The sequence below is a fragment of the Parabacteroides sp. TM07-1AC genome (assembly GCF_003480915.1).
In the GTDB taxonomy this organism is placed as follows: Bacteria; Bacteroidota; Bacteroidia; order Bacteroidales; family Tannerellaceae; genus Parabacteroides; species Parabacteroides chongii.
Window position 1 is genome coordinate 692,057 of the sequence record NZ_QUKD01000001.1, and the last position, 230,686, is coordinate 922,742.

The 230,686-nt window shown below is 44.6% G+C and carries 172 protein-coding genes, 3 pseudogenes and 1 riboswitch (2 of these 176 cut by a window edge); of the genes and pseudogenes, 48 read left to right on the forward strand and 127 right to left on the reverse strand.

The features are described from left to right. A protein-coding gene (gene mgtA / locus DXD68_RS02975; RefSeq protein ID WP_199715362.1) for a magnesium-translocating P-type ATPase crosses the window boundary here: on the reverse strand, positions 1–1,041 show its beginning. The gene continues 1,614 nt to the left of window position 1, outside the view; the window shows 1,041 of its 2,655 coding nt (coding positions 1–1,041); it begins with the start codon at positions 1,039–1,041; the stop codon falls past the left edge of the window. Positions 1,042–1,335: 294 nt separating this feature from the next. On the opposite strand from mgtA, the gene DXD68_RS02980 reads away from it, so the two are divergent. The 3 genes from DXD68_RS02980 (at position 1,336) to DXD68_RS02990 (ending at position 4,424) form a co-directional block, all read left to right on the forward strand. Continuing rightward, positions 1,336–2,607: an ATP-binding protein gene (locus DXD68_RS02980; protein WP_122360227.1), complete on the forward strand. Its 1,272-nt coding sequence runs from the start codon at positions 1,336–1,338 to the stop codon at positions 2,605–2,607. Positions 2,608–3,035: 428 nt separating this feature from the next. Beyond that, positions 3,036–3,851 (forward strand): transglutaminase-like domain-containing protein, encoded by an 816-nt coding sequence (locus DXD68_RS02985; RefSeq protein ID WP_122360228.1) that lies wholly within the window; start codon positions 3,036–3,038, stop codon positions 3,849–3,851. A gap of 3 nt (positions 3,852–3,854) precedes the next feature. Continuing rightward, positions 3,855–4,424 carry a YdeI/OmpD-associated family protein gene (locus tag DXD68_RS02990; RefSeq protein WP_122360229.1) on the forward strand — a complete coding sequence of 190 codons (570 nt, stop codon included), beginning with the start codon at positions 3,855–3,857 and terminating at the stop codon, positions 4,422–4,424. A gap of 23 nt (positions 4,425–4,447) precedes the next feature. Here DXD68_RS02990 and DXD68_RS02995 read toward each other — a convergent pair whose 3' ends face one another. From DXD68_RS02995 to DXD68_RS03030, 7 genes are all read right to left on the reverse strand, one after another. Beyond that, positions 4,448–4,900 carry a hypothetical protein gene (locus DXD68_RS02995; RefSeq protein ID WP_233576973.1) on the reverse strand — a complete coding sequence of 151 codons (453 nt, stop codon included), beginning with the start codon at positions 4,898–4,900 and terminating at the stop codon, positions 4,448–4,450. Continuing rightward, positions 4,897–5,307 carry a D-Ala-D-Ala carboxypeptidase family metallohydrolase gene (locus DXD68_RS03000; RefSeq protein ID WP_122360230.1) on the reverse strand — a complete coding sequence of 137 codons (411 nt, stop codon included), beginning with the start codon at positions 5,305–5,307 and terminating at the stop codon, positions 4,897–4,899. Before DXD68_RS03000 ends, DXD68_RS02995 begins: the two co-directional genes overlap by 4 nt. Beyond that, entirely contained in the window at positions 5,288–5,506 is a 219-nt protein-coding gene (locus DXD68_RS03005) for a hypothetical protein (protein ID WP_007659354.1), read from the reverse strand. Before DXD68_RS03005 ends, DXD68_RS03000 begins: the two co-directional genes overlap by 20 nt. Positions 5,507–5,557: 51 nt before the next feature. Further along, positions 5,558–6,001 carry an HU family DNA-binding protein gene (locus tag DXD68_RS03010; RefSeq protein WP_122360231.1) on the reverse strand — a complete coding sequence of 148 codons (444 nt, stop codon included), beginning with the start codon at positions 5,999–6,001 and terminating at the stop codon, positions 5,558–5,560. 630 nt (positions 6,002–6,631) lie between these two features. Continuing rightward, positions 6,632–7,072 carry an HU family DNA-binding protein gene (locus tag DXD68_RS03015; protein ID WP_122360232.1) on the reverse strand — a complete coding sequence of 147 codons (441 nt, stop codon included), beginning with the start codon at positions 7,070–7,072 and terminating at the stop codon, positions 6,632–6,634. 630 nt (positions 7,073–7,702) lie between these two features. After that, positions 7,703–8,143, reverse strand: coding sequence for an HU family DNA-binding protein (locus DXD68_RS03020; RefSeq protein WP_016212994.1), 441 nt, complete (start codon positions 8,141–8,143; stop codon positions 7,703–7,705). A gap of 791 nt (positions 8,144–8,934) precedes the next feature. Beyond that, on the reverse strand, positions 8,935–9,246 hold the full coding sequence (locus tag DXD68_RS03030) for a hypothetical protein (protein ID WP_233576974.1): 312 nt from the start codon (positions 9,244–9,246) through the stop codon (positions 8,935–8,937). 303 nt (positions 9,247–9,549) lie between these two features. On the opposite strand from DXD68_RS03030, the gene DXD68_RS03035 reads away from it, so the two are divergent. Together DXD68_RS03035 and DXD68_RS03040 are read left to right on the forward strand one after the other, a co-directional pair. Then, positions 9,550–10,575 (forward strand): ParA family protein, encoded by a 1,026-nt coding sequence (locus DXD68_RS03035; protein WP_122360233.1) that lies wholly within the window; start codon positions 9,550–9,552, stop codon positions 10,573–10,575. Next, positions 10,562–11,431, forward strand: a complete 870-nt coding sequence (locus DXD68_RS03040) for an SIR2 family protein (RefSeq protein ID WP_158585849.1) — start codon at positions 10,562–10,564, stop codon at positions 11,429–11,431. The genes DXD68_RS03035 and DXD68_RS03040 overlap by 14 nt, the downstream gene beginning before the upstream one ends. Positions 11,432–11,897: 466 nt before the next feature. Here DXD68_RS03040 and DXD68_RS03045 read toward each other — a convergent pair whose 3' ends face one another. The 26 genes from DXD68_RS03045 to DXD68_RS03170 all read right to left on the reverse strand — a co-directional run bounded on the left by DXD68_RS03045 (position 11,898) and on the right by DXD68_RS03170 (position 36,293). Next, entirely contained in the window at positions 11,898–12,386 is a 489-nt protein-coding gene (locus tag DXD68_RS03045) for a hypothetical protein (protein WP_122360235.1), read from the reverse strand. Between the two features lie 107 nt (positions 12,387–12,493). After that, entirely contained in the window at positions 12,494–12,772 is a 279-nt protein-coding gene (locus DXD68_RS03050; RefSeq protein ID WP_046146950.1) for an HU family DNA-binding protein, read from the reverse strand. Positions 12,773–12,809: 37 nt separating this feature from the next. Then, a complete protein-coding gene (locus DXD68_RS03055) occupies positions 12,810–15,806 on the reverse strand; it encodes a BACON domain-containing protein (protein ID WP_122360236.1) in 2,997 nt (998 codons plus the stop codon). A 39-nt stretch (positions 15,807–15,845) separates the two neighbouring features. Then, entirely contained in the window at positions 15,846–17,006 is a 1,161-nt protein-coding gene (locus tag DXD68_RS03060; protein WP_122360237.1) for a BF2992 family fimbrillin-A clan protein, read from the reverse strand. A gap of 11 nt (positions 17,007–17,017) precedes the next feature. Continuing rightward, a complete protein-coding gene (locus DXD68_RS03065; RefSeq protein ID WP_122360238.1) occupies positions 17,018–18,130 on the reverse strand; it encodes a fimbrillin family protein in 1,113 nt (370 codons plus the stop codon). Between the two features lie 28 nt (positions 18,131–18,158). Next, positions 18,159–19,451, reverse strand: a complete 1,293-nt coding sequence (locus tag DXD68_RS03070) for a fimbrillin family protein (protein ID WP_122360510.1) — start codon at positions 19,449–19,451, stop codon at positions 18,159–18,161. A gap of 49 nt (positions 19,452–19,500) precedes the next feature. After that, positions 19,501–20,469, reverse strand: a complete 969-nt coding sequence (locus DXD68_RS03075) for a fimbrillin family protein (protein ID WP_122360511.1) — start codon at positions 20,467–20,469, stop codon at positions 19,501–19,503. Positions 20,470–20,590: 121 nt separating this feature from the next. Next, the gene (locus DXD68_RS03080; protein ID WP_122360239.1) at positions 20,591–21,532 is read right to left on the reverse strand and encodes a fimbrillin family protein; all 942 of its coding nucleotides are present in this window, start codon (positions 21,530–21,532) and stop codon (positions 20,591–20,593) included. 54 nt (positions 21,533–21,586) lie between these two features. Continuing rightward, complete coding sequence (locus DXD68_RS03085) at positions 21,587–22,480, reverse strand: DUF5119 domain-containing protein (protein ID WP_122360240.1); 894 nt, start codon at positions 22,478–22,480, stop codon at positions 21,587–21,589. Between the two features lie 49 nt (positions 22,481–22,529). Next, entirely contained in the window at positions 22,530–23,951 is a 1,422-nt protein-coding gene (locus DXD68_RS03090; RefSeq protein WP_122360241.1) for a DUF3575 domain-containing protein, read from the reverse strand. 490 nt (positions 23,952–24,441) lie between these two features. After that, entirely contained in the window at positions 24,442–25,359 is a 918-nt protein-coding gene (locus DXD68_RS03095; RefSeq protein ID WP_122360512.1) for a tyrosine-type recombinase/integrase, read from the reverse strand. A 639-nt stretch (positions 25,360–25,998) separates the two neighbouring features. Further along, complete coding sequence (locus DXD68_RS03100) at positions 25,999–26,331, reverse strand: CGGC domain-containing protein (RefSeq protein WP_122360242.1); 333 nt, start codon at positions 26,329–26,331, stop codon at positions 25,999–26,001. Positions 26,332–26,382: 51 nt separating this feature from the next. Beyond that, positions 26,383–27,030 carry an ArsR/SmtB family transcription factor gene (locus DXD68_RS03105; protein WP_122360243.1) on the reverse strand — a complete coding sequence of 216 codons (648 nt, stop codon included), beginning with the start codon at positions 27,028–27,030 and terminating at the stop codon, positions 26,383–26,385. Positions 27,031–27,038: 8 nt separating this feature from the next. Then, positions 27,039–27,608: a class I SAM-dependent methyltransferase gene (locus DXD68_RS03110; RefSeq protein WP_122360244.1), complete on the reverse strand. Its 570-nt coding sequence runs from the start codon at positions 27,606–27,608 to the stop codon at positions 27,039–27,041. A 10-nt stretch (positions 27,609–27,618) separates the two neighbouring features. After that, positions 27,619–27,939, reverse strand: a complete 321-nt coding sequence (locus tag DXD68_RS03115) for a DsrE/DsrF/TusD sulfur relay family protein (RefSeq protein WP_122360245.1) — start codon at positions 27,937–27,939, stop codon at positions 27,619–27,621. 126 nt (positions 27,940–28,065) lie between these two features. Further along, complete coding sequence (locus tag DXD68_RS03120; protein WP_122360246.1) at positions 28,066–28,581, reverse strand: GNAT family N-acetyltransferase; 516 nt, start codon at positions 28,579–28,581, stop codon at positions 28,066–28,068. Between the two features lie 269 nt (positions 28,582–28,850). Then, positions 28,851–29,906 (reverse strand): ribosome small subunit-dependent GTPase A, encoded by a 1,056-nt coding sequence (gene rsgA, locus DXD68_RS03125; protein WP_122360247.1) that lies wholly within the window; start codon positions 29,904–29,906, stop codon positions 28,851–28,853. Then, positions 29,903–30,682, reverse strand: coding sequence for a class I SAM-dependent methyltransferase (locus DXD68_RS03130; protein WP_122360248.1), 780 nt, complete (start codon positions 30,680–30,682; stop codon positions 29,903–29,905). The genes rsgA and DXD68_RS03130 overlap by 4 nt, the downstream gene beginning before the upstream one ends. Before the next feature lie 233 nt (positions 30,683–30,915). Further along, positions 30,916–31,134, reverse strand: a complete 219-nt coding sequence (locus DXD68_RS03135) for a hypothetical protein (protein WP_122360249.1) — start codon at positions 31,132–31,134, stop codon at positions 30,916–30,918. After that, entirely contained in the window at positions 31,131–31,592 is a 462-nt protein-coding gene (locus tag DXD68_RS03140) for a DUF3990 domain-containing protein (protein WP_233576975.1), read from the reverse strand. Before DXD68_RS03140 ends, DXD68_RS03135 begins: the two co-directional genes overlap by 4 nt. A gap of 17 nt (positions 31,593–31,609) precedes the next feature. After that, the gene (locus tag DXD68_RS03145; protein WP_122360251.1) at positions 31,610–31,834 is read right to left on the reverse strand and encodes a DUF3791 domain-containing protein; all 225 of its coding nucleotides are present in this window, start codon (positions 31,832–31,834) and stop codon (positions 31,610–31,612) included. Positions 31,835–31,941: 107 nt separating this feature from the next. Continuing rightward, positions 31,942–33,309, reverse strand: a complete 1,368-nt coding sequence (locus DXD68_RS03150) for an ATP-binding protein (protein WP_122351459.1) — start codon at positions 33,307–33,309, stop codon at positions 31,942–31,944. Beyond that, positions 33,293–33,991 carry a response regulator transcription factor gene (locus DXD68_RS03155; protein WP_122360252.1) on the reverse strand — a complete coding sequence of 233 codons (699 nt, stop codon included), beginning with the start codon at positions 33,989–33,991 and terminating at the stop codon, positions 33,293–33,295. The genes DXD68_RS03150 and DXD68_RS03155 overlap by 17 nt, the downstream gene beginning before the upstream one ends. Positions 33,992–34,104: 113 nt before the next feature. Then, positions 34,105–34,614 carry an IbrB-like domain-containing protein gene (locus DXD68_RS03160; protein WP_122360253.1) on the reverse strand — a complete coding sequence of 170 codons (510 nt, stop codon included), beginning with the start codon at positions 34,612–34,614 and terminating at the stop codon, positions 34,105–34,107. Beyond that, positions 34,598–35,902 carry a DUF3440 domain-containing protein gene (locus DXD68_RS03165; protein ID WP_122360254.1) on the reverse strand — a complete coding sequence of 435 codons (1,305 nt, stop codon included), beginning with the start codon at positions 35,900–35,902 and terminating at the stop codon, positions 34,598–34,600. Before DXD68_RS03165 ends, DXD68_RS03160 begins: the two co-directional genes overlap by 17 nt. Next, positions 35,850–36,293, reverse strand: coding sequence for a hypothetical protein (locus DXD68_RS03170; RefSeq protein WP_122360255.1), 444 nt, complete (start codon positions 36,291–36,293; stop codon positions 35,850–35,852). The genes DXD68_RS03165 and DXD68_RS03170 overlap by 53 nt, the downstream gene beginning before the upstream one ends. Before the next feature lie 176 nt (positions 36,294–36,469). Here DXD68_RS03170 and DXD68_RS03175 point away from each other — a divergent pair. Then, positions 36,470–36,754, forward strand: a pseudogene (locus DXD68_RS03175) (TspO/MBR family protein); the annotation flags it as partial. Positions 36,755–36,781: 27 nt separating this feature from the next. Here DXD68_RS03175 and DXD68_RS03180 read toward each other — a convergent pair. The 7 genes from DXD68_RS03180 to DXD68_RS03210 form a co-directional block, all read right to left on the reverse strand. Beyond that, positions 36,782–37,846 carry a YhcG family protein gene (locus tag DXD68_RS03180; protein WP_122360256.1) on the reverse strand — a complete coding sequence of 355 codons (1,065 nt, stop codon included), beginning with the start codon at positions 37,844–37,846 and terminating at the stop codon, positions 36,782–36,784. Positions 37,847–37,881: 35 nt separating this feature from the next. Then, complete coding sequence (locus DXD68_RS03185; protein ID WP_122360257.1) at positions 37,882–39,201, reverse strand: sigma-54-dependent transcriptional regulator; 1,320 nt, start codon at positions 39,199–39,201, stop codon at positions 37,882–37,884. A 49-nt stretch (positions 39,202–39,250) separates the two neighbouring features. After that, entirely contained in the window at positions 39,251–40,426 is a 1,176-nt protein-coding gene (locus DXD68_RS03190; RefSeq protein WP_122360258.1) for a DUF418 domain-containing protein, read from the reverse strand. 366 nt (positions 40,427–40,792) lie between these two features. After that, a complete protein-coding gene (locus tag DXD68_RS03195) occupies positions 40,793–43,276 on the reverse strand; it encodes a hybrid sensor histidine kinase/response regulator (RefSeq protein WP_122360259.1) in 2,484 nt (827 codons plus the stop codon). Positions 43,277–43,306: 30 nt separating this feature from the next. Continuing rightward, complete coding sequence (locus DXD68_RS03200) at positions 43,307–45,028, reverse strand: phosphoethanolamine transferase (RefSeq protein WP_122360260.1); 1,722 nt, start codon at positions 45,026–45,028, stop codon at positions 43,307–43,309. A 197-nt stretch (positions 45,029–45,225) separates the two neighbouring features. Next, positions 45,226–47,418, reverse strand: a complete 2,193-nt coding sequence (locus DXD68_RS03205) for a DUF4838 domain-containing protein (RefSeq protein ID WP_122360513.1) — start codon at positions 47,416–47,418, stop codon at positions 45,226–45,228. A 25-nt stretch (positions 47,419–47,443) separates the two neighbouring features. Continuing rightward, on the reverse strand, positions 47,444–47,785 hold the full coding sequence (locus DXD68_RS03210) for a hypothetical protein (RefSeq protein WP_122360261.1): 342 nt from the start codon (positions 47,783–47,785) through the stop codon (positions 47,444–47,446). A 200-nt stretch (positions 47,786–47,985) separates the two neighbouring features. Here DXD68_RS03210 and DXD68_RS03215 point away from each other — a divergent pair, with 200 nt between their 5' ends. Then, positions 47,986–49,113, forward strand: a complete 1,128-nt coding sequence (locus DXD68_RS03215) for an alpha/beta hydrolase (protein ID WP_233576977.1) — start codon at positions 47,986–47,988, stop codon at positions 49,111–49,113. Positions 49,114–49,193: 80 nt separating this feature from the next. Continuing rightward, positions 49,194–49,700 carry a bacterioferritin gene (locus tag DXD68_RS03220; protein WP_122351471.1) on the forward strand — a complete coding sequence of 169 codons (507 nt, stop codon included), beginning with the start codon at positions 49,194–49,196 and terminating at the stop codon, positions 49,698–49,700. A 150-nt stretch (positions 49,701–49,850) separates the two neighbouring features. Here the strand turns inward: DXD68_RS03220 and DXD68_RS03225 are convergent, their stop codons facing one another. Genes DXD68_RS03225 through DXD68_RS03235 form a run of 3 tightly spaced genes read right to left on the reverse strand, consistent with a single transcriptional unit; the run spans position 49,851 to position 51,880 of the window. Next, entirely contained in the window at positions 49,851–50,330 is a 480-nt protein-coding gene (locus tag DXD68_RS03225; protein WP_122360263.1) for a DUF456 domain-containing protein, read from the reverse strand. Positions 50,331–50,339: 9 nt separating this feature from the next. Then, complete coding sequence (locus DXD68_RS03230) at positions 50,340–51,320, reverse strand: M48 family metallopeptidase (RefSeq protein ID WP_122360264.1); 981 nt, start codon at positions 51,318–51,320, stop codon at positions 50,340–50,342. A 2-nt stretch (positions 51,321–51,322) separates the two neighbouring features. Then, entirely contained in the window at positions 51,323–51,880 is a 558-nt protein-coding gene (locus DXD68_RS03235; RefSeq protein WP_122360265.1) for a LemA family protein, read from the reverse strand. Positions 51,881–52,198: 318 nt separating this feature from the next. Between DXD68_RS03235 and DXD68_RS03240 the strand changes: the two genes are divergently transcribed. From DXD68_RS03240 to DXD68_RS03265, 6 genes are all read left to right on the forward strand, one after another. Next, entirely contained in the window at positions 52,199–53,374 is a 1,176-nt protein-coding gene (locus DXD68_RS03240) for a M24 family metallopeptidase (protein ID WP_122360266.1), read from the forward strand. A gap of 20 nt (positions 53,375–53,394) precedes the next feature. Beyond that, positions 53,395–55,089 (forward strand): alkaline phosphatase, encoded by a 1,695-nt coding sequence (locus tag DXD68_RS03245; RefSeq protein WP_122360267.1) that lies wholly within the window; start codon positions 53,395–53,397, stop codon positions 55,087–55,089. A gap of 73 nt (positions 55,090–55,162) precedes the next feature. Beyond that, a complete protein-coding gene (gene pyrB / locus DXD68_RS03250; RefSeq protein WP_122360268.1) occupies positions 55,163–56,077 on the forward strand; it encodes an aspartate carbamoyltransferase in 915 nt (304 codons plus the stop codon). 14 nt (positions 56,078–56,091) lie between these two features. Further along, on the forward strand, positions 56,092–56,556 hold the full coding sequence (gene pyrI, locus DXD68_RS03255; RefSeq protein ID WP_122360269.1) for an aspartate carbamoyltransferase regulatory subunit: 465 nt from the start codon (positions 56,092–56,094) through the stop codon (positions 56,554–56,556). A gap of 75 nt (positions 56,557–56,631) precedes the next feature. Further along, positions 56,632–57,198, forward strand: a complete 567-nt coding sequence (locus DXD68_RS03260; protein WP_122360514.1) for a flavin reductase family protein — start codon at positions 56,632–56,634, stop codon at positions 57,196–57,198. Positions 57,199–57,202: 4 nt separating this feature from the next. Next, positions 57,203–57,919, forward strand: a complete 717-nt coding sequence (locus DXD68_RS03265) for a porin family protein (protein ID WP_122360270.1) — start codon at positions 57,203–57,205, stop codon at positions 57,917–57,919. Positions 57,920–57,939: 20 nt separating this feature from the next. On the opposite strand, the gene DXD68_RS03270 is transcribed toward DXD68_RS03265, so the two are convergent. The 3 genes from DXD68_RS03270 to porU all read right to left on the reverse strand — a co-directional run bounded on the left by DXD68_RS03270 (position 57,940) and on the right by porU (position 65,886). Beyond that, entirely contained in the window at positions 57,940–60,819 is a 2,880-nt protein-coding gene (locus DXD68_RS03270; protein WP_122360271.1) for a PD-(D/E)XK nuclease family protein, read from the reverse strand. Then, on the reverse strand, positions 60,816–61,805 hold the full coding sequence (gene mgrA / locus DXD68_RS03275) for an L-glyceraldehyde 3-phosphate reductase (protein ID WP_122351493.1): 990 nt from the start codon (positions 61,803–61,805) through the stop codon (positions 60,816–60,818). Before mgrA ends, DXD68_RS03270 begins: the two co-directional genes overlap by 4 nt. A 610-nt stretch (positions 61,806–62,415) precedes the next feature. Continuing rightward, complete coding sequence (porU, locus tag DXD68_RS03280) at positions 62,416–65,886, reverse strand: type IX secretion system sortase PorU (protein ID WP_122360272.1); 3,471 nt, start codon at positions 65,884–65,886, stop codon at positions 62,416–62,418. A gap of 124 nt (positions 65,887–66,010) precedes the next feature. Between porU and DXD68_RS03285 the strand changes: the two genes are divergently transcribed. Continuing rightward, a complete protein-coding gene (locus tag DXD68_RS03285) occupies positions 66,011–66,889 on the forward strand; it encodes an aldose 1-epimerase family protein (protein WP_122360273.1) in 879 nt (292 codons plus the stop codon). Positions 66,890–67,343: 454 nt separating this feature from the next. Here DXD68_RS03285 and DXD68_RS03290 read toward each other — a convergent pair whose 3' ends face one another. After that, complete coding sequence (locus DXD68_RS03290) at positions 67,344–69,458, reverse strand: M3 family metallopeptidase (RefSeq protein WP_122360274.1); 2,115 nt, start codon at positions 69,456–69,458, stop codon at positions 67,344–67,346. A gap of 184 nt (positions 69,459–69,642) precedes the next feature. Continuing rightward, positions 69,643–71,760, reverse strand: coding sequence for a M3 family metallopeptidase (locus DXD68_RS03295; RefSeq protein WP_122360275.1), 2,118 nt, complete (start codon positions 71,758–71,760; stop codon positions 69,643–69,645). 113 nt (positions 71,761–71,873) lie between these two features. Between DXD68_RS03295 and DXD68_RS03300 the strand changes: the two genes are divergently transcribed. Next, positions 71,874–72,824 (forward strand): NAD(P)H-dependent flavin oxidoreductase, encoded by a 951-nt coding sequence (locus tag DXD68_RS03300; RefSeq protein ID WP_122360276.1) that lies wholly within the window; start codon positions 71,874–71,876, stop codon positions 72,822–72,824. A 182-nt stretch (positions 72,825–73,006) separates the two neighbouring features. Here DXD68_RS03300 and DXD68_RS03305 read toward each other — a convergent pair whose 3' ends face one another. The 5 genes from DXD68_RS03305 to DXD68_RS03325 all read right to left on the reverse strand — a co-directional run bounded on the left by DXD68_RS03305 (position 73,007) and on the right by DXD68_RS03325 (position 81,172). Further along, positions 73,007–75,025: an SUMF1/EgtB/PvdO family nonheme iron enzyme gene (locus tag DXD68_RS03305; RefSeq protein ID WP_122360515.1), complete on the reverse strand. Its 2,019-nt coding sequence runs from the start codon at positions 75,023–75,025 to the stop codon at positions 73,007–73,009. A 94-nt stretch (positions 75,026–75,119) separates the two neighbouring features. After that, a complete protein-coding gene (locus DXD68_RS03310; RefSeq protein ID WP_122360277.1) occupies positions 75,120–76,301 on the reverse strand; it encodes a TolC family protein in 1,182 nt (393 codons plus the stop codon). Next, complete coding sequence (locus tag DXD68_RS03315; RefSeq protein WP_122360278.1) at positions 76,298–79,435, reverse strand: efflux RND transporter permease subunit; 3,138 nt, start codon at positions 79,433–79,435, stop codon at positions 76,298–76,300. The genes DXD68_RS03310 and DXD68_RS03315 overlap by 4 nt, the downstream gene beginning before the upstream one ends. Before the next feature lie 15 nt (positions 79,436–79,450). After that, positions 79,451–80,689: an efflux RND transporter periplasmic adaptor subunit gene (locus DXD68_RS03320; RefSeq protein WP_122360279.1), complete on the reverse strand. Its 1,239-nt coding sequence runs from the start codon at positions 80,687–80,689 to the stop codon at positions 79,451–79,453. 93 nt (positions 80,690–80,782) lie between these two features. After that, the gene (locus tag DXD68_RS03325) at positions 80,783–81,172 is read right to left on the reverse strand and encodes a DUF6769 family protein (RefSeq protein ID WP_199715364.1); all 390 of its coding nucleotides are present in this window, start codon (positions 81,170–81,172) and stop codon (positions 80,783–80,785) included. Between the two features lie 529 nt (positions 81,173–81,701). Here DXD68_RS03325 and DXD68_RS03330 point away from each other — a divergent pair. Further along, the gene (locus DXD68_RS03330; RefSeq protein ID WP_122360280.1) at positions 81,702–82,664 is read left to right on the forward strand and encodes a hypothetical protein; all 963 of its coding nucleotides are present in this window, start codon (positions 81,702–81,704) and stop codon (positions 82,662–82,664) included. 91 nt (positions 82,665–82,755) lie between these two features. Here DXD68_RS03330 and DXD68_RS03335 read toward each other — a convergent pair whose 3' ends face one another. From DXD68_RS03335 to DXD68_RS03345, 3 genes are all read right to left on the reverse strand, one after another. Continuing rightward, positions 82,756–83,526: a sulfide-dependent adenosine diphosphate thiazole synthase gene (locus DXD68_RS03335; RefSeq protein ID WP_122360281.1), complete on the reverse strand. Its 771-nt coding sequence runs from the start codon at positions 83,524–83,526 to the stop codon at positions 82,756–82,758. A gap of 60 nt (positions 83,527–83,586) precedes the next feature. Next, positions 83,587–83,682: riboswitch (TPP riboswitch) on the reverse strand. A 17-nt stretch (positions 83,683–83,699) separates the two neighbouring features. Next, complete coding sequence (locus tag DXD68_RS03340; protein WP_122351505.1) at positions 83,700–84,341, reverse strand: AAA family ATPase; 642 nt, start codon at positions 84,339–84,341, stop codon at positions 83,700–83,702. Between the two features lie 45 nt (positions 84,342–84,386). Further along, on the reverse strand, positions 84,387–85,739 hold the full coding sequence (locus tag DXD68_RS03345; protein ID WP_122360282.1) for an MATE family efflux transporter: 1,353 nt from the start codon (positions 85,737–85,739) through the stop codon (positions 84,387–84,389). A 76-nt stretch (positions 85,740–85,815) separates the two neighbouring features. Between DXD68_RS03345 and DXD68_RS03350 the strand changes: the two genes are divergently transcribed. Then, positions 85,816–86,283: a GAF domain-containing protein gene (locus tag DXD68_RS03350; protein WP_122360283.1), complete on the forward strand. Its 468-nt coding sequence runs from the start codon at positions 85,816–85,818 to the stop codon at positions 86,281–86,283. Between the two features lie 110 nt (positions 86,284–86,393). Here DXD68_RS03350 and DXD68_RS03355 read toward each other — a convergent pair whose 3' ends face one another. The 6 genes from DXD68_RS03355 to DXD68_RS03385 all read right to left on the reverse strand — a co-directional run bounded on the left by DXD68_RS03355 (position 86,394) and on the right by DXD68_RS03385 (position 94,664). After that, the gene (locus DXD68_RS03355; protein WP_122360284.1) at positions 86,394–89,375 is read right to left on the reverse strand and encodes a glycoside hydrolase family 2 protein; all 2,982 of its coding nucleotides are present in this window, start codon (positions 89,373–89,375) and stop codon (positions 86,394–86,396) included. Between the two features lie 35 nt (positions 89,376–89,410). Next, positions 89,411–90,964 carry a sodium/sugar symporter gene (locus DXD68_RS03360; RefSeq protein ID WP_122360517.1) on the reverse strand — a complete coding sequence of 518 codons (1,554 nt, stop codon included), beginning with the start codon at positions 90,962–90,964 and terminating at the stop codon, positions 89,411–89,413. A 14-nt stretch (positions 90,965–90,978) separates the two neighbouring features. Then, a complete protein-coding gene (locus DXD68_RS03365) occupies positions 90,979–91,770 on the reverse strand; it encodes an SDR family NAD(P)-dependent oxidoreductase (protein WP_122360285.1) in 792 nt (263 codons plus the stop codon). Positions 91,771–91,775: 5 nt separating this feature from the next. After that, the gene (locus DXD68_RS03370; protein ID WP_122351512.1) at positions 91,776–92,945 is read right to left on the reverse strand and encodes a mandelate racemase/muconate lactonizing enzyme family protein; all 1,170 of its coding nucleotides are present in this window, start codon (positions 92,943–92,945) and stop codon (positions 91,776–91,778) included. A 17-nt stretch (positions 92,946–92,962) separates the two neighbouring features. Continuing rightward, a complete protein-coding gene (locus DXD68_RS03375) occupies positions 92,963–93,655 on the reverse strand; it encodes an RraA family protein (RefSeq protein WP_075557959.1) in 693 nt (230 codons plus the stop codon). A gap of 142 nt (positions 93,656–93,797) precedes the next feature. Beyond that, on the reverse strand, positions 93,798–94,664 hold the full coding sequence (locus DXD68_RS03385; protein ID WP_075557960.1) for an AraC family transcriptional regulator: 867 nt from the start codon (positions 94,662–94,664) through the stop codon (positions 93,798–93,800). A 193-nt stretch (positions 94,665–94,857) separates the two neighbouring features. Here DXD68_RS03385 and DXD68_RS03390 point away from each other — a divergent pair, with 193 nt between their 5' ends. The 14 genes and pseudogenes from DXD68_RS03390 (at position 94,858) to DXD68_RS03450 (ending at position 113,800) form a co-directional block, all read left to right on the forward strand. After that, the gene (locus DXD68_RS03390) at positions 94,858–96,117 is read left to right on the forward strand and encodes a tyrosine-type recombinase/integrase (RefSeq protein WP_122360286.1); all 1,260 of its coding nucleotides are present in this window, start codon (positions 94,858–94,860) and stop codon (positions 96,115–96,117) included. A gap of 562 nt (positions 96,118–96,679) precedes the next feature. Then, positions 96,680–97,240: a DUF3575 domain-containing protein gene (locus DXD68_RS03395; protein ID WP_199715366.1), complete on the forward strand. Its 561-nt coding sequence runs from the start codon at positions 96,680–96,682 to the stop codon at positions 97,238–97,240. 11 nt (positions 97,241–97,251) lie between these two features. Next, positions 97,252–98,919, forward strand: coding sequence for a DUF3868 domain-containing protein (locus DXD68_RS03400; RefSeq protein WP_122360287.1), 1,668 nt, complete (start codon positions 97,252–97,254; stop codon positions 98,917–98,919). Positions 98,920–98,937: 18 nt separating this feature from the next. After that, on the forward strand, positions 98,938–99,891 hold the full coding sequence (locus tag DXD68_RS03405; protein WP_233576979.1) for a FimB/Mfa2 family fimbrial subunit: 954 nt from the start codon (positions 98,938–98,940) through the stop codon (positions 99,889–99,891). Positions 99,892–99,923: 32 nt separating this feature from the next. Then, on the forward strand, positions 99,924–103,442 hold the full coding sequence (locus tag DXD68_RS03410) for a hypothetical protein (protein ID WP_122360289.1): 3,519 nt from the start codon (positions 99,924–99,926) through the stop codon (positions 103,440–103,442). Between the two features lie 203 nt (positions 103,443–103,645). Then, on the forward strand, positions 103,646–103,804 hold the full coding sequence (locus tag DXD68_RS24215; RefSeq protein ID WP_199715368.1) for a hypothetical protein: 159 nt from the start codon (positions 103,646–103,648) through the stop codon (positions 103,802–103,804). Between the two features lie 89 nt (positions 103,805–103,893). After that, positions 103,894–104,031: pseudogene (locus tag DXD68_RS24790) on the forward strand (N-acetyltransferase); the annotation flags it as partial. 523 nt (positions 104,032–104,554) lie between these two features. Then, the gene (locus DXD68_RS03420; protein WP_122360290.1) at positions 104,555–104,860 is read left to right on the forward strand and encodes a helix-turn-helix transcriptional regulator; all 306 of its coding nucleotides are present in this window, start codon (positions 104,555–104,557) and stop codon (positions 104,858–104,860) included. 34 nt (positions 104,861–104,894) lie between these two features. Further along, positions 104,895–105,239, forward strand: coding sequence for a type II toxin-antitoxin system RelE/ParE family toxin (locus DXD68_RS03425; protein WP_122360291.1), 345 nt, complete (start codon positions 104,895–104,897; stop codon positions 105,237–105,239). A gap of 219 nt (positions 105,240–105,458) precedes the next feature. After that, entirely contained in the window at positions 105,459–107,141 is a 1,683-nt protein-coding gene (locus tag DXD68_RS03430; RefSeq protein WP_122360292.1) for an AAA family ATPase, read from the forward strand. Between the two features lie 182 nt (positions 107,142–107,323). Beyond that, the gene (locus DXD68_RS03435) at positions 107,324–108,076 is read left to right on the forward strand and encodes a DUF4469 domain-containing protein (protein WP_122360293.1); all 753 of its coding nucleotides are present in this window, start codon (positions 107,324–107,326) and stop codon (positions 108,074–108,076) included. Between the two features lie 155 nt (positions 108,077–108,231). After that, positions 108,232–111,084 carry a hypothetical protein gene (locus tag DXD68_RS03440; protein WP_122360519.1) on the forward strand — a complete coding sequence of 951 codons (2,853 nt, stop codon included), beginning with the start codon at positions 108,232–108,234 and terminating at the stop codon, positions 111,082–111,084. Positions 111,085–111,165: 81 nt separating this feature from the next. Further along, positions 111,166–113,406: a DUF4906 domain-containing protein gene (locus DXD68_RS03445; RefSeq protein WP_158585850.1), complete on the forward strand. Its 2,241-nt coding sequence runs from the start codon at positions 111,166–111,168 to the stop codon at positions 113,404–113,406. 106 nt (positions 113,407–113,512) lie between these two features. Next, a complete protein-coding gene (locus DXD68_RS03450; RefSeq protein ID WP_122360294.1) occupies positions 113,513–113,800 on the forward strand; it encodes an HU family DNA-binding protein in 288 nt (95 codons plus the stop codon). Positions 113,801–113,928: 128 nt separating this feature from the next. Here DXD68_RS03450 and DXD68_RS03455 read toward each other — a convergent pair whose 3' ends face one another. From DXD68_RS03455 to DXD68_RS03505, 11 genes are all read right to left on the reverse strand, one after another. Further along, a complete protein-coding gene (locus DXD68_RS03455; RefSeq protein ID WP_122360295.1) occupies positions 113,929–116,616 on the reverse strand; it encodes a glycoside hydrolase domain-containing protein in 2,688 nt (895 codons plus the stop codon). After that, positions 116,597–118,819 carry an alpha-N-acetylglucosaminidase gene (locus DXD68_RS03460; protein ID WP_122360296.1) on the reverse strand — a complete coding sequence of 741 codons (2,223 nt, stop codon included), beginning with the start codon at positions 118,817–118,819 and terminating at the stop codon, positions 116,597–116,599. The genes DXD68_RS03455 and DXD68_RS03460 overlap by 20 nt, the downstream gene beginning before the upstream one ends. Positions 118,820–119,057: 238 nt before the next feature. Further along, entirely contained in the window at positions 119,058–121,961 is a 2,904-nt protein-coding gene (locus tag DXD68_RS03465) for a glycoside hydrolase family 2 protein (protein ID WP_122360297.1), read from the reverse strand. Between the two features lie 206 nt (positions 121,962–122,167). Beyond that, positions 122,168–123,772: a RagB/SusD family nutrient uptake outer membrane protein gene (locus tag DXD68_RS03470; protein ID WP_122360298.1), complete on the reverse strand. Its 1,605-nt coding sequence runs from the start codon at positions 123,770–123,772 to the stop codon at positions 122,168–122,170. A 14-nt stretch (positions 123,773–123,786) separates the two neighbouring features. After that, complete coding sequence (locus DXD68_RS03475; RefSeq protein ID WP_122360299.1) at positions 123,787–126,861, reverse strand: SusC/RagA family TonB-linked outer membrane protein; 3,075 nt, start codon at positions 126,859–126,861, stop codon at positions 123,787–123,789. Positions 126,862–127,124: 263 nt separating this feature from the next. Next, positions 127,125–127,349: a DUF2007 domain-containing protein gene (locus DXD68_RS03480; protein ID WP_122360300.1), complete on the reverse strand. Its 225-nt coding sequence runs from the start codon at positions 127,347–127,349 to the stop codon at positions 127,125–127,127. A gap of 91 nt (positions 127,350–127,440) precedes the next feature. Next, complete coding sequence (locus tag DXD68_RS03485; protein ID WP_410510706.1) at positions 127,441–128,964, reverse strand: arylsulfatase; 1,524 nt, start codon at positions 128,962–128,964, stop codon at positions 127,441–127,443. Between the two features lie 32 nt (positions 128,965–128,996). After that, positions 128,997–130,370 (reverse strand): glycoside hydrolase family 27 protein, encoded by a 1,374-nt coding sequence (locus DXD68_RS03490; RefSeq protein ID WP_158585851.1) that lies wholly within the window; start codon positions 130,368–130,370, stop codon positions 128,997–128,999. Positions 130,371–130,450: 80 nt separating this feature from the next. Beyond that, positions 130,451–132,271 (reverse strand): RagB/SusD family nutrient uptake outer membrane protein, encoded by a 1,821-nt coding sequence (locus DXD68_RS03495; RefSeq protein WP_122360521.1) that lies wholly within the window; start codon positions 132,269–132,271, stop codon positions 130,451–130,453. Positions 132,272–132,286: 15 nt separating this feature from the next. Further along, the gene (locus DXD68_RS03500) at positions 132,287–135,691 is read right to left on the reverse strand and encodes a TonB-dependent receptor (protein ID WP_158585852.1); all 3,405 of its coding nucleotides are present in this window, start codon (positions 135,689–135,691) and stop codon (positions 132,287–132,289) included. 219 nt (positions 135,692–135,910) lie between these two features. Beyond that, positions 135,911–136,906 (reverse strand): FecR family protein, encoded by a 996-nt coding sequence (locus DXD68_RS03505; RefSeq protein WP_122360303.1) that lies wholly within the window; start codon positions 136,904–136,906, stop codon positions 135,911–135,913. A gap of 226 nt (positions 136,907–137,132) precedes the next feature. Between DXD68_RS03505 and DXD68_RS03510 the strand changes: the two genes are divergently transcribed. Further along, positions 137,133–137,696 carry an RNA polymerase sigma-70 factor gene (locus DXD68_RS03510; RefSeq protein WP_233576981.1) on the forward strand — a complete coding sequence of 188 codons (564 nt, stop codon included), beginning with the start codon at positions 137,133–137,135 and terminating at the stop codon, positions 137,694–137,696. Between the two features lie 75 nt (positions 137,697–137,771). On the opposite strand, the gene DXD68_RS03515 is transcribed toward DXD68_RS03510, so the two are convergent. From DXD68_RS03515 to DXD68_RS03545, 7 genes are all read right to left on the reverse strand, one after another. Beyond that, positions 137,772–140,114 (reverse strand): glycoside hydrolase family 3 N-terminal domain-containing protein, encoded by a 2,343-nt coding sequence (locus DXD68_RS03515; protein ID WP_122360305.1) that lies wholly within the window; start codon positions 140,112–140,114, stop codon positions 137,772–137,774. Positions 140,115–140,171: 57 nt separating this feature from the next. Then, on the reverse strand, positions 140,172–141,557 hold the full coding sequence (locus DXD68_RS03520; protein WP_122360306.1) for an alpha-L-fucosidase: 1,386 nt from the start codon (positions 141,555–141,557) through the stop codon (positions 140,172–140,174). Between the two features lie 225 nt (positions 141,558–141,782). Further along, positions 141,783–144,065 (reverse strand): glycosyl hydrolase family 95 catalytic domain-containing protein, encoded by a 2,283-nt coding sequence (locus DXD68_RS03525; protein ID WP_122360522.1) that lies wholly within the window; start codon positions 144,063–144,065, stop codon positions 141,783–141,785. Between the two features lie 20 nt (positions 144,066–144,085). Beyond that, the gene (locus DXD68_RS03530) at positions 144,086–147,472 is read right to left on the reverse strand and encodes an endo-alpha-N-acetylgalactosaminidase family protein (RefSeq protein ID WP_122360307.1); all 3,387 of its coding nucleotides are present in this window, start codon (positions 147,470–147,472) and stop codon (positions 144,086–144,088) included. Between the two features lie 164 nt (positions 147,473–147,636). Next, positions 147,637–150,819 (reverse strand): sugar-binding domain-containing protein, encoded by a 3,183-nt coding sequence (locus DXD68_RS03535; protein WP_122360308.1) that lies wholly within the window; start codon positions 150,817–150,819, stop codon positions 147,637–147,639. Positions 150,820–150,853: 34 nt separating this feature from the next. Then, positions 150,854–152,995 (reverse strand): TIM-barrel domain-containing protein, encoded by a 2,142-nt coding sequence (locus DXD68_RS03540; protein ID WP_122360309.1) that lies wholly within the window; start codon positions 152,993–152,995, stop codon positions 150,854–150,856. Positions 152,996–153,242: 247 nt separating this feature from the next. After that, positions 153,243–156,662 (reverse strand): glycoside hydrolase family 2 protein, encoded by a 3,420-nt coding sequence (locus tag DXD68_RS03545; RefSeq protein WP_122360310.1) that lies wholly within the window; start codon positions 156,660–156,662, stop codon positions 153,243–153,245. A 388-nt stretch (positions 156,663–157,050) separates the two neighbouring features. On the opposite strand from DXD68_RS03545, the gene DXD68_RS03550 reads away from it, so the two are divergent. Beyond that, positions 157,051–157,296: an RNA recognition motif domain-containing protein gene (locus tag DXD68_RS03550; protein WP_122360311.1), complete on the forward strand. Its 246-nt coding sequence runs from the start codon at positions 157,051–157,053 to the stop codon at positions 157,294–157,296. A 94-nt stretch (positions 157,297–157,390) separates the two neighbouring features. Here the strand turns inward: DXD68_RS03550 and DXD68_RS03555 are convergent, their stop codons facing one another. The 16 genes from DXD68_RS03555 to DXD68_RS24715 form a co-directional block, all read right to left on the reverse strand. Further along, positions 157,391–159,751, reverse strand: coding sequence for an ABC transporter permease (locus DXD68_RS03555; RefSeq protein ID WP_122360312.1), 2,361 nt, complete (start codon positions 159,749–159,751; stop codon positions 157,391–157,393). A 155-nt stretch (positions 159,752–159,906) separates the two neighbouring features. Beyond that, positions 159,907–162,282, reverse strand: a complete 2,376-nt coding sequence (locus DXD68_RS03560; RefSeq protein WP_122360313.1) for an ABC transporter permease — start codon at positions 162,280–162,282, stop codon at positions 159,907–159,909. Positions 162,283–162,371: 89 nt separating this feature from the next. After that, positions 162,372–164,729: an ABC transporter permease gene (locus DXD68_RS03565; protein ID WP_122360314.1), complete on the reverse strand. Its 2,358-nt coding sequence runs from the start codon at positions 164,727–164,729 to the stop codon at positions 162,372–162,374. 209 nt (positions 164,730–164,938) lie between these two features. After that, a complete protein-coding gene (locus DXD68_RS03570) occupies positions 164,939–167,329 on the reverse strand; it encodes an ABC transporter permease (protein ID WP_122360315.1) in 2,391 nt (796 codons plus the stop codon). 161 nt (positions 167,330–167,490) lie between these two features. Further along, a complete protein-coding gene (locus DXD68_RS03575) occupies positions 167,491–169,878 on the reverse strand; it encodes an ABC transporter permease (protein ID WP_122360316.1) in 2,388 nt (795 codons plus the stop codon). Between the two features lie 28 nt (positions 169,879–169,906). Continuing rightward, on the reverse strand, positions 169,907–172,249 hold the full coding sequence (locus tag DXD68_RS03580) for an ABC transporter permease (RefSeq protein ID WP_122360317.1): 2,343 nt from the start codon (positions 172,247–172,249) through the stop codon (positions 169,907–169,909). A gap of 96 nt (positions 172,250–172,345) precedes the next feature. Further along, positions 172,346–174,694, reverse strand: a complete 2,349-nt coding sequence (locus DXD68_RS03585; RefSeq protein ID WP_122360318.1) for an ABC transporter permease — start codon at positions 174,692–174,694, stop codon at positions 172,346–172,348. A gap of 19 nt (positions 174,695–174,713) precedes the next feature. After that, positions 174,714–177,086, reverse strand: a complete 2,373-nt coding sequence (locus DXD68_RS03590; RefSeq protein ID WP_122360319.1) for an ABC transporter permease — start codon at positions 177,084–177,086, stop codon at positions 174,714–174,716. A 706-nt stretch (positions 177,087–177,792) separates the two neighbouring features. Continuing rightward, positions 177,793–180,120, reverse strand: coding sequence for an ABC transporter permease (locus DXD68_RS03595; RefSeq protein WP_122360523.1), 2,328 nt, complete (start codon positions 180,118–180,120; stop codon positions 177,793–177,795). Positions 180,121–180,242: 122 nt separating this feature from the next. Further along, on the reverse strand, positions 180,243–180,923 hold the full coding sequence (locus tag DXD68_RS03600; RefSeq protein ID WP_122360320.1) for an ABC transporter ATP-binding protein: 681 nt from the start codon (positions 180,921–180,923) through the stop codon (positions 180,243–180,245). Positions 180,924–181,120: 197 nt separating this feature from the next. Beyond that, on the reverse strand, positions 181,121–183,451 hold the full coding sequence (locus DXD68_RS03605) for an ABC transporter permease (RefSeq protein ID WP_122360321.1): 2,331 nt from the start codon (positions 183,449–183,451) through the stop codon (positions 181,121–181,123). 104 nt (positions 183,452–183,555) lie between these two features. Next, on the reverse strand, positions 183,556–185,937 hold the full coding sequence (locus tag DXD68_RS03610; RefSeq protein ID WP_122360322.1) for an ABC transporter permease: 2,382 nt from the start codon (positions 185,935–185,937) through the stop codon (positions 183,556–183,558). Positions 185,938–185,948: 11 nt separating this feature from the next. Continuing rightward, a complete protein-coding gene (locus DXD68_RS03615; RefSeq protein ID WP_122360323.1) occupies positions 185,949–188,324 on the reverse strand; it encodes an ABC transporter permease in 2,376 nt (791 codons plus the stop codon). Between the two features lie 280 nt (positions 188,325–188,604). Then, entirely contained in the window at positions 188,605–189,855 is a 1,251-nt protein-coding gene (locus tag DXD68_RS03620; protein ID WP_122360324.1) for an efflux RND transporter periplasmic adaptor subunit, read from the reverse strand. Between the two features lie 53 nt (positions 189,856–189,908). Next, the gene (locus tag DXD68_RS03625) at positions 189,909–191,249 is read right to left on the reverse strand and encodes a TolC family protein (RefSeq protein WP_122360325.1); all 1,341 of its coding nucleotides are present in this window, start codon (positions 191,247–191,249) and stop codon (positions 189,909–189,911) included. Between the two features lie 349 nt (positions 191,250–191,598). Continuing rightward, entirely contained in the window at positions 191,599–191,811 is a 213-nt protein-coding gene (locus DXD68_RS24715) for a hypothetical protein (RefSeq protein ID WP_007567577.1), read from the reverse strand. Between the two features lie 106 nt (positions 191,812–191,917). Here DXD68_RS24715 and DXD68_RS03635 point away from each other — a divergent pair, with 106 nt between their 5' ends. The 9 genes from DXD68_RS03635 to DXD68_RS03680 all read left to right on the forward strand — a co-directional run bounded on the left by DXD68_RS03635 (position 191,918) and on the right by DXD68_RS03680 (position 195,835). Next, positions 191,918–192,328 carry a hypothetical protein gene (locus DXD68_RS03635; RefSeq protein WP_004291538.1) on the forward strand — a complete coding sequence of 137 codons (411 nt, stop codon included), beginning with the start codon at positions 191,918–191,920 and terminating at the stop codon, positions 192,326–192,328. Between the two features lie 161 nt (positions 192,329–192,489). Beyond that, positions 192,490–192,705 (forward strand): hypothetical protein, encoded by a 216-nt coding sequence (locus DXD68_RS03645; RefSeq protein ID WP_004291535.1) that lies wholly within the window; start codon positions 192,490–192,492, stop codon positions 192,703–192,705. Between the two features lie 11 nt (positions 192,706–192,716). Then, positions 192,717–192,938: a hypothetical protein gene (locus DXD68_RS03650; protein WP_004291534.1), complete on the forward strand. Its 222-nt coding sequence runs from the start codon at positions 192,717–192,719 to the stop codon at positions 192,936–192,938. A 13-nt stretch (positions 192,939–192,951) separates the two neighbouring features. Next, on the forward strand, positions 192,952–193,368 hold the full coding sequence (locus DXD68_RS03655) for a PcfK-like family protein (protein ID WP_004291533.1): 417 nt from the start codon (positions 192,952–192,954) through the stop codon (positions 193,366–193,368). Further along, entirely contained in the window at positions 193,365–194,696 is a 1,332-nt protein-coding gene (locus tag DXD68_RS03660) for a PcfJ domain-containing protein (protein WP_004291532.1), read from the forward strand. The genes DXD68_RS03655 and DXD68_RS03660 overlap by 4 nt, the downstream gene beginning before the upstream one ends. A 24-nt stretch (positions 194,697–194,720) precedes the next feature. Beyond that, positions 194,721–194,978, forward strand: a complete 258-nt coding sequence (locus DXD68_RS03665; protein ID WP_004291531.1) for a hypothetical protein — start codon at positions 194,721–194,723, stop codon at positions 194,976–194,978. A 19-nt stretch (positions 194,979–194,997) separates the two neighbouring features. After that, entirely contained in the window at positions 194,998–195,231 is a 234-nt protein-coding gene (locus tag DXD68_RS03670; protein WP_004304291.1) for a DUF3873 domain-containing protein, read from the forward strand. Then, a complete protein-coding gene (locus tag DXD68_RS03675) occupies positions 195,228–195,473 on the forward strand; it encodes a DUF6956 domain-containing protein (protein ID WP_004291529.1) in 246 nt (81 codons plus the stop codon). The genes DXD68_RS03670 and DXD68_RS03675 overlap by 4 nt, the downstream gene beginning before the upstream one ends. A 53-nt stretch (positions 195,474–195,526) precedes the next feature. After that, positions 195,527–195,835: a hypothetical protein gene (locus DXD68_RS03680; protein WP_004304290.1), complete on the forward strand. Its 309-nt coding sequence runs from the start codon at positions 195,527–195,529 to the stop codon at positions 195,833–195,835. Between the two features lie 33 nt (positions 195,836–195,868). Here the strand turns inward: DXD68_RS03680 and DXD68_RS24720 are convergent, their stop codons facing one another. The 13 genes and pseudogenes from DXD68_RS24720 to DXD68_RS03740 form a co-directional block, all read right to left on the reverse strand. Then, positions 195,869–196,258, reverse strand: coding sequence for a hypothetical protein (locus DXD68_RS24720; protein ID WP_004291527.1), 390 nt, complete (start codon positions 196,256–196,258; stop codon positions 195,869–195,871). A gap of 64 nt (positions 196,259–196,322) precedes the next feature. After that, positions 196,323–196,850: a glycoside hydrolase family protein gene (locus tag DXD68_RS03690; RefSeq protein WP_004291526.1), complete on the reverse strand. Its 528-nt coding sequence runs from the start codon at positions 196,848–196,850 to the stop codon at positions 196,323–196,325. After that, entirely contained in the window at positions 196,847–197,350 is a 504-nt protein-coding gene (locus DXD68_RS03695; RefSeq protein WP_004291525.1) for a DUF3872 domain-containing protein, read from the reverse strand. The genes DXD68_RS03690 and DXD68_RS03695 overlap by 4 nt, the downstream gene beginning before the upstream one ends. Further along, the gene (locus DXD68_RS03700) at positions 197,347–198,249 is read right to left on the reverse strand and encodes a toprim domain-containing protein (protein ID WP_004291524.1); all 903 of its coding nucleotides are present in this window, start codon (positions 198,247–198,249) and stop codon (positions 197,347–197,349) included. Before DXD68_RS03700 ends, DXD68_RS03695 begins: the two co-directional genes overlap by 4 nt. Before the next feature lie 7 nt (positions 198,250–198,256). Next, a complete protein-coding gene (locus DXD68_RS03705) occupies positions 198,257–198,832 on the reverse strand; it encodes a conjugal transfer protein TraO (RefSeq protein ID WP_004291523.1) in 576 nt (191 codons plus the stop codon). A gap of 2 nt (positions 198,833–198,834) precedes the next feature. Further along, positions 198,835–199,821: a conjugative transposon protein TraN gene (traN, locus tag DXD68_RS03710; protein ID WP_004291522.1), complete on the reverse strand. Its 987-nt coding sequence runs from the start codon at positions 199,819–199,821 to the stop codon at positions 198,835–198,837. Between the two features lie 34 nt (positions 199,822–199,855). After that, on the reverse strand, positions 199,856–201,208 hold the full coding sequence (gene traM, locus DXD68_RS03715; protein WP_004291521.1) for a conjugative transposon protein TraM: 1,353 nt from the start codon (positions 201,206–201,208) through the stop codon (positions 199,856–199,858). Next, positions 201,189–201,497 (reverse strand): TraL conjugative transposon family protein, encoded by a 309-nt coding sequence (locus DXD68_RS24225; RefSeq protein ID WP_004291520.1) that lies wholly within the window; start codon positions 201,495–201,497, stop codon positions 201,189–201,191. Before DXD68_RS24225 ends, traM begins: the two co-directional genes overlap by 20 nt. A 6-nt stretch (positions 201,498–201,503) precedes the next feature. Then, entirely contained in the window at positions 201,504–202,127 is a 624-nt protein-coding gene (gene traK / locus DXD68_RS03720; protein WP_004291519.1) for a conjugative transposon protein TraK, read from the reverse strand. 31 nt (positions 202,128–202,158) lie between these two features. Further along, on the reverse strand, positions 202,159–203,163 hold the full coding sequence (gene traJ / locus DXD68_RS03725) for a conjugative transposon protein TraJ (protein ID WP_004291518.1): 1,005 nt from the start codon (positions 203,161–203,163) through the stop codon (positions 202,159–202,161). Positions 203,164–203,166: 3 nt separating this feature from the next. Continuing rightward, positions 203,167–203,796, reverse strand: a complete 630-nt coding sequence (locus DXD68_RS03730; RefSeq protein WP_004304283.1) for a DUF4141 domain-containing protein — start codon at positions 203,794–203,796, stop codon at positions 203,167–203,169. A gap of 23 nt (positions 203,797–203,819) precedes the next feature. Next, the gene (locus tag DXD68_RS03735) at positions 203,820–204,200 is read right to left on the reverse strand and encodes a DUF3876 domain-containing protein (RefSeq protein ID WP_004291516.1); all 381 of its coding nucleotides are present in this window, start codon (positions 204,198–204,200) and stop codon (positions 203,820–203,822) included. A 40-nt stretch (positions 204,201–204,240) separates the two neighbouring features. Then, positions 204,241–205,032: pseudogene (locus DXD68_RS03740) on the reverse strand (TraG family conjugative transposon ATPase); the annotation flags it as partial. Between the two features lie 177 nt (positions 205,033–205,209). On the opposite strand from DXD68_RS03740, the gene DXD68_RS03745 reads away from it, so the two are divergent. Continuing rightward, positions 205,210–205,845, forward strand: coding sequence for a DUF5710 domain-containing protein (locus DXD68_RS03745; RefSeq protein ID WP_118929359.1), 636 nt, complete (start codon positions 205,210–205,212; stop codon positions 205,843–205,845). A gap of 231 nt (positions 205,846–206,076) precedes the next feature. Here DXD68_RS03745 and DXD68_RS03750 read toward each other — a convergent pair whose 3' ends face one another. The 11 genes from DXD68_RS03750 to DXD68_RS03800 all read right to left on the reverse strand — a co-directional run bounded on the left by DXD68_RS03750 (position 206,077) and on the right by DXD68_RS03800 (position 218,018). Then, positions 206,077–206,352, reverse strand: coding sequence for a helix-turn-helix domain-containing protein (locus DXD68_RS03750; protein WP_122360326.1), 276 nt, complete (start codon positions 206,350–206,352; stop codon positions 206,077–206,079). A gap of 12 nt (positions 206,353–206,364) precedes the next feature. Continuing rightward, positions 206,365–208,401, reverse strand: a complete 2,037-nt coding sequence (locus tag DXD68_RS03755) for a toprim domain-containing protein (protein ID WP_118929348.1) — start codon at positions 208,399–208,401, stop codon at positions 206,365–206,367. Continuing rightward, the gene (locus DXD68_RS03760) at positions 208,391–208,723 is read right to left on the reverse strand and encodes a helix-turn-helix domain-containing protein (RefSeq protein WP_117707121.1); all 333 of its coding nucleotides are present in this window, start codon (positions 208,721–208,723) and stop codon (positions 208,391–208,393) included. The genes DXD68_RS03755 and DXD68_RS03760 overlap by 11 nt, the downstream gene beginning before the upstream one ends. Positions 208,724–209,061: 338 nt before the next feature. Beyond that, positions 209,062–209,901 (reverse strand): RteC domain-containing protein, encoded by an 840-nt coding sequence (locus tag DXD68_RS03765; protein ID WP_117707122.1) that lies wholly within the window; start codon positions 209,899–209,901, stop codon positions 209,062–209,064. Positions 209,902–210,079: 178 nt separating this feature from the next. Further along, a complete protein-coding gene (locus tag DXD68_RS03770; RefSeq protein WP_008781630.1) occupies positions 210,080–212,398 on the reverse strand; it encodes a TonB-dependent receptor in 2,319 nt (772 codons plus the stop codon). Between the two features lie 253 nt (positions 212,399–212,651). Then, positions 212,652–213,188 (reverse strand): dihydrofolate reductase family protein, encoded by a 537-nt coding sequence (locus DXD68_RS03775; RefSeq protein WP_032951662.1) that lies wholly within the window; start codon positions 213,186–213,188, stop codon positions 212,652–212,654. 449 nt (positions 213,189–213,637) lie between these two features. Continuing rightward, positions 213,638–214,195, reverse strand: coding sequence for an exonuclease (locus DXD68_RS03780; RefSeq protein ID WP_008781628.1), 558 nt, complete (start codon positions 214,193–214,195; stop codon positions 213,638–213,640). A gap of 19 nt (positions 214,196–214,214) precedes the next feature. Further along, complete coding sequence (locus DXD68_RS03785) at positions 214,215–214,979, reverse strand: metallophosphoesterase (protein WP_122360327.1); 765 nt, start codon at positions 214,977–214,979, stop codon at positions 214,215–214,217. 1 nt (position 214,980) lies between these two features. After that, complete coding sequence (locus DXD68_RS03790; RefSeq protein WP_147382971.1) at positions 214,981–215,625, reverse strand: hypothetical protein; 645 nt, start codon at positions 215,623–215,625, stop codon at positions 214,981–214,983. Positions 215,626–215,744: 119 nt separating this feature from the next. Next, the gene (locus DXD68_RS03795; protein WP_008781643.1) at positions 215,745–216,698 is read right to left on the reverse strand and encodes a hypothetical protein; all 954 of its coding nucleotides are present in this window, start codon (positions 216,696–216,698) and stop codon (positions 215,745–215,747) included. Between the two features lie 393 nt (positions 216,699–217,091). Beyond that, positions 217,092–218,018, reverse strand: a complete 927-nt coding sequence (locus tag DXD68_RS03800; RefSeq protein ID WP_005783105.1) for a ParA family protein — start codon at positions 218,016–218,018, stop codon at positions 217,092–217,094. On the opposite strand from DXD68_RS03800, the gene DXD68_RS24400 reads away from it, so the two are divergent. From DXD68_RS24400 to mobC, 4 genes are all read left to right on the forward strand, one after another. Next, positions 218,017–218,181 carry a hypothetical protein gene (locus DXD68_RS24400; RefSeq protein ID WP_196029218.1) on the forward strand — a complete coding sequence of 55 codons (165 nt, stop codon included), beginning with the start codon at positions 218,017–218,019 and terminating at the stop codon, positions 218,179–218,181. The genes DXD68_RS03800 and DXD68_RS24400 overlap by 2 nt on opposite strands. Before the next feature lie 381 nt (positions 218,182–218,562). Further along, on the forward strand, positions 218,563–218,991 hold the full coding sequence (gene mobA, locus DXD68_RS03815) for a conjugal transfer protein MobA (RefSeq protein WP_004291488.1): 429 nt from the start codon (positions 218,563–218,565) through the stop codon (positions 218,989–218,991). Continuing rightward, positions 218,970–220,217, forward strand: a complete 1,248-nt coding sequence (gene mobB / locus DXD68_RS03820; protein WP_004291483.1) for a conjugal transfer protein MobB — start codon at positions 218,970–218,972, stop codon at positions 220,215–220,217. Before mobA ends, mobB begins: the two co-directional genes overlap by 22 nt. A gap of 30 nt (positions 220,218–220,247) precedes the next feature. After that, the gene (gene mobC / locus DXD68_RS03825; RefSeq protein ID WP_004291482.1) at positions 220,248–222,266 is read left to right on the forward strand and encodes a conjugal transfer protein MobC; all 2,019 of its coding nucleotides are present in this window, start codon (positions 220,248–220,250) and stop codon (positions 222,264–222,266) included. A 131-nt stretch (positions 222,267–222,397) separates the two neighbouring features. Here the strand turns inward: mobC and DXD68_RS03830 are convergent, their stop codons facing one another. The 6 genes from DXD68_RS03830 to DXD68_RS03855 all read right to left on the reverse strand — a co-directional run. Next, entirely contained in the window at positions 222,398–225,652 is a 3,255-nt protein-coding gene (locus tag DXD68_RS03830) for a P-loop NTPase fold protein (RefSeq protein WP_004291481.1), read from the reverse strand. A 16-nt stretch (positions 225,653–225,668) separates the two neighbouring features. Beyond that, positions 225,669–226,799, reverse strand: a complete 1,131-nt coding sequence (locus DXD68_RS03835) for an ATP-binding protein (protein WP_004291480.1) — start codon at positions 226,797–226,799, stop codon at positions 225,669–225,671. Positions 226,800–227,100: 301 nt separating this feature from the next. Next, a complete protein-coding gene (locus tag DXD68_RS03840; RefSeq protein ID WP_004304269.1) occupies positions 227,101–227,706 on the reverse strand; it encodes an RteC domain-containing protein in 606 nt (201 codons plus the stop codon). Positions 227,707–227,944: 238 nt separating this feature from the next. Next, complete coding sequence (locus DXD68_RS03845) at positions 227,945–228,367, reverse strand: dihydrofolate reductase family protein (RefSeq protein WP_004291474.1); 423 nt, start codon at positions 228,365–228,367, stop codon at positions 227,945–227,947. Positions 228,368–228,646: 279 nt separating this feature from the next. Continuing rightward, on the reverse strand, positions 228,647–229,969 hold the full coding sequence (locus tag DXD68_RS03850) for a sigma-54-dependent transcriptional regulator (RefSeq protein WP_004291471.1): 1,323 nt from the start codon (positions 229,967–229,969) through the stop codon (positions 228,647–228,649). Continuing rightward, on the reverse strand, positions 229,962–230,686 hold the final stretch of the coding sequence (locus DXD68_RS03855; RefSeq protein ID WP_122360329.1) for an ATP-binding protein. It continues 1,594 nt past the right edge of the window; only the last 725 of its 2,319 coding nucleotides appear in the window; its start codon lies beyond the right edge, outside the window; its stop codon occupies positions 229,962–229,964. Before DXD68_RS03855 ends, DXD68_RS03850 begins: the two co-directional genes overlap by 8 nt.

Consider the following 230,686-nt stretch of genomic DNA (forward strand, 5'->3'; position numbering starts at 1 on the left):
CTGTATCGCATTCAGATTCTTCACGATCGTCTTGCGGCGCGACATACTAACAGCCCCTTTTGCCAGATTGGAGGTAACGATCATCGGCAACATCTCCGGCGTAAGACCGACAGCAACCGACACGGCAAACAGAAAAGCATCGAACCAATCCCCTTTGCTCAACCCGTTAATCAGGAACACAAACGGAACCATCACCAGCATAAACCGTATCAGTAACAAACTCACCTTATTGATTCCCCGATCAAAACTCGTCTGCGCCCGCACCCCCGTCAGGCTTTTGGCAATCGTCCCCAGATAGGTAGAACGCCCGGTAGCAAACACCACGCCTATCGCCGATCCGCTCACCACATTCGACCCCATGAAGCAGATATCATCCAGCTCGACCACACTGCCTGTCCGGTGCGTCCTGTTCCCCAGTTCCGCCCTTTTCTCTATGGCATCCGACTCGCCCGTCAACGATGACTGGCTGACAAACAAATCCTTAGATTCCACAATACGGATATCGGCAGGCACCATATCTCCGGCAGCCAGGTAAACGATATCCCCCGGCACAAGTTCAGCGATATTCACCTCCTGCCCGTCTTTTGCACCCAGGCGATAGACGGTAGCCGTATTCTTCACCATCCGTTTCAAAGCATCCGAAGCCCTGCCCGATTTCCATTCCTGCACGAAACGAAGCACCGCACTTAGCATCACCATCGCCGTAATAACAATAACGGTCACCCATTCCCTGTCTTCCGGTGCGGCCATCAGCACATCGATCACCAGCGAGACAACCGCCAATGCCATCAATATACCGATAAAAGGATTGATAAAGGTTTTAATAAACATGATCAGCCAACGATCGCGTTTTTCGCGTACGATTTCGTTAGGCCCATGAAAACGTAAACGGTCTGTAACTTCTCCTTCCGTCAGTCCCAGACGCGAAGTGTCGAAATAACTGAACACAGATTTCAGTGGTTGGGTAGCAGCCAGGAACACCCGTTCGCTGTTGAAAGAGATTGCGTTGTTGTTCTTTCTTTTCTTTCTTCTGATCCACATGATAACTCTCTTTTGTGAAGCCCCCTGCTCCCAAAGCAGGAGGTCTCCGGTTTGGTATTCGTTTTATGTCTCTCTTTTTGACAGCACAAAAGTAGAGACACCCGGCCAGACAAGCCGTTAGAGAACTATTAGAAGGGTATTAGAGAACCATTAGAATTTTGCAGTTTACTTCTGCTTTTACTTACTCTGCAAAACAAAAACATTCAGATAGACTTGAAAATCGCCTCAAAAAAGAGCGTTTTTTCAAGTCTACCTGAATATTTTCCACTATATTTGCGTAAAACGTAAATGATTATGGACAAGAGATTAGAGTTATTGGAAAAATACAACTTCTGGAACGGACAATTTCCTGATCTGGGATTAATTCGTAACGAATACATAGATAAGATAGTCACTGCTATGGACAACAAGCTTATAAAAGTATTGGTTGGACAACGAAGAAGTGGCAAAAGCTTTATCATGAGACAACTTATGAATTACCTGGTCACAGAAAAAAAAGTATCTCCCGAACAGCTCTTTTACGTCAATTTTGAGTTTGCACCTTTTGGTTTTATAAAAAATGCAGACGATTTATATGATCTCTATGCTCTCTATAAAACAGAAAAACAACTTACGGGCAAAATATATCTGTTACTGGATGAAATACAAAATGTTTCTGAATGGGAAAAAACTGTAAACTCCTTATCACAAGATTATACGGAAAATTGTGAGATCATCCTAACGGGCTCAAACTCAAAAATGCTTTCCAGCCAATTATCGACCCTGTTATCCGGAAGATATATCGAATTCTCTATCTATCCTTTTCATATAGGTGAGTATGCACTCATCCAGGAAAAAGAGGTAAACAAAGACACTTATATGGATTTCTTAAAATCAGGAGGGTTCCCTGAATTATTCCATCTCAATAATTTTGAAACAAAACGAAACTATGTTTCTTCCATAAAAGACACTGTTTTATTGAGAGATATAATTCAGCGTAACAACATAAAAGATGCCAGATTACTGGAAGATATATTCGGATATCTGGTAAATAACGCCTCAAACCTGATTTCCATAAACAATGTCGTAAACTTCTTCAAGTCCAAAGGGAGAAAGACTAATTACGAGACTGTATCTAATTACATTCTTTATTTGGAAGAAGCCAATTTATTACATCGGGCAGACCGGTATAATATTCGGGGAAAAGAAATTATTTCAGGCACATGCAAATATTATGTAAACGACCTGGCCTTTCATAATTATCTGTATAACGGGTATGGTTACGGTACAGGCTATTTACTGGAGAACCGTATCTATCTGGATTTAAAAATAGCGGGCTATGAAGTATATGTCGGTATAATAAAAGAAAAAGAAGTAGATTTTGTCGCAACCAAAGCTGATAGAATTATTTACCTACAAGCCAGCTATTTACTAAGTGATGAAACCACGATAGAACGTGAATATGCTCCTTTTGACCTGCTTACAGATCACTATGAAAAGTATGTAGTGACATTAGATGAAATCACATTACCTTCAAGGAATGGAATACGACATATTCAGGCATGGGATATATACAACTTTATATAATGTAAAAGAGTATCATATCCTCTTCTTGCCCCTTGTGTATTTTCCTGTTTGATCATTCTTAAATCCAATCAATCATTTTGTAACAACCATTTCCAAGCCGAAACAACATTAATCACATTGAACGGATTTTCACTTTGCTTGATAGCAATCAATGATTTGACAACCTCTTTTCTCATGACCTTTCCTTTATTTTAGGACAAAAAACGGTTTTATTTCCTAAAATAAAGGAAATAAATGAATATGAACCCTTTATATCCGAAACATTACAATCACCACGAAACTCTTTATGCTCTCCAAATTTCACCAAACCTAACTGATTCATTAATAGACTTATCGTTACTAACTTCTTATTGGCATCCTATCCTCACACCAACATCTCAAATATTTATTACCTTTGCCGTCAATTGTGAATCATAAAACGAAACATCATGAGTAAATATCCATTTATGCTGATTATGTGCCTGTTTATTGCACAATCTGCTTTTGCGCAATCATATTCCAAATACTTTCGCCTGGAAAATCAGGATACGGTCAACTTTACCTTTACAGTGAGGAAACCTGATATTAAGGCAATAGACTGTTATCCTCAACAGATTACCCAAATATCGAAAAACGGAAAAAATTACGAAATATCACTCACAACTATCAACCCCTATCTAGATGGAAGCAAACTGGCTAAAATGAAAGAAGCCAAGTATGACAAATCACGGGAATACGACAGGGAGATCGCTAGATTTTTACAATCTACTCCGTTGATAGATGCACAAAACGAACACGTTAGACAAATTGCCGATACACTGTTCAAAGACGAAACGCAGACCTTTGTTATAATAGAGAAAGCCCTTAAATTTGTCTATACCTATCTGTCACCTTCCGATTCCATTGCCAAACAGATCGATGCAGGGATTTGCAGAACCGTAGATGTCAATACAGTTATTCAGACAAGAAAAGGCACTTGTAGCGAATATACCAATCTATTTACCGCATTGATGCGCTATATGAATATACCGACCCGTTTTGCTGTAGGATATTTTTATATTCCCGAATATAAAGCCGAAAGTACCCATGCCTGGCCCGAATGCTATATAGAAGGTGCAGGTTGGTGTTCTGTCGATCCGACTTTTCCTTCATATATCTCCCCTCATTTTGGCATGGTTAGGATGCGTTACGGAATAGATTACGAAGACTGCGACATCAGAACCCTAAATTATGACATCGAGCCGATCGAGTTTACAAAGAAATGACCCATGATAACAGAAGATAAAATAAAGTATTTTGAAAATAGGGAAGATTGGAGAAAGTGGTTGACAGACAACTTTGAAACCAAAAACGAAATTTGGTTCGTCTTCCCTTGTAAGTCGTCAGACAAAAAAAGTATTACATACAATGATGCTGTTGAAGAAGCCCTTTGTTTCGAGTGGATCGACAGTACGATAAAAGCACTTGACAAAGAACATAAAATTCAGCGTTTCACGCCTAGAAACCCTAAAAGCACATACTCGCAAGCCAACAAAGAAAGACTTAAATGGTTATTGGAAAATAAAATGATACACCCTAAATTTGAGGATAAAATAAGAACTATTTTATCTGACCCTTTTATTTTTCCAGATGATATAATTGACAGATTGAAAGAAGATAAAACAGCATGGAAAAACTATCTGCACTTCTCCGACCCATATAAACGTATCCGAATTGCATACATTGAAGCAGCAAGGAAACGGCCTGAAGAATTTGAAAAACGACTAAACAACTTTATCAATAAAACGAAAGAAAATAAAATTATAGCAGGATTTGGGGGAATTGGAAAATACTATTAATCCCAATAATGCTGGCACGAATTTTACTTCCATTTTCTAAATGCTATACCTATATATAACAAGCAAACCACCCCCCCAATCACCAACATCCGCTTGGGATAAGAAAACTCCACAATACTACCTTTCTGAAAAAAATCAGAACCGGCAAAACAGTTCTCATCTACAGAACCAGAACTAACAACCGACTCAACAACTTCCTCCCCCTGTTCCTTAATGGCGACATGAGTAACAGACTGTACCCCATTCAACCGGCAGCTATCGAACACGATATGCTCTATATTGATCACCTTATTGCGGGAAGCCTGATACAAATTTTTTAACAACATACTATCACTATGAATGCTATGCACCTCCTCCCTTATCTCCCGATGTTGTACACTACGCCGCCCGGCACTACAACCGGACAGCAAAACAACCAACAAACCAACCGAAACAAGTAAACTTCTCCTCCACATATCCATACCTATCCCCTTCATTTATTAATGATCACCTGATAACGATTCTCTCCATTTATCCGAAACGACAAGTGCAGGAACTTCTTTCGTTTATAAAGAATCGCCTGATCGAAAGGTAACTTACAATAAAGCAACACATCCAGTAACACCTTCGGATCAGGCACATAACAATCCGCAGCCTCCCCCTTCACATGCTGGCTCGAAGGCACACCGCCCACCAACCTGTTCACCTCCGGACTCCGGTAACCGCTTGTGATCGCAATCGGTTTCCCATAAGCCAGCCGCAACGGCTGTAACAACCGTTTTACCAACTCCTTTATAGCCAGCTTCACCTCAAACGGTGGCTCATTCAGCAATCCGTTCTCTACCGCTACCCTACTATACGTCATTTCTTCCCAGGTAAAATCCCTACTTATCCTCTCTTTCATTTTGTACCGATTTAATTTTATACGAATAATCCACCCCAAACAAAGCTCCGGCAAATGTGCAGGTTTCCCCGAAAGCCACCAGCACACTATTATGAATCTCCCCTTTCGGAGCAATCCAGAAACCGGAGAAAAGAAGAACAATCCCGCTCATTACGAGCAGGATTGCCATTACCAATTGAATAGTCAGTCTTTTTTTCATACGTTCCCCTTTCCTCTTTCAATCAAGTAATCCTCAATTTCCCATTTTCAGTTATTCAATTTCCGGTCTGTCATCTCCACCGGAACCTTCTTCTTTTTTAGGTTTCGTATCTTCATCTTCTTCAAACTTCACGATCTCACTCATCCAGCGCAGACTGGTACCCGGCGAGAATATCACCCGTGCCTTTTTTATCAGGGAAGCATTGAAAGCATCCGCCGTCTCCGCACCTTTCGAACGAATCGAAAGACGAAAACTACCGAACTCACCCACCTGTACAATACTACCCGAACGAAGCTCCAGGCTCATCACCCAGTTCAACGAATCGAGTATTGCCTTCACATCAGCACTCGACATCGCCGAGCGGCTGGAGATCAATTCACACAACTTATCCATATCGCAATAGTTCGACGACCGCGCCATCGCATAAGTCTTCACCTTGTCCTTATCGTCACCGCTAAGAACCTTGCGCTGCACCTTTCTAAATTTCAGTGTCATAGCTTTTCTATTTTAATGATTAATACTACTGTTTCCAGGGGAACGATACAAAGGTACAGGTAGGAATATATGCAAAGATCGGCGCGATAGCATCATGTAAAACAGTATATAATAAGACTTTAGGAACATTCAAAATCTTAAAATACCATTTTTCGCGAACCATCACACCGATCGATTCAGGCTCTTATTTAACGTTTATCAGGAAAATAATGATTATTCCGCAGGAATCTCCAGAATGGATTTAATTTATTTATAACTTCCAATAACATTCTTAATACCCTTTCGGGTACTCTTTTTAATATAATCACGAAATAAATACCCGAAAGGGTATCGAATAATTAAAAATATAAGTCAATATATCTTCCCCCACTTAAAGGGAATTCATTTTCCTGCAAAGAATGTACACCTGGGATAGTGATAATCTTCTTACGGTCGATTGGCTATTCCACATCCCGTTCTATCACATCAAACAGGATTTCACTTTGCTTAATATTTGAGAACCTCTTTCCTCATAAGTATTCCTTTATTTTAGGACAAAAAAAGCATTTTCTTTCCTAAAATAAAGGAAACTTTTTTCATACGTCCCCCCTTTCTCTTTCAATCAGGTAATCTCCTATTTACCATTTTTAATTATTCAATCACCGGTCTGTCATCATCCGGATTTTCTTCTTTCTTAGATTTCGTATCTTCATCCTCTTCAAACTTCACGATCTCACTCATCCAGCGCAGACTGGTACCCGGCGAGAATATCACCCGTGCCTTTTTTATCAGGGAAGCATTGAAAGCATCCGCCGTCTCCGCACCTTTCGAACGAATCGAAAGACGAAAACTACCGAACTCACCCACCTGTACAATACTACCCGAACGAAGCTCCAGGCTCATCACCCAGTTCAACGAATCGAGTATTGCCTTCACATCAGCACTCGACATCGCCGAGCGGCTGGAGATCAATTCACACAACTTATCCATATCGCAATAGTTCGACGACCGCGCCATCGCATAAGTCTTCACCTTGTCCTTATCGTCACCGCTAAGAACCTTGCGCTGCACCTTTCTAAATTTCAGTGTCATAGCTTTTTTGTTTTAATAATTAATACTACTGTTTCCAGGGGAACGATACAAAGGTATAGGTAGGTATATATGCAAAGATCGGTGCGAGAGTCTCATGTAAAACAGTATATAATAAGACTTTAGAAACATTCAAAATCTTAAAATACCATTTTTCGCGAACCATCACACCGATGGATTCAGGCTCTTATTTAACGTTTATCAGGAAAATAATGATTATTCCGCAGGAATCTCCAGAATGGATTTAATTTATTTATAACTTCCAATAACATTCTTAATACCCTTTCGGGTACTCTTTTTAATATAATCACGAAATAAATACCCGAAAGGGTATCGAATAATTAAAAATATAAGTCAATATATCTTCCCCCACTTAAAGGGAATTCATTTTCCTGCAAAGAATGTACACCTGGGATAGTGATAATCTTCTTACGGTCGATTGGCTATTCCACATCCCGTTCTATCACATCAAACAGGATTTCACTTTGCTTAATATTTGAGAACCTCTTTCCTCATAAGTATTCCTTTATTTTAGGACAAAAAAAGCATTTTCTTTCCTAAAATAAAGGAAACTTTTTTCATACGTCCCCCCTTTCTCTTTCAATCAGGTAATCTCCTATTTACCATTTTTAATTATTCAATCACCGGTCTGTCATCATCCGGATTTTCTTCTTTCTTAGATTTCGTATCTTCATCCTCTTCAAACTTCACGATCTCACTCATCCAGCGCAGACTGGTACCCGGCGAGAATATCACCCGTGCCTTTTTTATCAGGGAAGCATTGAAAGCATCCGCCGTCTCCGCTCCTTTCGAACGAATCGAAAGACGAAAACTACCGAACTCACCCACCTGTACAATACTACCCGAGCGAAGCTCCAGGCTCATCGCCCAATTTAACGAATCGAGTATTGCCTTCACATCAGCACTCGACATCGCCGAGCGGCTGGAGATCAATTCACACAACTTATCCATATCGCAATAGTTCGACGACCGCGCCATCGCATAAGTCTTCACCTTGTCCTTATCGTCACCGCTAAGAACCTTGCGCTGCACCTTTCTAAATTTCAGTGTCATAGCTTTTTTGTTTTAATAATTAATACTACTGTTTCCAGGGGAACGATACAAAGGTATAGGTAGGTATATATGCAAAGATCGGTGCGAGAGTCTCATGTAAAACAGTATATAATAAGACTTTAGAAACATTCAAAATCTTAAAATACCATTTTTCGCGAACCATCACACCGATGGATTCAGGTTCTTATTTAAAGTTTATCAAGGAAATAATGATTTTTACGCTGGAATCTCCGGAACGGATTTAATTTATTTACAACATCCAATAACATTCTTAATACCCTTTCAGGTACTCTTTTTAATATAATCACAAAATAAATACCCGAAAGGGTATCGAATAATTGAATATAAGTCAATATATCTTCCCCACTTAAAGGGTATTCATTTTCCCGCAAAGAATCGATCTCTAAAACCAATCATCTTACAGCAACAATTTCCATCAAGGTGGATTTACGACAACGACGTACGCCGGGGATAATGATAATCTTCTTACGGTCGATTGGCTATTTCACATCCCGTTCTATCACATCAAACGGGATTTCACTTTACTTAATAGCAATCAGCGATTTAATAACCTCTTTCCTCATAAATCTTCCTTTATTTTAGGATAAAAAACTTTGTTTCCTAAATTACAGGAAGTTAGTATTATTTAACTCTTTCGGAGATTAGCAGACACATTCTCCGCATACTATGCAGCTAATATAGACATTAATCTCCGCAAACAATCACATTACAAGTTCATAATTAATGCTTCTTCCACCTTCATCTGTTTTTACGTAACACACCTTTTGTCATCAAATTCTGTATATCACGAAAGCCGTATCAGCAGAACATTTTGTAATCTTACCCCATTTAGAAGAGGTTAATTTTCCATCAAAACCATCCCAAAGCAAATTCACCATTCTTATTTGCCGTTCATTCATGGAGATTAACCGATACTTATCCCAGAAATCAGCTTTCTGTAAAACCGTACTGATTGATTTTACAGTATTGACCAATGCCGTTTCCAAACAATCAAGAAACCACTCAAGCCACCCTGTTATAGCCAAGCCTCCTTTTTGTGTTCTCTCCAATATCTCAATCTTCGTTTTCAATCTTCTTGCCATCTTAAGAACGGATTAATTCTCTGCTTCCATTTTTTACAGTTAGATTCATTTTAACTATCTCATACTCATCATTTCATTATAGGTAAAGTTGTTACATATCCCCTTTTTGCTAATCAAATTCGAACTAAATTTCTTATCATTTATTTGCAAATGTCTAAAAATTTTACGAATATTGCATACGATAATTGTGAATCAGAAGATTGAATACTTTTAATTCTCAAAACATTAACAATAAATACTACTTATTCAATATTAATATTTTAATTTCACTAGTAGGTCATTAAAGATAAATTCATATAGATTATGGTTTCAATTGCTATTTTCAACAACAAAGGTGGTGTCGGAAAAACCACACTTATTTGTAATCTTGCATCATATTTGAAAATGAAAGAGAATAAGAAAGTGTTAGTTATAGATGCAGATCCTCAGTGTAATGCTTCTATTTATGTAACAGATGAGAATGATTTAGAAAAAGTATACTCCAATACAAAAACAAAAACCATATATGATATTATAAGACCTTTACAGCGTGGTAGTGATTATATTGAAAGTAGTAATATACCTATTATTCATAACGAGTGGTTTGGGTTTGATATTATTCTCGGAGATACTCGATTGTCTTTAGCTGAAGATTTTTTAAGTTCAGACTGGATAGATGGACAAGGAGGGAATCCTAGAGGTCTAAAAACTACATTTCTCTTCAAGGATTTATTACAGAAGCTGGAAAGTATGTATGACTATATTTTCTTCGATGTAGGTCCCTCATTAGGGGCAATCAATCGTAGTGTTTTACTTTCTTGTGATTATTTTATTATACCTATGTCTTCTGATATATTTAGCTTAAAAGCTATTGATAACATATCAGAATCACTCAATAAATGGAAACAATTTGTAGATGATGGATTGAATAAGTATCAGAATTCTTTTGATAATGAACCATATACTATTGGAGGCAAAAATGTAAATGTTAAAATAAGTTTTCTAGGCTATATATATCAGCAATATGTAACAAAGACTACTAAAGAAGGAGTTAAGCGACCAGTAAAAGCATATGATAATATCATCAAGAAAATGAATAAAACGCTATCATCTAAATTAGAAAAATTTTACACACCATCTCTTTCCGAAGATGATTTACTTATAGGAGAAATACCTACACTTAATAGCTTAATTCCATTATCTCAAATTGCCCATAAGCCAATTTTTAATCTTACAGGAACTGATGGAGTGGTTGGTGCACATTTTTCAAAAGTGAAAGAATATGAAAGAGTTGTGAAATCTATTTCCGATAAAATTAAAAGAAATCTGAATGCTTATGAAATGGCCTAATCAATTAGTAAATTGTATAGCACGTAATAAAAGTGTCTTATTTCTGGGAGCAGGATTGTCTATGAATTCCACAGATAATTTTGGAACTCATCCTAAAGATTGGAAAGGCTTTCTCATAAGTGGGTCGAACACACTAGATAACCTTCGTGATAAGAAATTGATAAAAAAGGAGATAGAAAATGGAGATTATCTGCTTGCTTGTGAATTGTTAAAAAAATCATTAGGAGACAATGATTTTATAGAATTACTTAAAAATGAATTTGAACGTCCACATTTTCGTGAAGCTGAAATACATAAGGACATTTTTAAGCTAAATCAAAGAATAATTATAACACCAAACTTTGACAAAATTTATGATTCTTATGCTGCACATGAATCAAACGGAACAGTACATATAAAAAAATATGATGAAGAAGCTGATATTGCAGATGGTTTGAGAAGACATGATATGTTAGTTATAAAAATGCATGGTACCATAGACGCTCCTCAAAAAGTTATTTTTACACAAAAAGATTATGCTATTGCAAGAACTAACAATGCTAAATTTTATAAAATAATGGAAGCTTTACTAATGACGCATACATTCATTTTTATTGGTGCTGGCATTAATGATCCTGATGTTCGTTTGCTTCTTGAAAACTATTCAACTATGTTTCATACTACTATACCTCATTTTTTTATTACCACTAAAGAAAATATTAAAAATAAAGAGGATGTTTACTCCGAAATTTTCAATTTAAAGTTTTTAACTTACGACAACAGGGATTATCATAAGGAATTATCTGATTCTATTCATGCATTGGTAAATTTAGTGGAAGAAGAAAAAACAAAAATAGCTGCAAGCCAAAATTGGTAACCTTTAAGTATCATCATAGTTCTACTTCATCCATCCTAATCTTCGTCTAAGAAGTTTAATTGATATTTTCCCTTTTTACCTGCGTAAGCACAAACTCTCATTCACAGCCTTGATTGACTTTGACAGAGATATTAACACCGTGGATACCCCCCAATACGGAATAAAGGCTCATTTTCTCCATCCGAAAACCGTCACTCTCACAAGTTCAGGCAACTGTTTTTCGAACTACAGCCTAACCTAAAGAAACATTCCGTCTACCAACCAGGCATAAAAAACCAGTTGGCAGACGGGACAATTCTTTTATACAGTCATGCAAAGCTGTTGCTTTTTATTTATAAGCCGATTAAAAGTTTTCATTTACATAATACTACAAAACTCTAATTACTATCATCTACCTTACCAACACTAGTGCCGCTTCATTGACAATATCTTTCTAGCCGATATACCAGATGAATCCATCTCTCATTTAATATCCCCCGCAATACTCCACCACCCTCATCTTCCCCGCCAACACCAGCACCTCTTCACTAGTAATCCCCCCTTTACTGATATGCCCAGCCAGCGTACCTATCTTACCACAAACCTGAAAACAAATCAGGACAGACATCGCAATATGGTTTATAGAAGTTTGCGCACTCCGTTCAACAACTTCAGTCAAATGCAGCATACGGATAAACAAAACAGGAAACCTGAGTGGACAACGCAGACAGGCCATTACCGTTCTTTGTTGCATAAAGTCTACGTATGACTGCCGATCATGGACGATGACTTCTTCGATGAACTTCTGGTGTTTTTTAGGCAAGGTTGACCATACGGTAAATGCAATTTTGTAAATCTTTTCACGTAAATGGTTACGACCTTCCTTCGACATTTTATCAAGGCTACGGTTAAACTCGTTCACTTCCGGCACTTTTCCATTAAGGAATAATGCCTCTAATTTGTTTTGTTTCTTCATGATATATCCAATAGGCGTTAATAAATAATTGAGGGAAATCTAAAATAAAAGCAGGGAGACACAAAGTCTTTTTTATATGGTTAACACTTGTACCTCCCTTTTGCTCTCTATTTGGATAGGTTCAAATCTCTAAGCAAAAACTTACCAGGTTTAAACTTCACACTCCTACGGGCCGGTATCTTACAGGAAATGCCGGTACGAGGGTTGCGACCTGTACGTTCAGCCTGTTCCCAGGCTTTGAAAGTACCGAAACCCTGAAGTACTATTTCATCCTCTTTTACCCTCTCTGTCAGTATTGCCTGAAAAGTATTGATAAACTTACGGGACTGTTTCTGCGAAATACCCATTTTCTCTGCTAATTCGTTTACTAAATCTGCTTTGTTCATAATATGTTTTCTTTACGTGTTTAACTATATTCTTTCATCAATAGTTATCCCGGACACAACGAATATAATAGGGATTATTCGTGGTTAAATAATTGAATGTGCCATCGCTTAAGCGCAATAAACAAAATTTACCATTTCCACCATATATTGAGCTACTCCAATAGTAACTGCCGAAGAATGTACCAGAACCTTTAATACCCTCTATATATTCTTTATTCATATACATGGCATGTAACTCTATTTGAGTAGGTAAGCGCCAACCTGTGCCATCTTCATCCAATTTGGAACAATAACTCTTCGTATTTATTTGTGTTAAAACACTAGGGTTCTGGCTTTTTTGTACTTGTATAGAATAAGAACCGTTCATTGTAGGCGACTCTGATAAATTAACTGTTACGCCATGAGATTCAGCCATATCTGTTCCACCTGCATCAAAAGGAGGATATAGTTTCCAATTGCCCCCATCTTTAGTCATCTGAGTATAATAACTTCTCAATACTTGCTGATTAATTGTAACAGTAATCTTTGTTAAATCTCCTGCTTGATTAACCTTTACTGTTTTTGAATGATCACCACCGGTTACAGCAATAGTAAATGTTGCAGAACGGGCACTCCCCATATTTTCAGTTGCATTAAATGTTAATACTTGCTCCGAACCGTCTGCAATAGAAGAGTCGATCGAGGGAGTGATAGCGTTTGTTCCGCCAGCTGGACTGACTGTCCAAGGTAGACCGTAGGTTCCCTTTACCTTTACACTACCTGAAGTCGCATCCTTTTCTAAAGACAGTTCAGTTTCAGACACCGTAAATGTGGAGCCCGATTGTTTAACTGCCACTTTATTTTCTATATTTCCTGCTTTCACTGTTATATCGCCCGATATTTCTGTGCTATTGAGATTCACCTCGCTTGTTTTATATCCCAGATTCTGTTCGTTTCCATTCATTGTTTCCGGAATAGTACCGGTCAGTGTCAGCCAATCAGGCTTGGTAATAGAAAAAGATAATCCCGAAGTTCCTTTAAAAGAGAGTGTTCCGGCAGCGTCCTTTGTTGCAGCCAACGTTGTGGGACTGGCAGATACTGTCAGTGCAGAGGCTTTCTGATTCACCTTTATTGTTCCGGTTGGTCCGCCAATTTCATCCCCGGCACGAACAACTATCTCGCCGCTTCGCGCAGAAGAAAAGGGATTGACAGCGATATTAAAAGTCACATTCTGTGCTTTTCCCGTTGTTTGAGAACCTGAGGTCGCACCAACCAATGTAATCCAGTCACCTTCCGTTACCTTTGCCACCCAGTCCAAACCAGATGTAGCGACAAACGACGATGTTTGATTATTAGCTGCTTCCGGATTTACTTCCATGCTCGAACCTTCTACCCTGGAACCTGCTTGCTTTACCACTATTTCCTCTTTCAAGCCTGTATAACCTATCTCAGCTATCGATGTACCGGCACTCACTGTTATCTTTCCACTCCGTTCCGAAGCCAAGGGGTTACTGGCTGTCGCTTTTATTTTCAAAGCCTGCTCAGTCCCCGTGGCTTCATCTCCTGAAAAAGCAGGATTATCGTCTGCCCAATTCCACCAATTCTCCCCGCTTAAGGCAGCCAGCCATGGTAAACCTTTTGTAGTAGTAAAGGAAGAAGCCCCTTCCGAACCCTCTGCCGCGCCTAAAGAGATAACATCACTCCCTTTAGACAAGGCGGATCCTTCCTGCGTAATGGTTATCTCCTGATTCTCTCCGTTCACATTTACAGAAAAAGTCACACTCCTGTCTTCGGCTTTCGGATTGGCAGACACCGACTGGAAAGTAACCATAGCAGGCCCCTGATGGCTTACTGTTACCCCAGTTCCGGCAGCCACACCTCCTATCATTGCCGACAACCATTCTTCCAAATCGAAAGACCACGCCTGCCCCGGACGGGCGGTGATCTGTACCTCTTTCATTCCACCTTTTTCCGCCGGCATCTTTCCCGGATCGACCTCTATTGGCGGTATCTCATTTACCGTAATACGTTCATCGGAAATATCTATACCGACCAACGTCACCTTCATTACATAATGGTAGTTACGCTCGATATTGTAATTATTCATTCCATCACCCGGATAAAAACGGAATACAACATTGTTATATGTCACTCCCCCCTGCACAGCCGTACCCGTCAATTCGATATAAGTAGCATTTGTCACCCCCATACCGATCTTCTTCTTTTCTGAGTCGATTGCGTTCCCATCACTGACAATACCCGCCATATTCTCCGGTAGATACCAATACATGGTAGCACCGTCTCTATCCGCTATTCCGGTATAATCTGTATATGTCATACCTACCAATTGGTTTTCAGGCACATCAACCTGCATTTTCTGCGGAACCGAGTTCAATGTCACAGTATTAGGAGTAAAAGTAAACCCCTCTCCGGCGATCGAATAAGTAAACGATATCTTAGCCACCATACGGGATAAATTCACCCTGATATCCTTTACTCCCCCTTCTTGTACTACTCCGCTCCACATCCCTGTCATTCCACACAGATTACTTTGGGGCAATCCGGTTTCGGTCGAAACATAAGTCAACAGCAACTTTTTCAAAGCAGTTTCGGTTGCTACCTCTCCCTGGTCACCCATATTAGCAATGAACCACACATGAGATTCTGAACCTTCTCTATCATGTTTCAATTTAATATTAAGTGTATTGCCTGTTAATGAAGAAATATATTTAGCATACAAAAGCTTACCGCCAACATATTGCCCCACCCAGACACTGGCAATCTTACTTTCCTGTGCCTCTTCCAGCGGAGTAGCTGCACGAGTACCGATCGAATCCGATTCCATAGTGCCATCGGCAGTAAACAGTATGCTGCGGGTTACCGGTATATGGTTTGCCAGGACATTCAGATTAAAACCGGCATCCACTTCTTTCAGCGTAGGCAAAAGAATATCATCATCCACGTCTGCCTGTGTACAACCGACTATCCAAAGTAAAACCAAACAGCCAAACAGGCGAATCCAATGTTTGTTCCTTATTTCACTTATTTGTTTCATTATATCCTGTTTTATTCTATTGTCATTTTATATCCACAATTATTGACCACCGCCAACTTCCCCATCAGTCCATACAATTTCTTTCCAGCTTGCCACAACAAACGAAGTTCCTATTCCTTCATTGATATCCGGGTCGGGATAGGGTTCGTCCGGAGCTCCTACATTCGCATCTGTAAAGAAGATTGTCTCCTTCCAATCCAGTACTGTCATGAGCAGGGAGCTTTCGTTGTTCTTCACCTCCAGGGTGAAAACATATCGTTTACCTTCATCGAAAGATATATTTTTATCGATCGTTGCTTTCAACGTCGCCGTTTTATCATCCCTTTGTACTTCGATCTCCACATCAAAAGGTTCCGTATTTTTAGGAAGAAGTATTCCTTTTGTCTTGTTCAAACCCAGATTATCGGCATCAGACTCCACGGGTTCAAATTCTTCCGAAGCAAATACCACTTCTGTTTTATCTTCGGCTTCGCCACCGGTGCATGGAATACCGGTATCTTCACCTACTATAAGAGCTGCACCGGACGAGGATATTTTACTTATGGTCAACCCGGTTGCATACAGTCGGGTGAAAGGGATCACATTCTCTTTGGACGGAGCTACATTGAATACTACTAATGCACATTTACGACTGAAAGTCGCCAAAGTTACCAGACGCGAACTTGCCGATATAGTTACGCCACGGACAAAAGATGTCATTACATCCTCTTTATGAGGAATATCTGTTATCTTATACGTTCCATCAATACTTTTTGCCAGTTTCCTTGCCGGAGAAACAGCATAAAAATCATACACTCCTCCCCTGACAACCATGCCTTCGGCTTTGCCATCGACCGGTTTTCCCGTATCGTCTACCGAACAAAGTGCCAACGAACCGTCGGCCATGACCTTATAGGTAGCTTCAACGGTGGGAGTCGTCGTAGAAAACGGAACGGGAGAAGCCTCTACCCCTATGCTACTCCTGTAATAAGCAACAATCCGTACAGTTGAACCTTCCGGCAACGGAGTCGGAGCCGGCACTTCTGTGTCTTCTGCACGCGTCAGCACAGCGGGTATCCCCAGGTCGGGTTTAACGAATCCGACCTCTACCAACCGGGCTTCCTCCGGTACAATATCTTCTACCATACCGCAGGCACATCCTGTAAGCAGTCCGGTCAACAAGAGTTCTAGCAAAAATAATCGTGTCAACATCCGTTTCATTTTCTCATTTATTATTCGACAGGAATATCCACTGAACCGCCATCGTTCCAACCGGCCACTTTCACATCTGCTATCTCGATCCCTTGCGGCGACATACGGATATTATAGATGTAGTTGTATCCTTTTTCCCAACTGGCGGTAAATGTTCCAGGAACGTCACTGTCGGCTCCCGGAACCATATAAAACGTACGACCGTCATCGAGTGTCAGCTCCAGGGAGATACCTACATCGCTGACAGGAATAACCAGACCAAAAGCCTGTACCGGAACTTCCGACGTTTCTTCTGTTCCGGTTCCTACCACACGCTTATCACCTCCGGCCGTAAATTGCAACTGATCGACAGGCATTATTGCTCCCGTTGTTTCACCCGTTGCCAGATTCAATTGGGCAACAACAGACTTTTTGAATCCTCCTTTACTTTTCAATACGATTTTAGCCACCCGGCAACCGGCAAAAGAAGAACCTGCATTAACTTCCAGTACACGGAAACTCACTTTTGCCAATGCATGATTCATCGTCAAAGAAACCTCCGGATGCCAGCGGTCTACCTGATCCGCAGCCGTGCAATAGAGGTAATCCTCCTGGTCGGTTTCCCATTGCACATCCGTTGCTGCATTTACCGTTGCGCTACCGTCAGAAAAGTAGAACTTCTGCTCGTCCAACACCTTTATACCATTCATTAAAAGAGCTTTCGGAATGCCTGCGAGCGAAACACTCTTTTCTGCCGGAGCATAGCCATAAACTGTCCCTTTCTCCGAATACAAAAGAAGCGTTTCCTCTCCTTCTGCCAGTTCCCAGAGAGGAGGACTCCCTGCCGGATTGTATACGAACTGCTGGCTACCGACAGCATTGTTGTATAAAATCTCCGTACCACTACTATTCTGTTTCGTCACGCAAATGCCTATCCCGGTCAGCGGGTTCGGGTTCCTATTCGTTTCCCCGGGGCCGCCCGTCACGACACTTCTCGACTCTACCTCCATCCACATGCCCAGATTCTTCACTCGAAAAGGAACACCCTCTTCCGGCTCGTCGCCACCAGACCCCGGCAAAACGATCTCTGCCTCTGTACACGCAGCACACAGTAACAAAAACACAGTCACTAATCGGTATAAGAATGGTTTCATGGGATTTGTCTTTTTTATTATTAATGTATTACAATGAAATATCCGGTTGTTCGTCTTCCACCCAGTCTTCCACAGTTACATCCATCACTGTCAACTTATTACGGCCGGCAGAGAACGTATAGATGCAGTTAGAGCCCGCCGTCCATTCATGAGCCGGCAGAGTGACCGTATATTCGACTGGCGTATTAGTACTTTCCTGGAGGGTTATCACTACATCGATTTCATTATCACCAAAACCAGCTATCGGATAGACGATTGCACTGACTTTTTTAGATACGGCCTGTCCGGTAGTAGTCTTATCCTCGATAAATGCTTTGTCGCTTTGCTCTCCCTCCTTGATCTGCCTCATCAGGACGTAATTCGTAATTGTACGGCTAAGTGCTCCGGTAGTTGAATTATCGCTTATTGCACCATCTGCCAACGCCATCTTGCCGGTTCCGGTTTTAAAAAGATTGGAGCTATTCTGATGGTTCTTGATTTCAAACTTCGTAAAATTCACATCATTATCACTCAGGTTGCCACCGTCATACACACGGAAAGATACCATCGCCATAGCATGCTTCATGGCCAGGTTGATCAGGTAACCAGGGTTATTTTCATCGGTATTATTCGAACCACTCTCCGGATCGAAAGGTATCTGTCCTTTGGCACGTCCGTTGTTTACATTCCGACCACCCTCCGTCCCATCAAAATACAGGTAGTCTTTTTCGGTTGTCAAAGACAGGCTCATCCCCTTGTTTTTATTGGCTGACCATGAAGTGGCATTCCAGATTTTATTCGCATTATTTGCCGAAGCATCCATCTCTCCGCTGGTAATAACTGTGACCGGGATTTTAAGATCGGATTCACTGCTTATGCCTGACAGGCTACTCAGGGCATTTTCATCATACGGATAATAAGCATATACCTTGCCTATCATTTCTTTCAGATAATAAGGTTTTTCATTCTTGGGTTCATAACTAAGACCTTTCTCGGTAATCGAAATCCAGTTCTCACCTTTTGCGTCTCCCATATACCATACATGATGGCCGGTATAGCCTGAACTCGATGCATCGGGAGAGTACCAGCCATTCACCGTATTGTTAGTCACCACTACGCCCAATCCCGGAGCATTATTATAATCTGTATAGGTAATCGCACTGCCGCTTACAACCGATTTGGTTGCTGCTTTCGTTCCGGCTTCCACTTTCAGGTTCGGGTTGATACCCAGTGCCACCTGGCCGTCACCCGGTTCCGGATCTATTCCTGTCTCTGTTTCCGTACAGCTAAACGCTGTCACAAGGGCTATCAGCATGGCCCAATTTGTCATAATCGTTTTCATTTTCATTCGTTTTAAAAGTTTTATTTCCTGTTTATTCATTCATATTTTATCATATCGGCATCTCTCCTTGTTCTTGTTCCGTCCACGCCTCCACACTGACATGCATGGCTTGTATGTTACCTGCTCCGGTGAAAAGGAGCGAGACGATATGGCTTTTGCCGATCTGAAAACCGCCCTCTATCCGGATGAAAACATCCGAGATGGTTTCTTTCAGGTTGCCATTGCCGTCTTTCGTCGTCGTAATCCGAAGATGGAGCGGATGAGCCGCCGTCCCGTCCACCGAAAATACCGGAAGAAGGAGATAGCCTTGTGCCTCGGGGGACGATCCGTCGGAGACGACCTGCGGGATTAGCAGACCGGCAATATCCTGTACCGGGAGGTTCTTTATATCTTCCGCCACAGATATATCCGCCAGACGGGGCGTTTCCGCTGACAAATCCAGTTCCTGACGGGTATGTACATCTGCCGCCTCGATCGTTTGTATCGTTCCCCATGCATCGGCTCGGTCACTGTAACAGACCAGGCGGACCTGAGTCAGCAAATGACGGAACGTACAGGTCGTCACCGGAACAAAACCATTTCCCTCGAGGATTCCCGTTGCCATGATATCCGTCGTTCCGTCTATGCGAAAAGTTACTTTGCCCGTTCCTGCATCGGCTGTCGGCTCACCCTCCGCCGGATAATAACCGTGCAGGCGGATATGACGGCCATCCTCCGGGTACGACTGCGACTCGGCAAATACAATCGGGCGGTTCCCCCTTCCACCCTGACGCACAGCCTCGTGTACAGCCCACCCACTGTATGTATCCGTTGAAACCGCCGATTCATCCTGACGGGCAAAGCTAACCTTCAGCTCCTGTTCATAGCCCGAGCCGATTATCCCGCGCGTCGACGCTCCGATCGCACCTTCCAGGCAAATCGCCGTTTCCGGGACCGGAGGCGGTGTAGGATTGCTGTCCGAACAGGCGGTAAGGCCCCTAAGGCAGACAAAGGTTGTTATTACTATGAGTTTATTCATTTTGTTAATATTCATTATGGCACGCAGATGACCCATATCTTGACGGATTTACACAGATCATATATTTAAATCAGCGGTCATCTGTCTGATTTGCGTTATCTGTGTACCATTATTGACTTTGTTAATTTCCCGGAACGATCACTGAACTGCCACCACTACCCGGCTGCCACGGGGCAATGCCGGATTCTACCGCTATTTTACCGTCCTCCGTAAAGGTGAGCGTGATCAGATGCGAATAGCCAGCTTTCACCCCTTCACTGATATTCGAGACTGCAACGTTCAAGGTTTTCGCATTCCCGTCATACGTTCCTTTCACTTCCAAACTGATTGGCAACTCTTCTGTTCCCATATTGGTCGTCGGGTAAAGCATCAGATAACCGGTCGGCGGGGTTTCAGCATCCAAAGCAGAGACCGTAGACGGACAGTTTTTTACTGTTAGCGTTTGGTCGGCCGTACCCGTGACTGTCAATTTGGCTCCGCTTGTTTTATCCAGCGATAGCTTCAATCCCATGGCTACATTTTTTACTTTAATGGAAGCGACCGCCGTCCATTTGCCGATCGCACCAGCTGAACCCACACATTTGAACTGCAACTGGGTTAGTAGGTGGCTAAAAGTAAAAGTCTCGAACTTATCGACCAGCGAACCGGTCTGCACATCTGTCGCCATGATATCCTCGTCGCCCGCTATAGTGTAAGTGACGCTGGCAGGGTTAGTGGTTCCGCTCAGTTCCTTGCGGGGATAATAGCCCATTAGGACAGACTCGCCTTCTTCCGCCAGATAGGTTTGTTCCGGCTCAAAAGTCAGCGCCGTATTACCCACACCACCTGTACGGACTGCATCGATAGAGGCCCACGCAGCACCCGTTGTACCGGGGTTATCCAAACGGGCAAACGATACTTCCAGATCAGCCATATAACCACTGCCGATCACCGCACGGGTAGACTCCGTTATTCCGGCATTCACCTCTATCGCTTCATCCGTCACCGGCTCTTCCGTGTTGGTGCAACTGTTTAAGAAAGCTGTTGCCAACAGACTCATGATCAATAATTTTCCTCTTTCCATATTATACCAGTGTTTTATCGTTATTACTGCTATTACTATCGTCTTCATTTCGTTTCAGGGAGTCACCACACCCGAACCGCTGCTACCCGGTTTCCACTCTTTCAGTGTGATCGTCAAACCGGACATTTCATCATAGCGGACAACTAGGTCCAGTATCACATGTGTCGTAACTCCGACGGTAAATGCCTCTTTCACCTCCTCGGTGATATCCGTGGATGAAGTAATTTCCTTTCCGTCTGCCAGTGTCATCGTTAGGGTCAGGTCGACCGCTTCACCGCTTTCCTTACCCGGGGACAATCCGAACAGGTTTAAGGTAGAAGTATAAATGCCAGGTCCGGTCTCTTCCGGCTCGAACGTCATAAAGGCCCGCATATCGAATAGCGGCCTGCCGGAAGGTATATGAACCCGTGACGAAACACCGGTCAACCTTCCCGACAAGACCGCAGGAACGACATCACCCTTATCCCCTCCTATGACTTTTATATTCATTTCCAATGTACGGACAAGATTCACCGCAGACAATTCCTTTGCCACGACTTCTCTTCCACCCACTTCGATCAGGTCTAAACCTGCCCCATACAGGTTACCAGGGCAGGCTATCTGCACCGATGAAGATTTCAGGGAAGAAAGCCGCTGAGCCCTTCCGCAGGCTTCCTCATAACCCTTCTCCATTTCAAGCGTGACACCCATACAGCCCCTGTTGCAAACCGCCACCCGGTAACAGCCTGAAGGCAGCGTACCTTCGTACCCCGAAACGTCACCCGTACGGATAAGCGGACTGTCAGAACCTTCCAGATAAAAATACCATGTCATATTATCCGGGCAACCACTGTTTTGTTTACGAAGCAGTAAACGTACTTTTCCGTTCTTCTCCCAATCCTCGTCCGTCATACGGTATGAGCAAGACAAGACCGCCACGGTCCATACGGCATATATTATCCAACTCATCAGTTGTATTATACGATATTTCTTATTTCTTTTATTCCTTTCCATCTTCCTATCTGATTTGAAAACGGTACGACAAACTGATCCGAAGTCCCAACATAAATCCCGTCGAGGCAAAACGGGTTTCCAAATAATTTCGGTCATCCGGCGCGTCATAGCGGTATTTCTTCCCGTCGAAGACCGAACGGTAACCGGCACGTACACTCAGCCCCATCCCCAAACCTCCGGCCAGGGAGAAACGGTAACCCGTTGACAGGCCTGCCGACCAGAAACAACCCGTCCGGCCGTAAAGTATATCCTCAGACCTATCGATCGCGCTGCCACGTACATCGAAGTCACCGTACTCGGCAAACAGGCCGGTATGCAGACCGGTAAACCTTCCCGAAGGGGATAGCCAGAATCTTGGTTCAAGGGATATTTCAGAGACAGACCAGCTATCGCGTAGCTTGTCTTTATAGGCAAAGTCGGAATACATGGCCGACAAGGCTACCGACCAACTACCGGCAAAACAACACTCCACTTCCAGGTTCGGCATAAATGCACCAGTTTCTATTTTCGTTTCACCGGTTCCTAAACGGATCGATGGGACTACACCGCACCAGGGAAGAAGGTTTGTTTTTACGGCCAGATATACAGGACTCGGTTCCATCGAAGTTTGTACTTTTTTCTCTGCTTGCAATCCGGTTTTCTCGGGAACAACCGTTTTTCCGATTATCTTTTTATGTTTTGTCACCTTTCGCACAGTTTCCCTCGTTGTTACGGTAGTTGCTAAAGCGATGTCCTGTTCTTCTTTCCGTTTACTACGGCGTACCGTATCCGTTACGGAAGCCAAACGGTAATCTTCCAGTTCCGTACGGTCGAAAAGAGGATCGTCGATACGGTACACTTCACGGTCGTAACCTCCTGTCTCGCCACGACGGTACAGGTCTACATAAGGGACTGCACCATACTCACCGATGGCAGCCTCTACCGCTACCGGGTAACGGCTTTCACTATAATGAATCGAGATGTTTGCAAACCACGGAAGTGGTTTATATATCTTATAGACATGTACCTGATCGCGATAGTTTCCGCTACGGTCAATGTAAAAGGCGACACAATCATGGGGAATATCAAAACGGGTTTTCAGATAGGCACGGATACGTCCGGCCCGTAGTGAGGCTTCGTTCACAACCTCTTTATCTTCGTATTCATAGGCATTCACATGCGAGACGATCAACAAATGGCAATCACCTTTTAGGATTTGGTCACGGGACACGTCGAGTAAACCGCCCATCCGTTCCAGTTGATAAGCGTTGTCTCCGTAATCAGCAAGGAACAGGTCATTATCCTGGCGGAAAGAGAATAGGAATGATTCAGCCTTGTAATAGGTCGTAGTCTGGGCATCCACTCCTATCCCCAGAAGGAAGTTGAGCAGTAACAGGAAGATTGCTCTTGCCTGTATTTTCCGGTGTAGACCTTTTATCCTATACATATTAATATATAATACCAGTATGTTCAATATTGAACAGTAACCATGATTATCACTAACTCTCTGTAAATGTCCACCTTATTTATATAATAAGGGTAGAGGGTAAAAAAAGCCCTCCCTGAAAGTGTCCGCTAAGGAAATTTTCAGGGTGAAAAATGAAGGATTGATGTCTTTTTGAGTCTTTTTGGAGGAAGAAACGGTACTGTCGGAATAACAGTTTTCTCTTAACAGATTAAAAAACGATAGCAGTCCCAGCCCGTCTTATGCCACCTTGTAATGAAAATCATATTCTATGGCTAAAAAATAGGTTAACTTGTGAAATTTAGTAAAATAAATATGCTTTTTTTAAGAAAACACCCTACACTCCTTGTTTTTTCATTTTTTTCTTCTTACGTTTGCCACGTACTTCATTACAATTCAGGATTTTTCTTATTTATAAGACACTGATTGTAAGATAGAAAGAGGATGTTCTCCCTTATTATATAAATAAGGTTTACCCCACCCGCAAATAGCAGCCGATCGTCTCAGAAACCTGCCTATTTGCTTTGGCAACTTCCGATACGTCAAACTCCTTTAAATAGATACGGGTTGTCCTTTCCGACGTATGTCCCAATGCCTGACTGATCACGCCGATAGGTACATGCAGGTGATACGCCTCCGAAGCCCAGGCATGACGGAACGAATAGGTCGTCAATGTTTCCGGCAAATTCAGCATCACACTGATATCTTTCAGGTACCGGTTTTCCGTTGCCAGACAGGCTTTATACTGTTCGTGGGTCATATCTTCCGATAATACCGGAAAAAGATAGTGCCGCTCTGCACTGCTGTAGCGGTCGATGAGCATCCGCATCTCCGCCGACACTTCCATCCGGATCAGTACCCCCGTCTTCTGACGGCGGTATTCAAGTACCGTACCGTTCTCCACCAGGTTCTCACCCGTCAGATGCACGATATCCACAAAAGGGATACCGCAGGCAAGGAAAGTGAACAGTGCCAGGTCGGCCGCCAGTTGTTTGGCCGGTTCCTTTTTCAAATCGAGCGAAGCGATCTTCTTTATCACTTCCACCGGCACAGCCCGCTTACGTGTCTCCTCCCGTTTCAACCGCAGTCCGGCAAAAGGCGATCTCTCCTGCCGTCCCCTACCGAACGGCAAAGCACGGTTATACATCGCCCGAAGGCAACTGAGGTAGCTGTTCACCGTATTGACACGCAGCCCTTTCCTCTGCAGCCACAACTGGAAGTCCTGCACAAGTTCCGCCGTCACATCCTTATGTGTCGGCCCTTCATCTGTGATAAAGCATTCGAAATGGTTCCGTACAGCTCTATACAGATCGGCGGTACTCTCATCTCCCCGCCTACGTTTATCCTGTTCCTGCGTCGCCATCAGCCCGCAAAAATCTTTTCTTTTCATAACTCTTCCTCCATTCATTTTCTGATCGATCAAAAAGATAAAGATAAACATTCCCCCCTTTCAAATTGTTCGTTTTTCACCTCCCCAGCTAACAGCACTCCCCACTCAAATCCTTGTTCCAGAGGAACAAACCGACCTCACCGCCCCGTTTCCCTCTCCTCATCCCCGTTCCTTCCGGAAATCATTGCAATGATTCTCCCCCATCATCACAATCTCCCCCCGAAGTCATCACAATGACTCCGCACACTCATTACAATGAAGGGGGGTAATCATTGTGATGAAAAATTTAACACTGCTAAATATCGGGGAATTTCCTTCGGGGTTGTACTCTGAAACCGAGTTGATAGGGCTTTTATAAAGCCAGATACTCCTTTTGAATGATTCGTTTTCATTTGACAGATTGCAGCAGGTTTGATCTTATCTCTGTCACCTGTTCTAAAAACATTGCAATGATTGCATTTTTCTCTTCTTAAATATCTCTTCCAAAAAGAAAATCCCCTCAATCCGTCATTACTGAACTCCGGATTACGGGGATAAATATTTCTGAACTCTCCTTTGCCTTTATACATGGCAAAGAAAAGATAGATGAATTAACAGTTTGTCAAAACGTCAGTTTCGTATTTATTATGAACTTTAAGCCTAGTGAGTATAATCTAAAAAACGAATACCCTCAGGCAAATCATTCTCTATTAGCATTTTCATTTTCTTGGCAAAAGGGCATGGATAACCTAATGGAGTACCTTTCTGAATACACGAAGCAAATACAATAGTGTCGGCACCTCTTTTCACAAGTTCTCTTGCCCTTAGTACAGATTTCTTCGCAGGGCATCCTCCACAATTACAGAAACCGACAATTTCTATATCTTCTGTTATACCTTCAAATGCCCCTTTTCTTTCTCTGATCACCTTAAAGTCTGTTGCACCCGGACAGTAATCCTCTGTCTGCATACATCTGATAATTCCAACCTTCATAAATCATTATTTAATTAACATTCCCGACAAACAACCGGGATATTCTACCATTCATTTTTGTTCATTCATCCAATCCGGAATATCCTTGATAAGTTTTCGGACTTTATATCCATTCATTTCGAGTAATCTAACGGCCTCATCAGATATGACACATAAAGGTCCCCGGCAATATGCCACAATTTCAATATCTTTTGATAGCTCATTAATCCTTTCTTTAAGCTGGTCCAAAGGAATAGAAAGTGCTTTATGGAAATGTCCCCGGTTATACTCTTCTTCGGACCTGACATCAAGAAGTATTACTTCACCCGCTTCTATACGTTGCATCAATTGCTGAGCTGTTGTAGGGGTTAAAGTAGGATCACCTTTCTTATAATCTGATATGGTGCGTTCAATTTCTGTATTCACTTCACATCCTAATTCACGTAATGCAACCCAGGCTTCATAAACTTTTTTACTGTATAATCCGTAAAAGATGAAATTCCCTTTGCGCTCATCGCGAACAAGTCTGCTGTTTTTCATCACCTGCAGATGCTGAGAGGCGTTAGCTATCGTCATATTGGTATACTCAGCAATCGATTCTACAGGAAAAGAGCCTTGTGCTAAAATATCTAATATTTCCATACGCCTCGGATTAGCCATAGCCTTGGCTACAGATCCCAGCTCATTATATACGTTATCCTTTAACTCTCTTATTTTCATTCTAATATTTATTTTTTTGAAAAAACCATGCCATAGTGATATGGTTTTAGAATGAGAGGAGCTTTATGTACCTTAAACATATTGCTATCAACATACCCTAACACATCTTCTGGTCTTGGCCTGATGGATAAACTGGGACCTCTTGGTGTCTCTATATCACTGCGCCAATGAATAACCCCTACCTTTCCATCCGGCTTCAGGATTCTATACGCCTCATCAAAAAATTTCTCAGGTTTTTCATCATGAAGAATATTGAAAAGCATCATGTAATCGACTGAGTTATCATCCAACCCGGTTGTATATTCTAAAACATCTCTACACTCTGTAATAACATTATTAATATCTTGTAGTTCAATATGTTGATCGAGGTATGAGATCATATCTCGATCAACATCAAAGGCATAGATCATTCCTGCTATTTTTTTTGAAGCGGGTAATGTAAACGTTCCGTATCCACTGCCTATTTCCACCAGTTTACTGACCTGCTGATTTATCTCCAATTCAAATAAGATATTGTCTACATCGAACAAACGATTCCATAACTCAACATGTGGCATACCGCTATCACGAACTTTCATTGGTGACAGTTTAGAATGTTACGACTTTATCTGCCCATTCCACCATTTCGACACAGTCTACCATTGTTGAGATGGGACAAGCATCTGTACTTCCTTTCTTTCTGTTTTCAAGACAAGTGCCACAAGCTAATATTTCACCGTCGATATCGATAAACTTCTTTAACTGTTCGTCCACATTAAATTTTTCACCCGTCAATCCTTCACACTCCACTGCCTCCCCCATAAGAAATATTTTCACTTCATGTCCTTTCTTTTTAGCTGTTATTGCAAACCGGAAAGCATTCCAGGATTTCTCTAATTCTTTAGTTTCTAATATAATACCTAATTTCATAACACACAAACTTTAATTTATGATACAAATATATGTATAATGCTCAACTATTCAATAAAATAATTGAATAGTTTTTTGCATCATAAAATATGTATTTGAAAATAGTAGTAACTAAAATTGAATGATTTAACGATCTATTATAACTTTTCTATAGTCTCCATCGCTTTTCTTCTGAAAGCCATTTCTCAGTAATGCCTTTATAGAAATGATATTTTCCTCCACCGGATCTGCCGCAATTTCTTTGCCTCCGATTTCAATAAGTTTTTCCTCCAACATCTGAATAATCCTTTTGCCAAGACCTTTATTCAAATATTCCTCCTCACCGATCAGATAACCAATTTCAAATGTATGATTTTCCTCTACTACATCTCCATACAGTGCATTAAAATCATGCCCGTCTTCTTCCAAATCTTTCAAGAAAAAGCAATCAGTATAAAGACAATACCCAATCCTCCGATCCTCATGGCAAACAATAAAGTGCTTTAAGAAATCATATTTCCCATCTCTTTCCCTTATCTCATCCAGCCAATCCTCTTTATCACCAAACCATTTCGATATATACTCCTTATCCAACCATTTATCAAAATATGGTATATCTTCATCCATCAGAGGTTTTAATACAAGTTCTTTCTTATTTATCATGAATTTTTCGTTATAGTATTTTATTTGATGACATCCATTCCTTTACACTCAAACAAAAGAGATTTCTTTCCATACATTTCTATATCTTCCTATATTTATTCTACTAACAATACAAATATTGTCCATTTTTATTTTATACACAAAACAAAAATACATATTTATCGTTTTACCGACAAAACAAAAACCATTCTACCCTAAAGTTTGTATGTCTAAAAAATAATACAATACAGTGCAGGAATCCGAAGAAACCTGCACCATATAAATAAAAATCAGGAATCAGCTTTGCGCTTCTTCACTTCTTCCACGAGCTTTGTAAAAGATTTATCCCTTTTACGTTTCTCATGTTCGGAAGCGGCAAAATACCAGGCTTCCCGCTTTAGTTTCAGATAGCTTTCATACACTTTTGTATCCAACAGGCCCTTGTCGACCGCTTCCAGCACGGCACAACCAGGTTCATTGGTATGTGTACAATCCTTGAAGCGACACGATTCTGCATAACTGGAAATTTCCAGCATTTCAGCAAGTGAATCGGGATTATCTACAGCCAATCCAAATTCACGGATCCCCGGAGTGTCTATTAAAACACCAGAACCGTCCATCAAGACCATCTCCCGGCGGGTGGAAGTATGCCTTCCTTTCCCCGTGGACTGGCTTATATCCGATGTCAGCAGCACCGATCTTTCACAAAGTGCATTAACAAGAGAACTCTTTCCCACACCCGACGAACCGACAAACACCACCGTTTCGCCTTCCGATATGGATTCCCGTAACCGAGAAACTGTCTCAGAATGATGGATACTAGTGAAAAACACCAGCATCCTGCTGGCAAGATGTTTGATCGCCTCTTCTACTACCTGTCTATCAAAAGGCAGATCAGATTTATTGAGTATCAATACAGGATCGATACCTTCTTCCAGTATCTGAACCATGAAACGTTCGACCCTGCGGATATTGAAATTATCATCGAGGCTCTGCACAATAAACGCCTTATCCACATACGATGCAATCGCCTGTTTCTCGGCAACTGTCCCACTTTTCTTACGGTACAATGTCCGTTCACGGGGCAGCATATCGACGATAATCCCTTTACTATCGTCGAAAGGTTGAAACAGAACCCAATCGCCTGTACAAGGCAGTTCAAAGTCAGTTCTTCCATACATCATATTTCCCGTCAACTCGCATTGGAATAATCCGTCTTCGGAAATAACCTCATAACAGGTGCGATGCACGACGGCTATCCGTCCGTGAGATAACGTATTATATGCCGATTCTTGTTTCAGTTGGTTCAACCTGTCATTCCAACCATACATATCCAAACAGATCATAGCGTTATCTTTTTAGCGATATAAAACACATAGCCGTAGAATCCTTTGTACTTACGGTATAATTCCTCTTCATGATGTGACATCGCGACAAGTTCTTCGGCTGTTTTATTTCCCGGATATTTGGCTAGAAACTTTTCCCGTGCTTTAACCAAAGGCGCAAAATAATGCTCTGTCCAGCAAGTCTCAGGCAAAATAAAAGAAGCGACAGGAAGATATCCGGCCTTTTGTATCAGCGCTACCTGATTGGGAATGGTATCTATTTCCGGATAAGCCTCCATCCAAAAATCATGGATCTCTGCCGGACGTTCTTCGGTAAACCATGTGCTTTCGGAAACAGCGATATATCCTCCTGTTTTCAGATATTTACGCCATTCGTTCAGTCCGCGTTCAAAGCCGATATTATAAATAGCTCCTTCCGACCAGATCAGGTCTAATTCACCTTCTCCAAAAGGAAGGTTATCCATTGAACCGACAATTCCTTCCACTCTATCCTGAAGATTCAGTTTCCTGGCATTGTCGTTGAACCGGTCGATGAATCCCGGAAAAAAGTCGAGACCTGTAATATGTCCCGGTGCATGCTGTGCCAATGTCATTGTCTGTCCGCCTGTACCGCAACCCAAATCGGCAATAAGAGACCGATCGGTCAGGTTGTCTATAAAACTCAATGCTTTAAGGGTCACTTCAGGACTTCCGGGTCCCTGACGTTCTGTGTTTAAAAAATATTCGCAGATTAAATTAAAATCGAATTCGTGAATTGTTTTATTTTCGTTACTCATTTTCTTTATGTATATAGCATACCCGTGAAAGCATAACAATGCCGTCATCATTGTACACTGATTAAAATTGAATTAATACAATAGAAATTACACCCGAGCAGAATTACCCGAGAATAAACGAAAGGACAACCTGTACAAGGAATACAGATTGTTTACTACACCAAATCCGATTTAAATAGGTTGTTTAACATGTGGCAAAGGTACATAATATTTTACAGGGAAGCACACTTTGCTTATTTTTTATCCATAAATTCCTCATATAAAGCCACTGCGCCATAATGCCACAGTTTAGAACTTTCTTTTTCCAAGGCCTTGTAAGTGTTGGAATGATAAAATTTTTGTATAGCTTCTATTATTGAACCTCCATGCTCTTTCACATACATCTGCGCTAAAAGGCTTACCTTAGAAGGTAACAACAAATAAAGGTTTTTATCTGTGATTTCTCTGTTCATTTTAATACCTCCTCCGCTTCTAAAAAAATTAAATAAGATAATGCACTCTCCGTATGAAACAACAACTGATCCACCAACAGATAAGTCTTTAATTCCTGAATTAATTCTTGTTTATTAAGCAAACCTCCCTCATATAAAGCAAAAGCGGCATAAACACGATCATTTGCAACAGGCCCATATACCACATCATAGTCATGACGAAAATTCCTGTCTGTCCGATTAGCCATTACAAAGTCCAGCCACTCTTCTGTAGGCTCTGTAAAACGTAATGTTTTCAACTTTTTCACAGAGGATAAATCAAACTCATAAATATTGATAAAACCTTTATTACTTTTTCCTCCGATTTTACGCTTCACCCACAGTTCTGCCTGTTCTCCGGAAGTTGTGGTATAAAACCCCATACCATAATCCAGCGTACGATTGGCCAGTCGTATTTGTGGCTTCTCTACTATTTCCAAACTCCCGTGGTATAGCTTCATTGCATTTCCTCCTTTTGCTTTGCGATATAATCATCTATCTCTTCTATCAACCATTGTCTGCCTTGTGTATGCAATACCTCAAAATTATCTGATAAATACGGTAATACATTATATTTCTCAAATAAGTTCATGGTATCTTCACCGGACAAACGTCGTTCCATTTTATATTGTTCGATACAAAACGAAAGGAAATAGGCTATATCTAATTCTCTTTTATCCATAATAAGTCACAAAATTTGATCCATAACTATCCAAACCACAAAGCGATTCATAGTAGAATATATACACAAAGATAGTGTTTCTCTTTATTTTATAGAATAAACAGATTCTAAATATGCGGAAACTCCACCACAAACACAGTCCCTTCACCCGGATAAGAATGAACGTAGATATTTCCTTTGTGGAGGAAAACGATCTTTTGAACTAACGCCATCCCTATTCCATTGCCAACAGCATAGTTACGGTTACTGCCACGGTGAAAGGCGGTAAAAAGATGTTCCATATCCTCTGCGGGGATTCCGATGCCTGAATCAGAAAAGCGGAGGATGGATTTTTCTTCATAGAAAGATATCTGCACTGAGGAAGTCTTGTCATCGGAAAATTTACAGTTGTTCTCCATCAAGTTAACAAAGGCAGTTTTCAATAGATAAGCATTCCCGGAGACGGTAATCATGGCATCATCGTCGGTCTCTTCTTCAAAAAGCAGATTGACCTTATACTCCTTATTGGCTTTCAGAACCAGTTCGCGGGCATCGAGCAACAATTCGTCCAGACGTACCTCTTCCATACTGATCTGCTCCGGCTGATAACTGGCACGGGCCAGATTAAGCAAGCCCTCAGACAATTTCACCACCTTATCCGCATCCGTCAAAGCCTCTTCCACCGCTTTCCGATAGGCTTCACCGGAACGCTCCTTGAGAAGCGTAACCTCCAGACCACCGATCAAGGCTGCCATAGGTGTACGAAGTTCGTGGGAGACATTACTGACAAACATTTTCTGCGCATCGAACGACTGCTCCAATCGGTCGAGCGTATGGTTGAAGGTCACAGCCAACTCTCCCAATTCGTCTTTTTCGTCCGCTACCGGAACTCTTTCGTCCAGATTGGATGCCGTTATCTTCTCCACCTTCCTGACGATATTCGAGACGGGCGACAAAGCACTTCGCGACAGAAAATACCCCACAACAGCCAGTACCGCCAACCCGACACCCCATAATATCAACAGGATATTCCGTAAAGCATCGAGCTTCGCATAGCCATAACCGTCAAATGCAGCAGCCGTGATAACATAGTCTTTCCCCTCAAAGGGATACAAAAGTCCGACCACCTGATAATCTCCTTCAAAGAATTCGATGGATTTCTTTTCGACAATACGTCGGATCATTTCCGGAGTTTCTTTCACCCGGTCTATCTCTTTGGCATCATGATAGAGTAAGTTGAAATCCGGTTCGTAAACAGCCACCTCCACCTCATCGATAAACTCCCGGTTATTCATGTAAATGGATTGCATGGTAGCGGCATCGACCTTATGTTGCAGAAATAGATTAGCTTTCGTAATCCCCTCCTTTTTCAGGTCACGATAGAAAACACTTTTCCGGTTACTTTCCGACAAGAACCAGATCATTCCCATCAGGAACAGGAAGACAGTAGCTGTGACTGCCGTATAACGGATCGTCAGTTTAGTCCTGATTTTCATCGGTACGCAGTATAAAACCCATACCTGGCTTAGTATGGATCAGTTTAACAGGAAAATCACGGTCGACTTTCTTTCGGAGATAATTGATATAGACATCGATAAAATTAGTCCCCGTATCGAAATGAGTGTTCCAAACCTTATCGGCTATCTCTGCACGCGGCAGGACACGCTCCGGATTCTCCATCATATAAGCCAGCAAATTAAACTCTTTAGGTGTCAGTTTTATCTCACGTCCATCGCGAAAGACAGACTTACCGGACAGATCGATACGAAGATCGGCATAGTTTAACTCCTGGGGTTGTGTAGTTTGCGAAGCGACAACTTTTCTTTTCAGCAGCACCCTGATACGGGCATCTAGTTCGCGGAAATCGAAAGGTTTAACCATATAATCGTCTGCCCCGGCATCGAAGCCGTCCAGCTTGTCGTCGGTTGTGCCCAAAGCAGTAAGCATCAGAACGGGGATATCCGGATTCAGTTGCCGCACCTCTTTCGTCAGCTCAAAGCCGTTCATCTTCGGCAGGATAATATCAGATATCACCAGATCAAACCCCGAAGCCCTAAAAAGACGCAACCCCATCTCCCCGTCAAAAGCCACCGACACCTGATAGCCGGAATCTTCCAGACCTACCTTCAGGAGCTCCGCTACACGCTGTTCATCTTCTACTACCAGTATTCTTGTCATGGGAAAAGGCTTTTACAAATTACAGTGAATGATATCTGCAAATATAATCATTAATTATAAATCAGGCATCACCCCTCTCGGGTATGCATCTATCCCATACAAAGATGAAAACATCATTCTTCCGACAAACTGAACTCCTTATTAGAAAATAATTCGGCCAATCCCGATATCTGCTTCAAACGCAATATTTCATCTTTATCCATTCCTATATTACGTTGTATCCAAGCATCGGACATACCACATTTGGAAAGTTCGGAGACTATATGACTCATCAACTCGATATTATGGGTGCCGCGTGCCCTGTTATGGCGGATCGTCGATGCCATTCTATTGGACAGATCTTTTTCTATGACAGTAACGGGAAGCATTCCGTGTTCACGTTCATATATACGTTTCGACGTTTTCATGACCATATAACGGTGATAACCGTCAACCAATTCATACATATCTTTCTCCGGTACGTAATAGCATACGCAAGGTGAGGTGAAGCCATCTTCCCAGATGGAGACTTCCAGTAATTGCATTTCCGGGGGAGCAACCACATTGGGGTTATAGCTGTTAGCCATTACTTTTTCAACCGGAACAGGTCTTACTTTGTAGACAGGGCTAGTATATTCCTCCATATAATTCAGAGTTATAAAGTTGTAAAATATTTTCCTTTTGTTTTCTCTCATGAATATTCAATGAGAATCCCATATATTTACAATAGTAATCGTTTTTCAGAATACAGATACAAACCCGTTTATAGGTCGGCAGTTCCTTAAATTCCGGAATATCGATATCATCCAGATATTCCATACGGACTGGTTTCTTTTTTGTCTTATAATTCGTACTGTCTTCCACCCGGATAGGGATCCCAATCTGTTGCAGTTTCTCGATCGTTTCCTCAGCAAGGCATCCTCCTTTATCCCGCCAGAATTTTATGCTGACAGACAACTTCTGTAAATAACCGTTACGCGTCTTCTCAGGCAATGTTTTTAACAGGAATTCCATATAAGACTTCCAGGTCATTCCTTTAGGCAACTTGACCGATTGCCATCCCAAAGCGGAAGTGCCGCCATATAATCCGGCAAAACCGACACCGTTGACCCGTCCGATCATCTTTCCCCACATATCGGGATCTATCGCCCGGTATAGTTTCAGGCTAGCCAGCGCCTGGGAAATAAAAGGACTTGCCACCCGCTGTTTTTCAAGAGGCACTCCGGCTTGATAATACAGGTCATACAAATGATTATAATCCCATTGAAACTTACCGTTGGCAATCCATATATCTTTCGTTTTCCAATCAAAGATAGGATAAGCGTTATAGACACGAGGCATTACCTGATGAACCCATTTCAACCGCCGATAGGTCTGTACCTTACTTTTTATATGGATAGCCCTCCATCTATTGAAGCTCTCCTGAGTACGTATCCCGATCAAACAGCAAGTTCTTCCAGCCTGTTTTTTCTCATGCAGCCATCCTGCAAACAACAACTGAAACTGATAATCCCACATATCTTCATTATAGAATGGAAAATCTTCAGCTTTCAAAGAGTTTTCAGGCATTTTGTTTACCCAGATATTTTGCTGTAGCTTATCCCAGGGACGCCAATAGTTCTGGAACATCGAGGTACAGGTCGGTACTTTGAAGGGAACACAAACTCTATATATTTCCAGAATATCCGCATTAGAAGCCAGTGTCCGGTCTACATAAGATGTCGTTTCCTGGTACTGCACCTCATAATCCATATGAAATACCCCCAGTTTTCGCTTCAACCGGTGTTCACGTATATAGTCGATACACAAATTCAACAGCACACCGCTGTCTTTACCTCCGGAAAAGGAGACATATATATTATCGAAGTCGGAAAATATCTTATCCAACCGCGCTTGTACTGCTTCGTAAACATTTATCTTTTCTCTCATCATCGCATCTATATTCCATTTTAATATATAGTTTCCACTTTTGAGTTACAAAAAAATGATTTGAAGCAAAAATATCTTCATGCCGGATATGAACGACAGCCCGTATGATTGAAGTGTTTTTGAAATGCTCCAGAACAGCATCGATCAGGGATGACATCGTTTTATTGTCCTCCCCTCTCACATAATAGTTATTGATAACTACACAGGTACTTTTGATCTCAACAGGTATAAAGCCTGTAACCATGTCTCCTTCAATGGCGACGAACCATAAATAGTGTTTAGAAGTTTTGAATGGGTAATTATTATTTTGCCGCAGCACGCTACAGTTCATCACCAGTGGAGCGACCAGTTCGTATAGCCTCGGGGCAATTCCGGATAATACTTCTATACTCATATTCCAAAGAGACTAGGACAACAAAAATCTTTTGAAATACAAAATTAAACAAAATACTGTTCCAGGTTCATTATTTGCGAATATTTTAACTTTAAATAGCGAGCTTCACCCTTTAATTTTCAAAAGTAGCAGAAAATAAAATGTATTACCATCCCGACTAGATACATCACAAAAAGTTTGTCATTCGGGACAACAAGATCATCCTACCTTTTGTTATTCAATTAGAAAAACGAAAGATCATGAGAAAAGCATTCTTCAATTTCACATGGAGCATCGGTTTCTTCTATTTTCAGAATCCGCTTATTGGCTTCTTGAATATCATATTGCTCGATATCTTCGTGATTAATTACACCTTGAAAAGTTATCCCGTCAACAAAGTTAGTTCACTACTCTTCATTCCCTATCTAATATGGCTACTGTTCGCTACTTATTTGAATGGGTATATTTTGATGTATAATTGATTAGCAAGAACCCAGATAAAAGGACCCTTATTTATATTGTTCTTCGATCAACTTCTTCAAAGTCTCTTTACTTGGCAATATAGTCTGATATTTACTTGCAAAAATTTGATTATTTTCTTTTGGAAGAGTAATTTCGACCATCGCATCACTCTTATCAGCACACAAAAGAATGCCAATAGTAGGACTTTCATCTTCTAATTTGACAAAACGATCATAATAATTGACATACATCTGCATTTGTCCCAAATCCTGATGTTTCAGCATTCCTCGTTTTAGGTCAATTAAAACAAAAGCGCGAAGTAAACGATTATAAAAGACAAGATCCACCCGGAAATGTTGTTCATCAAAAGTGAAACGAACTTGCCTTCCAACAAAAGTAAAACCTTTTCCCAATTCCAACAAAAATATTTGCAAATTATCAATAAGTCGTTGTTCCAATTCACTTTCATTATATTGGGGAAGTTCCGGTAATCCAATAAACTCTAAAACATACGGATCTTTTATAACATCTTGCGGATTCTCTATAAGTTGTCCTTTCTCAGACAAGGATTGCACGGCCTCTTTATCACGACTCAAAACCAAACGTTCATAAAGAGAAGAATCATATTGCCGCTCTAGTTCACGCAGGCTCCAATTATTATTTATTGCTTCTATTTCATAGAAATTACGTTCTTCCGGATTAGTTATACGCATTAGTTTTAGATAATGAGACCAACTAAGTGAAAAATTAAACTCATGAGTTACAATCTGATTATTTTCAGATTTTCTAGACAGTGTCTGGAAAATTCGAGAAGAGTACATCTTGTAAAGTTGTCTCATATTTGCAAGGTTCTGTGGAGAAAATCCTTTTCCAAATCTGGCTGTCAAATGAATAGATAGATTTTCTAATAGTTTTTTACCATATTCAGCTCTTTCCTCTCCGTTCTGCTCTTCTTCTACGATCACTCTTCCTATCTCAAAATAGGTATAGACCATAGTTGTATTAACAGCAGAAACCACCCGCTTACGAGCTTCCGTTATCAATGTTTCTATGCGTTCAACCAATGAGTTATTACCTGAAAGCTCTTGAATAAAATAAGTGTCGGTTTTCATGCTAAGATTTTTTAATTAAATATATATTACCCCCATCAATCCAAATTATAAAGTTTCAACTTATTATACAACGTTTTCCGATCGATTCCCAATAGTTGGGCGGCACGGGTTTTATTGTTGCCGGATTCCTGGAGGGCACGTTTGATCAATTCGCTTTCGTGAGCTTCGTCTTTCAGGAGGATGCGAGTGTCTTTTGCGGGGGCATCCGTTAGTTCTTCAGGAAGTTCATGCCGCGTAATGTAACGTCCTGTAGCCAGAAGTGTTGCATATTTGATGACATTCTTCATCTGACGCAGGTTTCCCGGCCATGAATAAGACTGAAAAAGTCGGATCGTCTCGTTATCGAAACCGATAATATCTTTCTGTAGTTCCGCATTTGCCTGATCAAGGAAATTATTAGCAAAAAGCAATAAGTCCTCTTTACGTTCTTTCAGGTCCGGAATACGAACCGTAAATTCGTTGATACGGTGATAAAGGTCTTCGCGAAAATCACCTTTCTCTATTGCAGTACGCAGATTCTCATTCGTTGCCGAAATTAACCGTACATTAATAGCTATTTCATCGTTCGTTCCGATCGGTTTTATTTTACGTTCCTGCAGGGCACGAAGCAACTGTACTTGTACCTCATAAGTCAGGTTACCTATTTCATCCAGAAAAATCGTACCGCCTTGTGCCGCTACAAATGCACCGGTTTTATTGTCTATCGCCCCGGTAAACGAACCTTTCACATGGCCGAAAAACTCGGATGCAGCCAAATCTTTCGGGATAGCACCGCAATCTACAGCGATAAACGGCGCTTTACTACGGTTACTCTGCTCGTGAATACGACGGGCAATATATTCTTTTCCAGTACCACTCGCCCCCGTTATCAACACGGACATATCCGTCGGAGCTACCAGACGCACATGGTCGAATAACTGTCGGGCAGCAGGACTTTGACCTTCAATATAAGTATTACTCTCCGATGATTTTGCAGTCGGACGATGTTCTGCCGGTACCGTTTTTATCAATTCACGTATCTTTCCCAATAATTCTTCCGGATTCAACGGTTTGGCTATATAGTCAGAAGCACCCAGCTTGATTGCCTGGACAGCCGTTTGTATTTCTGCATAGCTTGTCATCATGATCAGCGGCAAAGAGGTCCGTTTCTCTTTTACCCATTTCAACAGATCAATCCCGTCGCCATCCGGTAAACGCAAATCGGACAGGATAAGATCGTAACCTCCGTTTTCTATCTGACGCTTTGCATCTGAAACAGAGCTAAATGTTTTTACTTCGAAGCCCTTTTTACCCAACCAGGTCTTTAGCATCAAAGAAAAAGTTATATCATCTTCTACTATAAGAATCGACGGCATACATTATTAGATTAAAACCTCTGACAAAGATATATATTTTAACGGAAAATCAGGAACAAATCCAAGTCGCTTTACGCCATGCTCCTTCGAACGGCCCCTGTTTATGATTCTTTAACCACCAATGACAGAAGCCTAACTGAAGGATGAACAACAACACTCCTACTCCGAAACTGGCAGTGACACCCAGGTATTTATACAATCCCAGACCATAACCGAAATAGATAAACGAACCTATGATCGACTGGCTCAGATAATTAGTCAAGCTCATCTTTCCATAAGGAACTAATCCATATAAAATTTCATGGGAAGTTGCCTGTTGCCACAGAAAAACAAAGACAGAAACCAGAACACACATGAATGAAAAGTTACGGAAAGAGGATACAATCGTATTCATCGGAGTAAGCATGCTCCTGTTCGTCAATAAATCCGGCAACGACAAAGACAAATAATACAGAGGGATGAAACAAATAAGACCGATCAAGAAGGTTCGTTGCCAAAAAGTACGGTGTTCCGCAAGATTCACAAACAACTGTTTACGTCCGATCAACATACCCAACATGAACAAAGACGCAGTCTGGAAAAAGCGTCCGTAGCTCCAGCCCCATAGAACGCTGAACAGTTGGCCATCCCATAAATTCGATTTGACCATCTCCCAGAAATCAAGCTGGCTGAGGAATGGATACATTTTTCTGTGATGCACCAGCCATTGCTCGGCCGAAGCCATATAATCAGGATGCAGCATTGCATAAAAGAATTTACCCCATTCCACAGGCTGAAGCATCAGGATAACGGCAGCAATTAATACAGCACGATCACTCCAGCGGCAAACAAGAATGAGTACGACACCGATTATTGCATAAAGGACAAGTATATCTCCCGGAAAGAAAGCCCCGTTGAAGCAACCTATAACAAACAATAAACAGAGCCGCCACAGAAAACGCAAACGGAAATCCTTGCCTTTCCTGGCTTGGTTATTATACTGAATAAAAAAGCTGAACCCGAACAATAAAGAGAAGATCGCATAGGCCTTCCCTCCAAAAAGGAAAAACAGCGTGTCCCAGACTCCTTTATCTAGGCTTTTCATAAAATCAGAAGTGACTTCCGGAAATTCGTAGAAATTAAAATGTTCGATATTATGTAAAAACATAATCGCCATAACGGCGAATCCTCTTAATGCGTCAACAACTTCAATGCGTGGTGACTTGAGTGGCATTTCGTGCTCCATGGTAAAATAGGTCTTTTTTAATATTGGGCACGAATTTAACAAATAAACCTAACCAAACAAAAAAAGCATCCCCAACAGATGCCTTTTTTGTTTCGCAGACTTAAATAGAATACTCAGAAATAATCTTTCTTTGTTTTAAACGGCTTAAATGTAGAAACGTCCACTTACGATTCTGTAAATATGAATGCGAATACCGTGCCAGAATCCGTAAAAGGTCTTCGTCTATTTCATAAACTCTTATAACTTAACAGAAAAGAGAGATAAAATGTTTTAGCTAACAAAAATACAACAAGGAGATACTGGGGAACATAATACACAATTGGGGATTTTTTCTACAAACCTGTTCCACAAAAAGGCTGTTATCAACTAACAACCGCCGACTAGGCTCGCTGCCTGATCAATGATCTTTTTCACTTCGGCGATTACCTCCGAAAGCAACAATTTCCATTCTTCTTCAGGCAATGTGGCAACATTCTTCTCTATAGTTCGTAGCTTTTCAACCAGAGATGTTGCACCCAGCATTGCGAACAAGGGAACCATTTTATGAGATGTTTTTGCTGATAGTTCCTGATCATTATCACGTAAAGAGTCTTCAAGCAGAGCATTACTCTTACCTGTTTCTTCAATAAATGTTTTCAGGATAGATGCAGAAGCTTCCCTGTCTTCACCGGCAAAAGCCGTCAGCGAATCAAAGTTGAAATCGGAAGTTACCACCAATTCCGTCGACAACAGTTTATTCAATAAAGAAATTAACTGGCGGGCAGTAAAAGGCTTATTCAGAAAACCGGTAAAACCGGATTCCAGATAATGGTCATGCTCATTCTCCACACTGGCGGAAAGTGCAATAACCGGGATCGAATCACTACCCGGAATGCCGGATTTACGTATGCTTTCCAACAACTGATAACCATCCATTCCCGGCATCTGAATGTCCGTAATGACAGCATCGAAAGCGGTGTTCTGCAATAAAGAAACTACCGAGAACGGATCGGTACAACAAGTTACTTCCACATGATTCTGCCGCAGATATTCTTCTGTAAGAGCCAATTGTAGCGGATCATCATCGACCAGCAGGCAATAAACTTCACGCCCGGCAAAAGAAGGTCCGGACGGCTCCACCGTAATTTCTTCCTCCGGTGCAGGAAGAACCTGAACATCGGCCACAGTAAGCGGCAACTCGATGGTAAAGTCGCAACCCTGTCCGACTACACTCTTCAATGAAAGTTCTCCTCCCATCAATGCCGTCATCTTCCGGGTGATAGATAAGCCCAATCCAAACCCTTCGGCTTTTTCAGTGGCAGAAAGACGGGTAAATTCTCCGAATATACGTTCCTGCTCTTCGGGAGGGATTCCCGGACCGGAATCACTTACCAGCACATTCAGCCGAGCACTGTTATCTGTTAAAGCAGTGATGGATATCACCATGACAACCCGTCCCTCACGTGTAAACTTAAGAGCATTCGACAACAAATTACCCACCACCTGGCGGATACGGATCGGATCTCCGATATATAACTTATCCGTCCCTTCTTCTTTCAGATTCAAGACAAATGTAAGATCCTTCGATTCGGCAATCGGCCGGAAACTGGTAAATATCTCATTGAACAAGGCCGACACGCTGAATGGAACTCGCTGTATCTCCATTTTCCCCGATTCAAGCCGGTGAAAATCCAGCAGGTCATTGACCAGTGACAAGATATGACTGGAAGAACCGGACATATTTTCCAGATAATACTGCTGCCGTTCGTCCGGATGCCTTTTCAGCAAAAGATCTATATATCCGATGATGGAAGAAAGCGGAGCCCTGATATCATGGCTGATCGTCAACATCATCTTTTCCCGGCTATGCAACAGGTCTTCGGCATACTGCTTCGCCTTCTCCAATTGCATTCTGTAATATTTACTTTTCGAGACATCACGGGTGATCATAAAGATAAAGATGATCACAATAATAACAGAGACGACAGCAATACCGGCAATCAGCAAAGATGTTTCACGCAAAATCAACTGTTTGTTCTGCATACGTTCCAACGAAGCGTTCACCTCTTCTTCTTCGATATCACGTAATATCTGGTTGATCTTACGGGTAACTATACTATTATTATACCTCAGATTGGCAGCACGCTCCAGCAACTGATCCGCCAACAGTTTACGTTGTCCCGCAACACTATCCTGCAGGCTTTTCAGCACACTGGCAATCGTATCCGAAGGATTATAAGCGTTCACCAGGGTATCCGTCACAATCTGACGGGTTGTATTGACGATAATACTCGTATCTTCACGGCTGGGAGAGAAAGCGTCCGCCAGACGGCGGAAAAAACCGCGCGGCTTCTTTTGGGAAAAGATGGTATCCTGCTTGACTACCACATGTTCTTTTATCTCCTTTTGCTCGATGAATGTATCCTGTTCGGCTATCACCTTTTCGATATTGATCGTATAAAGATGTTCCGTATTCGTTTCTTTCCAGGTTTCCAGCAAACGTCGGGTATTCAACCGTTTCTGCCTTAACAGCATATCGATCGTATCGATCTTCAATAATTGAACTGAGTCGGTGATCAGGACACGCAGTGAATCCATATTGCTGTGAGCCTTATTCAATGTCCGGTTAAAGTGATTTACATCATTCTGAGGCATACCGACCAACTGCCCCAATGCCTCACTTTCATAAAGCAGTGATAACGTATTTGTTACAAGATAAACTTTCTGGCGGGCTTTTCCGTCCGGTTCTTCCTCACCGGCCACCTGTTCGATAATCCGATAGATATATACGACAGAGCAGATCGCTATTGCAATCAACAACAAATATCCCAGAATAACCTTAAGGGTAATATGTCCACTTTGTTCTGCCATAAAACAAAGGTAGAAGTTTATCTCAAAAAATCAATCCTTGTCGTAAACAATTCCCCATTTGTCCAACATCTCGAAGTCGGTTTTCTTCAGTCCGACTTTCCAGAAAGGTACGGGATCATCATGATCTCCAAGGTACATACGATCACGGACCGTAAAAGACGGATTGGACACCGCCAATGTAGAATCGGAAACATCCGTATGTATTCCGGCAAGATCCAGTACTGTATGGAACACGCTGTTCGTGCTGACCGGCAGAGCCTGATGTGCTTCTACCATCTGATATTTTTCCGGATAAGTTTCGCGATATGTATCCGAGAACCAGATCACATAGGGTATATGTAACTGATAATAAGTCGGGATCGGAGATGCATGCAGATAACGCGCACGGGCATCATCGAAAATATCTTCACCATGGTCGCTCAGATAAAGCATGGAAGCACAGGCATTCGTTTTTGCCAGCATACCGGCAATTTCGCTCAGTACGTAATCTGTATAAAGGATTGAATTATCATAAGCATTGCGCAACTCCTTTTTATAGGAGGCACGGATTCCCTCCGCTTTATCCGGCTTAAACAGAGAAAAATCTTTCGGATAACGTTCGTGATAATTAAAATGCGATCCGTAAGTATGAATCACAAAAAACAGGTTTCCTTCTGTCTTATCCAGTTCTTTTTGCAGATAAGGGAGCAATTCTCCGTCATGCAGCGAAGTAAGATAAGCTGATTTCGGTTTGAATGTACTCATATCGATGAAAGCATCCGCCTCCCGGTAAAACGAACCGATCATCGAAGTACTCAGATTTTGATTGGCTATCACCACCGTATGAAAACCGGCTTCCCTAAAAGCGGTAACGATACTTTTTTCATCATATATCACCCCGTAATCCTCCGCACTGGCTGCCGACAGAATGATGGGGACACTCTTATGCGTATTATTGGATTGTGTCACCACATCGGTAAAATGAACCAGTCCATCCAGTTTTTCCATCCGGGGAGTCGTTTCCCGCTCATAGCCATACAAGCTCCATTCCATAGCACGTGAAGTCTCTCCGACTACCAGCACATAAATTTCACGCTTTCCGCTAGCCTGTTCCGGCTTCATCGCATTGAATCTGAAATCAGCGGATGTGATATGATAGTTGCTGTTTTTCTCCGCTTTATTGATCGCGAAGTAAAGATTATAAAGGGCATTTCCCGGATAAAAATCATCTTTCAGAGAGACCTGATGCCCCTGGATCGGAGCCAACAAACAAAGAATAATCCCCAAAATGAAAACACCGAAACTCCGTATGGCCCATTTCTTACGGAAAGGCCCTGTCAATTTCGCTTTCATCCGGACAGACCAGGTAGCCAGCAATAAAGTCGGCAACGTATAAAAGAAAAAGACACCTATAATCACCAGAAAGATATTTCCAAGCAATTCACTGGCTTCGGAGGCTGTCGAGCTGGTCAGATTCAGGAACATATCCACAGCAATGACCGATTCGCCGAAAAGGTGAAGCAGCACCAATTGCCCTCCGTCCAGTATGACTTTCGGCAACAGGCACCAGACTACGATTCCCGGCTTACGTGCCAGTAAAAGCAGACCGACCCAAAAAGCATAAGGTAATATCAAAGAAGCAATCCCAACTGTGACAGGCAACGGTTCCGTAAAGAACAAGACACAATTAGGAACAATAAACAGCAACGCAAACAGGAACAGTAAATGTTCCTGGGATGTGAACCAATCCCTCAATTTTATAAAATAACTCATCGATATACCGTAATATTCCTAAAAAACAACTATTCTTTTCTCTTCTCCCGCATTCATTTACGGGCGAACTGCAAAAGTAGGTGTTATTCAGCATATACTCATACTCAGCACATACAAAAAAAGTTATTTCATGATTATTAAAAATGCAAGTCCTTTTGATTAAGAACTTGCATTCTGCTATTTGTGACAAATAAATATTACTGAACTGTAACCTCATCCAGGAAGAACCAGGCCGGATAACCTACTCCATAATGCCAGGATGGACAGGTTTTAACACCTTCAATCTCCACTTTTATATAGCGGGCCGTTACAGGAGAAGGGACATCGCACTTGACTCCTACAAATTTCACCTGTACGGAACGGTCTTCCTCCAGGCTCTTTTCGCCGAACGGCTGCCAGGTCTTATTATCTGAAGAGATAGAATAAGTTACTTTTCGGGGAAGTAATATCCATGCCCCCAGCTGGTGAAGGAAGTCACTTTCAACCGAACGGACAGGCATGTCTTTTCCCAGATCGAGGATAAAGGAACCATCGATCCCCTCCCATCCTATCCAGCTTTCCACGAAAGTGGTTCCACCAAACAGTTCATCGGTCAGGGCTGCCTCACCTAAAGTTTTATATTTACCGGACGGTTCCTGCAACCAGATAATCTTCGCACCCTTTGCCTGGTTCTTTGCCTTGCCGGGCAGATAACGCTCAGTATATAGTTTACAATATTCAGCCGGCGGATTGTTTCGTTCATTCAGGGTCGGAATATTGAACTCGCGCGTACGTTCTTCAAACAGAGCCAGATTGGCTTTTACCTCTTCCAGGTCGTGATTTCCTTCTGCACGTGCTATTTCCAGTCCGGCATATTGCAACGGCAAACGGGATAACCGTACCCGTTTCAACAGAACGGGATCGTCAGCAACCGCTTGCTCTGCCTGGTCGAACAATTCGTTATAACGCTTACGGCAATTCGTATTCAGCATACCATCCTTATGCGTAACCGGCGAGTCATAGATCCAGAGACGTTGTTTACTGGCGAGCAAACCGCCTTCCAATAGTTTCTCATATTGATAGATATAGGGAGATGCTACCCCATAATAACCATCCATAAATGCACGCATCAGTGAATCGGCATTCTGATAAGGGTTCCACATCAGCTTACTGACCATATAAGCGCGCATCTCCGGGAAATCTCCGCCCTTCGATCCTCCGATCTGCGAAAAATGCATGGTAGCATGGTGATCTTTAAATAACTGAATATTCTTTTGCAGGATCGGGAAATTCGGGAAAGGGGAAACGTAATTATCAAAATTGATTCCGTAATCCCATACAAATATATTATTACTGATAGCAGACCAGCCTTCCATCGCTTTCATAAAATCCTGCCCGGAAGCATTGTCTGTTAACGGCACTTCGCGATCACAGTCAATATCGCAAAGCATGATGTTGACATTCGGCAGTGGCTTGACATGTTTGGGCGGATGCATGGTATATAAATAAGCCAACGTCGAGAATTCCTTATCCGGAAAACGGGCCGCCAGTTTATTCAGGAAATGGATCAGACTACCGGACGGACCTCCCTCCTGTTCGTCGAGCGCCTTACATGACGGACAACTGCAATTGGTAAAATTACCGTCGTTCTGGCTGACGGAGATCATATTCTTTCCAGGATTGGCTTTAAAGATCGAATCAATCTTCTGCGCAGCCATCTCGAATACTTCCGGGTTGGTCAGACACCACTGGCTGGCTTTCCCGGGGCGGCGTTCGCCATTGATGAACGAATAATATTCGGGATGCGACTCTCCATATACGTCCGAAGGAAGAATACGATCGAACGTATGTACCCACATTCCTCCGGCAAAGACTTCGGATGGTTCTTCAAAACGGAACCATAATTTATAGACAGGGTCTTCCCGCAAGGCATAGCACTGGCTTTGGCGGTAACGGAAGGCTGGATTCTCCGCACGGTCCAGTTCCGGAATAACCACAGTAGAACGTTTCTCCAGCCTATAAGCATCAGCACTATAATAGGCTACTCCGAGATAATCTTCCAGCAAAGTTACGGCTCCATAGATATTTCCTTTATCGCCGCCACTGCTGATATAAACAATTCCATTATCTGTTTTCAGGCGAAATCCGTCTTCAGTCAAACCGGAGGTATCTTTTCCTCCAATCACGATATCTCCTTTACGGGGGGATTTATCCGTCAGTACAGGCAAAGATGCTCCGCTTATCCGTTGCACAAAATCCTGCAGAAAAAGTGCCGCCTGATTATCTACGGAATTATCCTTTTCTATCAGAATACGGGATACAGGTTTACCCTCTTTCACTACAGTCACCTGGGCTTGCAGACAGGTGGCTACAGATAAAAGGAATGCAGTACATAGGTTTAGTGTTCTCATGTTCATAAGTGTTTAGTAGCTGTTTTTACAGCTTCTGTATGATTCCTATAAATTCTTCATTCGTTATATCCAGTTCTGGCTCTTTGTAATTCACATAATCTTCAAAATAATCACTGGCGATATCGGCAACGATCTCTTTCCCTTCCAGGCCATAGGAAGAAACCAAATCCTCCACCTTACTTCTTATCTGCCGGATCACCTGCAAACGATCTTCATATCGATCCGGTTTTTCCATATCTGTAACATGTTCATTACGGGCAATCAGATATACGACCGTGTAAAATTTATCTACATTACCGAACACTGGGATAAACAACGCTTTTTTATCTTCCGGCAGAGCAGCCAGAAATTCTTGTATCTTAGTCATAATTCTCTTTCAATTAAATTCTGTAGGACAAATTTACACAAAATATCCCTGACTCACGAAAACACACCGACACATTTTTGAGAATCCGTAAATTAGGTAAATATATCCTTGATTCTGGTACAAAGCCGCTTGTTGTAATCCGGTAATTTTGTAATGTGAAATTAATAGAGAATGACATTACCTAATTAAACATTAAAAGTATGGCAAGAAATTCATTCCGGAAACTACGTATTATAATGGTCGCATGCTTTTGCATCATGGGAAGCTTATTCGTTGCAAGCTCCACTAAAAATGTTGTTACAACGACAGAGATATCCGAAGCGACAAGTACTCATTTAAAAACTGATATAACAATGAACGAAAATCAGAATTTAACGCAGATGTGGGACAAAGTGTTCCCACAAAGCGACAAGGTTGATCACAGTAAAGTGACCTTCCGTAACCGCTACGGTATTACGCTCGTAGCTGATTTGTATATACCTAAGAATGTCACCAGCAAACTGGCTGCCATCGCCGTCTCCGGTCCGTTCGGTGCCGTAAAGGAACAGTCGTCGGGCCTCTATGCCCAGACACTTGCCGAGCGCGGATTCCTGACTATTGCATTCGATCCTTCGTATACGGGCGAGAGTAGCGGTGAACCCCGATATGTAGCATCGCCTGACATCAATACAGAGGATTTCAGTGCAGCAGTCGATTACCTCTCGACGCGCGATGACGTCGATCCCGAACGTATCGGTATCCTCGGTATTTGTGGTTGGGGTGGCATGGCACTCAACGCAGCAGCTATCGACACCCGCATCAAGGCAACGGTAACTTCGACGATGTACGACATGAGCCGCGTCAATGCCAACGGCTATTTCGACTCGATGGATGCCAATGCCCGTTACGAACTCCGGAAACAACTCAACGCCCAGCGAACGGAGGATGCGAAGAACGGTACGTATGCGCTTGCCGGTGGTGTAGTCGATCCGCTGCCTTCCGATGCTCCGCAATTCGTGAAAGACTATTATGACTATTACAAGACCGAACGCGGTTACCATCCCCGTTCACTCAACTCGAATAATGGTTGGAACAAGACCTCGTCCTTGCCGTTCATCAACATGCCGCTGCTCTCTTATAGCGACGAGATCCGTAGTGCCGTACTCGTAATGCACGGAGAGAAAGCTCACTCCCGCTATTTCAGTGAAGATGCTTTCAAAAAACTAAAAGGAGATAATAAGGAGCTGATGATTATCCCGGGGGCGAACCACGTAGATTTATACGATCGGATGGACGTAATACCTTTTGATAAGTTGGAAATATTTTTCAATAAGAATCTATCCAACTGAACCACGGATGAAAAAATCTATTAACTTTAGGGCCTATAAACGAATTAAAAATCTGATATTCCGACTAAAATTAACGCATTATGATTAAAAGAGAGAAAAGTATTGAACTGCTGAACAGAGCAGTAGCTGATGAAATGACAGCAGTCAACCAGTACATGTATTTCCACTTCCGTCTGGATGATATGGGATATGACTTGTTATCAAGCCTTTTCAAACGTACTGCCATTACTGAAATGATGCACGTAGAACGCCTTGCCGAACGCATCCTGTTTCTGAAAGGTGAAGTAGAAATGAAATGCTCCGGCCCGGTAGAAAAAATCCACGATGTAAAAGCAATGCTTGAAAAAGCGGCAGAAATGGAAACCGGAAGTGTAGACGATTACAATGCATGGGCTAACGAATGTGCCCAACATGCAGATTCTGCTACCAAGAAGGTATTTGAAGGTTTGGTTATCGAAGAAGAAGGTCATCTCGACCAGTTCGAAACAGAAATCGAAAACATGGAAAACTTCGGTGCAAACTATCTGGCATTACAATCTATCGAACGTAGTAAAATTATTTCTTCGGGTGGCACTCCGGCTGAATAATGACAAAAACAAGAGAGTGTGTCAAAAGTCACACTATGGCACGCAGATGAGCACAGATAAACAAATTGAAAATCAATAAAAAATCTGTGTTCATCTGTTTAATTTGTGTCATCTGTGTGCCATTTAGTGTATTAAACACAGATCCAGGTTTCATCCTATGATAGCTTTTATAAAACAATAGACAAAATATCCGCAAAGCGCCATCTTCACCACCACACTGAGCAGGAATCCGATAAACGCTCCTATTCCGGCTTTAAAAGCATCTATAGACTTTTTACCTCCAAGCAATTCGCCTATCACTGCACCGGCAAACGGTCCGAACAATATACCCCAGGGAGGAAAAATGAATATCCCCGCAACCGTCCCTATCACACAACCCCAGTTGCCCCATTTACTTCCTCCACCATACTTTGTACCAAGTACCGGGGTCAGATAATCCAGCAACTGCACTACCACGACTAAAACTCCCCATATAACCAGTTGAGTAACGGAGAACTGCACTTTATCCGTAAAATGAAGCAACCAAAGTCCCAGATAAGACAAAGGCGGTCCCGGCAGAACGGGTAAAAAACAACCCGCCAACCCGACCAGCAGGCAAATAGCCCCTAATATGATCAAAAAGATATCCATATCTTCCCGCTAAAACTGTTCCAGAATCTGAATCCGTTTCTCTATCGGCGGATGCGTTGCAAACAAACCGCTCATTCCACTCAATGCACTCTCGGCTTGCTTTCCCGGATGCTGGATGAATAACTGGGCGACATCGTCACGTTCGACAGCCTCGATATCGGGATCTGCTGAAATCTTCCGTAACGCACTTGCTAAAGCTAACGGATTCTTTGTCATCTCCGCCGATCCGGCATCCGCCAGATATTCCCTTTTCCGGGAGATGGCAAAACGCATCAGTATGGAAAAGAAATAACCGACCGCTGCCACCAACAAAACCAGTAGCATCAGCAGAACGGCTCCGTTCTTTTCATCTCTCCTTCTTGAAAAAGAAGAATAATAAGCCGAACGCATAGCCAACTGCGCCACCATCGCAAAGATGCCGACAAACACAATCGATATGATAAGCAGCCGGACATCATGATTACGGATATGCGACAGTTCGTGAGCGATCACTGCTTCCAGCTCCTGATCATCCAACTTATCGATGATTCCCCGCGAAAGTGTCACCGTATAGCTCCTCTCATTGATTCCACTGGCAAAAGCATTCAGAGAATCATCGTCTATCACATTTATTTTCGGCATCGTCATACCTTGACTCATACAGAGGTTCTCTACCAGATTATACACCCGTTTGTTTTCCATACGGCTCAAAGGCCTGGAGCCGGTCGCTGAATTGATAATACTCGTATTGGCAAAATAAGCAATCAGAAACCAAATCAGCACGCCACCCAGCACATACGGTGCGATCTGTACGAAAAAGCCCATAGCCAACTGCATCTGTGTAACCTCCCCCGGCATCCGATAGTCTCCTCCGCCACCGCCGAGAAGCATCACATACAGATAACAAAAAAGCAACACCAGCACACAGACCAGCACCGGAAAAAGACAAAGCAAGAGCAGCGAACGAAAATTATTCCTGCTCTGCTGTGTTTGTATACCAACGTATTGCATACTTAGAATTCAATTTTGGGAGCTTCTTCCAAAGTGGCCCGTTGTGCGCCCAGATCGAACATGATCTCCTTACGGAATCCAAACATTCCGGCGATCAGATTGGACGGGAATGTCTCCACTGCATTATTCAGCTCTTTAGTAGCCGAATTGAAATAACGTCTTACAGCAGACAATTTATTTTCCAGATCGGCTATTTCTTCCTGCAACTGGAGGAAGTTCTGATTTGCTTTCAGGTCGGGATAAGCCTCCAAAGTGATCTTCAACCCTGCCAATGCAGATGACAACGCATTTTCCGCCTTGATCTTTTCGTCAATCGTATGAGCGCTCATCGCACCGTTACGCGCATTGATCACCCGTTCAAGCGTATCTTTTTCATGGGCAGCATATCCTTTAACCGTTGCAACCAACTGAGGGATCAGATCGTGCCGTTGCTTAAGCTGCACATCTATATCAGCAAAAGCATTTTCACGGTTGTTCCGCAGCTTGACCAGCGAATTATACAACGAGATTATCCACAACGCCAGCACGACAATTACTACAATAGAAACTATTAGTACCATTTTCTTTCTTTATTATATAAGTTAGAATCTGCCCAAAGATATAAAAAGTATTTTGTAGTCATGATTCTTCGCCCGATATTTGTAATTCAATACAACTATTTCAGAACCTTGTCCCGTGTTTTCGAAATATTTGTTTCACCTAGGAGAAACAGTTGTTTCCATCGGGTGAAACAGTTGTTTCTTCACAATGAAACAAAATTGCCCAACCAATATTACAAGAGAAAATACAGATGATATTTAATCAAGATTTAATATCAAACTCATTTTTTCCCGACAGATTTTAATACCTTTGAAGCCACATAAAAATAAAAGTTGGAGATGATACAAAAAGAACTGATCGACGACCTGCAACTCAAATGGGGTCGTATACAACAGGCAATGCAAGCACAGCATGCAGATGCCTGCCTGCTGAGTGTAGATGTAAACCTGTATTATACAACCGGACGGATTTTCAGCGGATATTTCTATCTGCCTGCAGAAGGAGCACCCTGGTTCTTCGTCAAACGTCCGAACGGCCTGACCGACGATCATATCGAATATATCCGCAAACCCGAACAAATAGCCGAGATATTCGCCGCCCGCGGTATCCCGATGCCGGAAAAACTGTTACTGGAAGCCGACGAGTTGACATACAACGATTATATCCGCCTGCAATCCATATTCAACCCGAAAGAAACAGGTAATGCAACCGGCTTGATGAGAACCCTGCGCGAGATCAAAACACCGTGGGAAATCTCGCAGTTCCGTATCTCTGCCGAAAAACATGCCAAGACATACTCGGAAATTACCGAATGTTTCCGTCCGGGAATGACCGACCTAGAATTTCAGTATGAAATAGAAAAACGCATGCGCCAGAACGGTTCGATCGGAATCTTTCGTGCATTCGGGGCTAACATGGATATCTTTATGGGAAGCATCCTGGCAGGTGAGAACGCAGAAGCTCCCTCTCCTTTCGACTTTGCCCTGGGAGGCAATGGTATGGACGCATCCTGCCCGCTCGGAGCCAACGGCACGATCCTGAAAGACGGGACAGCCATCATGGTAGATATGGCAGGTAATTATACACCGTATATGACCGACATGACCCGCGTATTCTCAGTCGGTAAACTGACGGAAGAAGCTTATCGTGCGCATCAGACCTCATTAACGATACAAAATGAAATCGAAAATGTCGCCCGTCCGGGTGTCGTCTGTTCGGAATTATATAACATCGCTGCCGGTATCGCAGAGAAAGAAGGATTTGCCGGAAACTTCATGGGAACCAAACAGCAGGCTAAATTCGTCGGACACGGTATCGGTATCCAGATCAACGAGCTTCCGGTGCTGACTCCCCGTTCCAAAGAAGAGCTGCAACCGAATATGGTATTTGCCCTCGAACCTAAATTCGTCATTCCGGGTGTAGGAGCCGTCGGTATCGAGAACAGTTTCCTGGTTACCGAAACAGGTATCGAGAAACTGACTCATTTCGAAGAAGAGATCATTCAATTACATTAATTAATAAACAATAAAAGCACATGAAAAAGACGATTACTTTTCTGCTTCTACTGGCATTCATCATTATGCCGGCAAAAGCTGCAGATGTAGAAAATGTAAAACCGGTCAAGAACGTTATTCTTCTGATACCGGACGGAACTTCACTGGCTACCGTTTCTATGGCACGCTGGTTGCAATGGTATACCAACCCGGACAAACCCAACCTGAATCTAGACCCGTACCTGTGCGGTACCGTACGTACACACTCATCAAATGCTCCGATCGGCGACTCTGCTCCGACTACTTCCTGTTATATGACAGGCTATCCGAGCCGTACCGGTTATGTCTCTACTTATCCGGAAAATGACGGTGACAACGATATCTATCCGACCGATCCCGAACGTGCTTTCCAGCCACTTACAACTGTGTTGGAAGCCGCAAAAATAACACAGGGCAAATCGACCGGCCTTGTTTTCACCTGCGAATTTCCTCATGCTACACCGGCAGACTGTTCCGCCCATAGCTACAACCGTGGCAAATATGAATGGATCGCTCCGCAGATGGCTCATAACGATCTGAATGTAGTGATCGGTGGTGGTGTTTCCCTCCTTCCTGAAGAAAGTGAGGCCTACCTGAAAGGTAATGGATACGGCGTATTCAAAAACGACATCAACGGCATGCGCAACTATAACGGTGATAATATGTGGGCTTTGTTCGCAGACCGCGAAATGGCTTACGACATCGACCGCGATCCGACTCAACAACCAGACCTGGAAGAGATGACCCGCATTGCTATCCAGAAACTATCCAAAAACCCGGAAGGTTTCTTCCTGATGGTAGAAGGCAGTAAAGTAGACTGGGCCGCTCACGCAAACGACCCTGTCGGCATGGCTACAGACATGTTGGCTTACGACCGTGCCTGCGGTGCCGCACTCGAATTTGCCCGCCAAAACGGTGAAACAGCCGTTATCATGGTTCCTGACCACGGAAACAGCGGTATCAGTATCGGTCGTGCCGACTGCAAAGGATACGACAAACTAACGAAAGACCAGTTATTCCACCAGTTCTCTCTGTATAAACTGACGGCAGAAGGATTCGCTAAGAAAGTAAACAGCGAACCGAATTCGGAAGTACAGAACATCTTCCGTGAATATGCAGGTTTCGAACTAAGCCCGGAAGAACTGGATGCTTTGAACCATTGTAAAGACTATAAAAACAGTCCGATCCCGGAAGCCGAACGCAAAACTGAAGGCAAAGGTTCACTGTATAGCGGTTCGCTGACCTCTTTCATGTCGAAACTGCTTACCTCAAAAACCTGTTTCGGATTTACCACCGGCGGTCATACCGGCGAAGATGTCTTCCTGGCAGCCTATCATCCCGACAAGGCCAGCCTGCCGATCGGTATGCATACCAATATCGAACTGAACGCCTACCTGTGCGCTTTATTCGGCATGGACCGCGACAAGCTGGATGAACTTACGGCAGAGAATTTCGCCCCTCACACAGAAGTATTCGAAGACTACCAATGTAAGATTATCCCCGCTAAAGATGAGAAAGGCTCTCCTTCACTAGTCGTGAAGAATAAGAAGAAACAGATCAACATCACACCGTTCAGCAATATCGTTACAATCGGTAAGAAAGGACAGGAAGAAGTCCGGCTGAATTCAGTCGTTGTCTATGTAGATAAGAACAATACATTCTATCTCCCGACGAAGCTGGCAGATTATCTGAAATAAATATAAAGCGGAGACTTCATATTCGGTCTCCGTTTTTTTTATACTTTTGCAAGAAAGACAGATTATACACAAAATGAAAAGTAAAAGTTTAGTTTCTATCGATCAATGTTCCAAAGAGGACATTCTTCGTATTCTGGATAACGCCAGGAAGTTTGAGGAAAACCCGAACCGAAAGGTGCTGGAAGGCAAAGTTGCTGCCACCCTGTTTTTTGAACCCTCTACACGCACGCGATTAAGCTTCGAAACAGCTGTCAACCGCCTGGGCGGACGAGTGATCGGATTTCAGGATGCCTCTACGACCAGTTCTTCCAAAGGGGAAACACTGAAAGATACGATCCTGATGGTCAGCAATTATGTCGACCTGATCATTATGAGACACCATCTGGAAGGTGCAGCACGCTATGCTTCGGAAGTAACCGATATTCCAATCATCAACGCAGGAGACGGAGCAAACCAGCATCCCTCGCAAACCATGCTCGACCTGTATTCGATCCAAAAGACACAAGGAAAACTGACCGACCTGAATATCACAATGGTGGGCGACCTGAAATATGGCCGTACGGTACATTCGCTGATCGTCGGCATGTCGCACTTCAATCCTACTTTTCATTTCGTGGCTCCGGACGAACTTCGCATGCCGGACGAATACAAGAATTTCTGCGACGAACACGGCATCAAATATTACGAGCATACCACTTTCGACGAAGAGGTGATCAACCAATCCGATATCCTTTACATGACCCGCGTACAGCGCGAACGCTTTACCGACCTGGAAGAATACGAACGGGTAAAGAATGTGTATATCCTGCGTAACAAAATGTTGGAAGGAAGCCGCGAAAATCTCCGTATCCTCCACCCGCTGCCCCGCGTAAACGAGATCGCTTACGATGTGGATGATAATCCGAAAGCCTACTATATCCAGCAGGCACGCAACGGATTGTTTGCCCGTCAGGCTATTATTTGTGAAGTTTTAGGTATCAATATTTAATTCTGATAATCGTTATGTCAGTAGAAAAGAAAAGAGAATTGCAGGTTGCCGCCCTGGAGAACGGAACTGCTATCGACCATATTCCTCCCAGCCAGTTATTTAAAGTCGCCAAATTGTTGGGACTTGAAAATATGGACAACACGATCACGATCGGCAACAATTTCCAAAGCAAGAAGATGGGTTGTAAAGGCGTGATCAAAATATCCGATAAGTTCTTCGAAGAAGATGAGATCAACCGTATCGCACTGATCGCTCCGAAAGTGATTCTGAACATTATCCGCGACTACGAGGTTGTAGAGAAAAAAACGGTTACTTTGCCGGACGAACTGATCGGACTGGTTAAATGTAACAATCCGAAATGTATCACCAATAATGAACCGATGCCGAGCCGTTTCGAAGTGATCGACAAAGAGAAAGGCACGATCAAATGTCATTATTGCGAACGCAAGATCAATAAAGAAGACATTATTATTAAATAATTGAAAATGGAAAATGGAGAATTGAAAATTAGTTCTTCTCCATTTTCAACTTTCAATTTTCAATTTTCAATTCATATGAAGCAAAACTGGAAGCCCGGTACCATGATCTATCCTTTACCGGCCGTAATGGTTAGTTGTGGCAGCGAACCTTCAGAATATAATATTATAACTGTGGCGTGGGTCGGTACGATTTGTACCAATCCACCCATGTGTTATATATCCGTACGTCCGGAACGCCATTCGTATCCGATCCTAAAAAAGAATATGGAATTTGTGATCAACCTGACCACGCGCGAGTTGGCTTATGCCACCGACTGGTGCGGCGTTAATTCAGGAAAAGATCATCATAAGTTTAAAGAAATGGGACTGACGCCGGGTAAAGCAACATTGGTGAATTGCCCCACCATCGAAGAAGCACCGCTTTGTATCGAATGCCGGGTAAAAGAAGTAGTTGCACTGGGCAGCCACGATATGTTCATCGCCGATGTTCTCAACGTCCAGGCGGATGATAAATACCTGGATCCACAAACAGGTGCATTCGATATGCAACGGGCAGACCTGCTGGCTTATTCGCACGGTAAATATTATGGGTTAGGTGAGTTTGTAGGTAAATTCGGCTGGTCCGTAAAAAAGAAAAAATAAACGTATGAAAAAGACTCTCCTTCTATTGCCATTATTTCTTCTGTGCATTTCAGTCCAGGCACAGAAGCTCATACAGATTGAAGATAAAATCTTCTACCTTGGTGCAAAGGTGGGAGTCAATTCTACATTCCCGATCATTAACTCATTGACAATAGACGGTGTCGAAGCCGAAAATATCCGTCTGCAATATAAAGTCGGTTATCAGGCTTCTTTCTTTTGCAGGATCAATATCGACCGTTTCTTTATCCAACCGGACTTGACATGGTCGCGCAAGCAAGGAGATGTTCTTTTTTCATTGCCGCAAACTACCGAATCAGACCAGGCAGCCGGAAGTATTTCGGAAACAGACCGGCTCCAACTAAAAACGACATCACTGGAAATGCCGGTCATGATCGGTTATTATCTTGTAAAGGAAGGTCCTTATGCCCTCAGCATGATGGTAGGCCCCAAAGTGAAATACAACTACAAGTCACGCTATACGACCCATTTTTCTGAAGTCACCAACGAATACATCAATGACAGTACACCGTTCGGACTGGGCATCGCCACAGGGCTGGGCGTGAGTATCTGGCGTCTGTTTTTCGAATTCACCTACGAATTCGGGCTTAACAAGGTTGAGTCCGATTTTAAGGACAAATCCTCGTTAACCCCGATAGAAAGAAATATCTCGATAGACAAGCGGACCAATATGATGAGCTTCTCGCTCGGTTTCCTGTTCTGATCCGTTTGACTCTTCTCCGTCTATTTTCCGCATATATCCTTGAAAGGACACCAGGCACAGGCTTTTTCCGTCGTCGTCTGCACGAACGGAGTTTTCTGTCCGAATATCTCATCCAGACAACGGCGCAGTTCCGCTTCAAAGTCGGCCGAATAAACAGAGAAATCCGTTACCGGCTCTGTTTTCATCCGCTCCACGCGCCGGCTCACGGCTGCATCGAACGAATCGGAAAAGAGCGTACGCATATAATAAATTCCCGGCTGAAGGGTCTTTCCTGCAGGCACGTCGCCCAGCATCCATGAGTACATGAAAACCTGCATCACGGCTTTGGCACGGTCTTTATCTTCTTTATCGAACAGACTCTCTATAGAAGTAAATACCGAAGTCCCGCTCCCACTCTTATAATCGATGATGCGGACCGTATCACGCACCTCATCGATCCGGTCGATAAAACCTTTCAACTGGATTTCCGTCCGACCGTCACCCAGGGTAAACAGGCGATTGATCTTCCGCTCCGATTCGATATAACGGAAAGGCGTCAGTTTACTGTCGCGCTCCAGTATCTTTTCCACATATTTCCGGATCATCTCACCGATCAGGAAGTTCTGCCCCGTCAAAGGACGTACGACATCCGACATAAAAAAGATCTCCGCAAATGCCCGTGCAATAGCGCCGGTCAGGACAGGTGTATCTTTCTTAATCGCCTTCAGTAAATCGGCTGTTACCATCTTTCCGCAAAGAGGCATGTACAACTCTTCCATCACTTTGTGCAGGATACTTCCGAACACATTGCTCTCGATCGTTTCACTGACCTCCTCTTCCTCCTGTATACCTTCGACCACCGAAAAATAGAACTTCAGCGGACAATCCAGATAGGTATTGACCGCACTGGCAGAAATGGCCCTGTGCCCTCCTTTATGGAAAGCCTTCAACCGTTGCATCACTTCGTCCGTTTTCCGGACCTGCAAAGCCGGGGTTTTCGCGGACGAGACATTATAGACGACCAGTTTGTTCAGCAACGGCTCTTCATAATGGTAGTGCAGCTGATGGACAAAACGGCTGACTTCGCCTGTCTGCAAACCATTACTGCGGGTATCGTAGAGCAGGCTGACATGGCTCGCCCGATAAATCAGACGATAAAAATGGTAAGCCCATACACTGTCCTGATGCTCATAAGTGGGCAGGCCGAAACCTCTTCGCAAGTTATAAGGGATAAACGAGTTGGCCGCTTTCCTGAGTGGGAATATACCCTCATTCATGGAAAGGATGATCAGCCGGTCGAAATCCAGTGCACGGGTTTCAAGAACTCCCATGATCTGCAGACCGGACAACGGTTCACCCCGGAAAGGGATAGTTATCGTATCGGTCACCCGTTTGAGCAGGCGGAAATAGGTGTCGATCTTCATCTCGATCCCGGCATCCTGCATGATCTCTTTCATACGGTTGACGGTCGTAAAGTAATGGAAGATAAACTCCTGCTCCAGGTCGTTGGTGCGCTGGGTGGCATCTTCTTCCTCTTCACCGGAGGATAAAGCGTGCATCACCTTATTCAGTTCCTGCAGGACATTGATCAGGTAATCGGAAAAGGTATTGACATCTGTTACCGGCAGGAAGAGGACGGACAAAAGAGGCGTCTTTCCCAGATCGGCGGCAGAAATATAGATCTTGTTGTTTTCCGCAATATCTTTCACCAGGGCATTGACCGCTTCCGGACCGGTCGAACTGATATACCGATGGTTCAGGATAGGCAGCACGTCACGGAAATAGAAAACCGGCTGACGATCTACATAACGTACATTTTTCTGCAATGCCAGGATATACTCCATCAAAGAAGCGACTGGCGTACCTGCCAACGGATACCCCATCGTCACATTGATACGGCGTATCTGTTCGGGGATGGCATTCAGTACCGGAATAAGCAAATGTTCGTCAGGCAGGATAACGGCTGTACGCAACGCTTCCTCGGGCGACATTTCATCCTCCTTGCAAAGTTCGTTCAGCAATGTGTACACCTGTTTTGCCTGACCGATACCGGAAGGAATACCGATCACCTCAATCTGTGTTTCCGTTTTTTCTTCCGGAGGAAGCGGATACTGCGACGGGAAGTTTTTAAGATTCCGTTCGACAAAATAGGATGCTTTATTATCCCGGTCCGTCACTTTATCCGAAGCATAATCCCAATAGAAATCAGCGATTCCCCGTTTCTGCAACTGCATCAGGAAACGTTCCTCCGCGACAGACAAGGCATTCAGACCGACAAAGACCACCTTCAGATAAGGCAGGTCACAACAGTCATCCTGCTCCATCTGTTCAACGACTTCACGGAAGATCATACCTTCATAGCCTCTTCCCTCCGCCGCCAACGCTTCATGCAGATCGGTGTACAACGTATACAGGATTTTCCAGACAGTCAGAAATTTTTCCTGGTTCGGAGAATCTCCCTTCGGATAGAAAGACGACCAGAATGTACGGATTGCCGCAATCTGATCTTCATCCAGGAAATTGAAATCGTTCTCTATCTCCCGCAGGTCCGTCACATTCGTAAACAACATGCGGGCATCTGCCATATATTTATCGACATCATCAAAGTCGTTCAACAGCATTTCCCCCCAATAGAGGAACTCGTCAAAGGTTTCCGTCGAGCCGCTATGCCGGATATAGATATCGTACAGCATGAACAGCATATTGATCTTATCTGCCGCCTGTTTGCCGCTCAACTGCACAAACAGGTCGTTGATGGTCAGGATCGTCGGAGAGAAAAGCGGCTTGTCCGCCACCTCCGAAAGATATTTTTGAAAGAACAGGCCTGTTCGCCGGTTAGGAAAAACAAAAGCCAGCTTACTGACCTCCGCTCCGTATTGCTGATAAAACAAAGAGGCTACCTGGTATAAGAATGGTGTCATATCGATTCAATCCTTTCCAGTTCCTCTGATGTAAAACTAATATTATTCAACGCCTTCAAATTATCCAGTAACTGTTCTACCGAACTGGCTCCGACAAGGACGCTCGTTACACGATCGTCTTTCAGCAACCATGCCAACGCCATTTCTGCCAACGTCTGCCCACGTTCCATAGCCAACTCGTTCAAGCGGCATATCTTGTTTATTTTTTCCTCCGTCACCTGCTCACGCTGCAAATGTCCTGTCGACCTGGCAGCCCTTGAGTTTTCCGGTATTCCGTGCAGATATTTATTGGTCAGCATCCCCTGTGCCAAAGGAGAAAAAGCAATCATGCCTACGCCTTCTTTCTTCAATAAAGGTAACAAATCAGGTTCCGTCCAACGGTCGAACATGGAATAACGTGCTTGATGGATCAGGCAAGGAACACGATATTCTCTCAATACGGCCAGTGCCTTTTCCGTCTGTTCAGCATTATAGTTTGAAATGCCCACATACAATGCTTTCCCCTGACGGACAATATCCGCCAAAGCTCCCATTGTTTCCTCTATCGGTGTTTCCGGATCGGGACGGTGGGAATAGAAGATATCCACATAATCGAGTCCCATCCGTTTCAGGCTCTGATCGAGACTGGCTATCAAATACTTCCGGCTACCCCAATTCCCATACGGACCGGGCCACATATCGTAACCGGCTTTTGTCGAAATAAGCAGCTCATCCCGATAAGCTCCCAGTCCTTTCTTCAGAATCCTGCCGAAATTTTCTTCTGCAGAACCGTAGACTGGTCCGTAATTATTCGCCAGGTCAAAATGGGTAATCCCGTTATCGAAAGCCGTATGGGCAATCTTGATAAAGTTATTGAAAACATCCACACTGCCGAAGTTATGCCATAACCCCAGAGAAATAGCAGGTAATAAGATACCGCTGCGTCCACAACGACGATACGTCATCTCCGCGTATCTGTTTTCATTTGGTGTATATATACTTTCCATGGTGCATTTTATTTCTTACAAATGTATATAAAAATTGCATATCGGACACAGTCTTTTTTTAGTGTCGAACATAGTTTTGCACAAATCAACTATCATACTATCATATTTTCGGCATACCGATTGAATTTCATGCAACACAAACATGATAGTTACCCAAAACAACTATCATGCAACTATCATAAACTGTCATTCAACTATCATTTTGGCCCTTTTCATCGAAAAATAAGGTATCCAAAAGCATTACAAAACAGGCTATTTTGCACAGAACATACTCTTTTTTTCAGCAATACTACGTCTTATTTAGCAGAAAACAAGCAGAAATCTTCTCCAAGTCTCCCATCTGAATGCCATTTACACCCCCATCTGAACGATGCTAAGACCCGGGTCTTGAAGGTGTCGAGACCCGGGTCTCAATAATATTTAGTAAGTATGTTATTGAAAATAAGAAGTATACTTCGTGAAAACAAACAGGTATTTTTATGATAGTATGACAGTACAATTTCATACTATCATACATACTATCACAGAGTAAACAGCATGAATTTCAATGTATTCAAAACATAGAATGATAGTATGACAGTTACTTTTTCAATCTACTGGTTATAAAGGATCACCACAAAATAATCATCTTCTTTGCTTCCGTTGCTTCTTTAGAATTATCAGTACTTACCGCTGCGCGATAAATATAAACACCCGGACGCACATGAGTTCCCGAATTATTTCTCAAATCCCAGTCTATCGTATAGTCTTTGAACAGTTCGGAAGAACCTGTCTCTTCATGCTTCCAATGCAGACGACCTGTCATGTCGTAGACCATGATACCTACTTTCATCCGGGATTCCGGACGGTTGTGCGTAATATGAAATTCGACATTTCCCCTCGCAGGTGTAGGAGTTGCGATCACATTGGTGATGAAAGGTTTTAGACCTTCAACAACATTAAACCGGAAAGTATGAGTTGTCGGATTTCCCTTTATATCCCATACTTTAAAAACAGCTTCATGCTCACCTGCGCTCAACTGTGGTATACCAAATCTTACCTCACCTTCTCCTTTCCGTCCAAATACATTATCATAGTAGGAATTCAGATTATAACTGGTAAATGGTTTGTTATCAATCATCAGCATGATATCATGTCCAACGCCTCCTTCGGTTATATCAACTCCTGTCTGATCCCATAAATGGGCATAAAAGAAAGGAGTCGCGTTTACTTTGTCGCCACTGACAAACGTTGAATCATTCAAATAGAGTTTTAATATTTCCGGCCCTTCATGATCTTCTACCGGATTGTCGGAAGTTCCTTTCACTGTGTAATTGGTAAAATTACCCTTTGCTTCTATCTTTTGGTCACTATCAGCCGCATATAAAATCATTTTGCCGGCTGCTCCGGAATAGGAGATATTGCCGGGAACATAAAAGGAGAAATTGAATTTACCATTCTGTACCATAGTAGAACCTTTATAAATAAGGTTTTTATAGTCCTTATATTTAAAAGCCGTATCATTTTTAAAGTTATTCCGTGTAGTTATTTCTACTTTACTATCCATTACTTTCACTTCCAGCCTTCCGTTAAAATTATCAAGAGAGGAATTATCCGGAGCAAGGATTTCCCCTTCCACACTCACTTCATCGTAAGCTCTTAAACTTGTCGTATGTCGAATGGCGTCTTCACCATTAACCGTATTTATACGTATTTTGTGAGAGGGTATTTTCAGCTTTAAAGCAGGATCACCAATAAAGGTAAAGTTCAGATTCTTCGATCTCTTAAAACGATAAGAATTCTTCACCTCTTTAACGACATCTCCCAAAGCCGGATACAGACCATTAAGATCCGGTTTAAATAATTCATGAAGGAATTTATTGTTTATCTCATCATTATCATATCCGTAAGCAACCCGAACAGTTGTATATAAAGCAATACCACCACTCTTTTCATTTAGAAAAACACTTTCTCCAGCCGATGTCGCCAATGCATCAAAACGACAGAAATCGCATGTAGCAGTAATCCACAAAGGCAATTTAGGATAAACAAACTTATCGATCATCTGTTGCGTCAGGACTTTTTCGTCAGACCACGAAGTTGTATTACCATGTCCTGTATAATTAACCAACATCAAGCCATTTTTCAACTTTTTATTCAGGTCTTCCGTCACAGCCAAATATGGATTTGAATTAGAGTAATCCTTCACGTAGTTGTCAAAAAACAACCTGCCGGCAAGCATATCCTGCGCCTGATTCTCCACTGTTTCTGCAGCATTATTTGCATACTTCATATGATCGTTGGCTTTTTTGTCATTTGCATCTGCATTATCCGCATTACCTCCATCATCAGCCACAAAACAAGCCTCACTTTTCCAGATTCCCAACTCATCATTATTCATGTAACGGATCACTTTATCGACCATTTTCCGAGCTTCGGATACCGAACGGATAGGAAATCGTCCAATGCCTATATCCACTGTACTTATCTCGATAGGATAATCTTCCGAGCCTTCTTTATCTTCTAAAAAGCCGAAATAGTCATCCGACACATAAGAGTTTTGATCTAATGAATTCTCCGACTGAAATGTGAGCAGGAAATTAGCTTTCTCCTTATCACTCATCTTACTCCATGATTCCGTAACAAAACGATTATCGTAGGCACCATCACCGAACAGTAACAAATATTTCGGGCGATTCTTTTCTGCAACGGCTTTATCATACAGCATTTTCATGAACCTTCTATAGGCAGTAGCATCAGGTGTTCCACTGGAAAATTCATTATATATTTCTTCGGGGGTCACCACTTCTACACGTATATCATCATGTGCAACCTTCAATCTCTCCGCTTCCTTTCTCAGAGCTGATGGAGAAATAATAATCATATCGATATCAGACCAACTATGGAGATTGCGGCATTCGACTGTTCCTTTGCTGACCGGTGTCGGAAAATCTGAACGATCAGTCCGAACCAAAACAAACTCCCTCAGTATCTTACTTTCCGGAATAGTAAATGATAAAGTAGAACCGCTCAATTCGGTTTCCATTATTTTACAGTTGACCGGATCTGTTATATCCAAAACCCGGCAAGCCGAATTTGCTCCTTCTATAACAAACCTGGATACATTATTCAAGGCTTCAAAGGACCGGAAAAAAGTATAAGGTTCATTATAAGCCTTCAACTGGCGCTTTACGTTCAAACGAATGTAATCCACCAAGGCATCCGTACTTGCTTTCTGCCCCTTTTGATATTCTATTTTAACGCTCAGATCATCTCCGGCTTTGTATTGATACTCCTTAACCACATTTACATCATACCCTTTGGTATAGGTTCCACCCAATAAAGATTTATTCCTACCCACAGGTTCATTACCGGCAAATGATAATGTGACCGCACCTGTCATCTCTGCTGTAGTAGTTTGCACGACCAATTGACAATCGACGTAAATGCCATCCTCAACTATTCCCAATATCTCCGGATTTCCAAAGTCTTTAAAGGTTTGAGAATGTTGTGACAACTTCTCAAACAAACGTCTACCCGACAAATTAACAGATGTCAAATCCTTTTCATGCAACAGATGATCATCAAAAGTTTGAATCCTCCGACTGGCAGATTTATCACTGCTTTTAATTTGCACCGGCACCTTGGCATCGGCCCCGTCTGTCAGAAAATAATATCCATAGAGGGAATATGGGTTATTTATATGAATAAAATGATTGAATGCCTCATTATCATTATTAGTAGTAGCCTGTTTCCACTTTGTTGTTCCCCTTCCATAAAAAAGCAGGTATCCATCTTCTTTTAATACCGGAACAGCAGGCAGATCATCCACATAGGGTTTGGTAAAATCTTCCTCCAACGGCCAACCGCCATAGCCATAGACTGCGACTTTTGAAGGATCGTCGAAACCCATATTCTTCAATTCGGAATAAGTCAGTTTATATATTCCGTCTTTTTCGATCTGTATTTTCACCCAGTGTCCTTTGCTTAATACAGAATTGTCCGCATAGCGTCCATTTGCTTCCAATGAAAAAGAAAGGCAGAAACAAAGTAAGAATGCAATACTAGTTATTGCTGAGAATCTTTTTTCGTGTAGCTTCATATTTTCAACTATTCAATGATCTTTTAACGCTTTCTGTTTTGATTTATTATAAAAGAGCTGGAGAATCAAAAAATAAGTTCACTAACTTTGTTGAAATTGAAAATGACTTAAACAAACAGATCAGATGAAGAAAACATTATCGAATAACCTGTTGACTATTCAGGTGTCACCACATGGAGCCGAACTCAGCAGCATCGTTGCCAACGCGACCGGTAAAGAATTTTTATGGCAGGCAGATCCGGCTTTCTGGAAACGCCACTCGCCCGTTTTATTCCCTATCGTGGGCAGTGTGTGGAATAACGAATACCGCCATAACGGAAAGACATACAAACTATCACAACACGGTTTTGCACGGGACCGGGAGTTTGAACTAATAAAGGAAACTGATACGGAGTTGCGTTTCCGGCTACAAGAAAACGAAGAGACATTGCAGATATATCCTTTCCCGTTCTGCCTGGAGATCGGTTATAAACTGGCCGGTAACCAGATCGAAGTTTTATGGTACGTAAAAAATACCGGAAACGAAGAACTTCATTTCCAGATCGGGGCACATCCGGCTTTCTATTTTCCGGACTACGACAAAGAAGATCAGAAAAGAGGTTTCTTTGCCTTTGATAAAACACAGGGATTGACATACAAACTGGTCGAGGAGAAAGGATGCATCGGAGAGAAAGAATATCCGCTTGTACTTGACAAAGAAGGCTTGTTACCACTGGATACACACACTTTCGACAAAGATGCGTTAGTCATTGAAAACAACCAGATCAACCGGGTCGACTTATTGAAACAGGACGGAAGCACCTCACTCTCCGTATATTTCACGGCACCGGTTGTCGGCCTTTGGTCGCCTCCTGCTAAAAATGCGCCTTTTGTTTGCATCGAACCGTGGTACGGACGCTGTGACCGGGTCGATTATACGGGAGAATATAAGGATAAAGACTGGATGCAACATTTGGAGCCGGGAGAAGTGTTTGAGGCTTCCTATTTTATCGAAATTTATTAATTACTTTTGGCTTGATCCAAAAGTAATCAAAAGATCAAGGCTGCACCGGCTTCGCTGCTACGGTGAAAGACTACGCTCAAAAATCCGAAACTCGCTACGCTCAAACAACGGATTTTTTTAACCGCTTCGTCTTTCCCCTTCGCGGACGCTCACCCGCTGAGGCCTTTCCAAGGAAGCTTTGCTTCCTCTTAGGATTGCCGATACCGATACCTATATATTATAACAGATACTTTCAGTCTTAGCAAGCAGTATCGGCAATCACAAGAGAACGCTTTGCGTTCTATGAAAGGCCTCAGCTGACGAGCGTTAAGCGCAGCAGCCGGAGTGAGCGCCCGGAGCATCCGCTGTTTGAGCGTAGCGAGTTTCGGAGGCGACAGCGAACGCAGGATGCGGAGTAGCGAGGCAAGTGCAGCCTTGATCTTTTGGTTACTTTTCTATCAAGAGAAAAGTAGCTCTACTTTAAACCTCTATTCTTCAGCAGCGGTTCCGTATTCGGTTCCTTGCCACGGAAGTTTTTATACATATCCATTGCATCATCGATACCGCCCGGAGTAAGAACATACTGGCGGAATTTCTGAGCTACGTCTTGATTGAAAAGATCACCGCTTTCCTTATAAGCCTGATAAGCATCGGCATCCAATACTTCCGCCCAGATATAACTATAATAACCGGCCGTATATCCGCCACCCATCGTATGATTGAAATAAGTCGTACGATAACGGGAAGGAATCTGTTTCAACAAGCCACGGTCACCCAGGACAGCCTCTTCAAACTTCATCACATCGGCACCTTCATGTACTTCTTTCAATACATGGAAATCCATATCCAGCAAAGAAGCAGCCAGATATTCGGTCGTTGCAAAACCCTGTCCGTATTTACCGCTCTTATCCAGTTTCTCGATCAGTCCGGCAGGAATCACTTCATTTGTTTCGTAATGTCTTGCATATTCTTTCAGCAACTCCGGTTCAAACACCCAATGTTCCATAACCTGTGATGGCAGTTCCACGAAATCGCGGGGAACACCCGATACGCCATAATAATGCACGTCCTTAAACAGGTTATGCAGGCCATGACCGAACTCATGGAATAATGTTTCCGCCTCGTCTGCACTCAGCAAAGCAGGTTGTCCGGGAGCCGGTTGGGAAAAATTACATACAATCGTAACAACCGGACCGAGACGTTTGCCATCTTTGTAAGTTTGCGAACGATATGTTCCACACCAGGCTCCGCCACGTTTGCTGGCACGAGGGAAGAAATCCATATACAGAACCCCCAGATGCGTACCGTCTTTATCCTTACATTCGAAAGCCTGAGCATCCGAATGAGGTAACGGTATATCTTTGATCGGAGTAAATGTTATACCATATAACTTGTTAGCCAAAAGGAAAGCGCCGTCACGCACATTTTCGAGCTTCAGATAAGGACGGACCTGATTCTCGTCCAAATCGAACTTAGCCTTTTTAGCTTTCTCGAAATAATAACGCCAGTCCCAACCTTCCGCTTCAAAATTGCCGCCTTCTTTCTTGATCTCTGTATTGATATCAGCCAGTTCGTCTTTAGCTTTAGCCAGTGCAGGTTTCCAGATCTCATCCAAGAGAGCATATACCTGTTCCGGCGTTTTTGCCATACGGTCTTCCAACACAAAAGAAGCGTAGTTGTCATAACCCATCAGTTTGGCTTTTTCCAGACGGAGAGTGATCAATTTAAGTACAACGTCTTTGTTGTCGGCATCATTGCCATTGTTCCCTCGGTTGATATAACCTTTGAAAATTTTTTCACGCAACGCACGGTTGTCGGCATATTGCAGGAAAGGCATCACACTCGGATTATGCAACGTGAAAAGCCATTTGCCTTCCAGACCAGCCGAACGGGCAGCTACTTCAGCATTCATGACCAGACTCTCCGGTAATCCGGCAAGGTCGTCCTTATTATCTACAATTAATTGGAAAGCATTCGTTTCTTTCAGCATATTTTGTCCGAAAGTCAACTGAAGCATGGATATTTCGCTATTCAGTTCACGCAAACGAGCCTGTTGTTCTGCATCCAGGTTTGCTCCGCCACGGACAAAACTTTTATAGGTTTCTTCCAGTAATTTCTTCTGTTCTTTATTGAGATTCATCGATTCCTGATTCTCATACACCGTTTTTACACGGGCAAACAAATCCGGATTCATACGAATATCATCACTGTTCTTTGAAAGTAACGGAGATAATTCACGGCTCAATGCCTGCATCTCATCATTTGTATTCGCACTGTTGAGCCCGTAGAAAATTGCACTTACCTTACGCAACAGATCACCACTCTGGTCGAGTGCGACAATCGTATTTTCAAAATCGGGAGCAGCTTCCTGTTTTACAATCTCTTCTACTTCCTTTTGCTGTTGAGCGATACCTTCTTTAAAAGCAGGCATATAATCATCCAGTTCGATCTTATCGAAAGGAGGAACACCGAACGGAGTTTTGAACTCAGTTAAAAGAGGGTTTTCTGTCATGGTTTCTGTTTTATTTCCTGACGAACCACAGGCTGTCAAAACAGCGGCTAATCCGGCAGCCATAATTGTTTTCTTCATTATGTTTTGTTTAAGTTACTAATTTGCACAAAGATAGAAAAAAGTTGACAGTTGACAAATGACAGTTGACAGATAAGCTTTGCGCTTATATATTGTCTTCTATCATTTGCCAACTGTCAATAATAAATTCAGCCAGTCAACCTAACCGTAACTGTCAATTGTCAACTGTCAACTGTCTTGTCAACTATTTCAGTCCCCTGTTTTTCAGCAACGGCTCGATGCTCGGCTCCTTTCCCCGGAAATTCTTATACATATCCATAGCGTCATCGATACCACCCGGAGTAAGGACGCACTGACGGAATTTAGTAGCCACTTCCTGGTTAAAGATATCACCCGTCTCTTTATAAGCATCAAAAGCATCGGCATCCAGTACTTCCGCCCAGATATAACTGTAATAACCGGCAGTATATCCGCCTGTCATTGTATGACTGAAATAAGTAGTACGGTAACGGGGAGGAATCTGGCTGATCAATCCTCGTTTATTCATTACATCGGCTTCAAAGGCTTCTACATCCATATTTGCCGATTGTTCCTTCAGAATATGATAATCCATATCCAGCAAAGAAGCTGCCAGATATTCGATGGTAGCAAAACCCTGTCCGTATTTACCACTCTTTACGATCTTATCCACCAGCTCCTGAGGAATCACTTCGCCGGTCTGATAATGTTTGGCATATACTTTCAAGACTTCCGGTTCGAACACCCAGTGCTCCATGACCTGTGAAGGCAGTTCTACGAAATCGCGGGGAACATCCGAAACACCATAATAATGAACGTCGCAGAACAATCCGTGCAGCGCATGACCAAATTCATGGAAGACTGTTTCAGCTTCATCCGCGCTCAACAAGGCAGGTTGTCCGGCAACCGGTTTGCTGAAATTGAACACAGTTGTAACGACCGGGGCAACTTTCTTTCCGTCTTTGTAGGTCTGCGAACGGTAACTGCCGCACCAGGCTCCGCCGCTTTTACCCGGACGGGTATAGAAGTCCATATAAAGAACGCCCAGTAAAGAACCGTCCTTGTCCTTGCATTCGAAAGCGAAAGCATCCGGATCCGGTTTCGGGATATCCTTAATTTCCGTAAAGGTTATTCCATACAATTTATTAGCAACATAGAAAGCACCTTCACGCACATTGTTCAGCTCCAGATACGGACGCACTTCGTTTTCATCCATATTGAATTTTGCCTGACGCGCTTTGTCGGCATAATAACGCCAGTCCCAACCTTCTGCATTGAAGTTACCTCCTTCTTTCTTTATTTCAGCATTAATATCTGCGAGTTCCTCTTTCGCTTTTTTCAGTGCCGGTGTCCAGACCTGATCGAGCAGGTTATACACGTTCTTTTCATTCTTGGCCATATTTTCATCCAGCACGAAAGCAGCAAAGTCTTCGTATCCCAACAACTTCGCTTTATCCAGGCGCGCAGCAACCAATTCTTTAACGACATTCTTATTATCATTTCCATTGTTGTTGTTTCCGCGGTTGATGTAAGCCTTAAACATCTTTTCGCGCAACGAACGATTGTCAGCGTATTGCAGGAAAGGCATCACGCTTGGGTTATGAAGGGTGAAGACCCATTTGCCTTCCATCGAATCGGCTGCGGCAGTCTCAGCAGCAGCGGCAATCACTGATTCAGGCAGACCGGCGAGATCTTCTTTCTTATCGACTACCAATTTAAAAGCGTTCGTTTCTTTCAATACATTCTGTCCGAAAGTAAGTTCCAGCACAGAAATCTTCTCATTCAGTTCACGCAATTTCGCTTGTTTGTCTGCATCCAGATTTGCACCGCCACGCACAAAACCTTTGTATGTTTCTTCCAGTAGTTTGGCCTGTTCTTTATCCAGATTCAGTGATGCCTGCTGGTCATAAACCGCTTTCACACGGGCGAAAAGGGCAGGGTTCAGATTGATATCGTCAAAATGGGCAGACAGGATCGGATAAAACTCCTGCTCAAGTGCCTGTATTTCGTCGGTCGTGTTCACACTTGACTGCCCACCGAAGGCATACATGACCTTGTTTAACAACTCCCCTGCCTGATCGAGAGCCACAATCGTATTCTCGAAAGTAGGCTTTTCGGTATTATTGACAATGGCATCAATCTCCTTTTTGTGTTCTTCCATTCCCTTTTCACAAGCGGGCTTGTAATGTGCCACCTCGATCTTATCGAAAGGAGGAACACCGAACGGTGTCGTATACTCTGTAAAAAACGGATTGGGTGTAGACTCGGCTACATCGCTTTTCTTTGAGGAGTTGCAGGCTCCTAAGACTACTGCCAGGCTGGCAGCCATAAGCGTTTTATTCATAACTATGATATTGTAAGAATTAATTTATGTCTACATTAATTATATAATAGGTGGTGCAAAGATAGGGAAGTTTTATTTTACTTTGTTCCCCTAATAGTATAAATAGAGTAACCATGAATAGAATATGTGACTTATTCGGTATAAAATACCCCATTATACAAGGTGGGATGGTTTGGTGCAGCGGTTGGCGACTGGCTTCGGCTGTCAGCAATGCCGGGGGACTGGGATTGCTCGGTGCCGGCTCCATGCATCCCGACACGCTGCGCGAACATATCCGCAAATGTAAAGCGGCGACCGACAAGCCCTTCGGAGTGAATGTCCCGTTGATGTACCCGGAAATAGAGAGCCTGATAAATATTCTGGTGGAAGAAGAAGTAAAAATAGTCTTCACCTCTGCCGGAAGTCCTAAGAAATGGACGCCTTTCCTGAAAGAACATGGTATGACAGTGGTCCATGTGGTAAGCAGTTCCCTGTTTGCCGTCAAATGTGAAGAGGCAGGTGTCGACGCCATTGTTGCCGAAGGCTTTGAAGCCGGAGGGCATAACGGACGTGAAGAGACGACGACGCTCTGCCTGATCCCTGCCGTGCGCCGGGCTACCTCTCTCCCGCTGATAGCCGCCGGAGGAATAGGTACCGGTGATGCTATGCTGGCTACTTTTGCCCTCGGTGCGGAAGGTGTACAGATCGGTACCCGTTTTGCCCTGACGGAAGAAAGTTCCGCTCATGAGAACTTCAAACAGCTTTGCCTCAGCCTCAATGAGGGAGACACGAAGCTATTGTTGAAGAAGCTTGCTCCTACCCGCTTGGCAAAAGGCGATTTCAAAACGGCAGTGGAAGAAGCCGAAGCACAAGGTGCATCCGTAGAAGATATGCGCGCTTTACTAGGCAAAGGCAGAGCCAAAAAAGGTATATTCGAAGGGAATCTGGAAGAAGGAGAACTGGAAATCGGACAGGTTGCCGCCTTATTCAGAAAAGAGCAGACAGTCTGCGAAGTGATGGAAGAACTTGTTGCCGATTATCGAAAAGCACTTGCCGGACTGAACAACGAAGCTAACCTATTCTAACCGGGTATCCGGTGTCCTGATAATTTCCTCGTTAGGAAACTGGAGTTTCTTGCCTGGGAAACGCCAGTTCCCTGCCGAGGAAATTGCAGTTCCCTGCGCAGGAAACTACAGTTTCCTTATTAAAAAAATTTAGGAAACTGCAAGTCCCTGACTGATAACCTATTCAGGCAAAACCGAAGAGATCACTTTATTTGTCCTTGAAAGCCTGTATTTTCGACCAGCCACGGCAGGTTAAACCGGTAATGATTCCGGCTACTCAGCAGATGGATGACCTGATCCGGTGACTGTGTGGCAGCCAGATAACCACGGGGTTCGGCATGCGTACTGTCCATATTGAAAAAGCCTGTCCAGGCGCCACCGTCCATAAAGCGGCGTTTACCATCCGTCAGCAGCTTCTTCACCGGCCATGTTTTCCCTTCATCGAAAGACAGGGCGGCATACATCCCGTAACCGGTGTACTCATTACCGTCCTTATCTTTGAAAGTCATTCCGTTCAATCCATTTTTCAAGCGGAAAGGATGGTTAGTAAACGAGATCAGTAAAAGAGGTCCTTCACGCAGACGCATCAACACCAGGCGCTGACCACCGTCGATCGGAGGAAACTCGGATGCACTATATGTCCAGGTACGGCCGTTGTCTTCCGAGATACTCATGGGCATACGCTCCAAACCGTTTCTATCGACAATACCGTCGCCACGTCCCAAAGCCATAAAACGCCCGTCAGACAATTGCACTACACCGGCATGAATCCCGGCAATGGTTCCGCCCGAAGCCCCCGCTTTGAATGTACCGGGATTAGTCTTTCCCATATCTTCCCAAGTCAGACCGTTATCTTTACTGAGATGAAAGGCTGTACCTCCGTTACTTCGTGGCGTTGCATCGGCGGCTTGTACCAACCAGCCTTCTTTCGTAACAAAAGAGCCTGCTATCACCTGGTGACGGCGGGTATGTTCAGGGGCAACCATACGGGGACGACTCCAGGTTGCACCGTTATCGGTACTCGTACGCATGACCATAGCCAGTGTTTCCCAGGTTCCGGCAGCCTCCATACCGTTCATGTGAATCAGTGTTCCGTTATTATTCAGTAGGGACGAACCGGTCACATTCCGGTCAGGAACCCGGAAGAATTCACGCGGTTCGGTCCATTCGGTTGCCCCCGGCTTCAGTCGGCTCTCAAGGATTACCATTTCCCTACCCGACTCCTCGTCGCAGGTAAACCAGATAGCCAGCAGATCGCCATTATCGCACCAGCTGACAGCCGGACAATGGTTATGTTTATAGAACGGAACACCCGAAGAGCAGTCCGGAGTATTTACATAAACAAGAGGTTCGGCAAAGAACGGGGCTGTCGACGGAGTTCCCCAGTTATACTTTTGTTGGGAAACTGTTTCCTGCGAAGCCGGTTCGAGGGCTGAAAGTGGCTGGCTTTGCGGCATGTCAGCCTGCACGACACGGAATCCGGTCAGCCAGTGTTTATCCTCCGGCAGCATGGCCATACGGTTTGCCGAACGCAGGAAGCGTTCCGGTGTGCTATGGCTTCCGCCGCGTGTCACCTTGTATAAACCGTCAGCACGACCGACCGGGTCTGTCTGTGCAGAGGCTTCGTACGGACCGTACCAGTCACTGCACCATTCCTCTACATTGCCGTGCATATCGTAGAGACCGAAAGGATTAGGAGGTGTTTTGCCAACCTGGAGGCAGATAGTCGAATCCGTTCCCCACACATTTTGCTGGTTTTTATGATACACGCCATGCAGTCCGTCATCCATCCAGAAGTTCCAGTAAGAACCGGCACGGCAGGCATATTCCCATTCTGCTTCTGTCGGCAGACGGTAAGTTTTACCTTCTTTCTCCGAAAGCCATTTACAGAAGGCTTCCGCTTCGTAATAATCGACAAAGATAACAGCCTCGTCGTCACCTTTCGAGAGACCGTATTTGCCACGTAGTTCTTTGTGGGAAGGGTCGAACTGTTCGTACTGGGCGTTAGTGACTTCGGTGGCGCCCATCAGGAAAGGTTTCGTGATCGTTACCGGATGGATCGGAAATTCGTCATAATGCTCGCCTTGTCCGTGGCTTCCCATGTGAAAGGAGCCTGCGGGAATCGGAGTTAATTGCATTCCCAGGCTATTCTTTTCCTGGGCATAGGAATTAAAGGCACCTAAAACTATCAGACAGCAACATAAGATCGTAGCGTTTTTCATATTCATTCATTTTTCCATATTCCGGGAATAAAGATACAAAAAAGGTCCACGCCTGAAAAGACATGGACCTTAATTATTTCACTCAAAAGGAGTATTACAACTTGTATTTATAAAGTTGCGCCATCACCTTCTGATATTCATTCTGCAACTGCATATAATTCTGCATGCTTTGATAAAGTGTCGTCACATCGACAAAGTACTCGATCATACTAATCTGCCCGCTTTGGATGGCTTTATTCAGCAATGCCAGGCTGTTTTGCTTCTTCAATACTTCACTGTATTCATCGATGGAAGCCTTCAAGGATACAGAACGGTTATAAAGCTGCAAAAGTTCGCTCTCGACAGCCGTCTGCATACTCTCCGTCTGCAATTCCGTATAAAGGCTCTGCGCCTTGGCCTGTTTCACCTTGTTGCGATTGGCAAACAACGGAATGCTGACACCTACCAGAAAACCGTTGAAACGTTCGCCGCCCGAAGATGGATTCATGCGATAGCCTAACTCAAAAGAAGGCAGACCTTGCGTACGGCTGACACTGATTTGTTTCCGGGCAGCCGTCTGTTCACTGCGCAGCGACTGCAAACGACGGTCGGAAGAAATAATTTCCTGCTTCAGATCGGCAATCGATACGGGCGCATCTACCGGCGTATACACGGTATCGGCAAACTGGATCTCAATGCCACCGTTCAGCATCGCCAACTCATGAAGTTTGGCAATACGGTTGGCTTCGTTTATCCGGGCTTCATTACGAACATTCAGCAATTCGAGGTTGATCTTATTTGTCTCCAGGATATTGGCATCGCCATTCTGCAAACGTTGTTCATAAAGAGCTGAAAGTTGTTCAGCATTTTGGCGACGTACATCCAGCAGGCTCTTTTGCTGATTGAGCAACACTAGATCCAAACAGACTTCTTTCGCTTGCAGCAGGATTTGCTGACGAAACTCTTCCCCCTGATGTTCGATACTTTCTCCACGCAACTTCGCCAACTTTCCACGCTGAGCATAAAGCGAAGGGAAATCGAACGATTGTGAAGCTACAAGTTCGCCGGTAAATCCCATACCTTCCTTATTCCCGTAAAGATGGGAATAGGTAACGGTCGGGTCGGCGAGGTTATTATCCAGCTTGGCTTCCAGTTTTTGGGAAGCGACAAGCTGCTTATTCGCCTGCAATTCTTTATTGTTGGCTTCGATACTGCGCAGAACCCCATCTATGGAATGTTGTCCGCTCGCAGAAAACACAGCCGAAGCCAACAGCGTAATTACTATGAATTGTTTCATTTCTCCTTATTCATTAAAAGATAGACAATAGGAATAATAAATCCGTTCAGGAAGGTAGACGTCAGCAACCCTCCCAGGATCACAGTGGCCATCGGGCTTTGTATTTCGTTACCCGGCAGATCTCCGTTCAATGCTAACGGGATCAAAGCCAACGCAGAACTCAAAGCTGTCATCAGGATCGGATTCAGACGGTCTAGCGAACCGTGTATCACCGCATCATATACAGAAAAACCTTCACTGCGCAACTGAGTATAGTGGCTGATCAGCAACATACCGTTTCGGGTAGCAATACCGAACAGGGAGATAAAACCGATAATAGCCGGAATACTGATCTCGCCGGATGTCATCCACAAGATCAGCACGCCACCGATCAAAGCCAACGGCAGATTCAACAGGATCACACCGCTCTCCTTTGCATTCTTGAATTCATTATAAAGCAACAGGAAGATTACCAGTAAAGACATCAAAGATGTCAATAACAAAGTCCGGCTGGCAGCCTGTTCGCTTTCGAACTGTCCGCCGTATTCGATATGATAACCTTCGGGCAACTGGATAGAATTCCCGATCTTATTCTGGATATCGTTTACGACACTGCGTAGGTCACGTTCGGATACGTTCCCGCTAATCACCAGCTTACGCTGTACATTTTCACGGTTAATCGTATTCGGACCGGTTACGGAGCGAACTTCGGCGATATAACTCAATGGGATCTTCTTTCCCTGTGCATCGATCATTAGATTACGGATATCCTCCATGGTTGCACGGCTTTCGTCGGAAGTCTTTACGGTCAGGTCGAATGTCTTTCCGTCGTCATAGACCTGGCTGACTACTTCACCTCCCAACATGACATTTATATACTCTTCAAACTCCGGCAGAGGTATTCCATACTTTGCCATCAGTTCCCGTTTGGGAGTAATGGTCAGCTGCGGACGTTCGATCTGTTGTTCCACCTTCAAATCGAGCAGGCCCGGAATGCCTTCGATAGCACTTTTGATATCGTTGCCGATCGTAAACAGACGGTTCAAATCGGTTCCGAACAGTTTGATTGCAATATTGGCCTCCGTTCCCGAAAGCATTGCATCGATACGGTGAGAAATAGGCTGGCCGATCTCGATATTGGCACCACTGATGGTCGACAGCTTCTGACGCACATCGTTCATGACGGCATCGCGACTACGATCTTTCAATTGGAAAGGTGCTTCAATCTCAGAAACGTTTACACCCAAGGCATGTTCATCCAGTTCGGCACGTCCTGTTTTACGAGCCACTGTCTGAATCTCCGGAACTTGCATCAGCAGCTCTTCTGCACGGTGTCCCATCCGGTCTGACTCTTCCAACGAGATACCGGGCAATGAACTTACATTGATCGTAAACGAGCCTTCGTTAAAAGGCGGCAGGAAACTACGTCCCAACGTAAAGAATATACCCAACGATATGACGAACAACCCTATCGTACAGCCCAGCACAATCGACTTATGAGCCAAAGCCACCTTCAATGCAGCACCATACACATTCTTCAATTTGCTGGCAACCCACGACTCTTTATCTATTTTCTTATCGGTTGCTTTACGGTTCAGCAGATAGCTACATAAAACCGGTGTTAAAGTAAGCGCCACCACCGTAGAAGCGAACAAGGCGACAATAAACGCAATCCCCAGCGGAACCAACATACGGCCTTCCATACCACTCAGGAAGAACAGGGGAACAAAGCTCACCACAATAATCAATGTCGAGTTCAGGATCGGCATACGCACTTCGCGGGAAGCATCATATACAACATCCAGGATCGACCGTCTTTCTGCCTCCGGCAGCATCCGGTTCTCACGTATCCGCTTAAATACATTCTCCACATCGACAATGGCATCATCCACCAACGATCCGATGGCAATCGCCATACCTCCCAGCGACATCGTATTAATGGTCAGCCCCATATAATGCAAAACCAGGATAGAGACCAGCAATGACAGAGGCAACGCCACCAATGAGATCACCGTTGTGCGGATATTCATCAGGAAAAGGAAGAGCACAATCACAACGAAGATACTTCCTTCAAACAAACTGTTCTTTACATTATTAATAGAACTGTCGATGAAACGGCTCTGACGGAAAATATCGGTAGATATATTTACATCGGCAGGCAAACTCTTTTGAAGGTCAGCCACAATTTCATCCAGTTTATTTGTCAGGTCGATCGTACTGGTATTCGGCTGTTTGGTAACCGTGATAAGGACAGCATGTTTGCCCCGTTCGGATGCCGTACCCAATTTAGGGCTTTTGCTTCCTACTTTCACTGTAGCCACATTCTCCAGCAGAACAGGAAAACCGTCCACAGTCTTGATCACACCTTTTGCCAGTTCTTCCGCTTTCGGAGTAGAAAGGACACCACGAATGATATACTCATTATCGTATTCGTACAAGACACCACCATTTGCATTACGGTTCATGTTACGGCAAACCGTCAGCACCTCATTCAACCCTACTCCATAATGTTTCATGCGGGCAGGATCGAGTAAGATCTGATATTCTTTGATATCTCCCCCAATCACGGCTACCTGTGCCACACCTCCGGTAGATAATAAACGCGGACGGATCGTCCAGTCGGCAATTGTGCGCAGGTCCATTTGGGTGGTGGCGGTTTCCGCAGGGGCGGTTCGCGAACCGCCCGTACCGGCGGGGTTATTTTCATTATCCTTAGTCGTCAAGCCGATGATCATCATTTCTCCCAGGATAGAAGATTGCGGTCCCAGTGTCGGCTTCCCTACATTCTCGGGAAGACTTTCACTTACAACCGCCAGTTTCTCGGAAACGATCTGACGGGCACGGTAAATATCCGTTCCCCAGTCGAACTCCACCCATACAACCGAAAATCCGGTGGTAGAAGAAGAACGTACACGGCGTACATCCATCGCTCCGTTTACAGCCGTTTCGACCGGGAAAGTAACCAGACGTTCCACTTCTTCAGGAGCCATCCCGTTTGCTTCGGTCATGATAACCACGGTCGGAGCATTCAGGTCGGGGAACACGTCTACATCCGTATGAAAGGCTGTATAAGTTCCCGCTATCATCAGCAGCAATGCACAGATCAGGACAACCAATCTGTTATGCAGCGAGTAATATATTATCTTATTCAACATATTCTGCTCCTCCCATTAATGATTGTGAGTATGAGCCGGAATAGCATTAGAAGCAGAGGCGAGTTTAATCTGATAAGCGCCTTGCGTTACGACCACGTCACCCGGTTTCAAGCCGGATAATATCTGTACTTCAGAACCATTATTCGCTCCCAGTTTTACTTCCTGCTTTTTATAACCTTCTTCATCGAGACGGATAAATACAGAATAAATACCTTGTTCTTCTATCAGGGAGGAAACAGGGACACTCAACACCTCCTGCATCGGAGTAGCAAGCAGATAAATCTCGACGAAAGAACCGGGAATAACGGCTCCTTTATTATCAAACTCAAAAGTAACAGGAATATAGAAAGAATTGGTATCCGACGCTTTTCCATACGAAAGCAACCGTCCGTGAAGCTCGGAGAGCTTATATACCTGCTCATCATAAGGAGTACGGAAATTAGCAGACTGAATAGCCGGAAGATATTGATAATACTTTTCCGAAACCTCGGCACGAAGCACCAGACGGCTATTCTGAGAGATAGTTGCCAGCGGTTGCCCCACTGTCACATAGTCCCCTTCTTTTACCTGAAGATTCTTCAAATATCCGTTCATCGGAGATACCACCGACACGCCATTCTCTGTCTGCTTACCGGCAACAGCATCATAAGCAGCCTTTGCGTTTTCATAATTCAAACGTGCCTGTTCAAAATCTTTAGCCGAAACAATCTTATCTCCTACCAACTGCTGCATACGCTCATATTCTTTCCTGGCTGTTTCGTATGCATATTTGGCACGGGCAGCTACATTCCCTTCCGACAGGGAACTGGAAGCCAGGCTCAGGATCGCCTGCCCTTTCTTTACCGGAGTACCGTCAACAAATGATAAACGACCGAATGTCACAATACCGGGAACAGTCGCAACCACCGTTGTTTCATCCCCCTGTGCTGCCAGTACGCTTCCACTGGTTTTTATAACATCCGTAAAAGAAGCCGGTTCCATCACTTTTGTCTGCAACCCGACAGCTTTCGCCAATTCTTCTTTAAAAATGATTTCGTTGGAATGTGCACCTGCTGCAGCTTCGTTCCCATGATCATGGCCTTCATGCTCGTCTCCCTCGTGTTCGTGATCATGACCTTCATGTTCGTGATCGTGTCCTTCTTCATGTTCATGTGCTTCATGATCATGGTTATGCTCTTCAGGCTTAGCAGCTCCGCCGCCACAGCTTGCGAATATGTAGGCACATAAAACCCACAATAAATATATCTTTCTCATTGTATTATAATATGTTATAAATGCAAATAAAATAGTTCGGCGTCTTGCTTAAAACACCGGAATGCGAATAAGGTTCGCTCCTATCAGAAACAATTATAACACAGGAGGGGCACGCAGTCCGCCGGAGCACGTAACCCAGGTATCGTGCAGAGACTCAATATAAAAGGCTCGTTCGCGATCGAACGTTTGTCCGTACAGCAACGGAACAGGAGGGTTAATATAATCAAATAAAACTTGCAAAGGGAAAAGTAAGTGACTTACATCAGCATTTGTCACATGCGACAAAAGAGATGTAAAAAGGGCCAGATTATGCCCGTTGCATCCGCAATCGTGGGAAGACGAGCTTTTATGGTTATGTTCAGTCAACGATTTGAAACAAGGCATACCGTTACTGTGATGATGATGTGGCACCACAACCGAAAGCAGCATGATGATACTTGCCACCAGCATTATGTAACGGATTATATGTTTCTTCGCTCTCATGATTTATGTTGCAAAAGTAAAAAGTTTATTTTGCAACTCAAAGGCAAACAGCAGATATATAGAAAAAAAAGACCGGCCGAAAGTCACCTCCCAGCCGGTCCGGTTATTCATGGTATTAGCATTAGCGGTCTACTCATTCTGATTATACAAGCAAATGTTTGGTTAGGTCAATAATTTATAAACAAAAAATCTAAGACTAAAATAAAATAAAGTTCATCCATTCTAATGCTATTTCAATTAACATCACTTAGTATTAATATTAAACTGCAATAACTATTCGTTCAAACCATCATTGCCGTCTCTCTTAATTGAGATATGCGAATTTACGAAGCAAATACGGGAGTTCTATTTCGCAAATAAGGTATTTTGAGACGCGTCTATTTCTCATTCAAGTATTTACCGACTCGTCTTTTTCGAAAATAAGTAACATGGAGACACTTTAACGTCTATTGTTGCGTTTTCCGAAACAATACGCATTGTTTATTGTTTAATAATTGAACATATATATTATTTAAAAGGGAGAATTGGAATGAATACAGATGTATTAAATACAAATCTGATCGAGGTAATGAAAGATAAAATTCCGGATGGGGTCAACTTAGCGAACACCCTGATGGATATTCTTTATATAGGAAAAGAAGCCGTATACAGAAGATTACGCGGCGAAGTCCCTTTCACCCTCAATGAAGCTTCTATAATTTCAAAAAAATTGGGAGTTTCCCTGGATCAGATCGTGGGTATAAGCTATACTAATAACGCAATGTTCGACCTGAATCTTTTACATTATTCAGATCCTATCAAAACGTATTACGCGATTCTTGACCACTATGTTGAATTATTTGAATCCTTACGGGATGATCCGACCTCGGAACTTAGTACGGCTTCAAATATGATCCCCCAGACTTATTACCTGAAATACGATAATTTGTCCAGGTTCCGGCTATTCAAATGGATGTACCAGAATGAAAAGGTAAATTGTGTAAAGTACTTTTCAGAACTGAATATACCAGATGATCTCAAACGCGCCCAAAAGGCATTCGTAGAAGCAAGCTCATATATACAGACTACGCATTATATATGGGATAGCATGATGTTTCATTATCTGGTGAACGACATAAAGTATTTCGCCAGTGTTCATTTAATTACAGAAGAAGAAGTCACCAAACTACAGGAGGAACTCCTGCAACTATTAAACGATCTGGAAACAATCGCTTCCAGAGGGAAATTTGATTCAGGTAAGGATATACATATATATATATCCAACATCAATTTTGAAGCCACATACAACTATGTGGAAACATCGAACCAGCAATTAAGTCTGATCCGGATTTTTTCAATCAACTCGATCACTTCGAGGGATAAAGAGATGTGCAAAAATATGAAGGAATGGATTCAGTCCTTACGTAAATTCTCCACGATGATATCCGAAAGCGGCGAAATGCAACGGATACAATTCTTCAAAAAACAACGGGAGATTGTAGAGAATATGTAATAAGGCATGAGTTTTTATGTTACTATAATTGAAAAAGGACGGTTATCTTCTATAGATTTCCGTCCTTTTCATATGATATCATTATCAGATCTTACTTATCCAGCTTTTCACAGATAAGTTCTGCGGCTTTCTTTCCGCTCATCAGCATACCGCCGAAGATCGGCCCCATACGGAAACTTCCGCTAACTCCGTTGGCAGCCATACCGGAAACAAATAATCCCGGATAGATCTCTTTTGTGTTTTCAACGGTAGTCTGTTCACCCAGTTCCACATTCAATGAACGTTCACCGATCACACCGCCTGTCGGGGTATTCAGTCGGATATCGTTCTTGCGGGCAACTGTACGGGCTACTTCGCAGTCATGTCCTGTACCTTCCAATACAGCTTTAGCCATAATAGTCAGCGGGTCCACATGCATACCTTCGCGGATTACCGGAGCCCAGTTCACTACAACACCGGCTACGGCATCGTTATGGAATACTACGTCTTCCACCGAATAACAGTTAAAGATAGTAGCACCGGCTTTTGTTGCCTGATAGATCAATGCAGAAGTAGTATGAACTGAATCCATTATATAAGTACCGTTGCCTGCATCATGATAAGAAACACCCAGTTCCTTTATGATCGGCATAGCTTCTTCCTGTACGACAATATCATTAAACATCATAGCACCGCCCCACATACCTCCGCCGGGAGCCAGTTTACGGTCGAAAAGAGCCACTTTCTTACCGGCTTTAGCCAAATAATAAGCTGCTACGATACCGGAAGGACCACCACCTACGATAGCCACATCAATTGATAAGTTGCTCTTCAGTTTTGCAAAATAAGAGTCAATAATTCCTGTTGAAACGATCTGTTCCATTACATTAAATAATTAGTGTTTAAACATCAGAGAGCACATAGAGGTAAAGCTCTCCTTTATTTAGCAATTCTACCGATTCTCCCTTCACGGCATTACCCGGGCAGGTTCTATGGGTATAATCTCAGCCTGTATATTAAGGCACCCCTATGATAAGTCGCAGCAAAGATAATAAATTATCCGAAATGTGGCGGCCGCTTATTCATTTTCCGTTCAACAAAGTCTTTGATAAACCCGACTGTTTCGTCTACACCCAATACAGATACATCGATAGAGAAATTATAGGAAGAAGCAACTCCCCACTCTTTATTGGTGTAATAATTATAGTAAGCGGCACGCGATTTATCGGTTTTCATCATCAATTCTTTTGCCTGCTCGACAGTTACATCTTGTCTTTCTATAATACGCTGGATACGATGTTCGGGAGTGGTATGAATAAAGAAACTCAGGCAGTCGGGATCGTCACGCAGGATATAGTCTGCACAACGTCCTACCAAGACACACGACTGCTCAGCCGCCAACTTGCGGATAGCGTCACTCTGAAACTTGAATAATCCGTCGTTCGACAAAATGTCGTTGTAAGGTGTAAACATTCCCATATAGGAATATCCCATCGTAAATGCATATGACAGTCCGCTGGAAGCCCGTTCGTCCGCTTTCTCAAAAAACTCCTCACTCAAGCCGCTCTCTTTCGCTGCTATCGCCATCAGTTCCTTATCATAATAAGCGATGCCCAGCGCTTTCGCCAACTTCTGCCCTACTTCTCGTCCACCGCTGCCAAATTGACGGCCAATGGTCAATATGATCTTGTTATCCATAAATTACCAGATTTGATTATCCTGCGATAAATATACAATATTTTTTTAGTTTGGTACATGTTTAAACTTCCTGAATTGATTTACCAGTACAATTGCTGTTACGACCGTTGCGATCGTGTCGGCTACCGGCATACTGATCCAGACACCTAACGTTCCGAAGAAACGGGGAAGGATGATCAAACAAGGGATCAGGAATAATAACTGACGGGTAAGCGACAAAAAGATCGCTTTCTTTGACATACCGATCGAAAGGAAGAAGTTGGTTGCCACCATCTGGAACCCCACGATCGGGAAGACGGCAAATACGATATGAAGACCGAACACGGCAGCTTTCACCAATTCATCGTCGGTTGTAAACATATTCACAATCAGGGTCGGGAACAACTGGCATAACAGGAAACCCGTCGTTGCAACGCCTATCGCCCACTTCATCGTCAGCTTGGTCACTTCCGTCACACGAGGATATAAACGGGCGCCGAAATTATATCCGGCAATCGGCTGCATACCCTGGTTGAAGCCCATAATGATCATTACAAATAGGAAGATGATACGGTTTACAATACCATAGGCCCCGATAGCCATATCTCCGCCATATTCCTTCAATCCACGGTTGATCAGGATAACGATCAGACAAGAACAGAGATTCATCAGGAAAGGGGACATACCGATATACAGGATACCTTTTACTATCTCCTTCTTCAATTTATAAATACCTTTCTTAAAATGAAGCAATTGCGACGGTCTGGAAAAATGGATCATCTGCCCGGCCAGTGAAATCACCTGAGAAATCACAGTTGCCCATGCAGAACCTTTGATTCCCCAGCCGAATCCAAAGATAAAGATCGGATTCAATATACAGTTTATCACGACCGAAGCCAGTGTCGCATACATGGCCAGTTTCGGGAAACCGGATGAACGCAATACGGCATTCAATCCCAAATACATGTGTGTAACCACATTTCCATAGAGAATAATCTGCATATAATCGCGTGCATACGATATCGTATTCTCACTAGCCCCGAAGAAATAAAGGATCGGATCGAGAAGGAACAAAAAGACAAACGTAAAAGCGACGCCGAGAAGAACATTCAGCACTAATACATTGCCGAGAACCCGGTTTGCACCCTCGTAATCTTTCTGCCCTAATTTAACAGACACAAGCGTAGAAGCCCCTACCCCGACCAACGAACCGAAAGCTGCCGCCAGGTTCATAAGCGGAAAGGTCAGAGCCAAACCGGAGATAGCCAGCGGCCCAACTCCATGTCCGATAAAAATACTGTCTGCCATATTATAAAGCGAAGATGCCGTCATGGCGATAATCGCCGGAATAGCGTATTGCGTAAGCAGTTTTCCAATACGTTCAGTACCTAATACCAAAGGAGAGTTTTCTTTTGCCATAAAAACCAATTGATATGCAAAGGTACGGATATTTCCGATTAATTTTTACCTTTGTTCTACTATAATAGTTTAAAAGATGGCAGAGAACTTAATCATAAGCATTGGAAATAAAGAGCAGCAGTATCAAACACTATTCCCCCAGATAGAGTCATTACTGGCTGGTGAAAACGACACGATCGCCAATATGGCAAATGTAGCAGCGGCACTGAAACAGACATTCAATTTCTTTTGGGTCGGTTTCTATATCGTCAAAGACGATATGCTGGTGCTCGCTCCTTTTCAGGGACCGATAGCTTGCACACGTATCCGGTATGGCAAAGGCGTTTGCGGTACGGCATGGAAAGAAACAGCCACTCAAATTGTTCCAGACGTAGATCTATTCCCCGGACATATAGCCTGTAACTCCGATTCGAAATCTGAAATTGTAGTTCCGGTTATTCGTGACGGGAAAGTGGTAGCCGTACTCGATATCGACAGCGATGAGTTGAATAGTTTCGATGAGACAGATGCTGTTTATCTGGAGAAGATATGCCGGTTGATTTAACCGTAACATAATATAAATGAAGATGTGCCAGAATTGATATTTACCAGACGCAGATAACGCAGACGGTTTATCTATTTTGACACATCTTCATTTATAGGCTTTTGTAATATTTAGAAGACAATCTCTATCCTGCCATAGCAAGGGTTAGCCTCCAATATCTTACAATAATTTCCCCAGGCAATTTCCGGATAATCCCAACGGTTGTTGACGTACAGGATCAACTGACCATCCGCACGTTTACTTGAACGGCAGGCAACAGTGGCATCCGGTGAAAGAACCGATAAGCCTTTTCCTGTATTACCGGCATTCAACGTATAGAAATAGATATTTTCTTTCATTCCTTTTGCCATCTGAGTAAGCGGGCGATCGCAATTCGCTCCGGCATCTGCCCAATAATAATAATTGTGCGTATCACTCTGCCAGGGTTGTTCCGGACGGGCTCCATAAGGCACTTTGTTCGGATTATAGAAAGAGGTTTCTCCTTCATTGCCTGCAAAAGCACCGGAAGGATAATAGCTCCAATGTCCCCGGCGTTTCCATTTCAGCCGGTCCATCGTTTCAGGAAGATGGAAAGAAAGACCTGTTTCACGCAGGAAACCATTCGGTTGTCCGTTCGTCAGGTAATTGATTTCCATACGTCCTTCGAGAGAGATCAATAGACGGATATCCGTATCCACATCATTATAACGACCATTCAGGATAACCAGGACATTATCGCCTTGTTTTGTATAAGTGATGCTCTGCTTCTGCCAGTCGGCATCCGATGTAAGGAACTTGGTTGCACTCTTACGCACTTCGGCTCCCGTCAGATGGTTCAGGTTGATATCCAGATTCAGGAAAGGACCTTTTTCTATAAAGACCTGTCCGTCGGCCGTTGCATGACAGATCAGGCCGGTTTCTTTACTGAACGGGATTTCAAAACGATCGCCTTTTACCACGATACGGTCAGCACTTTCCTCGACCAGTAGCGAACCTTTACGATCCGGTTGCGGCAGTGTGATTTTAGGTTGCCCTAATGTGACAAGCGAGGCATCGATCAAATCTCCCTCCGCTGTAAGGAAACTGACAAGCAGTTCGCCGCCTTCTTTCCAGTCTTCAGCGGGAAGGATCAGGACACCTTTCTGATGCGGTTCGATGGAAGCCATCCGGATATCTTTTTCCATCCCGTTATATTGGTAACGTACTTTTATCTCATTCAAGTTCGTATGATCGAAACGGTTATATACCGGAAGAACCAGACGTTCACCCGTTGTATAATCACTGACCTGCTCCGCTAACAGGCGTACAGGTGAATAGGCTTTCTTAGTAGACCAAAACTCCGGTTTCTCACGACGCCAAACATCTACAATACCCCATTCGCCATATCCTACGCAGTTTCCCTGAAAGTCTTCCGGCTTGGCAGTACGGGCAAACTCCTTCCAGAAAGAAGTACCCATCTTAGGCTCGGGTAACATAAATGTCTCGTCGATATATCCCCAGATGGCACCGCCCAAACCGCCGGGAGCATCGAACAAACCGCTCCACATCTTATCGAGGGAGATTCCCCAGAACTCACGGATATTCGGATCGTCCTGCAATGTTTTATAGGTATAGCAAGCAGGATGTGCCCATTCGTCGAAAAGAGCCGGAATACCATGTCCTTGGAAGTTACGGGTGGCGCGTCCCCATTGGTTCAGGTTTCCATCCACATCCTGATAATGCATGCTCAGAATATCATATATCGGCTTCTTCTCGCCTACCGAACCGGGATAACTGAAGATAACAGGGCGAGTCGTATCCGTCGCTTTCACCCAATCCCAACAAGCCTGAAAATTCTTTCCGTACACACTCTCATTACCGATCGACCAGAAAAGGATCGATGGATGCGAGCGGAACGACTTTACCATTTCACGGCATTGCGACAAATAACGAGGTGTAAACTCGGCACTATCCTGTGTCTTTCCCGGCGCATAATTCTTCTGACGATAGGTATCGACAAAACAAACAGCCGTCTCACTCTCTACATAGATACCGAAGCGGTCGCAGAAATTAAGGAAATGTTCCGAAGGCGGATAATGCGAGGTACGCACAAAATTCATATTCGACTGTTTGAAACGGATCGCATCCAGGCTATCGAGTTCAACCGTCGTAGTACGTCCCAATGTCGGATGGATATCATGACGGCAAGCACCGCGTAACTTGACCGGCTTTCCGTTAACCAGCATACGGTCTTTTACGATCTTTACATCCCGGAAACCTATTTTCTTAGTGAAACGGCCAATCTCCTTTCCTCCTTCACGAAGGGCTACGGTAAGGGTATAAAGGTTCGGATGCTCGGCATCCCATTTCAAAGGGGCAGACACCGGAAGTTCATGGATATTATCATTCTCTTTCAGTGCAAAAACAGATTGAGACAACGGAACATTCTTTCCGGAAGGATCGGTCAAGGCATAGGTAACCTCTGTATTTCCCGTGGTCCTACCGGTATAGGATACTTTCAGCACGGCATCGCGGTAAAGCGTATCGAGGTGTGTCTCCGCTGCAAAATTAAAGAAACAGGTTTCCGGCAAAGCAAAAACAGTCACATCACGCAGGATACCGCCTATCGGATGATGGGCGTATCCGGAAGCATAAGAGATATCGTCTATACGGTCAGTTACATCCAGTTGTATCTCATTTTTCGCACCCGGACGAACATAATCCGTCACGTCCGTTTCCCAACGGGTAAAGCCGCCATGATGCTCACGGACCTGTTTTCCGTTTATTGAAAGAACTGCATGGCTATATACACCATCGAAACGTAGTATCGTACGTTTGCCTTTATAATCCGCAGGAAGAGTGAATGATTTACGATAAAGGTATGGAGTATCGTGTTGGATGGCATAACCTTGCATAGCCAATTCGCCGGGAACCTGGACGGTATTCCATTTTCCTTTCGGAGAAAAACGGAATTGCCAATCGCCATTCAATAGCAAAGAGGGTGAATCTACCCCCGCTATTTTACAAGGGATCAGGAAAGAAGACTCCGGAGAGAGTGTCTCCGATGAACCTATCGCACCTATTCCCTGACTGAGCAGGAAACAACTACTCAAGAGTAATAATGTTTTTTTCATGTATGTTTCATGTTTTATAGTTGTTATTTCTAATGTCACCACCAGAACCAATAGAATGCAACCAATATAGCTATCACGACCAACGACAGGATATTGAACAGGCGGCTCGTATGAAATAATCCGAGCCGGTGTGTCGTATAGGCATTCTCCATCGGCTTACGGCTACCCAGTAGGATGATCAATCCGCAACAGAGGAAGAAAACGATCATCATACGATCCATCCACGGTAAACCGGGACAGAGGAACTTCATCAACGTAGAGAATACAAACGATCCGAAAGCAGCCGCTAATGCTCCGTTTGCCGTCGCCCGTTTATAAAAGAACCCAGCCAGGAAGATCGACAAAGCACCCGGACTGATAAATCCGGTGAACTCTTGAATATACTGGAACGCCTGATCCAGTCCCGACAACATCGGTGCGATCAATACGGCAACCAGCAACGACCCAAAACTCGCCCATCTTCCGGTCTTTACCAGCTCATGCTGCCCGGCTTCCTTCCTGAAAAAGGACTTATAAATATCCATTGTAAAGATAGTGGATATACTGTTCATCATCGAAGCCAGCGAACTGACAATCGCTGCCGTCAACGCCGCAAAAGCAATCCCTTTCACTCCTACCGGAAGCAGGTTGCTGAGTAGCCAGGGATAAGCCTCGTCCGACTTTTCCAACGGAGCATTCAAAGCAAACGCAGCAATCCCCGGTATCACAACCAGCAACGGAACCAACAGTTTGATAAACCCGGCAAACAACATACCGTTCTGTGCCTCTCCCACCGATTTGGCAGCCAAAGCCCGTTGAATAATATATTGGTTACATCCCCAGTAATACAAGTTTGCCACCCACAGTCCACCGAGAATAACAGAGATACCGGGCAAGTCCTTATAGCTCGGATGCGATTTATCGAGGATCAGATGAAACTTATCTTCCGCCTGTGCATATAGGTTCGTGACACCCTGCCATACTCCTTCACCGGCACCCAGCAGGTCCAAAGCAATATAAGTCGTTATCAGTCCGCCTCCAATAAGGAAGATTACCTGAATGACATCAGTCAAAGCAACCGCTTTCAATCCTCCGTAGATAGAGTAGATACCGGCAAAGGCAGCCAATCCGACTACTCCCCAAAACAGAGGAATACCCATGACCTTCTCGATCGTCAATGCTCCGAGATACAGTATCGAAGTCAGGTTGATAAAGATAAAAACTGCCAGCCAGAAGACAGCCATGACCGTCTTCACCCGCTTATCGAACCGCTCTTCCAGGAACTGCGGCATCGTGAATATCTTCTTTTCCAGAAATATCGGAATAAAGTATTTGGCTACGATAATCAATCCCAATGCAGCGATCCATTCATAAGTGGCCATTGCCAGCCCGATCGCATACCCGGAGCCGGACATACCGACAAACTGTTCGGCAGAGATGTTCGACGCAATGATCGAAGCACCGATCGCCCACCAGGCAAGTCCGCGTCCGGCAAGGAAATAATCGCCGGCATCCCGTTCTTCGCCTTTCTTCTTTCGTGAGACAAACAATCCTACGAAGAGGATCAGGGCACAGTAAGCAATAAAAACAATCAGATCTATTGTGTTCATGGTATTCATATTCGTTATTCATCTTGCATAAGAGCCGACCGGCCACCGTCCATCAGGATCGTTGTCCCGCTAATGAAACGCGCCATAGGCGATGCAAGATAGACACAGAGGTCACCCACCTCCTCTACTGTCCCGATCCGTTTGACCGGATGCAGGTTGATCGTACGTAAACGCTCTTCCCGGGCATCCGGAAAAGAGTCGAACCAGGTATCGTTGCCCGCCGTATCGATGAAGCCCGGAGCGACACCGACCGTACGGATAGCAGGCCCCCACTCGATTGCCAGGTTACGGACCAGGCCGGTGATCGCCGTTTTCGTCACGCTATACGGAAAGCATCCGGGAATCGTTCCGAACGCATGGTTGGAAGTCATCAACAGGATAACGCCTTCCCCACTCTGTTCCAGATAGGGTTTGCATAGCTTCGACAACCGCCAGTGGGATGCCAGGTTCAGATCCAGGTTATACTGCCAGCGTTCTTCCGTACACCCGGCTGCACCCTCGAATACATTCATTCCCGCACTGGAGACCAGGACATCTAACCGCCCGAAAGTACGAATCGTTTCCTCCACCAGCTGTCCCAGTTGTTCGGGACAAGTGACGTCGGTCTGCACATACAGCGACCGGACTCCCTGCGACTCGACAGCCTCCCGGAATGCGGCTGCCGACGGATCATCCGCCGCTTTTCGTGCACATCCGGCGACATGAGCACCCGCCCGGGCAAACTCCCGGGCAGTACCCAGACCGATACCGGAAGATACACCGGTAACAAGTACCACTTTATCTTTATAGTCTATCGTAAAGCTCATACCAATCAGATATAGAAGTTATCAGGCGCGTTCGTCGTAATACCCGGATGCTTTTCCATCTCTTCCTCCACCAGGTCTACGCCCAGTCCCGGACGGTCGGACAGGTGCAGATGGCCGTCGTACACCATTTCCGCTATCGGATGGTCGATCACCGTATCCCTCCAGGGAACATCATTGAACATAAATTCCTGACGGAAGAAATTCGGGATCGCAGCACACACATGCGAAGAAGCAAGCGTCGATAAAGGCCCGTTCGGGTTATGGGGAGCGATCAGGACGTTGTAGGCTTCCGCCATCGTCGCCATCCGCTTCATTTCAGACGGTCCGCCGCAACGGGTGATATCCGGCATGATGACATCGCATACATGTTTCTCCAACAAAGAACGGATACCGAAGCGGGTATAATGGCGTTCGCCTACGCAGATAGCGACATCGGAAGGGATACGTTCACGCATGGCACGTAAGGTCTGCGAACTTTCCGGTCCGGCAGGCTCCTCATACCAGGTAATATCCAGCTTTGCCAGACGTTCGGCCATCTTCACCGCCACCCGGTAATTCAGCATGGCATGTGTCTCGATCATAATATCGAACTCCGGTCCTACCGCATCACGTACCGCCTTCGATACATCGAAAGCCAAGTCTTGTTGTTCTGCCGTCAGGGTCAGATTGGAAGCCAGGTCTTCCCCATAGAAATAGTTCGTATGTGCGAACGGGTCGAACTTCAGTCCGGTGAAACCGGCCTCCTTTACTTTCAACGCCTGTTCCGTATAGTCTTTGGCATTATGTCCGCCACCGGTAAACCAGTAGTTGGCATATAATAAAACGTTTTTGCGATAAGCGCCGCCCAGCAACTCGTAGCAGGGAACGCCCAGCACTTTTGCCTTCAGGTCCAGCAAAGCCATATCGATACCGCTGATGGCGCAAAGGCTGGCACCGTACGGGCCGATCCAGTTCAGATCGCGATAGAGCTTTGTCCAGATAAAATCCGTCTTCATCGGATCGAGACCGATGATACGCTGCCCTACATGCTTGGCAGCTTCAAAGACGATCGGGCTTCCCGGCCAGTTGGTCGCTTCGCCCACACCGGTATATCCTTCGTCCGTATATATTTTAAGTAGCGTCCAGTTGTATTTGATACCTTGTACCAACCATACCTTTACATCTGTGATTTTCATTGTCTATTTCGATTTAATTACATGATTCCAAACTGGTCGAAAGCATCGCGGGCTTTCATTCCTTCCTGTATCTTCTTCAATACCATCCGTTCGCCACGGGCTTTTTCAAGGGCACGGGTAAAGACTTCCTCCTCGATAGCACGGGGAACGACACATACACCGTCGATATCCCCTATCAGGATATCCCCGTCGTCGATACGCACCCCATCCATTTCAATCGGGACGCGATAGTCGATCACCTTTCCTCTCGGAGCCTGGTCCTGTGCATAAGGGCCGTAAGAGAAACAAGGGAAGTCGAGTGCCAGAATCCCTTTCGTATCGCGTGAATAACCATTCACCACGGCACCGGCTGCCTTGCACTGCATAGCCCGGGCACTCATCAATTCACCCCATAAGGCATAACAGGGAGACGAACCGGAACAGACATAGACTTCATCTTCTTTCAGATCGTCCAGCGCTTCGAGCATCAATCCGAAAGAACGTTTCAACAACGGATTCTCCCCGCATTCCTTTCCATGTTCCAACACATCTGCTTCCAGCACCGTCATTGCCCGTCCGACAACCAGCATATCGTCACGAAGCGGACGTATCTGCGGGGGAAGAAACTGACGGGTATAGCCCATCTTATCCATAATGTCACCGATCACTGCGGTATAAAGCTCCTCTTTTATCAAAGAGAACAACGCTTTATCATCATTCCATTCTTTCATTTTACTATAGTTTATCAGTATTTATATACTCCTGTTACTGATCACAAAGTTAGCCGGAGTGTACAAAAAGTAAGGCTTAAAACAAAGCTGCAACGTATGCAGGTAGGACCTTTTAAGAGGAAAATGTGTACAAAACGGAAAACTATTTGGTAACCTCCCTCGGAGTGATCCCCATCTGCTGTTTGAATACCCTTGAAAAGTATTGCGGCGACTTGAATCCGCAGATGAAACAGATCTCTTTTATAGACATTTCCGTATTCCTCAACAGTTCGATCGCCTTATTGATCCGTATCTGGTTCAGATAATCCAGCGGAGAGAGATTGAGATGCTGGGCGAAGAGTTTGCGCAGGTAACGTTCCCCTATTCCGGTCTGCCCGGCCACGTCGGTGATGGAGATATCTGTCTGATAGTTCATGCGGATATAAGAAATTGCCTTTTTCAGCGATTCATTTGTACAAATCGGCAGGTAGGATTCGTCCATATAGCGGTAGATCAGAATCAGCAGTTCCGCATAGTACATCACGACCAGGTATTGATAGTATTTGTTTTTCAGATTCATCTCGTTCACGATACGCTGAACGGCCCGCATGATCCGGACATTATTCACGATCTTGATCAGCCGGTTCTCTTCCGAGAAAATAGTGACAGGCGTCAATTCGCCTGTCTCATCCTGGGCATGCGGATTGAAGCGGGAGAAGATCTCCGGCAGAAATTCCAACTGCATCAGCGTCGTCCCTTCCGAACCGGCCTCGAAGGTATGTTCCACATTCGAGCAGATGATCATCATCTCGTTCTCATTAAAGCTGATACTTTCGTTCTCCAGGTGCAGAATGCAATTTCCTTTCTTTACATAGTTGATCTCGATACGCAGATGCTGGTGTGGTCCGAATGTTTCAAATGGCTGGAAAGAGACAAAGCGGAAGACATCCGCCAGTCGTTTGTACTTCAGATTATCCGTTATCCCTTCCAAAAGTCCCCAAAGAGACTGTTCTGTTGTCTTGTTATCCATGGTATTTCCTTTCCCTTATTCAGAAGCAAAGATAGGGAAAAGGCAGTACCGGATTTTACACTTCCGGAAAAAAAGAAGGGCCGAAATGGTATCATTCGGCCCTTTAACTTATACAAAACGGAACTAATTCTTTTCGGCTTAATAAATATTTGGTGGACATTTGTTATATAAACTCACTATAATAAGAATACTTATGATAAATGTATCTGTAAAAGTAAAACGACGTAAGAGCATGGTACAGCGAAAGGCGGTGCCTCTTTTCGTACAGCTTATCGGCAAACGGAAGATGCGACGCATCCCGCTCGATGATTTGCGGCTTTACGAAGAAGAATGGGACCCGCTCTTCGAAAATGTATGCATCCCGCCAGGGACATCCCGTGAGAGGACGGAGTATCTGCTACGGGCTACAGACCGGTTGGAAAAGGAACTTTCCGCTATTCGGACGGTAATAAGCAAGCTCGCAAATTCAACGGACGTTACCGTTGAAGAAATAGTTGCTGCCTATCAGGAGCGGAATGGCTCGATTGCCTGGACTGCCTACCTCGACAAGTTGATAGAAGGCTTGCGGGAGAAAGGATGCGACTCGACCGCCCGGCATTACCGCAGCCTTGAGAGAAGCTTCAACACCTTCCTCGAACACCGGGTAATCATGCTGAGGGATATCAGCGACAGGCTGATAAAGGAATACGAAGGGTTTCTGGTAGGGAAAGGACTCATGCCCAATACCGTCTCATTCTATCTCCGGACATTCCGCGCAGTATGGAACAAGGCGATACGGGCCGGACTGATCGAACAGCGCCCCTCTCCTTTCCGGGAGGTCAATACCCGGATCGAGAAAACAGAGAAACGGGCTGTCGATACCGATGTTATCGGGAAACTGGAGAATCTCAGGGACACCCTCCCCGGCAACCTGGCCATGTCGCTCGATTTCTTCCTGTTCTGCTACTATGCAAGGGGCATGGCCTTTATCGACCTTGCCTATCTTACCAAAAAGAATATGCATGGCGATATGATTGTCTACAAACGCAGGAAAACCGGACAGGAACTTCAGGTAAAAATCCTTCCCGTCATGAAAAAGCTGCTCGACCGGTACCGCGACAAAAAGAGTCCTTACCTCTTTCCCATATTGAATACCGGGACTGACAGCGATAAAAAGTATCAAAGCGCCCTGCGCTTGCAGAACCTGCACCTGCAAAAGATTGGGAAAAAGATCGGTGTAAAACTATCGGCTCACGTCCCCCGCCACTCATGGGCCAGCGCAGCAAAAAGCAAAGGCGTTCCCGATGAATTGATATCGGAAGGAATGGGGCATACCTCGGTAAAGACAACGTGGATATATATTCGAAAGTTTAACAATACGAGACTGGACAATATGAATGAATATGTGATTACAGGTAAAAAACAACCACCGGGTTCGCCCTATGAATATAGGGGGAGAAAGCAAATGCTGTAAATAAAAAATCCGTCTCTTACCAAGAGACGGAAGTCATAGCTTTGTTAATTGTTAAAACGCCGTAAAGGTAATGACGTTTTGTGAAAAAACAAATGCTTTTCCATTTATTTTAAGCAAAAGTACTTAATATTCAAGCTTATCTTGAATATGAAAACATCTTTTAAGGAAAGAACGACTTAAGTCAAAGCTCTTTCCAAGATAACTATGTCACTCTAAATGCCTGCTTTAATTACATGTTACTATTTAATTATCAGTCGTTTAACAATTGTTTTACGGTTGTTTTGCGATTTAGTTTGAAATTCATCCGATATTGTCTTCCACCCTTTACTTGTCTCAGCCTTTTTATTTAAGCTCTGAAAGCCTGTAAAATGGAATTGTAGCATAAAACAGCCCTGATTCGGGGATATGTTTGTTTTACAATTTGTTTGACGTTATGTTTCAGGTGTTCTCACATTCCATCCGGTTTGGCATAAATTTCAATCGTCTTCAGAAATGTACCTTTCCTCCTTCCGTCTCTTGGTAAGAGACAGAACAAGCGGAAACACTCAACAGTATTAATATTATGTATAGGGAATACCACTTACTAATTGTACTTTTATTTTGCCTGTCACCTTGCCTGCATAGCCAGCAAACAGCGTTAAAGACAAATATCCTTTTTTGGGGAACTACAACTCCGAATGCAGGTGTGGAAGTGGGTATCACCCGTCAGCTCACCCTCGATATCTGGGGCGCATACAACGCCTGGAAATTCAAAAACGATATGAAATTGAACCTTTACCTCCTACAACCGGAAGTCCGTTACTGGTTCTGCCGCAAGTTTGAAGGGCACTTTGTCGGTGTTCACGGGCATTACGGCCATTTCAATATCGGACAGATACCGTTCTTCTCCGGCCTGAAAGAGTATGTATTGCGTGGCGACCTCTATGGCGGCGGCCTCACCTACGGTTACCATTGGGCGTTAGGCGAACGGTGGGGACTGGAAGCCATGATAGGCGGAGGCTATGCCTATATGAAATACGACAAATACCGCTGTGCCGATTGCGGGGAGAGGGTCGGTTCTTTCACCCGGAGTTATTTCGGACCTACACGTATCGGTTTCTCTATCATTTATTTCTTACGATAAAAAACGACGGTATGAGAATCTATCTGTTACATATTATAATGTATGCTTTCGTCGCATCCTGTACGTTCCTGTTCGCCGGGACGGCAGTAGCCGAAGGCGTACGGATTGTCCCCAAATCTTTCGCGATAAAGAACGACAGCCTGCACATCTGGTTGGACATGGATTTGAACAGCGTACACGTCAACTCACAGACAGCCGTCATCTTTACCCCCGAACTAAAAGGAAAAAAAGGAAATACCCATCTCGTGCCACTGCCCCCCGTCATCATAACCGGAAGCAAACGTTACCGCTATGAACGCCGCGAACGGGCTTTAGCCATAGGAAAAGAAACACCGGCAAGCCCATTCCTGGTACTGCTCGAAAACAGACGGACAGGATCGAAGACCGTCAGCTATAAGGTGACCATACCTTACACTTCATGGATGCAGCAAGCCTCCCTGCTGCTTCGCCAGGAACTGAAAGACTGCTGCGACCTGCAATTGTTGGGTGTCGATACGCTTACACGGCAAATCAGACTTAAAAATAAACCGGCAACAACACCTGTATACGCCGAAGAAATGCCTCAACCGGTTATCGCCCGGGCAAAGACATCGGTTGCCGGGAACATCGCTGCGGTAACCGCTCCTGCCGACCTCCGGGAGGTGACGGTTCCGGCAACCGTTCCTGTTCAAAGACCGGTTCCGGCTATTACGAATATCGTCCTTTCTTCTACGGCTCTCGATACCTACGCATCGATGGTGTCGTTCCTCACTCCTGCCTCCGGACGGCAAAACAAGAGACGCTCTAAAAGTGCTACCTTATATATAGATTATCCTTTAGGCAAAGACGAAGTATATCCGGAATACAGAAATAACCGGGAAGAGATCGACAAGATAGACGCAAGCCTGCTGCCGGTCTTATCGGAAGGTTTTACCCAACTGGAATGTATCCGGATAAAGGGATGCGCCTCGCCCGACGGCAACTACGGCGACAATGAACGACTGGCAGAAAACCGTTCCCGCCTGTTTGCCTGGTATGTACAGCGGGCCTACGACTTACCCGCCCATCTGTTCGACGTCTCATCGGTAGCCGAAGACTGGGACGGACTGGAAGAAATACTCAGACAGACAAAGCCGTCTTATTACAGACAGGCAATCGATATCATTCACCGGTACGGCATTTTCAGCGGGCGCGAAAAGCACCTGATGGACCTTCAGGGGGGTGCCCCTTATAAAGATATGCTGAAAAGGTTGTTCCCAAAGCTTCGCCGTATCGAGTTCACGGTAGAATACCGCATCCGTCCGCTCGATGCCGGTGAAGCTTCCGAAATGATCTATACGCATCCCGACCTGCTCAGCCTGGAAGAAATGTATGATGTGGCACGCTATTACCGTCCGGGCACGGATCAGTACCGCGAAGTGTACGAAGTAGCCGCCTTCCATTTCCCGGACGAAGTGACCGCCAATGTCAATGCCGCATCGGCCGTCATGCTGACCGGCGATTTGAAATCGGCGTGGAACTACCTGAGCAAGGTGGAAGCCGATCCGCGTGCCTGGAATAATATAGGAGTGCTCACCCTGATGGAAGGCAATCCCGAAGGGGCTGCCGTCTGGTTTCGTAAGGCGGTAGGCATCGAACCCCGTAAGGCGAGAAAGAATTTGCAGATAGCGGAAGGAATGATAAGTAAGAGTTCATATTAATAATAGGGATACAAAGTAGTGGAAAGGAGACAGAAAGGAAGGCTCGGAGTGATGAGCGTTATACTGGCAGTGATACTGGCAGGATGCACGTTTGGCGACGAGCCCTCCGTATGTCCCTATAATATCAGGATGGAGTACTGGTATGCAGGCAGCAATGTAGAAAACACGCTGCCGGTCTATGTAGACAACCTGCGCCAGTTCTTCTTCGACAGCAACGGAAAACTGATCTCGACCGAGACCCTGCGCGGCGACAGCATAAGCGGCTGGGAAGGGGAACTGCCCGACGGACGATACACCGCCGTCCTGTGGGGAAACGTGGGAGAAGGTAACGATATGCAAACGGATGTTGAAAACGGTAACAACTCCCTGCTGGGTGAAATGACGCTCAGCGCCGTGACGGAAGGCGTTCCGCCCGGGTTCAGGGGAAATACCGGACGATTATATTACGGAACGGCCAACTTCGAAGTAGAGAACGGAGTCACCCAGCGGCAACGGGTTTACCTCTCCCACGCACACGCCGTGCTCTCGATCACGGTACAGTGGATGGCAGACGCTCCGCCCGAAGGCGGTACTTACCGGATGCACCTGAAAGGTATCCCGGCTGTGTACAACTTCACAGGGCAATCGGAGCATATCACCCCCGGCGGCGACGGGGTTTATACCATCCCGCGTATCGGAGGCGTGATCACCTACCACGATACACGGGCGGCGATGAACTTCGACGGGGAAGTGACGGGCGAGTTCGTCACCTTCCGTTACACCTCCGCCACACACCAGATGTGGAGCCTCTGGCGGGATAACGAACAGATCATACGCGACCTGGACCTGAGCACCTTCTTCAAGAAGTTGCCGATGGATATGGATACGAACATGGAGCAAGAATTCGATCTGCTCATCACGGTATACGAAGATAAGATCGTTGTCACCCAGGCAGCCGGAGCCGACTGGGATGAAGGTGGCACGATAGGATAAAATATGAATAGTAATATTTAAATTAGAGAGAAATGAAACAGGTATTAAAATGTACAGCCATCCTGCTGGCAGCCTTACTGGCCGGATGTACGGAAGAAACACAGAACGGAGGCGGCGACAACAAGCCCGACCCAGGTGAAACAGACAGCGGCCAGCGCCGCGAAGTATTGCTAACGCTCAAAAACAAACTGGCACTGAAAGAAGTTTCCACTAAGGCGGGCGACCCGATCGCCACGGCGGAGGAGAATACCATCTCCACCCTCGACCTCTACGTCTTCGCCGCAGCCGATGAAAACGGCGAATACACCTTCCAGGAACGCTTCGCCTACCGCGCCGACGGCAGCGAACTGCCCGAAGGCGCCTCCGAGCTCGAACTCACTCCGGGTAAGGATGATACACAAACGACAGGCTTGCTCAACCTTAAGAAAGGCCTGTTCGCCAAACTCTACTGCATCGTCAACCAAACGGCATTGGTCGATCCGGCACACGAAGACGAAACCCTTACCGATGCCGCCTTCGTACCCCTGACCTTCACCAAACCCGGTGAACAGGGCACGCAGGTCGCTACATTGGGGCAGCCCACAGAAACAGCCTTCCTCACCTTCCATACCCCCCTGTTGAATACCGCAGCGAAGGGCGACACCCTCCGTACACCGCTCGCCATGTCGGGGGCCTACACCACACCCATCGACCTGACCGACTTCAATAGCTCGGCACGCGTACAGGCAGGCTTCAAGCTCACACGTCTCGCCGCACGTTTCGATATCATCAATAAAGCGGAAGAGTCCCGCTTTTCCATCGAGACTGTCTCGATGGGCAACGGTAGAAGAGGCGCGACCCTCTTCCCTATACGCATCTACGGAAAGACGCCCGACGCACAGCCCGAAGAGCTTATCACCTATCCTTTCAGGGCTTTCTATGGCGACAACGCCAACACCGGAACCCAAACAGGAGCCTTCTACTCCTATCCTTCACCGCTTAACGATAAAGGCTATATGATACTTAAAGGGAAATACCAGGTCAACAAGACCGAGAGCAAAGACGTTTCCTACCAGATACCATTCACCCAAACCGACGGCAATGGCAACGAAACCTCGTTGGAGATCAACAATAACCACCGATACACCATCGCCATCACGAAGGCCGACGACTACCATCTCGACTTTACCCTGACGGTGGCCGACTGGGCCGACGACGGGAGCATCGAATACAACCCCAACGAAGACGACAATGAGCTACTCGTTACCATTCCCGACGCATTCAAAGACGATACCAAATACGATCCGGACACACGCTCCGTCAGCATGTCGCTAAAACCCGACAGCAAATTCGAACTCGAAACCACCGCTTCATCCAACCTGATGGTGGAGAAAAAATACGTGGGAGGACTGGCGGCACAGCAGTACGACTGGCTCGAAGTCTCAGAACCGGCCGTCTCCACAAAAACGGCGTTAAACTTCACATATACATTCTCGCTCAAAGACGGATATACACTGGGACGTTATCCGCGTGCCGTACTGCGCTTCACCAATACCATGAACGGAGACGAGACGACCTTCTTCGTCGAGGCGGTAGCCGCTCCGCAGGCAGACAACACGACACAGCCGGGAGAAAACAACCCCAACAGCTTCGATGCTGAAAACCTGCAGGTAAACCTCTATCGCACGACCGGCAGTAAGGCGCATGTGCGTATCACCTGCCCCGACGGTACAGAGGTGGAAAGCAAACCCGACTGGATCGACGTGACCATCGACAAACAGAACGGTGCGGAAACAATCTATCTGCTCACGCTCAACGACCGCGATATCACAGGCGTCCCCGACGATAAGGGCACCGTCATTTTCCGCAACAGCAAAGCGAAAGAGCTCAAAACGGATATTACCGTGCAACTGCTGGATGCCACCCTGAAACCGGATTTCACCAATTCTACGATCGACGGCTCAAAGAACAGCTATGAAGCACCTGTCGGTGACACCCCGGCAAACGTCAATATGCAAATTTCGGACGCAAACAGCTTCGCCGTCAATTGCAAATCCATGCAGGGCATCGAGATCGGCATGGACTTCGACGGAGGGCCCGAATGGCTCAAAGCCGCAGGCGCGAACGTAACCAAGGCTTACAATCAGAATGCAGAACTCACCTTTTCACTCAACAACGACAAGCTGGGAGGTGCAAAAAAAGCAACCGTCACACTCAAAAACAAGGTAGGCGGCAAAAACACGGTCTTCACCGTCTCGCCCGTATTCCTTGTCCCCACCGTCGCTTTTGTCAGCGGAAGCAGCTCCCCGACACAAAACACGATGTCGGGCACTGATATTAAACTGTATCAGGTAACCGGTTCAATGGTAAGCTTCAAAGCAAATGCTTTAGGCGGTACCTGTGTCAAAAAACTAACGGGCGATATCACCGTGACTGCCGACGATAATTATGCAGCAGAAAAGACGTATGTAGTCACCTGGAAAAGCGGGGAATCGGCATCTTTTGTCATTGCCAACAAATCGGATGAAACAAAGGAGACTGCCACTTACGCGGTCAGTGCACCGGTTACAACGATTACGGCTACCGAAAATCTGGATATGAAAACATTGGCCAGCCAGAACGTGACCAATACGATCAACTCGCCCGAAGGATGTACGGCTGCCGTGAGCTGGGGAAGCGGCGGACAAGCCTGGTTCGATCTGAGCACAACGAACCTCAATGCAAATAACCAGTCTCTCAAAATGACGACCAAAAGCAATATCACGACGCTGACGAATATACAGAAAGCGACCGTTACGCTGACAAACAAGATTACAGGAGGAGTTGCAAAAACCTTTACTGTAACACCGCTTTATCAATTTATCAGTGCTGAACAGACTTCATCTACCGGTAATAATCTGATCGGTACGGCAATCAATATGGTTAAGATGTCAGGCAACACCGGCTACCATGCCCAAATAACATTGAAAGTCCTCTCTTTGGGCGGCAGTAAAGTCACTGTATCCGGAACCGGACTAAAATTAACCGGAGCAGCTTCCAACACAGCTTACACAGCCAGCTATACACTGGATGCGGCTTATAACGCAGCGGCAAGCGGGACATTGACGATTACCAATTATCTAAATACCTCAAGCAAACAGGTTTACAATATAAGTGTAAAGGATCAGACGGTTACCTATACGTCAAAGAGTACAGGACAAACAGCACCGGCTTTGGAAATGACAAAATATTGGGTGGCACCGATGACGGAAGGGTTGGCTAATTACAATGATGCACAATCAAAATGTCCGGATGGATGGAAGTTACCATTAAAGAATGATTTCCGAGAATTTACAAGGAATGATAAGCAAAATATGATTGAAAAATTTCTAGCAGGTGCTGACCCTCAAGGTATTGGATTGGGTGGTGACGCAAAGGGTTTAGTCGCTTATTGGGGAAGTGAGTGGGGTGGTACTAACCCATCTTCACTCACTGTAGATCAAAGTCAATGGTCTTGGTACATCCGAGACGGTGCGTATTGCGGCTGTACCAACAACAGTCTATTAAACGTCCGTTGCATTAAAGACAAATAACCGTACGCCGTAAACAAGAACAGCCGCCAGTGGGCGGCTAACGAAAACCAGGCCACGGCCTGAAACGATCTTTGACATGATGGGATTGGTATTTTACAGCGATCTGAAAAATCGTTGGTGAAAGGATAGATTTTGTAAATACATGATGTTTATCTTATTAGTATTGTTTATCTTTGCCTTTGTTAAACAAAACATGTAAAGCTATGGCACGACCTATTAAAGAAACTCCCGTTTTATACGGTGATGACGCAAAGCGTTTTGATGAACGAATGAAGTATAATGAAACGCATAAAGCTACGGAAAAAGAGAAACAACGTATCCGTAAAGCGTATGAATATATGATTTCAATAACAACCAAATAAATTACCGCTATGCAACCAAAACATCTTAACTTACAAATTCTTTCCGATAAGACTAATTTACAGTCATTCGATTGTGGTGATGATGACCCGGATGCCGTTTTATCACAGTAGATGCTTACCGAACTGCATTTGCTTTTTATGAGAAAAACGGTTTTGAATATCTGACACAAAAAGACGTTAACGATCATACAAGACTGATGTATTACGATCTGTGTCTCCTACTTTAATAGTCTGTTAAAATCCAATCGCATCTGTTATAGGGTACAGATGCACCGATCGTTACGCAGCCCCTGGCAAGGGGTTGTGCAGCTTTTCGTGTGCGTTTGTGTAAATAGCCGCCAGCGGGCGGTCAATTGGCAGGCTCCGGCCTGAAACGATCTTTGACATGATGGGATTGAAAGGAAAAAGGTAGAACCTTTTTCAGTTGACAGTTGACAAGTGACAGTTGACAGTTAGGCTTCGCGATCGGATATAGAAAGAAGTGAGCTATCCATTTACAGTGACGGGAGTAACTTTTCCCCTCTTGAGAGGGGGCAGGGGGTGTGTTATAGTTTCGGCATATAACTGGCTTTAACACACCCCTTATCCCCTCTCAAGAGGGGAAAGAGTTACCATCAGTCGCCATAAACAGACACTATAAAATAGCTCAATTCTGACAATAAGTGAAAACGAACAGTTAATAAGGTAAATTCTATTGACGATCTAACAAATTATCAATAAATTTGTCGGAACTATTAAAACAAATTAATTATGACTACAAATTTACCTCCAAAGAACTGTCGCAGTTGGGATGATGTTCAAGATGAACTCTTCGGACCGAAAGGAACCCCACAACGAGACCAACTGGAAAAAGAAAGCGAAATGTTTCGTATCAGTGAACGACTGAAATTAGCCCGGAAAGATGCCGGATTAACTCAGCAGGAATTAGCAGAAAAGGTCGGTTTAAAAAGAAGCGACTTGTCACTTATAGAAAATGGAAAAATGAATATTAGTATCGATACCTTATTCGACCTTTTCAGGGCGGTAGGCAAACAAATCAGTTTTACCATTATGTAACGTAAAAGTACTTCTCTTAAAACCAACCTAACTTATGAAAACTATACGCAATTTTTTCTTCTACGGCAATTATGCCTTTGACTTCATTAAGCAGCAAAATACACCGATGCAAAAGAAAATCAAGTTTGTATTTGATGTACTCCGCTACGAACAAGTTGTCCCCAAACAATTTATCAAACACATTGAAGGAACAAAAGGCCTCTACGAAATACGTATAGAGGCTGAAAGTAATATTATCCGTATCTTTTGTTGTTTCGATGAAGGACAACTCATTGTCTTATTCAACGGCTTTCAGAAAAAGAGCCGGAAAACTCCGGCTCGTGAAATACAAAAAGCATTGTCTTTAATGAAAGAGTATTTCGAAAGCAAGAATCTTTAGTCTTTTTCCCGTCAATCACATCTGTACCCTATAGCAGATGCACCGATCGTTACGCAGCCCCCAGCAAGGGGTTGCGCAGCTTTTCGTGTGCGTTTGTGTAAATAGCCGCCAGCGGGCGGCCAATTGGCAGGCCACGGCCTGAAACGATCTTTGACATGATGGGATTGAAAGGAATGGAAATATATTCCTATATTTGCAAATACGAAAACAATTAAGCTTATGGACAGAAAAAAGCTACCGATAGGCATCAGCGACTACAAGCTGATGATCAGCGAAGACTATTATTATGTGGATAAGACAGATTTTATCCGACAGATAGTAGAAGAGGGAAGTCTGATCACACTCCTCCCCCGTCCACGACGCTTCGGCAAGACGCTCAACCTCTCCACCCTGCGCTATTTCTTCGAGAAAACGGAAGGAAACAAATTCCGCCCGCTTTTCAAGGGGAAAAAGATCGAAGAGTGGAAAGACTTCGAGAAGTATCAGGGGAAATATCCCGTGATCATGATCACGCTCAAGGACTGCAAAGGCGATACGTTCGAAGAGACCCTGATGCAAATCGGCATACAATTGCAACAAGAGTTCGAACGCCACCGGTATTTGTCGGACGACCAGCTCTCAGAGATCAATCGGGAATGGTTTGATAAAATATACCGCTTGCAGGCTGACAGCATTATCCTGCAAAATTCCTTGCGTTTATTATCTGATTTGCTCACTGCCCACTGGGGAATACCCCCTCTCGTCCTGCTCGACGAATACGATACCCCTATCCACGTAGCCTTCGACAAAGGCTATTACGACAAGATGATCGGATTCATGCGAAACCTGATGAGTACGGTATTCAAAGACAATACGGATATCTTCCGCGGAGTCATTACAGGCATACTAAGGGTCAGCAAAGAGTCGATTTTCAGCGGGTTGAATAACATTGCCGTTTTCTCCTTACTGGATCGACCGATGTGCACCTCTTTCGGGTTCACACAGGAAGAGACAGACAGGATGCTCGACGATTACTCATTCGGTACTTATAAAGAAGAGGTGAAGCAATGGTACGACGGATACCTTTTCGGAGGAAAGACCGTCTACAACCCTTGGTCAGTGCTCAACTTTATAATGTATAACGGCGTACTCGCTCCTTACTGGGTCAACACCGGTTCCGATGTTCTGTTGCGCCACCTGCTCGCCGACGGACCTTCGCAGATACGCGAAGGTATCGAAGCTTTGATACAGGGCGATCCGCTGCGTAGCGTGATCAACGACAAGCTCGCCTTTCCCGATTTGTTGGCCGAAACATTCAACATCTGGTCGTTCATGCTCTTCAGCGGATATCTCAAAGCATACGACCCGGTAAAAACCGGCGACGACCTGACCGAATACACCCTGCAGGTACCCAACAGGGAAGTAAGGACAGTATTCTTTACCATCATCCGCAGCTGGATCAACAACAGCCCCGTAAAGAACGAACGACTCGAACTCATGCTCCGCGCATTGGACGAAAACAATATGCCGATCTTCCGCCGCCTGCTCAACGACTTCGTAGTCAATTCGCTTTCGTATTACGACACTTCCGGACGCGATCCGGAGAAAGTCTACCAGGCCTTCCTGCTGGGGTTGCTCGTCAGCAACAGCGCCTACGAAGTGAGCAGCAACCGCGAATCGGGCCTCGGACGTTACGACATCCTGCTACGGCCACGCGACCTGAGTAAACGGGGTATCATTATCGAACTCAAGCTCTACGACCCGTTGTACGACGAGTCCGTCGAAGCCATCCTCGACTCCGCCCTCCGGCAGATCGAAGACAAACAATACGCCGCCACGCTCCGCCAGGCCGGTGTCGGCGAGATACTTAAAATGGCGATCACCTTCGACGGCAAGCAGGTCTATGTGAAGACTGTCGAATAACCGAATAACAAATAATTCCATTCCTTTCAATCGCATCTGTAAACAATAAACGGATGCACCGATCGTTACGCAACCTCCAGTCCGGGGGTTGCGCAACTGTTCGTGTGCGTTCGTATAACTGAAATAACACTGGTATTAACCGGGACAGAATAAAAAAACACTGTCCCACAAAAGAATAAATTATGGCAAATACATTGAAAGTCTGGATGGCACCCAATACGGTGACATCCGACCCGAAAGACAGGATCTTTCTGCTGGAAACGACCGGCAATGCCAACATCGACAAAATCTACGAAGAAATGCGTGCCGAAGACACCGGGTTGCGTCCCGAAACCATCACACATGTTGTCACCCTCTTCGAGCGCGTCTGTGCCCGTATGCTGATGAACGGATGGCAACTCAACACCGGGCTGTTCTACGCCGTACCCCGCCTGTTGGGGCTGGCGGAAGACGGCAAATGGAACCCTGAAACGAACAACATCTACGTAGCCTTCACACAGAACAAGGTGGTACGCGAAGAGATCGGGAAAACCGCCATCAGTATCCTGGGCGAAAAAGCCGACGTGATGTACATCATCGGAACGGAAGACCGCAAGACAGGCCTGAAAGACGGCACCATGACACCGGGACGCAACTTCTTCGTGCGCGGTGCCAACCTCAAAGTGACGGGCACCGACGCATCCGTAGGCGTCAGCCTGACCAATACGAAAACGAAAGCCGTAGTGAAACTCGATGACGACATGATCACGAAAAACAACCCGTCCGAACTAACCTTGTTGATCCCCGCCGACCTGGCCGACGGCAACTATCTGCTGACCGTACGTACCCAGTTCGGTACCAGCAACCATCTGCTGAAAGAGCCGCGCGAAGTATCCGTCGACGTACATGTGGGAGCCGGAGGCGGCGGAGAAGACGATCGCCCCGTCATCGAATAAGACAACAGCCGGGAAGCCGCCCTTCCCAGCGTTGGGAAGTGTCTCTTCCCAGTACTGGGAACTGTGACTTCCCAACACCGGGAACCGCAACTTCCCGGAATGAAACAAATATCAATTTTTCAACGAATAATATGTTTAATAAAAAAACAACGAACATGAATGTTAAAAGTTTAATGCTGCTCCTCGCCATCGCAGGCCTGGGAGCAGGTTGCTCAGAAGATATCGAGAACGGAGGCGACTCTTCCGCGACCGGTACCCGAAGCGAAATTCAAATCGAAATGAGCGGAACCAGCGAGAGCCAAGAGTATACCAAGGCGATCGCTTCTGAAAGTGAGAACCAGATCAACGACCTCAAGGTCTACCTCTTTGCCGCCGCCCAGCAGAACGGCCCTTACTACTACCTGGAAACATGGCAGGAAGGGACGGCCTACGACCCGGCAAACCCCACAACCACCAACTTCAAGAAACAGGCTTCCGGCTCTTCCTGGAAAGCCTCGATCTATCCGAACGAGCTGAAAGGCGTACCTTTCATCAAACTCCTGTGTGTGGCAAACAACGGATCGAGCGACGTGACCGACGGCAAGTTCTACGATGCCGACGGTACGGAGATTTTCAATGCCGCCGCCCCACTGACAGCCGTAACGACCGACAACGATGGTAAAATCACCAATGCCGACGCAGCAACGACGGAAACTGCCTTCAAAGCGGCCTATACCCGCCAGATGAAAAATGAGGCGGATGGGACGAAAGACATCATCCTGACCCCGCTTCTGATGACCGGCGACGGACAGACCAAAATCAGCGGCAGCGTGTCGAAGGTAAACATCACCCTGCGCCGCGCCATGGCCCGTTTCGACATCGACAACACCACGTCGAAATCGAACCTCACCATCGAGACTATCACCCTGGCAAATGCCCGTAAGAACACTTCCCTGTGGAATGCCACGCTGAGCGCCGTCGGAGACAAGGCTGCCGATCTGATGACCTACGCCCCCGTCACCTTCCCCGCAGAAAACACGGGAGCCAACAACGGCGTAAAGGAAAGCGCCATCTATGTCTACCCGGGACTGGCAACCGACGAAAGCTACCTGGTGATCGAAGGTACGTATAAAAGCCCGGTGACAACCCAGCAGGTGCCCGTCACCTACAACGTACCTATCCAGAAAACCAACGGCGCGGATGCCCAATATGTCGATATCAAGGCCAACAGCCGTTACAAGCTGAAGATCACCGATGTGACACAGGCAGCCATCTACGGTACATTCGAGATAGAAGACTGGACTTCGGGCGGCGGTATCAACATCAAACCGGATAACGACACACCGGTATTCGACCCGGCTACCGGATTTGCACCCGACGACGCCGGTAGCAATGCCGACCTGCCTGTCGCCATCACGAATGCCGACGGTACGACTTCGACAACGGAATTCAAAGTGGTCGACAACAAGTCGTTCAAGGTAACGATTGCCGCTACCGGTAAAGTACGTGCCGAAAAGTCTGCCTACACGAAAACCCCCACCGACGGCTGGCTCGAAATCAGCGACCCGGCAACAGAAGAAAAAGACGGCGTATGGTATACTACCTTCACGCTCACTTCTACCAACGCTACCGGCCAGCAGCCGATCCTGGTGAATTTCATCAACGAAGCCGCCTCCTATGATCCGGCCCTCTGGAAAACACTGGTGTTCTACGGACCGCTTGCCGCTCCCGTACTGACCGAAGCCGCTGCAGGCCACAGCCTGGGCAACACGATGAAGACGGACGTAACTCCGGTTACCGCCTCTATGTATAAGGTAAACGGCAGCTACATCACGATCCAGGCGAAATGTATCGAAGGGGTGAAAGTAAAAGTTCCTGCCGGATTTGCCGCAGCCGAACAGGTAGGCGAAACCGCCGACTACACCGCTACATACAAATTGAAGATCAGCGATGTAGCCCAGTTGGGAGAAAGTTCTGTTACCATCTCCGTACAGAATGCCGAAGACGAAACTGTCAAGAGTGACATCGAGGTGACCCTGGAAGAACCGGGCATGACTTCCGAACTGAATGCGGATGCCAATAATATCGCTACCATCAGCGGTAGTGCGGCTGCTTATACGATCAAGACGGATATAGACCTGTTGGCTTCCGGCAACTATACCTTCAAGATCAATTCTCCGCAGGGTGTAACTGTCAAGCTCCCGTCAGGAAAATGGCTCAATGTAACAGAAAGCGTGGCATTCGACGGAACCTGCACGGTTTACCGGGTCGCTAAATCAAGTGTTGAGACATACGACGATTTCGATATTGTATTCATCAACAAACTGGACGCAAACGACAAGCTGACGGTAACGATGAACAAGGCTTACAGCAAACCGAAACTGGATGCTGCCACAAGCGGAGATAAGAGCGAGTTCAACGAGGCTCTGGCGATTGCAGCCGACGGCTACTCAGCAACGGTCAACATGTACAAGGCTAACGACAGCAAGGTCTTCATCCAGATGACTTGTGCGGAAGCTGCTACCTTCGCCAACGTGAGCGGATTAAGCGTGACGAAACAGAGCGACGACAATTACGAAATCAAGGTTACCGACGCTTCACAACTCACCGGTGCCACTACGGAATTGGTTGCTTCCAACAGTAGCGATACCGAACGTAATGCTAAACTTACGATTACCTGGAAGGATCCGGCTATCACATTCGAAAAGACAGTGGACTCAGCCAATGCTGCTTCTATCGAGGGAGATAATATCAATGTAACGGGAACAACCTTTGCCGATAACTACGGAACCCTGAAAATCACAATTAAGGGCTACAAAGGTTCTGCTATCTCCGTTTCTGATTTAAGCAACACATGGGCCGGTATTGCCGGTAAGACACCTACCGCTATCGGGGAAGACGGAACAGTCGAAATCACATTCTCTGCCGCAACAGCAGGTGATGCGACCGCAACAGCCGACATCACGATCACTGTCACCAACGGTGTTACCAATGGTGGCGACAAGACAATCACTTTAGTCAAGAAGTAAAACCAACAGGGGGTATGTCGGGGTAACGACCGGCAAACGCCGGATACCGACAGCCGACATACCTCTCTAACAAACAAGCATATGAACATAAAATATAAACTATCCGTTTTCGCCGCCTCCCTTCTGCTGATGGCGTGCACGAGCGAGAACGAGCTGGTGAACCCGACACCCGACGAAACCGGACAGGACGACGCTGCCAAAAGGGAAGTGTTGCTCACCTTCAAGAACAAATTGAATGTGGCTTCCGGCAAGACGAAAGCCGAAGGCGACCCGATCGCCACCGCCGAGGAAAACTATATCCGCTCGTTGGACATCTACGTGTTCGGCTCGAAAGACGAAATCAACGGTTACACCTTCCAGGAACTCTATTATTACCGCGACGACGCCTCCACCGTGGCAGGCGACGGAGACTGGGCACACAGTTTCAACCTGCTGGCTTCTGCCGAAGACAACGTGACAACAGCCTTGCTGAAATTGCAGAAAGGACTGTTCATAAAGCTCTATTGCGTAGTCAACCGGACTGTGCTCTACCAGACAACCCCTGAAGGAACGGTGGAAGCCTATACCGCTTTCACCCCGCTCCGACAGGATGCACCCGGACAGCCGGTAAACAATGTGGTTGAAGGTGTTCCGACGGAAAAAGACTTCCTCAAACTGCACACGGCACTGATCGACCCCGTTGCCGCCGTTCCGACGGAAGACGATATCCTGCAGACACCGCTGCCGATGACGGGATCGCATACGACTCCGATCGACCTGACCGATTTTTCCGTCTCGGCACGTACGCAACTGAGTTTCAAGCTGACACGTATGGCCGCCCGTTTCGATATCGTGAACAATGCGGCTACCTCCAAATTCACGGTCGAAAGCATCTCGATGGGCAACGGACAAAGGGGGACAAGCTTCTTCCCCGTCAAGACACTGGGAAAATCGGAAACCGACCGGATCACTTACCCGGCACGCGCCATAACAGCCGACAACCAGGTAGAAGGCAACGCCACGACAACCGGCGCTTTCTACAGCTGGCCCAGCCCGCAGAACGATCAGGGTTATCTGATCCTGAAAGGGAAATATACCGTCAACAAAACGGAAACGCAGGACGTCTCTTATAAGGTTCCTTTCCAGCAGATGGCAAACGGCGTAGGCAGCTATATCGAAGTGGCCAACAACCACCGCTACACCATCGCCATCACGAAGGCCGACACCTATCACCTGGATTTCACCCTCAACGTGTCCGAATGGTCGGACGAAGGCGATATCGACGAGTACGACCCGAACAAGGGTAACGACTTCGACAAGGTTGCCGTCGAGCTTATCACCGATGGCGGTGCTTCTACGGGCGCTTATGTGATGGCAAACGGATCGATCGCCGTGCTGCCGCAAGACGGCAGCAAGTTCGCTTTCACTTTGGGATCGAACACGGAATTGGAGGAAGAACTGGCCTACAAAGAAGGTTCGGCCCAATGGATCGTAGCCGACACACGCACCAAGGCCGGTTCCATCGAGACGACCTATACCTACAAAGTGGATAAAGAGGCACTCAGCGGAAAGCTCCTGCCTGTCACCATCCGCCTGAAAAACCCGGCAAGCGGCAAACGCAAAGACATCGTCGTGGCACCCACCGCAGGCCCTGAAGTAACACTCGGCGACAATGCCAGCGGCAGCTTCAGTACGTTCAAAGACGGTATGCTGACGATCTACAACGTAGCCAACCAAACAGCCAAGCTGCACGTCGTGGCCGAAAACCGCGCCGGTTCGACCGGCAGTACGCTGGCTATACAGGACAGCCCGGCATGGCTCACTGCCGATGCAACCAACCTCGACACAGCCGAAGGCGATTATACGCTGACACTGGGTAATGCGCAGGACGTGAATACCACAGCAACCGTTACGGTTACTTCCACCGCTTCGACCGCCGCAACAACCGTCAGTGTCAAGCTGAAAGATCCGGCCATCACCGCTCCCATAGCTTCACAGTTCGGTAACGGCGACAATACGAACAACACCTTTACGCCTGCCGCCGGAGGAAATGCCTCCATCCTACTGGGCGAAGCAACTGCTGCTTCTACCTGTACGCTGGCGGTCAACTCGCCGGAAGGCATCACACCGAGCGTTAATACAGGCAGTGACTGGCTGACGGTCACTTCGAAGGATGTAGTGAACAGCAACGGTTCGCATACGACGACCCTGACGCTCACGATCGTCGGAGAAGCTAACCTCTCCGAGGCTAAATCGGGCAGCATCTTGCTGACGAATGCTATCACCGGAGGAGGCGACCTGACAATCGACGTGTCTACGACAATCGTTCCGGTTGTTCCGTAAAGGAATATCCGTAAATAAACTAACGGAGGATATGTCGGAAGTCCGCCATGACAAAACGGACTTTTGGCATATCCTCTTCTAAACTCTACATTTATACTGAACTAAAATGAATAAACACGACTTAATAAAAGAACTATCCTCCCGACTGAATACCACACAGCAGGAATGCACTTCCCATCTGAATACTTTGCTCGACATTCTCAGCGATGAGCTGGAAAAAAAGAATTCTCTGGTATTGCAAGGTTTCGGCACCTTTCACCTATGGGAACAAACTGCCAGGGCAGGGAGGAATCCCAAAACAGGGGAAACAGTACCGATCCTTTCCCGCAACAGCGTCAAGTTCAAGGCAGGAAAGAATTTACTGAAAAAACTCAACAAAAGGGTAGATCAATAACTGCACCGCTAAATAAGGAGAATAAACTGCCTTCTGCAAACAACCCGGCTTCGGTCGGAAACAATCTTTGACGTGATGGGATTGAAAGGAACGGAAACATTATTCCTATCCTCTCAATCACATCCTTTTTATTTTTCCAGTAAAATGATCATACCGCCACGTCCCATGATCTCGCATTGGTTCAGGGAAGACAGTTTGCCTTCCCATTGTGTGTTCCGGATCTCCGGCAACAGATAGGAAGACGGCTTGAAGCCAAGCAGTTGTTCATCCAAAGTGATCTTTGCCGTTTGAGGAAGATCGGTCCAGTTTGCCAGTACGACAAGCGCTTTATCTCCGTTGATGTAGACGGTGGCCGGGATATTAGCATTATCTGTTTTTACCGGACAACGTTCATCCCAATAGCCTCTCATCACGGCATTCTTCATACCGAAATCGTCCCAAATATGCCAAAGCGGAACAGGGTTTCCACTCCACGGCAGGCGGGGAAGCATACCGTAGACCATTCCACGGAACACATTCCGGGCATCCAACGTTTCACTCATCAATCCGAAAGGAATACCGGACATTTCCACCAGCCAAAAGTCTAGCGTATTGTTTGCAGGGAAACCTTCACCGATCCAGGTACGGTCTACATAAGGCAGTAACTCCAAATAAAGATGCAACGAGTTTGCATAACCAGCCCATTCATTCATGTGGTTCCAGGAGTGGATATCGATCAGGCGGCGTTTACCGTCGGCATCCATCACACGGCGGGCACGTTGCAAGGTCTGATGATCCAAAGCACTATCGTCGATATAGACACCATCCAGGCCCAGGTTTTTAATCATCCAGTCCAGCCCTTCCAAGTAGTAATTGTTCCAACGGGAATCGGGGGTGGTGATAACCGAGATATCCATATCGCCGGCATATTTACCTTCTTTGAAAGCGTTATACCAGGCGGGGATGAAATGAGTCGTCAGGTTCTTGTTCAACCATTCGTGAGGGCCGTTGCGATGGATCAGTGTACGGGCATCCTTTCCGGGACCGTCATGAATCACTTCACTACCCAGGCTGCGCAATGCCCACAACTCCGGTATCTTCACCGTCAACTCACGGGTCGTATAATAAAGCCGGACATCCAAATCCTTGCTGTGTGCATCCGAGATAAAGCGTTTCAGATCCGGAACGGCTTCATCGTAATACGGATAGTTGATGAACGGATAAATATCTTTCTTATGATGCACATTGATCATATTGGCTCCCGCTTTCAGGGCAGCAGGGATATAACCGGCACTCACATCGCTGTTGGAATGGTAGAAATGTTTTTCCGCCAGTTCCGGCAGGTTAAGCGGTTTCACCGGAGTAACCAACATATTGAAATTATAATGAAGGACATCGCCTTTCTGCATCGAACGTTCACCGCTGTAGGCTGTCATCAGGACTGTGCCGTCTTTATCGGGCTGAATGTCGATACCGCCCTTATTGGCATTTCCCCACGAAGCAGGCAGGTTCAACTTACCTAAACCATAATAGATATTCACCAGCGGACGCACATAGTTTTCATCTTTGAAGCAGAAGTTCAGACCGACGTTTATATTTCCCATCCAAATCTTATCCTGATGCTTGTCGACGTTCCATCGCCAGTTAATCAGGGAGTCGGGGCGCAAACCTCCTTTATGGCCCAATCCCATCATATACTTGGCGGCATACGCAGTATAAGGTACTTCCAAACGGATATCCTTCACCTTCACGTCTCCCAGCGACTTCACCTGTATCCGATAATCGACCAGACCGTCGAAACCGAAGGTACCTGAACACTGCACTTCAAAATGACGGCTCTTCCGGGTAGCCGTCCAGTTTACCGACGCCTTATTTCGTCCGGTGATCCGCAGCGAACCGCCCTTTAATACTTCTTCGCCATTCTCCGTTTCGATCACGAACCGCATTTCACCTGCCAGGACAGGGTTATTGCTCTGATCGTTCAACTGGTTGCTCCGATCATAACGGGTAGAAAGGGATTGAGGCAACCCCTCTTTCGACAGTTCCATCGTCCCTCCCAGCCAAGAGATCGTTTGCTTCTGTAATTGAACGGGAATATACGGAGCCGTCGGTTCATCGGCATTACCGATGGAAGAATCCAGCCAGCGCAGACGGGTTTTACGCCATCCTTCGTTATCTCCGTGGTTGACGATGGGAGAACCTTGTACAGTCAATTCGCAGGTAATCTCCACCGGTTTTGCATCAGCTGCTTTAATCGTCACTTTTCCTTTATAAACACCGTCAGCCGTTACGGGCACATCAGAGCCGATCCATAATGCCTGTACATTTCCTTTGGTAACGTTCACCGTCTTTTTAAAAGGGTTACCGTTCGTATCGGTTCCTCCCAGGTTAAAGCAACGGAAAGCAGCCGCCGGAATCTTATTCCCTTTTTCATTCTTCCAGTCAGAGAAGGTTACAGACAGGTCCGATACAGTTTCATACGGAGCAAAGACTCCCACCTGCCAGGTATAGAACTCACCCGGAAGGCAATCGCCCTGGAACTTTGTACGCGAATCGGCCGACCGTTCCACCCAACGCACAGGTATCGCATCCGTCATGCGGATATCGTGTTCCCGGTCTTCCGTAAAACAGAAATAACCGGCTTCCGGGTTTTCCTGTATCAACTTCTTCACCGCATCCGACGAAGCGACACGGCGCATTTCCGAGTCCTGCTCGTTCACCGTACCCTGTCGTTTCAAGTCATCGAAGGCATTTGTTACATCATCCTGCGCCTGCATCACACAAGGCAGGGTCAGAAGCGAATACACCATCAGGTACTTAATTTGTTTTCTCAACATTGTAGTATTCTTTTGATAATTGTTTGTATTTGTCCAGCATTCGGCGGGCAACGGTCACTTCATCTCCTTCCGTTACCGGAGTACGGGCCTTACCCGGACGATCGACGAAAGCCAACTCCCAGTCAGCCAATGAATCATAAAACTCATTCGCACGGAAAGCCTGGCGGCCTAAATCCATCTTTGCATCTTCCTCCCTGTAAGCCGTTCCGTTATCGAGATGTCCCTGCAACATATCATAGAACTTCGTCCAGCGTTGCAGATAATACCCCTCGATCAAACCGGTCCATTCGCGCCATGAATAATCGAACTGACGAACATCGACCTGTCCGCCCCAGATAGTCACCAGCGAAGAGGCATTCTTTTCAAACAAATTACGTTCCTCGTCGGTCGTACCCCAGGCACGGGCATCCGTCAACCACTGGTCAAAGTTAAACTCTGTACGGGTACGAAGCAAGATATCTACATCTTTTAATAACTCAAGGAAACGTCCGGAGTGCAGGGCAAACGCCTCTTTATCCTTTTTCTTAAATGCTTCCGCCGCTTTTTTATGTATTTCCTGTCCCAGGTTAGACATGATCTGACGCTGCACATCGACAATATCGAAACGATAAGGTTTGGAACCTTTCAATTGTTCCGCATCCTGCAACAAACAGGCTTCGGCTTCTATCAACGATTGAGGGTCGTAAGGGATATTGAAACCGGCATTCGGTCCCGACTTCTTTACATCCACAGCAGGACGGGCACAGATGATCGAACTGGACTCCACCCCGTTCGTCCCCGCACGATAAGGACCGGCAAGCAATAACTCCCAGGCCTTACCGGCAGCTTCGGAAGGTGCGCCGTAACGACGCTGCGCATATTTATCCAACCACTCTTTCAGCTTCACCGAGTCCTGGTGAACAGGCATCTCAAAGGCTAACTCATAGAATACGGGATTCTGTCCGATCGACTCCATAAACAAACCGGAGCCTACCACATTCGGTGTTTCCTGTTTCGCTTTCATAAACTGATTGGACGATATCAGCGGCAAATCTCCGTGAAGATTGACACGTCCGCCGAAGTTATGCAGATTACCTACCACAAAATCATGGTTACAGAAATGATCTTCTCCCCCTAACGCACCGTTCAGGCTCAATACGAGCAGGTCATGTTTCGGTACGACGGATGCAATATCTTTCCGGAAGCTCCAGGCTTGCATCACCCACAACGCATTCGGGTCGAATGTCTTCATCAATTTGTGGATAGAAGAACCTACTGCATTCAGATATTCAGGCGTATCCACAGGCGGTTTGCTTTCATGGAAAGGGTCGGCCGCATAGAGTCCGTAGGTCCCGTATAGTTTCTGTTCCTCTTCCAGAAAGGCTTTTCCCAGATCCGTAAACAGTGGGTCGAGCGGGTCTAACTGGCAGATACCTTCAAATCCGTACCAATCCGGTTGCTTCTGTATCTTGGCCTCCGGAAACTTTTCCATCATCTTACGAGGTACAGCACCGGAAAAACCTTGCTGTATCGGTGTCATTCCCAACTCCAACTGACGGTTTACCACTTGTTTACCCAATGCGATATGCGAATCGATCCATGATTTCGGCAGCGGTCCGCCGAAGCTCTCGATATTAGGCATCCACTGCCAGGCAAAATGGGCAGGATCGACCAAATAAGAACGTGCTTCCTCATCCGTAAAACCGAAACGAAGCAGTGTATTATACCAAACGCCTTCCAATCCGACAACCGACAAAGGCGTATTGATCGAGTTCATAGCCATATAGTCGATCTCACGCTGCCAGCGTTCCCAATCCCACCAGGCACCGGTATAGCTCAACGTACAATAATTAAAATAGACACGATACTTACCGTTAATGATCCGGTGTGTCGTCTCAGCCGGAACAGGCAGTGTTTCCGGTAAGTTCAACTGATCGCCGAACCAGGAGACATGGGCATTACAATGATATTTCAGGTACTGGTTATAAGCTGTTGCCAACGATACCGTATTGTTCCCGCGCAACACGACTTTGCCGTTCTCCCCGGCCACTTCATAGACATCGCTCCCGTTCTCCGGCCCGATCAGTTCCAGACAAAACTGTTTGCCATATCCAGGAGTTATACGTTCGATCAGGTCATAAGCCGCCTGTATCTGCGGGTCTTTCTGACAGGACATCAAAGATAAAAAACAAAAAAGCAAGAATACTTTACTTAGCATTTTCATGGTATAAAACTTTAAATTATTTCTTACTAGACGTAATAAAGGCGGTTTACCCTATGAATTTATAAAAATAAACGAAATATACCCCCCTCCGATCACTTCCTTATTAATCCTTCACGGTATGATTTTCTCCTACAAAATAAGGGACTTTTGAATTCAAAAGTCCCTTATTTTATAATCAAAAGTCCTGTCTTAACATTTCAAAAGACCGGACCTTTTTTCAAGTATCATAGATCTATCTTTACGGATGAAAAGAAACCGTTACTTCTCCTTGTATTTTATCTCCTTTCCGCAACGGTCTGTATTCTTTTTCTGCATGAGGAATCAGGAAATTTTCCTTGCCCGGATTATTATAATCGGCAATCAATAAACGTATCGCATCGCCCTCTATCCAGGAACGAACATGCTGTGTTCCGTCAGACAGGACAGTTATGGATCTTCCCGATTTATCTTTCAATCCGGCAGAATAGATATTTTCTTTTGTGGAACGGAACAGATTTGATCCGGCTGCCGTTTGGTCATACGACCAGGAGTTTGCCGGTTGTTTGGAAGGACCGGCAAGTCCGGATACAGGCAAAGAGGTATCGAATGCTTCTGCTTCTCCCTCCAGGGCTGCGATATGATCTGTCGGATATACACTCCAATAACCTTTCCGTTTCCAGTCCAAGTGAGTAAAAGAAGAAGGCAAAGTAAATACCAATCCGGTCTGACGGGGAGAAACATCCTGAAGCATAGTGAAATCGTAAGCGAATGTCACGTTCCCATCTCTATGAAAACGATATTCCAATGTGCCTTCCGCTTCTTTATAAATTCCTTTTACTTTTATACGAACAAGATCGTCGGCAGGCAGGCAAGTAATGGATTGAGCCACCCAGTTTTCACAAGTCGGATTGTAGGGATCAAACTTTTGGTTTTCGCCAGTCATCTGGATACCTCCACCTTCTCCGTTTAACGGCAGTACCATCAATGTCGGAGATTGCAGCAACACAGCATTGTTTCCCTGACCGGCAGACAATAACCCGTTACGTTTATCCACTGTAAACATTCCGCCTTTTGACTGAACCTCGATCACGTCATCCTTTTCCATGTAAGACAATTTGCCAGCCTGAATCTGCTCCTGCGGTTTCTGTTGTTCCGGCAGAAGACCGAAGCGGTATTCATCGATGTTATAGCCACGCACGCCAGTAACGGTCAATTCCAACATCTTCGTATTCCACAAAGATTCAGGCAACCGGATTTCGAATGTTCCTTCTGAACGGGGAGCCACATCTACTGCCACCTTACCGCTCTTTTCACCCACTTTCCATTCGATTGCACATTCCGACAGATTACTGAAGTTATGGCGATTCTCCACTTCGAAACGAACCCTGCCGTCGGCAGACATATTTCCTTTTAGCCTGATCTTCACCGGACTGTAGGCTTTCTTCATTTCCCAGTATTCCGGTTTTTCACGACGCCAACCGTCTAACGGTCCCCAGGTTCCATAACCGACAGCCTTTTCTCCCGGGAGGAAAAATGTATCGTCTATACCGACCCATATAGCACCTCCCAGTACCCCCTGGCTATGATACATATCACTCCACATCCGATCCAACAAGGGTCCCCACATCGAACGAAGTCCCGGGTCGGCAGCCTGTTCCAGACGGTTATAGGCATTCAGATGGCAGAATTCATCAAAGGTGACAGGGCGTTTGCTATTACGGTATTTATCCGGTCCGGTCGGTCCGGGATAATGATGATTGGTCACTTCCAATTCGCCTTCATCCGCATCCGGTCCCCACTGGCTGAAGATCCGTGGACGGGTCGGGTCCATTTGTTTGACAATTTTTGCTGCTTTTGAAAAGAATTCTTTATACAGGAGTGATTCATTTCCCATCGACCACATGATGACAGAAGGATGGCTTCGGTTCAAGTTCACCATTTCCACATGCTGATTAATCAACCGGGCATGATCATCTTCCGTAAACTTCGTGTTATGTGCCCAGCAGAAAGGAGCCTCTACCTCCAAAAGCATACCCAGTTCATCACAAGCCTCCAATAAAGCTTCATCGGGCGGATAATGGGAAGTACGGATATAGTTTACGTTTCCACGACGGAACAGTTCAACATCTTTACGCCACATATCTTCGTTCACGGAACGTCCGCGCAAGGGCATCACTTCATGATGGCATGCACCACGCAGCTTTACCGGCATATTGTTTATATACATCTGATTGCCACGAACTTCTATCTGACGGAAACCGATACGGCGAATCGTTTCGTGCAACACCTTTTTTCCTTCTTTCAGTTGACAGGTAAAGGTGTACAGATTGGGATGTTCCGAATCCCATTTCTCCGGCTTCGGGATCAGAAAGGAGACTTCCATTTTCTCGGAAGCTCCTGCTCCTATCTTATTTATTGATTTTGTATCTTGCTTCAGTGTAATCTCTTTTCCGTTTTTATCTTTCAACGTGAATTGTAGTGAAACTCCTTTGGCTGCTGCCATCGATTCATTGGTAACTTCCAACTCGGTTTTCAGCGTGGCATCCGTGTATGTCGAATCGAACAATGTAGCGGCATGGAACATCGACAAATTCACTTCCGGCAAAGCAAACAGATATAGATCACGCGGAATCCCTCCTAACGGATGAGCTGCATACTGAGAACCGCTCGATGTGGAATCCGCCAGGCTCTCCGATTTAACCGAAACAGCTATCCGGTTCTCTTTTCCGATTTCTACCAGCTTGGTCACATCCAGTTCAAAAGCCGTAAAACCTCCCAAATGTGAACCGGCCTTCTTGCCGTTAATAAAAATCTGGCTGTCGCTGTATATCCCGTTACAACGCAGTTTTATTCGCTGTCCGTTCCAGGACGAGGGGACAGTAAATGTCCGGAAATACCCTGCTGCCTTCCCTTTCTCCACTTCAAATCCCTGCATCACCCACTCACCGGGAACTTCAATATTTTTCCAGTGATTAACCTGTTGTTTCTCCCAAAAGTTTTTCTCCGGTGACGGGTTGAATTGCCACTTTCCGGACAAAGGTATTTTTTGATTCTCCACTTTCACCGGTAAAGGGGAAAGGCGGGGAATAACGAAGTCTGTTGCATAAATCGGCAAAGCAAATAATGCAACAAGCAACAATTGAAAAAATCGGTATAACTTCATCTATATTACTATTTGATTTCAAAAGATCGTAAATACAAAGAAATATGCTTTTTCAGAATAACCCAAAACGATGCGAAACTTAAAATGATATATTTCGGCACGGATTCCATAAAATACATTCGGATAAGGAACTTAATAAAAAAAGGTGCAAACTCATTATTAAACTTGTCAAATAACAAGTATCATAAAAAGTTGCACCCTATGTATCAATACCCCGGATTCTGCTTCATATTAGGATTCCGATCCAATTCTGTCTGAGGAATCGGTAACAGATAATTTCGTTTAGCCTGGAAAATACGCTCTTCCAATTTGATAAAATCATCACTCCAAGTAACCTTTCCTGTTTTAGAATCAATTGTACCATTCCGACTACCTATAGCCCAACCATTCAATAAAGTAGGTCCTAGGTCCCAACGCTTAAGATCGAAATAACGCAAACCTTCAAATGCCAATTCTATCCGACGTTCATAACGGACTATTTTCTCATTCAGCTCCGTAGCCTCCGGCATACCAGCCCGTTTGCGAACGGCATTTATATAACGGAGAGCCTTGTCTTTATCTTTTCCGGTCTGTAAAGCACATTCGGCAAATGTGATATACATCTCAGCCAAACGAATTACGATAGCATTACCATCATGGTTGTTAGCATCAACCACCGACATCGGATAAATATACTTTTTCACCAGCAGACCACCTCTCGAAGCTGCCGCCTCTTCATGGTAATCCAGATTCTTACGATCTGCCTGACCATCAATAAATTTATCGAACGGGTTATAATAACGTCCGTTATATTCCTGCCCTGGACATAGAACGATCTTAGTCAATCGCGGATCACGACCTTTGAACGGCTCGTTCGGATTATAACCAGAACCCGTTTCATCGATATATTTACCGTTTGCCATTTGGAATGCTTCAATAAACGGCCAAAGTGCATTCAAAGCAGACCATCCTCCTTCCGTTGCCGGTAAATTCAGTTGGGGAAGCATATTGAAATAGTCATTCTTCATATACTGTACATCCAAAATAGCTTCTTTATTGGACAATTCAGCAGAAGGCCAAAACATCTCCTCATATTCAGGATACAACTCATAACAAGACATATTTATCACTCCCTCAGCCGAAGCCTGTGCCTGTTCATATTTTCCAAGATATAGTTCCAGACGAGCTTTCAACGCCAAAGCAGCTCCTTTCGTGATATGTCCTCCCGATTCTATCGTGTTTTGAACTGGCAATACGGCAGCAACAGCTTCAAGTTCTTTCAATACGAAATCTTCAACTTCAGCTTTAGGAGTTCTTGACAAATTAGCTTCTTCTGCAGAAGTTATCACTTTATCAACCAAAGGAACATCCCCGTAATACATGATCTTTCCATAATAATCGTATGCTCTCAGGAAACGAACTTCGGCCTTATAACGTTCTTTCTTATCCGCATCCATCTCTACAGCTTCTATCTTTTCCAGGAAATTATTGTATTTACGAATACGGTCGTATCTGAACCAACGGGTTGCATCACCGTCTACCCAAGGAGCATTCAATCCTGGAGCAGAAGTCGGTAATATCTGTCCGTTCCCAATAGATTGAAAGTTATAGTCAAACTGCTCATAACCATTGTCAGACGCCGCATCCATAAAAACAACATTCGATATGGCTTCCCATCCTTTATAACAGCCATTCAAAGCCATGTCTACATCTTTCTCACTCTGCCAAAATGTTGCATCCGACAATTTATCCTTTGGCGCAACATCCAGAAAACTATCGCCACATGACAATAAACCCATCATCAGTGCAAATCCTATTATATTCTTTTTCATAATCTGTGTACGTATTAAAAAGTTATATCCAAACCTATAGTATAAATAGCAACCTGAGGATATGAATATCCGGCACTACCACTCTTCACCTCCGGATCGAAATCTTTCGGGAACTTGCTAAAAGTCAATAAATTCTGTCCGCTTACATATAACCGGGCTCTGTTTAAGTGAATGTTTTTCAACAAACTTTGCGGTAAGTTATATCCTATCTGCAAATTCTTTAAACGTAGATAACTAGCATTCATCACAAGAAAAGAACTCATGACACGATTGTGAGACTGATTAATCAATATACGCGGATAATGACCTAACTGCGTTACTTGTCCATTCTCTACAATCGTACGATCGAGGTGTTTTTCCTGCGCATTCGCTCCATCAATAAATCCCCACATCGACTCACGATCTACAGTACGATAAACGTCTGCCGCTCCTTGGAAAGATGCCAGAAAATCGAAATCACGATATTTCATATTCAGATTAAATCCGTAAGTAATATTCGGAATCGTATTCCCAAGAACAACCCGATCCTCCGCATCTATCTTTCCATCATCATTCTGATCTTTAAATTTCAAATCACCTGCTTTAGAGTAAACAGAATGAACCGGACTGTTTTTAGCTTCTTCGTCCGACATAAATATTCCAGTACATTCATATCCGTAAAAAGAATTCCAGGAATAACCTTCCATTTTAATATTATCACCTTTCTCCGGATTAGGATATTTTTCAACTTTGTTTTTATTATATGCCATATAACCATTGATATCATATTCAACATTTCCTATTTTATAGGAATGTCCCAACGACACCTCTACCCCTCTGTTTCTCATGGCTCCGGCATTAGATACAGGTGCATCCAATCCAAAAATCAAAGATACAGGTACTACTGCCAAAATATTATCGGTATACCGGTCATAATAATCGAAAGAAACATTGATCAGGTTATTCTTAAAACCGGCATCAAAACCTAAATCCAGTTCTTTAGTCGTTTCCCAGGTTATATTGCCATTATTCGCTTTTGTCTGTACGGCACCATCTGCCACAACATTATTAAAATTATAATTCTGTCCTAAAGCGATCATTGCAATATATTGATAATCATCCGTACGATGGTTACCCAGCTTACCCCATGAACCTCGAATCTTCAGATTATCCAACCAATGGATATTTTTCATGAAAGCCTCTTCGGAAATACGCCATCCGGCAGAGAAAGAAGGAAATGTTCCCCAACGATGTCCTTTTGCAAACTTGGAAGAACCGTCGCTTCGCAGATTAAATTCCAACAAATATTTGCCTGCATAATCATAGTTGATTCGTCCGAAATAAGAACCTATGTTTGTTTCAAGTGCACTGCCATTATTACTCCATCCATTTGTCGAACCACCATCCAGTTCTGTCAATTCATTACTTGGAAAATTCTTACGGTATGCTTTCGTCAGATTCTTTTTATAGGATTCTCTGGATACACCCAACATACCTTTGAATGAATGTTTACCGATTTGTTTCTGATAGTTCAATAATCCCTGGAGAGTGACTGTCATCCAACGATCCAGATAATCTTCTACACTGTTAGGACCTTGTACGGAACCATCCCCATAAGTAATTTCTTTAATATGTGTTTTTCCATCATCAAAATTGTAATCAATACCGGCAATACCTTTTAAGGTCAGCCCATCAATGATCTTAAGTTCACCGAACGCACTACCCAATGCATGAGTATAAACCGATGTTGCTTTTCCTCCGGCTTCGATCCAGGCGATCGGATTACCATCAATATGACGCCCGTAAGTTCCGTCGGAATATTGATTGACAAAAGTATTAGGAATACGATTGGCCTGACGGAAGAACTGCCCCATACTATTCGAATATGGATTTGTCGGTGCTACAATCTCCCTGCGGGACAAACTTGAATTTATCCCGAACGTCAACCATTCAGTCACTTTGCTATCCAAATTGATACGGACATTATATCGCTCATGTGAAGTATTTTTCGTTAAACCATCCTGACTATAATAAGCCAACGATACTGCATAACGTGTCGCATCGGTACCACCATTCAGACTGATATTATGATTATGGGTAAATCCACTTCCCTGCAAAAGAAGATCCATCCATTTCGTATTCGGGTAATTATCCGGATCAGAGCCGTTCCGATACTTTTCAATATCTTCTGCCGTATAAGCAGGAGCTGAACCTTCATTAATTCTTCCTTCATTAAATAATTCTGCATATTGTGCAGAAGATAAATGTTCCGGTGTTCTGATTGCTTTCTGCCATCCGACATATCCGTTATAACTCAATACTGGTTTTCCTGTTTTACCCCGTTTGGTTGTTATCAGGATTACTCCGTTCGCAGCCCTGGTTCCATAAATAGAAGCTGCCGCCGCATCTTTCAAAACACTGATATTTTCAATATCGTTCGGATTGACATCATTCATTGAACTTTCCAGCCCATCGACTAATATCATCGGGTCTGAATTATTCATCGTACCTACACCACGGATACGGATAGAAGTTTCTTCACGTCCGGGCTGTCCGGTTTCTGCCGTAATAGAAACACCCGGCAATTTTCCCTGTAACATATTGGCGACATTCGTAGCCGGAAGTCCGCTCAACTGATCTCCTGACACCGCAGAAACAGCCCCTGTCAGATTTACTTTTTTCTGTGTACCAAAACCGACTACAACCACCTCATCCAGTTTTTGAGTATCTTCCCGAAGAGTGATCTGAAAAGATGACTTATTTCCTACAGGTATTGACTGTGCCAAATAACCGATATAAGAAATTTCCAGTGTTGCCCCTTCCGGAACTTCCAAAGAGAAATGCCCATCCACATCTGTTATAATACCATTAGTCGTTCCTTTTTGCACAACATTGGCTCCAATAACAGGAAGACCTGTTTCATCGACAACCGTTCCGGTAATTTTTTTACTTTTTTGCTGACTTACATCATTGTTCAACTCGGTTGTTACCGAGTTGAACTGATTATAATCAGTTCCGGCTTTTAAACTGGAGAAAGAACCTGCGCCTAACAAAGTGACAGCAAACAAATATCTTCCTCTTTTCCAAATACACATTTTCTTGCTTTCCATAATAATAATAATGTTTTAATGAAAACTACTTTACACAATGCTTAATTCGATAAAGATTTACAATTGCAAAGTAAGCTATGATCTCATTCTCAGCAGGTATCATACTTAGGACAAGAACTTTTAAATTCGGAACAGATTTTTTAATAATGTATCAAATTAGGAACTGACACCAAAAAACATCCTGTTACCATAACAATAACAAAAAAAGTCGGGTATGACTCACTCACACCCGACCTTTATATTTACAGAGCAATAACTCTACTTTATTCTTCTCCTACCAATTCAGGCAATGCCTTTTTCAGTATCTCTTTTGCCTTCTCGTAATCCTTTTCCATTACATATATCTCTCTTTGAAAACCAGGGATATTCAGTACGGAAGAGATGATCTCGTTTTTTAGAAAAGACTCAATACCGTCATTTCTCAACAAATCCTGCAACAAGGTTGCCTGGAATTCGTTATCTAATGTTACCAAATAAATTGTTTCCATACCTTTATGAATTTAGAGGTCCTTATTTCTCAAAGATATGTTTTTTTATTTGGAAAAACAAGCTTTTTAGTCGCAATCTAATACATAAACATTACATTCTAAAAACCTCTAAAGAGGACTCTTCATGGGCTTCTTTCATCCGATTCCTCATTTGTTCCACTATATCCGGATGTTCGGAAGCAACATTGACCAGTTCATTCGGATCGTTTTCCAAATCAAATAACAGGAAATTGCCTTCTCCCTCTTTTTTAATGTTAAGTATCAACCCCTTCCATTTTCCTATACGGATAGCTTTCATTCCCTGCCCTTCCGGAAATTCCCAATAAAGATAGTCATGTTCTTGTTGCTCCTTACCTAACAATTCCGGTACAAAACTAATTCCGTCCGTACGTGGAGCACCTATTCCCGCCAATTCACAAAGAGTAGGCATTACATCCCACGAAGCACAAACGTGATTACTGACAGTCTTTCCTTTAATGCGTCCTTCCCAGGTAACGATTAAAGGTACACGGATTCCTCCTTCACGCAGGAAACATTTTCCCCATCCATAGTCAGATTCAAAAGGTTTGGCACTATCAAACCAGGGGGAATCCGAACCTCCGTTGAATGTAGGACCATTATCGCTGGTAAACATGATTACCGTATTGTCATATATGCCGAGTTCTTTCAACTTATCGATAAGTCCACCAATCTGCTCATCCCAATAACTGATCATAGCCGCATAGGTTGCATGCGGATAACGACAAGGGAAGTATCCCTGCTTACCCGTATAAGGCTCTTCTTCTCCAAATTTATCGACATAATATTTTACCCATTTCTCCGGAGCCTGCAAAGGGACATGCGGCAACGGAGAAGTCCATGCCAAATAGAAAGTCGTATCTTTGTTATTCTCTACGAACTTCAATATCTCATCATACATCGGATCACAACTGTAGACTTCTTTTGTGTACTTCGCATAACTATCTTCACTATAAATATCCACACCTTTATCCAGCATCGTATTAGGGACCAGCAACTCGTTCGGTAAATATTCACGCGCTTCATTCCGGTAGAGAAAAGGAGGATAATAAGTATGCGCCTGCCTCTGACAATTATATCCGTAAAAGAAATCAAATCCCATTTTATTGGGAGTTCCCTCCGACCCCGGATAGCCGAGTCCCCATTTACCGATACAACCGGTTACATAACCGGCTTGTTTCAATACAGAAGGAATCGTCGCTGTACCAGCAGGTAAAGGACGTTGCCCTTCCAATGTGGAATCAGCCAACATAGCATGATGATCTCCGACAGCTCCCCTTTCCGACATCTCATCATTACCTCTGATATAAGCATGGCCGGAATGTAATCCGGTAAATGTAACACAACGGGACGGAGCAGAAACCGGAGAACCGGAGTAATTCTGCATGAAACGCATTCCCCGTTCTGCTAACTTATCTATATTAGGCGTTTCTATTTTTTCCTGTCCGTAACAACCCAATTCGGCATATCCCAAATCATCCGCCAAAATATAAATGATATTAGGCTTTTTAGCTACTTCTGTCTGCTCTTTACAAGAAAACATTAAAGTTGCCAGGACAGGCACACAAACATATTTGTTGTACAAAAAATGATTCATCTTTCTTTTATTTGTCATTATTCTTTATGTTGTTATTCATATCGGATAAACAGGACACCATTCCCTGGGACTTCTATCATCTTATCCAAACTTACAGATTTTCTGTCCTCCCATATATTTAAAAGACGATAATCCTTTTCCGGAGCCAACCCCAACTCTTCTTTTACAAATCTCCTGCTCCGAGTCTGTTGAGTACGATTAAAAATACCGATCCATCCGGCTTGCCGGTCTCTTTCTTTTACAGTCCAAACTTCAATGCCATTCTCTTCATAGATTAAATTGCCCATTACCCCATTTTGATTACAGGCAAGCATATCCTTGTTTGTTAACAAACGAAGAGTAAAGTCATCGATGGACACTATACATCCTCCGTAAAATAACGGAGAGGCAGCCATCGAACGTTGGGTTATAAATGTATATTTCTGAGATTCATTCAGTTCACTCCAACGATGGGTACCACGTCCGGCCAATGCTATTTCTTTTTGGTCTTTCGTCTTCCGGCCAGGAGGAGACATCAGTTGCAACTCACCAAACGGAATCATATCCAAATCCGGCCAAAAACCAGGTTCTTCTTTTCCTTGCCAACGTTTCCACGCATCAAAAGAAAGATGGATGCTATGTTGCGTATCCCAAATATCTGCAGTAACCCGCAACATATTGGCTTTCCGTAAAGCCGGCAAATCTTTCTCTTCCACCTTATCACCGGGAGAAAGGCTTAAAACGATGGGACGACCACATTGCTCAATAGCTTTCACTATTGCTTCCACTTCTCTCGGATAAGGAACAATATCATCATACTTTATGAAATCAACACCCCACCCCGCCAAGTGGCTGATCAAACTGTTATAATACGCCTGGGCTCCGGGTTTATCCATATCAATTCCATAATTATAAGTACACCAGGAACAAACATTCAAAGTGTCGGCTATATCTGCCGCCCGAAAATCCGTTCCTTTTATCGGAGTATTCAAAAGTACAGCTTTACGGGGAATCCCCCGCATCAAATGTAAACCGAACTTTAGCCCTTTGGCATGACAACTGTCGATGAGACTCTTAAAGCCATTCGGAAAGTATGTTCTTGAAGGTTCAAACAACCCATATTCATTGATATGAATATCCGATGCATGCCGCTCAACAGAAAAATGAGTATTCTCCTCCAACTCATATTCCCCAAACCAGCCATTATCGATCACAAAATAGACATACCCATAGGGTTTTAATTTTGTATTCATCGCTTCCAGGTTTGCAAAAGCTGCTGCTTCATAACAATAAACTCCATAAGAATTGAAACTATTCCATCCCATAGGAGGTTTATCCGCCAACAACCTAGTCTGTGCCTGTGTCATTGAATGCATGAACAGACTCACCCAAAAGAAAAAACAGATAGAGAAACTCTTCATATCCATAAAGATCATATTTAACGATATAGTAAAATCATGTACAAACAGGCCGCCACAAAAAGTGGCAACCTGCTATACATTACGGATCAATAATCATAACCCGGAGTTTTTCCCAAATTCGGATTTTTAGTCAACGCGCTTTGAGGAATCGGATAAACATACATATACTCTTTCCAGCCGAATCCCATGGCTACAGGATCATTGAAGAATTTTATATATCCTTCCGTATCGGTACCTCCTGTTATTTCCAGCTTCGGATAGTCAGCTTTTTTTATCCAGGCACCGGTTTGCTGTTTATTTACATATTCACCTTTATGCCACCGCTTCAGATCGTTCATTCTGAAGCCTTCAGCCATTAGCTCCACTCTTCTTTCACGACGGATTTCCCACAATACCGGATCCACTGCCTGGTCGCGCTTCGGATCGAATGAAGCATTTATATCTGAAACTTTCATTAAGGCAACACCTGCCCTCGGACGGAGTTTATTGATTGTCCGGTCAGCGACAGACTGGTCAAACTGCCCCATCTCCCATTTGGCTTCGGCATAATTCAACAAAGCCTCTTCAATTCTGAAAATCGGACAATCCGTTGTATTCTCCAGTTCACCGGCTTTTGCAAAAGAGTATTTATAGATAATATAACCCAATTCGGTCAGGAAGAACCCCGGGCTCGCCTGTTTTCTGAAGTTCGGATTATTTTGGACGATCTCGCCCGTATTCCAGTTTGTTACAGGGAGTGCTTTCACACCTGTACCGCTTCCTCCCTCACTGGTCGTTTCCAGTTTTGTCATCAGATCGATATATTCTCTGTCCTGCGGATCATCGGTATATGTCCAGGTTGTGTTAGGAGTTCCTTTATTTACTTTATAGGGAGGAGTAACCGTATAATACAAGCGTCTGTCCCTGTTCCTGAACTCGTCATACATCGTCTTATCACCGGCAAAACCGGATTCCGGGTTATAGATAGGTTTCCCATTCGTACATAAATAACTATTAACCCCATCCTTACTCATATCATAGAACCAGGAAGAACTTCTGTTATAACGATTCAGCATATGCGTACCATTGGAGGTTGCATAAGCCCTGTATAAAATAACCCCGTCGACACCTCCCAGTTTCTCCGAATTGAATAACAGGTCGTAACGACTACACACATTCGGATAGGCATCTATCAGTTTCTCTGAATATTTTATACATGCATTCAGGTAAACCTCCGGCTCCGATAAATTATGGTATTTACGCCACGTACCTTCATAAAGGGCAAAACGAGATAAAAGTGCTCTTACGACATGTACATTGATTGTATTGCTGCCTTCTCCGTCAGCTTTAATATGTTCTTCCGCCCATATCAAATCATTCAATATATTTTTTGCAACAAGATCCCTTGGATCGCGCTCTCCGTATAGGATATCCGTATCGTTTTCCGTTAAAGTATGCTCAACCCACTGTATGTCGCCAAAAGTAGATAACAACTGATAATAACGCAGAGATCTGAAAAAGAGTCCGACACTTCTCCAATAATCCTTATCTGCCTGACTCATGGAAGATGCTTCAATGTTATCAAGCATTACATTCGCCTTTCTTATAAAAGCATAATCATAATTAATCATATTTTGGGCTGGAGTCAGACGGTCGAATGCAAAGATCGACTCGTTTCCTGCCGAAGAATAAGATAAATTATCTGAGTTCCTATCCCCTTTGATTATATTGGGATCACTTTCCCCCTTATAAGAAAATTCATCAAAAATACCATAAAGATTCCATGCATACGTTTTAAAATTATCGTATGTTTTAAAAGCTGTCGCTTCCGTCTGTGATTCGATCGGGAACTTATCCAAATAATCATCACAACTTATAAACAGAGAAGAGACCAGGGCAATCGCTCCTATTATTTTTGTTTTTTTCATGACATTCATTACTGATTAAAATGAAACATTAAGACCAAAAGAATACTTCGTCATCAAAGGATAAACAGCTCCGCTCGTTGTCAGTTCCGGATCCTGTCCTTTGGCCAAATGATGCTTCGTAAAAAGATCCTCTCCACTGACAAACACTCTGACCTGATTGATCTTTATACGAGTTAACCATTCTTGCGGGAATGTATATCCTAACGTGATATTCTTAATTCTCCAATAAGCGCCATTGGACAAATATTTCGTTTGAGTATATCTGTTACGTGCCGAATTTTCACCGTCGCGTTGATAAATACGCGGGTAATAGCTATCAGTTTTATCCGGCATCCAATAATCGAGTGTATTAGCATGCAAAGCTGCAAACTCTCCGCATAGAGGCCATGAAAGCTGGCTGACAGCCCATACGTCTCTTTTTCCTATACCTTGAATAAAGAAAGAAAAGTCAAAACCTTTCCATGCGGCACCACCTGTGATACCAAAATGATACCGTGGGGTATTATTGCCGATTATCTTCCGGTCACCCGGATTATGAACCGTATTCTCTTCCTGAGAAATATCACCGCTTCCATTCAGGTCCTTATACAGAATATCACCAGGATTGGGAGTTGCCGTCCCTTTAATATAAGGTATACCGTCTTTTAATTTTCCGTTTTTCAAATTGGCATCCAGGGAACCTTCGACGAAATCATCGACTGTATAATAACGGTCTGTTACATATCCCCAAATCTCACCCATTTTCTTTCCTGTATAGAAGTTTGCATCTTTCTCTCCGTCAGCATCCGTATCCCAGTTATTAGCCAGATTACCCGTCGCGTTCTCAAATCGGGTAATAGTTGCCTGCGAATCAAACAGATTAAAGCCGATCGAATAATTTACACTACCTATCTTATCTCTCCAATCCAATTGCAATTCCCATCCCTTAGTCTTCAAATCGGCAGAGTTCATAAAAGGAGCAGTCGTTCCCAATACATCCGGCAGGTCAGCTGACGGTCCGAACATATCTTTTGTCCGTCTTACATAATAATCGAATGAAGCAGTAAATCTATTCTTAAACAAACCGAGGTCGATACCACCGTTTACTGTCTGCACTTTCTCCCAGGAAAAATTCTGACTAACCAGTCCGGGAGTATTCAATGTCCAGAACTGAGTTTCTCCGCTTCCCAACCAGATCGATTTAGCAGGGCTCATAACCGACAGAAATTGATAAGCCGGAATAACCTGGTTGCCGATATTACCATATGTTCCTCTTAATTTCAAATTTGACAGAAAATCAATATTCTTCATAAAGTTTTCCTCTGACAAACGCCAGGCTAATGAGAAAGATGGGAAAAAACCGAACCGATGTCCGCTTGGAAATTTGGAAGAACCGTCATAACGCCCATTCGTTTCAAATAAATACTTTCCGTTATAATCGTATGTCAAACGATAGAAAGCTCCCAGAATAGCATATTCGGAATAACTATCCTTTCCGTCCAACGTCCCCGTGGCACTGGAGATTGAAGGCAGATCCGGATTGATCATATCCGTTTTACTTTCCCAAAGTAACTCATAACGGTTGTTCTCACTATTGAAACCACCTGTTAATGCAAAATTATGTCCTCCAAATTCTTTCTCATAAGAAGCATAAATATTGGCAGCCATATATTGCGTATTACTCATATCCTTACGATAGAAAGAGTTTGTTCTGGTCGACTCCACCAGGAAATTCGTTCCCTGTACGAAATCAACCTTCTTGTCATAACGATCTTTTCTCGTATTTTTCTTGTCGTAGGTGAACTCACCGATAATTTTCAGATCTTTCAATGGGGACACTATTATTTTTCCCAATGCACGGAACACTTCGTCATTCGTTTCAATAGGTTCCAACAGATTGATCAGATTTCTGGGAGTTCTGAAAGGCAATTCTTCATCTCCAGTATTATAGTAACCCAGCGGAGAATATCCGGGTAATTGAGTCATTATATTCCACGGATCGCCACCTCCATTTGTATTCGGTGCAGAAGTTTTACCTTTCGCATAGTTGATTGTTAACTGGGCAGTAAGCCATTTTGTAACATCCGAACTCAGATACGAGCTGATATTCATTCTCGTGTACCTGTCTTTATCAGACACGAGTACACCATTCTGATCGGTATAACCAAATGAGAAACGATAAGCAGTCCTGGCTGTCCCGCCATTTACTGAAAGGTTATGCATTTGCTCAAAACCTCCGCCTTTCTGTGTCATATCCTTTGCTATATCATTCAGTCTTAGCTGATAAGGAGTACTTCCTTCCATCGTATAACCATCCGGATATTTTGAGGGATTTTGTTGATATTCATCCAGATAAGACAACCATTTATCCACATCCTGTCCACTCCAGTATGTCGAATAACCGAAATCCTTAAAAGCCTTTACTGTTTCATATACTCCTGCTTTTTCTATCAGCTCATAAGGTTTGCTGACAGTCAGGTTGGTTGAATAATTAAACCTGGGGGTTTCATCCTTACTACCTTTCTTTGCAGTCAATAAAATCACACCATAAGCAGCTCTGGCACCATAGATGGCAGCAGAAGAAGCATCTTTCAATACCGTAATAGACTCAATATCATTCGGGTTGATCGTATTGATATCTACCGGAACATTGTCCATCAAAATCAGAGGTTCAGCTCCGGTTATATTGGTCGTTCCACGGATATTGATCTTGCTGCTTGCTCCTGGAGCTGCATTTTCTGTTTTGATTTGTAACCCAGGTACAGCCCCTTCCAGTGCTTTCGACATAGAAGTCACCGGTCGGCTACCTACCACATTATCCATATTGGCTACAGAAACAGCTCCCGTCAAATTCGCTTTTTTCTGTGTACCGTAACCTACTACCACCACTTCATTCAGACTCTGTGTATCTTCTGCTAGAACGACATTTAAGGTTGTTTTACCCTTCAATGCGATTTCCTGTGGCTTATACCCTATATAAGATATGATAATTTCCGCATTATCGGAAGGAACTTCCAGCGTAAATCCTCCGTCAATATCTGTAATAGTACCGTTGGTAGTGCCTTTCACTGAAATATTTGCCCCGATGATACTTTCTCCGGTATGATCTTTTACCGTACCTGTTATCTTATGGGATTTCTGTGTGGGTTTAGGAGTCAATAATATCTTTCTGTTTTCTATCCGGTAGGAATAATCTCTGAATACATCGCTTAATATTCCTTCAATATTCCCTTTCCGAATATTGACATCTACCTTTTTGGTCAAATCGACCTCTTCCGTACTATAAAAGAAAACAAATTCAGTTTGCTTTTCGATGGCCTGTATAGCTTCTTTCAGCGAAACATTAGATAAATGTAAATCAATAGATGCTTTTTGTGCATAACCATTAACCGCTGATAATTGAAGAAAAGTAACAGAGACCAAAAATAGTATTAGTTTCATTTTCCTAAATGAATTAATGTTAAGAAAGGGCATATCATTCCCTCTCGTGGATTTTTTTTTCATATGTTTGTATTGCTTTAAATTAATAAGAAGCTCCCGATTGTCGCATTTTGAGAGCTGATTTTAATTACACACATTAGGCGGATGTTTCCAGCATCTGCCTAATTTTTTTCATTTTGACATTTATATCATAGGCTATCAGATTTAAAAAGGTGAATATTATATTTTATAAAGAACTATGGTATCGTCTTTTATGGTATAATCGATACGAACCAATATAGACAACATCTTCAGGATTTCCTCTTTCGATTCATTTCGTATCGTCAATGAATACCTGGAATCCAAAGGAACCCCCTGTTTACAGGAAATAGAAATGCCGTACCATCGTTCCATTTTCCGAAGGATAGTGGAAAGACGTTCATCCGCAAAGACTAACTTTTCTGCAGTCCATAATGCATATTCGGCAGCATCTACCCGATCTACTGTATAACGGTTTGTCTGCCTGTCGAGAGATAACTTTTCATTTGGAGAAAGAACACGCCTTTCTCCGTTACTTTTCATCATAACTTCAACTTTACCTGACAACAGAACAGTTTCCGAAATATTTTTCTTTTCATAATTCTGAACATCAAAACGAGTACCCAATACTTTGACCGACATATCGGATGTCTCTACATAAAAAGGAGCTTTTACATTTGGCGTTACCTCAAAATAACCTTCTCCTATTAGTTTCACTTTACGAACTCCCTCTTCAAATTGATCCGGGTAAATCAATTTACTATTACTGTTCAGCCATGCCAATGTACCATCCGGCAATGTCACAGAACCTTTGTGTCCGGGTCCCATAATAGCCTGGTTCATGACAACATTCACTATTTGAGATGTATGTGGTGTACTCTCTTTTCCAATAAAAAATGCCATGGCGGAACAGGCTATCAGCAAAGCGATCGAAGCTGCAATCTTTACCAAACGTATAGAGATACCATTTTTACTCTTTCTATTTTCAAATGCCAGTGCATTTTCCCTGAAACGGCTGAAAGCATTGGCACTTTCTCCATAACGTGAAGAGACAGAGGCTTCCGATGCAAACCATAAATCTCTCGTTGTGGCAAACTGCCGCTGATTATCTATGTTTTCATCCAACCACTCCAGTAATGCTCTCATTTCATTTTCCGTAGCAGTTTGATTCAAATATTTTATAATAATATCTTCCATTTTATTCCTTGTTTATAACTACCACATAAATCTTTCATTTATCCCTTGCCCGACACTTAAAAATAAACATCATTTAACACATAGTCTGTTACAAACAGCCGAATAAGTCAAAATTCGGATAGAAACTTGTATCGATCTATAAAATAAATATCTTTGTAGAAGAGAAAAAGCTTATTTGATCAGAGAAAAAATGCACAACGGATACGACATAACAAAAAACAAGGCCTTGAAACAAGACTTCATTTTTTTCGAGGATTTATTTCATATCTATTACTGTTCCCTACTTGCATTTGCCAACAAGTATACTAACGACAGGCAGGCTTCCGAAGATATAGTGCAGGATGTTTTTATGGCTTTATGGATGAAGCGGGACACGATCAACTTTAACGACCCAATAAAGCCTTATTTGTATAAAGCCACATATAATAAGTCAATCACCTATCTTAATTCATTACAAGAGAATGTCAATATAGACGAGCAAAATATCAAATTACAATTACAGCAAAAAATTATCAGCTTCGATCTGCAGGATTCATTATTACTGAAAGAAGTATCAGAAGAAATCATTTCATGTGTAGATACGTTGCCCAAACAATGTCGTAAAGTGTTTCTGCTAAGCCGTGGACAAGGGCTTAAAAATAAAGAGATCGCTTTACAATTAAATATCAGCGAGAAAACTGTAGAAGGACATATCAGTAAGGCTTTAGCAGAAATCCGGTCACATCTTAGAAAACTGGACTTAATGCCTATGGTAGGATATATCTTATATCAATGCATAGGAATCTCTTAAAATGAAATTCTCTAATAAAAAAGGGCTACCGTTCATTCCAACGTAGCCCTATACATTCATTAATAAACTATTTTTTTATAATGTAAACTCCCCTTCCAGGCGAATATCATCCGAAGCAGCTCCAACCATCACCTTGAAATCTCCCGGTTCGACCACCTGTTTCATTTCCATATTATAAAGAGATAATTCCTCTTCACCCAACGTGAAAGTAACTTTTTTGCTTTCACCTTTCTTCAAGGTAATCCGCTCAAAAGCCTTCAACAGGATCGGAGCCTGGGAAACAGAAGCGACTTTGTCGCAAATATAAAGCTGGACGACCTCTTCACCGTCACGGTCGCCGGTATTGGTTACCGTACAACTTATCGTTTGCAAGGCATCTTTGCCGTTACCCTTTTGCATTTCCAGTTGGCTGTATTTAAATGTAGTATAACTCAAGCCATAACCGAAAGCATACAGAGGAGTACCTTCGCTCTCTACGTAAGCACGCTGCTTGCCCTGTGAATAGAACAAAGGCAACTGACCTTCGCTACGGGGAACGGATACCGGTAAACGTCCGGCCGGATTGTAATCGCCAAACAGAACATCGGCAATGGCTGTTCCTCCCTGCTCGCCCGGATACCAGGCTGTAAGTAAGGCCTGGGCTTTCTCCGAAGCCAGATTCATATTCAGTGTACGTCCCTGGATATAAACAACAACTAATGGCTTACCTGTGGCGGCAAGGGCTTCCAGCAATGGTTCCTGATCACCCAATAAACGCAAGGTGCTACGGTCGTATCCTTCGCCACAATCCATATCCGATAGCACTTGGATTCCATCCGTAGAAACATCGGCAGCGCCGGTTCCTATATATTTCGTTTTGAAATCACGTGCACTGGAACCACCGACTACCAATACCACCGCATCGGCAGCACGAGCGGCTTCCACCGCTGCAGGGATATTGCTGGCCGTTACATCACGGATCGCACAGCCTTTCACATAGTTCACTTTCGTAGAAGGAGAAACTGCTTTCCGTATGCCATCCAATACTGTAACGATCTCTTCACGTTCCTGAGGAGCCGTATAGTCACCCAGCTGGTTATACATCATATCGGCATTCGGACCGATCACGGCGATACTTCTGATATTTTTTTTCAAAGGTAATACTCCATCGTTCTTTAACAGGACAATCCCTTCACGGGCTACCTCACGAGCCAGTTCCTTATGTACTTTCGAACGTACCAGCTGCTTCGCCTGTTCCGGAGAAACATACGGATTCTCGAACAATCCCATGAGGAACTTTAAACGAAGCACGTTAGCGACTGCCCTGTCGAGATCCTCCATAGTAATGGAACCTTCTTCAAAGGCTTTCTTTAAATTCTTGCCATACGCATTTCCTCCCAGGTCCATATCAAGACCGGCTTTCAGTGCCAAGATGGCGGCTTCCTTATTATCTTTTGCCACCCTCGCTCCGACAATTCCTTCGATACTTGTCAGGTCTGAATAGACAAAGCCTTTAAATCCCCACTGATCACGAAGCACATCCGTCAGCAGATATTTATTAGAAGTACAAGGAACGCCATCGATAGAGTTATAGGAAGTCATGATCGTTCCTACACCTGCCTCCACTGCCTTTTTGAAAGGGGGCAGATAATCGGAGAAAAGCTGACGCATACCAACATTGGCACGTGCACCGTTATGTCCGGCTTCAGGAATGCCGTAAGCGGCGAAATGTTTCAAAGTGGAAAAAAGATGTTTGCCATCACTTTGATCATTCCCCTGCATACCTTTCATAAAAGCAACGCCTAAATTAGAGGTCAGCACAGGATCTTCCCCAAAAGTCTCCTCCATACGCGACCAACGAGGTTCACGGGCAATATCCAATACCGGACCATAACCGATGTTAGCGCCTTGTGAGCGGGCTTCCAAAGCGATCGCCTCTCCCATTTTATACATCAGTTCCTCATTCCAGGTACTTGCCTGCGCTAGTGAAGTCGGAAAAACAGTGGTTCCGATAGCCATGTGTCCGTGCGGACACTCTTCGGCAAATAAGACAGGAATTCCCAAACGGGTTTCCTCCACTGCATATTTCTGTAAAGCATTCAGTGCTTTGGCTGATAATTCGGGATTCAAACCTGTCTCCAATGTCTTTTGTGTCCAGGGATCTGCACGGAGAACCGCCCAGAATGAACCGATAGGCATTGCTTTCATCCGTTCTTTATAAAGGTCGGAGGCTACTACGTCCTTTTTTGTTTTGGTATACATTTCCCAACCCAGCGGACAGCACAGCTGACCGACTTTTTCTTCGACGGTCATACGTCCTATCAGGTCTTTTACTCTATCTTCGACAGGTGCCGTAGCCTGTTTATATAACGGCTGCTGAGCCATAGCCTGTCCCGCAAAAGCAATAAGGCCGATCAGTAAAGATGTTGTTTTACTCATATAACTATATTGTTGTTTTATTTAAGATATTGTTGAGTTGACAGTTGTTGTCAATTGTCATTTGCTTACTGTAAACTGTAAAGCTATCGGTTCATTCTTTAATCCTTTCGGAAGAGTAACCTTTACTTTGCCGTCTTTGCTGGAGTATTTCACGGTTTTGTTTCCTTTCAGCATTTTCATCTTGCCTGTCGGAATATTTCCGCTCCATTCAATCGTTTCAGGCAGATTTTCCCCTTCCGGCAAAGCATAAACGGCATATAAGGTCTTACCGTCTTTATCCGCAGTAAACCAAACATTACCATCATTATAAACCGGAGTGATACGGGTATTATAAATCGCTTTTCCATTTGCTCTCAGCCAGTCACCGATAACATGCAGACGTTCAGCCACCGCATCTTCAATAGTTCCCTGTGCTGTCGGACCAACACCTAATAACAGACAGCCCCCTTTGGCTGTGATCTCAGCCAAAAGACCGATCACTTTGGTCGGTGACTTATAAGGAGCATTGGGAACCCATCCCCAGTCATTACTCAACGTAATACAGCTTTCCCACGGATTATTCAACTGCGTTTCGGGAATACTACGTTCCGGAGTCTGATAGTTTTCATTTCTTCCGCGGATCGTGCGGTCGACAGCGATCAACCCCGGTTGTGTGGAGGTACGCACCTTTGTCAATAACTTATCGAGATTGACATCGTCACCGGTTACCCAGCCGCCATCCAGCCAAAGGATATCGAAGTTACCATAATCGGTCATCAGTTCGTTCATCTGGTTATAAGTGAAGTCCTGGTAGTTTTTCCACCAGTCCGGATGATTTTCTTTCTTATAATTCTGACGACGGTTAGCTGTTGCGAAATAAGGATTCCAGAACCATTCGCAATGCCAGTCCGGTTTAGAGAAATAACATCCGATCATAAAATCTTTCTGGCGGAAAGCATCGAACACGTGACGTGCCACATCTTTTTTCGGATCAGTACCGAAAGGACCGTTTGCGATGGAGAAGTCTGTGAACTTCGAATCGAACATACAGAAACCATCGTGATGTTTCGTTGTAAAGATCATATATTTCATTCCTGCATCCTGCATGATATCCGCCCATTTAGCGGGATCGAACTGTGTCGGGTTCAAAGAGTCCTTCAAACCGTAATACCACTTCTTGTATTCATCGTAGGTCATATCTTTCCTGCGGGAGATCCAGTCTACGTCCTCGGAACAGATGGACCATGACTCTACAATGCCCGGAACGGAATAAAGTCCCCAATGGAACAAAACGCCGAATTTCTGATCCTGCCATTTATCCAGTTTATCCAAAACCTTTTGATCTGTAGGCCATTCATAGTCGGTTGAACGTTCGTGAACAAAACCTTGTACCTGTTGGGCGTTTACATTCATCGTCAAAACGGCTCCTGTCAGGCATCCGAATAGTGTTTTCAGGATTTTCATAAAATAATCGTTTTAATTATTGTACATTATTAATTTTTCGTTTAAGTCTACTCTTAACGGGGATTAAAAAAGCACGGCAAGATACAGAAAATATCCTAAAAAGCAAAATGTAATTCTGACAGTATGTAACAAAAAAAGATGCACGGATCTCATAGTAGATCCGCACATCTTCATCCAATTAACAATAATACCAAATAACTTTTGCTAAAGTATTTCTCTTACTATTTACTTATTAATGATATTTACCCACTCTCCTTTGCTCGTTTCAAAAGAAAGGATACCGTTCTCATTCGTAACTTCACCAGCATTTCCAGTGACAACCACTTCCTCCGCTCCAAACGGTGAAGCGATCCGGATAGTGCCGCCCTGCTCCGGATAGATATGCAGTTTGGTGATCTTTCCATTCTGTTTTTCTGCCGAAATAAGGAAAGCCCCCATAGCACGCAGGTTATCGAATGAAACGTTTGACCAGCCGGCAGGGATAGCCGGGAATACACGGATAATACCTGTGTGACTCTGCAATAACATTTCCTGAATACCGGATGCAAAAGCAAAGTTACCTTCCAGGGTAAACGGACGATAAGTAAATTTCGATTTACCGGTCTTTGTCTGGTCACCGTTCGCATGGAATGTATTTCGAAGGCAGAAACATTCGGCAAATGTACGCAGTTTGTCGGCTGCACCTTCGCCGTCGAAAGCACGGGCCTTCATGTTACCACACCAACTGTATGAATAGCCACACCACCAATCCGGTCCATAATCTTCTAATTTCTGAATGGTAGCCCGAATAATCTTCTGTGATTTTTCTCCCTGGCTCCAGTCCAGCAACCCCAGCGGATGAATAGCCATCGCATGAGAGAAGTGACGGTGGGACTGATCGTATGAGAAACCTTTGGCAAATGTCAGGGCACCTTCTTTATCGGTATCCAGTTCCGGCAGTTGTTCATTCAGCTTCTGCCAATGGGCGGCTTCTTCCGGAATATTCAGTTCACCTGCCAGCTCTGAAGCAGCGCCGAAAGCAAACTTCATTAAGGCCAGATCATAATTGGTCATATCTTTGAACCAGGCATTGATCGAATTATCATATATCTCCGGACTGGAACTCATCGTTAGTTTCCGGACACCCTGTGCATCCACTACGGATATCTGCTCCAGGAATGTAGCCACCTCTTTCAGGAATGGATAAGCACGGTCCTTCAGAAATTCACGATCCATCGAATACTTCCAGTGAAGATAAAAATGCTGTGCCAACCATGCTCCGGCAGTCTGCGACATAGAATACTGTATCCATCCGCCCATCGGTACACCTAGTAAAGTACAGACACCGGGCACATTCATACCGTCTGTTTCAAAATACTGACGGGTATATTCTTTGTAGACATCCCTTTGATTCCACAATGTATTCAGATAACCCAAGCCCTCTTTCAGATGATTGCCCGTATAGGTCGGCCAGTAACTAAGCTGGGTATTCAGGTCATGGTGATAGTCGCCCTTCCAGGGGGGTAACTTACCGTTATCCGCTGTCCAGACAGCCTGCAACGAGATAGGATATGAATCTTCACGGGTAGCAGAACCGTACTTATACATTTCATTATCATATTGTTTCTGTAAAACAGGATCGGGAAGTGTTATGGAAGACTGCGCCCAATAACTCTTCCAGAAATCCAAATGAGACTGATAATCCTGATTTATACCGCGCGTCATCGCTTCCTGCGTTTCATCCGATGCTTTATCTTGTACCAATGAAGAAGTCACACTCCACACTCCGCAAAGTGTTTGTCCTTTTTGCTCCCAGCGGACATTTACATCATATGAAAAACCATTCCACCCCTCCTGATGATAGGTGATCTGATTGGCATCTTCATTGATTTCCCCCTGTTTATATCCGAGACGACGCAGATCCTGTCCTTCCACAGAATTGCCGGCTTCATTTCCTCCGGTATTGTATTTGGGAGAAATCAAGGTCGGAGTGATCGATGACGGTAAATTCTCGAAAACAAACCAGCCGACCGGTTCGGTAGCATGGACAAACGTTTTCAATGTCGCCCCGTTCTCCCAGGTCGCTTCACAAAGCGCATTGTTCAGATACAAACGAACATCAGATGGAGATCCCAGTTCTTTCAACGAGAACTCCAACGCCGCTCCCGGTATTTTGGACGGAGCCGGTTGCCGGTCATACGGGTGATCGAACTTCTTTTGTACCGGCAGATAATCCCCTTTCATCACCTGCTCACGAACCCAGGCAAACCGGTTGTTCGGTCCCGAAATACTATCCATCGGGCGAAGATCCCAAAGGTCTGTCCTATCCAGTGAAAAGCGTAACGCCGAATCCCGCTGCCACACCAGGGCACCGACCGTCGCATTTCCTAACGGCATTCCTTCATCCCAGGTCTTTGCCAGATCCGGGAACTGCAGATCGCTGTCCGATGATACCACCGGCAGGTCAACAGATACATTACAGGCTGTCAATAGCCATACACTCCATGTCAGTAATAAGTTTTTCTTCATAATATAATACATCTAAAATTCTATTTTATCAACTCTCCTTTTATTCCGAAATCGTCGATAACCAGCAATCCGTTCCCCTCTTTCACTACGGCGATATAAAAATCCGTACAGTCAGGAGTCGTGAAACGGACGTTACATGTTCCGGGACGATTCAAGTCGTAGGAAAAGACCTCTTCACCGGTCGACAAGGATCTGCCAACCACCTTGTAAACATCCCTGGTATCCACCTTGTAATCAAATTCGACTTCATATACCTGTCCCGGAGCGAAACGGATCATGGCAGGAGAAGTACGATATACCTCCCCGTTTCTTTCGCGCCAGGTAGCCAACGACCAATTCCCGTGAATTGTATTATCCGTATAAACATCGTGTTTTTGAGACAGATGCGTAGTAAATGCACTGGGCTGACAAGCTATAAAAGGCCCCCAGCCCTCATCGACATGTTCAAAATCTTCAAAATAAGCATAACCGGCTTTTTGTGTTTGCAGGCATTCCACCAGACGAACATCATCGAAACATACGGCTGCCGTATCCTCTGAAGCGACACCGCCATTCAGTGAAAGAACAATCTCTTTTTGACCTGCCGGCATACGGAATGGTATCTTCAAACGCTGCCAGGTCGTCCGGAAACGATCCGTATTATCTGTATAATTCATGACACGGCTTTCCTGGATGGAAGTTTGTTTCTTCAACTCTTCTCCGCTTTGTATCGCCAGCGTCGCTTCTTTCCGGCCGATGACATTGACCCAAACAGAAGCTACATATTCCTTACCAGATATCAGTCCGTTCACCACCTGGCTGACACCGGCAGCATCCTTTCCTTTTATCTCCAGATAGTCCTGTCCGTAAGCTGTTTCCCTGACAGCCAAAGCATCCGTAGCTCCCTGCTTCTTCTGCCAATAGTCAAACAACTGGCTGTCGAAACCTGTATCTTTTACCGGACTACCCTCGCTCCAGATCATTTCCGGTAAAGGAGCCATCTCCCGTTTATAAACGACATACCCTTGGTCCGGCAAAGCATCTATCTCTATCCGACCGTTACGGACAGGAAGCGTTCCTGCCAACTTACGTCCCAGATCGCTCAAAGCATACAAATAAACTGTTTCCTGTCCTTTCCAGGATTCCGGCAACTGCCAGGTCGTTTTCCCTCCCTGTACATTATAGTGGTAAATCTTTTCTTCCGTTTCCGGATTCCAGGGAATGAATACACAGTCACCCGTCATTAGAGTCTGTTCTCCCCTCTGAATGACTGTTCCGTTCTTCCCGTCTCCCACGGCAAGTAAACCACTCTCCAATACAGCACGTGCCGTATCCAGCTGCAATACCGGATAATGCATCAAATACCGGTAAGGCAACTGTTTGGTAAAAAAGTTATGAATCACACCTTTAAAATCACGTCCTTTTTGCCAGCCCATAAAACCGATCTCCGCTCCCCGGTTATATCCTCCGAGTAAAGCCGGATGCATAGCATAGCCGTCCCGGTACTGATGATGAACCAAACGATGTATCAAGCTTTTAGCCTCCGGATTATAATGGATCCATACGGCCTCCTTATCAAACACATCTGCATCTTCCGTCCATACAGCCCAGCCATTTTGGTTGAATAACCGGGCAGTCTGATGAGCCAGCCAACGATATTCCCGATAGGTATCGAGATAAACAAAAGACAGGTCGGGCACATCTACTTTCAGCCGGTTCAAACGTTCTTCAAAAGAACCTGCCAGCATATCCGCCTCTTTGTTCAGGAAATAAGACTGGTCCAGCCAGCTCCATGCAGGCATATCCGTCACGATCCGGTCATTGAAAGCTCTCGCCTCCGGATAAGATTCACTATGATTGATATGAACTCCGATATGCGCATTGTATTTCCGGGCTTCTTTTGCCAGAAATGCCAGATCGTCCTTTCCTCCCGCCCGTTCGTTATAATTACCGGAGTAATCCGGATGGGCACTGTCATGCCCTTCGCTCTGATATCCTTTCAGTTCGAGCATCTGTCCGAAACCATCGGTTGCCAGGTAAAACTTCTTGATATTATCCAACTGGCGAAGGAACGGATACTGGGCACAGCTGGCAAAATTCATAGTGATCGTAGCATATGAGTTCTGTATCCTGTCTACACCGAAAGGAGCCGGATAGACACGCTGCAAAGCAACAGCTCCGTCTTGCCAGTCGACCTTATTGTCCCGATTGCAATCATCGGAGAGGATCACCTTTATATAAGGCAGCCCGACTAGTTCTCCGTCATGTCCCCGATACATCCACTCGTTCCCCCAAATACCTGTCACCACCGAACCGGGTGTCTGTACCGATCGATACAAAAACTGACGGGTCGCATAAATAGAATTACTTTCAAGAGTTGCCACTAACTTATCTGAGTTCAGCAGTACAATGGAACCATACTGGCTGGTATTATCGACAGCCTTCTCTTTCAACGGATAGAATCTGTCGGCATGTACATTATCTGCTACAGACAGGCAACTTCCCGGAACCGTATCCGATAGGGATACCAGATTATGATCCGGAAAAGCCAACGTCTTTACTTTAAAGTTTCCTTTTTCTTCTATTTCGGTTACGGATAGCTGAAACAGGTTATCGGTTACCTGACAGCAGACCTGCATCGTAACACCTATCTCTTTTACTTTTAATGTATACAGAATCCGGTCAGCTTCCGCTTTGCTTGTCACCTGAGGCTGATAACGATCACCATTGATCAGGATATCTTTTACATCAAAAGGCTGTCCGTCCAGCCGGGACTGAGTTTCTTTCCAAAGATAAGACTGTACGGATGGAAAATCTTTATTCAATACTACCTCCATTCGGGATGAAGACAAGGTATAACCGCTTTTCTTTTTAACAATCTCTCTCTTCTGCTCTTTCAAAGCCCGGCAAATGACATTGGATATCTGCACATTTCCCTGATCATGCACGCGGAAACCTGTCCGACCGGGCGAGAGAGGAAGATCCGGTATATATTTATGAGTAATCTGTTCCCCGTCCACATATACTGTCAGTGTACGTTCGATACAATTTACTTTGATATGCCGTAGATGATGCGCATATAATTTAGCAATATCACGGGCTATCTCCGTCTTACCGTTCGGTGTTTCCACATACCAATAGGCAAAGCCCAAATGATCCGTGGCCTTATCACAGCCTACATATATCCAATCGTTTTCATTTACATAACGGAGCAATACACCCACCTGTGCCGATGAATTTTGTGGCAACAGGTCGAACTCGACCGTACTGTTGACAGCCGAAAAACCATCCACCCATGCCAGGCTATCCTGTCCGCTTTTCAAATACCAGGTACAGGAAGAATCGTTTATACCTTTCTCCAATTGCGGAGAGGCGAAAGAAGTTACTGAGATCAAACAAAAAGTCCCTATAGTTAGGATTTTATTCATCTGTTTCAAAATTTATAGTGCTTATATGATATATTACCTGAATATACAAAGATAAAGAGTGAAAATATATTAGAGAAACATATTTCCACTCTCTTTTCCTGAATCTCGTATTTTGCAAAATATATCACCTTTTTTGCAAACATTCGACATGGATTATTCCTTTTTTACTCTTCCATTATCGCCACTTTCGAGATGACCAGATCCGGTCCGTTCTTTACTTTCGCTTTCAGACGAAGGATACCGTCGTTGGAGTCTTCACGCATAATATGCAGTTTAACCCATGACTCTTCCTGATCCTGCTTGCCGGATTCGTAATCGCGACCTTCGAAAACCAGATATCCCGTACGTCCTTTCTTATCCTTGTCTGCAAAACAAACATATAAAGAACCGATAATTCCCGGCGGACACTCGATAGTCAACTCCATCTCCTTGCCCTGCCATCCCGGAGATACTTTCCAGGTTGTTTTTTTATTGGCAAATGTCTTGTCCGGATTAGCACAATCGATATATAATAAAGCATTACTGAACTCACCCGTTACCGTACTTTTCAGCGGTTCGACAAAAGTAAACATCTTTTGCAGTGAAGGGATATCTTTCTCCAGCGAAGGATTGAAGTCTTCAGAATCCATATAATGCAATATGCTCTTCTTCAGCTGACGGGCAACCGGATTCTTTTCATCCTTCAGATCAAAGCCGCAGACAACCAGTTTACCCTTACCAGCTTTCAGCTCAAAGATGGCCGCCAGCTTGTTATTCCGATGGAAATCGTCTACCGGCTGAGCGATCGGTTTATACGCTTCCGGATAATCATTTATATAAAATGCCCTCGCATCTTTATAGACAGACTGCCATTGCCAGTCGCTATGAGAATCGGTCGGGAACTCTGCAAACAACGGATGTTTATCGCGTACCACCATGCCGATCGTATTCTTTCCCTGACCAGGGAAGAAAGTCAATGACCAGTATAAAGGATAGTAACTGATCTTATCGCATGTTTCCTCCGTACCCAGTGCGGCTGCCTGCAAAAGAACTTTTCCACCGTTTTCAAGATGCTTTATACAGGCTGCATCCATCCGGTCGGTTACGTAAACAGTTCCAGTCGACTCTTTCTGCCTGTCGGCAGAAGTATTTACCGACGGATATACCCAGATATTCCAGCGGTTAGCTATCGCCCGTCCCTGCAGACCGACTTCCACCGTCAGTTTCTGAGCCGTAGTTATCTGTGACAGGTCACAACTAATCTTTCCCCCTAACTCCGAACTTCCGACAGGCCAACGGCGTGAAGCCGTCTCACCGGAAGCGACTAGATTGCTATTCGCATCTTTTATCTTCCAGTAAAGGCCATCCTGCAAATCTTCCGTTCCGTAATGAGCCAGTTGCATCTCGGCAGTAAACGGCTCCTTGTTCTCCCAAACATATTTCGGCATACGCAGCAAAGTGACCGTCGTATCATGATGTGCCCGGAATTGTTCGGGCGTAGTAATACCTTTACTATCATAAAATACATCCAGCCATCCGATCAGTGCTTCTCCCTGTCCCTGATAATCCTGCATGCTGAGCAACTGGATTCCGGCACAGGAGGGTGTACGAAGGAAGGATTCTATCTCATATTTATACATGATCTGATTGAGCGCACCCGAAGCTGCAACAAACTCCCCATTCTGTTCTTCGATCCTATTCTTACGTGCCTGCTCACGAAACTCTTCCAGGTTACGGGCTTTCAGGACACCGGTATATTTCTTTATCTCCTCCCATTTGGGATAGACCGGCCATTGTCCGATCTCATGGGAAAGGATCGGTATGTTTGACTGGGAATAAACATCCTCAAAGTCCCATGCCGTGGAAGCTCCTCCGCGTAAACCGCGTGTTGCGCCCAACTTATCGATATAATGCGTGACCATATACTGATCGACTGGCATGATCTTACGGGCAGTCGATACGGCATACAAACGGCGGGAATCCTTTGCACGTAAAGGCTTTATCCATGATTCCATCACTTCAAAATCGGAATTACCCAACTCGTTACCGATACATTGCATCACAAAAGAGGGATGATTGCCGTAAGCATTGATCATACGGTGCAGTTCCTGTTTTACATAACGGTCGGCAGACGGATTTTTTCCCAGTCCCTGTGGATGACCTTTCGTATCCATTTCTTTCCGTTCCTTTTGTTCGACAGACATCCACCAGTCTATCCAGATCGTTTCTGCCTGGATATAGATACCGATCCGGTCGGCAGCCACAAAAGCAGCTTCGGGAGGACACCAGGAATGGAAACGGACATGGTTCAATCCGTAATCTTTATAGATACGGAAGATACGTTCCCAATCCTCTACCTTACAGGAAGGATAACCGGTCAATGGGAAATGAACACAATCGAGATTTCCGCGCAGGAATACCGGTTTTCCGTTGATCTGTATCTTCGACTTGGAAGAAGTTACTTCACGGAAGCCAAATTCTATCTCACGGGTATCGTATGTTTTCTTTTTATCCTGTACGGTAACTTTCAATCGATACAGATTCGGGGTAACATCATTCCACAGCTTGATGCCGGCGGGCATCGCCGCCTGGAAGTCCAGCACATTCGCACCTTTCTGTAAAAGTTGTTCAGTTATCCGGCTAAAAACGACCGCTCCACTCTCCCGCTCCGTCAGTTGCCAGGAGATACGGGTATCCACTTTCTTAGCAGATGTGTTCATGATCGTATCTGTTACCTGCAGAGTACAGGGAGAAACCTTGGTAAATACTTGCGGATTGGAGAAATGGATGGCTTCGACAGCTTTCAACTGTAGGCGGCCAACTGCACCATTCCAGATACTTTGTGTATATTCGGTATACACATGCCCTTTATCGCCGATATTATAGATCAGATCGTTATTGATACGGATCGTCAACCGGTGTTTTCCGGGAGACAAATAACCGAGATCATGGTAATGGGGAGTGGAGAGTGCATCCTGTACGGATACTTCTTTTCCATCGACAAAAACACGTGATTCCCATAAGACCCGTTCCAGTTCCATCCGGATGCGTTTTCCATTCCATTCGGATGGGATTTCAATTTCTCTCGAATACCAGGCAGGACCATAATATTTATAAGCACGTGTAAGGATACCGAAATCGGAGCCGGACGTTTTTTCACCATAATGCGCTTCATCGGTTGTTCCCGGTAAAGTTATATGATCGGTAAAAGAGGTTCCCTGCCAGTTTTCTTTCAACCCTTTGTCTTCGGGATCGAGCTTAAACTGCCAGGAACCGCTTAAAGATTGATTGTTTTGTATCTGTGCAAAAGCCGATATGCACCAATTGGCTACTAAAAAAAAGATTACTTTAGAGAGTTTTTTGTTCATATGTATTTTGTTATTGTCAAAAGTAAATGTAACCTTATTTGGTCATAAACCGGAAATTATACTCACTGAATGACCAAACTTGTTTTCCCTTCGGAAGAACAGCCTTACCCTTCTTTTTGCCTTTTTTGTCGACCGTAACAGTCAAGTCGATGCGGGTATACTCACCTTTTTCGAAATCATAGGATGAACCGTCATCATCATAAAGAGAATAGGTTGCCGGTTTATTTCCGTAGTGGCGTACTTCCAACGGATATTTCCTATCCTCAAACTTCGCCATAGCAGGCCATAAAGGAATTATACCGCCATCCTTTACATAAACAGGAATATGACGGCCGGGAGCTACCGTTATTACTTCTCCTTCACCGGCAAACTCTCCGGTATAGAAATCAAACCATTTTCCTTGGGGCAAAACCACTTTGCGCTCTTTCTCTCCGGCAAACAACGGAGCTACCAGGATATTCTCTCCTACCATAAACTGATCTTTCACTTCCCGGCGGATAGCCATTGCATATGGATTGTCCGTCGCATCCAGTTGTCCTTCTACCGTCTGTACTTCAGCCGCATATCCCTCTTCCAGGTTCATCGCCCGAACCGGAGGTGTCCCGTAAAAAGCATAATCAGCAAACGCGGTATATAAATAAGGAATCAATTGGATACGCAACAATGCTATTTCACGAATGTCGTCCTCTACATCCGTAAACGTCCACGGCTTCGTACCATCCGCCCAGGCGTTCAGTTGTGCTATCGGCGAGAAACAAACCGTCTGCATCCGTCGGAGCCACTCTTCCGATGTCTTGGAAGAACGAACTTCCGGTGTCCACAATACCCCGATAAAAGAACTGTTTATCAATGCCGTAATAAAACCCCGATGATCGTAATAATCATTATACAATACATATGGATAGGCATTCGTCCCTGCATTACCGGCACGCACCTGTCCGTAGGTACGCATATTCTTCTCACGATACATCTTTATGGTTGCCTGCTGCATCAGCGAACCATACAGGTTACGGAGCTGTTCCGCCGGAATACCGGAAGGGAAAGTAGCTACATCCGGCCAAAGCCAGGAATCATATCCGTCGTTTTCATCCATCTTATAACCGCTGATACCGAGATCGAGCTGGTGCTTGCGGAAATGATCGGTCATGATCTTACAGGCTTCCGGCATGGAATAGTCAGGCACTTCGCCCAACCAAACGGTATGCGAACCGGTATAGGGCTTTATCTTGTCATATACCTCGCTATGCTTGGATACATACGGATTCATCCACAGATTCAACCGGATATTCTTATCCAGCATATCCTTTACAAAACCGGGAGCATCCGGAAAACGCCCCTTGTCCCACTCGTAGGTACACGGATAGGCTTTGCTATGCCATCCCGGTTCAAGCCCGATCACAGACAGAGGGAATCCCCGTTTCTCAAACTCATCGACTTCCGTTTTCACATCTTTGTCGGTAAACAAAGTCGGTGTACGATGCCAGAACCCGAGTCCCCACCGCGGAGGTAAAGCCCCTCCGCCGTTATACAGGTTGTAACGGCGGACAACATCCAGCATCGTCGGACCGGCAAAAAATACCATTTCCACACCTTCGGCGGGAACCAATACTTCTATATTATCTGAATAGGGCTGTGCGGGCCAGGTCCGGTCAGTATTACGATCCTGTTCTTCGGGAGCATTCGGACCTTTGCGGACGGCAGTTCCTACCCAAAGATCTATGTAACGGGCCGAATTGATCAATACACCGTATCCGCGCGAAGAGATAAAGAAAGGAACCGGTGCATGGGTACGTCCGTTGTCGCTGCCGGTATAATGGTCCATGTGAAGCCGCATGATCCTTCCGCGTTGTTCAACAGTTTTAAAGTTAAGTCCCAGTCCGAATATCTTCTCCTCCTTTTCCAAAGGAAAGCTGATATACGTTTTACCATCTCTCAATTCCACCTTCACATCGGCGGGAGATATCGGCAAAACACCTTCCGGCATCTGTTGAAGAGCCTCTTTTTTCGGTGTGATATCGAGTTCACTTAACAGGTTGATTTTCTCCGGTTTTCCGACAGATAGTTTCCAAACTCCGGCGTACTCACCAGTGCTCCAATCTTTCGAAGCGACATTCGATTGAGCAAAAGAAACAGCCACGTAACCAATAGCTGCAAATAATAAGGTAAGTTTTCTCATGATATTGTGTTCTACATATTTAGATGCAAAATAAAACTATTTAATCAGAATAACAAATGGATGGGAGATATTAAAAGATGGATAATATTGTGATCGGTTTAATCTTTATACGAAAGGCTTATTTCTTCCTTATCTTCTGCATTTTGTATCCTTTAATTTTGTACCTTGGTTAAATTGAATTAGTATGGGGTCTTTTTCTATTTTGCATGTATATAAATAGAAAAAGACTCCCTTTCTATAATTGAATTTATTTTACATACAACATAACTGTTCCGCCAATCGTATCTCCCTTCTTTAACGGTTTCCGGAACGGAGCATAATAACTGCCCAGGAACATTTCATTTCCTGCCGTGACGAAATCGGCAACCAGGAAACGGATACGGTCTTTTTCCAGCCATGAACGCCAGTGTTGTTTTCCGTTGGAAACAGCTGTTACCTTATTTCCTGAATGGTCTGTCAGACCGGCATACCAAATGTTTCGGCGGGTTGAACGGAAATCGTTACTTCCCAACTCATTATAATCCAGGCTCCAGGACCAGCTCGGTTCCACACGGGGATCCAGACGGGCGGGCAGACCGGAATAGAACAACTCTGCCTCTCCTACCGGACGGCTGATATGGTCGTCGGGATAAACGCTCCACAAACCGTCACGCCGCCAAAATGTTTTATCGAATGCAGCGGGAGCCTCGAAGACCAGTCCCCACTGACGGGGATTCACGTCTGCCAGCGCATCGAAAGAATAGCTGACGGAAAGTTTTCCTCCGGCATTGACAGTCAGCTTATAACTTCCCTCAAACTCCTTATAGCTTCCTTTAACGGTAACAACAACGTTCTCTCCTTCTTTGACAGCATCTATCTCCGTCGGTTTCCATTCGGTACAGATATCATTAAACAAAGGCGTGTTTGCATTATGATTCGGGAAGCAACCTCCGCCATTCAAAGGCAATGCCATCAGCCATGGACCTCCGTTCAGTATCTCCTGTTTTCCCTGCTTCAGGGACAGGATTTGTCCGGTCGTACGGCTCACCTCGCAGGAGAAGTTCTTACCCGTAATACGGTAAACGTCATTGCTCTTCTTCAGTTGAGTAGCTGATGATTGCAGTTCCGGCAATTCGTTCTGGACCTGTTTGCCGACCGGAATGATATATTCATCGGCAACAAAGCCACGCGGATCGGTGAATGAAAGATAAAGTTCGTTCGCTTTATCCGGATTTTCGATCGGGATACGTATCTGTCCATTCTCTCCCGGTCGGATCGAAGCAAAAGATATACCCTGCTCCTCCCCGTATTTCCAACGGATCTGCAACTCGCTGAAATCCGTATATGTATATCTGTTTTCCAATGCGATGGTCAGTTCCTTAGCCGGAGACAATTGTGCGGTATGTACCCGTACAGGACTGTATATCTTCTTCATATCCCAATATTCCGGTTTCGGACGACGCCATCCGTCGATCGGTCCCCACGGTCCGTAACCGACCGCATCTCCGTTCGGCATCTGGAAAATATCGTCGATACCCGACCAAATGGAACCACCCAGCACACCGTCCGTCTTATACATATTATCCCATGTCGGAGACAAAGCCAGTGCCCAGTCACTGCGCACACCCGGGTCTGTTACCAGTTCGCTCCGGTTATATACATTCAGGTGGCAATACTCACCATATACCATCGGGCGGTCACTTTTGGCCGCGACTTTATATCCGTCCGGCCCCGGATAATGGATATTCGCTATCGGTGCCGTACTTCCCTGATTATTGAAGCCACCGTATGCCTGGTCGTGGAACGTATGCGGACGTGTAGGGTCTGCCTTTTTCACATAGACTTCCACCTGGGCAAACTCCTTGTTCCAGTAAGATTCATTTGCCATCGACCAAAAGATCACAGAAGGATGATTCCGGTAAAAATGAATGGTTTCCATATTTGCCTGCAGGACATACGGATAATATTTGCTATCCTGATAATCGAGTGTTTTCCAATTCTCGTTGGCATGATGGCCGATCCAGCAAACAGGTGCTTCTACCTCGACGAACATACCCAGTTCATCACAGAGCTGAAGCAATTCTTCACAGGGAGGATAATGTGAAGTACGGATAAAGTTACAGTTTGCCGCACGGTATAATTCCACATCTTTCCGTTCCAGCTCGGGAGTCATGACACGCCCCGTAAGCGGGTGCGCTTCATGACGGCAGACACCTCTCAGTTTCACCGGTGTTCCGTTTACCAGCAGACGGTTGCCAACGATCTGTACCTCCCGGAAACCGAAGCGTTTCTCGATCTGTTCAGTCGTACGGTCACCAGTACCCAATTCAATCTTCATCGTATATAAATGAGGATGCTCATTGTCCCATTTCTGCGGATCACGTACTTTTCCTGTCAGCCAACCGTTCCATGTCTCGCCCGGAGCCAATGAAGGAATCTGCTGGTCCAGCACAACCGGCAGTCCGGCAATGGAGAGACGGGCAGCGATATTCTCTTCAGTTTCTTTCCCGAAGTTCGTTACTGCCAGGTAGACTTTTAAGTCGGCATCCTTATATTTTTCATCCAGGTCCGTTACAATACGTATATCAGATATATGTACATCCGGGACGGTAAAAAGCGTCACTTTACGAGTGATACCGCCAAGTTGGTGAGCGGCATACTGCGTCAGGCTGCCCAGCATATCGGCAAGCGATTCGCTACGAACTTTCAGTGCCAACCGGTTCATGCCTGCTCGTAATGCCGGCGTAGCATCCAGTTCAAACGCAGTCATACCTCCCATATGGCTTCCTATTTCTTGTCCGTTCAGCCAGACGGTACATTCGCTGGAGACACCGTCGAAACGCAACTTCACCTGTTTTCCTTTCCAGTCGGCAGGTAAGGTAAATGTAGTCATGTATCCTCCGAATCCGGCCGAATCGACCTTGAAGCCCTGCATCGACCACTGCCCCGGTACAACGACCGGATACCATTCCCCTGCTTCAGCCTCCCGGTTCTGAAAACCGGCTTTCGGTGAAGGATTGAACTGCCAGGTCCCGTTCAACGAAAGAACCGGATCATATACGCCCGGAACACTGTAAGGTACAGCCGTATAAACCGGCAAATGCTCTTCTGCATTCACTGTCGTATCGACCCGGTAACTCTGCGTATGTATCAATGCCTGTTTCTGGTCGCCCTCGAACGGAATCGGTTTCTTCGGGTTGGAAGAATACAGATTCAGTTCGGACACCAGTGCATTCGGGCCTTTCAATACTTCGAAAACCAACACCAGCTGCCCGTAAGCAAATGCTTTCTTCGGCAGGTCGATGCGGTAACGTTGTTCTTTTCCTTTTTCCAGCAGAACAGGAGCCTGTACTTCGTTTCCATCGGCAACGATCCGTTGCTGACGCTCACTGTCAGAGAGATAAACGACCTCCAACTGGTAGTCAGCCTGGATATCCATCCGGTCGAAAGCATAAATAACGGTTCCTCCGAAATTGCATGTCCGTGCCGTGGCGCTTCCGCCTATTTCGTCGGGCATCGTATAATTATCGCCTTTTACCAAAAACGGCTGTTTGCCGTCCATACCGCAATCGTTGGAAGCGACTGGGTGCAAGGAAGTAGTCTGTGCACTTATTGTCAAGACAGAGAGTAATAATATCAAAGTACTTAGAAAAGGCATTCTATGCCTGGATTGTTCAAGGTTATTCATTCCGCTTTTGTTTAATATTTCACACTGCAATATTACAAATATCCGGCAGCTTACCCTCTATATATTATAAATGAAAAGAAAAGCGTGAGGGAACTATTCTTTCATAAAGATGTACAAAACGGAACTGTCCGCCATAAACATCCAACCGCCTCTTTCCCAATTTATGGCTTTATTTCATAATAATAATGTATTATCAAAGAATAATCAAGAAGTATAGTGTTTTATCCAAATTGTTTCCGTTACTTTGCATCAGAAACAATAAGAGATTTATTTCGATCTTACTCTAACATGTATCTTTCCGGTTCTCAAACACCGGGCATTTCCATCTCTGATAAAGACCTTCCTAAAGTTTTATTGTTAAATTATTAATTTTTTTATTTTTATATTTATGAACATGTATATTGGTAACCTTAGCTACAATGTTAAGGAATCAGATTTGAGAGATGTAATGGAAGAGTTTGGAACAGTTGATTCTGTAAAACTTATTGTAGACCGCGACACAAGAAGATCAAAAGGTTTTGCTTTTGTTGAAATGCCTGAAAGCTCGGAAGCTATGAAAGCGATCAACGAATTGAACGGTGCAGAATACGAAGGACGTGCTATGGTTGTGAAAGAAGCACTTCCAAGAAATTAATTGACTGACATATTATTGTTAATACATCAATAGAAAAAGGATATCTGTAACAGATATCCTTTTTTGTTTTTATATGCGTACTTTACAACCTGTATCATTCTGATTTCAGGCTATCTACCGGATTAGCATTGGAAGCGCGCCAGCTCTGGAAAGTGACGGTTCCGACTGTAATTACCAAAACGATCAGCAGTGCAACCATGTATACCCACCAATACATCGGTGTTTTATAGGCAAAGCTTTCCAACCACTTTTTAATGCCATAATATCCTACCGGGGCAGCCAGTGCAAAACAGATCAGGACAATATAAACATACGAACGGTTCAGCATCTCCAATATCTCCATATTCGTCGCACCGTGAACTTTACGGACTCCGATCTCTTTCCGGCGGTATTGGGTTTCAAATACAACCAACCCAAAGACACCTACAAGCGATATAATAATAGCCAGTATACTGAACACCGTAATCAGGCTACGCAAGTTCTCTTCCTTATGATACAGTTGGTTAAATATCTCATCATAAAACTCGATATCATACGGATAAGACGGGTCTATATCTGCCATCGTATTACGGATATGGGAAACGGTACCGTGTATATCTGTTCCGGCTTTCAGGCGGATATAGGAAACAGTCATAGGAAAAGGTATATTACCTGTCACAAAAGCAATATTATTCTCTCCGCTACGGAGTGAAGTAAACTTCACATCACCGGTCAGACCTACAATACGACCTGTTTTCCACGATGTTACCTGATCACCGGCTTCCATATTCATTTCCATCTTAGCCGCATGGTTAAAGATATACACAAAATCTTCCGACAGTTTGTCTGCAGGCGAAAAATCGCGCCCTTCCTCGACCGGAATACCCATGACACGCAGGAAATTCTCTGATACAGGGATCATGAAGAACTGGAACTCTTTTTCCTTTACATAACCGCCATTGGTGCTGTAACCATCCTTCGAACCTACTTTTTCCATGGCAAAAGCCACATCTTCGATACCCGAATATTCTTTCAGACGATTCACATACGTATCGTGCGACTTATTATAGATCTCCCCGCTCAAACGGACAATAGCGATCTGATCCTTATCGAACCCCAAAGAATATCCGCGCATATAATTGTTCTGAAGGCGGACAAAGCTGGCGCCGATGATCAACAGGATGGAAACGATAAACTGAATGCTTATCAGGATCGTACGCAGCTTGCGCCCGGAAGGAGAAAGTCCGAAACTGCCTTTCAGTACCAACGCCGGCGGGAAAGAGGTCACATACCATGACGGATATAATCCGGCAACGATCCCGGTAAACAAGGCTACAACTCCGGTCAGTAATATAACAGACAGGTTACTTACTATTGCCAGGTTTGCATCCACGAAAGGCAAGGCTTCCGTACGTCCCAATATCCAGACAATGAATAAACTCAACAGCCAGGAAATCATGCTGATGATAGCTGCTTCCGCCAGCAGGGCATGTCGCAATACAGCATCCGGGCTACCCAATACTTTCTGGGTATTGATACTCTTGATACGCATCGGCGTCAGAGATGTACTGAAGTTCGTAAAGTTGATAGCAGCCACAATGATAATCAATAAAGCGATGAAGAACAGCAACATGGTCACTTCCTTATTTCCACTTCGGAAGATCGTTCCGTCCTGGCTCTCATTCATATAATAGATACTTGTCAACGGAGTCAGTTTGATACGTGTATCCTCCCCTTTATCTATCTTGGAGAAGTCAAAGTTGGCATTGAAATTATCCACTACGGTCTGTGCTGATTCAGGATTATCCAGTAACAGATAGCAAACATAATTACTAGCTCCGAAATTATCCCGTTGATAGGTTTCACCGATAGCTGTATAGATCAGGTTACGCATCTGGGTATTACCGGGAAAATCCTTATAAACAGCTCCTACCGTATACTCGCGGTTATCTTTCGATTGTACACTTTCTTCCGCATGAAGTGCTTTTCCCACAGCCGGCTGGTCACCGAACATCTTGCGGGCTACACTCTCAGGCAGGATTACTTTTTCCGGATCATTCAGGCAATCGCGGTCCCCTTCAATGATCGGGAAATCGAACACTTTGGCTATATCCGGATGACAAGTTTGTACCAACTCCCGGTAACCGATCTTCTGCCCGTTCTTCACAACAGAAAAATAGACAGCAGGATTGTAGGGATAGATCAGGCTACCTGCTTCGATATGGGGTGATGACTGGATAACCGACTCTACAAAAGCACGTGGCAGGATCAATCCAAAAGTACCTGCCTGTGTTAATTCAAGGCGATACACCCGATCGGCAGTCGGGTGGCAACGATCAAAACTACGCTCGTAGTTCACCTGTATCAGAATAACTATAAAGGCAGCAAAAGCCACAGCCAACCCAGCCACATTCAAAAGGGTCGCCATCTTGAAACGCCGCAATACGCTCAGAAAGTTTCTTAATATTGTTTTCATATTATTTGTATTTACCTTTTATCATTCAAAATATATGCCAAAAAGTTATTTAGCTATATTTCAACTATTTATGCAAACAAGGCAAAACAACAATGTCTAATAATTAGACACTTATGTATAATTATTAGACATTGAAACAAATAAAAGAAGCAGTGTTATTCAGACTTTATGCTCTCAACCGGATTAGAGTTGGCTACATGCCAGTTCTGGAAAGTGACCGTAACGAAAGTAATAACAGAGATAATAACAAAAGCCAGCAGGAATACCCACCAATACATTGGTGTACGGTAAGCGAAGTTTTCCAACCAACGGTACATTCCATAAAAAGCGACCGGAGTAGCCAGCACAAAACAAGCGGTAAGGATGATCAGGTAGCTTCTGTTGAACATGACCAGTATCTGGGAGGTAGACGATCCCAACACTTTACGGACAGCCACCTCTTTCCGGCGGTACTCGCTCTCGAATACAACCAGGCCGAATACACCGACAATGGAGATAAAGATTGCAATAACGCTGAACAGGGTGATCAGGTTGCTGATCTTCAATTCCCTTTCGTATGTCTGCTGCAGGATCTCGTCATAGAATGTAGTTTTGAAAGGATAAATCGGATCTATCTTTGTTAAACAGGCTCGCACATGTTCCATGGCAGCCCGCAGGTCGCTGCCCGCTTTCACTTTTACGTAAGCGGCAGAATAATATTTACTGTCGACTTCCTGTCCCCATCTGTATTTACCCCATACATAAAAGGTCATCGGCGACACTTCATTTCGGAAAGAAGCGAATTTGACGTTCGAAATAAAACCGACGATCTCATCGCCATCGATCTTCTCTCCCAGTTCCAGATTATACATCTCCCGGGCTTTCTCATTAAAAATATAGCTCCCGTTTTCTTTCAAATCATCTTCGGGGCGGAAATCACGACCGTCTGTTATCTCGATTCCCATGACACGCAGGAAAGAGGGAGAAACAGGGATACACTGGAAATTGATATCCTGGTCTTTGTATATACGTCCCCATCCCATATAAAAGTCACGGCTGGACAGAACCTGTTCCGCATAAGTAATATCTTCTATTCCCGAGAATGACTTCACCTCGCTGGTCAGGACTTCCTGGTTTTTATTGACTTTACCGTTCAATTCAACCACGATCAGTTCGTCTTTATCATATCCCAAGGGGGTATTTTGCATATACCGGTTCTGTAAATACATGAACAGAGAACTGATGATCAGGATAAATGAAGCGACAAACTGGATACTTATCAGTGCACTTCGAAGTACCCGCCCTTTCGGAGACAAACCAAAACTGCCTTTCAACACCAACGCCGGAGGAAAAGAAGTGATATAACAAGCCGGATAAATACCCGCTAATACACCTACCGCCACAGCTAAAGCAGCTGTAGTCATAATGATACCCGACTGTGCCGAAAAAGACATGTCAGCATCTACCAAAGATGCGACAAAAGTCTGCCCGGCAATAAATAACAAACCCAGCGAAATAAGATAAGCCACGATACTCACAATGACAGCTTCTCCCAACAAACTCGTCCGGAGCACGCTATCGGGACTACCCAACACTTTCTGCGTATTGATACTCTTGATACGCATCGGGGTCAGAGCGGTACTGAAATTAGTAAAGTTAATACCGGCTATCAATAAGATGACAAAAGCGATCGCAAACAGTACATGCATCGTCTGCCGGCTGGCTTTCGGCATGGAATCGAAAGAGACATTCGTCAGGAAATGTAACTTAGGCAGCGGTGTCATCATCAGCTCGATGCCGTCTTTCTCCCACTTGAAATCTTTTCCGAATTGCTGGGAGGCATCGAAATTCTTTTTGAAGTTTTCTTTGACAACTTCTATGTTGGAAGGATCATCCAGACGGAAGAAAAAGAAATAATTCTGGTTGCCGTACTCATTGTAATTTTCTTTATCGGACATTCTCCGGTAAATAATATTCCTGACAGACGAGTTACGGGGGAAGTCTTTAAAGACACCGCTGATCGTAGCCAATGTATTTTCGGACTCCGCGCCCATCAAGCGTTTACCTATAGCCGATTCATTTCCGAACAGGCGGCGCGCCATACTTTCAGGGATTATAGCTGTTTCCGGTTGATCGAGTGCTGTCTCATTCCCTTCTACCATATCAAAATGGAATACACGGGTAATCCCGGCTGTCGTGTTTACAACGGGGTCCTTGAAATTCTGCCTTTCGCCGCCTTGGTCCACGCTATAAAACAACTCGGAATTCCAGGAAGACATAATCATTCCGGCTTTTACATGCGGGGATGATTCTGTAAATCCTCTTGCAAAAGGACGGCTGATAACAGCACTCATGCTACCTTGAAAATCCATATCCATCCGATAAATCGAATTGGCTTCCGGCTGGCAGGAGTCGAAATAATTGTCGTAATTTACCTGCATCATGATCACCATAAAAGCGGTAAAAGCGATGCTTAATCCCAACACATTCAGCAGTGTCGCCATTTTAAAACGGCGAAGCACACTGATAAAGTTTCTAAAAAGAGTTTTCATATCGATTAATTATTATTTCGATTTAAGGTTGTTCCCACAAACAACTTTATTATAAAAAACGTAATAATTTTACAGAGGTTGCATGATTCTCATTCTGTTTTTATACTTTCTACCGGATTTTCGCTGGCTGTACTCCAATTTTGGAACGAAACAATCAGGATCGTGATAACTGAAACAAAAATAAAGGCAATTGCATACACCCACCAATACAAAGGTATCTTATAGGCAAAATATGACAGCCACCGGTTCATTGCAAAATAAGCAACAGGTATCGACAGGATAAAACAAATTACCAAAATACGCGCATATACTTTATTGAACATGATCAATATCTGTGAGGTAGTTGCACCATGTACTTTTCGGAGACCTATTTCTTTTCTCTTATACTCACTTTCGAAGATCACTAAGCCCAAAACCCCTACTATCGAAATAAAAACAGCTACCAGACTGAACAAAGAAATCAGCCAGCCTATACTCAACTCACGTTTATAAAGATTATTCAGGATCGTATCATAAAACGATACCTCGACCGGAAAATCCTTGTCTACCGAAGTAAACGCTTTTCCAATAGAGGCAATGGCTTCGCGGATATTGGCTCCGGCTTTTATCTTTATATAGGCATATCTCGGATGAAAATCTTTTTCAGCCGGTACATAAAATGCCATCGGTTCGACAGTGGTACGGAAAGAAGCATACTTTACATCATCTATAAAACCGGCGATCACGGCAGGAGGTACTTCAACATAAGCATTTCCTGTAATATATTCACCTGCCACCAGGTCATACTGTAACCTGGCTGTTTCATTAAAGATATAAGCTCCTCCTGCCGATGCTGTATCTTCCTGATAAAAAGCACGACCGGATATAACCGGAATATTCATTACCTGAAGGAAATTAGGATCAACTGTGAATAATTTAAACGTTAGAATATTATTTCTGTAGCCCCGTCCAAAAGTAGAATATTGATCACCTCCTGACAATAAATCTTCGGCAAAAGCCACCTCTTGTATAGACGACTCATTCTTTAACTGGCTTTCCAATGTTCCTGTATTTTTTATCAACTTCCCGCTTAACTCAACAATAGCAACCTGATCTTTATTAAAGCCCAAAGAAGAAGAAACCATATAATGATTCTGCAGATAAATAAACAAGGCAGCTATGATCAATACAAAAGAGATGACAAACTGGAAAGAAATAAGAAGACTTCTTAATTTTCTTCCGGCAGGAGTCAACCCGTATGAACCTTTCAACACCAATGCCGGAGAAAAAGAAGTGATACGCCAGGCAGGATATACCCCCGCTAAAACTCCCACTGTTATGGCCAATATCCCCGTCAATGCCAACAAAGGAATATTGGAAGCCAGCGACATGTCTCCACTTATCATATCTGCAAGCCAGGTATTCGCCATTCCTCTGACAATAAACAGCGAAATAACAAAAGAAACCAAACAAATCATTACTGCCTCTACCAGCATGGCACAACGTAATATCCTATCGGAACCTCCCAGTATTTTCTGCGTATTAATACTACGGACACGTATTGGAACTAATGCATTGCTGAAGTTTGTAAAATTGATCCCGGCAATAAACACTATCAATAGAGCCACAGTGAACAGAATCAAGACCAATGTACGATTACCTTTATCTTTCAATGAATCGAACTGAGAATCCGCTTCATAATAAATATCTGTTAATTGGGTAAGCCTTACATCACGCATTTCCCAATCATACTCTTGCCTGTTTAAATGTTTTTTGAAATTAGCTATTATCTGATCTTTTTGGTTAGGATCATCCAATAAAACATACAACTGATAACCATTAGCATTCCAGTTATCCTGATCTACTTTCCCATTGATTCCTTTATACACTGCATTCTGTATCACAGAATTTGCTGGAAAATCTTTATATACGCCACCGACTGTAAATGATGAATTATCGGTCATCAACAGTTTACCGACAGCCTGATCTTCTCCAAAAAACTTTTGGGCCTGACTCTTTGAAATCAGAACAGTACCCGGATTCTCTACACTCTCAGCATTACCCTCCAGCATTTGGAAATCAAAAATAGCGGCATATTCCGGAGTCATACCGTTCACTGTACACCAAAAGCCAGCATCGTCATTATTTCCTGTTTCAGCCTTTAAAGCCAGTCGAGCTCCCCAAGAATTAAGTAATGCTCCTTTCTCTATATGGGGAGACGATTGAATAAAAGCATTGGCAAAAGGAGGAGATACAACTACCTGATTTCCCCAATCCGGAGTATAAAGTCCTACCCTGAAGATTCGTTCCGCATTTTTCTGATACCTGTCGAATCCCCAGTCATATTGCAGCTGGATCATTAAAATTATAAAAGCTGCAAAGGCAACACTAAGCCCCAATACATTTAATAGAGTTGCCACCTTAAACCGACGAGCTACTCCCAACAAATTCCTGATAATTGTTTTCATAATCGTATCGAATTAACGTTATAATCTGAATGATATATCCTCTTATGCTGTGCTATCCGTTATATCATTTTAGTTAATTCCACTCAAATAATGTGCCAAAGACATAAATATGTAAAAAACAAGGCATTGCTTGCGCAACGCCTTGCCGGAGGTGTCCAATATTTAGACACAGGTGTATAATTATTAGACAAAACAAACCATGAATCTGTCTAATTATCTTTTATGCTATATACCGGATTTTCATTGGCTGTCCGCCAGTTCTGAAAAGTCACTGTCAGGATCGTGATAAAGAAAATCAGAGCGAAAGACAAGGCGAATACCCACCAGTAAACCGGAGTTTTATAAGCAAAGTTTTCCAGCCATTTATTGACGGCATAATAGGCCGCCGGAGCTGCCAGCACAAAACAAACTGCCAGAATCCGTATGTATGTTTTATTGAACATGATCAGGATTTGAGAAGTAGTCGAACCCAACACCTTACGGACACCTATTTCCTTCCGGCGATACTGGCTGTCGAACACGACCAGACCGAAAACCCCGACCATCGAGATAAAGACAGCGATCAGGCTGAACAGGGTAATCAATGCACCCAGGTTTGTCTCCTTCTCATACAAATTATTCAGTACATCATCAAAGAAGCGGACATTAAAAGGATAATCCGATTGGATTTCACTCAACACCTTTTTTACATGCTCCATAGCAGCCAGCTTGTCCGTTCCGGCCCCCACACGGATGTAGCCAAAGGTGGATTGTTCGTTACGGCTGGTTCCGGGTACATAAAAGGCCATCGGCGTAATCTCCATCCGGAAAGAGGCCGCTTTAATATCCGGGCAGAAACCAACTATTTCCGCTCCGTAGATTTTATCACCCAACTGAATATCGTAGGCTTTCCGGGCTGATTCGTTGAAAACGTAGACACCCTCTGCCGTCAAAGCATCTTCGGGCCGGAAGTCACGTCCTTCACTGACCGGAATACCTAATACCTGCAAGAAAGAGGGATCGACCGGCAGACATTGATACTGGATATATTTACCATTCAACTCACGTCCCCAGGTCGAATACTGGTCCTGTCCCGACAACTGAAATCCTGCTGCAGTCACATCCTCGATACCGGAGAAAGACTTCAGACGATTCTTGAAAGAATCCTTATTTTTCATAACTTTAGCAGTCAGGTCGGTTACGATAATTTCATCTTTGTCATATCCCAGGGAACTTGTCCGCATGTAGTTGTTTTGCATATACATAAACATGGCCCCGATGATCAAAGCAAACGAAGCGATGAACTGTACGCTGATCAATACATTCCGCAGCAACCGTCCTTTAGGAGAAAGTCCGAAACTACCCTTCAACACCAGGGCTGGCGAGAAAGAGGTAATATAGTAAGCCGGATAAAGTCCTGCCAACAAACCAAGCAAGATGGCAAGCACGCCGGTTACGCTAATCAATACCGGATGAGCCGTCAACGAGAGATCAGCTCCGACCAATGCCTTGAGTGGAGTATCAGCAGCCAGATAAACAGCCACCAGTGCCAATATAAATGCGATGAAACTGATACCGACCGCTTCCATCAATAGGGAGAAACGCAAGGTACCATCGGAGCTTCCCAATACTTTCTGTGTATTGATGCTTTTGATACGCATCGGCGTAAGTGCCGTACTGAAATTGGTGAAGTTTATTCCTGCAATAAGTATAATCACAAAGGCGATAGCCATAAGCACTAACAGCGTCTGCCGGCTCGTTTTGGGAGCCATATCGAAGGCTACATCCGTTACGTAATGCAGTTCCGGCAATGGGGTCAACTGGAAATTCACAGTTTTGTTTCCCCACATATTTTTCTCCAGATCGTTTTTCTTGTAATAATCCAGAAACTCGCTGACCAGGTTTTCAGCCGATGCAGGACTGTCCAGAAGCAGATAGGCATTATAACTGGAGTTTCCCCACTCATGCAATCCTTCTTTATCATCTATTTTCAGATAGACAGCATTCTGAAGGATACCGTTCACGGGAAAATCGCGGTAAACCCCTCCTACCGTATAATCGATCTCGGCAATGGTAAACATTCCCGAAAAGCGTCCTTGTGTATCTGCCGCTTTCATGTGACGTCCGACAGCAAACTCCGTACCGAATATCTTCTGTGCCATGCTGGCCGGAATCAGTATCTTCTCGGGATCTTCCAGAGCCTTTGCCGAACCATCCAACATATCGAAAGTAAACACATCGGCAAATGAAGAATAGACCGGCAAATTCGGCTCCATATAGCTGACCCGCTCTCCTGTGCCCACATCGGCCAGAAAAACCGTTTGGCTGTACATCGGATAAGTCAGCGCACCGGCAACAATATGCGGTGAGAAATTGAAAAACGCATCCGCCAACGGCCTGGAGAGAACAGCTTGTAAGCCATCATCATCGCCCCACTTCATTTCCAGCCGGTAAATCCGGTTGGCCTCTTTATGGAATTTATCGAAATTCCTGTCATAATCGACCTGCATCATGATTACCATAAAGGCTGCAAAAGCAATGCTCAGTCCCAATACATTCAACAGCGTCGCCATTTTAAACCGGCGCAATACGCTTAACAAGTTTCTAATAATTGTCTTCATATCTATTAGTTCATTTCTTTCTGGCCAATATAATTCAAATACTGTGCCAAAAGAGATAAACCAATAATAAACAAGGCGTTATAAATATAACGCCTTGCCGTATATGTCTAATATTTGGACACTGATGTATAATAATTAGACAAAACAAACCATGAATATGCCTAATTATCTTTTATGCTGTACACCGGATTTTCATTGGCTACCCGCCAGTTCTGGAAAGTCACCGTCAGAATGGTGAGGCAGAAAACCAATAAGAAAGCAAGCATAAATACCCACCAATAAACCGGTGTTTTGAGGGCAAAGTTTTCCAGCCATTTATGGATAGCATAGTAGGCAACCGGAGCCGCCAAGGCAAAACAGATACATAATATATATATGTAAGTCTTATTAAACATGATCAGGATCTCGGAAGTAGTCGAGCCCATTATTTTTCGTATGCCGATTTCTTTTTTGCGGTATTGGCTATCGAATACCACCAGTCCGAATACTCCGACCATCGAAATGAACACGGCAATCAAACTGAATAGGGTTATCAGCGAACTCAGGTTCTCTTCCTTCTCATACAAAGTATTTAATACCTGATCGAAGAACTTAACGTTAAACGGATAATCCGGATGTATCTCATTTAGTACACTTTTCACATGAGCCATTGCTGCTTGCAGGTTCGAATCACCCTTTACCTTTATATAAGCATAATCCGCTCCACCGCCATACCCCTTACCACGCACATAGAAAGCCATAGGAGTAACTTCTGTACGGAAGGACGCAAATTTTATATCCGGAATAAAGCCGACTATGTTGGCTCCATCGATCTTATCCCCCAAACTTATATCGTATAGATTTCTCGCCCGTTCATTAAATATGAAAGCCCCTTCGGCTGTCAAAGCATCTTCCTCCCGGAAATCCCGGCCCTCAGTCACAGGAATATTCATGACCTTAAGAAACGACGGATCTATCGGCATGCACTGGAACTGTATATTCTCGCCTTTCAATTCACGCCCCCACTCCATATATTGATCCTGGCTCGATAGCATGAACTCACCATAAGTGACATCCTCTATACCTGAAAAAGTCTTCAGGCTACTCCTGAAAGCGTCCGAACTCTTCAATACAGGTGCAGTCAGGTTCGTCACAATTATTTGATCCTTATCATACCCTAACGGACTATTTTGCATAAAGCGATTCTGCAAAGACATAAACATCGAACCGATAATCAAAGTAAAAGAAACTATAAACTGTATGCATATAAGCACATTACGCAATCTTCGTCCTGCTGGAGACAGACCGAAACTCCCTTTCAAAACCAATGCCGGAGAAAAAGAAGTCATATAATAGGAAGGATACAAACCTGCTAGTAATCCGGTCAGCAATGCGATCAAAGCCGTTGCGGAAAGTAACAACGGATGGGCAAACAAAGACATATCCGCATCTACCAACTTCGCTATCGTACTGTTGCCAGCCATATGGACCATCCACAAAGCCAGTAAATAAGCCACCGTACTGATACAAACAGCCTCCATCAATAGCGAGAAGCGCAATACGCCATCGGAACTGCCCAACACCTTTTGTGTATTAATACTTTTCACACGCATCGGCGTCAGTGCCGTACTGAAATTGGTAAAATTTATACCTGCAATAATCAGTATGACCAATGAAATAGCGATAAGAACCAATACCGTTTGCCGACTAGACTTGGGAGTCATATCGAAAGTTACATCCATTGCATAATGTACATCCGGTAAACGAGTCAAGCGAAAATTAGGCTCACCTGAATACCACGACATATTCTTTCCCAGTTCATTCTTTTTATAATAGACTAAAAAATCACTCACCAGATCCTTTGCTGACTCAGGATGGTCAAGACGGACATAAAAGTTATAGCTTGAATTTCCCCAATTATGCAAATCTGCTTTCTCATCCATCTTCAAAAAAATAGCATTTCGGATAATACTATTAAGGGGAAGATCCTTATAAATGCCACCTATCGTGTAATTTCCTTCCGGTGTAGTGAAAAAACCGACCAACAGTCCTTTACTCTCCTTTGCTGTAATCTGTTTACCAACAGCCGACTCTTCTCCGAATATTTTACGCGCCAAACTTTCCGGAACCAGCACCTTACCCGGTTCTTTCAGAGCATCTACCGAACCATCCAATATATCGAAGTCAAAGACATCCGTAAAAGAAGGATCAACAATCATGGTCGGTTCCATATAGGTACTTTTTTCTACTCCTTTATCGACCGAATAAAATGTTTCATTATAAAACGGAGAGGTAACCGCCCCTGCCACAATATGCGGAGAGAAATTCATAAAAACATTAGCCATCGGACGTGACAGGACAGCCTGTGTCGACTCCTTATCCCACTGAAGCTCCACTCGGTAGATATTATCCGCATTCTTATGGAACGTATCGAAGTTCTTATCATAGTCCACTTGCATCATTATCACCATAAAAGCGGCAAAAGCCACAGATAATCCAAGGATGTTAAGAATAGTTGCCATCTTAAAACGGCGCAATACACTGATAAAATTTCGAATAATTGTTTTCATTTCTTTGTGTTGTTTATATATGGCTAACTTAATTATCTTTTATATTATTCACCGGATTGGAAGTAGCCGCCTGGTAGCTCTGTACCAATACGGTAAAGAACGAGATGAACAGACAGAATACACCCGCTGCCGCATAAATCCAGGGAGACAGCTCGATTCGATACGAATAATCCGAAAGCCACCCATTCATAAAATACCAGATTACCGGTATGGCGATGATAAAGGCGATTGCCACATAGGTAAGGAACGCTTTTACCAGCCGGACAAGTACCTGCGCATTTGTAGAACCGAAGACTTTACGTACTGCTATCTCGGAAGAACGCTGTTGGATAAAATAGGTTGACATCGCCAGCAATCCCAGTAAAGAGATCAGGATTGCAATCATGGCAAAGATCGATACGATCTTCAAGGTCCTTTGCTGGGCGGCAAACGACCGCTCTACCTGCTCGTTAATGAACATTCCCATAAATTCCATTCCCGTATATTTCTCGTAAACAATATCTATCTCTTTACGGGCAGCAAACGGATCCCCTTTCACCTCTACAATGATATTGCGCGGATTCATATCTTCCCGGTTCGAACAAAGTATCACAAGTCCCGGAAGTTTTTGCATCAGGATATTATTCATCTGGAAATCCTGAACGATACCGGCCAATGGCGTATCGAACGCAGCCCTGTGCTTGAACGAGGCAGCATCTTCCGGCAGTTCCAGAGCTTTCATAAACTCTTCAGAGAGATAGTATTTGACCGATCCGGCGACATGATTGTCACGCAGTATCTTAAAGCCCAGAATATCGAAATAGGTCTGATCGCCCCGAAACTCTTGTGAGCTGATACTCTTATTGTCGTAACGGCCACTGAAGTTCATACCCATAGTGAAAGGAGTTCCTTCCGCCAGTCCGACCCGGCTGACACACGCCAGTTGTTCCAGTTCGTTTGCCAGGGTATAGCTGCTTTTCTGATCAGGCAACTCTCGTGCATAGATATCGAGCACATTTACCGTATTATATCCTAACGGAGCATTTATCAGATACCTGATCTGCAAAAACATAGTAAGCGAGGCAGCCACCAGGCAGATTGTTATCAGATTCTGGAAAATGATAAAGAACTTGCTAAACACCATTTTCGTCTGTTTACGGAACGTACCCCGTACCACTTCGATCGGCTTCGCGTTCGATATCACGATGGCAGGCAGCAACCCGGCAATAAATCCGACCAGGACGATCAGACAAATGACGATAATACCATTCACCGGCGTGATCATCTCGGTGATCTCTATCTTTTTCTGCAACAGGTCGCCGGCATAAGAAGCAAAGAAAAAAGCAAGGAATAAACCGACTACAAAAGAAATAGCCGTCAGCAAGGTCGACTCCATGATCAGGCGGGTAAATAGCTCCTTTCGCGAAGAGCCCAGCAAGCGGCGGGTAGCCATCTCTTTTGCCCGGAATCCCGTCTGTGCCACCGTCAGGTTGATATAATTGATAACGGCAAACAGCAGGATCAGCAAGCCGACCGAAAGCAGAATGACCACAAACTTCCAGTCTCCCTTTTCTATTGTAACAGCTCCGAATGATCCCTCCGGTTCCCAGAAATACAACTTATTCAGCGGGATAAATACAACTTCTGTAGAAAAGCCTCTTTCATATATCCAGAAAAAAGTATTGAACCAGTCTCTTACCTCTTCTGATTTGGAAGCAATATCAGTACCTTTACGCTCCATCACAAAGACGTTCACAACACCGGCACTATTATAATCGTCAAACATATTCTGTCCTACCGCTTTGATATTCTCGACCTGGAACAGAATATCCTGATCGGGAATGACCGAATGACGAATATTTTCCATCACTCCATTGACCACCAGTGTCAACTCATCATTGATACGGATCGTTTTACCCATCGGGTCTTCTTTACCAAAGAACTTATTGGCAAAAGACTCGGAGATCACCGCATAGTTTTTGGCGGCCAATGCCTGTACCCGGTTCCCCTGTATCAACGGAACATTGAAAAAGTCGAAGAATGTCGTATCGGCCAGCATCAGATTGGCTGTCAGCGTTTCATTTCCACGTTGAATCAAGGTATTGTCAAATATCCGGCACAAAACATGACAAACTTTCTCTATCTCCGGATAACGTTCTTCCAAACGGTATCCGATCTGGTAAGCTGATCCGATATCCTCGCCATCACTTACAGCATAAATACGGGCTGCATTTTCATTTCCGCGGTCGGTCGACAACTCGCCGACCACGTAGGTTGCAATCAGGATCACAAACATCAGCGAGACGGACAGACCGAACAGGTCGATCGCCGTATACCCTTTGTTTCGTCCCAGGAAATTAAAGAAGGACTTAAAATTCAATACATTGTTCATTGTGGTGTTACTCTATATGTTACTACTAATTCATTAGCTCTATATAATATATAAAAGGTTTCGGTTGTTTCGGTTAAAAGATAATCAGGCAAAAGCCTAATTATCTTTTATATTTTCTACCGGATTGGCTGTTGCCGCCTGATAACTCTGTATAAACACAGTTACAAACGAGACAATCAGACAGAACATTCCGGCAACAACATAAATCCAGGGGGAAAGCTCGATCCGATAGGAATAATCGGTCAGCCATCCGTTCATAAAATGCCAGATCAACGGTATAGCGATGATAAAAGCAATCCCCACATAGGTCAGGAAGGCTTTCACCAACCGGATCAGTACTTGTGCATTGGTCGAACCGAATACCTTGCGCACTGCTATTTCAGACGAACGCTGCTGGATAAAGTAAGTCGACATGGCCAGCAACCCCAACAACGAGATCAGGATCGCGATACCGGCAAAGGTCATAACGATTGTCAAAGTTCTTTTCTGAACCGTAAACGATTCTTCGATCTGTTCATCCATGAACTTACCAGTAAAGTCCAAACCGGTCAATTTTTTATAAGTGGCAGCCACTTCCCGGCGGGCAGTAAACGGATCACCATTCACTTCTACGATGATATTATGAGGACGATCGAGTTCCTCTTTACTTTCGGTGAGAATCAGAACGACCGGAGAGTTCTTTTGTATTATATTACGTAACTGGAAATCCTTTACAATACCGGCAACAGGATGTTTTCCCCAGGCGCTGAAATCAAAATCCGTAGCGTCTTCCTTCAATCCCAGAGCTTTTACCGAACTTTCGGCAAGAAAATATTTATCCGGATCGGCTACATGGTTATCACGCAGGTATTCAAATCCCAAAATATCACTATATTCTTTATTACAACGAATGATCTGGAAAGGAATCGTCTTATCATCGTAACGGGCATTATAATTCATTCCCATATTGAAAGGAGTACCTTGTCCTAATCCTACCCGGTTGACGCTACCCAACTGTTTCAACTCACTCACCAGAGTATTACAGGATTGATTCTCCGGCAATTCATCTCCTTTTATATCGATAATATTGACTGAATTATATCCTAACGGAGCATTGATCAGATGCTTTACCTGCAAAAACATGGTAACAGAAGCTGCAATCAGACAAATCGTGATCGTATTCTGAAAAACAATAAAGAACTTGCTGAATACCATCTTCGTCTGTTTACGGAACGTACCCCGCACCACTTCGATCGGTTTTGCATTCGAGATAACGATTGCCGGTAACAAACCGGCTATAAATCCGATCAGGGCGATCAGCAGTATCACAATCATACCATTCAACGGAGTGATCATTTCAACCAGATCTACTTTCTTCTGTAACAGATCACTCACAAAAGGAGCAAAGAAGAAAGCAAGCAACAAACCGACTAAGAAAGAAATAGTTGTCAACAATGTCGATTCTATGATCAAGCGGGAAAACAATTCTTTCCTCGAGGAACCCAGCAAACGGCGGGTGGCCATTTCTTTTGCCCTGAAACCGGTCTGTGCCACTGTCAGGTTGATGTAATTAATGACGGCAAACAACAAAATAAGCAAACCTACCGACAAGAGGATCATCACAAACTGCCAGTTGCCTCTTTCTATCGCATAAAATCCATACGGATTGGTCTGTTCCCAAAAATATAACTCTGTCAGCGGAATGAAGCTAAGTCCCTTTACAGATCCATTCATATATGCCGGTACAAAGGCATTGAACCAATCCATGATATCCTTCGACCGGGAAGTAATATCTGCACCTTCCTGTTCCATCACAAAGACATTGGTCATTCCATAACTGTTGTAGTTAGCAATCCAACCTTCAGGAATTAAGGTATTGATATTTTCGATCCTGAACAGGATATCCTGATCCGGGATAACGGAGTTCCGGATATCCTTCATCACACCATTCACCATCAGCGACAGTTTATCATTGATACGGATCGTTTTCCCCATCGGGTCTTCATTTCCAAAAAACTTATTCGCAAAAGATTCGGAGATCACGGCATAGTTCTTTGCCGCCAATGCCTGCTCTTTACTTCCCTGTACCAACGGGAAATTGAAAAATTCGAAAAAAGTCGCATCGGCAAGCATCATATTTGCCGTTACATTATTCTCCCCGTTCCGGATCGGAGTATTTTCAAAGACACGGGTCATTGTATGACAGACTTTTTCAATCTCCGGATAATGTTCCTCCAGACGAGTACCCAACGGATAAGCCGCACCGCTCGTTTGACCATCCGTCAAAACGTAGATACGGTCGGCATGCTCATGGTAACGGTCGGTCGACAACTCACCGACCACATAGGTTGCGATCAAAATCACAAACATCAGCGAGACAGACAAGCCGAATAGGTCGATGGCAGTATACCCCTTGTTGCGTCCCAGGAACTTAAAGAATGATTTGAAATTTAAAATATTACTCATAATATCGATACTAAATTAGTTATTCACTTTTAACACTATTCACTGGATTCTCATTCGCTGCCTTCCAGTTCTGGAAAGTAACCGTCAGCATCGTGATCGCTGCCACAACGGCAAAAGCCAAAACAAACACCCACCAAAAGACCGGTGTCTTGTCGGAAAAGTTTTCCAGCCATTTATGTACTCCGTAATAAGCAAACGGGGCTGCTATGACAAAACATATACTGACAACCTTCAGGTAGATTTTATTGAACATATTCAATATCTCCTGTACCGTCGCACCGAACACTTTCCGAACGCCGATCTCTTTCCGTCTGTATTGTGTCTCAAAGACTACCAAACCGAATACGCCCACGATCGACAGAACGATAGCCAACAGGCTGAACAAGGTGATCATCTTTTTCAGATATTGTTCTTTATGATAGAGATTATTGAATACCGTATCGTAAAACTCGACTTCGAAAGGATAAGCCGGATCAATATCGGTAATCACCCGGTGGATATGGGCTACCGCTTCTTCCACGTTTGTTCCGACTTTCAGACGGATATAAGAAATAGTCAAACCACTGAATCTTTCACTAACCCTGAACATCAACGGTTTGTTAGACGAACGCAGAGAAGAAACCTTTATATTGTCGATGAAGCCGGCGATACTACCTGTACCCATCCAGCTCTTTTCCAATGGATATCCCGGTTCCATATCAGGAACAACATCCAGCATCCGCTTGGTAAAGATACAAGCATAAGTAGAATCACTTTGTGCATCCGAACGGCTAAAATCACGTCCGCTGGTGACGGGAATACCCATCACATTCAGAAAGTTCCATGAAACATCGATCACTTCGCTATTAAATTCTTTATTATTGCAACGGAAATAATTGGCAGAATAGACATCCGAAGCTCCTACTATGGTATTGGCAAATCCTACATCCTCGATACCGGCATACTCTTTGAGCCGGTTTACCAATAGATCGCCGGACTTCGTGACTATATCCTGACTCAATGTCACCATCGCTACCTGGTCTTTATCGAATCCCAACTTGTAAGAACGCATATAGTTATTCTGGATCTGTATAAAAGAAGAACCGATAATCAAACCGATGGAAACAACATACTGGAAACCGATCAAGGCCGTACGCAACTTCCGTCCTGAAGCAGACAGGCCGAAACTACCCTTCAATACCAGTGCCGGTTGGAAAGAGGTCATATACCATGCCGGATACAGACCGGCTACCAACCCCAATAATACAGAAATACCCAACACCATAAATAACAGCGGTATATAATGCAGTAAATTCGTATCCGCTTCGACGAATGATAAAACTTCCGTCCTGTTCAATATCCAGGTCAATAAAAAGGCCAACAGGCAGGCAAATACACAAATAGATACCGCTTCGGCTACCAAACTTGCCCGCAAACTTGCTGTCGAACTGCCCAATACCTTCTGGGTATTGATACTTTTTATCCGCATCGGAGCCAGCGAAGTACTGAAATTCGTAAAATTGATCCCGGCAATGACGATGACCAGTAAAGCGATCAATACCAATAACCGCATCGTATCGACATTTCCGGTCTTAATAAAATCATCCAACTGACCAGGCATATAATAAATGTCAGTGATAGGTATCAGTTGCAAGCGGGTTTCTTTATTGACATTATATTTAGCAAAATCGAATGTACTATTGAAGTTATCCTCTACTACTTGGCGAGACTCAGGTGAATCGAGCAATAAATATCCCATAAAGTTCTGAGAAAGCCAATCATCTTCAAAGTGTTTATTCATTCGGGCATAAATCCCGTTTTCCATCTGCGAGTTTTCCGGAAAATCTTTATAGACAGCTCCGACGGTAAAGTTCATTTCATCTATATAAAACATTCTATCTTTCGAACGAATACTTTTGCCTATAGCCGATTCCTTGCCAAACATCCGTTTAGCCATACTTTCAGATATCATTACCTTTTCCGGATCTTCCAGGCAAGTTGCCATTCCTTCCACCAAAGTCGGTTCGAATACTTTGGGAAAATCCGGATAGCAAGGGATAAATAGTTCTTTAAAACCTCTTTCATCATTTCCCTCTCCTACATTCACATAGGTTTTACTACTAAAAGAATTCAGCAATGTATAGGCTTCAATATGCGGAGACGAAGTAAAAGCAGCATTCGCTAACGCCTGGGGAATCACTGATGCATAAATATCTCCTTCGCCGTGATTCATATCTACCCGGCAAATACGGGACGCGGTCGGATAACACCGGTCGAAAGTCCGTTCATATTGAACCTGCATCATAATCACCAGAAAAGCAGTCAAGGCGACAGTCAGCCCCACCACATTCAGAAAAGACGCCATCTTGAAGCGGCGCAGTACGTTCACAAAGTTTCGTAATATTGTTTTCATCTATACTAATGTTTTGTCTTCTATTCTTTTTACATATTTGACTATTCAAATCGTATGCCAAACTAGTAAATTACTGATAATCAAGTAAATAACCAATCATTCTTTTAATATCTATGTCAAATAATTGGACAGTTCTGTCTAGTTTTTTGACATCCGAAGGCTATCAGTCTATTTATTTACAACAGCCATACAAAGTTTTTTAAAACAACCCTTCACCATCTATATTTTAGCCTCCAACTATTGATATTCATAACATAAAAAGGTGACGCCGCCTTGAAAAACAGCGTCACCCCATATTAGAAAGAAATGACGCCGGAAATCACCTCCGGCGTCACCCTACAATTATTGAATATCAATCTACATGCGTCACATTTTTTTTAGTGACACCGAAAACTGATCAAACTTCAAAGTGTAGTATATCTCATCTATTCCCTTTGATAGTATTCTCCGGCAACTATCTTCCTTCCGAACATCCACTAACAGCTAATTTACTATGCATTAATAGCTCCCTGCTTATTTTCTATTCTCAGCCTGTACAGGATAACAAAATACCCTGTACACCCTAGTCGATTACCCTGTACATCGTACCGGATTATCCTGTACACCCTAGTGTTTGCAAACAGGCAGATATGCACTAATCTTCGACATAGCATACAATAGATGCTCACCTGGTACCGGTTAGGAACTGGTTACATTCTACCTCTTGTTACTTATTCGATACACTATCTATCGGGTTGGCATTAGCAGCTTTGTAACTTTGGAAAAATACCGTTACAAGTGCAATGACGAGACAGAATATACCGGAGACAATAAAGATTAGCGGATTCAGGGAGATCCGGTATGAATAATCGGACAGCCACTGGTTCATGAAATACCAGATAATCGGTGTTGCTATAATAAAGGCCACACCTACATAAACCAAAAACGAACCGATCAGACGGAACAAAATAGCCTGATTATCAGATCCGAACACTTTGCGAATAGCCACCTCCTGCGAACGCTGATGGATGAAATAGGTCGACATGGCCAGTAAACCCAACATAGAGATAATAACTGCAATCGAAGCAAAGAGCGAAACAATCTTTGTCATCCGGACTTCAGACTCGAACGATTTCTGAACCTGTTCATTCAGATAGGTGGCATTGAAATCCAACCCACCGGAAGCCTCCTTATAGATCTCTTGTATTTTGTTATAAGCTGTATAAGGGTTACCTTCCACTTCGATAAGAATACTCCAGGGGAACATTTCACTCCGTTTGTCGATGCGAAGCATGGCGGGACGCATGTCATTCGTAATATTTCCTAACTGAAAGTCCTGCACAATACCGGCAATCGGCGTTGCATTTTTATTCCATAGGAAACTGGGGGCGTCCTGTGGCAACTCCATATCCCGCATGGCTTTTTCAGTCACATACCAGCTCTTTTCTGCTAATTGGTTATCACGGACAATCTTATATCCCAACATATTGAACGCTGTGCTATCCATAATGAACTGCTGAAAACCAAGAAATTTACCTTCATATTCGCTGGACATATTATTACTTCCGCTCAAAGGCATCCCGGCTGCCAGCCCTACTCGTTTGACGAACGGTTGACGCCCAAACTCATCGATAGCTGCATTACGGTCGGAGTTGTTTGCAAAACCATTCGCAACCTCCAGTATACTATTCGTGTTATAGCCCAACGGTGCATTGATCAAGTGACGCGATTGCAGGATCATGACGATCGATGCCGCAATCATAGCGATGGTGATTCCATTCTGGAAAGTGATAAACACCTTACTGAACACCATTTTCGTCTGCTTACGGAACGTTCCGCGCACAATATCGATCGGCTTCACGGAAGAAATCAATACAGCCGGCAACAGTCCGGCAACAACGCCAATCAGAAGAATCAAGACAATACCGGCAAGACACCAGCCAGGAGTGAAAGTCGCCATCAGATCGATCTGCGTCTGCAAAAGATCATTCACAAAAGGAACCGCCGCATGTGCCAGCAACCAGCCTATTCCGAAAGAAATTATAGTCAGCAAAGTCGATTCTATCATCATACGTATGAATAAATCTCCGCGTGACGATCCTAACAAACGTCTTGTAGCCATCTCCTTCGCCCGCTGACCTGCCTGTGCGACCGTCAGATTAATATAATTGAATATGGCAAAGACCAGGATCAGGATACCTATAGACAAGAGAACAATGACCAAACGCTTATTCCCTGTTTGAACAGATCCGAAATCGTTCAATTCAGAGAAATAAAGTTCACTTATCGGTATCAAGTTCACTACTTTGGACATATCACGCTGGTAAATCCAAAACGATTCCTTGAAATAACTCAGGATATCCGGTATCTTCGGACGCAGGTCGGCACCCGGCTTCATCTTTAAGAAAGCGACTGTCGAGCCGGCATTTCCGGGATGATCCATACTGATCGACCAGTTGTACTCATGAGCCCGCTCCACACGAAACATGATATCAGCATACGGGATCGTCGAGTGTTTGATATCTTCCATAATGCCGCTCACCAGGAAAGAAAGCGAATCGCCGATAATAACGCTTTGTCCGATCGGGTCTTCCGTGCCGAACAGTTTATTGGCAAAAGTCTTTGAGAGAACGACATTGCTTCTGTTTTCCAATACCCGGTTCTTATCTCCTGCCAGGAGTTTAAAAGAGAAAAAGTTAAAGAAGCAAGAATCGACGGGGACTGTTCTGGCAGTTAATTTTTTATCATTGTTTTTTACGATTTGGTTACCCACATTGGTTGTAATAACCGGGCAGACCTGCTCGATCTCAGGATAGCGTTCCTGCAGGCGGTAGGCGATCGGCAACGCCGTGCTCGGTCCTCTGTCGTTAGCCAACACATAAATGCGGTCTACATCCTTATGGAACTTGTCGACCGACAATTCCTGTACGGTATAAACGGCAATCAGGATTACAAACATCAATGAAACGGACAGTCCGAATACATCGATCGCTGTATATGCTTTATTCCTGCTTAAAAATTTGAGGAATGATTTTATATTTAATAAGTTATTCATCTTCTTACTGATTTCATTTAGGCGAGAGAATAACATATCCTACCTTCACAGGTAGGATATGTCGGTTTTTCTTTTAAACTTATAAATTTAGCTATATGCTTTGTTATGTATAGAAAATACAATCAGATAAATTCGCTGACTGAAGATACGATGCTACCGTCGAACAGGTTGATGATGCGGTGTGCAAAACTGGCATCATGTTTGGAGTGAGTTACCATGACGATGGTAGTTCCTTCCTTGTTCAGTTCGGTCAGCAGCTGCATCACTTCGGCACCGTTCTTAGAGTCCAGGTTACCGGTCGGCTCATCCGCAAGAATGATTTTCGGGTTGGAAACGACTGCACGGGCAATGGCAACACGTTGTTGCTGACCACCGGATAACTGCTGCGGGAAGTGAGTGGCACGATGGCTGATATTCATTCGTTTCAGGATATCTGTTACCATCTGTTTACGTTCGGCAGCTTTTACCTTCAGGTAAGTCAAAGGTAATTCCACATTTTCATACACATTCAGTTCGTCGATCAGGTTGAAGCTCTGGAATACGAAACCGATATTCCCTTTACGCACCTGGGTACGTTCTTTTTCTTTCAGGTGGCCCACTTCTTTATCTGCCAGGTAATAATCACCTGAAGTAGGGTTATCCAACAAGCCCAGGATATTTAATAATGTTGATTTACCGCAACCGGAAGGTCCCATGATGGCAACAAATTCTCCATCCTTCACTTCCAATGATACATTGTTCAATGCAATAGTTTCTACCTCCTCTGTGCGGAAATGCTTACTTAATCCTTCAATCTTAATCATAATGTTATTTATTTAATTCTACATTTATACTTTGATATTCCCTTAAAAAAACACTCTGTTTTCTATATTTAATTCAAATTGCGTGCCAAACTTAATAAATTATTGATATTCAAAACTATATACTTTACCCTATTCCGGAAGAGTGTCTAATATTTAGACACTCCTGTCTAGTTTTTTTACACTCTGCAGGCAACCCGTCATTTATTCTTTATACTTTCCACCGGATTGAGATTGGCAGCCTGGTAACTCTGGATAAATATCGTAACAAACGATACGAATAAACAAAACAGACCGGCTGCTATAAAAATAAGCGGGCTCAATTCGATCCGGTAAGAATAATCGGACAACCATTGCTGCATGAATCGCCAGATGATCGGTGTAGCGATCACAAAAGCAATCAATACATAGACAAGGAAAGTACGAATCAGCCGGTATAATATCTGGGAATTGGTCGAGCCGAATACTTTACGCACCGCCACTTCCGATGAACGCTGCTGGATAAAGTAGGTCGACATAGCCAGCAACCCCAGCAACGAGATCAGGATAGCAACGAAAGCAAAGATCGAAACGATCCGGGAAGTCCTTTCCTGTGCTGCAAATGATTCCTGTATCTGCGTATCTATATATTTCCCTTCAAAGCCGACATGGCCGATTCGTTCATATATTTCCTGTATATCTTTATAGGATTCCACAGGATCGCCTTCTACTTCCAGCAATACATTATACGGGGTCCATTCTTTTATATCATTCTTAATAAGCAATCTGACCGGCTTCTTCTGATACATGATATTCGATAACTGGAAATCTTTCACAATACCGGCAATAGGAATTTCCTGCCCCCACACTTTGATGGAAGGAGAATCTTCCGGCAATTCCATTTCACGCATAGCCTGCTGGTTCAGATAGATCTTTTTAGTACCGGCCAGATGATTATCACGTATTATCTCAATACCTAATATACTCAGAAAAGCCGTATCGGCCCTGAATACCTGAAAACTGACCTGCTTGCCATTGATCTCTTCCGTAGAATTATTCCCCCGGTTAAAAGGAGTACCCTGTGAAAAAGAGATCCGCTTAACAGAAGCCAGTTGGCTCACCTCATTAGCGAATGTCTCTATATCTTTCTTACTTTTATAAGATTCGACCGGAACATCCATCACATTCGTCGTTTTATATCCCAACGGAGCATGTATGAGATGATTCACCTGTGCCACCATCGTTATGGAAGCTGCCACCAAGGCTATCGTGATTCCGTTCTGAAAAGTAATGAAGAACTTACTGAACACCATCTTGGTCTGTCGGCGGAAAGTACCCCGCACCACTTCAATCGGCTTGGCATTGGAAATCACAATGGCAGGCAACAATCCTGCAAGTATACCGATCAACAGAATGACAGCTACAGCCAGCAATACATAACCGGGGGTAACAAAGTCCGACAGATTTATACGGGCATTTAACAACTGAGAGGCATAAGGAGAGAAAAATATTGCCATAAAGATACCCAACAGGAAAGAAATGAAAGTCATCAGGGTAGACTCCATGATCAGTCGCAAGAACAGGTCTCCTCTCGACGAGCCCAATAATCTGCGGGTAGCCATCTCTTTTGCCCGGAAAGCCGTCTGCGCCACTGTCAGATTAATATAGTTGATGATGGCAAACAGCAGGATAAGTATCCCTACCGAAAGCAGGATCATTACAAATTGCCAGTCTCCTTTAGCCAGCGTATAAGTACCCATATCCGAGAAATAAAAATCCTCCAAAGGATTCAGAAGCACTTTGCTGTAAATTCCTCTTTGATACATCCAAAATACTTCTTTGAAATAAGCGACGATATCATCCGTTTTGGCAAGCAGGTCTGCTCCTTCCTTTACCATAATGAAATTGTTGACGGCTCCGGTATTATAGAACTGGTCGCTGTCTATTCCCTCTTCCATATATTTGAGCTGTTTGATTCCCATCAGGATATCGCAATACGGAATCGTAGAGTTTTGAATATCTTTCATAATCCCGTTCACTTGGATACGGATGGAATCGTTCACCTGAACGACCTGCCCTATCGGATCGCTGTCGCTAAATACTTTGCGGGCAAAACTTTCGGAGATCACGCCATAGTCATCGGCATCCATCACATGATTGCGGTCGCCAACCAACAGCGGGAAAGAGAAGAAATCGAAGAAAGTCGTATCGGCGAACATTAATTCGGCGTTGAAGTTTTTATCGGCCACCGTAACAGATGTATGATAGAATCCCCAGGGAGCGACCGGACATACTTTTTCTATTTCCGGATACCGTTCCTGCAAACGGTAGGCCAGCTTATAGGCCGATCCGGTATTGGCTTCGCTGCTTAACACGTAGATACGGTCGCCTTTCTCATGGTATTTGTCGGTAGACAATTCCTGTACCGAATAAACGGCTATCAATATAACAAACATCAACGATACGGATAACCCGAAGATATCGATTGCCGTATAGGTTTTGTTTCGGCTTAGAAATTTGAAAAATGACTTAAAGTTTACCAGGTTATTCATTTAATTCGTGTTTTTAATATTTCATACTAGGACATAAGGAAAGCATACCCTCCTCATATGAGAGGGATGCTTTCCGGTTAAAAAGTAAATGATATAAATATATGTTATTCCGCTTTCAGACTGTCGATCGGATTCTCATTGGCCGTCGCCCAGGCACGATACAATACGCAACCAATGATGACGAGGTAAACGAAGAAAGCCGCGATGATAAACAGGAAGGCATTCAGATGGATACGTTCCGAGAATTTCTCCAGCCAGTCGGAGGCACTGATATAGGCAATCACTACACCGATCGTAAGAGCAGGAACGGCTATATAGGAAATGTCGCGCGAGATCATCCTGAGGATGCTGGCGGCAGTTGCACCGTTGACCTTGCGGATCGCTATCTCACGTCCGCGGCGGTTAGTTTCGTCGGCAGTATATCCCAGCAATCCGATCAGCGCGATGATCAGGCAGACGATGCCGCTGATGAAGATGGAGTCGCGGAACTCACGATCACCCTGGTATTGCTGAGCCAGACTCATTTTATATACAGAAGCTTCCACCACTTTATCCGGCATTGCATCTGTCAGGATCTGGTTGACCTGTGCTATATTGTCCGATGTCATATCATGCATCTTTATCAAGATATTTTCCGTAGGAGCAATTCCACCCGGCTTCATGTCGTAGAAGAAAACCGAGGCACGGGTATCGGGACCTTTGATGGAACCGATACGGAAGTCTTCATAGACACCGCAAATGGTGTATACCTGATTTCCATTACTATGTTCGGATATCATCACACCTTTACCAATAGCACTTCCTGTCCAGCCCGCCACCTTCTCCATCTGTTCGACAAAACGACGGCTAACCATTATTTTATCGCCGTTAGCCTCACCCTGGCGGAAAGCGTGGCCCTCCAGAATAGGTATCTCCATCAGTTCAAAATAATTATCACCGACACTGTACATATCGGCAATGTTAAACAGTTCGCGGTTATCACCCGGCAAACCGACATTATTACCCGAAGGATATTTGAAAGGCAACTCGCAACTGGCCGACACCAGGTCTACCTGCGGCAAACGACGCAGTTCGTCCATCGCCCGCTCACGCTCCAGGGCACTCACACCGCGGGTATTACAAAAGATCAGATTCTCGTAGGCATAGCCGGGATCACTCGAAATCATAGCACTATACTGGCGATTGATCGTGATCAATAATGCCACCAGATAGGCCGTAGCGACAAACTGTACAAAAAGCAGGCACAGTTTCCAGTAACGCTTCGATTCTTTTACGCTACGGAAAGCCGATGCCACCGGAATACGGAGGAAGAGCCAAGTCGGTACCAGGCAGGTTACGGCGAATACAACGATACAGATACCCGACAAAATCATCAAAGTAGGTACCGTAAACAAAGCAGACAGCGAAGCCGACAACAATTCCTCCACCTTCCCTTTACAAAGGATCAACAGGAAAGCTCCCAGCAAGAGTGCCAGTAACAGATGCAGCAAGGATTCGGAAAAGATCATTCCGAATATATTTTTACCCGAAGCTCCGTAACATTTATGTACCGCCACTTCTTTCGTACGTCCGATCAGTGTAGAGATAACGACCAGCACATAATTCAGCACGGCTATAAGAATCAGGATCGTAGCCAGGAAGAGAAGCATGGCATTCATGTCTTTCACCTCCTTATCATTATTATGGATATCCTGCAAAGGCGAGATGGTATAGAACAAATCGACACCGGCCTGTTTCAGCGCTTCCATATCCTGGTTACGTTCCTGCATACGGCGGATAGCCGGGGCAAGCCCTTCCGGATCAGTACCCGGAACCAGTTTTACATAGGCGATGTAACGGTCGTTACCCAGCCAGTTGGTCGTACTCCATTCCGGCATGCTTGCCAGCGATCCCAGCACATCATAACGCAGATGGCTGTTTTCGGGTATATCTTCAAATACGCCACCGATGGTTTGCGGAGCGTTCCGGTTTGCGTCACGAACGAAGGTCTTGCCGACCACGTTCCCTACTCCGCCCATTTTCTCGGCCAACGAGCGCGAGATCATCGTATAACCGGGACGGGACAAAACATCTTTCGGATCTCCCACCAGGATCGGGCGGGGAAATATATCGAAAAAGCTGGTATCGGCAAGCAGGATAGTCGCTTTATAAAATTGTTTCTCCGGCGACATGATCAGTTCATTGGCCGGTCCTATGCGGGTATAGCGCGTTGCGACTTCCACTTCCGGAACCTCCGCTTTCAAACCTGGAGCGACGGCACCGCTCACCTGTCCCCAGGTATCTTTCTTCCCGTCTTTGTTCAAGCCGGACTTGACCAGATAAATACGGTCGTTGTCGGGATAAAAGTTATCATACGAACGTTCGAAACATACTTTTGCAACCAACACCAAACCCATTGCCAGTCCAACGGCAAGCGCCAGTATCTTAATCCCATTGTTCCTTCCCTTCTTAAACAGGGAGCGGAATGCCATACTAAAATTCCTCATATTTATATCATTTATTCTGATTTCAAACTTTCCACCGGATTGGATACGGCAACCATCCAGCTACGATAGACAACGGTACCTAAAATGAGCAACAGTACCCCTGCCACACTCAACGTGAACACACCGACATTCATCGATATCTTTTCGGCAAATTGCTGTAACCACTTCTCGCCTGCATAATAAGAGGCACCGGCTCCCAGCAACAAAGCGGGAAAAGCCATCCAGGTCACATCGGAAGCGATCAGCGAAAGGATATCCTTTTCCGTTGCCCCGTTGATCTTGCGAACGGCTATTTCTTTTCCGCGCCGGTTGGTTTCATCATTGATATACCCGATCAGCCCGATCAGAGTGATGATCAGCGTTACGATACCGCCCAGCATCACCGCGTTGCGGAAAAGGCGCGAAGAGTTATACATATTCGCCATGCTGACACTGTAAGAAGATACAGGCATCTCCTTATCCGGTAAAGTGGCCTTGATGATTTCGTCCAGCCGTGCCATATTCTCCTGCGACATTTTATTCAGTTTAATGACCAGCGTATTCTGCGGACGACCGCTATAAAACAGCGCCGAAGGTCCCATCAATTCGCTTCCGATAGCCCCGACACGGACATCGTCGTACACGCCTGCTATCTCGAAATCGTTAGGCGTACCATGACCGCTCACATATATTTTCTTTCCTATCACACCGTCTTTCCAGTCGAGTGCCAAGGCCAGTTTGTCGGCCATCATCCGACTGATCATTACCACGCGGGAAGAATCGGAATAAGAATGATCGAATCCTTTTCCCTGGATAACGGACATTTCCATCAGAGAGGTATAATTGGCATTCGCCCCGTAAAGGTCGGCGAAATGAATAATGGTTTCCTTTGTTCCCGGACGATAAACCATATCCCCTGAACCGCTGAAAGCAGGTAAGCTACTGCAAGTAGATACGTCCTCCACCTCCGGAAGTTTTTTAAGTTCATCCATCAAGGCGCGACGGGAAGAACCCGGCACACCGTCCATCCTGCAATAAGCCAGCCGTTCGTATTTATATCCCGGATTATCGTTCACCATTCTATTATACTGCAAACCGATAACCACCAGCAGGCATACCAGAAAACCGACGGCCACAAACTGGATAAACAACAGCACTTTCTTCCATGAACGGCGTGATTCTTTATAGGAGCGAAATACCGATGCTACCGGTATTTTCGAAAATAGTTGCGAAGGCAGTAATCCCGCCACTAAAAATACAATTACACAAACAGCTACCAGCATCAGAACGGTATCGACCGTAAACAGCGATAACAACGACGCACTGAGCAATTCTTCCACCATCTCACGGAGTGCCAGTATCAACAAAGCAGATATCCCCAGCGAGACAAGCAGGTTGAGAAAGGTTTCCGAAAAGATCATGTCCGAGATATTCCATCCGGATGCACCGTAACATTTATGTACGGCAATATCTTTCGAACGGGTTACCAGTGACGAGATCACCAGTAAAACGTAATTCATCAAGGCTGCAAAAAGGATAGCAAATGCAATAGCCACGAGCATGACAGCCATCCGTTTCGTTGCCGGCGACTTGGCATAAAGTTCCTCCAGCGGACACAACATCAGAGCGTAATCGATTCCCCGCTCTTTCAATTGGGCAGAGTCGACATGGCGGTCGAGCATCTCGGCCATCGGCTGCAACAGGTTTTCGGCAACGATACCGGGCTCCAGGCGAACATACCCATTATAACTATCTCCCCCAAACCATTGATCGAGGTTCGACCACCCCATTACTGTCTCGAAAGAGGCCAGTGAAACCAGCATGTTATATTTCAGATGGGTATTATCCGGTACTTCTTCAAACACTCCGCCGATCGTAAAAAGATGTCCGGGGAAAGAGGCGATTTCAAAAGTCTGTCCTACCACATCTTTTCCACTGCCTATCTTAGCAGCTATCTTTTCGGATACAAGGGCATACAATGGACGCGAAAGAATCTCCTTCGCATTACCGGCCAACACTTTACGGGGAAGGACATCAAAGAAGTACTGGTCTGCCATTACAAAGTTACCGGTGTATTTTTTCTTATCGGAAGTAGTAAAAAGATACTCCCCTATTACATTGGCACAGGTAGCCGATTCCACACCGGGTATTTCAGCTTTCATCCCCGACGGAACACCTGCACTTACATGCGGATAGCCTTCTATTTTCTTCTCTCCTACGGATACATTTTCCTGTATGGCAAAAACACGATCCGACTCAGGATAGAAGTTATCATAAGATAGTTCGAAACATACTTTAGCAATCAGTACCAAGCCCATGGCCAGACCAACGCCCAATGAAATTATTTTAATTCCATTATGTCTTCCTTTCTTAAAAAGGGAACGGAAAGCGATATGTACATTCTTCATTGTGGTTATCTTTTATAGGTTGTTTATTTCAGTAAAATAATGCGCAAATATGCCAATGTGCCAATGGAGATAGCAATAAGTTCAGATCTTGTCAGAATTGAACCTATTCAGATCGTATTAGGGGACGCAGATGACGCAGAATACGCAGACGCTCGCTGACTTTTTATTTTCTTTAAAAACAATATATTATCTGCGTTTATCTGCGCTCGTCTGCGTCATCTGCGTTCCTTAATGCAAATGGATATTCTATATTGGCACATTATTTCCTATTCTTGAAATATCATTCCAACACCAGGACTTCATTATCCTTATAGCTTTCGTAGCTTGATACGATCACTTTTTCACCGGCTTCCAAACCTTCGGTCACTTCATAATACTGCGGGTTCTGACGACCGATCTTAATCTTGCGGCGATAAGCCTTTTTGCCATCTTTATCCAAAACGAATATCCAGCTGCCTCCTGTACTCTGGAAGAACGTTCCGCGCGGGATGATGATACTTTCCGTCGGCTGTCCTAATTCCAGGTTGATATAATACGTTTGTCCGCTGCGGATATTGTCAGGACGTTCGCCGGTAAAGACAAAGTCGGTACGGAACTTACCTTCACGAACTTCCGGATATACTTTACGTACAGCCAGTGCGAAACTTGTACCCTGACGGTCGAAGGCTGCACCCAATCCCGGTTTAACGCGGTCGATATAGTGTTCGTCGATCATGGCTTCTATCTTATAATCGGAAAGGTCGTTGATCTGGCCGATCTTCATACCGGCTGATACATTCTGTCCGAGGACTACATCCAGCAAACCCAGTTCGCCGTTGATCTGTGAACGGACATTCAGATGTTCTTTCCGTTCGTGTACCAATTGGATGTTACGGCGCATATTAGCCAAACTCGTTTCCATTTCGTCCATCTGGATCGTACGGGAAATTGAATCCTGACGCAAACGTTCAACCACCAAGTCATATTTCTTGGTTGCCAGTTCATAATCTTCCTTCGCTTTCAGAAATTCTTCCTTGGCGATCAGGTTTTCATCGTAAAGCTTCTTTTGTTGCGTATAAGCACGGCGTGAACGGGCGATGTCGACATCGAGCTGGGCTTTTTCCAACTGGTTGTTCAGCTTATCCTGTTCCATAGCAACCTGAGTGTTACGCAGGAAGTTCTGCTTTTCAGCCAACTGAGCTTCCGCATCCAGAATCTGCAAATCGAGACCGGAGTTGGAAAGACGGACAATGACATCGCCTTTTTTCACCTGGGCACCTTCTTCAACTACCTTCTCCTGTACGATACCGCCTTCTTCCGGGCTCAACTGCACGACAGTGATAGGCTGTACCTGTCCGTCTACGCGGACGAAATCATTGAATTGTTCCTTAGTCACATTACCGATACTGATTCCGCGAGCATCGACTTTCAGGGTCGAAGCATGGTCGCCGAAGATGATCCATCCTACCAGTACCAGGAATAAAACACCACCACCTACATAAGGTAAATGTTTCTTTTGAATGCCTTTTTTCTTTTCTAACTGTATATCCATTGTTGTATGTTTTTATTTCTTTATTGTTTGTTTCCTAGTTATTCGCGTTATTCTCAATGAATGCCTTCAATCAAAGGTTTCCCTTTATAATAATCGACCAGCTTGCATTTCATCAGATACATCAGCTTCCGCTGCAGCAGGTCGGCTTTTGACAGAAGTAATGTATTTGCACTGGTTTGCAGATCGATCGGGCTCATCAGACCTTCTTCAAATTTACGTAAAGTTACCTGATAAGCAATTTCATCCGCTTTTGCTTTTTTATCCATCTGAATAGTTTCTTTGGCATAGCCCTCACGGTCGAGAATAGCTTGTTCGATGGCTGTCTCCAACTGACGGAGCACTTCTGTCTGCTGTTCCTGAGCAATACGCATATTATTGCGTGCCTTGCGCAGGTTGGTCAAACGGCTCAAACCGTCAAACAAAGGGAAACTCAGGTTGAAAGAGATATATTCACCACGGTTATTTTTAAACTGATTGCTAAAAGATGCAGGAGCTTTATCTGCTTTCAGGTTCTCGTAATAATTCGTAGAAACCCCGGCAGAGAAAGAAATGGACGGTAACAAACGTCCTTTTGCCATCATGTATTGCATTTTATAGGATTTCAACTGAAGTTTCGCCTGCAAGGCTGTCGGATTATTTTCTGATGCGTAATCATATATTTCATTAACCGACTCCATCATCGTTGCATACGATTTATCCAAAAGCATCGTATCTACATCCAGTTCCATGTCGGAAGGGTAATTCATATTCTGCTTCAGTGTCAACAAAGCCGTATTAAGCAAATTCTGCTGGTGAGTCAGATTGTAATCGTTGGCTGCTACCTGCGCTTCGATCTGTGCCACATCCGCTTTGCCTTTCAATCCCAGCTCCTCCTGACGGCGTGTTTTATACAGGATACGGCTATTTTCTTCTAATTGTTCAGCAGCTAGTTTAACTGTTCCCTGGTAATATACCACATCCATAAAAGCCTGCATCGTATTGATTGCCAGGTCGTCTTTTTCCTTTTGGATATCATTCATACCTAACTGACGGTTTGCTTTTGCCATACGCCACTGGTTGACTAACTGCCCTCCGTTAAATATAGGAATAGAAACATTCAGGCTATATCCGTTATTGAAAGTAGATGTATTATTATACACGTTAGTCTCCGGATCAATCGAACGTCCGAAACTGTATTGCGCTCCTACACTTGCACTCATAGACGGGAAGAAAGAGGCTACAGAGGAATTTAACTCTGCTTTATAAGAATCACTGGTATAAGTTTGTTTCTTCACTTTCGGACTGTTTTCAACGGCATAATGCATGCATTCATCCATTGTCCAGAGCTTTTCCTGGGCCACGGCGGCTGTTGCCAGGCTAAACGAAAGAATCGATGTAAATATTATCTGTTTCATTTTTGTGTTATTTTCTGCCAATAGAAAGGCAAAGACTGTGCCAAACCATTTAAGACATTGCTTATCAACCTATTGACAAAACAGATATTTTTCCAATGTGTAAAAAAATTAGACAATGGTGTATAAATATTAGACAGCCGGTATTTCTTCGTTTCCTTCTCCTATTTTATCTGTCTAAATATTAGACACTGGTTAGGAAGTATAAAACCGAACCTGTATCTTTGCAGACAGAAGTTACGAAAAGAGTGTAATTTATTGGAAATGAGCGTAGGTTAATTGCTCTTGATAGTAATAGGTTACGATTTAGTTAGTTATCTACTGCATTATCCTTCTGCGCGTTGCGTAACCTTCAAAGAACTCTTCGTATGCAAAAGTAGCTATTTAATTCGAGATTTTGATATAAACTCCCGTTTTTTATCCCCTCATTCATAAGAATTTTCCGTAAAAGCGGTATTGTCCGTCGGCACACCATTGCCCAAAACGAGTTTGGAACAAACGTGTGCCGACTACCGCATAGCTGGAGAAAAGGGCATTGCCTCACGCCTAAACGATGTTTAGACAGATGAAGCAATGCCCCTTTCTTTTGCGCCTATGCCAAGAGGTGCTTTTACGGGTTTTCAAATGATTTTTCTTTTTTCGCTGTCTCTTTTGCCGGAAGCGGAAAGTGAATGCAGAGTGTGTCAGCCTGCCCCATGAATGAAACAGGCGCCCACACACAGCCGGACAAACCGGGAAGAATGATTGTTGCCACCCGGCTGAACAAGTTCCGTCGGATCGGAAACAATCATACTTCCTTTGTTGTGGTTTGCCCTTTTCACGCTTCCGGTGATGTCTTTTTCCTTTTGGTGATTCTTTTTTTTACGGATTTTCCCCTGAAGTTTTTTTCTACACAATCTGCCTCTGTTTTCGTTTACCTCCATTTTGCGCCTTTCAGTAAGCCGCATCAGTCAGTCATTTTCGTTCTGGGCGCAAAGGTAATTCCGGGATTGGACGGGAAAGCAAGGTCAAGCCTCCTGTTTTCGGTAAAAATCTCCAGCCCTGCGGGTAGTATTTTGACCGAAAAACCTTGCATTCCCTAATCCCTACCTTTTCAAGCACCCGAAACGAAAACGACCGATGCGACAGAAAGACGCATAAAAAAAATGTCGGATAAACGAGAGGCAGATAAGATAGTTTGAAACTCAACTCCCTCAGCTCTTGAATCCGCATTAAAAACAAAAAAATCAAAAACAGCGAAGATATGACGGCAACGGCAAATTTCAGACAAATGGCGCAACACATCGGGTTGGCGATATGCGGCTTGATGATGCGCACCGCCTTCGGGGTGTTCGGCATCCTTTGGGGCATCATCAGAGAGATTGTAAACGGAGTGTTCCGAGTGGCGATAGGTGTAATCGTGGCTATCCTTTCCACCATTGCCTTCTTTGGCTTCATCCTTTGGTTATTCACCCTTTAACCCTTACCGACATGGCAAAAAGAAACAGCAAGACGGCAGCGCAGCAGTGCAGATATTACGAGGTGGACAACATCTTCGTGTATATGGTGGAAACGTACATCAACGGCAATTTTGAAACTTTCCGAAGATTGTACCACGAACTGAACAAGGACGCACGGAGGGATTTCATGGACTTCCTTCTCAGCGAGGTAGAGCCGACCTATTGGAGAGAGATACTGAAACAGATAATCTAAAAATGACAGCGATATGAAAGGAACAGACCATTTCAAGAGAACGATATATATGTACTTGGAACAGCGTGCGGAGGAAGATGCGCTATTTGCAAAGAAGTACCGCAACCCTGCCAAGAACATGGACGAGTGCGTGACCCACATTCTGAACTATGTGCAGAAAAGCGGTTGCAACGGTTTCACGGACGGAGAGATATTCGGGCAAGCCATCCACTACTATGAGGAAAACGAGATAGAGGTGGGCAAACCGATGGACTGCCAAGTGGTTGTGAACCACGTTGTGAAACTCACGGCAGAGGAAAAGGCGGAGGCACGTCAGAACGCTGTCCGCAAATACCAAGAGGAGGAACTCCGCAAGTTGCAGAACCGCCACAGACCGTCAGCGAGAAAAGAAAACCAACCCCAACCCTCATTATTTGATTTAGGCTTATGAAACCGAAGACCAAGATACAGAAAGAGGTGGCAAGACTTTCCGCCAACCTTCGCCCCATATCAGCGACACAAATAGATTGGGCATACCGCCACTGCGTTGAGCATATCGGCTACCGCACCAAGAAAGGGAACATCACCTGTTCCGACTGCGGTCACGAGTGGCACAGCGACAGCGGACTATGCGACACCCTTGAAGGCTGCACCTGCCCCAAATGCCATGCCGAACTCAAAGTGCAGGACACACGCAGACGCATCTACAAGGAAACGCAGAATTTCAGCGTGATAACCACCTGCAAAGGGTATCAGGTAATCCGCGTGGCGCAGGTCAGATGCGAGAGCAGGAAAGGCGAACCGATGCGTTTCTACTGCCACGAGGTCGTGCAGCGTTGGATTTCACCCGACGGCAAGGTTACGGACATGGCGTTGCTCCGTGGCTTCCTTTTCTGCTATTGCGATGTGTGGGCATTAGGCAGCGATATGGAGGTAAGACCGCACAACAGCCTATACGATGATGTGGTGGCAAGAAGCTGTGCATATCCAAAGATGAGGATATTGCCCCAACTCAGACGTAACGGCTTCAAGGGCGATTTCCACGGCATCTCCCCCGTGCGTCTTTTCAAAGCCTTGCTTTCAGACCCAAGAATTGAAACCCTTATGAAAGGCGGTGAGATTGAGGTCATGAAACACTTTCTTTTCAATACCCGTACTGCCGATGAATGTTGGGCATCATATCTGATTGCCAAGCGTCACAAGTATCAGATAGACAACCTCTCAATGTGGTGCGACTATCTGCGTATGCTCAAAAAACTCGGTCAAGACCTCCGTAACCCGAAGAACATCTGTCCCGAAGATTTCATGGCGGCACACGACAACGCAACCCGAAAAATTGAAGCCATACACGAGAAGGAAAGAGCCGCAGAGCAACGCCGTTGGGAGATTGAAAGGCGTGAGCGTGAGCAACAGCGACAACTCCAACGAAAGAAAGATGCGGAGGATTTCATCGCCAACAAATCCAAATTCTTCGGCTTGGTAATCACGGACGAGGAAATAATCGTCAAGGTGCTTGAAAGCATAGACGAGTATTACAACGAGGGCAAGACGCAGGGCATCTGCGTGTTTGGCAGTGGATACTACAAGAAAGCCGACACCCTCATACTATCGGCAAGGATTGGCGATGAGATTATTGAAACCGTAGAGGTGGACTTGCGAACCCTCGAAGTGGTGCAGTGCCACGGCAAGCACAACCAGGACACCGAATATCACGAGCGCATCATAGACCTTGTGAACAAGAACGCCAACCTTATCCGTGAGCGGATGAAAGCGGCATAGCATAACCCCTAAAACAACATTGATATGGAAGTAAGAATTGAAAGTATGATTTGTGTGTGGGATGATGCAATCCCCACGATGTTCCTTGAATTTGTGAACCTCCTCACTCTCACAACGAGTGAGGGGGAATTGAGAAAGAGCGTAAAGGAGTTTGCCGAGAAGCACGAACTTGACAAGTTTTTCCTTTACGGCTTCGGCTCACACCATTTCTACCTGCACCAACGCTACACAAGCAACCCCGAAATGGTGATGAAGAACAGAGTTCTGTCAGTACATTTTTAACCATCTAAAAAGCAACATTATGACAACACGAATGACCATCAACGGAGTAAGCACCTGCGCGGAAGCAGGTACGGAGAAATACGAGCGTTTCCAATCGGGTATCGGAAGACGCAGGCGGACACTTGTGCAGTACGACTACCGCCACCCCATAGACAGAGAATTGTTCTCTTGTGTCAAACCCACGTTGGACGAGTGCCGAGCCGCACGGGACAAGTGGCTGAACGCAAAGAAGGGAAAGGAGGACAGACTATGAACACGACCTATCAAACGCTGATAGTCAAGTTCAGCGAACCTATCACGGCATTGGACGGTATCTTTGACGATACCGGAGCGTGGGGAACGGACACCCTCAAGGGGTGGATAGATGATTACGAAAGCACACGTTTCACCGCCACCGACAGCCATACGGCAGTCATCACGAGCGAGTACAATATGGAATGTGTGAAAGAGTGGCTACAACGGCAGACCCCCATTTCCGAAATGCGAGAATTTTGAACGGGATGGCGGTGTCCGCACCGCCAATACTTAAAACCCTAAAAACAAAAGATATGATAGCCAAGACGATATTACAGCAGATAGGCGGAAAACGCTTCACCGCCATGACAGGTAGCCGTGATTTCATAGATATGGGCAACGGCTTACGGATGAGCCTTGCAAGGAACAAAACAAGTGCCAACCGCCTTGACATCATCTATGACGAAGGGGCAGACCTCTACAATATGCGCTTCTACCGCAGGACGTTCAGCAAAAAGACCTTTGAGTGCAAGACAAAGGACATTGCCGTACACGAGGGTATCTATTTTGATATGCTGGAGGAAATGTTCACGATGGTGACGGGACTTTACACACGCTTTTGAGTGGCGGGGCGGCGAGAGCCGCCCTACTTTCTTTCAGTGAGCATGATGGCGGACAAAGAAAGTAGCAAAGAAACCTTTGTCCAATCTGCGATAACTAAAAAATCCGCAAGTAAAACTTGCGGAGGCTATATATTGGGTCGTTATTTTTTGGTGGAGGGGAATGATAATCTCGAACCGTTGAACTACACATTTCTGCTTCGTCTCCATTTCCCCCAACGATTTGATACGTTCAATCATTTTTGTTGTTCCTTTCTGAATTTTCCTAAATACTTTCTTCATAATTTCGCTATACTTTTTATGGTTAATAACTATGTTTTGTATTGCTCTCACAACACTTACAACTTGAAGTGTTATTTGGAAACCGATAGGCAAAAATGGCTCAACGATGTCAATTAACGAGAAAATCCTACGATAATCTATCAAGTGATAGAGCAAAAGACGTGCCAAGTTAAATATGGCACGTCTTTTGCCAGTTTTGTCAGTCCTTTTATGGGATATACAACAGCGCAAACTCCGCCTTTCTCCGTTTGAGCAGCATGGCGTGGCGTTTTCCTTTGTAGTTGCAGAAGGCTATATACTCACGGTAGATGTTCCTGTCACCAGCTTCCAGCTTCTTGATTAAGGTGCTTTTGGGGATTGTTTTGCTGCCTAACAGCTTCGCCGGTCCCACATTGTAAGCTAACGTGCCAAGCAAAATCGAATCAACCCCGAATTTACGGAACATGGCGACAAATTTGCGCAGGTCTTTCCGCAAAAGTTCATCCGCATCCCGTTTTGTCATGGTTCGTGCCGAATACTTCTCGTTTGGCAAAAGTTTGTGACCCCAACCGACGTATGGGTAGTGTTTTTCTGAGTGCCAGCCTTCAAAGTAGCGGCAGCATAAAAAAGCACGTTCCATAAGCGGCAGTCGGTAGATTGCCGCCTGCCCGTCCGTTCCCTCTTGGCGGCTGATCTGCGCGGACACAGAACAGACCGTCAGAAGTGAACAGAGCATTGTCATGAATACACGCATCATTTCAACAAGGGGCTGAAGTTGCCGATGGGAACGATGGTAAGATCGTCGTCCTTTACATTCCTGTTGTTGAAGTCAAATTCCAGTTCGTAGGAGTTGCTAAAGTTATCCTCCACCACCACGATGAAATTATGCGCCTCATCACCCGCCGCCGTGTAGTACAGGCGGAATTTTTCGTTCTCCAGCAGGTAGCGGTCGTTAGGCAGGAAGGTGATGCCGTTATCCATTTTGAGCGAGCCTTCCCCCTCGAACTGGAAATAGCGGATGGTATAGAGCGTACCCGAAAAGTCGCCCTCCTTTTTCAGTTCACAGCGGATTTCCACTGTCTGCCCCTTTACTACCTTGTTCGGCACGGGCATGACCTCCACCGTGAAGGGATAGGACTGCTGGATGTCCATGTCATCGTCACATGACACGAGGGTGAATGACATGGCGGCTATCAGGCATAACGCCACTGCCTTGAATATTGATGTTCTCTTGTTTCTGTTGTTCAGTATGTTCATTGTTCTTCGATTTTTAGATGGTTGTTTTTCTGTTTTTTCGTTGTCAGTTGCAGGTACTCGTTCAAGTCCTTGCAACCGTCATAGAGGGAGGAACGGTCGGTGACACGTTCCCCGTATCGCATGGTAAGTGCGGCAAGCGTCCGCCGTCCGGCTTCGTCACGGTCGAGGAAGCAGCCGATGCGCCCGTATCCGTCCAGCAATCCCGCCGCCTTCTCCACGTTGGCGACTGAGTTCAGCACAAGACAGTCAGCGTTACCGGTTACACCAAGCGTCACGGCAGAGAGAAAGTCCATGAAGCCCTCGAACACGAGGCACTCGTCAGCCGGGATGTCATTCGCCTTTACCAGTGATACAGACTTCGGAGGTATGCAACCCTTGAAATATCGGCTTCTGACTTCATAGCCACCTGCCATGTTCGGAAAGCCAACGGCAAAATACCGTTTCCCACGCACACCGTAGTTCAAGCGGCAGCAGTGACGGGATGCGATGGCGTAAGGGATGCCCCGTTCCTCTAAATACTCCGTCAGCAGTGAGCGGAGCAGCGGAGCGACCTCCACATCCTCAAAAACGGATTCGGTCGGCTTCGAGAGATAGACGGGCTTTTCCCATCCGGCAACCGTCATATTGGCGGCTTCCGCTATGAACTTCGCTTGCTTCATGAAGTCATCGCTTTGCAGAAACTCCCCGGCAAGCGTGAAGATGTCGCCGCCCTTGCCCAAACCGAAGTCGTACCAGAGCTGTTTCGCCACGTTCACACGGAAAGAGGATGTGCGCTCGCCCCTGTACGGGGCAAGATACCACAGCTCGTTACCGCTCCTTCTGACAGGCTCATGCCCCAGCCGTGCGAGAAAATCCGCAAGCGGCATCCTTCTGACAGCATCTATTTCCGTCCTTTCCATGCCCGTGTCAGTTGATGATGAACTTGATACCGACCCCGAACTGCGTGTGGAACTTCCGTGTGTCGCCACCCCAAAGGCAACGCTCCCGCAGGTTGGCAAGCAGGGCGATACGGTCTGCCACGTAACACTCCACATCGAGCGTCAGCGCACCGCCGTAGATGAAGGCGTCCCGGTCGTGCAGCGTGGAGCCGTCATGCAGCACCTTCTTCCCCCAATTTACCGCCTCATATCCGGCGAGAGCCGAAGCCCCGGCATAGACGAAAACAATCTTTCGGGCGTCCGACAGTATCTTGAAGTAATAGCCGCCCTCCGCCGTGAACTGCGCCACGGGTATCTTGGTGTCCTTGTAGGGATTGTTCTTCAACAGGTATTCGCCACCGAACACCCACTTGTTCCCCTTCTTCGTGTAGGTGGAGAGAGCCGCCCCGAAGCTGTACCCGCCGTCCTTGCCGCCGAGATTGAAGCCGTCCGCCATGTCCGCCCTCACCTCGATGCCCTGCATCTTCGGCAGACACCGCTGGGCGTGCGCCTGCCCTGTAAAAAGGGCAAGCGACGCGATGATTATTGCGATGTACTTTCTCATGGTCAGCGTACTTGAAGTTCGTTGATGGTACCCGCGCGTACCAAATCCTCGTTCTCAATCACGAAGGACTGGTGACGGCCGCCGTTCTTCTCGTTCAATTCCACCACGAGGCACTTGTCATCGGGGATGGTGAACTTCGCCATCGTGAAGACCGTGCGCTCGCTCTTTTTGCCCGGCACGAGGGTGGCGTAGTTCTGCGCGCGGAGCGGCAGAATAATCTGCTCCTGCACGGCAGTACGCTTCGCAACCTTCTTGTCCACGATTTTCCAAGTGATGTAGTCCACATCGAAAGGCACGTTGCTCTGGTTCTTTATCTCCGTGTGGAAATAAAGCAAGCCGTTGTGCGTGTAGATGCCTTTCAACAGGTATTGGATGCCGAAACGCTTGCAGCCGATATGCTTCACCTCGCGCTTGTTCTGTTTGTGGATGGACTTCATGATAAGGCGCACCAGCATCGGGCTTTCGCTGCCCAGCTCTTTCAGATAGATTTCCTGCGCGTTGTTCGGGCGGTTCACCGTGCTGCCGTCATGGATGAAGTCGCACATCTCCACGTTGAGCAACAGCGGTTCGGCGGCGTACTTCACGTTGAAGGTGTAGAAACTGCCGTCCTCCGTGATGACGGACATATTCGTTTCGTTGGGAAAATTCCTTACGGTAGCCTTCACACGGATGATGTTCTCCGCTCCGTCGGCTTTCCCGGCAATCAGGTCGGGCGAGCCTAAATCGACATAGCGCACCTCCGCCGGAAAAATGACGTGGACGGTCTTGTCGTAGGTCACTTCCAGACCGTGCGGCGGTATCATGCGGTCGAAGGTCAGCTTGCGTGACAGCCCGTGATATAGGTCGCCGTCCGCCTCCTTCTGCGGATAGACCTCCTTCGTCAAGGTCGGTTGTTCACTTCCGTTGGTCGTTTCAACGGTTACATTCTCCTGCGCGTTGGCAGTTATGATGCCCATAGCGAGGGCAAACATGATGATTACTTTTCTCATTACTTTTGGATTTTAGTGGTAATTTTTATTGTTTTCAATATTTTTCTTGGTAAAGCATGACCCTGTACCCGGCTTTCAGATGCACCTTGACGGTTCGCATCTTTTTGGCGATGTACTGGCTCGTGCCTTGTATCAGCCCCTTGCCCAAGTCGGAGGCGAGCTGCGCCCCGGCATTGGTGGAGATGTTGATGCTGCTTCCCAGCGAGCCGCCCATGTTGGCGGCGACCTCCCGGACGGCGTTCATCTCCATCGAGTTCGGGATGAAGATGCCGGGCTGTCCGTCCGTGTCATAGACCGCAAGCTCCACGGGGATAATCGTGCCGTCGTATTCCAGCGAGGTAATCTCGATGTCGAGCCGCTCACCCTGTATCTTGCCCGTGCCGACCACCACCGCACCCCGGGGTATTGTCCTGCCTGCCACCGCCATAGGCTCCAGCAGGCGCAGCCTTACCGTCTGCCCGTCCGTCACGCTCTGCGCCCCATGCACGCACGCCGGTATGGTGTTCCTGTCCAATACCTCCGCCGTGCCGACAGCCGTGTTGAAACCCCGGTTGCGTTCCTGCGATAAGGCGGCGACAAACTCCGCGTTACTCATAGGCTGTGAGAGTGAAGAAACTACTTGATGCTCCACCTGTCTGATAGGCATTGCCTTGTTCTTCTTCCCTTTCTGCACGGTAGTTGGCTCTGCCCTCTGTTCCGCCGATGGCTGTCCTCCGTTCTGACCGCCCATGTACTTTGCCGCCAGCTCGTAGGACTTCTCCATAAGAGCCACCTGCTCGTCCATAGAGGAAGCCTTGCCCCTCTCGCTTTCCAGTTCCGACTCCAGCGATGCGATGCGCTCCAACAATTCGTCCATCTCCGCATTGTCGTTTTTCGGCTGGTCGTAGAAGTTTCCGAGCGTGGCGTTCAGGTCACGGTAGGCGGCTGCGGAGGACTGGATGGTCTGCGGCGTGGCTGGCTTTGCCCTTTCTTCCTTGCCGCCCGGATTGGCGAGGTCGAAGTCCACTCCGTTCTCCGTTCCCGCTATCTCGCGGTCGAACATGTCGCCCAGCTGCCCGATGGCACGGTTGCGGCTCTCCTGACGCTCTTCCATCTCCCCATGCTCGTAGGCTTTCAGCTTGTCGCCGATAATCTGCCGGTTCGCCTTGTCAGCGTCGGGCATCTCGGTGTTGTATCCGTCCGTTCCCGGCGGTTGCTCCTTGCCGGAGGACGGGGCGAATATCAGCCACATCGCCCCGATGAACACCAACACCATAGCGGGCAGCACGATCATCTTCTGCCGTTTCAGCCGTTGCGCCTCTGTCAGCGGTTCGCGCTCCTTTTTCGGTTTCCCCGTTTCGGGAGCAGCTTTGTTCTCTTTCGTCGGTTCATTCTTTGTCTGTTCCATATAAATAAGGTGTTAAGTGATTGCCTGTTTCCGCCGGGGTCGGCAGTTCCACCCGTCCGGCGTGTCCCGTTTCCATATGTGAGCCGTCGTTCCTGCCGATGTCATAGACGGCTCTGCCGAAGGTGTAAAGGGCAAGCACCGCGAAGGCGGCGAACATCCCCAGCACGATGCGGCGGCGTGTTTCCGGCGGCAAGCCGTCCAGATACCCTTTGAGACTTGCCGCCAAGCGTTTCCGTTTGTCGTGGAGTTTCCAATACATGCCCCACATTGATTTTCTGATACTTTTCATGTCCTGTTACCGTTTGATAGTCTGTAAATCCTTGTTCTCAATGATGGTGAAACCCTCGATGGTAAAACCGTTCGGGTTGTCATCCGACCGCGATGCGTTCAGCAGGCGGCAGGTGGTCACGAGGCTGCGCTCGGTGACGTTGCTCTGCCGGATGATTTTCTGTGTGGCGTAGGTCACGGCACGGTAGGGATAGGCGTTGAAGTCGCACACCACGCTGTCCACCTTCAGCACTTGGTTGATGTTCCCGGCGATGATGCGGTTGTAGTACCCCTTCTCCGCGAAGTCCGAATAATAGTGGTACACGCTCTTGTCCGCCAGCAGCAAGGCACGTTTCACGTTGTGTTCAATCGCGCTTTTTTCAGGTGATAGCGTGAAGAACATCTCGTGGAAACGGCGCACATGTTCCCGTGCCTCCGCCGGGCGGTTCTGCGACAAATCCTGAGACAAGGCGAGCATCAGGCTCTTGCCGTTGTCCAGCACATAGATTTTCTCCCGTTGCTTCTCTGCGAAACGGTAGGAGTTCCACACGCTCCACACCGTCACCACGGCGCACAGCGAGAGGAAGACGATACCGAACAGGCGTATCTGCCTGAACGACGATTCGATGTTTCTAAGTGATTTGAATTCCATTTATATTTTCCAATTTATGATTGCACATTGATTATTTCAGCAATTTGCCGACACGTCCGACTGCGTTTCCTGCGGCTGCACCCGCCACGCTGCCCGCCATGCTTCCGGCTCGTCCCGCCATCTGGTTCACGTTGCGACCGTAACCGCCCATGCCTCCGGCTTGGATAATCCAGCCCGCAACGGTGGGAATGGTAAAGTAGCCGATGATGCCGATGCAGAGGAATACGATATACACCCCGTCGCTCGAATCCAGCGAGAAGTTCGGGTCTGCCTGCATCCGCTCGATGTCGTTTTGCAGCATCAGAACCTGTATCTTCGCCAGTATGGTGCTGAACATGTCCGATACCGGTAGCCACAGATAGACCTGTATATAGCGGCATATCCACTGCGTGAGCGTGTTTTGGAAACCGTCCCATACCGACAGGGCGAAGGCTATCGGACCGAGAATCGCCAGCACCACGAGAAAGAAGGTGCGGACGGTGTCTATCACGAGGGCGGCGGCTTGGAACAGCAGTTCGAGTATCTCGCGGAAGAAGTCGCGGATGCTCTTCTTCATGTTGTACATTCCCCGGTCGATATACATTCCCGCCATCGTCACCATGTCGGAGGGCGACCAGCCGAGTTCCTCCAGTTGCTTGTCAAATTCCTCGTTGGACACGAGGTAGGCGGTTTCGGGGTTGCGTACCATCGCCTCGTATTCCAGTTTGTCCTTCTGCTCCCGGTATCGGTTCATGTCCAGCGTTTCCGCCTCCAGCATCTTTGCCGTGCCCTGTACGACGGGTGAGAGGATGCTGTTTATCGTGCCCAGCACCACAGTCGGGAAGAACATGATGCACAGACCGATGGCAAAAGGACGGAGCATCGGGAATACGTCTATCGGTTCAGCTCTCGCCAGCGACTGCCATACCCGGTAGGCGACGTAGAACAGCGCACCCAGCCCGGCGATGCCTTTCGCCACACCAGCCATGTCCCCACACAGCGGCATCATCTGCTCATAAAGTGAACGTAAAATCTGATGAAGGTTGTCGAACTTCATAGGCTACCAGTATCTTTCGTTCATGTTCCCGTACAGCCCCATGATGCGGTCGAGGTCGTTCTTCTTTTTCGCACGCAGGTAACTCACGGAGATGTTCTTGTTCGTGTAGTAGCTCACGAGGTTGCGGTAACGCTTCATCTTCGAGTGGCAGCGTTCCACCACGTCCATGCGCTCCTTGTCGGTCATGGAGAGCGTGGTGATGTTCACCACGTTCCTGAGTTCCGTCAACACTTCGTTGCTTTCCTCCAGCAGTTTCGTGTAGCCGAAAGCGATTGCGGAAAGCTCTTCGGGTCTGAAATTCCCGTCACGGAGCATCCGTTGGAAACTGTTCACATAGATGTCTGTGATGTCGCCCACCATCAGGATGGTCTGCTGCACCTTGCGGGCGTCCTTGACCAGATTGTTCACCGATTTGAGGGCATCGTAATACTTCTTGCCCTGCTGATAGATTTTCACCGTCTCCTGAAAGTTGCTCACCATGTTCGTGGCGGTCTTGGAGGTATGGATGATGTTTTTGGAGGCATTGATGATGCCCTGCGCTAGATTGCCCGGATCGCTTACGACCCACTGTGCGCTTGCCCTGCCCGCGAAAAGCAGGCACAGGCAGATAATCATTGTTATTCTTGTTCTCATGTTACTTTGGATTTTAGTGGTTGTTATTCTTCGGTCGGATGTCCCGGCTGCGGCTTCACCCGCACATAGTCCCCGTTTGGCGAGAAAGTCAGCACATCCGTGGCCTCGTTGTAGGACACGTCGATGCGGAAGCCGGTGTTCATGAACAGGTTGCCGTTCTCCTCCTGCAAGAGATAGGTTTCCGGCTTGAGCTTGCGGCGCAGACCGCTACGACGGAACACCGTCACTTTGTAGGCTTCGCCCTCCTTGTAGATAAGCACGTCAGGTTTTCCCTCCACGCTCTCCCAGTTCCCGCACAGCATGTCGCGGCGGTTGTCGGCCACGTCGCAGGATTGCAGCATCATGACCGCCAATCCGATAAGGCACTTGCTGACTTGCAGCATTTTCACTTTTGGTAAATTCATACGCGTTTTTCTTTTTTGGTTGATACATTCTGTTTTTTAGTTATTCCTTGTTTCTCCGCCTTTCGGCAAGCTGCCGGATGGCGGCTTCGATGTCGTCGCCCAGCTTCTCCGCCAGACGGTAAACCTCCACTTTTTCCGTTTCCTCGGTGGTGTACGCCAGATACTCTTCCGCGCTGACCTCCGTGGCATAGACCGCCGACTGCGTGCCGCCCAAGCCTATCCACACCTCCTTGTAGAGCCGTGAAGGGTTGTTCGCCATGTTGATGGAGAGTATCTGCGACTTCTCCTTTTCCGTCAGTCCGAGCAACGCCTGTATCTGGTCGAACTTGTTCATATATTTCCTTTGGTCAAGCAGGATTTTACAATCCGAGTTGTTGATAATGCTCTCTTTGACCACCGGAGAACTGATAATGTCGTCCACCTCCTGCGTCACCACGATTGCCTCGCCGTAATATTTTCTGACCGTCTTATACATATAGCGCAGATATTCAGCCATGTTCGCCGATGAGAGGGCCTTCCAAGCCTCTTCCACGATAAGCTGTTTCCGCACGCCTTTCAGCCGCCGCATCTTGTTGATGAAGGCTTCCATGATGATGATGGTCACGACGGGGAACAGTTCGCGGTTTTCTTTAATCGAATCTATCTCGAAGACGATGAACCGCTTGCCGAGCAGGTCGATGTTCTCCGTGGAGTTGAGCAGGAAATCGTAACGCCCGCCCCGGTAATACTGCCGCATGGTGGTGAGCATGTTGTCGATGTTGAAGTCGGACTTCTCCACCTTGATGTCACGCTGTGCCAGTTCCTTGCGGTAGTCGTCACGCATATACGATAGATTAAAGCAATATTGTTTTAAGTTATCCGAAATGTCTCGAAAAATGGAAAATGATACGGATTGGCAAGGGAACACAGTCGAACCTACCCATACATTAAATCACATAATTGGAAGATTATCGGACTTAAAAGAACAGATTGATTCCTATTGGAAAATATACGTACATAAAAAATAGCAATGCCATTAAAGATAAATGTACCATACGCAGAAAAGGATTTAGCAAAAGAAAAGGGTGCTTTCTGGGATAAAGAAAATAAGACATGGTTTATTCCTGACCATAAAGATATAAATCTTTTTTCCAAATGGATAGATACAGAAAAAGTGTCTTTAATTGCTAAAGTCCCTTTTTGGTTGGGTGTAACCCAAAAGACTTGTTGGAAATGTAATAATATTACAGAAGTCATTGCTTTTGTATCAAACAATTTTTTAATATATGACTACTCGGATGACGATAGCGACATAAAAGAGTGGTTCTTTCAAGATTATTTTTCCTTTTTTAGTTCACCTAACTATATAGATAAAGAGGTTCTTGATATCGTTTGTTCTCGTTATCCCTTCTTCAAATTAGGTTTTTCAAAAACTGTCAACGGCAAGTATTTTGCTAATCATTGTAAATGTTGTGGCGCTTTACAAGGTGATTTTTTTATGCATGAAGAACCTGGTGGTGAATTTAGCCCTATTGATATGGATGGATATAAATCCATAACGCTTATAGAGGTTCCGTATAAATTTGATTTAATGATTGATGCTTCCCATTCTTGGGCAAGCAATGAAAAAGAGATATTTAAATATATCCGTAAATCAAAGTGGTAAAAAGTTTCTCAGCAGCGTGCCTATGAAGCGTGCCTGTAATGCGTTCGCAAGGGTATGGCTACCGTACATACGCTTGATTTTCGCGTCGAGATTGTCTTTGCAGTGAGAGTGAAGCCCGTAACGCCATGTCCGGCGCAGCGTGGCATGAAAGCGTTACGACAGGCGGAACGGGAACGCAAAGAGTATCGCAGGCGGATATGAAAAGAGCGGGTTTGAAGCCCGCCCAATCCATTAGAATTTTTCCCGAATCAACTTATGCACGTCCGATGCCCGGTAGTAATTCCGCCCGTCGATGTTGAAATAGGGAAGTATGCCTTTCATCCGGTAACGCTGCAACGTCCGTTTGGTAACGTTCAGCAAAAAACACAAATCCTGATTATCCAAAATCTGTTCACCGTCTAACCAATTTTTCTGTTTCATCATTCGTTCCAATTGATTGTCCAACTTGTCTAACCTGTCCATAAAGCGTTCCATCCACGCTTCAAAGTTTTCGTCATTTATAGCCATACTATTTTGATTTTATATGTGTCCGATTATGAAATAACTTGCGTTTGACGGGTCTTTCAGAATAATTTCCTTGTCCCGCATGAATTTGATATAACTCTTGGCCGTGCGTTCCTTTACGTCCAAAATGGCTTGTATCTGCTCGCATAAGTCCACGTAAGTAGAATGCCGTTGGTTGTTGAAAATGGAACGGGCAACGCCGATAAGTTCCGTTTCCTTACGCTTTTCCTTTTCTTCTTTCGGCTTCTCGCCAACGTAGGCGTGCATTTCAATATCCTTGCTCCATGCAAATTGAATCAACGGAACGTCCAATGGGCTTCCGTCGCGTACTTTCAGGGCTTTAATGACCGATATTTGCGGGTCATCGTCTTTTTCAATCGACAGAATAGCAGCGGCTTTCCGCTGTAATTCACTTCCCAAATGTCCGCGAAGTTTCATGCCATTGGGAACGAAGTGCAGCACACAAACAATACAGGTTTTGTATATTCCTGCCAAGCGGTACAGCTCGTCGATGATGCCGACACTTTCGGCTTCATCGTTGGCACAACGCACCAAATCGGCGATGCCGTCAATAACGACCATTTGAATGCCGCCATATTGGTAGTAAAACTTGTCCATGCTTTGGACAATAGCCTGCAAGCGTTCCTTGCGCGACATGCTTGTCAGGCAGTAGGCTTTGAAGAAGTCGGGCATTTTGTTTTGTTTGCTGCGGCGAAGGATATTACCAATGTTTTTGTACAACTGTACTTCCGATTGCTCGGTATCGTAGAGCAATACGACTTTGTTGTCGGCGTTGGGATTGATAGTCGTTCCCAATGTGTCGATAGAAAAATCGGCATGACGAATAGTTCCGGCAATCAGGCTTCCTACATAATTACTTTTTCCCGTTCCTTCGCCACCCGTGATGCCGAATAGGTTCCCCTGTGTTCCCAACGGAACATCGTTTATCGAAATAATCATTTCCGCTTTGATGGGCGGATTATTGAAGTCAACTTCGCATGGTTTAAGTATGGCCATTGTTTCGCTGTATAAAGTGTCCAAAAATTCAAGGAATAATGAAAGGAAGTTTTCACGGGTATTTCCGGCCTTGAAATAGTCGGATATATCTTTGTTCGTTTTATCGCCCGAAAGGGGTAAAACGAGGCGTTTAACGCCAAATTCCGCCAATTGTTGGTGATGCTTTGCCGAAGCATCCAAACCCGTTTTATCGACATCATATAACAAAACAATATGTTTGAAACGGTGTGATAGTTTTTTGATGATTGAAACAGGAATAGCCGCCGTTTCGCTGTTGAAACATATTGCATGAAACCCATGCGAAGCCAACGAAAGCACATCCTTCTCGCCACCTGTGATGAACAACGTATCGCCTTTGGCGGGCAGTTGTTCCAAGCCGAAGCAATAGTTTTCGCCGAAGTTGCCACCATACAGAAATCGTATTTCCGAAAACGGACGGTAGATTTTTACATGCCGTTTTCCCAAATAGCCGAATATCGGTTCTTGTTCCGATGACGTAAAAAAGAACGGTTTCCCTTCGCTGTTCTCGCTGCGAAACTCTTTCAGGGAAACCGTTTTGTAGGCTTTGAGTATTTCGGCAGTGATTCCATATTGTTGCCAAAAGGCAATTTCTTTCGGTGAAAATTGCTTTTGAACAGTGGAGTAAGGCTTGTTTTTCTTGGATTCTATGACTGCTTCCTTTGGTATAACAGGCGAGACTGATACAACAAACGAAGTGTCTTCTTCATCCAAACCTAAATTCAAGTCACGATTTATCGTTTGCAATACCTCAACAAAGTCTTTCGGATTCTTACAATTCAAGCCTTTCAACTTGGCAACCAAACTAAAGCAATCGCCACTGAACTCATCGTTTCCGAAGTCTTTCATCCGATAGGTATTTGTTCGGCGGTCGTAATAGACATTGCAGGAAGCTCGTTTGTCTTCGTACAACGGATTCAGGAAATTCCGTCCGACACGCCATTGTCCTTGAATATAATGCCGGAACACATTCAAACCATTATCGGTCAATTGTAGTACAGTGTCTTTATTTACCATTGAGCAGATAGTTTTTACGGAATTGTTCTAAAGTTTGCGGATTACAGGTAATCAGGCGTTCGTTCAATGCCCGTTCGATGTCGGACAGACGATACAGACAACGGCCACGAAACAGGGAATAACTTATCAGTTGGTCTTTACGAAGCCGCTGCAATGTTTTGGTAGAAATACCAAGCAAACGGGCGACTTCCATGCTGTCCAACCAAACTTCTTTTTTCTCGTCCGGAACAGGTGTTTCCACTTTGGAAATGTACTCAGCAATCCGCTCTATCTTTTTCAGCAACTCTTGATACGCTTTGCTTTCAAATGTTATTAATTCCATACATTGAAAATTTTGATGCAAAGTTCGGAAGTCGCAAAATCATGGAAGCCCAAGTTGGGACAACTATTTTTTCAAATAGTGTCGGAAAGTCCACGAATCAATGAGTTTTAAGAACCGGAATTTTTAACAATAGAGAAGAATATCTTGGGAATAGCGGATTTTTTATGGAATAGACCTGAAAAAAGCCTCAAAACAGATGCTTTGAGGCTCAGAAATCGCTAAAATTCAATACATAAACTTGGGAAAACAAGATTTATATATTTTGCTCACATGCAAGATATTACATGCAATGTTCTCATAAACAACGAAAACAAAAACGTGGTATCGGATGTAAAGTGTTACTTGTTATCATTATCATTCATTTTACGTATCAGTATCTCTTTGAGTTCATTTAGGAATTGAGTTCTATTTGCCCGCTCCCTAATCTCAATATAGGTATGATACGGGTTACCCAAGTCAACATTGAAGATGTTTTCAAAATAGCTTACTATTTGTTTCAGGTTTGCTTTACCGAAATTAAAACAATCTGCTTCGCAAACAGCATAAATCAATTCTACAAGGTCTGTTTTAGTCCTTGTCCATGTTATTTTTGTCTTCGGAAAGCCCGAAGATTGAGTTGTTTGCTGTTCGTCTATTTTTGCAATTTCCTCATTCAGATAAATTCGCAACATTTCGTTTGCTACTATTTTTGCAACTTTAAAATCGCAAATCGTAGAAAAATTAGGGTCTCTTTCAAAATAAAATGTTTCCATTGTCATTTGAATATCTTGTTTTCCTCTCAGAAAAAAGTACTTATCCAAATGCGTACTTCCCGAACGGTAGTATTTATAGAAATCAATGTTCTTATTGTAGAAATTCTCTAACTGATTCAGTTCATTGATGAAATAATTTTTCAGCACACAATCTTGTCCGTTGGGGCGCATCATTTCGATGTTATACACTTTCCTGTAATAGATTAGTTTACTAAAAAACTTGGGTTTTATTATCTTGAAAAAGAATATTTCATCCATTTCACTTTTGAACTTATAAAACGAAACTATTTCTTTCAATTCCGAGAACCCCTGTTCCAACAGCAATATTATTTGAGGAATATCTTTAATCCTGTCATTTAAATCGAGTTCATGCATCCTGATTTGATGTTCTAATTTTTCTGCAATGTTTTTTATCTTATCTTTCATTTTTATTGATTTTGAGTAAAAAAAAGGATGATATCGTCAGTTGACGACACACAAAGGCGTTCACTGAATTCCGATAGGATTCAGTGAACGCGAAGCAACAACATGTCGCTGAAAGATAATTAGTGATAGATTTGCCAGAAATACATAATACAGAATTTGTTGAAATCAACACCTAATCTTACTTATAACTTCCTTTGATTCCGTAGTCGGTATCCTGATTATTCAGCGATTTAGTACCGACAAGATGAGTTTTTCCGAAATTAAAATTCCAAGTGAGCGTGGCAACGAGAATTCGGGATGCATCGCTAAAACTTTCTCTTCGGAAAGGCGCTTGTGCATTTTTGTTTTCCATAATGGTTCGGGAAACATTCTTAAACGGATTGAACGCACCTATGCCAAAAGAAAAATTAGTCGCATTGTACCGGATAGCCAAGTAGTGATAATTACCATCCTTTATGACGGTTTCGCCGTATAACCTTTCGTCAAAAGGCTGTAGCTGGCCTATCAGCATCCATTTCTTATACATTGCCAAAACATCTGCCCTGTAATAAAAATTAGAATGGGTATGCGAATAGTTGTTCCCACGACTGTCAAAGTGGTTGAAGCCTCCTGTAACCGAAAATTGCAGGAAGTTTTTTATCATCCCTACTTTCAATGTTATCTCCGCATTATACTTATTCCAATCTTTCATGTTTTCGGGCATTGTCAGGAACACATTTCCATGTTCTCTTTTCGATTCCATGATAGGATTGTGTTTGTAGTGATGATGCAGGCTTGCATTGAAAGCGAACAACCCTTTTCTGTTTTCGTAATATAAATTATTATTCAGATTCAGGTACGGTTGAAGCAACAGATTCCCTTTCTCGGCAAGATACGAGTCAAGACGGATTTCCGTGTCGGCCAACTCCATCAGGGTTGGATTCGTTTGACTCATCTCCGCATCATACCGGATAAAAGAATTATCACTGAACCGATAGCCAACCATCGCTTTGGGTAAGAAATGGTAATAGCTTTTGGTAACAGATACATTGGAAAAATGCAGGCGATTCAGGCGAAGTCCCAAGCTATAGCTGAATTTGCCCTTACTATAAAACCACTCTGCAAAAACCGACGATTCCGCCTGATTCAAATCCGATTTGAATTCCTCGCCCTGATTAATTGTCTGCTCTGTAAACGACTGAATATGTTTTATCCCGAATTTCAAATTTCCATGGGCAAATCCTTTTTCGTATATGCCTTCGGCAATCAGTGAATATTTATCGGAAAACAGTTCCGAACGTTCGCTGAAAAGAGTATCAACATCGTTGTATTCGCAGTAATTCCGCGAAGATGCTGCGTTCGCATAACTCCCCACCACATTAGCATATATTTTCTGATTTTTGGGTAAACCATACTGGTAATACAAGTCGATGGTAGGAACATTAATTTTTTGCTGACTTCCGTCAAAAATCAACCCTTTGTCCGTGCCATTCTCTTTTAGAAAACTGTTGAAATCGTTGTGAGGCTGATTGCTCAGATTATATTTCAACTTGGCATTGAAAAAAGCCGAATCGCTCTGCTGATAGTTGTATGTCAGCGAAAAATCATGCATTTGGTACGAATAATCACCTCCGGCACTGATTTCTTCCCTCAATATAGGGGATGAATTTTCAAACTGATAACTACCTGTGCGATTTCTGTTATTCGTGTTGATGCGTTGAAACGCTGCGGTGTAGTTCAAAGCATATTCCGATTTTCCTTTGTTGAATTTGGCAAAGAAAACATCGCCCCCTGCAAGGATATTCAGCGAGTTCATCAAATCCACACCAACAACACCGCCTTTATCATCCCTTACTACCACGTAGTTGATAACTTTGGAAGCATGTCCGTATCGGATACCTGCATAATCCGAATATTCTATCCGCTTGATTTGGCGGGGTTGCAAGGTCTGAATTTCTTCCGGCGTGGTATTTACGCCGTTAATCTGCAAAATGACTTTCCCGCCGTCGGATGATGAAATCGTATTCAGCATCGGATTGATGTTCAAGCCGGGAAGCATCATTGTATTCAGCAATTGCATTCCGTTGGCAGAATGGCTGATTTGCAATTTTGTCGGGAACACAATCCGTTGGTTAATCTTGTTTATTGTGGAAGAAGCAGAAATCACCACTTCCCCAAGTAACAAAACATTTTCATTCAAATACACATCTATTTGTGCTGATTCCGTCAGATTCTGTATCAAAATCCGCTTTGTTTCAAATCCTAAACAGGATACTGACAGCACATAATTATCTGTGGGAAGATTTTCAAATTCAAATCTTCCGATAGTGTCTGTCGTTGTTCCTTTCAGAAAGACTGAATCTTGTTTGAATAGAACGACATTAGCAAACTCAACAGGTGTTTGCGTATTTTGTTGAAGTACTCTTCCTGAAACATGAATCGATTGTCCGGACACACTTAGGCCGGAATACAGGAAAAATACGATAAGATATAATAATCGAGCTTTATTAAAGTCCATACTTGTTTTCTTATAATGGGTTACGGATACAGATATAGCATCTGCATCATAAACCTCATGAATAAATGATAATAGAAATTTTCCCCTCAAAAAGAGTTGAAGGTGATAAGAAAACTGAGATTAGGATTCCCAGTATAGACTATGCACGGATTCTAAAAATACGTGCTATTGAACAACGAATGCTCGACATGATTTGTTTTTTGTTCTAAATTTGATGCAAAGATAATGCTTTTCTAAATCTCTGGCAAGGATATCAGCCAATCACATAAGTGATTTTAACGATTCCCGAATCGTAAGCCTCACTTCCGGCGAACTTCCAAGTTGATTCTTTGGGCTGGTTCGGGAATAAAGGAATGCCATTGCCTAAAATCACGGGAATATAGCAGATTTGCATTTCATCCACCAAATCGTGATTCAGCAAAAGCGTTATCACTTGTCCACCACCAACCAACCAAATGTCTTTACCATCCTGTTGCTTTAGCGCCTTTACTGTTTCTACAACATTTTCCGTAATGAATTTTACATTCTTGGTCGGCGTAAGATTTGTGTTGCGGTGAGAAACGATATAGCACGCTTTGTCTGAATATGGCCACTCAAAGTCCATATCAAGAACTGCGCGGTAAGTCTTCCCGCCCATGATAATCGTATCAATGGAATCCATCAAATCTTTGTAGCCATATTCGGTTCCGGTAGGCATTGGGTATTTGGTTAGCCAATCTAAATTACCATCAGGGCGTGCGATGTAGCCGTCGAGCGATACAGCGATGTACAGTTTAATCTTTTTTTTCATGTCTCTAAAATTTAATTGTTTATACTCGTGTTCGCTGTACATCAAAAAAAAGCGTGGAATCCACATTGCTCCGGCATAAAGGTACTGGTATACCCGACAAACGAAACACGCAGTTCCACGCCATACTTGCGTATAGCATGAACATTGCACATTCCATCTCGTTTGTCTAAAATTACCAGTTTTATATGCCGAGACGTTCAGCGAACGTTATGTTATATGTCAACGGTACTTAGCCCGTTAAATTCTATTTTATAAATGCAAAGGTAGGAATAGTTTGGAAAAATCTGGGTATTTGCCTTCCCGAAATTTGGGAAGAATACAAATACACAAATATTTTTCACCTAACTTTACCGTCTTGGTCTATTCCTGAATGATGCTTTGAACATTATAATGTTTTAATCATGAACAAATGCGATTGTTTTTGCTCATTATTGTGAACATTCTAAAAATCACAATTTCAAATTCAGCCCTTCATTTATCATGTATAGCAACGCATGTGCATTGCCTAAAGCATCTTCAACCGGATTATGAGTATGTGGAAAACCGGTATGCAAACGTCCGTCTTTGTCTGTAAATTCCTGACTGCGCATCCATTTCCATTGCATCTTTGTGTCGTTCTTAAAACCGCACCACAAATCACTAATGCGACGGGAACTATACCCGAATGGATTCGTACCGGAATAGGTGAGAAAATACCAGTTAATCCACGAGGCATCGTATCCGTTATTATCGGCAATCAGAATCGGACGGCCTTTAAGATTGGTTTCCTCAATCCATTCGCCGAAGCGCTCAAAAACTAACTTCGGGTCGTCAAACGATTCATGTTCGCTGCGTGAAAATCCGCTCACTGCAAGCGCTTCTCCATCGTATTCTTCACTGATAGGGCGCGTTTTTCCATAAAAGGTAGTTTGCAGTTCGTTATCCAACCGGACTGCCCCAAAGCAGACCAACGAATTGCGACCAAGTATCTGCCCGTCGGATTCAACATCTATTACATAAAAACTCATTGTTTGTACCTCTTTAGTATTACTGTACCTCTATCGCTTTTTCAGGATTAAACGTGTGATGCTCGTTGTGGAATACATATCCCAATTGATTGCTCACACATTTAGTTTTTCCAATAACTTTGTCAATATTCCGGTGCGAATGACCATAAATCCAGTATTCTACCGGACTGGTTTCGATATATTGTTCCAATTCAACCGTAAAAGCACCATTTATTTTGCTTCCTGCAAAATCGGGCGAAGCTAATTGAAACGATGGGACATGATGCGTAACCACAATAATATGTACCGCCGTGCTTTTTGCCACTTTATCCTGAATAAAACGGAAACATTTGTCGTGTTCTCGGTTGAAGTTATCCCATGTCAACGTTGCACCATTAAACAAAATCCGGTGAAAATCACTAACGCCACGTTCGGTAATGTAGGCTTCTTCTAATTTGATTCTCGCCCATAAAGTTGAAATGATAAAGTCAACATTTTCTATCCGGACAACAGCATCGTAATAGCATTTCACGTTGTCCCGAATCGAACAAACCAAACCATACGGCATGTTTGCCAAATCGTAATACTTGTATAATTCGTGGTTCCCAATAGCCACAATCACTTGCTTGTAATTTTCCGAGGCCCAATCCCAAAACGGATGTTTGCCATAGTTGTCATCATTCAGATAACCGATATCACCTGCTAGAACGAGAATATCGCCCACAGGCTTCAATGGATTCCGTTTCAGATAGCTGTAATTATCCGAAAATTCCAAATGTAAATCCGATGCGTATTGAATTTTCATTTTATTCGATTCCAAATATTTCTTTCATAATGCCGAGAAAGCCACGAATGTCATCATCGGTACGCTGTAAACTGTCCCGCAAAGACTGATTCGGTAAAGATTCTTCCATTGTGTTAATGAAAACACTCACCTCATCTTTCATAGTAGCCGATAATTCAACAGGCGTAAACGGGTCGATACGCATAGCCAAGAGTTTGAAAACATCATCCCTGTGTTTTTTGATGTCGGCACTACGAACGTTCGGATTGATTTTCTTTTCTTCCGTCAAATTCAGAAATGCTTTTACTTTCAAGCATAGAAGGGACAACGGGTTGGCAATGCAAATACCTTCTTCAATGATGCTGCTATCAATGGTGTGTCGATAGTATTCTTCATCCAACAGAATTGCCGAAAGGCTTGGAATTTCTTCGCCAACCGGAATAGGGGTTAAATGAAAACCTGTAGGCACACCTAATACATCAGGATATTTGGATAACAATTCGATTTGTACAGGAAATCCATTCTTTGGCTCTAAAAAACGAAACAATTCGGTTACAGGCTCTTTGTCTTCCCGCTTTCGTTGTAGGTTCTCGTATTTACCCTCATCTATGAACTCCCAAAAGCGTTGACCAAATTCGGGTGTCATTTTTTCAATGACTAATATCATGTCAATATCGTCGGTTGCACGCGGACACATAACTGTATCCCGCAAAGCAATATCACAGGCTGTTCCACCGATGATAACATAGTTATCTTCAAATCCGGCGAAGTGTTCTTTGAATTTTTCTAATCCATTTCCTCTATCATTATTTCCAATTCTTTTTCAATTCGTGAATCCGGGTCATCCTCCATCGACAGGTACAACGAAAGTTTATCGACGATTCCACCATTCGGTTGATAAGGTATCGTTACCGGATATTTCCATATTTCGATTTTGTACAAACCTTCTACCTCGTTGTATTGTCCATCTGCCTGATTAAATTGTTTGTCCCAAATTGCCATTGTTCCGTATTGTTCGGGATTCAAGTGCGAGTGGTGCGACAAGGCATTTACTCCACTAATACCAAAGTTACCTTCGGGCACAACATCACAATATAAGACTTTCTTTACGGGTGACGACAAATAACTTTGGGCTTTTGTCCATAGTTCCCGCTTGGAATTACTAAAACGGATGAATTTGATTCCTGTATCATCTTGAATTTTTGTATCACACAATTGGCAGTTTTCAAGACTTGTAACAGCACGTGCCAGTGTTACGTAGTTGTAAGGTACAATTTCTTCCAACTTCTTAATTGTGAATTCGTTTTCGTTTTTATCATCCAAAAGATAATACAGTAGCACATATTGCGCAGCAGGGGTTAATCTCGTTGGATTCTTATCTCGCTTTTTAGCCTGAACATTCACAATTAAGGATGGCAGAAAAGCGTATTTATCCGAAATAATAAAGTACACCTCTTGATTTATGAGGCGTTCCCGTTCATAATAGGTTAATGAATCCAATAGGACAACAACAGGCATATTCATAACCGTTTCTACTTGTCGAGTAATCTTCTTATAATTACCCGGGGTTATGGATTCCTGTGCGTTTTTGGCTTGGATAACACACAAAATCTGATTATTGAAGTCTATCGTATAAAACGAAAACCTCAATAGCATATCAGCATTAAGGCCACGTAGTTTATCCCGTTTTATCGGAATCAACTCTTTCTGAACGCCTAATATTGAAATTAAATTACTCATAATAAGTCATTATCACCTAATTTTTGCACTATTATCATATATGGTGATAATGATGCAAAAATAGTGATAATAGTTGAATCTGCAAACTCATGACTGTAAATTTTGCTTTCCTTGTTATTTTTTAGTGCAAGGTGCAAGCTTATCTATATAGATACTTGCACCTTGCACTAATTTTAGAGAGCTAAGCGTTTTATATCCAAAGGATTTGTTTTAGGTTCATTTATTTTGTAACTTTGCACCATAGCCACGCGAGGACAACGATGCGACAAAAGCAGGCAAGCAATGGTCATTTTCAATCGTTACAAAATCGTTACCGCTGGTTTTGAAAAAGCTTCTAAGAAATTAATTCATACGGGATTGCGAGAAATTGGTTCCTTTACCTGCTGCCCATGCTCACTGCGGTCTGATGATGTCGCTTATCTCTTCGGAAAACTCCCGGATGCCACTCCCTTTCAGCAGTGCCGTGTCCATCGGGAAGATGGTGGAGCGGAAAACGCTCTTGCGCTCTTCCGAAAGGTCACGGCGGAACTTCTTGCTGTCGGGCAAGCGGGTGGAAAGTACCGGAAAGCCCATTTCGGCTATCACTTCCTCGTAGATGCCGTACAAGTCGTTCCTCTCCCTGCCGTCCACCATCGTCCAGAACAGATGCAGCCCCTTTGTTTTCGCCTGTCCGGTAGTCATCAGCCTGTCGCGGAACATCGTGACGAATTTCAGGGTACTCTCCACGACAAAGCGGTCGGCACTCAGCGGAGTGAAAATGTAGTCCATCTGCGAGAGCGTCTTTATCACGCCGTTGCTTCGGAGTGTGCCGGGCATGTCGAAGAACACCACGTCGGGTTTCACGTCCTCAGTGGCAATCATCCTCTCGGCATCGTCGAGGGCGTTCACCGCATTGCTTTTGACGATGGTGTAGGCGTTCTTTTTGATCCGGCGGAAATGGTCGCAAGCGAGAGCCTTGAAGTAGGTGCTGCTGTCGATAAGCCCCATTTCGTGTTCGCGCAGCCCGTGGATGCTGTGCTGCGGGTCGTCGCAGTCCACGACGGCGACATTGTAGCCTTTCACGTTGTGCAGGTAGCTGGCGGCAAGTGCCGTGACAGTGGATTTGCCGATGCCACCTTTCTGTGTTGCGAATGCAACGAAGATTTCCTTACTCATAGTTCCATTTATTTTAATTGTTGATGATTTGTTTTTCTGTTTCCATACGGATTTGGCTGTCGCACCATCCGCTTCCGTGACTACACACGCAGGCGGGTCGTCGCGTATCCGGTTCTGTGGTGAAGCGGTGCGTCGGACAAATGGTGATTGACGACATTGCGTCATGAAGTCATTGAATCCATACGTCACCGAATTGTCGGAGAACCGGGTTTCCGACGGTTCGGGTATCCGTTTCGGCAAGTATCCGAAGAAGCGGATTTCCGGGTATTTGAATGTTCCGTTTATCATATCTTCAAATCGTTCGTTTCTTGAATCATGCTGCAAATAAACAAGTATATTTTGGAACCTGTATCACTTCTCCGGCAAGTGGCGGCACGTTGCGCCGGTTGGCAGTCATTGACCGGGTCAAGCATCTGTCCGATACCGCTTTAAGGGCGTAACTTTGCACCCGGACAGCAGGGTTCGCCGATGACGCGCGGCCCGGAGTCCTGAAAGGTATTTTCCCAATCCGTCCCCTGACGGATTTTTATGTTCACCTGAACATAGCAAGATGTCTTTTCAGCCGCTCAAAATATTTTGAGCAGCCACGAAAAGCACTTGCCCTTGCAGGGGGCGGGCTTTCCCTCCGAAGTCGGGAAGCCTTTCAGAACTGCGGTGCTGTAATCCGAAGCGGCGGCTTATGCCGTCAATCCGCTAAATCCAAAGTAATATGAAAGAGAAAAGGAAAAGCAAATCAGGGAGAAATCCCAAACTTGATCCGGCGGTGTACCGGTACACCGTCCGTTTCAACGAGGAGGAACACAACCGTTTCCTCGCCATGTTCGGAAAATCGGGTGTCTATGCACGGTCTGTTTTCCTCAAAGCGCACTTCTTCGGGCAACCGTTCAAGGTGCTGAAGGTGGACAAGACGTTGGTGGACTATTACACCAAACTGTCGGATTTTCATGCACAATTCCGTGCCGTGGGTACGAATTACAACCAAGTCGTGAAGGAACTGAGGCTGCATTTTTCAGAGAAAAAGGCGATGGCGTTGCTCTACAAATTAGAGCAACACACCGTCGAACTCGTGAAACTGAGCCGCCGGATTGTGGAACTTTCAAGGGAAATGGAGGCAAAATGGTCGCAAAAATCAGTGTAGGAAGTTCGTTGTACGGCGCGATTGCCTACAACGGGGAGAAGATTAACGAGGCGCAGGGGCGGCTTCTCACCACCAACCGCATCTACAATGACGGTTCGGGAACGGTGGACATAGGCAAGGCGATGGAGGGTTTTCTCACCTTCCTGCCACCGCAGATGAAGATCGAGAAGCCGGTGGTGCATATCTCTCTCAACCCGCACCCGGAGGATGTGCTGACCGATATTGAGTTGCAGAATATCGCCCGCGAGTATCTGGAAAAACTCGGTTTCGGAAACCAGCCTTATCTTGTATTCAAGCACGAGGACATCGACCGCCACCACCTGCACATCGTGACGGTCAACGTGGACGAGAACGGGAAAAGGCTCAACCGGGATTTTCTCTACCGCCGCAGCGACCGTATCCGCAGGGAACTGGAACAGAAGTACGGATTGCATCCGGCAGAACGTAAAAATCAGAGATTGGATAATCCGTTGCGCAAGGTGGCCGCATCGGCAGGTGATGTGAAGAAGCAGGTAGGCAACACCGTGAAGGCTCTGAATGGGCAGTACCGTTTCCAGACGATGGGCGAATACCGTGCGCTCCTTTCCTTATATAATATGACGGTGGAGGAAGCGAGGGGCAACGTGCGCGGACGGGAGTATCACGGGCTGGTCTATTCCGTCACGGACGACAAGGGTAACAAGGTGGGCAACCCGTTCAAATCCTCGCTTTTCGGGAAGTCCGCAGGCTATGAAGCCGTACAGAAGAAGTTTGTCCGTTCCAAATCGGAAATCAAGGATAGGAAACTGGCAGACATGACGAAACGCACCGTCCTTTCCGTGCTGCAAGGCACTTATGACAAGGACAAATTTGTATCCCAACTCAAAGAGAAGGGCATCGACACCGTACTGCGCTACACAGAGGAAGGGCGCATCTATGGGGCTACCTTCATCGACCACCGCACGGGATGCGTGCTGAACGGTTCGCGCATGGGTAAGGAGCTTTCGGCGAATGCCTTGCAGGAACACTTCACCCTGCCATACGCCGGACAACCGCCGATACCGCTATCCATCCCTGTGGATGCTGCGGACAAGGCACACGGGCAGACCGCCTACGACAGTGAAGATATATCGGGCGGTATGGGCTTGCTCACTCCCGAAGGTCCGGCGGTAGATGCCGAGGAAGAGGCTTTCATCCGGGCGATGAAGCGCAAAAAGAAGAAAAAACGCAAGGGCTTGGGTATGTAATCAGAGTATCAACAATTAAAAAATCAATGTATGTCACAACAAGAAGACGATTTGAGGGCATTGGCGAAAATCATGGATTTTCTGCGTGCCGTGAGTATCATTTTAGTGGTCATGAACGTGTACTGGTTCTGCTACGAAGCCATCCGGCTGTGGGGCGTGAACATCGGCGTGGTGGACAAAATCCTTCTGAACTTCGACCGCACGGCGGGGCTGTTCCATTCCATTCTCTACACGAAGCTGTTTTCCGTCCTTTTGCTTGCCTTGTCCTGTCTGGGTACGAAGGGTGTCAAGGGTGAGAAAATCACTTGGGGGAGAATCTGGACAGCATTTGCCGTCGGGTTCGTGCTGTTTTTCCTGAACTGGTGGTTGCTGCCCCTGCCGCTGCCGCTTGAAGCGGTGACGGGACTGTATGTCCTTACCATTGGAACGGGCTATGTCTGCCTGTTGATGGGTGGTCTGTGGATGAGCCGCCTGTTGAAACACAATTTGATGGAGGATGTTTTCAACAACGAGAACGAGAGTTTCATGCAGGAAACGAGGCTTATCGAAAGCGAGTATTCGGTCAATCTGCCGACACGTTTCTATTACAGGAAACGCTGGAACAACGGTTGGATCAATGTAGTTAATCCCTTCCGTGCGTCCATCGTGTTGGGTACGCCGGGCAGCGGCAAGTCCTATGCCGTGGTAAACAATTTTATCAAGCAACAGATTGAAAAGGGCTTTAGTCAATACATCTACGATTTCAAGTATCCCGACCTATCTACTATTGCCTACAACCATTTGCTGAACCACCCGGACGGCTACAAGGTAAAGCCGAAGTTCTATGTGATCAACTTCGACGACCCGCGACGCTCTCATCGGTGCAATCCCATTCACCCGGATTTTATGGAAGATATTACGGATGCCTATGAGAGTGCCTACACAATAATGCTCAACCTCAATAAAACGTGGGTGCAAAAGCAGGGCGACTTCTTCGTGGAGTCACCTATCATTCTGTTTGCCAGTATTATCTGGTATCTCAAAATCTATCAGAACGGGAAGTTTTGCACGTTTCCCCATGCTATCGAGTTTCTGAACCGCCGTTACGAGGATATATTTCCGATACTGACCTCTTATCCGGAGCTGGAGAACTACCTTTCGCCGTTCATGGATGCGTGGCTTGGAGGGGCTGCGGAGCAGCTCATGGGTCAGATAGCGTCGGCAAAAATCCCGCTTTCGAGGATGATTTCACCGCAGCTCTACTGGGTGATGTCAGACAGCGAGTTTACGCTGGACATCAACAATCCCGAAGAGCCGAAAATCCTCTGCGTGGGTAACAATCCCGACCGTCAGAATATCTACGGTGCGGCACTCGGTCTGTATAATTCCCGTATCGTGAAGCTCATCAACAAGAAGGGGATGCTGAAGTCATCGGTCATCATCGACGAGTTGCCCACAATATACTTCAAAGGGTTGGACAATCTTATAGCTACCGCCCGAAGCAACAAGGTTGCCGTGTGTCTGGGCTTTCAGGATTTCAGCCAGTTAGTGCGTGACTACGGGGACAAAGAGGCGAAAGTGGTGATGAACACTGTCGGCAATATTTTCTCCGGTCAGGTGGTGGGGGAAACAGCCAAGACGCTCTCCGAGCGGTTCGGTAAGGTGTTGCAGAAACGGCAGTCCATCTCCATCAACCGGCAGGATGTTTCCACCTCCATCAACACGCAGATGGACGCGCTCATTCCACCGAGTAAGATTTCCGGGCTTACGCAGGGAATGTTTGTCGGTTCTGTATCCGACAACTTCAACGAGCGTATCGAGCAGAAGATTTTTCATTGCGAGATTGTGGTGGATGCCGAAAAGGTGAAACGGGAAGAAAGTGCCTACAAGAAAATTCCCGTCATTACAAACTTCACGGACGAGGACGGCAACGACCGCATGAAGGAAACGGTGCAGGCGAACTACCGGCGCATCAAGGAAGAGGTGAAGCAGATTGTGCAGGAGGAACTGGAGCGTATCAAAAACGATCCGGTGCTGTGTAAACTGCTACCAGATAATGAGACTGTCTAACAAGTCCCCAAAATTGAAAATTATCCCTATCGAAGTTTGAAGTGACCCCCAAAAGTTGGATACAATTTTTTTGGGGGGCACTTCAGTTCTGACGGGTAAAATCGTAAAATTCGGACTTGTTAGACAAATACTTACGCGGTTTCAACCTCAGGTACTGAATCTATCGAATTGACAAATTTAACCAATTGCGGATCTGAATCTTTTTGTATGAGGTTTCGGAGACTCTTTTTCAATTCATAAGCATCATCCCCTGCTGTATTTATTAAATCCATATAAAAATCTTTGTTTTGCAGAATCAATGAACGGCATGCCCCATCGGAAATTACAGGTTTCACTATTTTATCAATAACGTCTCCAGCTTGACTTTTCAAATTACCATGCGATCTAAGCCATGTTTCGAAAAATTGAAACTTTATTGCATTGATAGTCTTTTTACCGATGCAGAAATCATTTCTTATATCGGTAACTGTCGATTTAATTTTTCGTTTATCCAATCTTTCAACTATATTCTTGAAACAATTAGGGAAAGGATTCAAACTTTGAGTTCCAGAAGCAATATCCATCAGAATCTTTTTGCCAAATTCAGTCAAGTTATCTGGCAAGGATTTGATTTTAGCCAGTAAATGTTTTATTGCGACAAACCAATAATATGATGTATGTGCTGTTCTTTGGGCGTATAATGTATCAACACTTATTTCAGACAACGCTTCGAACGCTATTTTATTGATATGATCGGTCAGGACATTGCTTATTTTAGTGGTCAAATCGTAAAAAGATGCGTCAGGAATTACATCTTTAATATTGTTCTTAGTGATATACTTATCCAAATCGGTATTCCACTCTGCTAAATGCTCGATAAATACCTCATCCGTTACACCTATTCTGTTCTTAATATCTTCAAATTGGGGCAATATGTCTGAGAGCAATAATTTATAGCCAAGTTTATGATTTACCATGTATTGTAGTGTTTCATTTAATAGCGGTATATTCCATCCCACACTATTTACTAATAAGTCTCCATGATCCACATAATAGTCCATGAGTTCTGCAACATATTTTATATCTCCACCCTCTATTAAGGAAACGGAATGACCATGTGCCAATTGCATGGCGACTAAATCGTAATATCCAGACTCTTTAATGTTTCGGCCATCAGTTTCTAATTCAGAATGCAACTGATTTATGTAGGTTGAATCTAACGTTACAGGTAAAGGTCTTTCTTCGTCAGATGCCAATAAACGATAGGTTGTAAATATAGCCCCTATATTATCTTTATTTACATTCTGTTCATCAATGCAATTCGTGATCGCTTGCAAAAGCGTTGGAAACGTATAGGTAGAATTATCTTTTAACGTTTTTACAATATCTGCATGGTCGAAATTATCGGGTAGTAAGTTTGCCAAATAATTATCGAGCGCCTCCGAATTTGTTGCTACTTGATAATATTTATATGCTTTAGTTGTCGCGTTATCCCGATAGGCAGCATCTGTTGCATTTGCAGCTTGAATATAATCGATAAATGTATTTGGCTTGACTGTTTTTGCTTCAATCAATGACGTAAAATCGCACGCCAACTTATTTTGCGCAATAAACCTGTCTATTGCATCTAACGTTTTGAAATAGTCGCCGCCATTGAAGTCATTGAACCGAACTATCTTCTTATATAATTGAGCAATCACATGGTTTTGGCTTTCCGTGTCTAAATGCAACAGCAGTTCTTGGTATTCGACAGGGAACACCTGCTTCTCTATGGATTCTTTTAATTTCAATTGTGCTATTCTTTGCCATACACGCAGAATAACATCGCTCTTTCGAGTTAATTTATGCAAACAATGTATAATCTTATCGATAAGCGCATTGTCCATACATTGTATAACTTCTTCTAATACAGTGTCAAATTGTTTATTAGTCTCTGCATATTGATTTATGTCGTGGTCTTCTTCTCCGTTGATGCAGCCTTCAATATATTTTTTCAATGGAATTTGTCGAGCATCTTCAACATCGACACCATATACCAAAGCTGCAATTTCGCGTTGTGTTTGCAGATCATTGTTAATTATTGTTTGAATGCCATTCAGATAGTCGCCGGACAATATTTGTTCTACTGGATTTGCCAGAATATCCGTCTTCTTCAAACAGAACAATGCTATGTTTATCATCAAAATTTCGTTACACCACTCTTGTTTAAGAGCGACCATCTCATTGATATATGATATAATTTCCCTAACATTGGCATTAGGATTTACCAATCTGAATATCCGATTTATAGTTTCTTTCGCTTCATTTTCTGTTTCTCCAAATGCTTCAACAAACAGTTTGTTGAATATACTTCGATAGTCGGTAATAACAGGAGGAGCAACACGATAAACAATAGGGAAAGTTTTATTGATAAAATACTTGGTCAGTTGTTTCGTTTGTTCGTCGGTCTCATCTCCGAATGCACAAGCTAAATGTGTTTCATCGAAAGGAATAACAGCCCAAACATTTTCAAAACCGCTATCGGCGAAGAACGTATGGATAGAAGACCATAATTCTTTTACTTTTTCAGCGGGGAGACGATCCATGTTGTCAAAAACAAGGACTAATTTACGTTGTCCTTTTTCCTTGATAAAATCAGAAATGTCTTGCATCCATGTTTTGAACTCGTAAACCGTTGGTTCGTCTTCGCTCAAAGTCTCATAGCAAACGTCCTTTTCGACTTTATCTTGATAAATAGCTAACATATAACTCCATCCATATTTATGATCTTTGCTATATGCCCATTTCCAAACGCACAATGCAATAAGAACTGGCAGTGCAGCTATGATAATAGACAATAAAGAAAACCACCATGTTGTGGGTGTAGGTTTTACTGCATACGCAATAAATGTAAATATCGGAGTTAAAACTGCAACCAAAAATGCCGCAACCATACCATTACTGATAAGGGGATATTTTTCGGTTACGGTCTCCGTTTTACGGGCTAATAAATATTTCAGCTTTTCAGACCATGATACGGTTTTCGTACCTCCACCTTTGACTTTTATTGTTGCATTTCCAGATAGGATACCATCATCAATAAGTTTGCTTGTAAGCAATTCCAATATAGAGCGGCGTTGCAAGTCCTCTTGATGTCCCCATGCGTCATACTCAAAAAAGTAATAGTCGTCTGATAATTCACGTTCCAACATTTTAACCACGTTGGATTTTCCAGATCCCCAAATACCTTCGATGCCGATAATTCGAGGTAAAGTACATTCCTCATCCAATGAATCATTCTGACAAAAATGGCGAGCAATAGTTTTTGCCAACCTTTCTTGCGAACCTCCATCGAATTTGTCAATACCACACGGTTTATTTTGGATAAACCGCGGATATTGCTGTTTGGATTGTAGTTTTGTTTCCATATACGTAATTTATTGATTATACGAACTCCAAATAATTCTCCCGATTTACCACATGAAACTCGGCATAGGGATAGGCTTCTTGGAAGGCTTTCGGTGCGGCCGGCATTTTATTTCCCCACTTGAACTCCAAGGCGGTAAGACTGTCGGCACTCTCCTCAATCAGGTCGATTTCCTGTTTGTCGTAGGTGCGCCAGAAATAGAACTCCCTGTGCAGTCCCTCATTGAAGTTCGCTTTGCGCCGCTCTCCGATGATGTAGTTCTCCCACAGCGCACCGACATCCTGCCGAATGGCCAGCGGTGAGAAAGCCCCGATAATGGCATTGCGAATGCCGTTGTCGTAGAAGTACCACTTGCCAGCTTTTGTAACCTCCTTGCGTAGGTTACGCGAATAAGCCCCCAGACGATAGATAACGAAGACCTTTTCCAATAGGTCGAGGTATTTTTCAACGGTCGTCTTGCTCATGCCGAGTTGTTTACCTAACTCTTCGTAAGAAACTTCGCTGCCCAACTGAAAAGCTATCAATCGCAGTAGATCGCGCATCTTGCTCGAATTTTTTAAGCCGTCAATTGCTAAGATATCTTTAAGCAGGTATGCACCGACAATATCACGTAGGTAGTCTGTTTTACGTTCATAGTTCTCCATCATTACTACTTCGGGATAGGAACCGTAAATCAAGCGCGCTTCGAGGTTCTGGCGGGTTTCAAGTGCCGTTTCCGTCTGTGCGATTTCCCGTTGCGAGAATGGTGTAAGGAGAAATTGCGTACTGCGGCCGACCAACGGTTCACCAGTCTTATTCAGCAAATCGAATGACGAAGAACCACTTGCCAAGACACTTATTCCCGGTATTTCATCAACTATCAACTTCAGAATACTACCGATTTGTGGTATGTTCTGTGCCTCATCAATAGCCAGCAAATCAATACCATCCAATAAATGCCGATAATTGGCTATTGAGCGATTCTCCAATAGTGCTAATGTGTCGTAGTCTTCGCCGTTGAGCATCATCGTCCTACCTGAATAGTTGTCCACAATTTTACGCATCATTACCGTTTTACCAACACGGCGAGCACCAAAAATCAGTACTGCTTTATTGGGCGCGATTCGTGCTGTAATCTTCTCTTGAAGTATTCTATTTACTGTTTCCATACCTTATAAAATATAATGCAAAGATAATCATATTTTTTTAATTGGCGAATTTTACAAAAAAAACGGGCTATTAAATGGCGATTTTTACAACCACAATCTTATGGAAGTTGTTTCATTGTTTTTAGTAATGATATATGTTCATACTATGATGACTCAATAATTTACCAGACATACGTTTCTGAAATTTGTCCTTATAGGAATGAAAAACTCACATATATTGTGCTAATTAATATATAATTAAATGAAAATAAAAAGACAGGATACGAGTATTCCTGTCTTCTCATATGTAATGGATATTTTTTTATTTTCTCATCCGCTCCAACTCCTCATCACGCAACATTCTCTCGTTCAGTTTTTCCTGCATCCTGTCAATGAAATAGGTGCGGCTTTCGTTCTTCCGGCGTTTGATATCAGTGTAGAAGCGGTAGCAGTCTTTAGAATCAACCCCGAATATCTTATAGAGAAGTGGGGCGAGCTGTTTGAGCGGCATATTGCCGTTGTTGATGCAGCCCATCACGTCTATGCCGTAGATAAGTTCCACGAGGTCGATGGCATTGCCCGTCCATTGAAGAAGGCTGGCGGTGGTTTCTGTTGCGTTGTTGGCGGATATTAGTGGTGGCACTTGGGGCGTGGCAAGGAATTTCTGCATCTTTCTTACGAAAGACAGAGCCTTGCTGACGTAGGCGGCAATCTCTCTTTTTTCTTCTGACAGATTACGTACGGGATGGTGCTGCAACTCGATTTCGATGTAGGCAAGCGCGATGACGGTAAGGTTCATGTCCATGCCGCCGTTGCACAGTTCGATCACTTGGGTGGCGAAAGCCGTGTATGCCGTTTCCATATTGCAGTCGCCGGCTTCGTTTATCAGGCGGAAAAAGTCGGTTTCCGCCAGCAAGAAATAATTCATGGTTCTGTCAATTTTGAAAATTACACTTTGTTTTCTGCGTGCGCACATGAATATAATTGGCAAAAAACGCGGCAGAAAATAAAAAATCCAACACTCAATTTTACAAAGTGCTGGATTTCAGAGGTATAAAATTCAGTATTTTTTCACAAGGACAAATTATCTCCGACTTAAATTGTTTGTAATCGGAACATTTATTCTATTCCTGAAAATAGAAATGTATGCTTGCCGCACATTTTGGCTATCTTGCTTTTTTATCAAGGATATAGATAATGCGACATACACCGTTGGGATAGCTTTTCAAAGAGGAAAGCGTCCAGTGTTGCTCTGGCAGAGCCGACTTAAAAAAATGTCGTCCGCTTCCGGATATGAAAGGAACGGTGTATAGTATGATTTCATCCACAGCGTGCATCCGCAGCAGTCCGTTTATATAGTCTGCCGTGTCCGGTGTGGCTTCCGCGAGGTAACGGATGTTTGTGCAGTCTTTTCTCCATTCGTGCAGCATTGAAATGGAATAGTCCGGTGTCACACGGTAAAAGGCTTTCTTCCTGATTTCATCAAGACCGCAACGGTCAAGGCACAAATCCTGATGTGCTTTATCATATAACTCTGAAGAAAGACATCCGTCCATCGTCAGTACGGCGAGAATCTGAACTTTACCCATAATCGTTTCCTTTCGTTAGGCAAGGGTAAAAAAGTAGCGTGCAATTCACACTACCTTCAAGCGATGGCTCTGGTAAAGCCTTTACGGAGAGTACGTGAATGCACGCTATGCGTAAGCATAGCATAAGCATCACGCAATCGTCTCCGTAGTTCCAATTTACCAGATTTTCGCTTGAAACGCCTTGCGGTCTTATCCTATATGTTGGCGGCGAAAAGCTCCTGCCAATCGCCGTTTTTCTCAAATGTTATGCAAAGATAGCCAAATTCAGTGAATTACGGGCTATGATTGCTTGAATTTATATTTAAGTCCATACTCTTCAAGTTTGCTGTATAGTGTTGTCCTGCCTATGCCGAGCAGTTCTGCGGCGACACTCCGGTTGCCGTTTGCCTGTTTCAACGCACGCAATATCCGCTCCTTATCCTCCGCGTCATTGCGCAAGGCGAAGCTGACAGTAGAGGTCGGTTTCGTCACGGCAAGTTCCAGATGCTCTTTCATGACAACACCTTCCTGCGCCTGCAATACAGCACCCATAACTTTCTGCCGAAGTTCCCGCACGTTGCCCGGCCATGCGTGTGTCAGCAACGCTTTACGTGCTTCGGAACTGAACCCGCTCACGCTACACTCCAGCTCTCTGTTTGCCATATCACGGAAGAACTCTGCCAGCGGCATAATGTCTTCTTGACAGTCACGCAACGGAGGAACGGTTATCCCGAAGTCGTGCAGGCGGTACAGAAGATCCTGCCGAAAACGCTTTTCATTCACCGATACCTCCAAATCTTCATTGGTAGCAGCGATGATGCGGACATTGAAATTCCGGTCTGCCTTGTCTCCGACCGGGCGATACCGCCTCTCCTGTATGGCACGGAGCAACATCTGTTGGGTTTCCAACGCGAGGTTTCCTACCTCGTCCAGAAACAACGTGCCGCCTTCCGCCTCATGGAAATATCCTTTCTTGGCATTGTCCGCACCTGTAAATGCACCTTTGACGTGTCCGAAGAAAGCCGACGGTGCAAGCTCTTTGGAGAGTGAACCGCAGTCCACCGCCACAAATGGCTTGCCTGCACGTTTGCTCTTGTCATGCAACAGGTGGGCAATATGCTCCTTGCCCGTGCCGTTCTCACCAAATATCATCACGCTCATATCGGTGGCGGCTACCAGCCTTATGCGGTGCATGATTTTCTGAAAGGCGGAACCTTCACGGGCGAATATAGGCATACGGCGTTGTCCTGCCTGACGTTCTTTCAGTATGGAACGGATCAGGGGGACAAGTTTATCCTCCACAAGCTGTTTGGGAATATAGTCTATCGAGCCGAGTTTCATGCTTTCCACGGCGGTATTAACTTCGGCGTAGTCGGTCATAATGATGAAGGGCTGCATCTTTCCCTCCTTTCGCATCCAGCACAAAAGGTCTATGCCACTGCCGTCAGGCAGACGCAGGTCGGCAACCACGATATCATTATCTGTTGCCTGTTGCAGATGTTTCTTCGCGGTTGAGAGGTGGTAAGCCTTCATATTGCGGTAGCCCTCCCGTGACAGCATATTGCAGACATATTCGCAATACACGATGTTGTCTTCCACCACAATTATTTTTGTCTTATTCATCTTCGTATTTTCTCCTTTCCTCTTCTGCCAACCGTATTATTTCCACTCTCTTATCCAGCACGGCAGTCACGGCATGGCTTAACGCTTCACCATCCGGGAGAGCATCGCCACGAAGCAATCCGTAAAGTACATTCAGCGGTTGGTCGGCACGGAGCACCTCCCACGAACTGCGCAGGTGGTGGATCAGGGAATCCAGCTTTTGCAGGTCTTTTTCTTTTGCTGCATCCCGTACCGCCTGCATTTCCTTTTCTGTTTCAGTTATCAACTTTTCCAGCATGACGGCTTCATTGCCATAGGACAATAAGGCGGAAAAGTCCGGTTTCCCGTCCGGTGTCGCTTTTATGGCACACCTGTCGGAAACCTCCATCAGTTCCGATATGGAGAACGGTTTGAACAGGCATCCGGCAAAGCCTTTTGCCAATAGTTCCCCTTTGTTACAACTGCCCGAAGCGGTTGCCACAACCACCGGGATTGTTGGTGAATTGCCCACGTTGGACGAACGCAACAGTTCCAGCAATTCGAAACCGTTTATATCGGGCATATTCAAGTCTGTCAGCAACAGGCTGTATTCTTTCTGGCGTATCATTTCCATCAGTGCCGCAGCATCGGTGCAAGTGTCGCAGTGTATTCCTTCTTGGGAATACATCTCTTTCAGCATCAGAAGTAATACCTCATCATTGTCAATGGCGACAACATCATGGAATTTATTGTTATGAT

Excerpts from the sequence above, each read along its gene's own strand:
- DXD68_RS02980 (WP_122360227.1), top strand. The coding sequence starts at position 1,336 with ATGGACAAGAGATTAGAGTTATTGGAAAAATACAACTTCTGGAACGGA.
- DXD68_RS02985 (WP_122360228.1), top strand. The coding sequence starts at position 3,036 with ATGAGTAAATATCCATTTATGCTGATTATGTGCCTGTTTATTGCACAA.
- DXD68_RS02990 (WP_122360229.1), top strand. The coding sequence starts at position 3,855 with ATGATAACAGAAGATAAAATAAAGTATTTTGAAAATAGGGAAGATTGG.
- DXD68_RS02995 (WP_233576973.1), bottom strand. The coding sequence starts at position 4,900 with ATGAAGGGGATAGGTATGGATATGTGGAGGAGAAGTTTACTTGTTTCG.
- DXD68_RS03000 (WP_122360230.1), bottom strand. The coding sequence starts at position 5,307 with ATGAAAGAGAGGATAAGTAGGGATTTTACCTGGGAAGAAATGACGTAT.
- DXD68_RS03005 (WP_007659354.1), bottom strand. The coding sequence starts at position 5,506 with ATGAAAAAAAGACTGACTATTCAATTGGTAATGGCAATCCTGCTCGTA.
- DXD68_RS03010 (WP_122360231.1), bottom strand. The coding sequence starts at position 6,001 with ATGACACTGAAATTTAGAAAGGTGCAGCGCAAGGTTCTTAGCGGTGAC.
- DXD68_RS03015 (WP_122360232.1), bottom strand. The coding sequence starts at position 7,072 with ATGACACTGAAATTTAGAAAGGTGCAGCGCAAGGTTCTTAGCGGTGAC.
- DXD68_RS03020 (WP_016212994.1), bottom strand. The coding sequence starts at position 8,143 with ATGACACTGAAATTTAGAAAGGTGCAGCGCAAGGTTCTTAGCGGTGAC.
- DXD68_RS03030 (WP_233576974.1), bottom strand. The coding sequence starts at position 9,246 with ATGGCAAGAAGATTGAAAACGAAGATTGAGATATTGGAGAGAACACAA.
- DXD68_RS03035 (WP_122360233.1), top strand. The coding sequence starts at position 9,550 with ATGGTTTCAATTGCTATTTTCAACAACAAAGGTGGTGTCGGAAAAACC.
- DXD68_RS03040 (WP_158585849.1), top strand. The coding sequence starts at position 10,562 with ATGAAATGGCCTAATCAATTAGTAAATTGTATAGCACGTAATAAAAGT.
- DXD68_RS03045 (WP_122360235.1), bottom strand. The coding sequence starts at position 12,386 with ATGAAGAAACAAAACAAATTAGAGGCATTATTCCTTAATGGAAAAGTG.
- DXD68_RS03050 (WP_046146950.1), bottom strand. The coding sequence starts at position 12,772 with ATGAACAAAGCAGATTTAGTAAACGAATTAGCAGAGAAAATGGGTATT.
- DXD68_RS03055 (WP_122360236.1), bottom strand. The coding sequence starts at position 15,806 with ATGAAACAAATAAGTGAAATAAGGAACAAACATTGGATTCGCCTGTTT.
- DXD68_RS03060 (WP_122360237.1), bottom strand. The coding sequence starts at position 17,006 with ATGAAACGGATGTTGACACGATTATTTTTGCTAGAACTCTTGTTGACC.
- DXD68_RS03065 (WP_122360238.1), bottom strand. The coding sequence starts at position 18,130 with ATGAAACCATTCTTATACCGATTAGTGACTGTGTTTTTGTTACTGTGT.
- DXD68_RS03070 (WP_122360510.1), bottom strand. The coding sequence starts at position 19,451 with ATGAAAACGATTATGACAAATTGGGCCATGCTGATAGCCCTTGTGACA.
- DXD68_RS03075 (WP_122360511.1), bottom strand. The coding sequence starts at position 20,469 with ATGAATAAACTCATAGTAATAACAACCTTTGTCTGCCTTAGGGGCCTT.
- DXD68_RS03080 (WP_122360239.1), bottom strand. The coding sequence starts at position 21,532 with ATGGAAAGAGGAAAATTATTGATCATGAGTCTGTTGGCAACAGCTTTC.
- DXD68_RS03085 (WP_122360240.1), bottom strand. The coding sequence starts at position 22,480 with ATGAGTTGGATAATATATGCCGTATGGACCGTGGCGGTCTTGTCTTGC.
- DXD68_RS03090 (WP_122360241.1), bottom strand. The coding sequence starts at position 23,951 with ATGTATAGGATAAAAGGTCTACACCGGAAAATACAGGCAAGAGCAATC.
- DXD68_RS03095 (WP_122360512.1), bottom strand. The coding sequence starts at position 25,359 with ATGAAAAGAAAAGATTTTTGCGGGCTGATGGCGACGCAGGAACAGGAT.
- DXD68_RS03100 (WP_122360242.1), bottom strand. The coding sequence starts at position 26,331 with ATGAAGGTTGGAATTATCAGATGTATGCAGACAGAGGATTACTGTCCG.
- DXD68_RS03105 (WP_122360243.1), bottom strand. The coding sequence starts at position 27,030 with ATGAAAATAAGAGAGTTAAAGGATAACGTATATAATGAGCTGGGATCT.
- DXD68_RS03110 (WP_122360244.1), bottom strand. The coding sequence starts at position 27,608 with ATGAAAGTTCGTGATAGCGGTATGCCACATGTTGAGTTATGGAATCGT.
- DXD68_RS03115 (WP_122360245.1), bottom strand. The coding sequence starts at position 27,939 with ATGAAATTAGGTATTATATTAGAAACTAAAGAATTAGAGAAATCCTGG.
- DXD68_RS03120 (WP_122360246.1), bottom strand. The coding sequence starts at position 28,581 with ATGATAAATAAGAAAGAACTTGTATTAAAACCTCTGATGGATGAAGAT.
- rsgA (WP_122360247.1), bottom strand. The coding sequence starts at position 29,906 with ATGATCTGTTTGGATATGTATGGTTGGAATGACAGGTTGAACCAACTG.
- DXD68_RS03130 (WP_122360248.1), bottom strand. The coding sequence starts at position 30,682 with ATGAGTAACGAAAATAAAACAATTCACGAATTCGATTTTAATTTAATC.
- DXD68_RS03135 (WP_122360249.1), bottom strand. The coding sequence starts at position 31,134 with ATGAACAGAGAAATCACAGATAAAAACCTTTATTTGTTGTTACCTTCT.
- DXD68_RS03145 (WP_122360251.1), bottom strand. The coding sequence starts at position 31,834 with ATGGATAAAAGAGAATTAGATATAGCCTATTTCCTTTCGTTTTGTATC.
- DXD68_RS03150 (WP_122351459.1), bottom strand. The coding sequence starts at position 33,309 with ATGAAAATCAGGACTAAACTGACGATCCGTTATACGGCAGTCACAGCT.
- DXD68_RS03155 (WP_122360252.1), bottom strand. The coding sequence starts at position 33,991 with ATGACAAGAATACTGGTAGTAGAAGATGAACAGCGTGTAGCGGAGCTC.
- DXD68_RS03160 (WP_122360253.1), bottom strand. The coding sequence starts at position 34,614 with ATGGAGGAATATACTAGCCCTGTCTACAAAGTAAGACCTGTTCCGGTT.
- DXD68_RS03165 (WP_122360254.1), bottom strand. The coding sequence starts at position 35,902 with ATGATGAGAGAAAAGATAAATGTTTACGAAGCAGTACAAGCGCGGTTG.
- DXD68_RS03170 (WP_122360255.1), bottom strand. The coding sequence starts at position 36,293 with ATGAGTATAGAAGTATTATCCGGAATTGCCCCGAGGCTATACGAACTG.
- DXD68_RS03180 (WP_122360256.1), bottom strand. The coding sequence starts at position 37,846 with ATGAAAACCGACACTTATTTTATTCAAGAGCTTTCAGGTAATAACTCA.
- DXD68_RS03185 (WP_122360257.1), bottom strand. The coding sequence starts at position 39,201 with ATGCCGTCGATTCTTATAGTAGAAGATGATATAACTTTTTCTTTGATG.
- DXD68_RS03190 (WP_122360258.1), bottom strand. The coding sequence starts at position 40,426 with ATGGAGCACGAAATGCCACTCAAGTCACCACGCATTGAAGTTGTTGAC.
- DXD68_RS03195 (WP_122360259.1), bottom strand. The coding sequence starts at position 43,276 with ATGGCAGAACAAAGTGGACATATTACCCTTAAGGTTATTCTGGGATAT.
- DXD68_RS03200 (WP_122360260.1), bottom strand. The coding sequence starts at position 45,028 with ATGAGTTATTTTATAAAATTGAGGGATTGGTTCACATCCCAGGAACAT.
- DXD68_RS03205 (WP_122360513.1), bottom strand. The coding sequence starts at position 47,418 with ATGAGAACACTAAACCTATGTACTGCATTCCTTTTATCTGTAGCCACC.
- DXD68_RS03210 (WP_122360261.1), bottom strand. The coding sequence starts at position 47,785 with ATGACTAAGATACAAGAATTTCTGGCTGCTCTGCCGGAAGATAAAAAA.
- DXD68_RS03215 (WP_233576977.1), top strand. The coding sequence starts at position 47,986 with ATGGCAAGAAATTCATTCCGGAAACTACGTATTATAATGGTCGCATGC.
- DXD68_RS03220 (WP_122351471.1), top strand. The coding sequence starts at position 49,194 with ATGATTAAAAGAGAGAAAAGTATTGAACTGCTGAACAGAGCAGTAGCT.
- DXD68_RS03225 (WP_122360263.1), bottom strand. The coding sequence starts at position 50,330 with ATGGATATCTTTTTGATCATATTAGGGGCTATTTGCCTGCTGGTCGGG.
- DXD68_RS03230 (WP_122360264.1), bottom strand. The coding sequence starts at position 51,320 with ATGCAATACGTTGGTATACAAACACAGCAGAGCAGGAATAATTTTCGT.
- DXD68_RS03235 (WP_122360265.1), bottom strand. The coding sequence starts at position 51,880 with ATGGTACTAATAGTTTCTATTGTAGTAATTGTCGTGCTGGCGTTGTGG.
- DXD68_RS03240 (WP_122360266.1), top strand. The coding sequence starts at position 52,199 with ATGATACAAAAAGAACTGATCGACGACCTGCAACTCAAATGGGGTCGT.
- DXD68_RS03245 (WP_122360267.1), top strand. The coding sequence starts at position 53,395 with ATGAAAAAGACGATTACTTTTCTGCTTCTACTGGCATTCATCATTATG.
- pyrB (WP_122360268.1), top strand. The coding sequence starts at position 55,163 with ATGAAAAGTAAAAGTTTAGTTTCTATCGATCAATGTTCCAAAGAGGAC.
- pyrI (WP_122360269.1), top strand. The coding sequence starts at position 56,092 with ATGTCAGTAGAAAAGAAAAGAGAATTGCAGGTTGCCGCCCTGGAGAAC.
- DXD68_RS03260 (WP_122360514.1), top strand. The coding sequence starts at position 56,632 with ATGAAGCAAAACTGGAAGCCCGGTACCATGATCTATCCTTTACCGGCC.
- DXD68_RS03265 (WP_122360270.1), top strand. The coding sequence starts at position 57,203 with ATGAAAAAGACTCTCCTTCTATTGCCATTATTTCTTCTGTGCATTTCA.
- DXD68_RS03270 (WP_122360271.1), bottom strand. The coding sequence starts at position 60,819 with ATGACACCATTCTTATACCAGGTAGCCTCTTTGTTTTATCAGCAATAC.
- mgrA (WP_122351493.1), bottom strand. The coding sequence starts at position 61,805 with ATGGAAAGTATATATACACCAAATGAAAACAGATACGCGGAGATGACG.
- porU (WP_122360272.1), bottom strand. The coding sequence starts at position 65,886 with ATGAAGCTACACGAAAAAAGATTCTCAGCAATAACTAGTATTGCATTC.
- DXD68_RS03285 (WP_122360273.1), top strand. The coding sequence starts at position 66,011 with ATGAAGAAAACATTATCGAATAACCTGTTGACTATTCAGGTGTCACCA.
- DXD68_RS03290 (WP_122360274.1), bottom strand. The coding sequence starts at position 69,458 with ATGAAGAAAACAATTATGGCTGCCGGATTAGCCGCTGTTTTGACAGCC.
- DXD68_RS03295 (WP_122360275.1), bottom strand. The coding sequence starts at position 71,760 with ATGAATAAAACGCTTATGGCTGCCAGCCTGGCAGTAGTCTTAGGAGCC.
- DXD68_RS03300 (WP_122360276.1), top strand. The coding sequence starts at position 71,874 with ATGAATAGAATATGTGACTTATTCGGTATAAAATACCCCATTATACAA.
- DXD68_RS03305 (WP_122360515.1), bottom strand. The coding sequence starts at position 75,025 with ATGAAAAACGCTACGATCTTATGTTGCTGTCTGATAGTTTTAGGTGCC.
- DXD68_RS03310 (WP_122360277.1), bottom strand. The coding sequence starts at position 76,301 with ATGAAACAATTCATAGTAATTACGCTGTTGGCTTCGGCTGTGTTTTCT.
- DXD68_RS03315 (WP_122360278.1), bottom strand. The coding sequence starts at position 79,435 with ATGTTGAATAAGATAATATATTACTCGCTGCATAACAGATTGGTTGTC.
- DXD68_RS03320 (WP_122360279.1), bottom strand. The coding sequence starts at position 80,689 with ATGAGAAAGATATATTTATTGTGGGTTTTATGTGCCTACATATTCGCA.
- DXD68_RS03325 (WP_199715364.1), bottom strand. The coding sequence starts at position 81,172 with ATGAGAGCGAAGAAACATATAATCCGTTACATAATGCTGGTGGCAAGT.
- DXD68_RS03330 (WP_122360280.1), top strand. The coding sequence starts at position 81,702 with ATGAATACAGATGTATTAAATACAAATCTGATCGAGGTAATGAAAGAT.
- DXD68_RS03335 (WP_122360281.1), bottom strand. The coding sequence starts at position 83,526 with ATGGAACAGATCGTTTCAACAGGAATTATTGACTCTTATTTTGCAAAA.
- DXD68_RS03340 (WP_122351505.1), bottom strand. The coding sequence starts at position 84,341 with ATGGATAACAAGATCATATTGACCATTGGCCGTCAATTTGGCAGCGGT.
- DXD68_RS03345 (WP_122360282.1), bottom strand. The coding sequence starts at position 85,739 with ATGGCAAAAGAAAACTCTCCTTTGGTATTAGGTACTGAACGTATTGGA.
- DXD68_RS03350 (WP_122360283.1), top strand. The coding sequence starts at position 85,816 with ATGGCAGAGAACTTAATCATAAGCATTGGAAATAAAGAGCAGCAGTAT.
- DXD68_RS03355 (WP_122360284.1), bottom strand. The coding sequence starts at position 89,375 with ATGAAAAAAACATTATTACTCTTGAGTAGTTGTTTCCTGCTCAGTCAG.
- DXD68_RS03360 (WP_122360517.1), bottom strand. The coding sequence starts at position 90,964 with ATGAACACAATAGATCTGATTGTTTTTATTGCTTACTGTGCCCTGATC.
- DXD68_RS03365 (WP_122360285.1), bottom strand. The coding sequence starts at position 91,770 with ATGAGCTTTACGATAGACTATAAAGATAAAGTGGTACTTGTTACCGGT.
- DXD68_RS03370 (WP_122351512.1), bottom strand. The coding sequence starts at position 92,945 with ATGAAAATCACAGATGTAAAGGTATGGTTGGTACAAGGTATCAAATAC.
- DXD68_RS03375 (WP_075557959.1), bottom strand. The coding sequence starts at position 93,655 with ATGAAAGAATGGAATGATGATAAAGCGTTGTTCTCTTTGATAAAAGAG.
- DXD68_RS03385 (WP_075557960.1), bottom strand. The coding sequence starts at position 94,664 with ATGGATAACAAGACAACAGAACAGTCTCTTTGGGGACTTTTGGAAGGG.
- DXD68_RS03390 (WP_122360286.1), top strand. The coding sequence starts at position 94,858 with ATGATAAATGTATCTGTAAAAGTAAAACGACGTAAGAGCATGGTACAG.
- DXD68_RS03395 (WP_199715366.1), top strand. The coding sequence starts at position 96,680 with ATGTATAGGGAATACCACTTACTAATTGTACTTTTATTTTGCCTGTCA.
- DXD68_RS03400 (WP_122360287.1), top strand. The coding sequence starts at position 97,252 with ATGAGAATCTATCTGTTACATATTATAATGTATGCTTTCGTCGCATCC.
- DXD68_RS03410 (WP_122360289.1), top strand. The coding sequence starts at position 99,924 with ATGAAACAGGTATTAAAATGTACAGCCATCCTGCTGGCAGCCTTACTG.
- DXD68_RS24215 (WP_199715368.1), top strand. The coding sequence starts at position 103,646 with ATGGCACGACCTATTAAAGAAACTCCCGTTTTATACGGTGATGACGCA.
- DXD68_RS03420 (WP_122360290.1), top strand. The coding sequence starts at position 104,555 with ATGACTACAAATTTACCTCCAAAGAACTGTCGCAGTTGGGATGATGTT.
- DXD68_RS03425 (WP_122360291.1), top strand. The coding sequence starts at position 104,895 with ATGAAAACTATACGCAATTTTTTCTTCTACGGCAATTATGCCTTTGAC.
- DXD68_RS03430 (WP_122360292.1), top strand. The coding sequence starts at position 105,459 with ATGGACAGAAAAAAGCTACCGATAGGCATCAGCGACTACAAGCTGATG.
- DXD68_RS03435 (WP_122360293.1), top strand. The coding sequence starts at position 107,324 with ATGGCAAATACATTGAAAGTCTGGATGGCACCCAATACGGTGACATCC.
- DXD68_RS03440 (WP_122360519.1), top strand. The coding sequence starts at position 108,232 with ATGAATGTTAAAAGTTTAATGCTGCTCCTCGCCATCGCAGGCCTGGGA.
- DXD68_RS03445 (WP_158585850.1), top strand. The coding sequence starts at position 111,166 with ATGAACATAAAATATAAACTATCCGTTTTCGCCGCCTCCCTTCTGCTG.
- DXD68_RS03450 (WP_122360294.1), top strand. The coding sequence starts at position 113,513 with ATGAATAAACACGACTTAATAAAAGAACTATCCTCCCGACTGAATACC.
- DXD68_RS03455 (WP_122360295.1), bottom strand. The coding sequence starts at position 116,616 with ATGTTGAGAAAACAAATTAAGTACCTGATGGTGTATTCGCTTCTGACC.
- DXD68_RS03460 (WP_122360296.1), bottom strand. The coding sequence starts at position 118,819 with ATGAAAATGCTAAGTAAAGTATTCTTGCTTTTTTGTTTTTTATCTTTG.
- DXD68_RS03465 (WP_122360297.1), bottom strand. The coding sequence starts at position 121,961 with ATGAAGTTATACCGATTTTTTCAATTGTTGCTTGTTGCATTATTTGCT.
- DXD68_RS03470 (WP_122360298.1), bottom strand. The coding sequence starts at position 123,772 with ATGAAAAAGAATATAATAGGATTTGCACTGATGATGGGTTTATTGTCA.
- DXD68_RS03475 (WP_122360299.1), bottom strand. The coding sequence starts at position 126,861 with ATGGAAAGCAAGAAAATGTGTATTTGGAAAAGAGGAAGATATTTGTTT.
- DXD68_RS03480 (WP_122360300.1), bottom strand. The coding sequence starts at position 127,349 with ATGGAAACAATTTATTTGGTAACATTAGATAACGAATTCCAGGCAACC.
- DXD68_RS03485 (WP_410510706.1), bottom strand. The coding sequence starts at position 128,964 with ATGAATCATTTTTTGTACAACAAATATGTTTGTGTGCCTGTCCTGGCA.
- DXD68_RS03490 (WP_158585851.1), bottom strand. The coding sequence starts at position 130,370 with ATGGATATGAAGAGTTTCTCTATCTGTTTTTTCTTTTGGGTGAGTCTG.
- DXD68_RS03495 (WP_122360521.1), bottom strand. The coding sequence starts at position 132,271 with ATGAAAAAAACAAAAATAATAGGAGCGATTGCCCTGGTCTCTTCTCTG.
- DXD68_RS03500 (WP_158585852.1), bottom strand. The coding sequence starts at position 135,691 with ATGAAACTAATACTATTTTTGGTCTCTGTTACTTTTCTTCAATTATCA.
- DXD68_RS03505 (WP_122360303.1), bottom strand. The coding sequence starts at position 136,906 with ATGGAAGATATTATTATAAAATATTTGAATCAAACTGCTACGGAAAAT.
- DXD68_RS03515 (WP_122360305.1), bottom strand. The coding sequence starts at position 140,114 with ATGAGTAAAACAACATCTTTACTGATCGGCCTTATTGCTTTTGCGGGA.
- DXD68_RS03520 (WP_122360306.1), bottom strand. The coding sequence starts at position 141,557 with ATGAAAATCCTGAAAACACTATTCGGATGCCTGACAGGAGCCGTTTTG.
- DXD68_RS03525 (WP_122360522.1), bottom strand. The coding sequence starts at position 144,065 with ATGAAGAAAAACTTATTACTGACATGGAGTGTATGGCTATTGACAGCC.
- DXD68_RS03530 (WP_122360307.1), bottom strand. The coding sequence starts at position 147,472 with ATGAATAAAATCCTAACTATAGGGACTTTTTGTTTGATCTCAGTAACT.
- DXD68_RS03535 (WP_122360308.1), bottom strand. The coding sequence starts at position 150,819 with ATGAACAAAAAACTCTCTAAAGTAATCTTTTTTTTAGTAGCCAATTGG.
- DXD68_RS03540 (WP_122360309.1), bottom strand. The coding sequence starts at position 152,995 with ATGAGAAAACTTACCTTATTATTTGCAGCTATTGGTTACGTGGCTGTT.
- DXD68_RS03545 (WP_122360310.1), bottom strand. The coding sequence starts at position 156,662 with ATGAATAACCTTGAACAATCCAGGCATAGAATGCCTTTTCTAAGTACT.
- DXD68_RS03550 (WP_122360311.1), top strand. The coding sequence starts at position 157,051 with ATGAACATGTATATTGGTAACCTTAGCTACAATGTTAAGGAATCAGAT.
- DXD68_RS03555 (WP_122360312.1), bottom strand. The coding sequence starts at position 159,751 with ATGAAAACAATATTAAGAAACTTTCTGAGCGTATTGCGGCGTTTCAAG.
- DXD68_RS03560 (WP_122360313.1), bottom strand. The coding sequence starts at position 162,282 with ATGAAAACTCTTTTTAGAAACTTTATCAGTGTGCTTCGCCGTTTTAAA.
- DXD68_RS03565 (WP_122360314.1), bottom strand. The coding sequence starts at position 164,729 with ATGAAAACAATTATCAGGAATTTGTTGGGAGTAGCTCGTCGGTTTAAG.
- DXD68_RS03570 (WP_122360315.1), bottom strand. The coding sequence starts at position 167,329 with ATGAAGACAATTATTAGAAACTTGTTAAGCGTATTGCGCCGGTTTAAA.
- DXD68_RS03575 (WP_122360316.1), bottom strand. The coding sequence starts at position 169,878 with ATGAAAACAATTATTCGAAATTTTATCAGTGTATTGCGCCGTTTTAAG.
- DXD68_RS03580 (WP_122360317.1), bottom strand. The coding sequence starts at position 172,249 with ATGAACAATGTATTGAATTTTAAGTCCTTCTTTAATTTCCTGGGACGA.
- DXD68_RS03585 (WP_122360318.1), bottom strand. The coding sequence starts at position 174,694 with ATGAGTAATATTTTAAATTTCAAATCATTCTTTAAGTTCCTGGGACGC.
- DXD68_RS03590 (WP_122360319.1), bottom strand. The coding sequence starts at position 177,086 with ATGAAAACAATATTACGAAACTTTGTGAACGTACTGCGCCGCTTCAAG.
- DXD68_RS03595 (WP_122360523.1), bottom strand. The coding sequence starts at position 180,120 with ATGAATAACTTATTAAATATAAAATCATTCCTCAAATTTTTAAGCAGG.
- DXD68_RS03600 (WP_122360320.1), bottom strand. The coding sequence starts at position 180,923 with ATGATTAAGATTGAAGGATTAAGTAAGCATTTCCGCACAGAGGAGGTA.
- DXD68_RS03605 (WP_122360321.1), bottom strand. The coding sequence starts at position 183,451 with ATGAATAACCTGGTAAACTTTAAGTCATTTTTCAAATTTCTAAGCCGA.
- DXD68_RS03610 (WP_122360322.1), bottom strand. The coding sequence starts at position 185,937 with ATGAGGAATTTTAGTATGGCATTCCGCTCCCTGTTTAAGAAGGGAAGG.
- DXD68_RS03615 (WP_122360323.1), bottom strand. The coding sequence starts at position 188,324 with ATGAAGAATGTACATATCGCTTTCCGTTCCCTTTTTAAGAAAGGAAGA.
- DXD68_RS03620 (WP_122360324.1), bottom strand. The coding sequence starts at position 189,855 with ATGGATATACAGTTAGAAAAGAAAAAAGGCATTCAAAAGAAACATTTA.
- DXD68_RS03625 (WP_122360325.1), bottom strand. The coding sequence starts at position 191,249 with ATGAAACAGATAATATTTACATCGATTCTTTCGTTTAGCCTGGCAACA.
- DXD68_RS03635 (WP_004291538.1), top strand. The coding sequence starts at position 191,918 with ATGCAGAGTGTGTCAGCCTGCCCCATGAATGAAACAGGCGCCCACACA.
- DXD68_RS03645 (WP_004291535.1), top strand. The coding sequence starts at position 192,490 with ATGACGGCAACGGCAAATTTCAGACAAATGGCGCAACACATCGGGTTG.
- DXD68_RS03650 (WP_004291534.1), top strand. The coding sequence starts at position 192,717 with ATGGCAAAAAGAAACAGCAAGACGGCAGCGCAGCAGTGCAGATATTAC.
- DXD68_RS03655 (WP_004291533.1), top strand. The coding sequence starts at position 192,952 with ATGAAAGGAACAGACCATTTCAAGAGAACGATATATATGTACTTGGAA.
- DXD68_RS03660 (WP_004291532.1), top strand. The coding sequence starts at position 193,365 with ATGAAACCGAAGACCAAGATACAGAAAGAGGTGGCAAGACTTTCCGCC.
- DXD68_RS03665 (WP_004291531.1), top strand. The coding sequence starts at position 194,721 with ATGGAAGTAAGAATTGAAAGTATGATTTGTGTGTGGGATGATGCAATC.
- DXD68_RS03670 (WP_004304291.1), top strand. The coding sequence starts at position 194,998 with ATGACAACACGAATGACCATCAACGGAGTAAGCACCTGCGCGGAAGCA.
- DXD68_RS03675 (WP_004291529.1), top strand. The coding sequence starts at position 195,228 with ATGAACACGACCTATCAAACGCTGATAGTCAAGTTCAGCGAACCTATC.
- DXD68_RS03680 (WP_004304290.1), top strand. The coding sequence starts at position 195,527 with ATGATAGCCAAGACGATATTACAGCAGATAGGCGGAAAACGCTTCACC.
- DXD68_RS03690 (WP_004291526.1), bottom strand. The coding sequence starts at position 196,850 with ATGATGCGTGTATTCATGACAATGCTCTGTTCACTTCTGACGGTCTGT.
- DXD68_RS03695 (WP_004291525.1), bottom strand. The coding sequence starts at position 197,350 with ATGAACATACTGAACAACAGAAACAAGAGAACATCAATATTCAAGGCA.
- DXD68_RS03700 (WP_004291524.1), bottom strand. The coding sequence starts at position 198,249 with ATGGAAAGGACGGAAATAGATGCTGTCAGAAGGATGCCGCTTGCGGAT.
- DXD68_RS03705 (WP_004291523.1), bottom strand. The coding sequence starts at position 198,832 with ATGAGAAAGTACATCGCAATAATCATCGCGTCGCTTGCCCTTTTTACA.
- traN (WP_004291522.1), bottom strand. The coding sequence starts at position 199,821 with ATGAGAAAAGTAATCATCATGTTTGCCCTCGCTATGGGCATCATAACT.
- traM (WP_004291521.1), bottom strand. The coding sequence starts at position 201,208 with ATGGAACAGACAAAGAATGAACCGACGAAAGAGAACAAAGCTGCTCCC.
- DXD68_RS24225 (WP_004291520.1), bottom strand. The coding sequence starts at position 201,497 with ATGAAAAGTATCAGAAAATCAATGTGGGGCATGTATTGGAAACTCCAC.
- traK (WP_004291519.1), bottom strand. The coding sequence starts at position 202,127 with ATGGAATTCAAATCACTTAGAAACATCGAATCGTCGTTCAGGCAGATA.
- traJ (WP_004291518.1), bottom strand. The coding sequence starts at position 203,163 with ATGAAGTTCGACAACCTTCATCAGATTTTACGTTCACTTTATGAGCAG.
- DXD68_RS03730 (WP_004304283.1), bottom strand. The coding sequence starts at position 203,796 with ATGAGAACAAGAATAACAATGATTATCTGCCTGTGCCTGCTTTTCGCG.
- DXD68_RS03735 (WP_004291516.1), bottom strand. The coding sequence starts at position 204,200 with ATGAATTTACCAAAAGTGAAAATGCTGCAAGTCAGCAAGTGCCTTATC.
- DXD68_RS03745 (WP_118929359.1), top strand. The coding sequence starts at position 205,210 with ATGCCATTAAAGATAAATGTACCATACGCAGAAAAGGATTTAGCAAAA.
- DXD68_RS03750 (WP_122360326.1), bottom strand. The coding sequence starts at position 206,352 with ATGGCTATAAATGACGAAAACTTTGAAGCGTGGATGGAACGCTTTATG.
- DXD68_RS03755 (WP_118929348.1), bottom strand. The coding sequence starts at position 208,401 with ATGGTAAATAAAGACACTGTACTACAATTGACCGATAATGGTTTGAAT.
- DXD68_RS03760 (WP_117707121.1), bottom strand. The coding sequence starts at position 208,723 with ATGGAATTAATAACATTTGAAAGCAAAGCGTATCAAGAGTTGCTGAAA.
- DXD68_RS03765 (WP_117707122.1), bottom strand. The coding sequence starts at position 209,901 with ATGAAAGATAAGATAAAAAACATTGCAGAAAAATTAGAACATCAAATC.
- DXD68_RS03770 (WP_008781630.1), bottom strand. The coding sequence starts at position 212,398 with ATGGACTTTAATAAAGCTCGATTATTATATCTTATCGTATTTTTCCTG.
- DXD68_RS03775 (WP_032951662.1), bottom strand. The coding sequence starts at position 213,188 with ATGAAAAAAAAGATTAAACTGTACATCGCTGTATCGCTCGACGGCTAC.
- DXD68_RS03780 (WP_008781628.1), bottom strand. The coding sequence starts at position 214,195 with ATGAGTTTTTATGTAATAGATGTTGAATCCGACGGGCAGATACTTGGT.
- DXD68_RS03785 (WP_122360327.1), bottom strand. The coding sequence starts at position 214,979 with ATGAAAATTCAATACGCATCGGATTTACATTTGGAATTTTCGGATAAT.
- DXD68_RS03790 (WP_147382971.1), bottom strand. The coding sequence starts at position 215,625 with ATGATATTAGTCATTGAAAAAATGACACCCGAATTTGGTCAACGCTTT.
- DXD68_RS03795 (WP_008781643.1), bottom strand. The coding sequence starts at position 216,698 with ATGAGTAATTTAATTTCAATATTAGGCGTTCAGAAAGAGTTGATTCCG.
- DXD68_RS24400 (WP_196029218.1), top strand. The coding sequence starts at position 218,017 with ATGAAGTCATTGAATCCATACGTCACCGAATTGTCGGAGAACCGGGTT.
- DXD68_RS03800 (WP_005783105.1), bottom strand. The coding sequence starts at position 218,018 with ATGACGCAATGTCGTCAATCACCATTTGTCCGACGCACCGCTTCACCA.
- mobA (WP_004291488.1), top strand. The coding sequence starts at position 218,563 with ATGAAAGAGAAAAGGAAAAGCAAATCAGGGAGAAATCCCAAACTTGAT.
- mobB (WP_004291483.1), top strand. The coding sequence starts at position 218,970 with ATGGTCGCAAAAATCAGTGTAGGAAGTTCGTTGTACGGCGCGATTGCC.
- mobC (WP_004291482.1), top strand. The coding sequence starts at position 220,248 with ATGTCACAACAAGAAGACGATTTGAGGGCATTGGCGAAAATCATGGAT.
- DXD68_RS03830 (WP_004291481.1), bottom strand. The coding sequence starts at position 225,652 with ATGGAAACAAAACTACAATCCAAACAGCAATATCCGCGGTTTATCCAA.
- DXD68_RS03835 (WP_004291480.1), bottom strand. The coding sequence starts at position 226,799 with ATGGAAACAGTAAATAGAATACTTCAAGAGAAGATTACAGCACGAATC.
- DXD68_RS03840 (WP_004304269.1), bottom strand. The coding sequence starts at position 227,706 with ATGAATTATTTCTTGCTGGCGGAAACCGACTTTTTCCGCCTGATAAAC.
- DXD68_RS03845 (WP_004291474.1), bottom strand. The coding sequence starts at position 228,367 with ATGGGTAAAGTTCAGATTCTCGCCGTACTGACGATGGACGGATGTCTT.
- DXD68_RS03850 (WP_004291471.1), bottom strand. The coding sequence starts at position 229,969 with ATGAATAAGACAAAAATAATTGTGGTGGAAGACAACATCGTGTATTGC.